Raw genomic sequence first — 230686 nt, 5'->3', positions numbered from 1 at the left:
AGAAAATTTGGCGGAAGGTTTTATGGTATTAAAGAATGAGCCTGCAATGTTTAAGGTTGCACTGAAACCTTTGTAGGTAAAGTTTATAGCGAAAATTGGGTGTATGTGTTATGATGTAAAAACAAGCTTAGAGGCGCAGTTAAAAAGGGCAAAACGGAATCAAGATTTAAAGGCAATCGAAGAGATTGTTGAAAAACTGGGACCGTTGACCAATTTGCCGCTTCATCATGCATCGGGCTTTTCGCATCCTGAGGTTTTAATCTATACTAATGAAGACCCGTTTTACCCTATGGTAGCTACTTGGGGTCTTATTCCGCATTGGGTAAATAGTGTTGAACAACAAAAGAAAATTTGGAACAGTACCTTGAACGCTCGGGTAGAAACCATTTTTGAGAAACCTGCTTTTAGGGATGCAGCCAGTGAGAAGCGTTGCATACTCTATGTCGACGGATTTTACGAGCATCAACATTGTAATAAGAAAACATACCCGTATTTCATCCACCGAAAAAATAATGAACCATTAGCTTTGGCTGCCTTATGGTCTGAATGGATTCACCCTGAACATGGTGGCATCGTCAATTCTTTTTCTATCGTAACGACTCTAGGTAATGGATTGATGGCAAAAATTCACAATAACCCAAAATTGAAAGAACCTCGTATGCCCTTAATGCTTTCTGAAGATGTGGAAGAGCAGTGGTTATCTCAAAATACGGACTTTGAACAAGAATTGACTGCGCTTCTGAATAGGGAGAATGATGTGGAATTACAAGCGCATACAGTGGGTAAACTTCGTGGTAAGACCTATGCGGGAAATGTAGCTTCAATTGCTGATGAGGTCAAATACCCTGAACTAGAGGATAACGAATTCAAATTCTAAGCGATGGCATATAGCGAGTATTTGGCAGATAGAGTACGACCACGTCTAAAAGGAAAAGGCGAATTGGACGAAAAGAAAATGATGGGTGGACTCATTTTTATGGTCAATGGTAAAATGTGTATTGGTATCATGTTCGACAAAAAAAGCGAAGAAGATAAGCTAATGGTGCGTGTTGGTAAGCTCAAATATGAAGAACTCCTAAATAAACCCGGTAGCAAACCAATGGACTTTACGGGCAAACCCTTGCGCGGTTTTCTATTCGTTGGTCCAGATGGATTCGACATTGAAGATGATCTAGATTTTTGGGTAGAAAAGGCGTTAGAATTTAATAGACTTTTAAGTATATAAAGTAGTGTTACAAAACTTTCAGGGGCTTTGAAATGATTAAATTTGCTGTGTGAAAAACATTTTCCCTTTTTTGGAATGGGTTTCAACCTATAGGAAAGCCAATTTTATAAAAGATTTGTTGGCAGGTCTTACCGTGGGTATCGTATTGGTGCCCCAAGGTATGGCATATGCTATGATAGCAGGGCTTCCGCCTGTTCACGGTCTATATGCCTCATTATTTCCTGTACTTACGTATGCAATTTTAGGAACTTCAAGAAAAATAGCGGTTGGTCCCGTTGCAATGGATTCTTTACTTGTAGCTGTTGGTTTAGGAACATTGGCAATTACGGGAGTAGAGAATTACATAAAAATGGTGGTGGTACTTGCCCTTATGGTAGGTGTTATCCAGTTTTTGCTTGGTGTTCTACGCATGGGTTTTTTGGTCAATTTTCTATCTAAACCCGTAATTAGCGGTTTTACATCTGCAGCAGCGATTATCATAGTTTTCAGTCAGTTGAAGCATTTATTAGGTATTTCCGTTCCCGGTAGTAATGTGGTCTATGAAACTATGTATAATGTATTTAGTGCACTAGGAACAATTAATTGGGTAGATTTTGGTATCGGTCTTGTGGGTATAGCGCTGTTGTTAGGTTTTAAAAAATGGAATAGAAACATTCCCGGTATATTAATTATAGTAGTGGTGGGGATTATTGTCGTTTATGTATTTCAATTGCAGAATTATGGTATTAAGTTGGTAGGCAATGTACCTAGCGGATTGCCATCTTTTGTAATACCAACTTTAGATGTTGAAGATATAAAGCAATTGGCGCCTATTGCCATTGCATTGGCATTGGTAGGGTATCTAGAGGCGATATCAATTGGTAAAGCTTTACAAGATAAAACGGGTGAAGATACAATTAAGGCGAATCAAGAATTAATAGCCTTGGGCTCTTCAAATATTGTGGGTTCTTTTTTTCAAGGTTATCCGGTAACGGCAAGTTTTTCTAGGTCTGCGATAAGTTATGACGCTGGTACAAAAACCAATTTATCTGCAATTTTTAGTGTCATATTGGTGGTATTGACCTTACTGTTCTTAACTCCCTTATTTAAATATTTGCCAAATGCTATTTTAGCGAGCATCATCATGGTTTCTGTAGTAAAGTTAATAGATATTGCCTACTTTAAACATTTATGGCTCAACCGTAAAGATGAGTTTTTTGTTATGTTGATTACATTTCTGATTACGCTGTTTGTGGGGATTACGCAAGGAATTTTAATCGGCGTTTTGTGTTCTTTATTGTTGATGGTGTATAGAACATCTAAACCGCATTTTGTAGAGATTGGTAATATCGGTAATTCCGACTATTACAAAAATGTGATTCGTTTTGCAGATGAGGTGGTGGTACGTAATGATCTTTTAATAGTTCGATTCGATTCGCAATTGTACTTTGGTAATTCAGCATATTTTAAAAAGCAGTTATTAAAGCATATCAAAGCAAAGGGACCTCAGTTAAAAGGTATTATTTTGAATGCTGAATCCATTAATTATATAGATGCTACCGCGGCAGATATGCTATCGAAGTTAATACATGATATTCGTGAAAGAGGACTTCAATTTTTTATTGCAGGAGCAATAGGACCAACACGAGATATCATTTTTAATACGGGAATCATTAAAGAATTACAGCGAGAGTTTTTATTCGTTAAAACGAAAGAAGCCGTTGATTTTTTCGAGAATCCAAATGAAATTTCATTATTGGCTGCAAAAGTAGCTTATGAAAATAGCAGAATGGCTAGAGCAAAAAGAAGCCTAAATTAAATAAATCTCGTACCTTAAAGGTGAAGAGATATTTTAAAAATAAAAAAGTGTAGAATGAATATAGAACAGATATATACTGGTTGTTTGGCTCAAGGAGCATATTATATTGAGAGTGATGGTGAAGTAGCGATTATTGATCCATTGCGTGAGGTGAGTCCGTATGTGAAAAGAGCCGAAAATGACAATGCAAAAATCAAGTATATTTTTGAAACACATTTCCATGCAGATTTTGTTAGCGGTCATGTAACCTTATCAAAGGAAACTGGTGCGCCTATAATTTACGGTCCTACCGCAAACCCATCTTTTGATGCTATTATTGCCGAAGACGGACAAGAATTTAAATTGGGTAAGATTACGTTCAAGGTGTTGCATACACCAGGACATACTATGGAGAGTACTACCTATTTGTTGCGAGATGAAGACGGTAAAGACCATGCGATTTTTTCTGGAGACACTTTATTTTTGGGTGATGTAGGAAGACCAGATCTAGCACAGAAATCTGCAGACATGACGCAAGAGCAATTAGCAGGTACGCTGTTTGATAGTTTACGAACTAAAATTATGCCGTTGGCAGATGATGTTATTGTATATCCTGCGCACGGAGCAGGTTCTGCATGTGGTAAGAATATGATGAAGGAAACAGTGGACACCTTGGGCAATCAGAAAAACATGAATTATGCCTTAAGGGCAGATATGACCAAAGAAGAATTTGTAAAAGAAGTAACCGACGGGTTGTTGCCACCGCCTAAATATTTTCCTTTGAACGTAAAGATGAATAAGGAAGGTTATGAGGATATTGGTGATGTGCTTGATCGTGGTAATGTTGAGTTGTCACCCAATGAGTTTGAAAAAGCAGCGAACGATACGGAAGCTTTGGTGTTGGATGTAAGACATCAAGATGAATTTGTAAAAGGTCATATACCAAGATCCATATTTATCGGACTTAATGGTGATTTTGCTCCGTGGGTGGGCGATTTAATTGCCGATACCAAACAACCTTTGTTATTGGTGATTCCTGAAGGAAAGGAAGAAGAAGCAATCACCAGATTATCGCGTGTAGGTTTTGATTCTGCTATTGGATATTTAAAAGGAGGTATTGAAGCTTGGAAAGCGGCAGGTAAAGAAATAGACCAAATAACCTCGATTACTTCATCAGAAGCCAAAGACCTAATCGATAAAGGCAATGTCGGTATTTTTGATGTTCGTAAAGATGGGGAATACCTAAGTGAGCATTTGGTAGGGGCTGTTCATACACCGTTGAGCGAACTGAATAAGCATTTATCTGAATTTCCTGATAAGGGAGAATTCTTGGTACATTGTGCCGGCGGATACCGTTCTGTAATAGCATCGTCTATTTTAAAAAGTAGGGGAATTCACAACCTAATTGATGTGAAAGGTGGATATGGTGCACTTAAAAATGAAGATTTAGAAAAGACGGATTACGTTTGTCCTACAACCTTATAATCACTTCAGGTTATAATGCAAATACAGTTGTAGGATGATTTCGTACATAGCTTTCAACAATACGCTGGGTCTCCAGCGTATTTTTTTGTGGTGTAATGAACATTTCAAGGTCTTCAATTTGTTCAATAGCTACATCGATAGGGGCAAACCCGTAACCGGCATAATTATTCTCTCTTATGACCACAAATCCGTTTTCATCCAATGTTCTTCCATTGGTTTTTATGACCAGCGTGGAAGCAACGTCTTTTATACTTTGTAAAGCCTCTTGAACGCGTTGGTTGTATTCTTCTGCCATTTCTAGGTCAGAACAAATACCTATGCACTGCTTTATTTTATAGTGCGAGCAAACTGCCACATTTTCTTGTAAATGGCAATACTTAGGGCAAAGCTCAAAAGTGCTGCATAGCGTTTCTAAATACTGTCTGGCCTCGGTCGGACTATAACAAATAGCAACCGGATTAGGAGTCATCTTTATTTTATTGAACGCAAGATGTATAATGCCATTACGGTCTTCATATGTGAAAATGCCGTATTGTTGAATAGATCTTTTTTGAGCACTGTTATATTTAGGGTAGTAGTGTTTAATTTCAGCTGATTCTTTCAATAAAGCAATAAGCTCATTACCAGTTTCCTCAAAATCTAACGAAGCAGTTTCTGCACAAAGGGTGATTTCTTTTGTCTTTTTATCGTAGAAATGTCCAAGAACTCGTTTTTTTATGTTCTTGGCTTTACCCACATAAATAATTTTTCCCTTTTGATCCTTAAAGTAATATATACCTGCGGTTGTTGGTAGCTTAAGATACTCTTCTTTTGGTAAACCAGGAGGTAAAGTAGCCTCTTGAGATTTTGAATTCAAGAATTGTTTAAAAACCGTGTCTGCATTTTCCGCTCTCAATAATTTATGAAACAATAAGACTGTGGCGTGTGCATCACCTCTGGCGCGGTGCCTATCAGTTAGGGGTATTCCTAATGCTGCTGTTAATTTTCCTAAACTGTAAGAGTTATAGCCAGGTAATAATTTTCTGGATAAACGAACCGTACATAATTTCTTTCTAGAGAAGTCATATCCCAAAAGTTTAAATTCATTTTTGATGACATTATAGTCAAAATTGACACTGTGCGCTACAAAAATGGTGTCTTTGGTAATATCTAGAATCTGTGGAATAATTTCTTCTAACAATGGAGCATTGCGTACCATGTCATTGCCAATACCTGTTAGTCCAGTAATAAAAGCAGGTATTTCACATTCAGGATTTACTAGGGAGGTAAACTCATCTATAACTTCATGTCCGTCATATTTAAATACGGAGATTTCGGTAATGCGATTGCCTTTAATACCGTTTCCGGTAGTTTCTATGTCAATTATCGTGTACAAAAAGAGAAGAATGTATTTAGTACTGCAAAGTTAGTAGAAAATGCAATAATATAGTTGTATCCTCTTAGGGTTTAAGATTTAAATGATAATTGATTATTTAATTAATTATGTAACCTGAAGGGTTATAGAAAAAGATAGGTGTACCCTTACTGTGAAATAGTAATAAAAGCAAGAGAATTGCTTTTTGAATATGAGTGTAGTTAGATTTTATCTAACTGTCTATGTGGTAAAATAAAGATTTATCGGTTAGCCAAAACCAACTAAAATCTATAATTAGTCTAGTGTAATTAATTACTAACGGCAACTATCTTATCACTGCTCGTTACTTCAAAGTTATTATTATCTGAAGTATTTTTTGTAATTACTTTTTCAGCGTTTTCTCTAACTACATATTCTGAAACAAGATCATAGTCCTTCCCGCAAGAAGATAAACTTAATAGAAAAATAACAGCTGCTATAGGGACGAAAAAGGTTTTGGTAGGGTGTAATTTCATGTAATTGGTGATAAAAATTATCTCGCTATTTTATTAGCGCATTCCGAAAATATTTAAACTTTATTCATTAACGACGAAAAGTTGATTTTATTCGATGAAATGCACGTTAATGTTATTAACACCCCTTGTTGATAATAACTATCGATATATTTATTAGCGTATTAACTTATGTGTTATGTAAGAATAACTGGTTTTTTAAGAAAAAAATAAAAACCAAGCCCTTCATTTTCGTTGCTTCTCTAGTTCCCCCGATTTTGATAGGCAATTTCCATGAAGGGCTTGGTCTAAAATATATTCAATGTCTTTAAAAGTTCGGTAGTTTTTTGTTTTCCTCTTTTATGATGAAGTTTAATAATGTGTAATAATTCAGATTCGGTTAGCTCATAGTTTGTCTTCAACGTTTTAATTTTTCGCTCTCCTATTCGTGCTAAAATTTGAAGTTCTTCTTTTTGTCTCTGCATTTTATTCAGTTAAGATCCGCCCTCTTGTGGGGAGGACGGATTATTACAACTAACAACTAACTCAATTAACTGTTCTAAATATTGGTATAAAACTATAGGAAGTCAACTTTCTGAACAATACCCACTAAAGGGTATATTCAAAATAATTATGGTAAGTATTTGGATTTATATAAAAGTTGAATTCTAATTAACTATTATTCTAACAAGTTTTAAAAAGTGCAAAGAATTTAAACTTACCTTGATGTTAAGGTAAAGTTGAACTTAATAAATGAATGCATCTTTGCATCGAGTTTAGAATAAGTTTGAGTTAGTTGAATAACCGGTGCATCCTCATAGTGTATCGGTTTTTTTGTGCCATAGTTTTATTTCTGAGAAAGATTATTCTGCAGTCTATAATTATTGGTATTTGAAAATCAACCTATTATTTTTATCGATTTCATAGTTCTATGTAAATTCTAGTTTAATAAATATGTAGGGTATACATCTTGTCATAATTAATCTTAGCTTTAAGGTGAGCGTTAGTATTCATCACCTTACTCATATTTAAATGAAGATTACCGAAAAGCCTGCCATTTCTAACAAAATTGGAGTTTTTGCCATTTGGGCAATTGGTGTTGGGATGGTAATTTCAGGTGAATCTTTCGGCTGGAATTTAGGTTGGGCCATTACCGGACCATTATGGTTTTTTGTTCCTGTGGCAGTTGCGGCTTTAATGTACTTTGGTCTAGTGCAAAATTTAATTGAATTGGCATGTGTATACCCTAATGCTAATGGTCCGCATTCGTATGTGGAAAAAGCTTTTGGTCAGAAATGGGGCTATTTTGTAGGGTTAGCTATTCTCTTTGAATTTTTATTTGCTACTCCTGCAATTGCCAGTTCTCTCGGTGAATATTTAGGGTTTTTATTAGATGATTTAACGATGTCTCCCTGGATAGCTACACTTTTTATATTGTTTTTCTCTATCATAAACCTTTTTGAAATGCACGTTGGGGTGCGCTTGTTAGTGATTTTGACCTTATTGGCCATTGCAGAATTATTTTTGTATCAAGGCTCGGTCGTTGGCTCTTTTCAGATAGAAAATCTGATGAATTCAGGAGTAGGGTCATTAGATGTTGAGCGTTTTGTTCAAGCTATTCCATATGCTATTTGGTTGTTTTTAGCCATTGAAGGAATATCGCTTATGACCAAATCAATCGATAGAAAGGGGTTTAGAAAAACGATTACCAAGGGGTATAATCTCGCTTTTTTTACCTTATTGACTTTGGCGCTTTTGGTGTTATTCCTTGCCGCTGGAGGTATAGATTGGACATTGCCAGAGAGTTTGGATATACTGAATGAAAATCACCCAATGCCGGCATCTATGGCATTGATTCTGGGCAAAGAGAATTTTTTAGTGCAACTATTTACATTTATTGGTTTATTTGGGCTCATAGCTTCTTTACAAGGAATTGCTTTTGCTGCTACTACGCAGCTAGAACCCTTGCTGCCAGATTTAAAAATCAAAGGGGTTTCTAAAAGAGCCGTTGCTTCTGCGTTGGTTTTTATTATTAGCCTTGTTGCTATTTGGAGTAGCCAAACAGGGTTTTTAATTGAACTGTCGGTATTTGGGGCGGTATGTATGTATTTGGCGGTTAGCGCATCATTATTAGTGTTAAGAAAAAAGAAAGCCTCGGTATTATCATCGTTACCTGAGTTCGATTGGTATCGACATTCAGATTTTAACCCTATTTTCTCAACCGTTAGTGCTATGACTGCTGTAATTATTTCGCTAATTTGTGTATTGGCTTTTGCATACCTTCAATTCACGGCGTTTGTTATTTTTATTGCTTGTAGCTTGGTGTATGTATTTTTAATCCGGAAAAACTAACATGGCTTATCAATTTACATTGGGAAAACAGAATTATCTTTTCGATGATTTGAAATCTGTTTTGGCAAAAGCGAGTCCGTTACGATCGGGCGATGCTTTGGCGGGTTTAGCAGCAGCTAGTAATACGGAAAGAATTGCGGCTCAGTATGTGTTGAGTGAATTGCCCCTAAAAATTTTTTTAAATAAAGCTGTAGTTCCTTATGAATTAGATGAGGTTACTCGTTTAATAATCGATACCCATGATGTCAAAGCTTTTGATAATATTTCTCATTTTACGGTAGGTGACCTTAGAAATTGGTTGCTAGAAAATACTACATCTGGGCAAAATGTTTTAGAAGTTAGCAAGGCATTGACTCCAGAAATGGTTGCTGCCGTATGTAAGCTAATGCGTAATCAAGATTTAATTGCCGTTGCTTCCAAAATTCAGGTAATTACCCGTTTTAGAAATACGGTCGGTTTAAAAGGTCATGTTTCCGTTCGGTTACAGCCCAATCATCCAACGGATGATATGAAAGGGATTTTAGCAAGTACGATAGACGGATTGTTATATGGTTGTGGAGATGCGGTTATTGGTATTAATCCCGCAACCGATAGTCCTAGTGTAACTATTAATCTATTGAAAATGCTTGATGATGTTCGTTTAAAATATGAAATACCTACTCAGAGTTGTGTGTTGTGCCATGTAACTACGGCTTTAAAGATTATGGATAAAGCTCCGGTAGATTTAGTGTTTCAATCCATTACCGGTTCGCAAAAGGCCAACAGTTCTTTTGGTATCGATCTACAAATTTTAAAGGAAGCTCATGATGCTACTTTAGCTTTGGCGAGAGGTACGGTTGGTAATCAATGTATGTATTTTGAAACCGGTCAAGGGTCTGCTTTATCTGCAAATGCTCATCATGGTGTTGACCAGCAAACAATGGAGGCAAGGGCTTATGCGGTCGCTAGACACTTTGATCCTTTTTTGGTGAACTCGGTGGTTGGTTTTATTGGTCCGGAATATTTATTTGATGGAAAACAGATTACCCGTGCAGGATTGGAGGATCACTTTTGTGCCAAAGTTATGGGGCTACCTATGGGTATGGATGTATGCTATACCAACCATGCAGATGCCGATCAAGATGATATGGATAATTTATTGACCTTATTAGGCGTAGCCGGATGTAATTTTTTTATGGGTGTACCCGGTACAGATGATATAATGCTAAACTACCAATCTACCTCTTTTCATGATGCATTGTATTTACGTAAAGTTCTTGGTAAAAAGCCAGCACCGGAGTTTGAAGCTTGGTTGTTGAATATGGGTATTGTTGATGAATTGGGAAATAAGCGTAGTGTGGGTGATACGAATAAATTGTTGTTGAATTTATGAGTAAGAATATATCCATAGCCAATAAATGGCAACAATTAAAAAAACACACTAAGGCGAGAGTAGCTCTGGGCAATGTGGGTACTGGATTGCCGTTGGGCGAAGTACTTGCTTTAAAACATGCACATGCAATGGCAAAGGATGCTATTGTAACCAAGTTAGATGTTGACGGTTTATCACAAAACTGTAAAGAACAAGCAATACCATATCAAATATTCAATAGTGAAGCAAGCGACAGGCTTGTGTATTTAAAAAGACCCGATCTTGGTAGGCAGTTACTTTTCAGTACTAATTTAAAAAAGACTGAAAAGGTCGATATTGTTTTTGTCATTACTGACGGACTTTCGGCAAAAGCGGTAAATACCAACGCTTTTAAAGTTTTAAACCATCTTTTGCCAAATATAAATGAAGATTATTCTTTCGCAATTGCACTTGTTCAACAAGGGAGAGTTGCTATAGGTGATGCCGTAGCGGAATTGTACCGTGCAGATTTTGTAGCTGTATGTATTGGTGAAAGACCAGGTTTGTCCTCACCTGAAAGTATGGGTATTTACACCACGTATAAACCAAAAATAGGATTTACGGATGAGCGTAGAAATTGTATTTCAAATATTCATATCGACGGACTTAGTGGCAAACAAGGTGCTCAACTCCTGCAATATTTAATCGAAAAATCTTTTGCTTTAAAAACTAGCGGAGTAGCATTAAAGCTTGAAGTTGGTGAAATATTAAAGAGCTGAATTTTAAAGCTTGACCTTTATTTCCTTTATTTTAAATGCTTGTGTTCTAAGTAGATTTTGAAAAATACGAACTATTTTTTCTTGGTTTTCTTCTGGAATACGCCCTCCTATAATCCAATTTTTCTTTGCGTACTTAGTACTTTCCAAGTTGAATTCGCCCATTAAGCACTCTAATGCTTCTTCGCGAGTTTCGTCGTTCATTTTACTGAACATTTGTTTTATATTTTCGGTCATTGGTGGTATGGTAGTTTTCAAAAATAAATAAAAAAGTCTTTCAGCTTGCCAAAATAATAAAATAGATATGAGCATTTTCATAACAACTTAATGTTTACTTGACTTTAACTTAAGATAATTATGAAATTTAGATCTCACTTTTGCAATCTGTTAAATATTCTTAAGGTATAACTAAACCTTATACTTGTTGACCAAACTTCCATACTTATACAATTGAAATATGAGATTTTTAAAATTACCAATAGCCTGCTTACTGTTTATAAATATGTTTGTAGGTGTTGCCCAAGATTATAAAGTTCATTCCCATAACGATTATAAACAAAATATTCCCTTTTGGAAAGCTTTTGGTGCAGAGGTGCAGTCAATTGAAGTAGATGTTTTTTATAAGAATGGAAAGTTAATGGTTGCCCATGAACAAGGTGAAATACAAGAAAATAAAACATTAGAGAGGCTCTATTTAAATCCGTTGCAAGAAGCTTTAGATTTAAATTTGTCTGCCAATAGATCTTTGCAATTATTAATCGATGTAAAGACCGATGCCTATAAAACTTTAGATGCTATTGTAGCTAGTCTAAAAAAGTATCCGTCGATAATCAGCAATAAGGATGTAAAAATTGTCATCTCTGGCAACCGTCCGGCATTAGAAGAATATGTAGATTATCCAAATTATATTTATTTCGACTATCAAAGTCTACAACCTGTAACTGATACAGAAGTACTTGATAAAATTGCCTTGGTGAGTGTAAGTTTTAAGAACTATTCTGAATGGAACGGTAAAGGCAGGCTTACCTCACAAGACTATAATAAGGTAACAGAAGTTATAGCACAAGCACATCAATTAAAGAAGCCTTTTCGATTTTGGGCTACACCCGATTCTAAATCCGCCTGGAAAGCTTTTGTAAACATGGGTGTCGATTTTATTAATACCGATAAGCCCAATGAATGTGTAGCTTATGTTTCTTCTTTAAAGGATAGGGTGGTGCAAAATTCCTTTTTCTCTGAAGTTTACCATCCAAGTTTTAAATCGGATAAAGCACAGCGCTCACCAAAGAATATCATTTTATTGATTGGTGATGGTAATGGACTAACACAAATATCATCTACGGTTTTAGCAAATAACGGGTCACTTTCTTTAACACAGATAAAGAGTATTGGGTTGATTAAGACACAATCTGCCGATGATTTTACTACAGATTCTGCCGGTGCTGGTACGGCTATAGCTACTGGTGAGAAAACAAATAACAGGGCAATAGGAACCAATGTAGATGGTGAACCTATCCCTAATCTAACCGAAATTTTATCTAAAAAAGGCTTCAATACAGGCATTATTACTACTGATGAGATTACCGGTGCAACACCTTCTTCTTTTTATGCGCATAGATCAGATAGGGGAATGGCGGCAGAAATTGCATCGGATTTGCAAACTTCTCAATTGAAACTGTTTATTTCTCAACCAACTACAGCTGTAAAGAACATTGAAGAAGCCGGTTTTGTATTGAAAACAGATATCAATACCATTGCAGCAAGTACAGAACTAAAAATTGGAGCATGGTTCAATACCGATAAAAAGGACTTATCGGGGTATATTCAAAATTTAGCTTTGGCTACTAAAAATGGAATTTCGTATCTAAACAAAGAGAAACCTTTTTTCTTAATGGTAGAAGGTGCAAAAATCGATAGCTATGGTCATGCCAATGATATTAAAGGAGTAGTAACTGAAAGTATTTCTTTTGATAGAGCGGTTGCAGAAGCTATAAAATTTGCAGATGCCAGTCAAAATACTTTAGTAGTGATTACAGCAGATCATGAAACTGGCGGATTGACCATACCCCAAGGTAATGTAGAATTACATGAGATTGAGGCAGATTTCACTACCGATGACCATACGGGCGTTATGGTTCCTGTTTTTGCATACGGACCAATGTCACAAGAATTTCAAGGGGTGTACGAGAATAATGAAATTTTCGCAAAGCTATTAAGTGTATTGGATATATCTACAACGAAGTAGTTTTTAGCAACTATCTAAAGCCTGAGCTATAAAGATCATTTTACCTAATGTTTACAATGTTATAATATCACTTCAATTAATTTAAGGGAGATTTGTGAACTATGAAAAAGGAGGGCATGGATACTATTGAAATTGAAGATTTGGTTTTGCGTGTTAAGAAATCAGATCAAAAAGCATTCAATACATTGTTCAACGAATTATGGGAGCCTATGTATTCCTATGCCTGCTCAATTCTTATGAACGACAGTCAGGCTCAAGATATAGTACAAGATATTTGGATCGATTTTTGGCAAAGAAGACAAGATGTGGAAGTCAATTTTTTGAAATCATATTTGTATAAATCCATTCGTTATAAGTGCTACAATCATTTAAGGGGTCAAAAGTTTAATAAGATCCAATTGGAAGTTGCCAAATCTGTTTCAGTTACATCAGAAGTTGATCAAAATGATGATGTCATTGAATTATCTACTAGAATAAATAGTGTTATTTCCAACCTTCCTAAAAGATGTCAGGTAATTTTTAGACTAAGTCGAGTTAACAATATTGACAATAAGGAGATTGCCAGTCAATTAGATATTTCCCAACGTTCTGTAGAGAATCAAATTTCTTATGCTTTACGTCAATTACGTAAAGAACTTGCAGTGGCAAAAACGTTGTTTTCCTTTCTTTAGTTTCCTTTTCATTACCTAAAAGTTAAGTGAAAGGTTGCTTTGTTAAGTAACCATTAAGACTGTTTTTTTGAGTGTGCGTACCCCTTCGGTTTCGGTACTTGTCATTGTAACGATAGTATAATGACCGAAAAAGAAGTAAAAATACTCATGACCAAGTTCCTTAATGGTACCATTACAGCCAATGAGGAAAAGCTTTTAGAAAAGTTCGATGCTTCATTAGTTATTGAAAATGGAGATCGTGTATTTAAAACCGATGGCCATAAAAAACAACTGGGTCAAAATCTGTTGCATAGAATACACAGTAAGCAAAATAAGAAGTCGAAAAAATTGTGGCTAAAAGTAGCGGCAGCAATTGCAGTTATTATCAACCTTGGGGTTGTCGCCTACTTTGGTCTGAATACGGATAATAAAGTGCCTGAAACCGTTTCACAAATAGTTGAAACTACAGATTGGGGTAAACGAAAAGATTTTGTGCTATCTGACGGAACTGAGATAAAATTGAATTCGGGAAGTACCATTTCATTTCCAGAAAAATTTATTGGCAACACTAGAGAAGTAACTTTAATAGGAGAAGCCTTTTTTAATGTAGCCAAGAATTCTGATAAGCCTTTTATTATTAAATCAGGCGATCTATGTACTACGGTTTTGGGTACATCATTCAATATTAATGCCTACCCAAAAAGTGATGATATTTCAGTGACCGTGGCTACGGGTAAAGTGCAAATAGGTGCTAAAAACAGTTTAGTATACCTCTTGCCAAATGAGCAGGGAGTGTTCCATAAAAAATCCGATAGTATATCAAAGAATGATGTAGATACAAACAGTTTGAATAATTGGCAAAAAGGACTATTAAAATTCAACGATATAACGGTTAAAGAAGCTCTAGGTATGTTAGAGAGGTGGTACGGAGTAACCTTTGTAATACATGATGATCAACCATTGGATTGTCATATTACAGCTTCATTTGATAATGAAACCTTATCTAATGTTTTAGAAAGTATCGCATATGTGAAAAAAGACTTGTCTTTTAAGCCGTTAAAAAACAATACCATTTTGATCAAAGGAAAATGTAGAGTTAACAACCAATAAATCAAAAAACCAATCTATGATGTAAACTTAAAAAAGAAGACAGCCTGTAACACTTTGGCGAGCTAAAACAGACTGTCGATTATTCAACGATTATTTAAAGAAAAACAACCATTAAACATTATGTGAAATTATGAATTTGCTAACTAATAAACAATTTATCAAGTTGACATTCAATACGTTTTGTCTCCTTATAATCATGGCGATGCTGAATCCCATACTTGCAGCTGACCTTAGGGGCCAAAAATTAGAAAATTATAAAGTGGATATTGCCGTAAAAGGCGCATCGGTTTTAGATATTTTAGATGATATCGAAAATCAGACGAATTTTAATTTTGTCTATGATCGCAAAGTAGGTAGGCTTAAGAATACCTACAATATAGCTTATGAAAGCGTGTCTTTAAGATCGGTTTTAGAGCTAATGGCCAAAGATGCCAATTTAACCTTTAGAAGGATTAACAAAACCATTTCTATTACGGTTAAGCCAAAAGTATATAAGAGAGTAGTAGAAGTTGAGTTCCTCACTGTAAATGGTACGGTAACAGATCAAGGCGGTGTTCCTTTGGTGGGTGCAACTGTACTTGAAAAGGGAACTTTGAACGGAGTTACGACAGATTTTGATGGTAACTTCACCATAGACGTCAAGAGCGATGCTGTATTAGAAGTATCGTATTTGGGCTTTACAACTCAAGAAATAGCACTACAAGGTGAAACTACGTTGACTGTTCAGTTAGCGGAAGATGCTACCCAGCTAGATGATGTTGTGGTCGTTGGTTACGGTACTCAAAAACGATCGGATGTTACCGGTTCTATTGCATCGGTAAAGAGCGAAAACTTTAATAAGGGTGTAGTTGCCAATCCTGGTCAGCTATTACAAGGTAAGGTTGCCGGTGTTAACATTACTTCGGTAAGTGGTGAACCTGGTGCTTCTCAAAATATCGTTATTCGTGGTATCGGCAGTTTCAGATCCGGTACTTCACCTTTATTTGTTATAGATGGTTTTGTTATTGATAATACTTCTACAGGCGTAGCCTCCAATCCTTTAAATTTCATCAATCCGCAAGATATTGAGTCTATGGATGTATTGAAAGATGCTTCTGCTGCTGCCATATATGGAGCAAGAGCTGCAAATGGGGTTATTGTGATTACTACTAAAAAAGGAAAATCCGGTAAAACGGAAATGAATGTTTCTGTATCAACTGCTTTCGCAACATTGGCAAATAAAATAGATGTGTTTACTGCAGATGAGTTTAGAACACAAGTGCCGGCTGTTGGTGGTACCTTGGTTGATGGCGGTGCAAATACCGATTGGCAAGATGAACTTACACAAACAGGGATATCTAAAAATGTAAACTTTTCTATGAGCGGTGGTGCTTCAGATAAATTCAACTATTATGCTTCGGTTGGGGTTGATGATCAAGAAGGCACGTTTGCAAATAGTTCTTTGAAAAGATACTCTGGTCGTTTAAACTTAAATCAAAAAGCATTAGATGGTAAGTTAAACGTTGATTTTAATCTTTCCGCTACCAGGACATTGAACAATAGACCAGATGCTAGCGCAACGGTTACAGATATGTTAGAGTTAAATCCTACCATTCCTTTATACACGAATGGAGAACCAACGATATTGGATGATAATAGATTAAACCCGTTGATACGTAATGAAATTTATGCAGACGAGTCTAACAGCAATCGTATTCTAGCCAATATTTCCCCATCTGTAGAGATTGTAAAGGGGCTAACGTATAAATTGAATTTAGGTGTAGATTATTCTTCTACGAATAGAGATCAGCAACGTGCACCTTATGCTTTGTTAGAAGATTTAAATCAAGGGTATTTAAATACATGGATCACAACCAACCAAAATACACAGGTAGATAATACGTTGACCTATACTTTTGAAAAAGGGAATCATGGGGCAACGATTTTGGTAGGCCATTCGTACCAGGAAGTGTTCTTTCAGCAAAAGTATTTTGAGTTGGAAAGTTTCGCTGATAATGATATCGACCCAAGATACCAAGATCAGATCAGTAGTCAAGAATATCCAACGAGCATGTTCTCAACGGCAGAGAAAAATGAGCTACAGTCTTTCTTTGGTAGGGTAAATTATGATTATCAAGACAAGTATTTACTAACGGCAACCATGCGTGCAGACGGGTCTTCTAAATTTGGAGAGAACAATAAATACGGGTATTTTCCTTCTGTTGCCTTAGGTTGGAATATTAGTAAAGAGAATTTCTTGGCAGAAAGTACAGTTGTAAACAACTTAAAGTTACGTGCTAGCTGGGGGCAAACGGGTAGTCAAGAGGGTATAGATAATAAAGTGTCGTTGGCGAGTTATATTGATAGTAAGAGCGATAATGATACCTATCCTTTAGATGATAGTGCCACTACTTTAGATGGTTACCCTTTTGGTACGGTACCTGCGCGTACAGCAAACCCTAATTTGAAATGGGAGGTAGCTACACAGACCAATATTGGTTTGGACTATGGTTTTTTGAACAATAAGATTACAGGCACAATAGATTACTTTAATAAGGTGACTACAGATGTAGTTTTGTTCGCCAATAGAGTAGATCCAATTCAGCCAACCGAGAAAATATGGACCAATCTCGAAGATTTGGAAATACATAACTCTGGTCTTGAATTTGCATTGGATTTTAGAACAATGATCGGTGAAGATTTCTCATTAAATATTGGTGGTAACGCTACTTTTATAAAAAACGAAGTGACAGATTCTCCCTTTGCTATTATAACCACGGGTGCCGCACAAGGTGGCGGTCAAACCGGTGCTACGATCAATGGTTACTTAAATAATGAATCTATTGGTACTTTCTATATGAAAGAGTTTATCGGTATTGGTGATGATGGTTTAAATCAATACAGAGATGTTAACGGTGATGGTGAAATTTTAGATGATGATCGTATTGCCGCAGGTAGTGCTTTGCCAGATTTCACCTATGCCTTTTATTTGAATTTTGATTATAAAAATTTTGATTTAGGTTTTAACTTCAATGGGGTTTCTGGTAATAAAATTTATAACCATACCGCAATGTCTTCTTTTTCAAAAGGGCAATTGAGCAGAAACTTGAATACTACAGATTTCGCTATTCAATTTCCAAACGAAGATGTTAGTAATTCCAACGAGGTTTCAACGAGATATTTGGAAGATGGAGCTTACCTAAAATTGAATAATGCAACATTGGGGTATAACCTACTAGCCAGTAAAATTGGCTTGGGCGATTATGTGAACGATATACGTTTTACACTTACAGGTCAGAACTTGTTCATCATTACAGATTATACGGGCTATAGCCCAGAAGTGAACACAGGTAGTGAAATAGATGGTGTACAAACTTTTGGTATTGACCGGTATACTTACCCTAATTCAAGAACCATCTTGTTTGGTTTAAATGTATCCTTTTAACATAAAAAAACTATCAAAATGAAAAATAAATTAATTATAGCGTCATTGTTTCTTGTCACTTTATTGACATGGAGCTGTACGGATCTAGAGGAAGAATTATTAGATGAATCATTGACCGGTGCCCAGGCGGAAGTTGTCAGCGGAGCTATTGCACCTGCTTACGGTTATATTTCATGGACATGGAGGCATACCAATTATTATGGTCTGCAGCTTATACCCTCAGATGAGGCAATACTGCCATATAGAGGTGGAACAGATTGGTTTGATGGTGGTAAATTTTTGGCGGCACATAGCCATAATTTTACCCCTACGAATGATTTGGTTGCCAGTGGGTGGAATGAGCTTACTACGAATATTTCTAGAACCTTGGCAGCAATTGAAGTATTGACTCCGTTAGCGGATGAAGGAGATGCAGAAGCTGCAGGCGCATTGTATGAAATGAAAGCTTTAAGGGCTTATTTGAACATGTTGTTGTTAGATAGTTGGGGTATCGTACTTAAAAAGGAATCATCTGAAGAACTTTCTGAGGTATTGAGAACGCAAGACGCCATTGATTATATTGAGAGTGAGTTGTTGTCTGTTGTTGATGTGATTAATGATGATAAAGGACCTGGTAGAATGACACGTTCTGCCGTGTACGGATTTTTGGCAAGATTGTACTTGAACGCAGCGGTATACCGTGATCCTTATGGTACGCCTGGTTTTACTCAATCCGATATGGATGCGGTGATAACATATACTAGCAATATCATAGACTCTGGAAGTTTTTCTTTATCGCCGGAGTATTTTGAACTATTTAATGATGAAAACCATTCAAATGCTGAATTGATATTTGCTTTGGATCAACGTGGGGTGTTAACAGGGGAGCATAGCCGATGGGCGTATTGGTCGATTGCGGGGTCAATGTTTCCAAGACCGGAATGGCCAAGTGCAGATGGTACTGACGGACCTGCTATAACTTCAGATTTTTACCAGACTTGGGTAGATGCCTATGGTGATGTAGATCCAGCAGAAGCAGATGCTCGTTTTTATCAACTAAATACTTTGGTGCCAGCTGTACAATTGGCAGATTTGGAAGGTCGTGAAAAATTATTGGAGACAGAGACTGAAGATAGTTTTTACTGTATACAAGATGTTGCTTTTGAAATGGATAGAGGTATTCTTCGCGGTATACAGTGGGGACCAAGAAAAGGTGATGATGGTCAGTTTCTTACTTGTGAAGATGGTACGGTTAAAATATTACCTGTAAGACAGATAAAAGGAAACGGTCCTTCACGAGATATAGGGTATGTAGATCACACTTTAGAAATAGATTTTTCGAACGAAGGATCATTACATCATACAGGGTATAGAGTTTCTAAATATCAATTTAGCCGTACCTCACCAAACGGTAACGATAATAGTAGTGTTGATTTGGTATTGATGAGATTGGCTGAGGTTTATTTAATGAGAGCCGAAGCTAAATTAAGAAATGGCGATTCCGCTGGTGCTTTGGCAGATGTGAATACGGTAAGAACATCTAGAACGGCACGCCCAGAACAAACTCCCTTTTCTTTATCTATTATAGATACGGATGCCTTATTTCGTGAGCGTGGTTTTGAACTTTATTGGGAAGGGTTTAGACGAGGAGATCAAATACGTTTTGGAAAATATGAAGATAGCTGGACAGAAAAAACCGATACTGATGTCAATCATAGATTATTCCCTATACCACAAAGTGCCGTTGATGGTGCCTCTGGTATAGATGGTTTCTTGGATCAGAATCCAGGATATTAATCGAAAACTAATTTTAATTGGAAACGGTAAGAATGTAAATTCTTGCCGTTTTCTTTTCCTATTATAATTGTTCTCGTAATTTAATCTCAAAGTATGAAGCGTTTTATATCCTTTTTATTTGTTCTAATGATGCATTTGGGGTGCAGTTCGCAAACTATAAAGAATGAAGTTCAAATTGCCTTTATGGCCGATGTTCATTTTGCAGATGTATATCCTGAATTGAAAGATTTAAGTGCAGGTGTATATACCGATACCGTAAATGGTAAGAATGTACTCATACGTTCCATGGAATCGCAATTGCATTCTACCCGATTGTTCAATGAAAATTATTTCGCTTTTCAAGCTGCATTAGATGATGCTGTTGAAAGAGGAATTAAAATCATTGCCATGCCTGGTGATTTTAGTGATGATGGCCAGCCAATGCATATTAAGGGGTTAAAGAAAATAATGGACCGTTATGCTGAGAAGTATGACGTGTCTTTCTTTATGGTAAACGGTAATCATGACCCTACTAGACCCTATGGTAAACAAGGCGGTGAGCGCGATTTTCTTGCTAACGATGGTCGATTACAACCTATTATGAGTGATGATGAATTATATACGTCAAACTCAAACGGGGAGAAACCTACAGTAATTTCAAAAGAAATTGCAGAATGGGGTTATAAAGAGATTTTAGAGGAATTGAAAGACTATGGCTTTTTTCCACAAAAACAATTCACTTACTGGGAAACTCCTTTTTCTGTATATACCTATGAACAATTTACTTATGATAAAGCCGTATGGGCATCTAAATTGGATCAGAGAACGAGTACTGCTAAAGGTCAATCTTTAAAAACAATGCCAGACGTAAGCTATTTGGTAGAGCCTGTTAAAGGTATTTGGCTTTTGGCTATTGATGCAAATGTGTATACGCCAAAATCAAATGGTGACGGATTTAACGGTTCTGGAATAGGATATAATGAAGTATTGAAACATAAAAGATATTTGCTAGAATGGACGGAAAAGGTTGTTAAAAATGCCAATCGTTTAGGTAAGACCTTAATTGCATTTAGTCATTACCCTATGGTCGATTTCAATGACGGGGCTACCGATGAAATGAAACAGTTATTCGGTGCCAAAAGTTTTCAAGCACATCGTGTACCCGATCAGGTGGTAGGTGAAATGTTTGCGGATATGGGATTAAAAGTACATGTCGGTGGGCATATGCATTTAAATGATACAGGTGTCATAACTACCCAAAAAGGTAATACATTAACGAATATTCAGACCCCATCATTGGCTGCTTATGCGCCTGCCTATAAAATAATTATTATAGGGAATTCAAATAGCTTGGAAGTGGAAACTATTGTGTTGGATTCGGTGGCTTCTTTTAATTCTTTTTTTAAGAACTATAAGGTGGAGTATAATTTTTTAAAGGATAATTTTCCTGATAGATTATGGGATGATACCATTTTATCATCTAACAGTTACAGAGAATTCACCAATACACATTTGCAAGAATTAGTACGTTGGCGATTATTACCTACAGATTGGCCAGAACATATTAGAGAGTTATTAGTTGGTAAAACCGGATGGCAAATAGTAACGCAAATATATAATGAGAAGCTATCTGAAAGGGAAATAGTAATAAAACTGAAAAATAAGGACCTTGCCATAAATGATTTTGATAATTGGACAGGGGAAAATTTGATTTTAGATTTTTATCGTTTTAGAAATGCCGATAAAATAGCTTTGAAAGATATTGACGCTACAAGATTGAAAGCATATCATTTTTTGTTTGATGCCTTGCTTTCTGGATCCAAGCATAAAACATTGGTTCCTCTGCAGCAATTTGCAAAAATTTTTCAAAAACAGATGAATGGGGAGGAGTCTGAGAAATTCAAAATCGATTTAAACTAGTTAAATACATTTCAACAATCCCCTCCAAAAACTAGAGGTTTAACTTAATCTATCACTTTTTATAACCATCTGATAACATTAAAAAAGTTACAAATAGTAAATAATTACAGAATATTGCCTGTATAATTGACTATTAGTAAACAAATGAAATTATTTAAGATTTCTAAATTAAATATGAGAGTTCTTTTAAATGGAGCTTTTGCTTCGTTCGGTCTCTACTTTTGTATGTACGCTTTTAGAAAACCTTTTTCTGTGGCCACTTTTGATGGGGAAATGGTTTTCGGTATCGATTATAAGATACTCCTCATTTTAGCACAGGTTGTGGGGTATATGCTTTCTAAGTTTATAGGTATTCGGGTCGTTTCAGGTTTGAAAGCACAGAACCGTGTAACCTATTTAACCGGTATGATTTTATTTGCAGAGCTAACACTCGTTTTATTCGGTTTTATACCAAAGCCTTATAACTTCATACTCTTTTTTTTAAACGGACTTTCCCTTGGTATGATCTGGGGTATCACTTTCTCATATCTTGAAGGTCGAAAAATGACTGAGATTTTAAGTGTTATTCTTTGCTCAAGCTTTATAGTTTCTAGTGGTGCGGTAAAGTCCGTTGGGCTATGGCTGATGACAACCTACGATATATCAGAATTTTGGATGCCAGCTGCTACGGGTGGGCTTTTTTTGATTCCTTTTTTTATCTGTTTGTATTTTCTAAAAAAGCTTCCGGCACCTACTGAAGAAGATATACTGCTTAGAAAAAAAAGAAAACCTATGAGTGCTGCGGATCGAAATCAAGTGTTGAAGCGATTTTCATTTCCAATTATAGTTTTAATAATCTTTTACACGGCATTGACCGCATTGCGAGACTTTAGGGATAATTTCTCTAGAGAATTATGGGACGGTGTAGGCTATGCCGGCGATGCATCAATCTATACATTATCTGAACTTCCTATTGCATTTTTAGTACTTGTTATTTTAGGATTGTTCTCAGTTGTAAAAAGTAATTTCAAGGCATTCATGGGGTTTCATTATCTATTGATTTTGGCAAGTATACTTGTAGGTGCGTCTACATTTTTGTTTCAGCAAGGAGCTATGTCCCCTGCTTATTGGATGGTGTTTGTAGGGTTTGGATTATACGCGTGTTATGTGCCTTTCAACTGTATATTTTTTGATAGAATGATAGCCACCTTTAAAATAGAAGGTAATGCAGGTTATTTAATTTATATAGCAGATTCTTTTGGTTATTTAGGGAGTATGGGTGTTTTGCTTTATAAGAATTTTGGTCAATCTAATAGTTCATGGCTACAATTTTTTATGGGGTCAACCTACCTAATTTCGATTTTGGGGGTTGTTATATCTATCGTTTCCATAGTATATTTTCAGAAGAAATATAAAAAAACTCACTCTAAAATTGAAATTAAAATACCAATTATAAATGGCTGATATAGATTATGATTTAGTGGTAGTAGGTGGTGGGGTATTAGGTACTTTTCATGCTTATCAAGCCATGAAGAAAGGACTTAAAGTGGTATTGTTAGAAAAGGATAATATGCCTAAAAGTGCTACGGTTCGTAATTTTGGTCAAGTAGTACCTTCTGGTATGAATACCAAATGGCAAGAATATGGTCGTCAAAGTTTGAAAATATATAAGAAGATTCACGCCAAATTTGATATTACCGTAAGGCAAGAAGGTTCAATTTATTTGGCTAGTGATGACGAGGAAGTACAACTGATCGAAGAGCTACGTGAAATTAACCGAGCTAATGATTATACCTCTATTTTGTTTACAAAGGCAGAATGCCTCAACAAATACCCAGGGCTTAACGAGAAATATGTAAAAGCAGGACTGTTCTTTCCAGAAGAAATTACTGTTGAACCACGTACCATGATCGGGCGTATTCATAAATACCTCCAAAAAAAAGGAGTAAGTATTATTTTCAATTCTAAAGTCATTGAGTGTAATGCTTTAGGTAATGAGGTAAGTACGCAAATGGCGAATGGTAAAAACCTATTATCATCTAAGGTGATTATTTGTAACGGTAGTGATTTTAAAACCTTATATCCGGAATTGTTTGCTACTAGTGATCTTGAGATTTCTAAGTTACAAATGATGCAAACAAGAACTCAAGGCAATTTTAAACTTAGCGGATCTATTTTAACGGGTCTATCGATAAGACGTTACGAAGCTTTTGCCGAGTGCCCTTCCTATTTGAAAATAAAGTCAAAAGAAGCACTTGATAGTCTTGAAAAGAAATGGGGTGTACATATTCTCTTTAAACAGGCAATGGATGGTAGCGTAATATTAGGTGATTCACACGAATATGCAGATGCCGAGAACATAGATGATTTAGGTTTTGATCTTAATATGGAGATTGATAATCTTATGGTCAACAAGGCTAAAGAGATTTTTCAATTACCTACTTATGAAATAGATCAGCGTTGGTTCGGTATGTATTCTCAATGTAAAAATTCAGATATTTTTGAAAGAACCATAGATAGAAATATTCATATAGTTACCGGTATTGGAGGAAAAGGTATGACAGGGAGCGCAGGTTTTGCAAAATATAACATTAATCAAATTTTTAATTTTTAGTATGCATACAATAAAATTGGCCGTATTTGATATGGCGGGTACCGTTGTCAATGAAGATAACGTCGTTTACAAAACTTTACAAAAAGCTATTAATGAAAGAGGCTTTCAATTAACTCTAGATTTTGTTTTGGAACATGGCGCGGGTAAAGAAAAACATCAAGCGATAAAAGACATTATTGCCGCTGATATCGGTAGTGTTGATAACGTTATGTCTGCCTCTATTTTTGAAGATTTTAAAAAGTTGTTGACTACAGCGTATAACGAACTGAGTGTTACTAGTTACGATGGGGTGCAAAAAATGCTTCATACTCTAAGGGGTAATGGAATAAAAGTAGCTTTAAATACAGGCTATGATACCAGTATCGCTCAATTTTTATTAGATAAAATGGAATGGTCTATAGGTAAAGAATATGACATTTTAGTAACTGCCGATGATGTTGTATTGGGTAGGCCAAATCCTGATATGATATTAGAAGCAATGATGAAAAGTAATGTTCAAGAAGAAAAATATGTGTTAAAAGCCGGAGATTCTATTATAGATATAGAAGAAGGTAGAAATGCAAATTGTGGGGTGACAATAGGTGTAACTACGGGTGCTCATACGCGTGAACAATTGTTGAGCGCAAAACCTACCTATGTGCTAGATAGTTTAGTAGATTTAAAAAATCTAATTGCTTTTGATTAATTTTTAAATAGTTATTGGCGAAAATTTATTAAAAATAAAATGTATCGAGAATCATGGGTATTCCTAAGGTTCTCGATACTTTTATTTAGGGATTAAATAAAAAAGTACAATACGAGCATGGTTGCGGTGCTACTACTTCTGTTTTCAGGCACGTGTGCAATTCTACCGTCAAAGAAAATAGAATCACCTTCTTTTAAAAGCACTTCTTCTGTATCGATTATATAATAGCATTCACCAGAAAGCATATATTTAAACTCATAAGCATCTGTATTTACCTTTTCTCTTTTAGAATTTGGGTGAACATGAAGTAAAACTGCTTCAAACCCAATACTATTAAGTTGTTTTCCGAAAATATAAGAATATGAAAATCCTTCGGCATCATCCTCTTTTTCTATAGTAGAATTATCTTCTTTTCTAGAAACTATAAAGTTAGCACCATTAGATTGCGGTAGTCCACCAAAAAAATCGGTTACCTCAACATCTAAAGAGCTTATAATTTTTAAAAGAACAGGTAGAGAAGGTATTGTTCTGCCATTTTCTATTCTAGATATGAGTCCGGCAGTTACACCGGCTCTTATGGCAATTTCACTAATAGTCAAATTTCCATTTTTACGAATTTCTTTGATTCGTTTTCCTATTCCAATAAGGTAATCATCCATTTATATGTGTTCTCTTACAAACATAACGAAAATTAAATTTTATCATTTACTGTATGAAGAGACAACTGTAAGCTACCGTTTCACAAGGGCTTTACATAAAACTTACATTTTGCATATTTGTAAATAATGTTTATCTAACTTTTAGCTAACCTTAGACTCGTAATGGTAGCGATTGCTTAATATACATAACGTTATACATTGAATTTTCATTTAGATATTTGCTGAACTAACAAACCAAAGTTTACAAATACGAACAAAATGAAAAGAACACTACTAATTACAATGCTTACTTTTTTAGCAAGTTTTGTAGCACATTCCCAAACTATATTTTCGGGAACCGTGTTAGATGAAAACCAAGTTCCGTTACCCGGTGCAACCGTGGTCGTAAAAGGAACAACGAACGGAGTTGCAACAGATTTTGATGGTAACTTCAGTATTGAACTAAGCAGTTTAGGTGATATTCTGGTGATATCTTATATAGGGTACATTAAACAAGAATTTGAAACTGCCAAGAAACTTACGGGTACTATTACTTTACAACCCGATTCACAACAATTAGATGAGGTTGTGGTAACGGCTTTAGGTATTGAAAGGGAAAAAAAGTCTTTAGGGTATGCTTCTCAAGAATTGGATAACGATGAGGTTGTTCAAGCAAGAGAACCGAACTTATTGAATAGTATGTCGGGTAAAGTTGCCGGTCTGCAAATTACCAACAGTCCTACAGGTTTAGGTGGGTCTGCAAGAGTTTCGATACGTGGTGATGCTTCTTTGAACATTAATGGAAACTCGCCATTGTTTATTGTAGACGGTACACCTATTAGTAACGAAATTGTAGGTTCTAATGGGTCTGGAACGCAAGATGTGGATTATGGTAATGGTGCAGCGGAAATCAATCCTCAAGATATTGAGTCTATTAATGTGTTAAAGGGTCCGGCAGCGGCCGCACTCTATGGTTCAAGGGCCGCAAATGGCGCTATTATTATTACAACGAAAAAAGGTAAATCTCAAAGTAGTAAACTTGGTATATCGTTTAATACGGGTATTACTATCGAAAATGTAATGATGTTGCCAGACTGGCAAAATGAATATGGTCAAGGTAATAACCAACAGTTTTCTTTTGTAGATGGTAGTGGATCAGGTATTGCCGATGGTGTTGATGAAAGCTGGGGACCAAGATTAGATACCGGACTTATGATTGCCCAATTTGACTCTCCTAGAACAGACGGTACTCGTGGTGGTGATACTTTTATAAGTGATGCCGATATTATTCCTACTCCTTGGGTATCTCAACCTAATAATACCAAAGATTTTTTTGAAACGGGCATCACTAAAACAAATAGTATTTCTATTTCTAAAAGTGGAGATATGGGTAATATGAGGTTGTCTTTTCAAAATTTAGATCAAGAGGGTACGCTTCCGAATACAGATTTGAGAAGAAATACATTAAGTTTTTCGGGTACTATGAATGTGTCTGATAAAGTAAAGGTGAACGCCAATATAAATTATGTAAAGACCGATAGTGATAATAGACCAGCTGTTGGTTATGGTACTGAAAGTATCATGTATCTTTTTATATGGTATGGGCGTCAACTAAATACAAATAATCTTAGAGATTATTGGCAACCAGGTTTAGAGGGTGTTCAGCAGTTTAATTATAACTACAACTACCACGATAACCCATATTTTACAATGTACGAGAATACGAATGCTCAAGACAAAGACCGTATGTTCGGCAATGTGAGCTTGACGTATGACATTAACGAGAATTGGAAGCTGTTATTACGTAGTGGACGTGATTTTTATAGAGATTTTAGAGTTCGTAAAAGAGCTTTTAGTACGCAACGATTCCCTTTTGGAACCTATCAAGAAGATAATATATTCTTTGAGGAAAGTAACTCAGATTTCTTGTTGAGTTATGATAAAGATTTTGGAGAAAAATTCAATATTAATATATCTGGAGGTGGAAACCAATTACGCCAAAGTCAAGATTTCACTAAAAGTGTAGCTCCACAATTAATAAACCCTGGCGTGTATTCGTTTAATAATAGTAGACAGTCAGTTCTGGTGAGTTCTAACAATAGCGAAAAACGGATCAATAGTTTGTATGGCTATGCAAGATTTTCATATGATAATATACTGTTTATGGATGTTACTGGTAGAAATGACTGGTCGAGTACTTTACCAGAGGGTAACAATTCTTATTTCTACCCATCGGTAACATTAAGTGCAATTGCTAGTGATATGTTTACAATGCCAGAATGGGTTTCTTTTGCTAAAGTAAGAGCTGCTTATGCAGAGGTGGGTAACGATACAGATGCCTATAGGTTACGTAGTTTTTATGAAAATGAAACTGCTTTTGATAGTTCTATACCCATTTTAACTGAATCATCTTTGATACCTAATGCAGATTTAAAACCAGAAATTACAGGTTCTTATGAATTTGGCTTAGACCTTCGTTTTTTTCAAAGTAGAGTAAATCTAGATCTTACGTATTATGATAGTGCTACTAAAAACCAAATTATTAATATTAGTACAGACATTGCTAGTGGGTATAGTAGTCAGTTAATTAATGCAGGAGAGGTTCGTAATTATGGTTTTGAGGCTATAGCCAATTTTGTGCCAGTATTAACAGATAATTTTAAATGGAGCTCAACTTTCAACTTTGCAAGTAATAAGAGCGTGGTGACCGATTTAGGTGATGATATTCAATTTACTTTAACAGAAGCGAATGGGGCATATATTCAGGCTCGAGAAGGGGGATCTATCAGTGCAATTTACGGCAGAGGTTTTCAAAGAGTAGAAGATGAGGATAGCGAATATTTTGGTCAAATGATTATAAATAGTCAAGGTATTCCAGAAGAGACCGATGATTTGGTGTATCAAGGAGATTATGCTCCAGATTTTACATTAGGTATGCAAAATACCTTTAAATATAAAAATGTTGATTTAGGTTTTTTAATTGATACGAGACAAGGTGGTATTGTAGTTTCTAGAACCAAGACTATAGGTAGTACTTCTGGTCAGTTGCAAGAGACATTAGTAGGTAGAGAAACAGGAATTGTTGCAGAAGGTGTTGTAAATACAGGTACAACCGATAGTCCGGTGTATACTCCTAATACAGTAAATGTTGATGCTAGAACATTTAATTATGGATATTATCAAAGAGATAATGTAGAAGCAGCAAAATATGATGCGTCTTACACCAAATTACGTGAGGTTTCATTAGGGTATTCTTTTCCAGAGAAAATGATTCAACATTTACCTATTACCAGTGCACGTGTTTCTATTACCGGTAGAAACTTGATTTTATGGACAGATAATCCTCATTTTGATCCGGAAACGGTAGGGGTATCGGGAGGAACATTACAACCGGGTATAGAGAACATGTCATACCCAAGTTCACGTTCATTTACCTTCAATTTACAGGTTAATTTCTAAAAGGAGAAGAAACTATAAAATACAGAAATCATGAAGAAAACACTATTAATCATATGCTCCTTAGTTCTAGCATTAAGCTGTACTGAGGATTTTGAAACAGTCAATACAAATCCTAACTATGCTACTACTGCTGAGCCAGAATTACTACTGCCAGGCGTACAAAGAGAAATGGCTTACAATTGGGGTGACCAAGGTTGGGAAGAAGGTTTTACCGTAGTACAATACGCGGCAAGACTACAATTTACTAGTGGAGATACTTATAATTGGTCTCCAACAAATGACCCTTATGATAATGCCTATGCTTCTTTACGTGATGTAGAGAATATTATAAATGCAACAATAGATAATGAAGAAGCTCAAAATTACTACGGTGTTGCCTTGGTTATGAAATCTTGGATCTATTCTTATGTTACCGATGCTTATGGAGATGTTCCTTATTCTGAAGCTACAAATGGTATTGAAGATGGAAATGTGACTCCTGTTTTTGATGCTCAAAGCGATATTTATTCAGGTATTTTAGCAGATTTGGAAACTGCGAATACGTTGTTGACCGATGCTGATAATATTTCGGGTGATATTTTCTATGATGGTGATATTTTAAAATGGAGAAAATTTGCAAATTCACTTAGACTGCGATTGTTAATGCGAATAAGTGATGTTGATAATGCAACAGCGGTTGCTGGTATGACCCAAATTACTAGTAACCCTTCTATGTATCCTATTTTTGAAAGTAATGACGATATGGCTTTAGTACAATGGAATTCTGATAACCCACAACCTAAATATGATACACGTAGTGGTAGTTTTGATGAGGTTCGTTTAAGCTTAACCTTAGAAACAAGACTAAAAGAATTGGAAGATAATAGGATATATGTTTTTGCACAGCCGACCACCAATTCCGGAATGGGTATTTTTTCTGAAGATTTTGATGATTATGTAGGAATGCCAAACGGCTTGGATGATGAAGCAGCCTTAGGATATAGTCCAACAGGGAATACTGATGAATCTGGTTCTAATTTTATTTCAAGATTAGGTATATTATTAGCATGTTATGCCTGTAATACTACTGAGGCATCAGATACAGCTTCACAGACCATTATTATGAGTTATTCTGAATTGCAGTTTATTTTAGCTGAAGCAGCAGAGAGAGGGTTTATCTCTTCTGGTGATGCAGCTACTTACTATGAAAATGGAATTAGAGCTTCCTTTGTATATTATACGGAAAGAGTTGCTGCTGGCGGATGGTCTGATATTGCTAATGCAATGCAAGCGACTGATTTGGATGCTTATGTTACTCAAGAAAAAGTAGCATATGCCGGTACTGACGATGAAAGGCTGGCTAAAATTGCGCTTCAAAAATGGATTTCACTTTTTTACACAGGTTTTGAAGGTTGGTCAGATTGGAGAAGAACTAATATGCCTGAGGTAATTCCTGGTCTAGATGCTGCTAATGACGGTTTAGTTCCGGTTCGTTTTCAATACCCTAACGATGTAAAGTCTACAAATAGCGAAAACTATTATGACGCTGTAGAAAATATGGGTGCCGATGACATTAACACCAAACTTTGGTGGGATGTTGATTAAGTCTACGAATTTTAAAGTAATAGTGAAATTTATACCAATTTTGTTATTGACCATAGGGATGACCTCCCTATGGTCTTGTAATTATGATAGGTTAGATAATCTAGAAGATGAACCGACCCATGTGGTAGTAATTGGCTTTGATGGATTGAGTCCCGACGGTTTGTTACATGCCAGTACACCGACCTTTGATAAATTAATGAGCGAAGGTGCATCGACTATGCATGCTAGAGCGGTTTTGCCAACAAGTTCGAGTACCAATTGGGCTTCGATGATTATGGGCGCCGGACCAGAACAACATGGCATAACCTCAAATTCTTGGGAAAAAGATAATTTTATGTTACCAGCGGTTACACAAAGCGAACCATTTTTGTTTCCATCTATTTTTCATTTAATACGAGAACAAAATCATTTTGCAGAAATTGGTGCAATTTATCATTGGGGCGGTTTCGGGCGACTGTTTGAAAAAAGTGACGTAAATTTTGATGAGAACCCTGCTACAGAAGAAGAAACTGCCGTAAACGCCAGCAGCTATATAAAAGTAAAAAATCCGTTATTTACATTTGTTCATTTTGATCATGTTGACCATGCGGGTCATGAATTTGGTCATGGTACAGATGAATATTATGCTTCTGTTAAAAAGGCAGATTCATTATTGGTAGAGGTAATGAAAGCAATAGCAGAGTCGCAAATGGCAGAGAATACCATTGTTATAATTAGTTCTGATCATGGTGGTACGGGTAAAGGTCATGGCGGCGAATCTTTAGATGAAATAGAAATACCGTTTATTCTATGGGGTAAAGGCGTTAAAAAGGGTTATGAAATTAAATATCCTGTTTATCAGTACGATAATGCTGCAACGGTAGCCTATGCATTACAAATTAAAACACCAAGAGCATGGATCGGCAAACCGGTTATTGAAGCTTTTGTTGGTCAAGATGTTGCAGATGAATATCCCGTTTTAGTACAATTGAAAAAACCAGAATTGTTGAATGCTGCTATTGGTTATGCAACAGCAGGTGGTTTGTATAATGGCTCTGCAGAGCTTAATTTAAAGAATCCGAATACAACAGGCGAAATTAAATACACCCTAAATGGTAGTATGCCTAAAAGTAATTCGAATACGTTTACCTCGTCTGTAACACTTACTGAAAATACGGTTGTTAAGAGTGCTGTTTTTGTAAGCGGAAAATTAAATAGTGGTATTAGTGAAGCTTATTTTCGGGTAAAACCGGTAGGTTATAAAGAACCTATCGATTTTGAGGTTTATCATTTAGACAACCTGTCTTTTATACCATCAGTTGCCAACAGAAAACCCGATACGTATGGTAAAACCTTTGAATTCTCATCAGAAGAAGTCCGCTCACATATAAAACCAAACACCTTATTTAAATTCACGAGTATGCTTAAAATCGAGGAGAAAGGAAATTACGAATTTGCTATTCGCTCAGATGATGGCAGTAAACTCTTTATTGATGGCGAACTGGTAGTGGATAATGATGGTGACCACGGAGTAAGAACAAAAAACGGAAGCATTGATTTGGAAAAAGGGATTCATGCCATAGAGGTACTTTGGTTCAATGGAGGTGGCGATGGCTGGTTAGATGTGTACGTAAAAAGTGATACCATACCCAACCAAATTTTATCTACGAACTTTCTACTAAAAAAATAAATTTGAAACTAGATTTCTACAATTCGGTACTTATGAAGCACGATAAATTACAGAATAAGCGTACCGAAGGTGATATTAATGGCACTGAGGCAAGAAAAGAATGGCAAGCAGCTATTGCCGATGCTAATACCTTGCAGCTTTTAGAAAAAGATGCGCGTTACTTTTTTCACCAAGCCTTGTCTACGCCATGTTTAGATGTGTTAAAAAAATGTGATGGACCATATATAGAAAATATAACAGGGAAAAAATACTTAGATTTTCATGGAAATAATGTGCATCAATTAGGGTTCTCACATCCAAAATTGGTAGAACGTTTAACGGAACAATTGCAAGGGCTCACTTTTTCGACAAGAAGATATACCAATGAACCTGCTATAAAATTCGCTAAGAAACTGACCTCTTTGCTTCCATCAGATTTGAATAGGGTGTTAATGACACCAAACGGAAGTTCCGCAATTGGGATTGCGTTGAAACTGGCACGTGCAATAACGGGTAAATTTAAAGTAGTTTCATTTTGGGATTCTTTTCATGGGGCTTCATTAGATGCTATTAGTATTGGTGGTGAAGCGGTATTTAGGGAATACATGGGGCCTATGATGCCCGGTGTAGAAAGAATTCCACCACCGGTAACCTATCGCGGAATATTTGAAGGTAATGAAAGTAAGTGTTTAGAGTATTTAGAATATGTATTTGCCAAAGAAGGTGATATAGGGGCTTTTGTAGCCGAAACCGTTCGTAATACAGATATACAGTTACCTTCGGTCGAATTTTGGCAAGAAGCACGTGTCTTGTGCGATAAATACGGAGTAGTTCTTATTCTAGACGAGATACCTATTGCCCTTGGTAGAACAGGTAAAATGTTTGCATTTGAACATTATGGAATAGAACCCGATATTTTGTGTTTAGGAAAAGGATTGGGTGGAGGTATTTTTCCTCAAGCCGCAATAGTAACTCGAGATCGGTATAATAAGTTTCCAGATATATCATTGGGTCATTATACCCATGAGAAGAGTCCGCTTGGTGCAATTGCGGCACTAACAACTATAGAAATTATTGAGGAAGAGAAAATTTTACATAAGGTTGCGGGCGACTCATTGACCATGTGTACTGCAATGAACATTCTAAAAGATAAATATGAAATAATAGGCGATGTTCGTGGTCGAGGATTATTATGGGGTGTAGAATTGGTAACTAATAGAGATACCAAACAGAAAGCTGTACATCAAGCCGAACAGGTAATGTATGAGTGCCTTAGTAACGGATTAAGCTTTAAGGTTTCTGCCGGTAATGTGCTTCAGTTAGCACCGGCATTGACCATTTCTCGCAAAGAGTTGAAAAATGCAATTGAAATATTAAATAATGCGCTATCTAGCGTCAGTAATTAGAGACTTATGAAAATTTCAAAAATTATTTTGGCAATAACCTTTTTGATAGGTTCAGCTACGCATGCACAAGAAAAAGCATATTTTGTGGTACAACCGTATTTACAAAATGCAAGTCCTACTGAAATGACCATCATGTGGGAGACCTCTGTGGGAGACGAAAGTATAGTGGAATACGGAGTATCACCTAAATTAGGAAAGAAAGTTACTGGAGTAGCTACTGATGTTAATTTTACAGCATCTCGTATACACGAAGTTACTATCAAGGGACTAAACCGGTTTACGGATTATTATTATAGGGTTAAAACTGGTAAACTACGTTCAGATATTTATCAGTTTAAAACCCCGCCGTTCACTAATGATAATGAATCGTTTAATATTTTGGCAATGAGCGATATGCAAATTGACCATCAGAATCCTGATAAGTTCAATGAAATTATAAATCGGGGTGTGTTACCATTTTTAAAATCTGAATATGGAAATGAAGTGCCTGATGATTTAGCTATGGTTTTGATACCTGGTGATTTAGTGGAGAATGGAGCAAAATATAAACAATGGCAAAATGATTTCTTTAAGCCTGCTAAAAATCTATTCTCAGAAGTGCCTGTGTATCCTGTTTTGGGTAATCACGAGCGTAATTCCAACTTTTATTTTAAATATTTTAGTCTACCTAAAAACGGCACTCCGGCATTTGCAGAACATTGGTGGTATAAAGATTATGGCAATACCAGAATAATAGGGTTGAATTCAAATGAAGGATATCGAGATAATCGTGAACAGTTTGAATGGTTGAAAACTTTGTTGGAAGAAACTGCGAAGAACGCAGACATCGATTTTGTTTTCGCGCAATTACATCATCCGCACAAATCAGAATTATGGATCCCCGGTGAAGAAGAATCTTCTGGTAAAGTGGTGAAAATGCTAGAGGAATTTACAACTGAAACGGGAAAGCCAAGTCTGCACTTTTTTGGTCATACACATGGGTATTCTCGCGGTCAATCTAAAGATCATAAACACTTATGGATAAATGTAGCTACAGCTGGTGGGGCAATAGATAACTGGGGTGAATTCGAAGGTAGAGATTATGATGAATTTAGTGTAACGCAAGATGAATATGGCTTTGTAATGGTCGAAGTAGAGGGCCATGAAATAAATCCGAAATTCACTATAAAAAGAATCAGTCGTGGTAATGAAAACATTTTTCGAGAAAACGAACAGACCGATGAGATTACTATTTATGCTAATGAGCATAAACCCAATACACCAAAACTAATATCACCAAAAGAAACCATCGAGTTCACAGGCGATATGTTAAAAGCAGAACCTTTTGAAAGTGCTTTTGAGAACGCCTATCATGCAGCTTCGAACTGGCAGATTTCTACCACTGAAGATTTCAGTAATTTGGTGTTGGATAGTTGGAAACAATCTGAGAATTGGTATTATTTAGAAGACCGCCAAAAAAGTGATGATTTAACCGATGAGCCAACTAGAAGATTACAACCAGATACCTCATATTTTTGGCGTGTGCGTTACAGGGATCAACATTTGAATTGGAGCGACTGGTCTTCAATACAAACTTTTAAAACTAAAAACTAAATTTCTTATGAATTCACTACTCAAAATAGGTGTCATATTTATTTTATTATGTTCAATATCATTAGAAGCTCAACACGACAAAAAACCTAATGTATTTTTAATCACCCTAGATGGTGTTCGATGGCAAGAGGTATTTATGGGTATGGATACTAATTTGTTAAATAGTGCCTACACACAAGATAAAGATTGGTTAGCTAGAAATTTTATGGGTAATTCACAAGTAGAAAATAGAAAAATGTTGATGCCCTTTTTCTGGAATACGATAGTTAAAGTAGGGCGGTTACATGGAAATCGAAATAAAGAAAGTAAAGTTGATCTTACCAATAAGATGTTGTTTTCGTACCCAGGTTATAACGAAATCTTAACGGGTATGCCCGACGATGAGAATATAGATAGTAATGAAAAAAAATATAATAAAAATAAGACCATTTTAGAAATCGCAAATAATTCAGATATATATAAAGGTAAAGTAGCTGCTTTTGCTAGCTGGGATGTTTTTCCGTACATAATCAATGACAAAAGAAGTAATGTGCCGGTCAATGCCGGTTATATGAACGCTGAGGGTGATTTAAATGAAAAGGAAATGTTCTTGAATGAAATACAACGTCAAGCACCAGTTATTTGGGAGAGTGTTCGTTTAGATGCTTTTACACATCACTTCGCTAAAGAATACGTTCAAAAGAACCATCCAAAATTGGTATACATCTCTTATGGTGAAACAGATGATTTTGCACATGAAGGTCTGTTCGATCTTTACATGAAATCATTACATAATACAGATGAATTAATAGCCGATTTGTGGAGCTATGTTCAAAGTGACCCGTTTTATAAAGACAATACTTATTTCATTATAACTACAGATCATGGTAGGGGAGAAGGCTCTCGAGAAGATTCTGAATGGACGAGTCATGGTGCAGATGTAAAAGGAGCAGAACATACTTGGTTGGCTATCTTAGGGCCAAATGTAAACTCTGTAGGTGAAGCCACAAATGAACAATTATATACCAATCAAATAGCCCCAACGGTTACAAAAATTTTGAATTTGAAAACTGATAAGGAGAAGATGCCGGCAAAAGTATTGGAGCTAAATTAATATATAGATTTAAGCTAAAATTATTTACTGCTTTTATAGTGAAATGACTTTGAAAATTTATTGGTTTTTAAAGTCATTATACTGTTCAATTAAAATGTTTTTTAGTTTATACGGCTCAATAGGTTTAACAATATAGTCTGTGACTTCATTCAATTTTTTGGCACGTTCAATATCGCTATCGTTCATTGACGATGAGTTCATGTAAATAATAATCTTTTTTTGCAATTTCGGTTTTAATAAAATATACTCTTCCATAAATTCAAAACCATCCATATACGGCATATTTATGTCTAGAAAAATTATGTCAGGAAGTTCTTTATCTACTGTCATTTTTTCTTTAAAAAACTCAATAGCTTCTTCACCGTCTGAAAATTCTACAATGTTACATTTTATAGTATCTAATTCCGAAATCATTCTTTTGAATGAAAACTTATAGATTTCATCATCATCGATTATGCTTAAAAGCAATTTTGACATAATTATTTTTTTAAAATTCGATAATAAAAGTCATTCCTTTGTCTGGCTCGCTTTCTGCATTTATAGAGCCACCCATTGCTTCTATTTGCATTCGTGTCATAAAAAGCCCTACGCCTTTAGAGTCAGTGTTTTTATGAAATACTTTATTCATTCCAAAAAGTTTGTCGCCATGCCTATTCATATCTAGACCTCTACCATTATCTGAGTGGGTTAGAATGGTTTTTTTTCCTTTTTTTGAAGTGCTAATTTTCACCTCTAATGCGCGCTTAGAATCTCTAAATTTAATAGAATTTGTCATAAGATTAAGCATGATACTTTCTAGGTAGATAGGCACATAGTTGATTTCTGGAGCATTTTTGAATTCTTCAATAAGAGTAACACCAGATTCTTCTATTTGAGACGAAAGATCTTCTTTAATATTTTTTGAAACTGTTTCGAAATAAATAACTTTCTTTTCAAGTTGACTTGTAGATTTTTGAACAGAAACAGCATCAAGAAGAACGTTCATAGTTTCATCCATACGGTTAGAAACTACGTTTAATTTATCTAAAAGTAATTCTTTGTCTTCTTCGTCTTTAGAACTTTGCAAAAAAGTAAGTAAAGTTTTGAAATTACCTAATGGTGCTCTAAGATTGTGAGAAGTTATATTCGCAAAATCAGTAAGTTTTCTGTTTGCCGTTGTAAGTTCATCGTTCTTTCTTACTAGATTATTGTAGAAAGGAATAATTAAAAAGATAAACTCTCCCAATAATATTAGTAATGAAATAACAGAAAGAATTATAGAGATTCGTTTGGTTTTTTCAAGTTGTATTTCTGCATTTCTTTGAAAACCTAAAACGATTTCTTCCATCAAACTAAGAAATTTGTGTTCGTCAACTATCAGGGTTTTTAAATGTTGGTTATCTGCGGTATTTGGCGTTTTCTGTATATAATGGTTGCCAATATTAACAATAGATTGAAACGGAACTTCTATAAGAGAGAATAAAGAATCCATTTTGATAGCTTTTTTTGATGTGGCATGGGTGTTTTTTAAAAATTCATGCTCGTTAACAAATTGGCTGGTGTATTTTGATAAGCTATCAATAGCATTTAAATTTGATTTCGAAAATGATTCATTCTCAATATAAAAAATGTATTTGGTGATTTTTTGACTTAACATTCGCTGTCTACCTGCGATATTTATTTCGACGGCATCGGCGTCTTGAAGATTCATATTGTAGTCTAAAATAAATCCGTTACCAATAATAGCTAAGGATACAGTTAATATGAATATATAATAACGGTTGCGAAAAATTTTGCTCAATTACGGGGGGTTTGAGTTATAGTTATGTTTTTAAATATAACTAAATTTAATAATTACATTCTTTAATTTAATCTTGAATTAAGATGGGATTGAATTTTGTAAGGATGAAACGGTAATACATTTTATAGTATTATACTCTATTTTATTTTCTTTCACTTTCCTAACGTATCATATTTTACTATTAAAATTGTAAGTATAATACGTTATTGTTTAGGTATGAATTTTTTCATTTTAGATTATATTTTCGTAGTACGATTATAACTTACTTAAATTTCAAAAATAAAGGTCTATTCGGTTTAACTACCTATTTTATTGAAGGGATTAGTTGTTTAATGTAATATGTTTAATTTTTTTTCTTAGAATTTATCATTTGTAATACGATTATAGTTGTAATCTTAAATGATAAATGCATTTTAACAAAAGGGCTGTAGGTTTTCCATTAATTTTATAGGAGTTTGAGATGTAACCAATCTTATAGAGTACAGGTAATAATCTAAGTTTATTTTAGATTTCACTAAAATAACTTTGTGAAAATTAAATTCTCTTTATTTAACATTTGTAAGTTTTATCTTGTTAAAATTTATATGTATATTGTTTGTGTAGGACAATGAACAAAAATAATTTGTTATGAAAGTTGACACAGTTTGTATTATTGATGATGATCCTATTTGCGTGTATGGAACCAAGATTCTGTTGAATCATAATAATTTTGTGAGTGCAAATATCTTGGTATATGAAGATGGGGCAGAAGCGCTCATAAATCTTACATCGCAATTGAAAAAAGGTTTACAAATGCCCAGTATTATTTTGTTAGATTTAAACATGCCGGTTATGAACGGATGGGAGTTTTTGGACAAGTTTCAGAAGTTAACTTTTGTAAACAAGCCTCAAGTTTTTATTGTAAGTTCACATTTTAACGAGGAGGAAATAAAAAAAGGTAAAAGTTATGGTTTAGTGCGTGATTTTATTTCAAAACCATTGATTGCAGAAAACTTAAATGATATTATAGCTTCATATAAAGTTGCTGTCTGAAATTTATAATATTAAAAACCACGTTTTAAAACGTGGTTTTTAATTAGTGGAGCCGGAGGGATTCGAACCCTCGTCCAAACAAGCAATTAAAATGCTTTCTACATGCTTAGAATCTGATTAATTTTCGATGTGTACCTGACCAGAAACCGCCCAATACACACTTATCTTCTTAAGATTTTGGTGGTGTCGCCAAAGCGAGCGGACACCCTTATGTTGACTTTTCTGGTGCTCCTATAAGAATCGCCATCAACAAGGGCTATTCAGGAACATCTCGCTTCCCTACCTGGTAGGGACGAGGCTAATCTTACTATAATTCAGATTAAGCGGCAAGAGCGTAATTATTTTCGCCAATTAAAAGTGTGAAAAATGAGATTAACGAGCTGTTTCCCAGCGCTCGACATGCTTACATTCCAACTAGTCTCGCTGTCAAAACCGGTCGGCCCCAATATGTAAAAGAACTTCCTAATCTAAATAATAGCTGCATCAATTCAATCGACTTCAACTATTAAATAGCGGGCAGCAAAGCTAACAAAACTTTACGATCCCATATAATTTTTATTTTGACCTAAGCCAAGTGTTTCTAATTGCATAATTTAGTGCAATATTTATACCAAACCCATATGAAGTTCGGAATCATCAGAGAACGTAAGAATCCGCCAGATAAGCGTGTTGTTCTATCTCCAAAAGCATGTCAAAAAGTCTTAAATACATTTCCTAAGGCTGAAATTATTGTAGAATCTTCGCCTATTAGAGCGTATGCCGATGATGCCTATAAAGCTTTGGGCGTATCCGTAGCCGATGAAATGAATGATTGCGAAGTGCTATTAGGTGTTAAAGAGGTGCCGATTGATGCGCTAATTCCGAATAAAAAGTACTTTTTCTTTTCACATACCATTAAAAAGCAACCTTATAATAGAGATTTACTTCAAGCTATATTAGAGAAGAATATTGAAATGTACGACCATGAGGTTATTACCAACAAGCAAGAACAGCGCGTTGTTGCCTTTGGTAGATATGCTGGTATTGTGGGTGCCTATAACGGATTTCGTGCATACGGACTCAAATTTAACTTGTTTCAATTACCAAAAGCCAACGATTTAGAAGATCAAGAGGCTTTAATAAATGAACTAAAGAAATTAAGATTACCTGTAATCAAAGTACTGCTTACCGGTAGAGGTAGGGTAGGGAATGGCGCTAGAGAAATGCTAGACGGTATGGGAATGAGAAGGGTGAATGTTACCGAATACTTAGAAGAGACATTTAATGAACCTGTATATTGCCAAATTGATGCAGGTGAGTATAATAAGCGTAAGGACGGAGTTCGTGGTAATAAAGCCGACTTTTTTGCGAACCCAGAAGAATATAAATCTAACTTTTTCAGATTTGCCAAGGTTAGTGATTTCTATATTGCAGGTCATTATTTTGGTCAAGGTTCTCCATATCTTTTTACCCGTGATGATGCTAAGCATGAAGATTTTAAAATTCAAGTTGTTGCCGATATAAGTTGTGATATTGACGGTCCGGTAGCTTCTACTATTAAACCATCAACTATTGCAGACCCAATTTACGGGTATCACCCTGGTTCTAAGTCTGAAATAGATTTTAAGAATTCTGACGCAATTGCGGTCATGGCGGTAGATAATTTACCGTGTGAATTACCTAGAGACGCAAGTGAAGGTTTTGGAGAAGCTTTTATAAAAAATGTTATTCCGGCTTTTTTCAACAAAGATAAAGATGGCGTTCTGGAAAGAGCAAGAATGACCAAAAATGGGAAGCTTACAGAACGTTATGCATATCTACAGGATTATGTTGATGGTAAAGAATAAATAGAAGTCTCATTTTAATTTATAGGTTGTTTCAGCAAGAATCGTTTTATGATTTCTAAACTTGTTACGGTTAGTATACCTAGGGTGTATGCCAATAAATCTTGAATGCTGAAATAGTTTCCGAAGATTAAATTTGCCCATTTAGAATGCTCCAACCCAAAGTAGCTTAACATATTGGTGAGTTGTAAAAATTCGATGACAAAAGCAATTAATAAGGTGACAATGCCAATGGCAATATCACTTGCCTTTATGAAGGCTTTGAAAAAGAAAAATAGGAGAATGACTACTAGGTAATCTCCGAAAGTATGTCGAATAAATCCTGATTTTAAAAATATGGCAATTAAGATTTCGATTCCTAATAGTGCAAGAAAATATATGAAATAGATACGGTTGAATTTGAATTTCATCTGTTTAAATATTATGCGTTTGTTAAAGAGATATAAAGTATACTTACTGGGTAATTCATAATCAGTAAGATAAGCGTCATGGTATGCTCTTGTATAGCCTTAGAATACCTAAGTACATTTACCAAAATTATAATCAAAGCTATACAGGTAACGATGATATAGCTCAGATATAGCATAATGCCTACAATGACAGTGAACTCTGTTTTTGGTATTAAGGCAATACACAGTAGTAAAGATGAGAGTAGAAAATACAATGAAACTACTCTCACAATTCTACGGTTCCATTTATGTTTAAATAAGGCTATCATTTTAAGTCATTTTGAACAAGCTGAACTAATGTATATTCTTGCCACGTTTTTTCTGATTGTTGTGTAATATAATCTTCGTATTTATCTTTAATACTGATTTTTAAATTATAGTCTACACTCTTCTCTTTAGCATATTTGTATAGCTGAATACTATTAGTATCTCCCAAATCCAAGAGATAATGAATATCAGGATTTTCAAGTGAACTTAAATTGAAATACGTAATTGTTCTATCCCATGGCACCGCAGCACTGAGCACTAAGAAAGCAAATACAGTTGCAATGTTTGTACGCACTAAATAAATAAAGCTTTTTACTTCCGCTACTTTAACATAAGCTGTAATTAAGCCGGTAAGGGTAAGTAGTAGATATACGAATACACCAATACGCTTGTAGGTAAGACCCAGGGCTTCAACATAGGTGAAGTTCTTGTATGTTGTAAAAACAATTAATATAATGTTTAGCGAGATCCAAGCGTATGTAAGTGTTTTTATTTGCGTATTCTCTTTATAGAAGTTGAGGTTTCCTCTAAAGAAATAAAGAATTAGTATAATGGCTAGTACTATAGAGAACATTAACGCATACACCCCTTGGTGTACAGATGCCGAATATTCTGCATTAGAAATTTCGGTTTTTTGGAATAGGTAAATTCCATCAGTTACTAAAAAGAATACCAGTAATAAATTAAGGGCGAAAAATATAAAAGAGCCTAAGGTATGCTCACTTTCCAATTGCCTTTTTTGCCCAATGATTTCTATTTCGGACGGAGTCTTTAATTCGTTTTTTTGAGATGCATCCACCGCAATTATTTCTTGTGCATCTAATGGGCGCAAAATGTTAAGAAATATAATGTACCCAAGAAATGTAAAGAATACCCAAGGGATACTTATAAAATCAAAATTGATTTGATTTACAAGGTTCTCAAAAACAGGATTAGCATTTTTGTACAGCGCAGCGAACAAAATGAGTAATGCCCCTGCGAAAAAACTACCTTTTAAACGATTAAGTAATTTTGGTGACGTCTCCTTTTTTATATCTTTTTCGTTGACTGAATTTTGTCTTTGAATGAAATTCGCAATACTTGCTATTAGTATGTTCATGAAGCCTAATAGCCATGAGAGGTATAAAGATGTTTGGTTAGAAATAGATTTACCTACATAGACCATTAATGCCATAAAATGAACAAATATGGTAAACACTGTAGGATTGATCAATACAAAAACTGATGTAAGAATATAGGTGAGGGCATAAACCCATGAAACGTTACGTGTGCCTTTAAGTGTAGAAACAAGTACCACTACCAATATGGAAATTAAAAATAAATTTAGTCCAAAGCTTTTACTGTAGAATAGTAAACTAAAGGCTAATGCAGATAAGAGTGATTTTATATGAACGTTCATAATATGATGTATTTAAAAGGTTATTAATGATTTAAATTTTTCGATTATTAATAAGAGATAGTAACAAAGAATCAGGTGTACTGTCTTACGTGTTTTTGAAATTTTAGATAGTTCTAGTATCATGATTTTAAGGAATTAAAAATGTGGACTTTATCCGTTTGATGGGTTGGTTCAGCAGCTTTTGAAACTCTAATTGATGAAAGGGTAGTGCAGATTTACCGCACGCGTATTTCAATTTAAAGAACCTCCAATACTCCGGATAGAGCATAGAGCCAATAGATATGACGGTAAATAAGTAAAGACTTCTTTTCCCATTTCCCATTAAATAAAACTGCATGCTTATTTCTTCAGGAACCGTAATTCCGGTTCCGGTGAGTACATGAAATACATCATGACTCTCTAGTTTTTCTTGTAACTGAAAGCTGTTGGCAACAAGAAATTTGCTCATATGATAGCCTAATGAGTCGCTTGGATATTCTTTTAATTCTTCAGCATTAAATTGCCAAGCTTCATTCTTTTTGAAGTATTGATAGGGTACTACACTCCAATTATATAATTTTTCTAATATGGCTGCTCTCATTTTCGTTATTTTAAAAGTACTTTGAATTTCAAAGTAAAATGATAAAAAAATATACTACTTACCTATTAGTTTTTCTAAAGCATTAATATGCTTTTTAAACTGCGCTTTACCAAGTGGGGTTGCAGAGTAGCGAGTATTAGGTTTTCTGCCTATAAACTGCTTTTCCACTTTTATGTATTCCTCTTTTTCAAGCGCTTTGGTATGACTGGCTAAATTACCATCTGTAGCACCTAAAAGCTCTTTTAGCATTTTAAAATCAGCATAGTCGTTTACCATTAGAATAGACATAATCCCTAGTCTTATTCGGTGATCAAAAGCTTTGTTTATGTTGTCAATTAAACTCATATATCAATAGCTAGGCTAATCTTAATTTCTGTCGTACTTATAATACATTAATGCCCCATACAAAATGTGGCAAACGCCAAACCCTAAAGCCCAAAAATACAATCCAAATCCTATAAACTGCGTACTAACTAGTCCTATTCCTATAAAAACCAAACCCATATATCTAACATCACCCATAGTGTACTTGCTTGCGTTAACACAAGCCAGACCATAAAATATAAGCGTTGCCGGAGCAACAAGACCAGCAATACCTTGTTGCATAAGTACCAAGCAGAAAAGTCCTCCTACTACTAACGGAATAGCAAAATTGAATACTAGTCGTTTACTGGTGCTGTCCCAAATTTTCTCTCCGCTTTTTTTAGATTTTTTCAAGGTCATAATAAAACCGGTAATAACTGCTGCCACCAAAACTGCAATAGCAATTAGTGTTAGGTCGCTAACAGTATCTGAACCCCAAAGTGATGAAGACCTACCGGAAAAGTTTTCATAATTGGCAGCTGAGGTATCTTTCAGCTTAACATAAGCAAATCCTGCCCCAATTAAGGCATATATACCTGCGAGTACTCCTGAGAGTCCGCTTAATGAAATAAATCGTGAAGAACGATTCATTATATTCTTGATTTCGGTAATATCGTTTAGATACTTATTTGTCTCCATTTTAAAGTACTTTGAAATACAAAGTTAAATTAAATATCTGAAAATATAACAAAACCGAGGTAAAAAAGTTAAAGAAGGTACTTTAACGGTAGCTTAAAAAAGGGGCTTAGATTTAATTATTTATTTGGTGAAATCTGTTTGAATGTAGTGTTTTAGAGTGATTTCCTTTTTTGGATAGCCTTATTTAAATCAACCTTTTATGGAAAGTAATTATGTGTGCAAACAACTACGAAAGGACTTGTAAAACCGGAAATACGCGTTGATTCCCTATCAGAAATTTAAATCTGAATGCATGAAATCAAGTCTAAATTATATTATACTAAGGTAGATTACAATATAAAAAATGATTAGTTAATTAAAGAAACTCCAATCCCTAAAGTGGTCTGTCTGTGGTTATAGTCTATTAGAGTTTCGCCGTAACCATCAAAGAACTGTACATGGCCATTGAAGTTTTCAAAGATTGGAAAAGACCAGTTTAATTGTAAACTACCACGGCTTTTGTCTCCTAGGTTTAAAGAGTGTCTGGCAATAGCTCTAAAGCGCTGTCTGCCCCAGTCATAGGTGATATCGGCTTCGCCACGGCCTATGTAATCAGATATCTTTTCGTTGTCATCAATCTTACTTCCTATACGTATCCATGGTTTTAGCATTACCTGCCAATTGCCTTTTTCAAATCCTGCATGAAAAGCAATACGATTCCAACTTCTAGAAATAGGGTCTGACTGTCCGTTAGATTCATGTATGACTGCGGCTCCAATCATTTTAGCGTCGAAACCTAGTATTTTAAATTGAATGGGGAAGTTGGCAATAATTTCAGGCTGATAATTTAATTCGCGAAAAGGTCTTGAGCGCTCTGTATTATAAATTTGCCAATAGGCAGTCTGTGAATAGCCCATCCATAAATCCATTTTACCATCAAACATACCATGAAAGATTTTTGTTTTTAGGCTAATCTGAAATTTTGACTCTACAGCATTTAAGCTGTTAGGCTCATCTAAAACTTTATCTGAATTTTCTGCTTGTGGAAATTCATTTGGGTTGGTAGAATATTTTGCTGCAGTAATGTAAATAGGTTTATAAGAAGTAAGGATAAATGTACCGCGTTGGTGCTCATCATCTAGCTCCCATAATTCACTTAAGCTTTTACTATTGTTGAAATACCAATTGTGATCATGATCTTCTTGTGAAAAACATTGAGAACCGATACTTATTATAAAAGCAAATATTAAGATTGTTGTTTTATGTAACATCAATAAATTTTAGAGATGGTAAAATTATATATTTGGATGCGTATTAGTATATGTATTCGTATTTTAAGTTAATACAATCGATTTAATTATGAAACCAGCTGAGAATTATATTTTCAATCAACCAGAACCTTATAAAAGTATTTTAATGCATTTGCAAATGATGATTGAAACAACTTTGCCAGAGGTTGAACTGAAATTTAAATGGAATATACCTTGTTTTTACGTTGGGAAATCGCCCATTTGTTATTTAAATGCATCGCACAAAAAGCAGTTTGTTGACATTGCTTTTTGGAACTCGGCACACTTAACAAAACATTTGAACGTACTAATTTCTGAAAATAGAAAAGTAGTACGTTCATTGCGTTATACTACCCTTGAAGATATTGATAACGATATTCTAATAGATGTTTTACAGGATGCTTATGCTGTCCGTAAAAACGGATTTTATAAGAAGGATGATTGACTTTAATTGTAAAAATTAATGAGGATAAAGTCTACTTAATTACGCGCTATTTACTCTCTTTCACGAACTATTACAAAGTAGATAACATAAAGCCATCCCAAGATTCCGTGTAGTAATGCATAAAGAATTGATTTATTCCTGTCCCACGAAACAACAATGGCAATTGCACTGCCAATTCCAATCCCGTTATTAACCGCAGTTTGCGTTATCCCTGTACTTCCTGTTTGTTGACTAAAACATTCTATAGAAAACAATAATAGAATAATTGATGTCAGTTTTATTTTATTCATTTTGTTTTTTTAATTCAATTCAATTCAACCTTCAAATTTGATTCAACTTTACCATCAATTAATAATTGTATTTTGAATTCATTTTCAATTTTTAGATGAGCAAAATTAATCCTTCCATATTCACAAATGCCTTTTACAATCTTTCCGATTAATATTAGTAATGCTTTTTGGATTGTCTTGTTGTATTTATAAAAGTTGGGGAATATTGCTTTAACATTCCAAACAGTTGATTCAATACCACCAACTTCTGTTTTGTATTTAGTATTCTCAGGTTTTCTTAAATCTGATTGAAATATCACAGAAGCCTTAAATTCATTTGATTCACTTCGCCATTCAATAGCTATTTTACTTATTGGTTCTGGAACTTTTAAAAACAAAATTCCCCCACTAAAAGAATTAAGAATTAGAAATTTGCCTTTTTTAGTAAATTGGTTAAAATCTTCTTTTAAAAGCTTTTTATTATCTAGTTCAAGGCTAGAAGAAATGAGTTTGTATTCTTCATTTAGTTCAAAACTAAAGTTGGGTCCAATTATTAATTCAAGATTTTTTAATTCTTCACATAGTCGGCTCATTTTCTAAAATCAAGCTTGTTTGAAAAACAATATCTAAAACTCATTAACAACAGCTCTCAACGCTACTAAATCTGTCAATAGTTTTTTCATCAATCCTAAATCCAGCATGTTGGCTCCATCACTTTTTGCATTGGCACAATCAAAATGGGTTTCTATAAAAAGTCCGTCAACACCTGCTGCAACACCTGCGCGTGCCATAGTACCGATCATAGCTGGTCTACCACCTGTTACACCAGAAGTTTGATTAGGCTGTTGTAACGAATGCGTTACATCTAAAACCACAGGTGCATATTGTTTCATAGTGGGTACACCTCTAAAATCTACAATCATATCTTGGTAACCGAACATGGTACCACGATCAGTAATAATAGCTTGCTCATTACCAGTTTCGGTAACTTTATTTACGGCATGCTTCATACTCTCAGGACTCATAAATTGTCCTTTTTTGATGTTGACTGTTTTTCCTGTTTGTGCGGCAGCAACAACCAAATCTGTTTGGCGTGCTAAGAATGCAGGTATCTGTAATACGTCTACATACTCTGCAGCCATTACAGCATCTTGCTCTGTATGTATATCGGTTACTGTGGGTACTTTAAAAGTTTCAGAAACTTTTCTTAGAATTTTTAATGCCTTTTCATCTCCAATACCGGTAAATGAATCTAATCTACTACGATTTGCCTTCTTGAAACTTCCTTTAAATACATAAGGTATTTTAAGCTCATCAGTAATTGTAATAATATGTTCTGCAATGCGCATCGCCATATCTTCACCTTCAATGGCACATGGTCCTGAAAGTAGAAAGAAGTTATTACTGTCCGTATGTTTTATTTGGGGTATTAGGGATAGGTTCATTCGTCGAATATTTTTAAACAAATATACTATTTTAAGAAGCTTACTGTTCTATTAAGATAAGATTGTCGAAACCCTAAATCGAAATGAAAATCAAACAGTTTCTTATTTTAATATTGCTGATATGTTTTGCTGGTAATGTTCATGCTCAGTTTGGTAAAAACTGTGAACTTAGGCAGGTGAAGATCAATCTACTTAATCCCGGTCTTGAATATGAAATGGCTTTGGGTACCAATACCACCCTTGATATAAAGGCGGGAATTCAAGTTGCTTTAGACCCATTATTGCCAGATGTTTATAGTGAATTTGGAGTTTTTCCTGCAATAGCTGGTCAATATCGGTACTACTATAATTTTGAAAAACGTCAGCGTAAAAGAAAACAGATTTATGGCAATTCTGCTAATTATGTGGCACCTGCTGTAGCGGTATTCTTTCCGGGTTCACGAACCATTGCCAATGAAAATGTAGAAGGAGCTTTCGGATATGCCGGATTGGTGACTGGTATACAACGTAGTTTTGATTCTGGATTTAACTTTTCTGTAGATGTAGGTGCAGCTTATTATGACGGACAATTTGAAGGCGGAATTTATCCAGTAGCTAATTTGAGCATCGGGTTTATCATAAGTGAAAAGCGCTGGTGTGTGGGTCGTTAATTACGTAAGTATTTTCTTAATATTTCATTAAATCTAGTGATTACGTTTTTAGAAACATGTAGTTTTAGTTGCAACATCAATCAAACTACATGAAAAAAATTACGGTAATTCTTCTGTTTTTAACCGTCACGGCAACGCAAGCTCAGATTAGGGATTTTTCTGAAAAAGGAAACGGACTCGTAAATCTTGAGCGACATCAATTTACAATTAATCTTCTGGGACCCGGTATTCGATATGAATTAGGTCTTTTTAAAAATGTAAGTGCATCAACTAGCTTTACTCCAGCATTTTCTAGATATCAGGAAGGCTATGCTTTAGGTTATGCGTGGCATACCAGAATCAGGTATTACCATAATTTTCAAGAGCGCTTAGATGTAAATAAAAATGTAATTGGTAATTCTGCAAATTATATTGGCCCTGCGCGTAGTATATTTTGGGAACCTGTGCAGTTTGTTGATAATATCTCTGATGGAAATATTGATTATGCCTTTGCTTTCTATGGCGGAGTATATGGTATACAACGTACTAATAGAAAGGGCTTTAATATAAATGCAGAAGTAGGTTATGGTTATTTTGACTCAAAAACTTTGGATAGTGGACATGGTTTTTTGCTGAATGTTAATTTTGGTTGGGTAGCGACAAAACGAAAATCTAGAAAACCTACGTTTGATTAATGTGGTCTGATATTTGATACATACTCCGAATAAATTCTAACCATATGCTATCATGAAAAAAATCATCTTTTTATCCGTTACTCTTTTGTCCGCTTTCTATACGAATGCACAATCCGGGAAATTAGTGGAAGACGGACTCTTCAAAATTAACTTGTTGGCGCCAGGTGTATCTTATGAAGTAGGTGTCGCAGATAAAACTACCTTGAACTTAGAGGCGTTTTTAGGTTTTGCACTTAATGGAGGTTCAGATAGGGAGACCAGTTTTGGACTTTACCCTGGTCTAGAGGCAGACGTTAGGCAATACGTTAATTTTAATAGAAGATTGCAGAAAGGAAAGAATATATCTGGCAATACGGGTAACTACGTTGCATTTTTAAATCAGCTTCAATTTGGAACGCCAATTATAGGTGATTTGGAATATGCTTCTGACTACTTTTATAACGCGGCGATTGTTTATGGTATGCAGCGTACGTACGAAAAGGGATTTTATTGGGGATTGGCTTTTGGACCAAGTATTTTTGCCGATGAGTTTTATGTAGATGCGGGCATTTTAATAGATATAAGACTAGGTTGGGTGATCGGTGGTAGAAAAAAGTAGTCTAGACTTATAGAACTCTCTCAAAATCAATAAGATAAAAATAACATAAGTTTAAGTGTGGCTATTATTATTTAAAGTATCTTTGCACGCTTAAATAAGACCTTTTATGTCCACTACTACAAAAAATATTGCGATCATTGCGCACGTTGACCACGGTAAAACGACCTTGGTAGACAAAATAATGTACCACTGTAGCTTGTTTCGTGAAAACGAGAATACAGGTGATTTAATTTTGGATAATAACGACTTGGAAAGAGAACGTGGTATAACCATTACTTCTAAGAACGTTTCCGTTATATATAAGGACACGAAAATAAATATTATCGATACTCCTGGTCACGCCGATTTTGGTGGTGAAGTTGAGCGTGTATTGAATATGGCAGATGGTGTTTTGTTGTTGGTAGATGCTTTCGAGGGTCCTATGCCACAAACACGTTTTGTACTTCAAAAAGCAATCGATCTTGGTTTAAAGCCTTGTTTGGTAATCAATAAAGTAGATAAGGAAAACTGTACTCCAGAAGAAGTACATGAAAAAGTTTTCGATTTGATGTTCGAGCTAGGTGCTGAAGAGTGGCAGTTAGACTTCCCTACAGTTTATGGTTCTGCAAAGAACAACTGGATGAGTACAGATTGGCAAAATGAAACTGAGAACATTGAGCCATTATTGGATATGGTAATTGAGCATATTCCAACTTTTGAACCAAAAGAAGGAAATACTCAAATGTTGATTACCTCTTTAGATTTCTCTTCATTTACTGGTAGAATAGCTATTGGTAGATTACAAAGAGGAACTTTGAAAGAAAATCAGCAAATTTCTTTGGTAAAACGCGATGGTTCTATCGTGAAATCAAAAATCAAGGAATTATATGTTTTTGAAGGTCTTGGTCGTAAGAAAGTTGAAGAAGTTGAAACGGGTGATATTTGTGCCTTAGTTGGTGTGGAAGGATTTGAGATCGGTGATACCGTTGCTGATATTGAAAACCCAGAAGCATTGAAAACTATTGCAATTGACGAACCTACAATGAGTATGTTGTTTACCATTAACGATAGTCCGTTCTTTGGTAAGGATGGTAAATTCGTTACTTCTCGTCATATCAACGATAGACTTCAAAAAGAATTGGAAAAGAACTTGGCGTTACGTGTAAACGAAACGGATAGTGCAGATAAATTTTTAGTATTCGGTCGTGGTGTATTACACCTTTCAGTTTTAATTGAAACAATGCGTCGTGAAGGATACGAATTACAAATTGGTCAGCCACAGGTTATCATCAAAGAAATAGATGGTGTTAAATGTGAGCCAGTTGAAGCATTGACAATAGATTTACCAGAAGCTGTTTCAGGTAAAGCTGTTGAAATGGTTTCTATGCGTAAAGGTGAAATGACCAGTATGGAAGCTAAAGGTGAGCGTATGATTTGTGAGTTTATAATCCCTTCTAGAGGTATTATAGGTCTTCGTAATCAATTGTTGACCGCTACTGCTGGTGAGGCTATTATGGCACACCGTTTCTTAGAGTATCAACCAATGAAAGGAGATATTCCACAAAGACAAAATGGTTCTTTGGTTTCTATGGAAACGGGTAAAGCAATTCCTTATTCTATAGATAAATTACAAGATAGAGGTAAGTTCTTTGTTGATCCAGGTGAAGATATTTATGAAGGTCAAGTTATTGGTGAAAACTCTCGTGGAGATGATATGACCGTTAACATTACAAAGACTAAAAAATTATCTAACGTTCGTTCTTCTGGTGCTGATGATAAAGCTAAGATTGTTCCTGCAATTAAGTTTTCTTTAGAAGAAGCATTGGAATATATTCAGAAAGATGAGTACGTTGAGGTTACTCCTAAGTTTTTACGTTTACGTAAAATCTATTTGACGGAGAATGACCGTAAGCGTAATAAAATAGCATAAGTACTAAAGCTCCTTTTTTAAGGAGCTTTTTTTTGCTTTTAGATATAGAAACCACCTATTTAGGTGGTTTTTTTGTTTGTAGTGCTCTCAAGTTCATTTAAAAGTAAAATCTATAAAGTCTTTACTGGGTTGATATAATGTTAATTAGTGTCATCGTACTAAGAAATATGCAAAAAATTATGATAGATTTTCCTACTTTCTTAATAATGCGTTCATCCTGCATTTTTCTTCGTTTCTACATAGAATTTTATCTAATTTAAAGTAGAATTTAAACACAACTCAAACTAACATTATTATGCAACTAAAAGGGAAAAATGTGCTCATTACCGGAGGTACTCGGGGTATTGGAAAATGCATGGTCCAACAGCTCATCAAAGATGGAGTCACTAATATTGCGATCATTGCACGCGACAAAAAAAATCTAAAAGATTTATCACTTTCATATCCAGAGGTAAATTTTATTCGCATTGCTGGTGATATAGCTAATATTCAGGTTTTACGCGATGCTGCCGCACGTATAGAAGATAAATGGGGTCATTTAGATATATTGATAAATAATGCGGGTATTGTGGCTGCTGGTCCTTTAGAAGATATACAAGATGAAGATCTTTATGATCAGGTTGCTGTAAACCTTACCGCTGTAATGTTATTGACCAAGTACTGTATTCCGCTTTTAAAATTTTCTGAAGATGCATATATTTTAAATATTTCATCTGGACTAGGATTAATAGGTATGCCTTTCTATGCGGTCTACGGAAGCACCAAAGCAGCTATACGTCAGTTTTCAGACTCTATGAGAAGGGAATTGGCACCTTTTAAAGTATCGGTTACCTGTGCTTTTCCTACAGCTACGGATACTGAGATGATGCAGAAATTTAAAGGTAGAAAGATGGATGCTCCTGACTATGTTGCAGAGCGGTCACTTGAAGGATTATTTAATAAGGAGATTCAAGTTATTTTTGGAGGTGAAGAACGACTGAAGGAAAATACCTTGAATTTTGAAGCACCTGCTGAATTGGATAAGAAGGTTGCCGAGAATTATGAGGAACGTAAAATGGCCAGTTTAGATCATAAAGCCGTATAATCTATGCTGGGAAATTAATAAACGGCGAACAACTATGAAACTACTTTACAAACTATCACTATTATTAGTACTTACAGTTATTGTTTCCTGTAAAGAAACTCCTAAAAAAACAAATGAAACCGCTAAAGAAGTGGTCGCTGAAACCAATGTAATTGCTTACCCTGATTCTTGGGTGTCTTCTAGAGTTTCAAAAGCAAAAGAAAGACTAAATAGCACTGAAGCAGGAAAAGTTATTTGGAATGCTATGGAAGCACATGGCGGATTGGATACTTGGTATGCTAACGGACCAATATCTTTTCACTTTAATTATCAGCCTTTAGATGGTAAAACAGCTAGAGATAGTTACCAAACTGTAGATACTTGGAGTAATCGTGCTGTTCATACAAGCGCCACAGATTCTACTGCACATTTTGGCTGGACGGGAGAAAAGTCTTGGGTACAGGCAAAAGACAGTACTGCATTTGCTTATGATACTAAATTCTGGGCATTGACACCATTATGGTTTGTTGGGCATCCTTTTGTGTTAAGTGGGGAAGGGGTTAACTTGGAATTGTTAAAGCCTACAACCTTTAAAGGTCAAGATTACAATGCTGTTAAGGTTACGTTTGCTGCCGGTACCGGTGATGCGCCAGATGACTATTACATTTTGTATGTTAATAAAGAGACGAATAAAATAGCGGTCATGAGATATATTGTTTCTTACCCAGAGTATTTTAAAGATGGCGGTCATGCCCCAGAAAAATTCACTGAATTTGTTGGTGAGCAAATTGTAGATGGTATTACCTTGCCAGGCGGATTTAAAACGTATTGGACGGTTAAGGACGATCAGCCAGGTGACTACATTACTAAAATTGATTTTACAGAGGTATCTTTTGAATCAGATTTGCCAAAAGATTTTTTCGATGCGCCGGCAGATGCCAAAATTTTGAATTAAAAAAGATTTAGCCCGTAAAGCAAAAAAAATCCCAAAGTTATCTTTGGGATTTTTTTTGCTTTATAGAAGCAGCTTATTGCTCTAAGCTTTCTTCGTTTTGTATTGCGAAGCTACTGCTGCACCAATTATACCTGCATGATTTTGAAGTGCTGCTGGTATTACTTTAGTGTCAATTTTAATTTTCGATTTAAACTCATCAAAATCTTTTGAAGCACCTCCGCCAAGAATTATTAAATCTGGAGAAACGATCAATTCAATATATTCTAAAAATGTGTTGAATCTTTTTCCCCATTTTTTATAAGATAGCCCTTCACGATCTTTTGCCGATCCGGCAGCCCATTTTTCAATTTTAGAATATTTTTTATAAGGAATTTGTCCTAATTCAAAATTAGGAATCAATTTGCCATCTAAAAAAGCACCACTACCTAATCCTGTGCCAATCGTAATCATGACCACAAAACCTTTTTCACCCTTACCAGTACCAAAATTCATGGTAGCATAACCGGCAGCATCAGCGTCATTTATTACAGTAAAGTCAAGTCCGGTTTTCTCTTCCAATAACTCCTCTACATTTACACCTAACCAACTTTTATGAAGATTGCCCGTTGCCTTACATACTCCGTTTTTAATTATGGTAGGAAAACCACAACCAACTTTGCCCTTGTAATCAAAATGTTTTACAATTTGTGCAATTACATCGGTCATTGCTTCTGGTGTTCTAGGTATGGGAGTGGGAATTCTATGGCGTTCAGAAATCATTTCTCCGGTTTCAGAATTAACTAATGCTCCTTTAATACCTGAGCCTCCTACATCAATACCTAGTAAAGTCATTTTTTGTTTTGTTATGAATTACAAAGAAACGAAAAAGAATCGGCTCTTTGAAGTGAGATTGTTTTTGTGAATTTACACATATTTTTCAACCCGATTAAGGGCATAAAAAAAGGACCTTTTAGGTCCTTTGTACTCTTTTTATTCAGGCATTAATATACCTGTGATAGTGGTTGTCTGAATTTCTTCGTCATCTTCATCTAATTCAGAATCTACGGTAAAAGTGATTGCAAATTGTCTTCCAACAAATTTCTGACTTGTTAAATCATACCTTTTACTTGCTTCGTAACTTACATTGTTAAACTCCACACTTTCCCCATCATCATCAGAGAAAATATAAACGCCGTTACTGTACCCTTCATAAGTTCCATTCATGGTACCTGTTTCTTGTCCATATGCGGTCCAAGAAGAAATGGTTACGAACAATACTATTAAAAGTGATTTCATTTTTTAAATTGTTAAGTTAATTATAGATTTTTTTGTCCGTTTTTTGAGTCTTTTTTTAGACTTAAAAAGTTGATACAAATGAAATCTAATTAGTTGAATAACGAATAATTTTATCATTTTATTATGAATCTTTTTTTTAATCTTAATCTTCTGTAATTCAGTAAGGTATTTTTGTTTTATTATCTTAAAATAATTACATGATAGCGAATTAAATAGTCATATTTGATAGTACCTTTGATGAATAAAATAATATAATTCAATTGAAAAAAAGTAATTTAAATACCTTCTTTATTGCGTTGATCTGTGTTCTTTTTACACCAGGTCTTAGTGTTCAGGCGCAATCATCTTTAGCGGTCGAAAATGTTCAGACATTGGTTGAGAAATATAAAAGTGATATTCGAGGTCCATATAAAGATATTCGATGGTTTTGTGCCGATGGTAGTGTTCGTCAGCCAAAAAATCCTTGCCCAGATAATATTGGTTCGGGTGTGCAGCATGCTCGCTATAAAGATGAAGTGGTTGCTTTGGGTAAAAGCAATCATGTTTATTTAGGTCAAATTTTGGCTTATACAACTATAGATGAATTATGGGATAACAACCACAATCATTCTCGGTTAAAACAATACCAATTAGATAAATATTTGCGATTGGTCGATAACGGATGGATCAATCAAAAAGGACAGTTTTATAGAGGTTCTGTTCAGGTAGAAGACGAAGAGGCTTGGGGTATCGATTTTTATAAAACCATATTATCCAAAGATGCTGTGGTTACAGATAATTTCTATCTCATTCGCCAATCTTTAAAAGATATTCCTCATAATGGTGATGATAATGTAGCGCAGTTGATGAGAAGCGAATCTAAGGTGATTTCAGATTTGTATGTTCCTTTTATGGATCTAAGAACAAAAATTCACAGTCAGCCTGAGAAATCAGATATTCAGAAAGTAATCGACTTTAAAGCTAAAAATCAAAAATCTTTAACTGCTGATTTAAATAAAAAACTTGACGGTTTGGTAGCTACCATGAATACGTTCTTTAAGCCTGTAGATGTTCAGGCTTTGCTGAACAAATCAAAATTAATAAAAGGCACAACTTTAGGCGATAAGGTTCAGTCATTTGTTAATGGTAGGTCGAATGATGAAACCGCTTCTTATTCGGTAAATGAAACGGCACAATTGCTTTTAGAGATAAGAGAAGAATTGTTAACAGAAAAGCGTTCTTTGGCACGTTTGCAGTTATTGGACATTTCTTTTAAATTAGAAGAGCTATTGTTTCAAAATGCACCGAATTGGCAACCAACAACGGTAAGCGGACAATTAGAAAAAATTTGTGCGTTGACAACGGCATCGGTTGGTGCAGGGTATTTAGAACTGTGGGAATGGGAACAAATTTCTGGTGCACTTAGTAAATTCAACCAAGATCAATTGAGCTTGGCAGAACTAACACAGGTATTAGAAACGGCAAGAGCTGCAGTAGAGTGGAGCGCAGCTATGGTAAAAGCGAATTATCAAGAAGTGGTTAATACATATACCACATTTGAGCCCAAAGCATATGCATTTATAGATGATAGAATTAGAGGTTCTGTTGCCTTACATTTAGGACAAAGTGTAGGTGAACTTGGTGATTTTATTTCACAAGAATCTGCCTTGACGAATAAAGTGATGGACATTGCCAACCAAAGTACATTTAGAGGGTTGAACCCTGGGTATGCATTTGGGGAGTTGGTCGTTGTTGATGGCTCATCTGAAGATATTGAAGTATCGGCAGATAAGATTTATATTTTTCAAAGATCACCATCAGATTTAAAACCTGTAGCTGGTATTGCAACTGTGGCAGAGGGTAATATGGTTTCACACGTGCAGTTATTGGCACGTAATTTAGGTATACCGAATGCTGCCTTATCTGATCAAAACCTTCAAAGTTTAAAGAAATATGATGGTGACCGCGTGTTTTATGCGGTTTCTAATAAGGGAAATGTGATCTTGAAACCAGAATCGCAGATGACGGATCAAGAACGCGGACTATTCGTAAAGAAAGAACGTAATACCGATAAGATCGAAGTGCCTGTTGAAAAGATTCAATTAGGCAATACAGATGTTTTAAACATGCGCGATGTTGATGCTAGCGATTCAGGAGCTTTATGCGGACCAAAAGCGGCTAACCTAGGGCAGTTGAAAAAGATGTTTCCTGAGCAGGTGGTTGAGGGATTGGTGATTCCGTTCGGAATTTTTAGGGATCATATGGATCAACAAATGCCTGGTGAAAATAGCTCGTATTGGGAATATTTGAATGCCATGTTCAAAGAAGCCGATCGCATGCGAAATGCAGATGTGCTAGAACCCGAAGTTGAGAATTATCAGTTACGACAATTAGAAACCTTAAGAGGTGCTATCAAAAAAATGCCGTTGAAAGAAGATTTTATGAATCAGCTTGAAAGCAAATTCAAATCTGTTCTTGGGTCGGACTTCGGAAAAATACCCGTGTTCTTGCGTAGCGATACCAATATGGAGGATCTTAAAGAATTTACTGGCGCAGGATTAAACTTAACATTATTCAATGTGCTGGATAAAGAGAAAGTTTTAGAAGGCATAAAAGATGTTTGGGCTTCACCATATACTGAACGTAGTTTTAAATGGAGACAAGTGTATTTGTTGAATCCTGAGAATGTATTTCCTTCTATTTTGGTGATACCAAGTGTAGATGTAGATTATTCGGGAGTTCTAATTACAAAAGGAATCAATTCGGGTAACGATAAAGATTTAACGGTAGCTTTCAGTAGAGGAGCAGGCGGTGCAGTAGATGGTCAGTCCGCAGAAACATATACTATTTACGATAGTAATGGTTATCGTTTATTGGCGCCGGCTCGTGAACCAATGTACAATACCTTACCATCTAACGGTGGTACGGGCAAGAAAGTGGCAACGTTCCAGAATAGAGTAGTGAATGAAAAGAACATGAGAGATATTAAAATATTAGCGAATACCATTCGTGAAACTTTACCTAAAGAAACAAATTCAAATTATGAAGGTGCTTATGATGTAGAGCTTGGTTTTAAAAAAGATAAATTATGGTTGTTTCAAATAAGACCATTTGTTGAAAATAAAAAAGCATTGAGTTCTGGGTATCTAGAATCTATTACACCGAGAATTAATACAGAGAAAGAAATCTCGTTAAATACAAAATTGTAATGCAGAGAATACTAATATTATTGATTGTAGTTATAAGTGCATCTGCATTTACAACATCTACCTATTATCCAATAGATGGTTACGAGCGAACAGGTATTAAACGTTTAAAGCGTTTAGAAATGATTAAAAGTGGGGAGATAAAAGATGCGACCGCTTTACCTGCAGGAGCAATGAAATCTTACAATGACATTCAATTAAATCTACTATCGAGAAAGAATGATAGTGCCACGGGGTTAATGCAGGTGAACGAAGATTTTCAGAAAGAAATCAGTGCACTCTTCCGTGGTTTAGATAAAAGTTATTCATTGACTGTTTTAGATATTTCTGACCCTGAAAATGTTCGCTATGCAGAACGAAATGAAGCAGCAGGTTATCAGCCCGGTAGTGTTGGTAAATTGGCGGTATTATTAGGATTGTTTACACAGTTGGAGAAAATTTATCCAGATTCATTCGAGAAAAGAACTGAATTGTTGAAGAATAAAACTGTAAAAGCGGGAGTTTGGGGCTTAACAGATGAACACACGATACCTATTTATAATATTGAAAAGAATACCTTGGTAAAGCGACAGGTAATTGCTAGTGATGTATTCTCATTATATGAGTGGGCAGATCATATGCTGTCTGTAAGTAATAATGGTGCGGCAAGTATTGTTTGGAGAGAAGCACTTTTGATGGCGGCTTTCGGTGAAAAATACCCAGAGATGACCCAAGAAGATGCGGATACTTACTTTAAAGAAACACCTAAAAAGGAGCTAACGGACTTAAGTAATGATGTTGTCAACTTGCCGTTGCGCGATTTAGGTATCACATCTGATGAATGGCGACTAGGTAGTTTCTTCACTAGAGGTGCAAATACCTATGTAGGTGATAAGGGCGGTAGTATAGGTTCTCCACAGGGGTTAATGAAATTCTTGGTGCAATTAGAACAAGGTAAGGTGGTTGATGAAGCTTCTAGTTTAGAAATGAAGCGATTGATGTATATGACCGATCGTAGAATTAGATACGCACAATCGCCTGCATTAAAAGAAGCGGCAGTTTATTTTAAATCAGGTTCGTTGTATAAATGCGATAGAAGCAAAGGTGAATCTTGTGGTAAATACATGGGTAACGTAACCAACTTTATGAATTCAGTTATTATAGTTGAGCACCCAGATAATTGTAGGTATATGGTTGTGCTAATGACGAATGTGCTACGTAAGAATTCTGCCAGTGATCATATGTATTTAGCGGGTAATATTGATAAAATTATTAGAAAGGGTAGAATTTAAACTTCTGATTCATCTGATTTGAATAACCTATTGTGCTATATGTTAATAGGTTATTTTTGTTATAGGAGGTTTTAAATGCCCAATAATACTTAATCTAAAGTTAAAAGTTTTTTTATATCAAAGCACTTGCTTAGTTTTGTAGTGGAATTAGAAATCATGGCACGCAAAAAACAATATAACGAAGCTGAAGTCATAGAAAAGGCAATGCGCCTGTTCTGGCGTAATGGCTATGAGAGCACATCAGTTCGTATGTTGGAGAAAGAAATGGGTATTAACCAGTTTTCCATATATTCTAGTTTTAAAAATAAAGAGGGTGTTTTTTTAGAAAGCATCAAACTTTATAATAATCAAATTAAAACCATTACCAATACCTTGGAAAACTCTAATAATGGAGTAAAAGGTATTAAAGAATATTTTCTTGATTTTCTTGATTTTTCTAGAGAAGGCGCAATTTTTAAAGGATGCCTGGTTACCAATACTGTAAATGAAATAAAAGAAGATTCCAGCCCTGTAATTATGGCGGCGTTAAAACGCTTTTCTTTAAATATTAGAGAATTGTTTGTAAGGAATCTAAAACAAGACGACTTAAGGGATGTAAAAGAAATAGAAGCGCAAGCAGACTATTTAATGAATGCTCTTTTAGGTCTATCGATTTCATCGAAAGTGTTTAAAGAGGAACAGCTGAAAGACATTATTAAGATTACATTTTTACACTTATAACTTTTTTTTTGAGCAATAACTAAGCAGTCGCTTAGATTTAACATAAATATAATAATTAATAGAAATAATAAGATTATGACAACTTTAAAAGTACACGACATTGAATCTGCACCAGAAGGTAGCAAAGGATTATTAGAGAACTCTCAAAAATCATTTGGTATGATCCCTGGTTTGCACGGGGTGTTGGCGGCTTCTCCACAAATTTTAGAAGCATACCAGACATTACATAAACTATTTACTGAAACTTCTTTTAACAACGATGAGTTGACAGTAGTATGGCAGACAATCAATGTAGAGCATGCTTGTCATTACTGTGTACCAGCGCACACGGGTATTGCTAAAATGATGAAGGTTGATGATGCTATTACAGAAGCATTACGTAACGAAACTCCTTTGGCAGATGAAAAATTAGAAGCATTAAGAACTATGACATTGACTATAGTTCGTAACCGTGGTAATGTAACGCAAGAAGATCTAGATACTTTTTATGCAGCTGGTTATGGTGAGCAACAAGTATTGGAAATTATCTTAGGCTTATCTCAAAAAGTGATCAGTAACTACACAAACCATATTGCACATACGCCAGTAGACGCACCTTTTCAAGGTTTTGCATGGTCTAAATAATTGAGGTTTCAGTTTCCCCTCGAAACCATATGTTGATTGAGTGATTATTTGTAGCCTTCCGTCTTTAGGCGGAAGGCTATTATTTTCTCGAATAAATTTATCAAAAACTTAAACTTATATATGAGCACAACAATAGAAAATAAAGTAGCTTTAATAACTGGTGCCAATAGAGGTATCGGTAAAGCGATAGTAGAGTCATTTATAAATCACGGTGCTAAAAAAGTGTATTTGGCAGTACGTAATACCGATTCTACAAAAGAATTAGAAGACAAATACGGTGATAAGGTAGTGACTCTGAAAGCAGATGTTTCTGACACAAAATCTATACAAGATTTGGCTAAGCAGGCAAATGATGTAGATATCGTCGTTAATAACGCGGGTATAGGTACACCTTATGCCACTGTAGGTGAAGATGTAGAAAAAGATTTCATGCAACAATTACAGGTAAATGCCTTTGGTTTTTTACGTGTAGCGAATGCATTCGCTAAAACATTAGAGGATAAAAAAGGAGCGTTGGTTCAATTAAATTCTGTAGCATCTATTAAAATTTTTCCTCAATTATCTACCTATTCTGCCTCAAAGGCAGCATCCTATTCCTTGACGCAAGGTGTAAGAGCGGATTTGGGAGCAAAAGGAGTTAGCATTTTAAGTGTACACCCTGGTCCTATAGATACTGATATGGCTGCAAAAGCAGGATTTGAAGGTGCTGCGGCTACCTCAATTGTATCGGAAGGAATTGTAAAATCATTGGCTGAGGGAGATTTTCACTTGTTTCCAGACGATATGGCGAAACAATTTGAAGGAGCTTATCAAGGGTTTGCAGAGAATATAGTTTTATCGGATTAGAACAAACAAAAATTAAAGGGTTCTGCGTAAGTAGGATTGAATTTTATTAACCTAAATAGATCGAAATGAAAAAAATAGCAATAAACGGAATGGGGCGTATAGGTCGCGCTTCTTTAAAGGTGATTTTGGATACTCCAGAATTAGAGTTAGTGGCGGTAAACGACATCGTATCTGTAGAGAATATAGCTTATTTACTTAAGTATGATTCAGTTTATGGAATTTATGAAAAAGAGGTTTCTCATGATGATAACAACTTGATTATAGATGGTCAAAAAATTCAATACAACTCGCAACGTAATCCTGAAGATTTACCCTGGGCATCACATGAAATTGATGTCGTAATTGAAAGTACTGGTTTCTTTACCAAAAGCGAAGACGCTAAAAAACACATTAAAGCAGGTGCTAAATCTGTTATTATTTCTGCACCAACAAAAAGTGAGGACATACCAACGGTAGTTCATGGTGTAAATACGGAAGCTGGAGAAACTAACATATTTTCATGTGCTAGTTGTACAACAAATAACATAAGTCCTGTTGTTGAGATTTTAAGTCGTAGAATTGGTATTAAGAAAGCTATCATGACTACGGTACACGCCTATACGGCATCGCAAGGTATTGTAGATTCTCCATCACAGAAGAACTTAAGAATGGGGCGTGCCGGTGCGGCGAATATAGTACCAACATCTACTGGTGCAGCAATTGCAACCACTAAAGCTTTGCCAGGTTTAGCCGGTAAATTTGATGGTGTTGCTTTACGTGTTCCTATTCCGGTAGGTTCAATGTCCGATCTAACATTTGTAATGGAACATGATATTACACCAGAAGCTATTAATGCTATTTTTAGGGAAGAAGCGGCTACTAAAAGATATCAAAATGTTCTTGCTACAACAGATCAGCCTTTGGTATCTTCTGATATTGTGAAAAATCCGCATGCATCTACAGTAGATTTAGGTATGACTAGAGTCGTAGATGGCGATTTATTAAAAGTGATGACGTGGTATGATAACGAATGGGGATTCACCAATCAAATGATTCGTCAAATTTTATCAGAAAACTAGAATAAACGAGGTAGCGTTTCTTGATTGAATAGAACCGCTACTTTTTTCAACTTTAAAAACTCAGAAAATGATAAAGGTATCTGTAATGTATCCGAACAGCGAAGGCGTAAAGTTCGATACGGAATATTATAAAAATACACACTTGCCAATGGTTCAAAAACTAGTGGGTAGTGCATTGAAAGGATTGGAATTGGATCTTGGTGTTGGTGGCAGAGCGCCAGGCGAAGCTGCACCCTATGTAGCCATTGCTCATTTAAAGTTTGATGATGTAGCTTCTTTTCAAGCGGCATTTGGTCCTCATGCGGCAACATTTGCGGCAGATGTTAAAAATGATAGCAATGTACAAGGTGAGATTCAGATCAGTGAATTGGTAACATTTTAAGAGATGAAAGAGAAATTAAAAATAGATATCGTTTCTGATGTAGTTTGCCCATGGTGCATTATTGGGTATAAGCGTTTAGAAAAAGCGATTTCAGAACTAGGTATTGAAGATAAGGTAGAGATTGAATGGCAACCATTTGAGCTAAACCCGGGCATGCCACCAGAAGGGCAAGACCTTACGGAACATATTGCCGAAAAGTATGGTTCTACTATAGAACAACAACAAGCATCGCAACAGAACATGACCGATATTGGGGAAGAACTTGGTTTTAAGTTCGACTATTTTGAAGGTATGCGTATGGCGAACACATTTGATGCTCATTTGTTGTTAGAATATGCTAAGGATTTTGGAAAACAGACCGAATTGAAAATGCGATTGGTTACTTCTTTCTTTACCGAAAGAAAAGATGTTTCTGATAGAGCTGTTTTGAAAGAAGCTTTAATAGCGGTCGGTTTAAATGCAGATGAGGCACTGGCTAGATTAGACAGTGAAGAAGCGAGATTTGAGGTAAGAAACAAACAGGGTGAATGGAAGAATATGGGTGTAAACTCTGTGCCTACTATCGTCTTTAATATGAAAAGTGCAGTAACAGGTGCACAACCCGTTTCTACTTTTAAACAAATACTTGGTGAACTAATTGCCAATTAATAAAAATATAAATTCGTCTATCATGAGCACAACAATTAAAGGGGAGCTAGATGCATTATTAGCGGTAAAACGCCAAGAAGCAGCTGTGAAGTTTACTGATGAGAAAAAGCAAATCTATGCTGAGGGTATTAGTAGTGTTGCGGCATCTGGTGTATTGGAAAATGCACTCAATGTCAATAGTAAAGCACCTAACTTCACCTTGAAAAATGCATCGGGCAAATCGGTTTCTTTGTATGAGGAACTTAAAAACGGACCCGTAGTTTTAACATGGTATAGGGGAGGATGGTGTCCGTATTGTAACATCACACTACATTATTTACAAGAGAAACTACCTGAATTTAAAAAAGCGGGTGCAACCTTAATTGCACTTACGCCAGAGTTGCCAGATAACTCACTAAGTACAGCAGAAAAGAATTCTTTAAAGTTTTCTGTTTTGAGTGATGTGGGTAATGGTGTTGGAAAAGAATATGGTGTAGTATATTCCTTGACCGATGAGGTTGCTGCAATGTATGAAGCAGGTTTTGGTTTAAGTAAGGTAAATGGAGATCATAGTAATGAACTGCCATTGGCTGCAACTTATGTGATCGATACCGATGCCATTATACAATATGCATTTTTAGATGCAGATTATACCGAAAGAGCAGAAGTGTCAGAAATATTAACGGCTTTAGAAAAGTTGAAATAGCATAAGGAACTAGTTAACTACCAATAATTATGAATGCGAACAAAATAATCTATTATGTAGCTACAGGTATTTTTACCTTGGTCATATTGTTTTCAGCAGGTATGTATTTTTTTAATCATGAATATATTAAAGGAGCCTTTACTAGTTTGGGTTACCCTACATATTTAATTTATCCGTACGCTACTGCAAAGTTGATCGGGTTATTTGCCATATGGAATCCTAAGTTTCATATTATAAAAGAATGGGCGTATGCCGCATTTTTCTTTGCGGTTACATTAGCATTTTTTGCACACATTATGGTAAGTGATGGGGAACAAATGGCAGCTGTAATTGCTTGGGTGGCATTGGTTGTTTCTTATATCTTTAGCAAAAGGATTTAAACGCATTAAATGAAGATTGTAATATGGGTATTGCTATAGCGAATAAAAATATACGACCTAAAGTGTTGTTCTTTGATGTCAACGAAACACTTTTAGATCTTACAAAAGTTCAAAAAAAAGTAGGAGAAGCTTTAGGCGGAAGAGAAGATTTGCTCTCCCTTTGGTTTACGACTATGTTACAGTATTCATTAGTAACTTCGGCAAGTGGTCAGTACAAACCATTTGATCATATTGGTGCCGCCGCATTACAAATGGTGGCGGCAAATGTTGATATTTCCCTAACGGAAGAAGAGGCACGCAAAACTATTTCTGCGTCTATGGGTAATTTACCAGCGCACCCAGAAGTAAAAGAAGCACTTACACAATTGAAAACTGCCGGTTACAAATTAGTAGCCTTCACCAATTCATCTAAAGACGGATTAAAAAAGCAATTTGAATATGCGGGATTAACCGAGTATTTTGATGAAATGCTAAGCGTGGAACCAACGGGAAAATTCAAACCCTTTACAGATACGTACGCATGGGGAGCAAAACAAATGGGCTTGGAACTAGAAGAGTGTATGCTCATCGCAGCTCACGGTTGGGATGTTGCTGGAGCACTTTGGGCAGGCTGGAGAGCAGCGTTTATAGGTAGACCAGGGCAGCAAGAATATCCTTTAGCGCCAAAAACAGAAATAGTAGTGTCTGATTTAAAAAAAGCAGCAGACATTTTAGTTACTTACAAGTAAAAACTCTTGCCATTTCATTTTCAAATTAAAAGCATCTAAGAATATGTATCTTTGTTTTACCATTAACTAAAGAAAGTATTACATGTTTAAAAGAACACTATTTGTTGCCCTAATTGCACTTACCCTAACTTCATGTTGGAAAGATAAAAGTCCGGAAGACCTTATTCGTTTAAAAGATAAATTTAAGTCTCAAGTAGACGATTTTGAGAATAAGAAAGAGACCGCGAACAAAAATGTAAATAAAGGTCTAGAATCTCTAAACGCTTTAAAAAGCGCTTTGGAAGATACCAAGAATGAAGATAAGGAATTCGCCAAGGTATATGGAGATTGGGAAAAAGTAGATCGTAGAGTTAATAACTTGAATAAGGAGTACGAAGACTTAAAAGAGAAAGCTTCCAATCTGTTCACGGCAATGGAGACACAGACCAATAGCCTAAGTGATGAAAAGAGTAAAAAAACACTCTTGGGTGCTATAGAAAAGGCGCGTACCAAATATAACGCAACATTAGCGAATACTTCTACGGCTATAGAAAAATTAAGGTTGTTGCATGGCGATGCCGTTGAGGTCGTTAAAGCATTAGAAGTGGCTGCAGCCCTTAACTCTTTCGATAATATCAATGATCAAATGAAAAGCATTGAAGGTCGTGTAGACGGTATCATGCAAGAATTGAACGTTGCCGTTGTAGAGAGTAAGAAATTATACGAGAAGAAAATCACCGAATTAGGGGAAGAATAGTTTAGATTTTTAGTTTTTTCTAGAAGAAAGCCAGTATGTGTTCATACTGGCTTTTTTTTGTGATGTACATTCTTTAGAATAGACCATTTTTTACGCAACAAATTAGATTCCAGTGCGTTAAATATTTTAAGCCTTTCTAAAGAGAAAATTCCATGATACATAGATTATTTTATATAGGTATTCTATCTATACTTTTAAGCTGTCAATCAGATGATTCTATCTCAACTGATTCTAATGAGCCAACCCCTACAGAAGCCGCTACTTATTTTCCGCCTATTAATACAAATGACTGGGAAAGTGTATCACCTTCAGAATTGAATTGGAATGTAGATAAACTTGCAGAATTAGAAGATTTTCTTATTGCCGATGATACCAAATCTTTTATGGTGTTGGTCGATGGTAAAATTGTGGTAGAAGAATATTATAACGAACATACTGTTAACGATACTTGGCAGTGGAATAGTGCCGGGAAAACTTTGGTAACGGCTACCACTGGTATTGCGCAACAAAACGGATTAATAGATATAGATAATAAGGTGTCTTATTATATTGGTACCGAGTGGACAAGTGCCGCAATAGAACAAGAAAATTTAATTACCGTAAAGAGTTTGTTGACTATGACCTCTGGTTTAGACGACGAACCTCAATTGGTAATCAAAGCGAATTTGGTTTCCCTTGCCGATGCGGGTACACGCTGGGCTTATGGTAACGTATTTCAACGATTAATGAATGTAGTTGAAGATGCAAGTGGAACCGAATTTGAAACTTATTTTAATACCGAATTAGCGGCTAAAATAGGTATGGATGGATTCTGGAATAACGGATTTATCTATCGTATATACCATAGTAATACAAGAAGTATGGCAAGATTTGGGTTACTTGCTTCACATTATGGAAATTGGGACGGAGATCAAATTGTAGATGAAGATTTCTATTTAGAAAGCACAACAACTTCTCAAGATATAAACCCGGCTTATGGCTATTTATGGTGGTTAAATGGAAAAAGTGACTTCATGTTACCATCTACGCAAACAGAATTTCCGGGATCTCTTATTCCGAATGCACCAGCAGATATGATTGCAGCTTTAGGTAAAGATGAACAGCGCATCTACATTGTACCTAGTGAGAATTTGGTAATTATAAGAATGGGTGAGGCTACGGGATCTGAAGAAAATTTTGCATTATCATCTTTCGATAATGTTTTTTGGGAGAAGTTTAATGAGGTAATTAATTAGTAGAAAAATGAACTAAGAGATATCTCTTTGTCTTTTAAAAGACTTTTGATAACCAACATATCTTCATAAATAATTAAGGTTATTACATGGCGATGTCGTTGAGATTGTAAAAGCATTAGAGGTGGCTGTAGCCCTTAATTCTTTCGATAATATCAATGATTAAAAGAAAAGCATAGAAGGCCGTGTAGACGGAATCATGCAAGAATTGAACGTTGCCGTTTTAGAGAGCAAAAAGGTATATGAGAAAAAAATTACAGAATTAGGAGAGTAGTATCACTTCTATACTTTTTAAATAAAAAACAGCTATTATTATATAATACTGGCTGTTTTTTATTTTGACAAACTGGTTTTCTTTAGTTTTCGACTTCGTTGCTAAAGGTAGTTAGCACTATTATGCCTGTAGATTATAAAAATGTATAGTCTATAATTATAATTAACAAACGGTAGATTAAAATGACAGAATGTAATTTCGAAATTAAGATGAACTAGTTTTTTTATGTATTGATATGAGTCTAGAAGAAGGTTTAACTTAATATTTCAACTATTTTAGTCTGATAAATAAGGATTTAAATAACAATTGATCTCAATTTAAATTTATAAAATGATAAAGAACATGTTAGTAGCTCTGTTAATTTTATTTATAAGTTTTGTACATGGTCAGGAAAATTATATCGTAATTATTAATAATGATTCAATTAAGGCTAAGTTGAATAGTGAAATTCAATATAAAGTTTCTTCACGAAAAGACTTGACTATTAAAATTGTTCAGCCGGATATATTAACGTATTCAGATGATATGATTTCTTTTAGCTACGATAAATCCCTTAGTGTGTCCAACTCTAAAATTGATGAAAATATTGAGCAATGTATGATTATAAAATCGACTGGTAATGGGTTTATGGTACAAAAATATCATACAATTAATCCAACCAATTTAACACAGTTGATGTTACAAGAAATTATAAAAGAGAGTATTAGCTATGGCTATACAAAAGTTGAAGAAACATTTAAAAAGAAACTGAAAAGTGGTCAAACAATTGAAGGGATTCAAGCTACGTTGACTTATAATGGAGAAAAGGAAATATATACGGTAGCAACCTTTGGAGAAAAAGATAAAGGTATCATCGTAGTAACGATGTTTTTAAATGAAGCATATATTGATGATAAGGAAATAATTGATTTATTTCTAAAAACACTTGAAATCAAAAAATAATCGTTTTTCAGAGGTGAATAGTTTAGGGGGTAAACAATTTAAATAAAAATGATCGAAATTATACTTTCTGTTTTAGTGGATTTCGGACTTATTAGAGAAGATTACAAACATCGAAAGCTAATTAGTAAGAAAGAGAAAGAAGACGGAAGAAAAAGAACCGTTCAAAAATACCTATTTCAGCCAAGTTCAATAGTTACAATAATTCTTATAGTGCTATTTTCGTGTAGTGCGTTTCTTTTTGTTAGTTATCAAACCAATTCTATGTTTCCAAAAAAAACTTCAAAAGAGTTGGCAGAGATACATATTAGAATGGAAAAATGGAAGGAAAAATTTGGTTACTATCCGCTTAGTTTAGAAGAGCTAATTGGTAATGGTCCAATTAGACAAGAATGGAACAATGATGCATGGCATAGACCTTATAAGTATAGTGTTTCTGAAGACGGAAGTACTTATTTAATACTTTCTGCAGGTGCTGATGGACAATTTGAAACGGAAGATGATGTCAAATAGTTTCTAATCTAATCCTATTATTTGAAGGTAAAACCAAAAAGCAATCAAATTAAAATAAACCAACGTGAAAGATGGAATTATATTTTGGGATATAGACCCTGAAATTTTTACGCTATTTGATACTTTTCCGATAAGATACTACAGCCTTTCATGGGCTATTGGTTGTGCTTTGTGCTATCTTATTGTTAAGAAAGTTTATCAAGAAGAGAAAATACCGCTCGAAAATTTGGAGCAATTGTCAATGTACATTATTGCAGGTGGATTTTTAGGTGCGCGTTTGGGGCATTGTTTCTTTTATGAGCCTCAGTATTACATGCAAAACCCAATTGAAGTTCTATTGCCTATTAGAAAGGTTGGTGAATCGATTCAATTCATAGGTTTTCAGGGTCTTGCAAGTCATGGTGGATTAATCGGAATTGTAATTGCCATTGTCATTTATGTTAGAAAAACTAAAACAAATATTTTATGGATAATGGACAGGGTAGCTCTTGGTTCTGGTTTAATGGCGGCAAGTATAAGAATTGGAAATTTCATGAACTCTGAGGTATATGGTAAACCGACAAGTGGAAACTGGGGTGTAGTTTTTGAAAGAGACGACTTAATACCAAGACACCCGACACAACTCTACGAAGCGGCAGCCTATGTACTGATTTTTATAGTACTTGTTTTTGTTTATAAATCTAAAAAGATAAAAAAGAGGAATGGACTTATGGTTGGAATTTTCTTTGTTATGATGTTTACAGCGAGATTTATGATTGAATTTGTAAAGGAAAATCAAGTGGCATTTGAAGATTCAATGTCAATTAATATGGGGCAAATTTTAAGTATTCCGCTTATACTTTTAGGGTTTGTGCTTATGTATTATCATAAAATTTCATGGCTAACTAAAACTTCAGATTAAGGTTTAGAAAGTATTTAAAAGAATACAAATGAGAAAATTTGTTACATTAGCTTTGTTGTCCGGGTTGGTTGTTTTTGGTTGTAATATTGATAAATCAAGTTCTAAGGTTACGCAAGAAACTCTTACTGTACACAAAAGTAAAACGGATACCTTAATTGAATATCTTAGACCTTTCAAAGCCGAACTACCTACTATCGGACTTTTAATGTACAATGGTGTTTTGCAAAGCGAGGTTATCGCTACATCTGATGTTTTTTCGAAACCTTCAGAAGAGGGTAAACAACTTTTTAATGTTATAACTATAGCAGAAACAGAGACTTCAATAATAACCGAAGAAGGTATACGCTTTATACCTGATTATACATTTAAAAATTGTCCGAAATTAACTGCCTTGTTTGTGCCAAGTGCTTATGATATGTTCGCACAAGTTCATAATAAAGAGATTGTAGAATTTATTAAACAGAGAAATGAAGAGACAACCTTTACCGTTAGTAATTGTGCCGGTGCACAATTAATTGGAGAATCTGGCATCGCAGACGGTTATAAAATTGTCACATGGATCGGCGGTGGAGAGCAATTGCAGAATGACTATCCAAATTTAAAAGTACAAAATGATAGCTTAGTCTCTTTTGTGAAAGATGGCAAGTTTTTGTCTTCTAACGGTAATTTGGCAAGCTATATAACCGCCTTAGAGTTGCTTGAAGTAATGACAGATGAAGAACATAGAAAATTTGTAGAAAGTTACCTGTACCTTGAGCTACTCCAAAATTGGGAATAATAATATAGTGGTTAAAAAGTGGTTGTATTTTTTTCATAATTCTTTTCAGAACTTTATCCTGTAGTTAGAAAATAGGGTATATTCATTCATTGAAACGAAATGGATAATTACCTTTCATTTAATGTATGCTTATAGATGACAAGTGAACTAAAACAAAGGGTCTTTGTAAAGATGAAGTCCTTAATTGCTTCTACGAAAACATATATAGTTTTATTGATTTTGGCGGTTGGCTTACTTCTTTACACGGTAGCAGTTGGTTACAATCAAGTTCAAAGACTTCATAAAACCGGTGCTTTGGTTTCTCATACACTTGAAGTACAACGGTCTATTGTAGAACTTTCGGCGAAGTTTAATGAAATCGAAGCTATTCAGCTTAAAAAACTATTTGAAGAAGAAGAAAGTAATCTCTCTGGTATTATCGTTACAGAGTTAGGTCAGTCATTAAATCGCCTAAAAAAACTTACCTCAGATAACGATGCGCAACAAGAGCGTGTTGAAGCTTTGAAATTGCTGCGAGATAAAATTGAGCTAGAAATAGATACCACTACAACTATTCTTGATACCACTAACATAGAAGACAGTTTAAAGCTAAAAGATAGTATAGTAATTAACCTAGCTGGTATGCGATTTAAGCGTAAAGGGCGTATTGCAAAGATTGTGGCAGAATCTCAAGTCATTAAAGATAGAATGCTTTCAGAAGAGAACTATTTAATGGTGGCACGTAAAGAAGAATATACTTCGCAGTCATTTTTAACGCCATTATCATCATTACTGGTGGCTTTAACGGCTTTGGGTATATTTTTAATAGGTTCAATAAGTATTTATAGACAGCGTGGTGAAATTGATGAAGTAACCAGTGAGGTTTTTAATAAAAATAAAAAATTAGAAGAGACCGAAGATTTTTTAAAAGGAGTATATAAAAGCTCTAACAATGTTATAAGTCATTTTGAGCCTATTTTAGATTCACTAGGAAAGATTGTAGATTTTCAATTTCGATATACGTCTAATGCTATTGAAAGAGTAACGGGTTCTGAACAAGAAGATGTTATTGGTGGTTCACTTTTAAAGATGTATCCAATGGTTCAGGAAAATGGTCTTTATGAATTGATGAAAAAATGCTTTTTGACTGGTGATAATCAAGAACATGAAAGTGTTTATGTTTTTGAAGGTAAAGAAAAATATATTCAAAATACAATTGTAAAATCTGCTAATGGAATAACCAATACAGCTTGGGACACTACAAAGGTTAAAGAGGGAGAAAAAACACTTCAAAAACTAAATGAAGATCTAAGTCTTCAAAATACCATTTTTAAAGAAGCTGAGAACGTAGCGGGCGTAGGTAGTTTTATCTGGTACCTTGATGATGGCTCAGCGACGGTATCTGATAATTTTTATAGAATTTTAGATGTTGAACCAAATGAATTTGAGGTAACTTTTGATAGCTATAAAGAATTTATACACCCAGAGGATGTTTCTATTTTTGATGCTTTAAGTAGAAAACAAGAAGATAAAGGTATGTCTGCTTTATTTACATATAGAGTTTGTACTAAAAATAAAGGCGTAAAGCATCTTGATCTAAAAGGAAGATACGTAAAGATTGATAATAGACCGGTATCTGTAGGTATAGTTCAGGATATTACGAATAAGGTAGAAAAAGATAGGGCACTCTTAGATAGTTATGAGAAATTAAAATTAAGTAATGAAGAATTAGAATCTTTTAATAGAGTTGCAAGTCACGATTTACAAGAGCCATTACGAAAAATACAGATGTTTATTTCTCGTATTGAAGATGATGAAGAGCACAGTATGCCTAATGCAGTACAAGGATACTTCAGTAAAATAAAAGTAGCCACATTTAGAATGCGCGAATTAATTCAGAATCTTTTATCTTATTCTAGAATAGATAAAGTGAATTCAAAATTTGAGCGCGTTGCTTTAATTGATACAATAGCTAAAGTAGAAGAAGAACTTTCTCAACTAATAAAAGATACAGCTACTACCATTTCGTATAATAATTTGCCAGTAATTAACGGTATTCCATTTAAAATCGAACAGTTGGTTACCAACTTGATAAGTAATTCTATTAAATATCGTAAAGATAATATTTCACCAGAAGTAACTATTTCTTCAGTTAGATTGAGAGGTAGCGAAATCGAAGAAACATTTATTAAAAATTCAGAATACTATTATAAAATATCTTTTAGGGATAATGGAATTGGTTTTGACCCAGAATTTGCTAGTAATATTTTTGAGGTTTTTCAAAGATTACATTCTAAAACGGAATATTCAGGTACAGGCATAGGACTTTCAATTTGCAAAAAGATTGTAGAAAAACATAATGGTTATATATATGCTATAGGAGAAAAGGAAAAAGGATCGATTTTCATTATATACCTCCCTACCGTTTAATCGATTTTTCATACATCTAGTATAAGATGCAATTGTTGTATTTATTATAACCGTTGTTTTAGGTCGATCGTTCTTTCAAGAAAGTTTTTTTTTAAGTCAGCGTGCATTGGTCAGATACTTTTAATAAGTAATGTTTTGTAGTGTAACAAGTAACTTAGTTGAATAAAAAATTTAAAATGGAAAAGAAAATCGGACTTAAAGACGCAATCTCTATAGGTATTGGTGGTATGGTCGGTGGCGGAATTTTTGCTGTACTTGGGCTAGCGGTTTCTTTGGCCAAAGGAGGAACCCCGGTAGCATTTTTATGGGCAGGTATCATTGCAATGTTAACGGCTTATTCGTATGCTAAACTTTCAAAGAAATATCCAGAAAATGGTGGCACTGTAAAATTTGTTCATCAACAATTTGGTAGTGGTATTTTTGCTGGCGGTATCAATAACTTATTATGGATTAGTTATATAGTTATGTTGGCGCTATATGCATCGGCATTTGGATCTTATGCGACCGAATTGATTACCCTTTCAGATTCACAAGAAATTGACACACGTATATTTCAAACTTCAATATTGCTTATCGCATTATTCATTAATTATTTAAGTATAAAATTGGTTAGTGAAATAGAATCTATAGCAGTAATCATTAAACTCTTTATTTTAATTGCATTCATAGGTGTTGGTTTTTATGGCTTATCCATCCATCCAGAAAACCTAAAACAATTGTCTCCGAGTAATTGGGAGAGCCCTATTTTAATACTTTCAGGAGGTATGGTCATTTTTGTGGCTTACGAAGGGTTTGAGCTAATTGCAAATTCTATATCCGATTTAAAAGATAAAGAGAAGAATACCGAAAAAGCATATTTTGGCGCGGTAGGCTTCGTAATAGTTTTATATATCTTAATTGCAATTGTAACCGTTGGGGCTTTACCATTTGAGCAAATTGCGAATGCTGAAGATTATGTTCTGGCAAAAGCGGCAGAACCTACTTTAGGTCAAATAGGGTTTACTATAATTACTGTTACCGCATTGATTTCAACTTTTTCGGCTATTAATGCCACAGTTTTGGGTAGTGGAAGAGTAAATTATGATATAGCCGAAGATGATGAGTTGCCTAAGTATTTCTGTCATATGTTTTGGGGCAAGCCTATAGGGTATTTAATAACGGCAATACTTTCTATTGCATTGGTTAACTCCTTTAATCTTCAAAGTATATCTACGGCAGGTAGTGCAGGGTTCTTATTGATTTTTTGCATTGTAAATTATATAGGATTCAAAAAACATAAGGAACTGGATTCTAAAAGCTATGTGCATTTATTTGCCTGTATACTTTGTTTGTTGGCATTCGTTACTTTGATTGTTCAACAGTTTTCTGATAATAGAGTTGGGGTTTTAACCGCATTGGGTATTATTGTTTTCTGTTTTTTCCTTGAAACTGTATACAAAGCAACAAAGCCAAAAGTAGTGTAGTTGATGAGCTATTTCTAAGGCATTATATAATAATTAGTAAGGCGATATTTTGCAAGCACAGAAAGATGCACAAAAAAATGACAGAGCGTAAATTTGCAGGTATAGGTGTCTTTATTAGTGTATTCGTATTGTTGATTGTATATTATACAAGTTCTAATATCGGTTTTCCAGATGGTCACTTTACCAAATTTGATGAGTTTTGTAAAGAGGTGCTATTTCCAATTTTTATAGCAGTTAATTTAATATTTATAATAGTGTTTGCTACCTTGTTTTTTGTTAAGAAAAAAGCAAGATATGGCATTGTTTTTTATATGCTTACGTTAATTATATTTTCCGTTATCTTTTATTATTTTTCAATGAATTTAGAAAACGGACAAGGTGGATAGCGCAATTCTAAAATCGTATTAAAACTATATATTTCTAACAATGTGTTATAAAACTTATATATTCATTCATTGCATCAATTGTGATGTTAATAGTTTAATCAGGTTAAATTTAACAAGTTAGTAGTCTATTTGTATTTATTGTAATGATTAAATAATACTAATCACTTGATGTCCACGTTAGTCAATCTTATACTATAACAAATAGTACTTTTAACAGTATATCCTAATTTTGGATATTAAACTTGTCCAACTTTATAGTTTGCTATTCTGCAATTAAAGTTGAAAAAATAAGAGTATAAAAGAAAAAGACTTTATGGTCCATAAAAATGCAGAGGAAGAAAGATTAGCCGTTGAGGATAATTATAAAAATTGGAAAAGATGGGGTCCTTATTTAGCTGAACGTCAATGGGGTACAGTAAGGGAAGATTATAGTCCGCAAGGGCATGCTTGGAGTTTTGTCGGTCATGATAAAGCACGAAGTAATGCGTATAGATGGGGAGAAGAAGGTATTGGCGGCTTTTGCGATTCTAGAGAGATCTTATGTCTGGCACCTGCTTTCTGGAACGGAAAGGATTCTATCTTAAAAGAACGTTTGTTCGGTTTAACTAACGATGAGGGTAACCACGGTGAAGATGTAAAAGAACTTTACTTTCATCAAGTGTCAACACCTACGCACTCTTACGCTAAATATTTATACAAATACCCTCATAAAAAGTTTCCATATACCGAACTGGTTAGAAAAAATAGAAGTAGAAATCGTGAAGAAGCTGAATTTGAAATTTTAGATACCAAGGCTTTTGCCAATAATACGTATTTCGATTGTTTTATTGAATATGCCAAAGAAGATGTTGGTGATATTTTAATGAAGGTTACTGTTGTTAATAGAGGACCAAGAGCTGCCAGTATTCATGTGCTTCCACATTTGTGGTTTCGTAACTTTTGGAAACATAATAAAAGGTTCGAGCGACCTGAGATGAAATCTATTTCAGACGGCTCCGTACAGTCTCGTAGTACGAGAAATGGTCGTTATTATTTTTATCATGAAGATGGTGAGCAACTTTTCTGTGAGAACGAAACCAACAACCAGCGTATTTATGGTGTGCCCAATGAAGTGGATTACGTAAAAGATGGTATCAATGATCATGTTGTTGATGGGCAACCAACGGTAAACCCAGATAAAAAAGGTTCTAAATTTGCCGTGTGGCATAAACTCCGCTTGAAATCAGGAGAAGAAAAATCAATAAAAGTCCGTCTTAGTAAAAAGAAACTTGCCGATCCGTGGGGTGATTATGATGCTATTTTTGAAAAGAGAATTAAAGAGTGTGAAGAGTTTTATGGAGATATCTTAAAAAAGGAACTTCCCGTTCAGCAACAAGAGATTGCCAGGAAAGCTTTTTCAGGTTTACTTTGGACAAAGCAGTTCTACTACTATGATGTCTATAAATGGTTATTTGGCGGACCTGGTGAAGCCAAGCCATATAGAACAGATTCTAGGAATAAGCATTGGGAACATTTGACCAATAGGCATGTAATTTCAATGCCGGATAAATGGGAATACCCTTGGTATGCAGCATGGGATCTTGCTTTTCATATGGCGTCTTTCGTAGAGATTGATCCGTATTTTGCCAAGGAGCAACTGCTATTGGTATTGCGCGAAAGCTATATGCACCCTAACGGACAAATACCTGCTTACGAATGGAATTTTAGTGACGTAAACCCACCTGTACATTCATGGGCAGTGTGGACGGTTTATGAGAAAGATAAAAAGCGAAACGGTAAAGGAGATTTTAGTTTTCTAGAGAAGGCCTATCAAAAGCTATTGGTCAACTTTACATGGTGGGTCAACCAAAAGGATAAAAGCGGAACCAACCTCTTTGAAGGCGGTTTCCTAGGCTTGGATAATATTGGCGTATTCGATAGAAACCACATGCCTGAAGGTATTACACGTATGCAGCAGGCAGACGCTACAAGTTGGATGGCGATGTTTACCTTGAATATGCTTCGTATGTCTCTTGAGCTAGCAAAAGAGAATTCGAATTATGAGGATAGTGTGGCTAAATTTTTTAGACATTTCTTGAATATCGCATGGGCAATGCACCATATCGGTCAAAAAGACATTTCACTTTGGGATGATGAAGATAATTTCTATTACGATGTTGTAGAAATGTCTAATGGTAATACAGACCGATTAAAAGTAAGGTCATTGGTGGGTATTATACCCATGTTCGCTGTAGAGATTATTCACAAGGACTTATTCGATGAGCTAAAGCACTTTAAAGTTAGAGCTGCAGAAATTGTTAGAACTAGACCAGATTTGGCTTCTTTGATTTCTAATATCGAAGAATTTAATTCAGATGGTAATTATCTGTTCTCGATTATGCGCGGATTCCGATTAGAGAAATTGTTGTTTCGTCTACTTGATGAAAAAGAGTTCTTGTCCGATTACGGTATTCGCTCACTTTCAAAATATCATGAAGAACATCCGTATGTTTTTCAACATAACGGGCATCATCACATTTCGTATGAATCTGGGGAAAGTCAATCTAACATGTTTGGAGGTAACTCTAACTGGCGTGGACCAATTTGGCTGCCTTTAAATTATATGATCGTACAATCGCTTCGTAAATATTACTCATACTATGGTAAACAATATGTATATGAATTTCCAACAGGTTCAGGGGTAAAATTAAACTTGAACGAAATTGCAAATGAGATTTCTAAAAGATTGATTAAATTGTTTGAGCCTAATGAAGATGGTAAGTTTGTGTACCACTCAGAAGATACTAATCATGTATTTACTAAAAATGAGCACTTTAAAAAAGAGCATTTCTTTTATGAATTTTTTGATGGGGATTCAGGTAAAGGTTTGGGCGCTTCTCACCAAACTGGTTGGACAGCCTTGGTTGCAAACCTAGTTATGGAACTAGAGGAAAATAGTTAACGTAGACTTTTGTAAAATCTAAAAAAGCGAGGTATGAAAATATCTCGCTTTTTGTTTTTGATACTATACTACAGATGTGATAGCTTCATGTGCCTCTACTGCAAAACTCCTAATTTTAGGATCTTCATCATTTAAATAACTTTCGACTATACTTAAATACCGAGGCTCCTTTTGCTGAGCAATAAGGTAAAGCACTGCAAGTTTTATTTTAAGGTCATTGCCTTGTAGTAGCAATTTAAAGCATTCCAGTTCTGTCGGTATTTTATGCTTTATTTTTTGAAGTTCTTCTTCAGATGAAATATCTAAAGCAGATTCTTCAATAATTGGCAACAGTTTTCGCTTAAGTTCACCGGTCAAAAGGTTGTCCAAGAATTCAATGGCATTGTGCTGTGCTTCTTGTTTCTCGCTCAATAAGCCTTCATAAGCTATACTAACATCTTTTTGATGGTAACGTAAGCCTAAGAGTTTAAAAATACGTTCCAATCCAGAATCTAGTCGGCGTTCTAAAAGTTCTAAAAGACTGGTGCGAGCATCGCGTTCGGCATCGCTAATTTCTTTTTTAGATTTATTTCTATTTCGGTACGATATAATAATCTGCGTATGCATAGACGATAAGGTCTGATGATGTAGTTTACATTCATCAAAAATGACCGAGACCACTTTATATCGATTGAATTTTAATTGCGGATGCGTTGTTCTTATGGCACTTAAAGCACGAATTGCTTCTAAACGAACGGTAAGGTCATTATCTGTTAAAATGGCTAATAAATGATGCACAGCTTCTTTTGAATGAAAAGATTGCATTGCTGCAGGTATAAACCGAAGTACCGTTAAGGGTTGTAAACGTTCTTGCACATTGTTTCGTAACAAAGGTAAAATCTGTACCCCATATTGTTTAAAAGCTTGCATTACAGTTGGCCTATAATTCTTTTGTGCTAAAAACGGAATTATATGTTGAGCTAATGTCGGGTCAGTTGCTACCCCAATGGACTTTATTGTCGTGATTACGATTTCTTCGTTTTCATGATGTAGAAAGGCAATGAGCTTATTGTAGAAAATAGGCATATTTGCCACGCCTAAAATTTCAATGACAGCTACTATGTAAGAGTGATTTTTTTGGTTTGCTTTAATATTCTTGATAGCAACTGAAATACGGTCCAATAACGAATAACGTTGCTTTAAGGAGTAGTTGTTTTTTGCGGCTCTCGCCAAACAGTATAGTGCTGCCATTGCAATTCGCTCATTAGAATGTTCTAAATACGCATCAAAAACGAAAGATTTGTCTTTGTGGGCAAAACTTAAAACATAAGCCAAAGTAGCAATGGTTAATTCTCTATTTTCGATTTTCAATAACTCAGAGACCTCGGCAGTCATACTTTTTGAGTTTAAAAAGTATAAATTCTGAATCGCCGATAACTTCACTTTGTTGCTAGGGTGTTCTAATAATAACTCTACATCATCAGCAAAACGTTTGTCATTAATTTCCATCAATTTTTCGAGCATAAAAAGAATTTGCTCTTCGGTGCCATTTTTAAATACGGTGCGCATGCCAGACACTATAGATACTTTTGATTGGGAGATTTTTTTGGTCTTTTTGCCACTATCTGTGAATACCTCTAAATTCGTTCTAAAGGTTTTGTAATACTCTATTCTAACTTTATAAATGAAATACAACCATAAACATACCAGTACGATGATTAAAACGCCAATATAGAATGAAGGCAGATTTAGCCCACGCACTACAAATATTAATAGGCATCCGGCAATACCTGTGGCTAAACTATCTACTACGACATCGATGAATGATTTCGTCTTATTCTTAAGGTCGAAAGGCAGCGGTAAGGTCAGTAATTCCGAGGCACTTTTATGAATAGACTGTTTTAGTATTCCATCCATAGCCTTAATTACTACCACTGCTGAGAGCTCTGGTAATAATAGAAACAGAATACTTCCTCCGAATATACCAATGGGTAATAAAAGCAATGAAAAACCTACACCCCAAATACCTACAATTCTATGGGTGAAAAATAGCTGTATAATTAGAGATAATAAGTTGAAAGTCGAAAACCAAAAAGCGAAAAATGCAGTAAGGTCGTCGGCATCGGTAATTGCAGATGAGGCAAAATCACTAAACAGGTAATCTACTAATTTGGCAACCACAACACTAACGGCTACTATACTGGCAATGTAGGTAAGGTGTTTAGATTTTAAGATGAGTTTTAATGGCGGCTCTGAAATGTTAGATGCCGACTTGTGTTTCTTGACGCTTCCGTTTTTTCGTACTCTGATATTCCAGATTCTTCTTAATAGCGGAATACAAAAGAAAAGGAGCAGGGCAGCAACGAACATTAAGTTTTCATTGCCAATTAGTTGGGCAAGAATAGAGGTGAGGTATCCGCCGAAAATACCACCAATAATAGCTCCTGATCCAATAAAGCCGAACAGTCTTTTAGCCTCACGAATATTGAATACCAAGTTTGCCAATACCCAAAATTGCGATGCAGATAATACTGCATAAATTGCTACCCATATATAAAAGAAGTAGAGCAACACACCGCTGACCACATCTAGCGAGAGCAGTATACCCAAGCCTATTAAAATGACAATAGAACTAATAATGGTCACCTCAATTACTTTTTTAAGCGGAAATTTTGATACTGCTTTTGAATAGAAATAAGAGGTAGCTACGGCAGTTATTGCAACTAACAAGAAAGCAAAAGGCAATTGTTCAACACCTAGTTCAGAAAGAAAAAGAGCGTTTACCGTAGGTTTTATGATCAGTAATACGGCTATGACCAAAAAAATGTAGGCGAGCATCCAAAGAGATACTTTGAACTCGCCTTCACGTACATCGAATATTTTTTTAATCAGTCTTTCTACCATCAAGAAATGGGCATCTGTATTCCAAGATCTAAAGTACTGGCTTTTTTAACACCTTTTCAATTGGTTTTACTAAATCTCTTATTATTTGTTCTCCATTGGCATCATCTATGAGTGCAACCAAAATGTATCTTCTATTGCTGTCTTCGCCCCAAACCAATATGGAATCTGAATGATAGGTACGCCAAGAGCCCGATTTTCTGAACAACCTGGCATTGGGAGCGATCTTATCCAGCGTATTTACAAATTTATGGTGCAGTTCTGGATCTTCCATAATATCAAGCATTTGCTTGGATCGTTTTTCATTGACCAACTTACCGTTCGCCAACAGATAATAATATCTACAGACTTGGGTTACAGATGCGGCGTGACTCAGATTTTTTAAGGGCTCTCTGTTGGTTTCTCCACCACTGCCGTAACGTTTGCCTACCCAAAGACCGCCTCCTTTTTGTTCATTATAAAAGGCATATTTGGGATCGCACATCACTGATTCTAATTTTTCATACCCCACGCGATCGATCATTCTGGTAGATGCGGCATTGTCAGATTTACTGATCATTAAACGCATGTCTTTCTTTACTTCTGCAGTTTCCTTTAGTTCGCCTTTTTCAATAGCATCCATAGCGGCTAAAAGAATTGCTATTTTAGGCAAACTAGCGGCATACATCATATGATTACCGTTTACACGTGCAAAACGCACATTTTCTGGATTACTTAAATCAACTAGACCAACAGCCATTTTCTTTTGTACGATCAAATCGTTCCATTCTGGATGCGATGATAATTCATCTCTTAAGTTCGTTTGTAAAGAACTATCAAGCAGTTTTTGTAAGGGCTTGATCTTCGAATTATCTATTCGTAAGGGTAACTCATCTTGTGCGTTTATGACAGCACAAAATAGAAATGAAAAAAGAAAAAAGATTCGGGTAGTTTTCATTGATTTTTGCTTATTTAAAAATGTAGTCAAAATTAGGTTATGCAATCATTTACTATATGTTAATTTTCATGTTTATGTAAAATAATAAAAGTACCGTAAAATCACTGTATAGCCCGGTATACTGTCAAATGCTGTGTTAAAATTCTAATTATTTTCAGATTATATAGTACCTATGCATCCCTTTTATAAAGAGCAAATGGGTTAAAAATTTATATTGACATTCAATTAAATAACTGTATCTTAAATTATAGAATATATGCAAACTTATGAATCTTAAAGATGGTGTAAAAACTGCTGAGAATAAAGTGTCTGCAGAGGCACGTAGACTCAGCGATATGGTTAAGGATACAAGCAAATCTTTAGTAGACCGTTTAGAGTGCTTTGAAGATATTATAAGTTTAGAAGTTGGGGACACTGGTTTGCATCGGGCAAAGACTTTAGAGCGTGAATTTGATGTTCGTCAACTATACCTTAAGTACGAAGGCGACAACCCTACGGGAACACAAAAAGACCGCATCGCTTTTGCCCAATTGTATGATGCACTGCGTCGCGAGTTTAAAGTAGTTAGTTTGGCTACGTGTGGTAATTACGGTGTGGCAATGGCTTTGGCTTCAGATTTAGCGGGTATCGCTTGCAAAATTTACATTCCAGAAAGTTACCATACTGATCGTATTTTAGAAATGGAAACCTTGGGTGCAGAGATTATTCGTATTTCTGGTAGCTATGAAGATGTGGTTACCGAAAGTTCTCGGTTAGCAGCCGAACATGGTTGGTATGATGCCAACCCTGGTGGTGCAAATACTCCTCTTCAAATATCTGCCTATGCTCAAATTGCTCAAGAGATTTTTGAAGATTTAGGTGATGCGCCTAAATACTGTGCGGTACCTGTTTCTAATGGAACGTTGTTCGCAGGCATTTATAGGGGGTTTGTAAATCTGTACAAAAGAGGAAAGACGTCTCGTATTCCTAAAATGATAGCGGCATCATCATCGCATAAGAACCCGATTGTGGAGTCTTATTTATTAGGATTAGATCACTGTAAAGATTTGAACCCGGCGGCGATTAAAGAAACGAAATACAACGAACCACTGATTAACTGGCATAGTTTCGATGGGGAAGAGGCATTGTATGCATTGAAAGAATCTGAGGGGAAAGCTTTTAATATCAGCGATAAAAAACTGAAAGAGATGACTTCTCTTTTATATAAAAAAGAAGGATTTCGAATTTTACCGGCATCTACAGCGGGTTTGATCGGACTCTTAGAATTAGACGATAAAATGAATTTTGAGCCAGACCGTTTTGTGGCGGTGCTCACTGCAAAAAATTAATTATAAAAATGAAAAAAGTTACAGACGGTAAGGCATTGGTATATTGTGAGGGTGCATTTAATACTCCCAATGGTAAAACAGCACATGGTTTGGTTCGCTTTACCGAGCGTTATGAAGTTGTGGGTGTTTTAGATGAAAGATATGCAGGCAGAGATGCTGGCGATGTTTTAGATGGTAGACCTAACGGAATTCCTGTTTTTAAAGATTTAGAAGCTGCCATTGTTGCACTTACAGCAAGTAATAATTTGCCAAGTTATTTGGTTATCGGTCTTGCGCCAGATGGTGGTAGATTACCACAAGTTGCCAAAGCGACCATTAAAGCTGCTTTGCAACAAGGGTGGAACGTAGATAGTGGGTTACATGATTTCTTAACTAATGACTCTGAGCTGGTGGAATTAGCTAAAGAGAAGAATGTAAAAATTAGAGATATTAGAAAGACGCCTGATCGTGATCAATTACATTTTTTTACAGGTGATATTGAAAAAGTGGACTGCTTAAAATTAGCGGTTTTAGGAACGGATTCTGCTTTGGGGAAACGTACTACGGCTTGGATTTTGGTTCATGCATTTCGTAATGCAGGTAAAAAGGCAGAAATGATCGGAACCGGACAAACAGGATGGATGCAAGGTGCTAAATATAGTATGGTGATGGATAGCTGTATCAACGATTTTGTTTCGGGTGAAATTGAACATGCTGTGGTCAGTGCATATGATAATGAAGACCCAGATGTTATTGTTATTGAAGGGCAGGGGAGCTTAATGAACCCTGCATACCCTGGTGGATTTGAGATTCTAGCTGCCGGTAGACCAGATTATGTAATTCTGCAACATGCACCAAAAAGAGTAGAGTATGACGGCTTCCCAGGTTATAAAATGCACACTTTAGAACAACAGATAAATGCCATTCAGGTGATTTCTGGTAAGCAAGTTATAGCAATTACTGTCAATCATGAAGATATGGAAAAAAGTGAAATTCTTGATGTTTGTAAGGCTATTACCTTAGAAACTAAACTACCTGCTTTTGATGTATTGGAATATGGTGCAGAAGATTTAATCGCACTTTTAATGAAGAAATTGAAATGAAAATAACCCATATTTCTTTTGAGCGTTTAGACTTGAAATTGTCTGACCCTTATACTATTGCTTATGAAACAATTGACCGTACAAGTAATTTTATCTTAAAGGTTGAAACCGATGGTAAAATTGTGGGTTATGGTTGTGCTGCACCAGATCCTGTGGTTACAAATGAATCGCCAAGTGATGTTACCTATGCTATTAAAAATATCATTATTCCGTATTTATTGGGTAAGGATCTATTTACGTATGCAATGTTGTTATTAGAGCTGAAGGAGTTATTGGGTAAAAGGTCATCCGCTCTTGCAATGGTAGATTTGGCTTTGTTCGATATCATGTCAAAAAAGGCTGAGGTGCCTTTGTATAAATTTTTAGGCGGCTATCGTAATAGCATCGCTACCAGTATTACTATTGGTATTATGGGAGTAGATGAAACATTGCTGAAAGCGACCGAATTTGTAAACCAAGGCTTCACTATTTTAAAAATAAAAGGTGGTTCAAATCTTGAAGAGGATATTGCCAAGATGAGAATGATTCATGAAAAGTATCCTAATATTGAACTACGTTTCGATGGTAACCAGGGCTACTCCGTAAAAGAATCGGTCGCCTTTGTGAAGGCAACTGCAGCTATTGGGGTCGAGATTTTTGAACAACCAACAAAAGTTGAGGCTGAAGAACGTTTGGGCGAAGTTATGGATCAGGTAAATGTTCCCATAATGGCAGATGAAAGCTTAAAAACTTTGACAGATGCATTTCGTTTGGCACAAAACGAGCGTGTAGATATGGTAAATATCAAACTTCAGAAAGTTGGTGGTATTTGGGTAGGTATGCATATCAACTCAGTAGCAAAAGCTGCGAAATTAGATGCCATGGTAGGGTGTATCGATGAATGCGGATTAGGTATCGCAGCCGGTTTACATTTTGCCCTATCTAGACCAAACATTGTGTATGCTGATCTAGACGGGCATTTAGATATTATTGACGACCCGTATCACTCCATTTTCAAATTGGAAAAGGGAATCTTATATCCGACCGAAAAACACGGATTAGGCTTCTCTGAGTCGGATATTATGTAGATTTCTTTATTCTTCTAACTGCTCAATAAGGTTGGCTACTAAAGCGGTCCAGCCTGTTTGGTGCGATGCTCCTAGACCACGACCGTTTTCTCCATGGAAATACTCGTAGAATAATACCAAGTCGTTAAAATGAGGATCTTGGTAATATTTTTCGTAGTTCTTGTTGATGGCTCTATTGCCTTTTTCATCTTTCTCGAACATGTGGATCAAGCGTTTGCTCAATTCATCACTAACTTGTTTCAGGTTCAGCAATTTTGAGCTTCCCGTAGGGTATTCGAACAAAAAATCATTGCCGTCATACCACTGGTACTCACGTAATGCCTGAATGAATAAATAGTTCATTGGCATCCAAATAGGTCCACGCCAGTTAGAATTTCCGCCAAATAACGAAACGGTAGATTCTGCAGGTTCATAATCAATGGAGTAATCTATACCATCTATATGAATTTGATATGCTTTCTCATGTATTTTTGATAATGATCGAATGCCATATTCACTCAAAAATTCTTTCTCATCTAAAAGTGCGGCAACTAATTTTTGCATTCTGTCTTTTGGTACTAACGATAGAAGTAAATCTCCATTTTCTTCATACTGCTGTATCACTTCATATTTTAAATTCTCTGCACGGTACTTTTTAAACCAAAGAACACTTGCCTTAAATTTCGGGAATTTATCCAATACACTTTTCTTGATCGTAAGCACAGCTGCCAATGACAACATACCGGCAATTGATCGAACTTTTATAGTGGTCGATTGTCCGTCAGGTAGCGTTAAGCGGTCATAGAAGAAACCTTCAACATCGTCCCATGTATTGGCTTTATCAGTGTCCATTTTGTTCAATGCTTCGGCTATGAATATGAAATGGCCGAAATATTTGGTTGCCATATCTTCATACGAATCGTCATGTTCTGCAATACGTAGACTGATTTCTAGCATGTTTAGACTGTACATTGCCATCCAAGCAGTACCATCTACTTGGTCTAAAGAACCGCCACCGGGTACACCATGGCTACGGTCAAATACTCCGATATTATCCAAGCCCAAAAATCCGCCTTGAAAAACATTGTTGTCATTTCTATCTAAACGGTTTACCCACCAGTTGAAGTTCAAGTTGAGTTTATTGAACATCCGTTTTAAGAATTTAATATCCGGTACGCCTGTAATAGATTTATCGGTGCCGTAAATCTGTAAGGTTGCCCATGCCTGTACTGGCGGATTTACATCACTGAAATTCCATTCGTACGCAGGTATTTGTCCGTTAGGTGCCATGTACCATTCTTTGGTGAACAATAGTAGTTGGTCTTTCGCAAATTCTGGATCAATAGAGGCGAACGATGCACAGTGAAATGCAGAATCCCACGCAGCATACCAAGGGTATTCCCAAGCATCTGGCATAGAAAGGATATCATGATTTCGTAGTGTTTTCCATTGGCTATTTCTACCAAGCTTACGCTCTTTTGGTGGCGGAGTGGTTTTGTAATCACCTTCTAACCATTTCTCAACTTCGTAGTTATAGTATTGCTTCGTCCAAAGTAAACCGGCAAAGGCTTGTTTTAAAATCGCCTTTCTGTCTTCGCTTGCCTTTGGGGCTATTTCATCATAGAATTGAGCGCACTCTTTTTGTCTCTTTTTAAATATAGCATCGAAGTCGGCAAAAGGTGCTTCAAGTGTTTCTTCGGTTAAACGAAGTTGAAATGTTTGTGATTCTCCACCATCTAAAATAACTTGATATAGTGGAGCGAATTTTGTTCCTGAATTATTCTTTGTCGCTAACTCAAAATCATTGTTGCAGACAGCATTATTGAACACATCTTTTTTAAAGGGATGGTCGTTTTTCTCTTTATAAATGGTCTCTTTGTTGGTTTCATTCTCTGTAAAGAATAACTGCGCTGCCTTTTGAAAATAGAGATTATAATTGCCTACATACGGGTGGTCAATGTTTACGAAAGGATTCGATTTTGTTCCTTTTTGAGTGATAACAGGCTTTCTAGACATTTCTTTAAATGTCCAGTGATTACGCATTACCATTTGTGGTAATAAAGTGATAGGTGCCGGTTTTGAATGCCTATTGGTAATCGTAATTTTAATAAGAATATCGGTTTCATCACCTTTTGCATATTCCGTGCTTACATCAAAGTAGGTGTTATCATCGAAAATACCGGTATCCAGTAACTCGAATTCAAGCTCTCTACGATTGCGCTTTTGGTTCTCGTCAATCAATTGATTGTATGGGTATGCTTTCTGCGAATACTTGTACAAATACTTCATGTAAGAGTGAGAGGGTGTATTCTCTAAATAGTAATACAGCTCTTTTACATCTTCCCCATGATTTCCCTGCGGTCCTGTTAAACCAAAAAGACGCTCTTTTATAATTGGATCTTTACCGTTCCATAAACCAATACTAAAACACATATTGCAATAACGATCACTAATACCAGCTATACCATCTTCTCCCCAACGAAAAGCGCGACTTCTTGCATGGTCATGAGGTAGGTAGTTCCAGGCATCGCCACCTACACTATAATCTTCACGTACCGTACCCCATTGGCGTTCACTTAAATAAGGACCCCATTTTAACCAATCTTTTTCTTCGGTATGTTGTTGATCTAAACGTTTTTTTTCAGGGTTTTTCATTTGCTTTGGAGGATTTTATAACTTCCTTATAAATAGAAAATGGATTCTAAGATAACTGTTAATTTTTTGAATCTATTTTGTGGAATATATATTATTACTTTTTAATGTCAGTTAGTCTTTTAATATAGTCGAAATCTATTTCTTCTAATAAATTAATTTTTCCAGAGGTTGCACTTTTGATTACGATATCAGTCTTTTTTAAAGTTTCAATCATCGGAATAACTTTTGAACTATAATTATTGTAAAAACGAATTATATCACCACGACAACATGGAATTTTATATCCACTTTGAGAACTTGTTATCAATATTTTATTTTCTCTCAAATTGCCAATTACTTCTTTACTAAATATTCGTTTAGTAATATGAATATTACGAACCCTTATTCTATCTATTATTTCATCTGAATAGATATATTCATGAGGGTCTTTCTTAAATCTAAAGACTAAGTAGTTCAGGCATATTAATTGATTTTTAATTTCAATAGCTGGATTCTCTGCATTAATATGAATAAAGTTCTTGATTCTAAAGAATATGAAATCGACTAGTTCTTTATTGAATTTTTCGTCTTCTAATTCAATATTAGAATATTTATGTCGAGGGTTTTCCGGCCATTCTCTTAAATGTAGAATATGCTCGTCTAGAATCTTTAATATCTCAGGACTTCTTGGGTTAATTTTTTTGGGATCATAGCACCGAGATAAACTACCAGCAATAAAATCCGCTAATTGTATTAGTGGTTCATTTTTACTATCACAGAATTCGAACTTTGGTCCTCTAAATAATTCTGTTTGTTTATGGTTCTTCTCAACATAACTAACGAAGCCATCCATAAATTTTTCAGAGCCGTGATTGTCTGAAATCAATTTCAAATATGGATAATAATCATATAGTTCTCGGTCTAATAGACCATTGACATATTTATAAAATATGTTTCTAAATTGTAATCCACTATCTTCAAAAACTTCTCTTTTATCAACTATGATACTATAGATTTTGAAATTAAGTTTAGAAATATCTTTTATAAAATCAATTCTTTTGTCAAAATCTCTAAAGGCTTTAGCACTAGATTTAATTTCAGGTGCTCGAGTATGTTTTGCTGCAATTTCAACAAATTGTTCTCTAGTTTTATCTACTGAATATTCATCTAAAATAATTGCGGTTACGATAAAGAATGTTGACACACCATCCTTTGTAAAATGAATACTTTTATCACCTGATTCGTCAATAAACCCTATTTTGTCACCCAAATTTTTATTATTAAGAGATTAAGGGGGAGTATATCATTAAAATCTTTTTTAAACCGCTCTCTGCACTACCTCAAATACTTTATTGGCGTCGCACTTAATTGTTTTAGATGGGAATTTCAGTATTAATGCGTAATCATGGGTTGCCATTAAAATAGTTCTGCCAGATTTATTGATTTCCTGTAATACCTTCATAACCTCTACACTGGTTTGTGGATCAAGGTTTCCGGTAGGCTCATCGGCAATAATCAGTTCAGGATCGTTTAATAAGGCACGTGCAATGGCAATACGTTGTTGTTCCCCGCCAGAAAGTTCATGCGGAAACTTAAATCCCTTGGTTTTCATACCTACTTTTTCAAGTACGTTAGAAACCCTATCATCCATTTTTGCCTTATCTGTCCATCCGGTTGCCTTTAAAACAAAAAACATATTCTGGTTAATATTTCGGTCTGGAAGTAATTTAAAATCTTGAAAAACAATACCCAGTTTTCTACGTAAAAACGGAATATCTTTTTCTTTCAATGTTTTAAGGTCAAAGTCAACCACATGACCTTCACCTTTTTGCAAAGGTAAATCGCCATACAGGGTTTTCATGAAGCTACTTTTACCGCTACCGGTCTTACCAATAAGGTATACAAATTCCCCCTTGGCAATTTTTATAGTTACTTCACTCAACACCAAACTCTCTTTTTGAAAAATAGAGGCATCCTTAAGTTCTAAAACAATCTCTTCCATAACGCAAATGTTGTTATAAAAGTAATAAGTTCCATTTGATATTAGAGAACCCTTTTTTAAAATCTTTTTTTTTGAAGGGGTATTACACATACTTAGGTACAATTTTTGCCGTTATCACATGTGATACTGGTAATTCTAAATAGGTACAGAACACTATGCTTAAAAAAATCACCGCTTTTATTCCATTGGTATTCGGTTTGGTTGCTTTGACCAATGCCCAAGAAACTAAGATTTATACTCATGAGCAAAAGGCTTTTCAAGACGCGCTAGCGCTATACAACAACGAACAATACCAAGCTGCACAGACCATTTTTGAGAAGGTTAAAGTGTCTACAAAAGACGAAGAGACCGCTGCCAATAGTGCATACTACGCAGCCAATGCGGCAGTACGTTTAAACCAGATGGGTGCAGACCGATTGATGGAGGATTTTGTGGAAAAATATCCCACTTCTACCAAACGTAATTCTGCCTTTGCCGATGTGGCAGAGTATTATTTTCAAACAGGTAAATACCCATATGCTTTAAAGTGGTACAACAAAGTAGATCAAAGCTCCCTTTCTCGTGGCGAGATGGATAAGTTTAACTTTAATTATGGCTACTCTTTATTCTCATCACGTAAAACGAAAGAGGCGGAGAAGTATTTAGAAAAAGTTGCCAATTCTCAAGTATACGGATCTCAAGCAAAATATTACTTGGGTTATATCTCATATCAAGAAGATGATTATGAAACGGCAAATCAGCGTTTTGATCAAATTACAGATCAAGATGTCTTAGAGGAAAAGCTGAGCTATTATCAGGCGGATATGAATTTTAAGTTGGGTAAATTCGAAGAGGCGATCGCTTTGGCGAAAAAACAACTGCCAAAAGCTGATAGACGAGAAGTATCTGAATTGAACAAGATTATCGGGGAGAGTTATTTCAACTTGAAGCAATATGAAAATGCGATTCCGTATCTAACGGAATACAACGGTAAAGGTGGTAAGTGGAATAATACGGATTATTACTACTTAGGTTACGCCTATTATAAAGGTGGCGACTATGCCAGTGCCATCGCTCAATTCAATAAAATTATAGGAGGTACCAATAGTGTTGCACAAAATGCATATTACCACTTGGCAGAATGTTATTTGAAGTTGGATAAGAAGCAGGAAGCCCTAAATGCTTTCCGTAATGCTTCTCAAATGGATTATAGTGCCGAGATTCAAAAAGATGCATTTCTTAATTATGCACGTTTAAGTTATGAGGTGGGTAATGCCTACGAGCCGGTTCCGCAGGTAATTACAAATTATTTAAAAACATACCCTAAAGATGAGCATCAAGATGAGATGCAGACCTTGTTGGTAGATTCATACATTACTTCAAAGAACTTTGAAGGTGCAATGAGGTTGCTAGAAGAGAATAAGAACTATGCCAGTAAAGCTGTCTATCAAAAAGTAGCGTATTACAGAGGTATCGAACTTTTTATGGAAGGCGATTATAATGCTGCAGCTGAAAATTTCAATAAATCTTTAAATAGTGCGGAAGACATGCTCTTTAAAGCAAGAGCTAATTATTGGAAAGCAGAATCTGATTATCTATCTAATCGTTTCAATGAAGCAGTACAGGGCTATACGGCTTTCAAGAATAATCCATCCGCAAAAAACACAGAAATGTATGCCGATGTAGATTACAATTTGGCATATGGCTATTTTAAACAAAAAGACTATTCCGATGCCATTACCTATTTCAATTCGTTTACAGCCAACGGAAATTCAGAAGTGGAAAAATTACATGATGGTTATTTAAGATTGGGTGATAGCTACTACGCTACTAGTAAATACTGGCCAGCTATTGAAACCTATAATAAAGCATTGGCATTAACGGGACCAGAGAAAGATTATGCTTTTTATCAAAAAGCGATGAGCTATGGTTATGTTGATAAAGGTGATAGCAAAATTGAAAACTTAGAAGAATTTGTAAGTCAATACCCAAGATCTAGTTTTAAAGATGATGCCTTATTTGAATTAGGAAACACCTATGTTTCTCAAGGTCAAGAGAACAAAGGTCTTGCTGCTTACGATCGTTTGATCAGTGAATTTAGAGGTAGTTCATTGGTGCCACAGGCATTAATGAGGCAGGGATTGGTAAATTATAATGCCGCTAGAAACGAAGCTGCCTTGGCAAAGTTTAAAACGGTTGTACGCGATTTTCCAAAAACACAAGAAGCCATACAGGCTGTTGCAACGGCTAAATTGGTGTATGTGGATATGGGTCGCGTAAACGAATATGCTGAGTGGGTTCGCGGACTCGATTTTGTTGAGGTGACCGATGCGGAATTGGACAACGCCACTTTCGATGCTGCGCAAAAACAGAATTTAGAAGGCAATGTTGATGCAGCCATTAAAGGTTATAAAAATTACATTCAACAGTTCCCAACTGGTCTACATGCCGTAGATGCTAACTTTAGCTTAGCGCAATTATACTTCGGGAAAGGAGAAAAAGAATCGGCTTTACCGTATTACAAATATGTTGCCGATAGAAGCACTAGCGAATATGCAGAACAGGCGTTGACTCGTGTTTGTGAAGTTTATATTTCTAAGGATGATTATCAAATTGCATTGCCATATTTATTGAAATTAGAGAGTCAGGCAAACATTTCACAGAACAGAACATTTGCTCGCTCTAACTTAATGAAAGGGTATTACAAGCAAAAGAACTATCCGAAGACCTTGGAATATGCAGACAAAGTATTGGCAACTTCGAATATTGATAATAGAATTAAGAGTGATGCGCAAATTATGATCGCAAGATCTGCCATTGCAACAAATGACGAGGCAAAAGCAAAATCTGCCTACGCCGAGGTATTGAAAATTGCATCTGGGGCAACAGCGGCAGAAGCACTGTATTACAATGCCTATTTTGAAAATTTAGATGGGTCCTATGAGAACTCTAATATTGCAGTTCAGAAATTAGCGAAAGACTATGCAGTCTACAAAGAATGGGGCGGTAAAGGTTTAGTGCTCATGGCTAAAAACTACTACGCTTTAAATGATGCCTACCAAGCGACATATATTCTTGAAAGTGTCATAACAAACTTTACACAGTACCCAGAAATTGTTGCCGAGGCAAGAGCAGAGCTGGCTATCATAAAATCTAAAGAGGCTAAAAGTAACTCTTCTGTAGATCCTAATTAAAAAAATATGTACACTAATAAACAAACCCCGGGCAAGCCCGTGAAACATTGAATTGAAAATTTTATTTAGATTTCGACGCAAGCGTCGGAACATTTAAATCTCGATTATCGAGGAAAAGAACATCTATGTACAACAAACATATATTTACGCTTATATTTTTAACGCTTGGCTTTCAAGTTGTTTTTGCTCAAGAAGAAGAGGGAAAAGATTTGGGTACGGAGACCGTAACGGTGACTAAAGCATATACGCCAACCGTTTCAGATGCTTTTAAGATCAAGTCGGTTCCTAATATGAACGACTCTATCGTATTACAGAAAAAGCCTATTAATTATAGTATTTTTTCCGTTCCCGTAGCATCTACGTTTACACCTAATAAGGGTACGGCATCTAAAGTTGAAAGATTGCCACCACCGGTATTATATAATTCGTATGCCTCTTTAGGTGCGGGATTGTATGGTAATGTGTTGGGCGAATTTTATACCAGTAGAACCATTAATAGGGATGAGAATTTTGATATTGGTTTCAATCACTTATCGTCTCGTGGCGGTATTGATGGTGTAGAATTGAGCGATACGTTCTATGATACCAAATTAGATGCATCATACGCAAAGCGTGATCGCGATTTAGATTGGGGTGCAGCAATTGGTTTACAACATCAATTGTACAATTGGTACGGTATTGAGCCAGGAGTATTCAGTGAAACGGTTATTAATAGTATTGATGAACGTCAAAATTATTACATGGGCGAAGTAAGCGGACATATTAATGTGGAAGATGCTTATTTCAAAAGAGCGGATTTAAAATATCGCAGATTTTTTGATGCAGTAAGTTCTGGGGAAAACAGAGCAATTTTCAATACAGGGTTTGAATTTCCAGTAAATGAAGAGACCTTTAATGCTAAAGTAAACGTTGATTACGTTGGTGGTACTTTTGAGAATGCCGATTTAAATAGTAGTACCAACGATGCAGGAATTTCTTATGGGAATTTACAAGTAGGTATCAATCCGTCTTTAACCATGTTACGTGATGATCTTTCTTTGAATTTAGGAGTAAATGTGGTCTATGGAATGGATTTAGAGAATAGCGAAAGTAACTTCTATATTTACCCGGCTGTAACAGCTTCATACAGATTATTAGATGAAACGGTAATCGCATATGGTGGAGTAACGGGAGAATTAAAGCAGAACTCTTATTACGATTTAGTAGAGGGTAATCCGTTCGTTTCTCCAACATTAAATATTGCACCTACAGATAGTCAGTATAATGCTTATGTAGGTTTTAAAGGTCAGTTGTTACCTAATTTAAGTTATAATGTAAAAGGATCTTATTCTGCAGAGAACAATAGACCGTTGTATACATTGAACCCGAGAAATGATTTTAGGTCAGATGACAAAGGGTACTATTATGGTAATTCTTTTGATGTGTTTTATGATGACATCAAAACCTTGGGAATTTTTGGGGAGTTGAATGTAGATGTCAACCGTAACTTTATTGCGGGTGTAAATGTGGAGGTTTATGATTATAATACTGAAACAGGTAACCCAGCTTGGAACTTACCAAATTTACAGGCATCATTATTTATGGATTATCAGATTGGGGAGAAGTGGTATGCCGGTGCTAATTTATTCTATGTTGGCGAGCGCGATGATTTTTCATCATCTGCACTAGAAAATGTGCCATCAAGCGATTTTCCTGCAACGCTAATTACCTTAGATGGTTATTTTGATGCCAATGCTCACGTTGGGTATCGCTATACTGATCAATGGTCGTTTTTCATAAAAGGAGCAAACCTTTCTAATAATGCTTACCAACGCTGGGCTAATTTTCAAGTTCAAGGAATTCAGATTTTAGGAGGAGCAACATATAAGTTCGATTTTTAGAATACAATTTTAACGTATTTATAAACGCCTATGTTTATCAGAATTCTCTGATTCTTAGGTGTTTTTTTGTGTTATGATAATTTTAACATTTAAAAACAAACCTCATGTAGATCACTTCGTAGGTATGGGCGGTTCAACTTATAAAACCCAATATATTATGAAAAAATCTTTTTATTATTTAGTAATGCTAACAGGAGCTTTGTTTATTGCCTCTTGTAGTGATGATGATGACGCCATAGTTGATGGCACCCCAGTTGCAACTTGTGATGACGGTGTAATGAACGGCGATGAAACAGGTATTGATTGTGGAGGTTCGTTTTGTGAGCCCTGCGCTGAAGGAATGACGGTTTTAGGTCGTAGAACAGATCTATTTGTAACCAATAATGTTGATGGTAATATTTCTAGATATAGTGTAACAGGCGATTCTTTGGTAACTCTTACGACAACGAGTACTGCTGCCGAAGGTATTTATTATGATGCTACGGCAGATGTTGTTTATCAGGCCTCGAGATCTTCGTTACAATTAGAAGCTTTTACAGGTATATCTAGTTTAATTGATACTGATGCGATTACAGCTGCTTACTCGGGTTCTGCAGATTTGGAAAGTCCAAGAGAATTAGCAGTTAATGGTAGCTCTTTTGTTGTTGCCGATAATGGATCAAACAAGTTCTTTGTATATGAAAATACAGGAAGCGGATTTACATTAACAAGCACCGTTGAGGTTCCTTTCCCGGTTTGGGGTATTACTTTTAAAGGTGATGATTTGTATGCGGTTGTAGATACTACTGGCGATTTAGCTGTGTATTATGATTTTCTTTCAAATACTACTAATGGTATTTTAAGACCATCAAAAAGAGTGACTGTTGAAGGTATTGTTAGAACACACGGTATAACTTATGATGGTACTGACGATGTAATGGTTTTGACCGATATCGGTGATGCGGCAGATGCAAATACAGATGGTGGTTTTCATGTAATTTCTGATTTCTCTTCAAAATTCGATGCCTTATCTGATGGTGAATTATTACCACTAGGTATGCAAGTGCGTGTTGCAGGTTCTTCAACATTAATGGGTAACCCGATTGATGTTGCCTATGATTCTGAAACCGATGCAGTTTATGTTTCTGAAATTGGAAATGGAAAAGTATTAGGGTTTACATCTATAGGTTCTGGTGGTAATTTATCACCGTCATTCAACGAAGATTTAGCAATGGCATCATCGATACAGTTTAGTAGTGATGAAACTGATGGTAATACAGGCGATTCTAGTGAAGATAGTTCTTCAAGATTATATGCTACAAGTACAGCAGATGGTAATGTTAGTGTTTATGATGGTTCGGGTATTTTGATTAAAACGGTTGCTACAGGTTCTGGGGCAACAGAAGGTATTTATTATAACGCCATGAACGATGCTTTAATTCAAGCATCAAGATCAGATATGTCTTTAGAGTATTACGGTAGTTTTACCGCAGTAACTGATTTAGCAAGTATTGTTGCCAATTTTACAGGCGAAGCTGAATTAGCTAGCCCAAGGGAAATAGCTGTTTTCGGTAACAAGGTAGTTGTGTCTAGTAATACGGAGAATAAGTTTTATGTATATGAATATGATGGAAATAGCTTTAGTCTATTGAATACATTCGATGCAGGTTTTGATACTTGGGGTATCACTTTTATGGGCAATACATTATTAGCTGTTGTTGATGCTACAAGCGACTTGGCAGTGTATGATAATTTCTTGACAGATTTTTCTGCTGATGGTGCTATTACACCAACAAAAAGAATTACAGTTGACGGGATCATTAGAACTCACGGTATTGATTATAGTGAAGCGGATGATGTATTGGTAATGACCGATATAGGTGATGCTACTGATGTAAGTACGGATGGTGGATTTCAAGTGATACAAGATTTTGCAGCTAAATTGGCAGCTGTAGATAATGGAGGAACTTTAGCATTGTCTGATCAAACAAGAGTTGCGGGATCATTAACAGAAATGGGTAATCCAATTGATGTTGCATATGACCATAAAACAAAAACGGTATTTATCGCAGAAATTGGAAATGGTAAAGTACTTGCTTTTTCTGACGCATTGAATGCAAGTGGTAATGTTGCGCCAGCGGTCAGTAATGACTTAGAGGCTGCTGCTTCTATCTACTTATATAATAATTAAAATAAGGTTTAGATTAGGTTGATTGTTGTTTTAGATCCCCTCTCAGTTTTGAGAGGGGATTTTTGTATTTAAGTTGTTTCTTAGATTTTAATAGAAATCTGTACTTTAGAGATTCTTATCCAAAGTCATGTTTATTACAAAACTTTATTTTAAGCTTTTACCATTTTTGATGTTATGCATGTCATATTTTGGATTTGGACAAAATTTGATATCCAATCCAAGTTTTGAGAAGTTTTTGAACTGTCCAATGCGATTAGGTAATCTTGAAAATGATGTGGAGAATTGGAGTATGCCAACGATAGGGACTACAGATTATTTTAATATATGTAGTGAGGCAATGGGTACTCCCGAAAATTTCAATGGTAAACAACCGGCAGATTTTGGAGTCGGTTATGTTGGGTTTTACATGTATGCTCCGAATGATTATAGAGAGTATATTCAAGGTCGATTGAATTCTACCCTACAAAGAGGTGAGCGGTATACCATTACATTTTATGTAAGTTTGGCAGAACGGTCAGATTTTGCAGTGAAAGAATTTGGCATACGATTTACAGAATTTCCGGTCGAAATCGAGACCAGTAAAGTGTTATCAGGTCTTCACTTTTCTAAATTGAAAGGAGATACATCCAAAGAATTGGAAATATCCTATTCTAAATACTATTCCGATGAAATTAAATGGGTGAAATTGACTACGGATTTTGAAGCAAAAGGAACAGAAAACTATATGGTCATTGGGAACTTTAAAAACAACAAACGAACGCAGAAATATCAGACCAAACGAAAAATCACCAAAGGCTCTTATTACTATTTAGATATGGTTTCGGTATCGAAATCAAAAACTCAAGACTCAAAGGTTACAGAACTAATAGAATATGAATTGGATAGTGTTCACATATTTAAAGACGTCTATTTTAATTCTAACAAGTCTAAAATAAGAGGAAATCATCAGCAAGAAATGGAATCGCTGCTTTCTTATTTAAAAAGGAATTCAAATATCTATATTGAAATTTTCGGGCATACCGATGAAATTGGCTCCGATAATTTTAATAAACAATTGTCGGTCAGGCGAGCAAAGGAAATAGTTGTTTTTTTAATCGAGAACGGAATTCAAAAAAATAGAATAAGTGCGAAAGGATTTGGTAGTTTACGACCAATAGCTACAAATATAACTGTAGATGGTAGATTTCTTAATCGACGTGTGGAATTTGTTTTGAGTAGATCAGAATAGGTAGGTTTTTATTTGGCTGTAGTAGATTCTTACTTTGTATGACTAAAGTGTATTGAGTCAAGTGACTTACAATATGTAATAATCTTCAGAAAAAATCATTTTTAACTTAATCGGCTAACATTTTGTTGTTCACGTGGAAATCAATCTATCTTTACATAAAACACTAAGAATGGATTTGAATTTAGCAGTATTAATAGATGGCGATAATATTCCGTCAGCTTATGTAAAAGAAATGATGGAGGAGATTGCTAAATATGGTAACCCTACAATTAAACGAATTTATGGTGATTGGACCAATCCACGTTTAGGAAAATGGAAAAATGTATTGCTTGAAAATGCAATTACACCTATTCAGCAATACGGCTATACGCAAGGAAAAAATGCAACTGATTCTGCCATGATCATTGATGCTATGGATGTTCTGTATTCAGGTAAAGTAAATGGTTTCTGTATTGTTAGCAGCGATAGTGATTTTACACGTTTGGCTACACGACTTAGAGAAGCAGGTATGCAGGTATTTGGTATTGGTGAGCGTAAGACTCCTAATCCTTTTATAGTAGCTTGTGACAAGTTTATATATATTGAAATCCTTAAAAGTAGGTCTGAAGAAGAAACTACTGATGCTGCAGATAAAACCCCTATAGAGAAAGCAACCGTAGATAAAATCACCCCTAAAGCATTACGCTTTATTGCGACTACTATTGATGATGTTGCCGATGATGATGGTTGGGCATTTTTAGGTGATGTAGGTAGTTTGTTACAAAAGAAACAGCCTAATTTCGATTCTCGTAACTACGGTTTTCAAAAACTGACTCCGCTTATCAATTCGATTCCGCATTTTGAAATTGAAAGAAGAGAAGATTCTAAGGGACGTAAAAAGTTGATTTACGTGAAAATAAAAGAGAAAGCAAATTCAAAATCGAAGAAGTAATTGAATTTTTAGATTCTGTATAGCAGATTTCATTCAATCGTATTAGTTTTTGTAATTTTCAACACAAATTCTATTACTATGATTCGTACCCTCTGGCTTTTACTATTCGTTGCTGTTATTACTTCATGTAAAGAATCTCCAAAAGAAGAAAAGATCGCCACAGCGAAACCTATTGCTGAGGTTTTTACCGAGTTTTATGAGTTTAAGAAAAGCATAAACCCGATAGAGGCTACCAAAGCTGGCTTTTCAGAATATAATGATACGATAGCCGATTATATATCTGACGATTACATTCTACATTTAAAAGACCGCTATACCTATTTTTTGGAACAGTTGGGTACATACGATTCTACTCAAGTAAGTGCTGAAGATTATATGAGCATGCGTGTAATGGAGTGGGATTGTAATGTGAAATTGGAAGGTGTGATGAACCCTATAGTAACGGTTGCATCACCAATCTACGATTTGCCAAGTTTTGAGTTAATGCCCCTTTTTCAGATACAATCTTTGCATTTATATGTTGCCCAGTTAGCAGGTGGCACAAGTGTGCAGCCATTTAAGAGTATAGAGGATTATAATAATTGGTTAAGTAGGTTACAAGATTATCTATTGTTCTTAGATACTTCTATTGAGAAAATGAAAATAGGTATGGACCAAGGTGTAGTGCTACCCAAAGTATTAACTTTAAAAATGCTACCACAGATTCAATCGTTTATTGATATTCCTTTAGAAAAAAACCTGTTCTATCAACCGATAATGAATTTCCCAGACGGACTGTCTGATGTTGATATGGATATTCTTCAAAGTAATTATGAAGATTTCATTCAAGAAAAACTAACGCCTAAATATGTAGAATTAAATCAGTTTTTAACGAATGTATATTTACCTGCTTGCAGAGATACGGACGGATTATTAGACCTACCTAACGGAAAAGAAACGTATCAATATTTAATTAAATTGCACACAACTACTAACATGACTGCAGATGAAATCCATGAATTGGGATTGTCTGAAGTGGCTCGTATTTCTAAAGAAATGGAAGCTGTAATGAATGAAATAGGATTTAAAGGCGATTTAAAATCTTTCTTCAGTTCTCTTCGAAATAGAAAAGAATTAATGCCTTTTTCAGAACCTGATGAGGTAATTGAATGTTTTAATGCTATAAATGACCGCATAGCATTGCGTGTAGATTCTTTGTTTGCCTTGACCCCAAAAGCAAGTTTCAATGTACGTAGAACAGAAGCTTTTAGAGAAGCCTCGGCAAGTGCGGAGTATGTACCGGGTTCAAAAGATGGGTCAAGAGCCGGAATTTTTTATGTGCCAATTCCTGATGTGAAGAGTTATAATAGGGTACATGATGAAGCTTTGTTTTTGCATGAAGCCATACCAGGTCATCACTTTCAGTTAAGTTTGCAGCAAGAAAATAATAATCTTCCTGAGTTTTTACACCCTGAAAGTATGGGTGTTTTTGTAGAAGGTTGGGCGCTTTATTCAGAATCTTTGGGCAAAGAATTAGGTATTTATTCAGACCCATATCAATATTTTGGAATGTTGAGTATGGAGATGCATAGGGCAATTAGATTGGTTGTCGATACGGGTATTCATGTCAAAGGATGGAGTAGAGAAAAAGCAATTCAATATTCATTGGATAATGAGGCGGAGTCTGAAGAAAGTATAATTGCCGAAGTTGAAAGATATATGGCTACACCAGGGCAGGCACTTTCTTATAAGATTGGTCAGTTGAAAATTAGAGAGCTTCGAACCAAAGCAGAGAAGATCTTAGGTGAAAATTTTGATATAAGAGAATTTCATAGTCAAATATTAGATTCTGGTAGTTTGCCTTTGGTATTGCTAGAGGAAAAATTAGATACATGGATTTCTAAGAACAGTAAATGATATGATAATTGCTTGATAATCATGTGAAATATTAAAAATATATCTACGTTAAGAATACAAAGTATAACACAACCATTAATGAAAATCAACCTTAACTTGTTTCGAGGAATTCTGCTAATATTAGTTTTTTGCTCTTTCTCTTCGGTAAAATCTTTTGAGTCGGATATTTTTTTTCAACAAATAAAAGCGAAATCTTTTAGTAATGATTCTGTTTTAGGAGTTTGGAAATATACTATGACCAATGTTGATGTGCCATATGAGAAGGGTATATTCTTTATTACCAAGAAAGGAGATTTATATGATGTTGCCGTAAAATTAGGTACAGGCATACTAACCGGTCAAGACGTAATTGTTCAAAACAGTACGATTAACTTCAACGTTAATTTTGAAGGTTTAAAACGGGTGTCATTCGTGTTAACTGTTAAGGACGATAAAATCATGGGAGAAAGCTATTCTGCTATAGGTACTAGTGAAATTTTAGGCGTTCGCCAACTGCTCGGCCAATAAAGTTTTAAAACTTTCCAAAAAATTACTTAGTTTTCAATATTATTTAAGTGGAGTTTAATGTCTCGGCTTTGATGATTATACTAACTAACTATTTTTTGTTTTGAAAAAACTACTTCCTATTCTACTTGTTTTATTATCTGGTTGCGAACTCATGAAAGAGAAGGTCGACCTTGTTATTGTAAATGCTAAAGTCTACACTGTAGACGATTCTTTCTCAGAGGCACAGGCCTTTGCTGTTCAAGATGGTAAATTTATTGCCGTTGGCACTACAGATGAAATACGAGATGTATATACTTCAGATCAGTTAATCGATGCCGATGGTAGGGCTATTACCCCAGGTTTAATCGATGCACATTGCCATTTTTATAGATTAGGGCTTACACAGCAGCTAGTAGATTTAGTTGGGACTAAAAGTTTTGAAGAAGTCTTAGAACGAGTAAAATATTTTCATGCTGAAAATCCTAAATCATTTCTTAGAGGTAGAGGCTGGGACCAAAATGATTGGGAAATAAAAGAATTTCCGACAAAGGCAGAACTAGATACCATTTTCCCTGATATTCCGGTAGCATTAGAACGTGTAGATGGTCATGCGTATTTGGTGAACCAAAAAGCTTTAGATATGGCGGGTATCGATTGGAGCACCAAAATCGAAGGTGGCGAGATTGTAAAAAAGTGGGAGAACGGATATTCTGGTATTACAGGTGTTTTGGTAGATAACCCTATGGGGCTTATAGATAGTATTATGCCATTACCTACTCTTGACGATAAGATTAAAGCTTTAAAGGATGCTGAAAGAATTAGTTTGAACCACGGATTAACAACGGTCAACGATGCAGGTTTAGATCGTAGTACTATTGAATTGATAGATAGCTTGCAGCAGGCAGGTGAATTATCGATTAGAATCTATGCGATGGTAAGCAATAATGAAGAAGATGTAGACTATTTTATAAATAAAGGTCCTGTCAAGACAGACCGATTGAATGTAAGGTCGATTAAAGTATATGGAGATGGGGCTTTAGGTTCTAGAGGTGCAGCTTTAAAGAAAGAATATAGTGATTTACCTAGCCATTTAGGAGCAATGATAACTCCCGTCGCAGATATTGAAGCTTTAGCAAAAAAACTTGCCGATTCAGAATATCAAATGAATACACATGCCATCGGCGACTCTGCAAATATCGCTGTGTTGAGAGCTTACAAAAATGTACTTGAAGGCAAAGGGGATAGGCGATGGAAAATTGAGCATGCGCAAGTATTGACCGATAACGATTTTGATTATTTCGAAAATGGTATTATACCATCTGTGCAACCTACTCATGCAACGAGCGATATGTACTGGGCAGAAGATCGATTAGGGGAAAGAGTAAAAGGAGCCTATGCGTTTAAAACGTTATTGAATAAAGCTGGTACAATCGCTTTAGGAACCGATTTCCCAGTGGAAGATGTAAGTCCGTTTTTGACATTTTATGCTGCTGTAGCAAGACAAGATACTAGTGGATACCCTAAAGGAGGTTTTCAAATGGAAGAAGCGTTATCTAGAGAAGAAACTTTGAAGGGGATGACTATTTGGGCAGCGTATTCTAATTTTGAAGAAGATGAAAAAGGTAGTATAGAGCCAGGTAAGGTTGCAGATTTTGTCATTTATGATAAAGATATGATGACGGTTCCGGTATCAGAGATTCCTACCATTCGTGCCGAGCAGACTTTTGTAAACGGTATAGTTCGATAAAAGTAAAAAGCAAAAAAAAAGCCTCGGTCATTGACCGAGGCTTTTTTAATATATCGTGTTTCTAATTACATGGTTATAGGAACTGCAACTCTTGTTTTGTCCCAGCCCATTACTAGTTGAGCACCACCGTTAGCATCTTTGAATGCAATAGAAAACTCTTCAAGTGAGGCCGCATCAGAACCGTTAGGTACTTTAATGCGAGCAACGTCAGAAGCTTCATCATAAAAGTAAGAACCCCATTGGTTTAAATTTTTATTTAATATTACCGTCCACTCGTCTGCACCTGGTATAGTAAACAAAGAGTAAGTTCCTGCTTTAACTGCTTTACCACCGAACATTACATCTTTGTAGAATGTAATTTCCGGAGCTTCGTTTGCACCGGTTCTCCATACTTTACCTGTAGGGGCTAATTCTTCCATAGAACGACCTTTTAATTGTGGTCTTCCGTAAATAATACGTACTGCCTTTTCAGAAACTTTGTAATCGGTAGGGTAAGCGGCCATATCCATTGGACTTTTGTCTATTCCAGAGAATTCTTGAGCAGATACCGTAGTCGTTAAAACTAAGGCTAAAATTAATGTGGCTAGTGTAAATACTTTTTTCATAATTATTGTTTTGGTTTTCTAGGTCATAAAACTAATCAGTTCCTTACAGTACTATTAATAAAAAGAAGTTAAATTTTAATAGTTACATTCCATCACGTATGAAACAGCATTTAGATGAATTACATATCAGAATGAATAGAAAATTCATTTTATTATTACAATATGTAAGTATAATAGTCTTATATGTTTGTTATATGAAACAATAACTTCATATTTGTATTCAAATTGATATAATAATTAGATTATGTGTGGAATAGTATGTGCATTTGATGTTAAGGAAAGTACTGAGGTACTTAGACCTCAACTTTTAGAGATGTCAAAGAAAATTAGACATAGAGGTCCAGATTGGAGTGGTATCTATGCAGATGATAAAGCAATCTTGGCGCATGAGCGTTTGGCTATTGTAGATCCGGCTTCTGGAAAACAACCATTATTGAGTCCTAATGGTAAATTGATATTGGCTGCCAATGGTGAAATATATAATCACAGAGAATTACGTAAGCAGTTTGAAGGTAAATATGACTTTCAAACAGAATCTGACTGTGAGGTTATTTTGGCTTTGTATCAAGAAAAAGGAGTTGATTTTATAGATGAATTAAACGGAATTTTTGGTTTTACTATTTACGATGCCGAAAAAGATGAATATTTTGTAGCTCGTGATCATATGGGAATTATTCCTTTGTACATGGGTTGGGATAAAAATGGAACGTTCTATGTAGCTTCAGAACTAAAAGCATTAGAAGGTACCTGTACCAAGATAGAATTATTCCCTCCAGGGCATTACTTGCATAGTGCTGACGGAGAAATCAAAAGATGGTATTCTAGAGATTGGATGGAGTATGATGCCGTTAAGGATAATGCAACTAGTATTCAAGAAATTAAGGAAGCATTAGAGGCAGCAGTTCATAGACAGTTAATGTCTGATGTGCCTTACGGAGTTTTATTGTCAGGTGGGTTAGATTCTTCTGTAACTTCTGCGGTCGCTAAAAAATATGCTCAAAAAAGAATTGAGAGTGACGATACTACAGATGCATGGTATCCACAGTTACATTCTTTTTCTGTTGGTTTAGAGGGGTCACCAGATTTGGCTGCGGCAAAGAAGGTTGCAGATCACATTGGTACTGTGCACCACGAAATCAAATTTACGATTCAAGAAGGTTTAGATGCTATTAAAGATGTTATTTATAACATAGAAACGTATGACATTACTACAATTCGTTCATCTACGCCAATGTATTTAATGGCTAGGGTAATTAAGTCTATGGGTATAAAAATGGTATTGTCTGGCGAAGGTGCAGATGAGATTTTCGGAGGCTATTTGTATTTCCATAAAGCGCCAAACGCACAAGAGTTTCATGAAGAGACCGTACGTAAGTTAGATAAGCTGCACATGTACGATTGTTTAAGAGCTAACAAGAGTTTAGCTGCTTGGGGAATCGAAGGGCGTGTGCCGTTCTTGGATAAGGAATTTATGGACGTTGCTATGCGTATCAACCCGCAAGATAAAATGATCAACGGTGAGCGTATGGAGAAATGGGTAGTTCGTAAGGCTTTTGAAGATATGATACCTGAAAGCGTTGCTTGGAGGCAAAAAGAACAATTCAGTGATGGTGTTGGTTATAGTTGGATCGATACCTTAAAAGAATTGGTTGATAAAGAAATAACTGATGAGCAAATTAAAAATGCGGCATTCCGTTTTCCTATTAACACACCACTAAATAAAGAAGAGTATTATTATAGAACTATTTTTGAAGGGCATTTCCCTAGTGATGCTGCAGCATTAAGTGTGCCACAAGAAGCAAGTGTAGCTTGTAGTACAGCGACAGCCCTAGAATGGGACGAGGCATTTAAAAATATGAATGACCCTTCTGGTAGAGCAATAGCTAACGTGCATGACGAAGCATATGTTAAGCAATAGGGTTTGAATTAGTCAATAAATCTATTGTAAAAACCCCGTCTACTTTGGTAGACGGGGTTACTTTTTTTATGTGATTATGATTACAGCGTTTAAATACTATCAATCATTTCTTTTAATTTCTCTTTGGACTCTCCGGTCTTTTCTTGAATTCTTCCCAATAGCTCATCAGATTTTCCTTCTGCGTAAGTAAGGTCATCATCGGTAAGATCACCGTATTGTTGTTTAAGTTTTCCTTTAGCTATATTCCACTTTCCTTTAAATTGTTCTTCGTTCATAATAGATTATTTTAAGATTATACCTCTAAGTTAGTATCCATATCTAAAGGATATCTTAATATTTTGCGTTAGAAAGCGATAACGCAAATAATCAGTTTTATTCCGTTAATTTCAACGGTGAGATGTTAACATTATCCAAAAAAAAAGGCAGATTTAGCATGTAGCGGATAAGTTGTGTTTTATGGTTAATTAGGCTTCTGTACTTCAATTTAGGGATGATACCTGAAATATGGCGCAATTTGAGTATTGATGGCTAATTTTCCACAATTATTGTTGATAACTTGCTTTTGTCCAATCCTTAGAAAGGCTATATTTCATGGGGTATTGCGTATATTTGTAAGATTGCAAAATTTGAAGTAAAACAACCTTAATTTTATGAGCGAAGAAGCAAATAAGAAAAATTATTCGGCAGATAGTATTCAGGCCTTGGAGGGAATGGAGCACGTACGTATGCGTCCATCCATGTATATAGGTGATGTTGGGGTCCGTGGTTTGCACCATTTAGTATATGAAGTAGTAGATAACTCTATTGATGAGGCTATGGGTGGTCATTGTGACAACATTAGCGTAATCATAAACGAAGATAATTCCATAACCACTAAAGATAACGGTAGGGGTATACCTGTTGATCTTCACAAAAAAGAAGGCGTATCTGCATTACAGGTTGTAATGACCAAAATTGGTGCAGGTGGTAAGTTTGATAAAGATTCTTATAAAGTTTCTGGTGGTCTACACGGTGTTGGTGTTTCTTGTGTAAATGCATTGTCCGATCATTTATCGGCAACGGTTTATAGAGATGGTGTTGTTTGGCAACAAGAATACTCTAGGGGTAAGGCTTTGTATCCTGTTAAAAGAATAGGAGAAACTACGGAGAGAGGTACAGAGGTGACTTTTCACCCAGATGATACCATATTCACACAAACTATAGAATATAGCTACGAAACTTTGGCAAATAGAATGCGTGAGCTTTCTTTCTTGAACAAAGGGGTAACTATCAGTATTACCGATAAGCGTCAAAAAGATGAAAAAGGAGAGTACGTTGGAGAAACGTTCTTTTCTAATGAAGGTCTTAAAGAGTTTGTTAAGTTTTTAGATGGTAACCGTGAGTCTTTGATACAAGGGGTTATTGCTATGGAAGGGGAAAAAAATGATATTCCTGTAGAAGTAGCTATGATATATAACACTAGTTATACAGAGAATCTTCACTCTTACGTAAACAATATTAATACGCACGAAGGTGGTACGCATTTATCTGGATTTAGAAGAGGATTAACTTCTACTCTAAAAAAATATGCGGATGCTTCTGGAATGTTGGATAAGTTAAAGTTTGAAATTCAAGGAGATGATTTCCGTGAAGGTCTTACGGCAATTGTATCCGTAAAAGTTTCTGAGCCGCAATTCGAAGGTCAGACAAAAACAAAATTAGGTAACAGAGAGGTTTCGGCAGCAGTAAGTCAGGCGGTGTCTGAAATGTTGACAAATTATTTAGAAGAGCACCCTGACGATGCTAAAACAATTGTTCAGAAAGTAATTCTTGCAGCGCAGGCTAGACATGCAGCTTCTAAAGCTCGTGAAATGGTACAGCGTAAGAATGTAATGAGCGGTGGTGGTTTACCAGGTAAACTATCTGATTGCTCTGAACAAGATCCTGAAAAATGCGAGATATTCCTTGTCGAGGGAGATTCGGCGGGTGGTACTGCAAAAATGGGTCGTGATCGTAATTTTCAAGCAATTCTGCCATTAAGAGGTAAGATTTTGAACGTTGAAAAAGCCATGCAACATAAGGTTTTTGAAAACGAAGAAATCAAGAATATGTATACTGCTTTGGGGGTAACCATTGGTACCGAAGAAGATAGTAAGGCATTGAACCTTTCGAAATTAAGATATCATAAGGTAGTCATTATGTGTGATGCCGATGTCGATGGTAGCCATATTGAAACATTGATTTTAACTTTCTTCTTCCGTTATATGAGGGAATTGGTAGAGCAAGGTCATATTTATATCGCTACACCGCCTTTATATTTAGTGAAGAAAGGTCAGAAAAAGCAATATGCTTGGAGTGATAAAGAGCGTGATGATATTGCTAATAGCTATAGTGGTGGTGTTAGTATTCAACGTTACAAAGGTCTTGGTGAAATGAACGCTGAACAATTATGGGATACTACAATGAACCCTGAGTTTAGAACATTACGTCAAATACAAATAGATAATGCGACAGAAACAGATCGTGTTTTCTCAATGCTTATGGGTGACGAAGTGCCACCAAGAAGAGAATTTATTGAGAAAAATGCTGTTTATGCAAACATTGACACATAGAAAATACCATTTACACAACAAAAACCTGCGCCTACAGCGCAGGTTTTTTAGTTTTAGATAAAATTAGAAATATGAAAAATCTACTTACTTGCATTTTTGTTGGAACATGCTTAACGGCGACTGCTCAAGCAGATTTCAATAATGTGCTTTCAGCCGGCGTTGAAGATGCAGAAAGGTTTACTACGGATTACATGTCTCCACTATCAGAAAGTGTGGTGTACAGCATGTCAACAGGTTGGTATAATACTGCTGATGCAAAACCCTTAGGCGGATTTGAAATTTCAATTATAGGTAACATTACCGGTTTTAAGAATAAAGAGGATAAAAAGACATTTATCTTAGATCCAAATGATTATCAGAATTTGGATTTTGTGGATAACCCTGGCGTTGCAAGAGAGGTTTCAACTGCATTAGGTGATATTTCTGGAACAGAGGTATTCGTAGAAGGTGAAGTATTAGGGGTAACTGTTCGTGAGACTTTTGAACTACCATCAGGATTAGCAGGAGAAGATATCGATTTTATCCCTTCAGGATATTTACAAGGAAGTGTAGGGTTAATCAAAGGAACAGAAATAAAGGCAAGATTCCTTCCTAAAATAGAATATGAGGATGCATCTATAGGATTGTTCGGTGTAGGTCTTCAACATGACTTCACTAAATTATTACCAGCAGATAAGATTTTACCTGTAGCTATTTCCGCTGTTATAGGATACACTAATATTAGTGGAGATTATGACTTGGCCAATGCCAATTTAGTAGATGGTGAAAATCAGCGAATAGAAGCTGAAATCAGTAGCTGGGCTTTTGGTGCGGTTGTTTCAACAAAGTTACCGATCATTAACTTTTATGGCGGTGTAAATTATATTACCGGCAAATCTGTAACAGATGTTCTGGGAACGTATAGAGTTACAAGTGGCCCATTTGCATCAGATACATATGAAGATCCTTTTTCAATTACCAAGAAGGTAGATGGTGTGACCGGTACCTTAGGTACTAAACTAAAATTAGGTTTCTTTAGGTTGAATGCTGAATATAATTTAGGAGAGTTTAATACTGCAACGGTTGGTGTTAACTTCGGTTTTAGATAAAGACAAGTTTTAAATTTAAAAAGGTCCGATAGGTATTATCTCTAATTCCGTCGGACCTTTTTTTTGTGCTTTAAATAAGCGTAGGTAATACTTGTTAAAAGCTGTTTATAGAACAACAATGGGTATAAAAAAGACTGCCCAGATCCCTCCGGACAGCCTTTTTCCCATGGCCCTGTTAAAATCGTTTATTCCCTTATTGCCAATGTAGCGCCATCTTTCTTTTGAAGATAAAAACCATCTTCGGTAGATTTAATGGTGATCGTATTATTGGGCTTGCCTTCTAGACCTTTATACTCAACTGTATAAGTATCGTCTTGTTTGGACCAATTGAAATCTGTTTTTAGGGTAGTGGTAGAACCATCAATTTCATGATATCTTCCTAAGAAAACATCATTGAAAATCCATTCTTTACGAACAGTCTGCTTTGAGGAATTTTCGGTTACTATTAATTCCGATTGCGACCATATCCCTATGATAGGGTCGTTGTTTTGTTCAATGCGAGAACAGTTCGCAAGAAACACTATGGCACATATGGCCACCAAAGAGAGGAACTTCTTAGTCATAAGTAGGTTAATTTAATTTTGGATTTGGGATCCACAGTATTTAACGTGACTAATTTTGGCTTATTACTTTAATTCGACGTATGGCAGCTATTTGACGATTTCTTCGTTAAAGGGTAATTATTTTTAACAAAATATGCATTTTATCGAAGGTTTTTAGCTCTTTTTGAAGTAATTAAATAGACTTTTCAGTAGCATAATTCGTCAATAAATACCTATTTTTGAAGTGGAAATTCAATAAACATAAGGTGGGTGTTCCTCTTTATATATAATAATTCATAAAATAGAAATAAATGAAAGTTACAGTTGTAGGTGCTGGTGCAGTAGGTGCTAGTTGTGCAGAGTATATTGCCATTAAAGATTTTGCATCAGAAGTGGTTATTTTGGACATTAAGGAAGGTTATGCAGAAGGTAAAGCGATGGATTTAATGCAGACGGCTTCTTTAAACGGATTCGATACAAAGATAACAGGTAGTACAAATGACTACGCTAAAACAGCAGATAGCCATATAGCAGTAATTACTTCTGGTATCCCTAGAAAACCAGGTATGACCAGAGAAGAATTGATCGGTATTAACGCTGGTATCGTAAAAACCGTTTCTAGCAGTTTATTGGAGCATTCTCCAAACGTTATCATTATCGTAGTAAGTAACCCTATGGATACTATGACATATTTGGTTCACAAAACTACTGGCTTACCTAAAAATAGAATTATAGGTATGGGCGGTGCTTTGGATAGTGCTCGTTTTAAGTATCGTTTAGCAGAGGCTATGGAAGCTCCTATTTCTGATATCGACGGTATGGTAATAGGTGGTCATAGTGATAAGGGTATGGTGCCTTTAACTTCTCATGCAACTAGAAACAGTATTCGTGTATCTGAATTTTTAACTGATGAAAGATTAGAGCAAGTTGCTGCCGATACTAAAGTTGGTGGTGCTACTTTAACAGGTTTGTTAGGTACAAGTGCATGGTATGCTCCAGGTGCTGCGGTTTCTGCTTTGGTTCAAGCTATCGCGTGTGACCAAAAGAAAATGTTCCCTTGTTCTACAATGTTAGAAGGAGAATATGGTTTAAACGATATCTGTATAGGTGTACCTGTAATCTTAGGAAAAAACGGTATTGAAAAAATCGTTGACATTCCATTAAGCGATGCTGAAAAAGCGAAAATGCAAGAAAGTGCTGCTGGTGTTACTAAAACCAATGGTCTTTTAGAGTTGTAGTTTATATACTCTTAAACATAAAACAAAGCCTTTATAGTCTAACTATAAGGGCTTTATTTGTATTAATAGGTGAGCATTGGTATTATATATTGTAAAAAATATACTACCTAGAATAATCTTTCTTTTTATATTTGCCGCATGAATGCAAAATGGTGCGTAAGTACTTTATTTATTATTCTAGCCTTATTAGGGCTAAGTCAAGAGCAAACTAAAGCTTCTAATCAGCAAATTGTACTACAATTTGCTGATGTAGAATTAGCTTCGGAATCTGCCCATGATGAGATTTTAGCAGAAATCACCAAGAAACTAGAAGTTCTAGGTGTTGATGGTGTTGAAATTATAGAAAATGACGGTGCTCAATTAAGTATTCGTTATTATAGCGATGTTGATGCACTTAGTGTTAAAGAGTTTCTTTCTGAAGAAAATCAACCGCTAACAACCAATGAAGAAGAATTTCCTTCAGACTACCCAAAAGAACAACTACCTGAAACATATAATTTAGTAGTATCTGACCTGCATCAGCAAGCAGATAGCGGTGTTACTTTGAATGCAACTCTAGTTGCCGTTCAAAAGCAGGATTCTAAAAAATTGACTAACCCGGTATTATTGCCGTTTAGTAGTGCTGTAGAATTAGAGCAAGATGTTCTTGTAGCTACGGCTTATAAGATTAATAGAACTATTGCATTTGCAATAGATAATACTTCACAAATAATTCCAGAAGTAAGGGCAGGACCTTACTCATGTGGAAATAGCTAATTTCCGATAACATACACTAGTACTAAAGAGCGTAATAACTTCTACGTAAAAGTTGTTTGCCCTTTTTTTAAACATACATATAATCTTAATCAACATAAATTAAATAAACTATTAAAATGCAAAACAAAGGACTTATAAAGCTGTTTGCTTTATTATTTGGGTTAGTTAGTATTTACCAGCTATCCTATACTTTCGTAACCAGTAAAGTAGAAAAAGAAGCGACTACCTTCGCTGCAAGCCGAGTTTCTGAGGCAGAAGATGGCTATGTGGCCAAAAGAGAAGAAGTAGCTGCTAGCTATCTTGATTCTATTGGTAATAACCCTGTATTTGGGTATACCAATTACAATGAAGCTAAAAAGAAAGAACTTAATAAAGGTCTTGACCTTAAAGGTGGTATCAACGTTACATTACAGATTTCCATTAAGGATATCCTTAAAGGATTAGCAAATAATACAAAGAGCCCGGTATTTAATAAAGCATTAGCGGATGCGGATGCTGCTTCTAGTAATAGTGATGATACGTATATCGATTTGTTTTTTGAAGCTTTCGATAACATCAAAGGTGATACTAAATTAGCTTCGCCGGATATCTTCGCTAACAAAGGTCTTAGTGATGAAATCAACTTTCAAATGTCTGATGATGAGGTTAAGCCAATCATCCGTAGAAAAATCGATGAGTCTATCGTTTCTGCTTTTGAAGTATTAAGAGAACGTATAGATGGTTTTGGTGTAACACAGCCAAACATTCAAAGAGAAGGTAACTCTGGTCGTATTTTGGTTGAATTGCCAGGTGCTAGAGATATCGCTCGTGCACAAGATCTTTTATCTAGTACTGCTCAATTAGAGTTTTGGGAAACGTACAAGCAAAGTAATACAAGCTTTAGTACGTTTTTGATTCAGGCGAATGAGAAATTAAAAACGATTGTTGAGGTTAAGCAACCAGAACAAGTTAAAGAAGAGTCTGAATTAGATTCTTTATTATCTGATGTTTCTGCTGATTCTTTAGATTTAGCGACACAGGTTAATCCTTTATACGAATTATTGATTCCTGCTAACCCAGGATCAAATGCAATGTTCCGTGCTGCTATTAAGGATACGGCAACTATTGGTTCTTACTTAAGAATGCCGGAAATCAGAAGATTATTACCTGCTGATATTCAGTTTACAAAATTTGTATGGGAAAGACCATCTACAGAAGAAACTGAAGTTATCGATTTATACGCGTTGAAATCTAATCGCGAAGGAACGCCAAGAATTAGTGGTGATGTAGTAAGTGATGCTAGAGCGGATTTTGATCAGTTCAGTAAGCCTGCTGTTTCTATGACCATGAATACGAAAGGTGCTAAAGAATGGGAAAAATTAACTGGAGATGCTTACACCAACCAGACTGGTATAGCAATTGTTTTAGATAATAAAGTATATACTGCTCCTGGTGTTTCTTCTGGTCCTATTTCTGGTGGTCGTTCAGAAATCACGGGTGATTTTACAGTAAACGAAACTAAAGATATCTCTAACGTACTTAGAGCAGGTAAACTTCCAGCTTCTGCAGAAATCATTCAATCGGAAATTGTTGGTCCTTCATTAGGTCAAGAAGCTATTGATAGTGGTTTCATGTCTTTCTTAATCGCTTTTGTAATCGTTCTTTTATGGATGATCGGTTATTATGGTAAAGCAGGTGTATTTGCAGATATCGCTTTAATGTTGAACATCTTATTGATATTTGGTGTCTTAACTAGCTTAAATGCCGTGTTAACGTTACCTGGTATTGCCGGTATTGTTTTAACACTTGGTATGTCTGTCGATGCTAACGTACTGATCTTTGAGCGTATAAAAGAAGAATTGGCAAAAGGTAAGGGTAAGAGCCAAGCTGTAGCTGATGGTTTTGGTAATGCACTGTCTTCTATTTTAGATGCGAACATTACAACCGGTTTAACTGCGGTTATCTTATTTATTTTTGGTTCAGGTCCTATTAAAGGTTTCGCAACTACCTTACTTATTGGTATTATAACATCTTTATTTACTGCAATATTCATCACTCGTTTGTTGATCGACTGGTATATTAGTGGAAAAGGTAGAAGCTTGGATTTCTCTACTGGTATCACTAAAAACCTTTTCAAAGGAATCAATGTTGATTTCTTAGCGAAGAGAAAGATTGCTTATGTTATATCTGGGATTTTAATTCTAGCAGGACTAGCATCGTTGTTCTTTGGTCCAGGTTTACAGCAGGGTGTAGATTTCGTCGGTGGTCGTTCTTACACGGTTCGTTTTGAGCAACCTGTTAATCCTTCTGAAATATCTTCGGAATTAAATACAGTATTCGGTAGCGGAACTAATGTGAAGACTTATGGTGAATCTAATCAAATAAGGATTACAACGCCTTATAAGGTAGATGTTGAAGGTATCGAAGTAGATAATGAAATTCAAGATAAATTATACACGTCGCTTCAAAAGTATTTGCCAGATGGTATAACTAAAGATGCTTTTGTACTTGGAGGTATTGATGATGAGACTTTTGGTATTATGAAATCTTCAAAAGTAGGTCCTACTATTGCCGATGATATTAAAAACAATGCTTTCTTGGCAATTCTAGGGTCATTGGCAGTAGTGTTCTTATATATCTTATTAAGATTTAGAAGATGGCAATTCTCATTGGGTGCTGTTACTGCAGTATTCCATGATGTATTGATTGTACTTGGTGTATTCTCAATATTCGGTAAGCTGATGCCATTTAACATGGAAATCGATCAAGCGTTTATTGCGGCGATACTAACCGTAATTGGTTACTCGCTGAATGATACCGTGGTAGTATTTGACCGTATTCGTGAAACTTTGGCTGAACGTGGCTGGAAAGGTGGTTCTAACATTAACTATGCTATCAATAGTACGTTAAGTAGAACATTGAATACATCATTAACAACATTAGTGGTATTATTGGCAATCTTCATTTTCGGTGGTGAATCTTTAAGAGGATTCATGTTTGCAATGATCGTTGGTGTACTTATAGGTACATATTCATCTGTATTTATTGCAACTCCTGTAATGTTCGATGCATTGAGCAAGAAAATTACTTCTGGTGACGCTAAGCCTAGTGCTGAAGTAGAATAAATTTATAACTAACTCAGGTAAAAAGGCCGCTCAGAAATGAGCGGCTTTTTTTTGTTTGAATACTTTTTCGAATTGTGTTTCTCTAAGGGTCGATTCTTTTTTGTAACCCTTTTCTATTACTTTACTCTACTTGAAAACCAGTATTTTTAGCCATGTTTTTTTAAGTATAAAAGTTTATGCATTTCTTGCCTTTGAATCATAAACACTTAATCAAAATGAAAAAATTAATTATTGTAGGTTTTTTAGCATTGACATCTTTGTACAGTGGTAGTTTAAAAGCGCAATCTATTTACATTGGACCGAAGGTTGGATTGAACTTGGCGAATTTTACGGGTAATGTAAATTCAAGCTTAAGGGGTTTGGCTGCATTGCATGTAGGTGGCGTTGCTGAGATAGAGATTGTGGATATGTTCAGTATTCAGCCAGAGCTACTATATTCTGTAAAAGGTGCAATTTTAGACGACACCAAATTGGTGAATAGTTATCTTTCTTTACCAGTTATGGGAAAGTTTTATCCGATTGATATGTTATACATTGAAGCAGGTCCACAAATCGGTTTTCTTATTTCAGCAAATGAAAAATCTAATGCAAATAATATAAAGACTACTGATAGTTATAAAACGGTTGATTTAGGGCTTGGTTTCGGGGCCGGCGTAAATTTAAGAGATATTGGTCTTAGTCTTGGCTTGCGTTATAATGCTGGACTAAGTAATATATTTATTGATAATTCTAGAATTAAGAATGGTGTGTTTCAGATATCGGCTGCTTACACATTTGAACTTTAAAGAGGTATTTTATTTTATAATACGAGATGAACCATTTTTACTAGGTATAAGGTCTAAAGTCCGTTTCGGTTTTAGACCTTTTTCTTTTCTATGTGAAACGAAAATAATGGCGGTATCGGTTTCTTTGGCAAATTTGTTGACCAAGGCAACCAATAAACTGGCGGACTCATCATCCATATCTGCTGTTGGTTCGTCCAATATTAAAATTGGAGGTCTTTTGACCATGGCTCGCGCAGTCATTACCAAACGTTGTTGCCCAGTGGATAATGTATTAAAATATTGCTTTTTTTGATCTTGTAATTCTAAAAGGATCAACCATTGATCAATTATTCTTTTTTGTAGCTCTGTAGGTATGGTGTAGAGCCCTACGGAATCCGTTAAGCCAGAAATGAGCATATGTTCTATAGAATGTCTGCCATTAAATTTAAGTGTCATTGCGGGTGCGTAATACCCTATTTTCTTTTTAATGTCCCAAACACTTTCTCCACTACCTTTTTTATTTCCGAATAAATATATTTCTTGACCGTATGCTTTTGGATTATCACCAAATATCATGGAAAGCATGGTAGATTTTCCGCTACCGTTCGCACCTGAAAGTTGCCAGAAATCACCCTTCTTTACTGTCCAGTTGATATTGTTCAATATTTGCTTCTCACCATAAGAGATACTTACATTTTTAAAATCAATCAAAATATTATCTAGGTTGGTAATAGGTGTGATTGATGCAGGTATATTTATAGCATTGAATGTGTGGCTATTTGTATTCTCGTTCAATATCGATTTCTCTAATACTGTAAATTCATTTTTTTTAAGGCTGCCAAAATGATTGATAAAAGAAAGGGTGTCTTCTTTTCTGCTCGCCAATTGAATAAATGCAATTTCTGTTGAATGTTGTTTTAGTATTAATTTTAATTCTTCTTGAAAAGCAATGTCTAAATTGTCAAAAGGATTATCTAGAATTATATAATCTGGTTTTTCGTTTAATAGATACTTTAGTAGTGCTTTTTTTTGCTCCCCACTAGACATGGTCTCCAGGGCTTGATTTTCAGAGCTGATAATCTTTTCATCATGTTTATCTTCTTCGTCAATAAGTTTATCTAAAGTGAAAGCAGAAAATAACCGGCCGTTTTTAGGTTTGAATTCTTGAAGCGCTACAGGTATGTTACCATATTGAAAGTCTTTAATGAAGCCTTTCTTGTTAGAATTGTTATCTAAATATATTACCCAATGACTCATTTATGCGTTTATTCTAAAAATATGAACTTCGTTATTGTGATAGGAAGTAGTAAAATCTAAAAACATCCCATTTTTTATAACTGTTTTTTGCGAGGGAATATTATCAACTTGTATGATTGAAATTAGGCTTTTGGTCCATCCTTTTTGAAAAGCTATTTCTTTACACTTTTTGGCAGCTTCAAAAGCAAAACCTTGTCGCCAATATTTTGGGAGAATGGAATAGCCTATTTCAAATTCTTTTTTACCATCTACCTCTTGTATTAGTATTCCAGAAAGACCTACTAGCGTATTAGTGTCTTTTAAGAATAAAGAGTTCATGCCACCTAAGTTGTCATTATAGCGCTCAAATATTCTGTCAAATTGTTGTTGGCATGCCACAATAGGATCGGTTGGTAAACCTGACCAATATTGGGTACTTAAAGGTTCTTCATGAAAAGGGAGCCAATTTTGAAAATCTGATGGTTGTACTTCTTTAAAAAGTAAGCGTTCAGATTCTTCATTGAATAATACATATTCTGGCATTATTTCGTAATAAAATATTAGAAGCGGTAATTACTTTCTGCTAAAGCTAATGCTGTCACCAATAGATAGCCCTAATTCTTGCGCTAGACCACCGTTAATTTCAAGAACATATTTGATAGGTACCTGTGAAGATAAACCGGTCTCATTAAGTGGCTGGGCATTTTCTTGAAAACTAGCAATTTTTAAATCATCTTTTATATAAATAATATCTAGAGGAAACTCTGTATTCTTCATGTAAAAAGAATGCATTCTCTGGTCAGGGAAAATAAATAGCATACCCTGGTCATCTTCCATTCCCTTGCGGTACATAAGTCCCGTTTGGGTTTCGTAATCCGTTTCTGCAAACTCAATATTAAATTTGGTCTTCACGGTATCGCTTGCATTTAAAAAGATGGTTATATCTCCTTCATAAGTGAAATCTATACTTTGCGTGGCAATAGTCTTCTTAGGTTCTTCTTTACAAGAAAAAGCTAGTAGTGCAACAGCCATTAAAATAACCGAACTTTTATATATAGTTTTCAATACTATGCGGTTTTAGTTTTTTTAAACATGAAGTATAATCCAATTAGAATAAAAGGAATACTCAACCATTGCCCGGTAGAAAGTAAGCCTAAAGATTCTTCAAACCCACCTTGACTTTTCTTTACAAATTCTGCAAAGAAACGAACCGTCCAAAGTAATACAAAGAACAAGCCGAACAAATAGCCTGGTTTATTCTTCTTATCGGTTTTCCAGTATAGGAAATATAAAAGAATGAATATGAACAAGTAACCTATGCCTTCATACAATTGTGCCGGATGACGGTATGGTATCTCAGCTAAATACTGTGAAAACTGTGGGTTGTTTTCTATTGCTGCATAAGCCGCATTCAATGTTTTTTCTTGTGTAATGCCTAATGCTTTTGATGGATGTAAGTCGTCTGAATCTCGAATGAATTTGGTAGCGAATATGAAGTTTTCATCTACCACTTTCCCATTGATTTCAGAATTGAAAAAGTTACCTAGACGTACGCAGAAACAACCAATTGCCACTGGTATAGCCATTCTGTCAAATATCCAAAGCATTTTAAATTTCGGGTATTTTCTAGTGTACAGATACGTACCGATTATGATACCAATAGTAGCTCCGTGACTGGCTAAACCGGCAAAGCCTGTAAACTCATAACCATCTATTATGCCAAATAATAAACTGCCTGTATCACTTTCGCGAACAGGAATTAAAATCTCTATAAGATGATTGGAATAGTATGCCCAGTCATAAAAGAATACATGCCCCAATCTTGCACCAAGCATTGTACTTAGAACCGTGTAGATAAATAGCGAATCTAATTGTTCTACGGATTTTTTCTCATTTAGGAATATCTTTTTCATGATAAACCAACCTAATGCAAAGGCGGTAATCCAAAGAAGATTGTAATACTTAATTTGTATGAATCCGATGTTAAAAAGTGTCTCATTCGGATTCCAAGTAATTCCTAAGAAATGCATGTGTTGAATTTTGAAAGGCTAAGATAATAAAATAGAAATCTACCTAGGCTTTAGATTGTGGAAATCGGTTTTGTTCTAGGTTAAAAGAGCGTTAAGTTTATATAGGGTAGAAAAGAGAGAAGAGAAAATAGATGTTAGATAAAAGAAATACTTGGTTATTTGACTATGTCAGAGTTTTGACCAACTGAACTTTTAACTTTAGTTAGCTTTTTTTTGACTTGAACTTGGACTTTGCGTTTGAAGCTTAATCAAGGAACTGGGTCATATCCTTTTCCGCCCCAAGGGTTGCAGCTAAAAATTCGTTTGGTTGCCATCCATCCGCCTTTGAATAAACCGTGTTTTTTTAATGCTTCAAGTGTGTACTGAGAGCAAGTAGGGGAGTATCTACATGTTGCTGGAGTATACGGAGAGATAGCTACTTGGTAAAACCGGACTAGAAATACCAAGGGAGCAATAAGAATTTTTTTTAATGAGATTTTCACGATGACAAATTGATAATACAAATTTACTACAAAACAACTAACCGTGTAAAATAAGAAGTCCGGATGAGTTGCATCCGGACTTTTGAAAATGAAATAGTTTCGGTTTAGGCGCCTATTCTTATGGGGTCTAGATGTTCTGCTTCTTCTGCAGAGTATAATCTAGATTTGATTAAAAATCGAAGTCCTAACGGAATTTCCAATGAAAAACTAGAACCAATGCCAGGGACAACATCAACCGTTAGTTGCGTGTGTTTCCAATATTCAAACTGATCTTTAGACATATGAAAATCGCAACCTTCTATGGTGCCCAACCAAACATCGTTATCATCGAGCATTAAATCTCCTTTTTCAAAACACATGGGAGATGAACCATCACAACAGCCACCACTTTGGTGAAACATAAGTTCGCCATGCTTTTCTTTTAGCTGAGCAATTATTTCAGCCGCTTTTTCGGTTACTAATACTCTTTTTGTTTTCATCATAAATTGTTTTTTAAAAGAAGCCCATTTTCTTCTTATCGTAAGAGATAAGCATGTTTTTGGTTTGACGGTAATGTGCCAACATCATTTTATGGTTCTCTCTACCAATACCTGACTTTTTATACCCACCGAAAGGAGCATGAGCAGGGTACAGGTGATAGCAGTTGACCCAAACTCTACCGGCTTTTATCGCTCTTGATATTTGATAGGCTTGGTGGGTGTCACGTGTCCAAACGCCTGCACCTAGACCATAAAGGGTGTCATTTGCAATTTCTATAGCTTCGGCTTCATCTTTAAAAGTGGTTACACAAAGAACGGGACCAAAAATTTCTTCTTGGAAAACTCGCATTTTATTATTCCCTTTTAAGATAGTCGGTTCAACATAGTAACCACCTTCTAGACCTTCGTTATACGCTTGAGAACCGCCAGTAAGTACCTCGCAACCTTCTTCTTTACCTATTTCTATATAGCTAAGGATTTTCTCGAATTGATCGTTGGAAGCTTGAGCGCCCATCATTGTGTTTGGATCTAAAGGATGCCCCATTTTAATAGCCTTGGTACGTTCTATTACTCGTTCTATAAACTTGTCATAAATACTTTCTTGTACCAACATTCGAGATGGGCATGTGCAAACTTCACCTTGGTTTAAGGCAAACATATTGGCGCCTTCTAAACACTTGTCAAAGAATTCATCATCAGCATCCATAATACTTTCAAAAAATACATTTGGAGATTTACCACCTAACTCTAAGGTAACCGGAGTAATATTTTTAGATGCGTATTGCATGATCAATTGCCCTGTCGTAGTTTCACCGGTAAAGGCAATTTTATCAATTCTTGGACTAGAGGCTAATGGTTTACCTGCTTCTGCACCAAATCCGTTTACAATGTTTAATACACCGTCAGGTAAAATACCTTCAATGATTTCCATTAAAATTAAAATTGCAACAGGGGTTTGTTCGGCAGGTTTTAAAACTACACAGTTACCGGCAGCCAATGCTGGAGCCAATTTCCAAGTAGCCATTAATAATGGGAAATTCCATGGTATAATTTGACCGACGACACCTAGTGGTTCCGTGACATTTAGTGCCACCGTATTAGAATCCAATTCACTGACAGACCCTTCTTCTGCTCTAATGACGCCCGCAAAATATCTAAAATGATCGACTGCCAAAGGTAAATCTGCGGCTCTAGTTTCACGAATGGCTTTACCGTTATCCCAAGTTTCTGCTCTTGCAAGCACTTCTAAGTTTTGTTCTATTTTGTCTGCAATTTTTAAAAGCATATTGCTTCTTTCTGTTGCTGAAGATGCGTTCCATGACGTTGCAGCTTTCCATGCAGCATCAATTGCCATGTCTATATCTTCTGCTGTTGACCTAGGTATTTTTGTGAAAGACTTACCATCTACAGGTGAAATGTTGTCAAAATATTCTCCCTTACTTGGTGCTACCCACTTACCTCCAATAAAATTTTCATATTGGTTTTTAAACTTCGGTTTTTGAAGTACATCTTTTTCTACAGTTGCTGTTGTGCTCATAATATATGATTTAAGTATTAATAGATTTAAAACTCCTGAGTGGGAGTACGTTTTGTTTTATATTCTAAATGTACTTACCACTTTCTTAGGTTGTCTGACCGATTCTATGAATAATGTGAACTATTCTATCATTTATTGATATTATGATTTTTTTAAGTATAAAATTTTGTAAATTTCTTAATTTTATAATAAAAAATAAGATGATTCAATTGTCAGATAATTTTTTAAAAGGAAGACGATTAGAGACTTTGGTAGAAAACCAGACCTCTTATACCATGAACAATGCCGCTATGCATGTTTTCGAAACGCATGAACAAGCCGCAAGTGTTTTGTTGAAATTTGAGCAACCTGTTTTAGCAAGTATGATTCAAGGAAAGAAAATAATGCATTTACGTGATTACGAATCTTTTGATTTTTTACCAGGTGAGTCATTGGTATTGCCTGCAAATGAAAATATGTGTATAGATTTTCCAGAAGCAATGGCAAAGAATCCTACCCGTTGTTTAGCTATGGCAATTTCTGAAGATAAAATAAATAATGTATTACAGTTTATGAACGAGAGTATGCCCAAAAGTAATAAAGAAGCTTGGGGGCTCATGGACTATAATTTTCATTTTGTAAACGATCGTGGAATATTTCAAATTATTCAGCGACTCTTGTTTTTGTTTTCAGAAGAACATCCATCTAAAGATGTATTTGTAGATAACATGTTACGCGAACTTATTATTAGAATTTTACAAACCAATGAACGTAAAATATATAGTAATGCTACATTGTCTATAAATAAAGAGAGTAGACTGACTGAAGTGATCCGTTATATTAGAGATAATGTGCATAAGTCATTAAATGTAGATGGCCTTAGTAAAATTGCTTGTATGAGTCCGTCTCATTTTTATAGAACATTTAAAGTAGAGTTGGGTATTTCTCCAGTAGAGTTTATAAATAATGAGCGCATAAAATTAGCTGTAGGATTGTTACGGGATCCAAAGCGTAGCATTAAAGATGTTTATCTAGATTGCGGGTTTGAGAGTAGATCTTACTTTAATCGGGTATTTAAAACAAGGCAGCACATAGCACCTGGTGCGTACCAGTCGAAAATACAGAAATCTAGATTTTTAGATTAAGATTATAAGCTATATGTAGTACCTTCTTTACCGTCTTTTAATTGAATACCCAATGCAGCCAATTGGTCGCGAATTTGATCAGATGTGGCAAAATCTTTGTTTTCTCTAGCTGATTTACGTAATTCAATCAATAGCTCTACAACACCACCTAATTTTTCTGTATCGGCATCAGAACTACTTTTGTTTTCTAAACCTAAAACATCAAAAACGAAACCATGTAAAGTGCTTTCTAATTCTAGTTTATCTTCTGCGGTAATAGATTCAGTGCCTTCCTTGATAAGGTTAATATGCTTAACGGCATCAAATAATTTCGCAATTAGTATAGGTGAATTAAAATCATCGTTCATGGCAGCATAACAAGATGCTTTCCAATCGGCAACATTAAAATCGGTAGTCTTGCCAGTATTTAAGGATTTAAGGGAATTGATAGCCTCCATCAATTTATTAAATCCTTTTTCAGATGCTAGTAAAGCATCATTACTCATATCTAAAATGCTGGTGTAGTGAGCTTGCATCATAAAGAAACGTACCATAGACGGTGAGAAGGGCTTACTTAGAATCTCATTCTCACCAGAAAAAATCTCTCCTGGTAAAATGCTATTTCCGGTAGATTTTGCCATTTTTCTACCGTTCAAGGTCAGCATATTGGCATGTAACCAATAGTTTACTGGACTTTGACCATTGCAAGCTTCTGCCTGTGCGATCTCACATTCGTGATGTGGGAATTTTAAATCCATTCCGCCACCGTGTATATCGAATGTCTCACCTAAATACTTTGTGCTCATCGCAGTACATTCTAAATGCCACCCAGGGAATCCATCTCCCCATGGTGAAGGCCACCTCATAATATGTTGCGGTTCAGCTTTTTTCCATAAAGCAAAATCTTGCGGATTATGCTTGTCATCTTGAGCGGCAAGATCACGGGTGTTAGCAATCATATCTTCAAGCTTACGACCACTTAGTTTACCGTACTCATGCTCTTCGTTGAACTTAGCGACGTCAAAATATACAGAACCATTTGTTTCGTATGCAAATCCTTTTTCAAGAATATCCTTAATGATTTCAATTTGTTCTATAATATGTCCTGTTGCCGTGGGTTCTATACTTGGAGGCAAAAAATTAAATTTCTCTAAAATATTATGGAAATCTACGGTATAACGCTGAACAACTTCCATTGGTTCTAACTTTTCTAAACGTGCTTTTTTTGCAATTTTATCTTCGCCATCTTCTGCATCATCAACTAAGTGACCGGCATCTGTAATATTGCGAACATAGCGTACTTTGTAGCCCAGGTGTTTAAAGTATCTAAAAATCATATCAAAAGACATGAAAGTTCTACAGTTTCCTAAATGTACATTGCTGTACACAGTGGGTCCACAAACGTACATACCTATATGACCTTCATTTATGGGTTTGAAAACTTCCTTTTTTCCGGTTAGGGAATTGTATACTTTGATTTCCTGATTTTCGTACAATTGCATGAAGCTATATGCTATTAAAAGTGGGTGTCTAGATTTAGATAATTTAAAAACTCGCGACGTACTAATTCTTCTTTAAATTTACCGCCGTATTCTGCTGTTACAGTACTGCTATCAATATCGCGAATGCCTCTAGAATTTACACAAAGGTGTTTTGCGTCGATAACGCAAGCAACATCTTCGGTGCCTAAGGCTTTTTGTAATTCTCTGACAATTTGAATATTCAAGCGCTCTTGCACTTGTGGGCGTTTTGCGTAATAATCAACTATTCGGTTCATTTTTGAAAGACCAACCACGGTACCTTTAGAGATATAGGCAACGTGTGCTCGACCAACAATTGGTAGTAAGTGGTGTTCGCAAGTAGAATAAAGGGTAATGTTTTTTTCAACTAACATTTCACCGTACTTGTACTTATTATCAAAGGTAGAAGCCTTGGGTTTGCTGCTAGGGTTTAAACCGCCGAATATTTCTTTCACGTACATTTTAGCAACTCTGTTAGGAGTTCCTTTTAGACTGTCATCTGTCAGATCCAAACCTAAAGTTTGCATGATTTCACGTACATTTTCACGAATGCGTTCAATCTTTTCATCATCATTCAAGTCAAAGGCATCTGAACGTAATGGAGTATCTTCTGATGCAGAAATATGGTCGTTTCCTAATTCATCAAATTGATTTTCCAATGTATCCTCAATTTTCATTTTATCTATCTTTTAGAAGCTGCAAAGATATACAATATGTGCCACTTTATAACGAATAACGGGTATTACACAACATTAATTAGCCATAACGTTAAGGTCTAGTTAATTTTATTTTCCAAATCGAAAAGCCCCCTATGACCAAGTATGGTTTATTCATTTTATTCATTTGTCAATTAGCCTTTTCGGCTAGTTTTGCACAAGTATCTGCAGATTGTGCCAATGCGGTGCCTATTTGTTATAATACACCTGTCAACGGTGGTACCAATGGGTACGGAGTAGATGATTTTAATGGTGCGACCATTTCAGGTTGTATCACTCAGGGTAGTGGTACTATAGAAACTAATTCTGCATGGTATACTTTTAAGATAGGAGAAGTTGGTCAACTAGGGTTCAATATAGGGTTTGATTCTAACGAAGATTGGGATTTTGCTTTATATAAAACGAATGATTGTAGTACACTAGGCGAACCGATTAGATGTAATTATTTTGATAATTCCGATGATAGTAGTTTTATAGGAGTAGGTGAGGACCCTACAGGAATAGAAAATATTCAATATGATGATTGGCTGGACGTTGAGCCTGGAGAAGAGTACCTGCTTATGATCAATAATTTCAGTAATAATAATTCTGGTTTTTCCATTCAATTTTCGGGGAATATATTTGTTGAGTTTCCAAACTCTGCTTTAGATTGTGATATCATAGATAATTTATTAGGACCCCCAATTATAGCTTGTGACAATGATACTGTTATTTTAGATGCAACTACTGACGATGCCATAGAATATGAGTGGTATTTAGATGCTGGTGCCGGTTATCAACGTATACCAGGTGAAAGTGATTCAGAACTTGCTATTGCTATTTCTGGTATGTATCGTGTTTTGGTGATAAGACCTTTGGGTAATAATTTGATTAGTGAAACGCAGGTCGCTTATGCCCCTTCGCCAGAAACGTTCTCTTTGGAAGACAAAACTGCTTGTTTGGATGGTACGGTTATCGACTTAAATTTGAAAGATACTGAAGCTTTAGGTGAACAAAGTGAATTTGAGTTCAGGGTGTCTTATCATGAAAGTTTTGAAGATGCAGTTGATGGTGCCAATGCGCTATCTAAAGAATATATTCCAATTCAAGTTGCACAAACTATTTATGTAAGAACCACATCGATTGAAAATTCAATGTGTTTTGATGCTTCTGAATCTTTTACGATTAACGGAATTGAATTACCTGTTTTAGATTTCGATACAGAAGTGTTTATATGCGGAGACGAGCCTATTGTAACAATAGGTCAACGTATACCCGATGCCGATTTTAGTTATGAATGGAGTTCGGGACAAACCTCTTCATTGATTACCGTTGCAGAGCCAGGCGTTTATACTTTGTCAGTAACCAATACCCAAGGTTTGATACAGTGCGTAACAGTACGCTCGGTTAGCGTTGTTTTTTCTAGTCCGCCAGTTATCTCAGATGTAACTGTTGAATATGAAGATGATGCGTCTAATGTGGTAAATGTTTTCTTAACAGAGAATGGTGATTTTGAATTTCAAGTAGATGATGAAACACCTCAAAGTAATGGGGTTTTTAATGATTTATTTCCTGGAGAGCATACCATTACAGTCCGTGATATTAATGGTTGTGGATTCGATACTAGGGATATTGTTGTAGTTGGTTTTCCAAAGTTCTTTACGCCTAATGGTGATAATGTAAACGATATTTGGAGAGTAGATGGTTTGTCTGCTTTAGATAATCCTGTAATTACAATTTATGACCGCTATGGTAAATTATTATATCAAATATTTGAAAATTCTAGCGGATGGAATGGTTCTTTTAATGGAACCTTGTTACCAGAATCAGACTATTGGTTTAAACTTTCTTATACCAATTCTTTAGGGGAGAACACAAATGCATCGTACATTAATAATCATTTTAGTTTAAAACGTTAAGCATCGTTTTTAGACTGAAAAAGTGTATTTTATCGATTAAATACCAGAATCTTCGTTGAAAGATACTAAAGATTGCTATGTGTAGTTATAATATACATTACGTATACTAATTAGTTACACTTTTATGAGAACACTTCTTTGTTCTATATGTTGTTTATTTCTTTTTTATTGGAATGCAACTGCACAAAATTCAGCCGATTGTAGAACGGCTATTCCTGTTTGTGCCGATCAACCTATTATGGGTATTGCTGGTGGAACAGGTGATGTCGATGATTTTGATCCCGATGAAATTCTTCAAACAGGTTGTCTTGAAAAAGGTAGTCTTTCTTCCGCAAATATAGAGTTCAATACTTCATGGTTCGTCTTTAGGGCGGGTACTGGGGGTCAAGTGGGTTTTGATATTGAGGCTCTTCCTAGCTCAGGGTCTACGCCTACGGCAGAATGGGATTTTGCTGTTTATGGACCAGATGTCGATTGTGCAGATATTAGTAATGGTACAGCGCAACCAATTCGATGTAATTATGAGGTAAATGATACCAATTTTACCGGACTGGGGGTAAATCCTGAAAGTGGTGAAGAGGGTAGGGCATCTTTAACAGGTAGTCAAAATACGTATGATGAGTATTTAGATGTGGTGCCAGGTGAAATTTATTATATATTAATAAATAATTTTGCAGACAACTTTACAGGTGATCCTGAACCTTTTATGCTAACTTTTACCGGTAGTTCAGTAAATGCGAATCAAGATACGGCCTTAGACTGTACATTAAGAGATGAGTTTTTAGGTTTGGATATTGTTGCTTGTGAGGGTGATGATCCTATTACAATAAGCGCATTGAATTCACCAGCGGGTGCTGATATTGACAGTGTAGAATGGACGGTAGATTACGAAGATGATGGTGTTATTGATGATACGCTTGTCGGTTCTGGTGATTTTGGCGCCGAACTTATTGTTTCGAGCCCTAATTCAGGTCGTTATTTTGCTTCGATTACTACAGTCACTGGTTCACCACCAACTGTGGCTGATGAAAGCGGAGTTTTAATTACATTTTTTGGAACACCTATTTTAGACAGGGTCGAGACCTTGGACACTAACCTTTCGATTGATCCGGATCAAAATAACATTGAGTTTTTTATTGATGGAGATGGTGATTACGAATATGCTATCAACGATGGTGTGTTTCAGGATAATCCAATTTTCATGAATGTGCCGCCAGGGATTAATACGGTCGTTATAAATGATAAAAATGGATGCGGAATTACTGATCCTATAGAGTTTTTAGTGGTTGGTTACCCGAAGTTTTTTACACCAAATGGGGATGGAATTAATGACAATTGGAATATTGAAGGTATTGAGACTTTAAGTAATACAGTTGTTTTTATATTCGATCGTTATGGTAAGTTGTTAAAACAGTTAGGAGCAACCGATAGCTGGGACGGAAATTATAACGGTCAACAAATGCCATCAACCGATTACTGGTTTCGTTTTGAATACGAGGAACAAGAAGAAAGCCTTTTGGTCGCTAAAACTAGGAAGACACATTTTTCTCTTAAAAGATAAAAAAAAGGGAAGCTAATTAGCTTCCCTTTTTTATATACAAGTATTTTTTGCTTTAGAAATTAATCGTGTAACTTAAAGTCGCGTTGGTTATACTTCTGTTAATCGTTGCGGGTGTTGTAATGCCAGCATTGAATAATCTTTCATTAATATCTTGTTGAGAACGGCTAAGCGCGAAATCTAATTTGCTGCCTCCGAAATTATAACCTATACCACCAGAAACGGCATTTAGGTCTCCAATAGTATTTCCGTTTGCATACGGACTCTGCTCAAAACGATAACCAGCTCTTAAACTAACTTGTTCAATTCTATATTCACCACCAAGTCTAAATGTAGAAACAGCACCCAAATCGTTAGCAATTTGTATGTTGACAGTTTGGAAACTTGGGTCGTTAGTAGGGCGTAACTCTGATTGAGAAAAATCTTGATAACCGTAGTCGAAACTTAATAAACCATCTTTTGCGAAAATAACAGCTAAACTACCCGTCAATTTACTTGGTGTTTTTACAGTATATTTTTCAAAAACATTTACGATATTGAAACTTATGAAATTAATGTCAGCATCTGCTAAATCAGAATTAATACGTTGAGAAGTATTGTCTTCTAATCGGTACCAAGTAGGAGATTGGTAGCTTCCGCCTAAACGTACATTATTATTCAATTTTGCAATTGCCCCAAGACTAAAAGAAAAGCCATTTCCTTCAGTTTGTAAAAAATTATCGAAGGTGGTTCTTTGTATCGCTGAATTTGGCTCATATCCACTTTCTGTAAATTCGTCATATTGAGAATACAGTACACTATGAAAATTTAAAGAAGCTCCCATGTGTATATTCTCTTTATATTGAGATGCCATGTTTAAAGTGAACTTGCTATTGTAGCCGTTTGTTCTTCTTAGAAAATCTTGCTCTACCCTATCATAAAGACTGTTACTTATATAGTTGGTGTTACCATCATCTTCAGTTTCTGGGTCTAGAATACCACCATAATATCCTAAAAAAGCTTGTTGATCACTAAAACCTTGTGCTGAGCCTATGTTCAAATAAGCTTCTTCAAGAAACTCATTATCTTGTACGAGAATTGATCCAAATGGAGTGCCACCTGCAAATTCTAAAAAGTAGGTATCGATTCCTTCTGTACTGCTTCCAGAAATATAATATTCATTATCAAAATTGTCTACAATGTCATAATTAAAGGCAAGAGTGAATTTGTTCCAATCAGAATTAGTATTAGTATTTTTGAATACAAATGCACCGCCGAATTGATTTATTTCTATATTATTGTCTTTTGTAATTAACGCGTCACCAAAATAACGAGCATCGTTATTGGTATTGTAGTTAGAGCCAGTTATTGTAAAAAGACTATTATTAAAAACAGCAGATCCAGCAGGATTAATGTTTAGTGAAGATAAATCACCGCCTAACGCTCCAAATGCTCCGCCCATGGCTTGAAACCGGGCAGTACCTTGTAAATTTTCTGTGCCATATCTTAAAGCATCATTTATATTTTGTGCACTGCAGATGGCACAAGACATTAGTATTACGAAAGTTAAATATCTTTTCATAGCAATATTTCAATTTAAAAAAAATTCGATTTTAGTTTCTTCTGCTGCTACTGCTTCTAGATGAACCAGAAGATCTAGATGATGATCCACTGCTAGAACTTCTTGAGCTACTGCCTGAACTTCTGTAAGAGCTACCGCTTGAACTGCTTCTTCCAGAACTGTAACTACTGCTTCTAGAGCTACGCGAGTTGCCACTACTCGAACTTCTTCCGGAAGAATAACTTCTAGAGGTGCTGCCAGAGTTTCTATAAGTTGATGTTCTTGGTACGGCAACTCTGCTACTAGACCTTGCTGTACTACTTCTAGATGAATTTGGTCTGCTACTATAAGTTCTTGAAGAACTACTATATCTTGGTGTAGCTCTCGTGCTTCTACTTGTTCTATAAGCTCTGTTCTGGTCAACACCAACCGTTCTTCTTGTTGTTGAACTACCAGAGTATGTTCTTGAGCTACGTGTTGAAGCAGAGCTTCTTGCTGTTGCAGAACGAGAGGTGGTGCTTCGATATCTAGAAGAATTTCCACTTGTATTTACATTAGACCTTCCTCTTAATGCAGTTGAAGACAAACCACTATTATTAACATAACCTCTGTTATATACACCTCTTCTTGAGTTGTTCAATGCGTAATTTCTATTTGAGAATCGATTGTTACGGTTATAGTATCTATTTCCGTAACCATATCCGTATCCATAATTATATCCACGACCGTATCCCCAATTGTTCCAGCCAAACCCCCAGCTGTTCCATCCAAATCCGAAGCCGCCGTAACCCCAGTTGTTCCATCTGTTCCATCCCCATGGTTGACCCCAACCGCTACCATAATAACCGGTATAACCAATATTGTTCCATCCCCATCCATAAGGATTTCCATAACCCCAGTTATTCCATCCGTTGTCATGAATATATATGCTTACATCTGCGTTATTGCTACCCCAGCTACCATAACCCTCATAATCATTGGTATTAGCGTAGTAATCGGTTAATTGCTCATCTGATATTTCTTCATCTAAATTGTTACTGGAATAAGAATCAACATCGGTAAATATTTCATTATCTAAAATTTCATCGTATTGATTGGCCTTTTCACCAAAAAAATCAGAATACGTGTTTGTTTCTGAATTATCATAATATTCTTGATTAGGTCTTCTTTCAACGTTTGAGGGTGCTTCATCGGAATAGATACCATCATTATTGTAATAAGAAGATTGTTGGTATGAGCCGCAAGAGACTGTTAAAACAGCTAGGGTTACCAACATTGTTATATTGCGAAGTTTGTTGTGGGGTAGAGAATATATCATCGGATCAAAATTATATTGTTGAACATATTAAAAATAACTAGTTTTACCCAATTATAATATATTAATATTCACAAAGTTTGTGCCAAAGTCCAGATAATGAGTAAAAATTTGACAAAAAGAAGCGAGGATTATTCCAAATGGTATAATGAATTAGTGGTAAAGGCTGATTTAGCCGAAAACTCTGGGGTAAGAGGTTGTATGGTTATAAAACCATATGGCTATGGTATTTGGGAGAAAATGCAAGCAGGTTTAGATAAAATGTTTAAAGAGACGGGGCATGAGAATGCTTATTTCCCCTTATTCATTCCTAAATCATATTTAAGTAAAGAAGCCAGCCATGTAGAAGGATTTGCAAAGGAATGCGCTGTAGTTACTCATTATAGATTGAAAAATGCTGAAGATGGGAGTGGGATTATTGTTGATCCAGATGCTAAGCTAGAAGAGGAACTTATTGTAAGACCTACTTCTGAAACTATTATTTGGGATACATATAAAAAATGGATACAGTCTTACAGAGATTTACCATTACTTATTAATCAATGGGCCAATGTTGTTCGTTGGGAAATGCGTACAAGATTGTTCTTGAGAACGGCAGAGTTTTTATGGCAAGAAGGTCATACGGCACATGCTACCGAAAAAGAAGCAATTGAAGAGGCAGAGCAAATGATGAACGTTTATGCTGATTTTGCTGAGAATCATATGGCGGTGCCTGTTATCAAAGGTACTAAGACAGAAAGCGAGCGTTTTGCAGGTGCTATTGAAACATACTGTATAGAAGCATTGATGCAAGACGGAAAGGCACTCCAAGCGGGTACTTCTCATTTTTTGGGTCAGAATTTTGCAAAGGCGTTTGATGTTAAATTTGCAACCAAAGAAGGGGGTAAAGAATATGTTTGGGCTACATCTTGGGGGGTTTCGACTAGATTAATGGGTGCGTTAATTATGACGCACAGTGATGATAATGGATTGGTGATTCCTCCAAAATTAGCGCCTATACAAGTTGTAATAGTACCTATTTATAAAGGATTAGATCAATTGGATCAAATTTCAGAGACCGTTAATCCATTAGTAAAAGAATTAAGGGCAAAAGGTATTTCTGTGAAATTCGACAATAGAGACACACATAAGCCAGGTTTTAAATTTAATGAGTACGAATTACGAGGAGTACCGGTTAGGTTGGCAATTGGACCGAGAGATCTCGAAAATGGCACGTATGAACTTGCAAGAAGAGATACTCTACAAAAAGAGACGGTTGCAGCGACAGATGTGGTTGCTAAAATTGAGTTTTTAATGGACGATATTCAGAAGAATATGTATCAAAAGGCACTTGATTATAGAACTAATCACATTACTGAAGTAGAATCTTATGAGGAATTTAAAAAAGTTTTAAAAGAAAAAGGCGGATTTATTTCTGCGCATTGGGACGGTAGTAAAGAAACAGAAGAACGTGTTAAAAATGAGACAAAGGCAACTATACGTTGCATTCCCATAGATGCAAAAGAAGAAGAAGGTGCTTGTATGGTGACCGGTAAACCGTCTAATAAAAGAGTGTTATTTGCGAAAGCTTATTAATTTTTTTAAAAAATAATAAAGAGGTGTTGCGATAGTAAAAAATATTTGTATTTTTGCATCCGCAATTGCGCAAAGTATGGTCCGTTCGTCTAGGGGTTAGGACGCCAGGTTTTCATCCTGGTAACAGGGGTTCGATTCCCCTACGGACTACTAATAACAATTGGATGTATTTCCAAAGTATTGACATAATGGTCCGTTCGTCTAGGGGTTAGGACGCCAGGTTTTCATCCTGGTAACAGGGGTTCGATTCCCCTACGGACTACAAAAATTGAATGGATGAGAATCCGAAGAAATTATAACAAATAATAAAATGGCAAATCACAAGTCGGCATTAAAGAGAATTAGAAGAAACGAAGCAGTTCGTTTACGTAACAGATATCAGCATAAAACTACACGTAATGCTATTAAAAGATTGCGTTCGGAAGAATCTAAGAAAGATGCAGAGGCTCTTTTTCCAAGTGTTGTTAGTATGATCGATCGTTTAGCTAAACGAAATATTATACACGATAATAAAGCTGCCAACTTAAAGAGTAAATTAGCAAAGCACGTAGCTGCACTATAATTTAGCTTTAAAGTTCAAACTTAGAGCCTTCCTTTAATTAGGAAGGCTTTTTTTGTTGGACTTTTTTGGAATAGTACATTTTATTTAATTGCTTCATTTGCTATTCTAAGTCTTTTCATTAAGGTTAGACCTACGATTATGCAAGTGTAAAATACGGCTATAGAAATGTAGTGGTATTTAGAAAAATTGTGGTTGGTAAAAAAATCGTAGTGAAAAGATAAGATATACATGGCTGTTGGGTACCATATGTAAAAAAATAAAATACCAACACTTATCCAAAATAATAGATTTCTATATACTGGTAGCTTGTATTTGGTAATAATCATTTTATATAAATAAATTGATGCCGTATAGACTATAATTGCCGACCCAATAATAATTGCAAAATTTTGCGGTTCGGTGTAAAAGTCTTGAAGAAATAGATTTACAATACACGTTAGTAAGAAACATGCTCCGCCATATTTAATAATATTTTTGGTTGTTATATTATCACTCAATTGATAATAGATATAAAAAAAATATAGGAAGAAAATAATATCGTAAATATTGAAAATTATAGTGTTATAATTGTAAAACTCTTGCTTGTATACTAACTGAATGTCATCTACATCTCTTACTATGAGGCCTAAAACCTCAGACATTAAGGTGTAGGCAAGCAGTATTGGGAAGTACCTTAATACCGTGTCATAATAAAGTTGATATTTAATTATGCATAATACCAATGCTATTAAATAGAGTGGCATGAAATAATTATCCAAAATGTATGCTAACATATTTTTTAGCCTTGTTTATGCAAAGTTATTGGTTCTTTGGTGGAGGAACACCAGAACCTCTATTTAAGGTTAAACTTTGTGCCTCTTGTAGTATAGGTGGTGCTGCAGTGGTTAAACTTGAATTGGGTACTATAGATGCATAAGCTTTGTTTTTTTCTTCTTTATTTACGCTAAAACCCTTCATGTCTTCAAATTCATTATTTAATGGTACAGCTTGCTTGCCTTTTATGCCTTGCGTTACGTAAAAAAGATGATCTCGCTTTCCGTCATTATAGGTTGGGGATAGCATTATAGAATTCTGTCGAGGGTGTTTAATCGTTTCTTTTGTGTTTTTAAAAACAACTTCATCAGGATAATTGGAAAAATAAAATCTCAAAGTTGAAATTTCTACATCGGCATCTGCAGCCTCTTGTTCAATGAAAGCTAAGTATTGTTTAATTGTTTTATAATCGTAGTATACAAATCTGCCAACGTCAAATTCTTTATCCTCTATATGTGTTCTATTAATAGAATCTTCGTAGTGTTGAATTAGAGGAACTCGTCTTTTACTGTACGATTCGTACATATCTTGTGCTTCGGGTATAGTGATGATTTGCGCAGGTGCTTCAACATTAGGATTTTTATTTTTAGGGATATTCACTTTTTGTTCTTCATTACAACCAATAATAGCTGCTAGAGTGATGAATAGGACTATTTTAATGCTTATGGTGGTCGGTCTTTTCATTTTCTTAGAATTAAGATTATTAATACGAAAATTGGTAAAAGACTGGGGGAGAGTTCTTTTCTAATAGGCTAAAGATATTAAAAAGAATAATAGGGGTCTAGTGTTGTGTTATAGCCGAGTTTATAGAATAAAAAAATCCCGATTTTTAATAAGATCGGGATTTTAAAATATATGTTAGAATTGTTCTATTGATTCATAGTCATTAAGAACTCTTCATTATTTTTTGTTTGTTTAAAACGTTGTTCTATAAACTCCATAGCCTCTACAGGGTTCATATCTGCAAGATACTTACGCATGATCCACATACGTTGTAACGTGCTTTCGTCTAATAACATGTCATCTCTACGTGTACTTGACGAAGTAAGGTCAATAGCAGGGAAAATTCTTCTATTGGCAATCTTACGATCCAACTGAAGTTCCATGTTACCTGTACCTTTAAACTCTTCAAAGATAACTTCGTCCATTTTAGAACCTGTTTCTGTTAATGCAGTTGCTATAATAGAAAGTGATCCGCCACCTTCAATATTACGGGCAGCACCAAAGAACCTTTTAGGTTTGTGTAAAGCGTTGGCATCAACACCGCCACTTAATACTTTACCAGAGGCTGGTTGTACTGTGTTGTATGCTCTAGCTAAACGCGTAATCGAATCTAAAAGAATTACAACATCATGACCGCATTCTACCAATCTTTTTGCTTTTTCTAAAACGATATTGGCTACACGTACGTGTTCTGTTGGTTCTTTATCGAATGTTGAAGCTACTACCTCGCCTCGCACATTACGTTGCATGTCGGTTACCTCTTCTGGTCGTTCATCAATCAATAATATAATTTGATAAACTTCAGGATGGTTTGCAGCTATACCATTTGCGATATCTTTTAAAAGCATGGTTTTACCAGACTTTGGTTGTGATACGATCATACCTCTCTGTCCTTTTCCAATAGGGGAGAACAAATCGATAATACGCGTAGATATCGTACTTTGGCGTTCTGCTAAATTAAATTTCTCTTGTGGAAATAACGGAGTCAAATGCTCAAATGATACACGGTCGCGAACAATTTGAGGGTCTATACCATTAATTTTATTCACCTTAATAAGAGGAAAATATTTTTCACCTTCTTTTGGTGGCCTTACATTGCCTAATACGGTGTCTCCGGTTTTTAATCCGAAAAGACGAATTTGAGATTGTGAAACGTAAATATCATCAGGAGAAGATAAATAGTTGTAATCAGAGGAACGTAAAAACCCGTAACCATCTTGCATAATGTCTAAAACACCTTCACTAGCTATAATAGAATCAAACTCGTATTCAGGCTCTTTATACCTGTTTTTGAGATCCTTGTCAAAATTGCTTTTGTCGTGAGTACTTCTTGGGTTCGGCTTCTTTTTTTGATTGTTGTTTTGTTGAGGATTCCTGTTATTGGGCTGGTTCGAGTTTTTTGGTCTCGGTCTTGGTCTTTTCTGCTCAACAGGTTCTTTAGACTCAGTTTCTTTTGCAACTTCTTTCTTAACCGGTACAACTTTTTCAGGTGTAGGTTTTGTTGGTGCACTAGTATCTTTATTTGTGTTTTTAGCAACACGAGGTCTCGGTCTTGGTTTAGGCTTTGGTTTTTCCTCTACCGGCTTACTTATCTCTTCTGTAGTTACCGGGGCAATTGCTGCAGCAACTTTAGGATTGGCAGCCTGTAAGTCCAAAATTTGATAGACTAAATCTAATTTTTTTAAGGTTTTGAATTTTGGAACCTTTAGTCCTTTTGCTATTTCCTGAAGTTCAGGTAGCTTTTTTGATTTTAAATCTGAAATCTCAAACATTAAGTAGTAGAATAAATTATAAAGTAGTTTGTATTGAAAGAAGTAAATAATTTTATTTGGATAATCTCAAGGAATGTTTTCCTTATTGGTAGGTGTTATGACTTGATAACGTAGCAATATTACAAATTATTTTGATTAATATGGTTATAATTTTTGAAAAGACGTGTATTTTTGCACTGTAAACTGGTAATTGATTTATGATTCAAAGAATACAGAGCCTTTATTTAATAATTGTAGCAATACTTACAGGTGTTCTACCGTTCTTCTTTAATCTATGGATTAATGTAGATGGTACTGAGGTATTTGCCAACAATGAAATGCTCATTTCCATTGCCTTTTATTTAAGTGCCGTTTTGGCAATTTGGGCAACGGTTCAGTTTAAAAACAGAAAAACTCAGTTTGTAATTAATAGACTGAACATGATATTAAATGTTTTTTTATTAGGATTTTTCGTTTACCGATCACTAAACTTATCCGGAGAAACCTTGGTTTCTGAGAAGGGTATTGGGATGCTGATTCCAGTATTTTCTATCATTTTTTTGGTTCTTGCCAATAGAGCTATAAAGAAGGATGAAGATCTTGTAAAATCTGTTGATCGCTTGCGTTAAGCCTATAATCTTAGTAGTATTAGTGCGTTAAAACCCGGGGTAGTTTCCGGGTTTTTTTATGCCCTGATTTTTCTTGGCAACTATTGTATCTTCTTTAAATATCACAAAACTATTGCAGCTTTTCTTCCTAATGTGATAAACTGTTTACTTTTTCTTGAATTCTTCGTGATACCCCATTTCTATGTTTGTTCCAAGAAACAGCAAGGCTAACGATAGTCGTTAGTTACCTGTTTTGAACTAAACATTTTAAAAATTAAAATTATGAAGAACAGAAAATTTACTCTTGTATTGTTAGCTAGTGTTATGACTACTTTTTTTATCAGTTGTTCGGATGATGATGGTGAAGTAGTAACAGTTACTGAAACAGTAGTTGAAACCGAAACAGTAGAAGTGGATTCGTCATTGCCGGTTGGTGATTTAATGGTGACCCTAAGTGGTAATCTAGTTGCTGAAAGTGGTACGCCTACGCAAGGACTAGTAGAGGTAGGTGTAGATTCAGAAAGTACAAACTTTGTTCGTTTTGCAGATGATTTTACTACTGAATTGGGTACAGGTACTGTAGGTATCTTTTTGTCTACTTCAGAAGTTTTCTCCCCAGATCCTGCAAACGGAAATCCAGATTTAATGTTAATTGGTAACGTGGCTGACAATGGTGAAATGTTCATTAAGCTAGATGCTACCCCAGATGCTAAATATACGCACATTATACTTTGGTGTGCTACTGCTAACATACCATTTGGTAATGTTGCTTTAAACTAATATAATGTATTACCGCCTTTGGGAATAGAGACACATGATTCTGTTTTTCTATGTCTCCCAAAGGCTTTTTTTTTATGGGTTTTCAATGTTGCAGACCTATAATTTGAAATAACAGAATTATGAAAAAAATAAAAATCTTCTTAGGTATTTGCTTTTGCTTGCTTACTGTTGGTCTAAAGGCACAAAGTGGATGGACGAGGGAGGCAAAAGGATTTTATCTTCAAGCGTCGGCATCGTATTTTTCTTCTAATAATTATTATACTACCGAGGGCAGATTGGCTGATCAAGGTAGTGATTTTAGAACAAGCGGACTTTTGCTTTATGGTGAATACGGTATATCAGATAGGTTTACAGCAATCGTAGATTTACCTATTGTTCGTTTAAATAGTTTTAGCACTACAGAAACTGTAGGCGGAGTAGGCAATATTCAATTGGGAGTTAAGTATAAACTTCTTAAAAGTTTTCCTTTGTCTTTACAAGTGGCATTGGATATACCTACTAATGATGGTACCAACTTTGCGAGATCTAATGAGCCTAATGCCTTTGGTCAATTTGATGAAATAAATTTACCTGTTTCTGATGGTGAATTTAATATCTGGACAACCTTGGCCGCATCTCATGGTTTTAAAAATGGTAAAACATATGCATCAGCATTTTCAAGTGTAAATTTTAGAACTGAAGGATTCAGTAACCAATTTCAAGCCGGGGTTGAGTTAGGACATTTGTTCTTTAATAAGCTGTATCTTATTGGAAAATTGAAAATTCAAGAACGTTTATCTTCTGAAAATAATGTACAAAGTGGTTCTTTCTTGTTTGGAGAGGGTACTACTTTTACAAATTACGGTATTACTTCAATGTATAAGATTACCGACCATTTTAATTTGGTTGCACAGTACTCTGACTATTCGGGTTTGCTTGTAGATAGAAAAAATGTCTACGATGGTGGTACAATTTCTTTGGGAGTTTCGTTTGAATATTAATTAGCTAGATACAGGATTTGGTTAAATAACAAAATCCTGTATTTTATCTTTTGCCCAATTCTATAACCTCTAAGTCTTTAATGTTGTCACCTTCTATTACAAAACGTAACATGGTGCGTACTTGATGAAAACCATGTTTTCCACATGCTCCAGGATTCATATGTAAAACGCCTAATTTTTTGTCCATCATTACTTTTAAAATATGTGAGTGACCGCAAATAAACAATTTTGGCGGATTTTCCTTTATAATATCTCTTGTTCTAATATTGTATTTAGGTGGATATCCACCAATATGGGTGATTAAAACATCTACTCCTTCACAGAAAAATCTGTTATTTTCCGGGAATTCTTTTTGAATGATATGATCATCAATATTACCATGCACACCTTTTAACGGCTTTAATTTTGCAATGGCATCGGTAACTTCTAAAGAGCCAATATCGCCAGCATGCCATACTTCATCTGCCCATTTAACATGCTTTAAAATAGCATCGTCTATATGTGAATGAGTGTCGGAAAGTAAGAGTATTTTGGTCATTTTTATTTTTAGTTATTGGGATATGAAGATTGAATTTTACAGGTAATAAATTTCTTAGAATTGATATTTTAAAGTTTAGAATTACAGCTTAATCAATTCAATGTTAAAACGTATCCTTTTTAATACCTTTGTGCTATACAAAACTAGCACATCCTTTTGAGATTCTTCATTCAATTTTCATACTTCGGTAAAGCATATCATGGTTGGCAGAATCAGCCAAATGCCATAACCGTACAAGAAGTACTAGAGAATGGTATGTCCAAGCTTATAAATTCTAAGGTTTCGCTCATGGGTGCCGGTCGTACGGATACGGGTGTTCATGCCAAAGAAATGTATGCTCACTTTGATGTTGATACCTTAGAAAATATTAAAGAATACGTTTTTAGATTAAATTCTTTCTTACCTAATGATATTGCTGTTGATCGCATATTTGAGGTAAAAGAAGATGCACATGCCCGTTTTCATGCTACGGCTAGAACCTATGAATATCATATTGATAAAAAGAAGAATCCGTTTGCTACTGATCTGGCTCATTTTGTAAAGAAAGATTTAGATATTGAACAGATGAATACCGCAGCAGCATTGTTGTTAGGTAAAAAAGATTTTGAATGTTTTTCAAAATCCAATACAGATGTTTTTACCAATATTTGTGATTTACGGGAAGCGCATTGGAAGTTGGTAGACGACAAACTTGTTTTTACAATTACTGCAGATAGATTTCTTAGAAACATGGTGCGGGCCATTGTGGGAACCTTAATTAATGTGGGATTAGGTAAATACCCGGCAGACTATGTTAATACCATATTAAAAAGCAAGGATAGAACAAAAGCAGGTGTTTCTGTTCCTGCAAAAGGACTATATTTGACCTCTATTGTTTACCCCAATACTATTTTAAAGAATGGATAAGGATTCTGGTAAAGCATTTGATACTCGTCTTTTTAAACGCTTACTCGCCTACACAAAACCGTACAAAATCACTTTTTATGGCGTTGCTTTGGCTGCTATATTATTATCCGGTTTTGCCATTCTTACACCTTTGATCGTAAAAGAAATCATAGATAAGGCTATTAAGGGCAGTAATGATGAGATGCTTCTTTATTTAACCATTGCCATGTTGGTAGTGTTACTTGGCCAAGTAATATGTCAGCTGGCTTTTAACTACTACGCCAATTGGTTGGGAGAATCCGTTATACGAGATGTACGCATCAACTTGTTCAAAAAGATGCTTTCCTTTAAAATGACCTATTTTGATAATTCGTCTTTAGGGGTTTTGGTGACCAGGGCTGTTGCCGATATGCAACGAATTGGTGAAATCTTTAGTCAAGGATTTTTTGTTATTGTAGCAGACTTACTGAAAATGGTGGTTGCTGCAATGGTAATGCTTTTTATCAACTGGAAGCTTTCCCTTATCGTTTTTGCATTATTACCTATAATCGTATATGCTACAAGGTGGTTTCAAAAAGCCATGAAAGTCGCTTTTACAGAGGTTAGGGCAGAGGTTTCTAATCTAAATTCCTTTGTTCAGGAACGTATAACGGGTATGAAAATAGTTCAACTATTTACCAGGGAAAAAATTGAGAGCGACAAGTTTAGGGAAATAAATGAAAAGCATAAAAAGGCTTGGCTGAAAACGGTATGGTATAACTCTATTTTCTTTCCTATCGCAGAAATTGTTTCTTCTATTACGGTGGGGTTAATTGTATGGTATGGAGGTTTGCAAAATGTCGCCAATATTTCGACGGATATAGCAGGTACCATTTTCGCATTTATAATGTTAATAGATTTGCTTTTTAGACCGCTTCGTCAAATTGCAGATAAATTCAATACCCTACAAATGGGTATGGTTGCAGCAAATAGAGTGTTTAAGATTTTAGATACTGATAGCCATATACAAGATGTAGGTTCTTATGAAAAGGAAACCGTAAATGGTGATATCAGTTTTAATAATGTACATTTTGGATATTTAGAGGATGAAGAAGTTTTACACGGAATTTCTTTTGATGTAAAGGCAGGGGAGACGGTTGCTATTGTTGGTGCAACAGGTGCAGGAAAAAGTACGATCATTAATTTGTTGAATAGATTTTATGAAATTAATTCCGGTGCTATCTCCGTGGATGGTGTGGATATAAAAGATTATGATTTAGCTTCTTTACGTTCACATATTGCCGTAGTGTTGCAAGATGTATTTTTGTTTGCCGATACCATCGCCAATAATATTTCTCTTAAAGACCCTAATATCACTGTTGAAGATATTGAGAATGCAGCAAAAGCTATTGGTGTAGATGAGTTTATTTCTAGCCTACCTGGTGGTTATCATTATAATGTAAAAGAAAGAGGTACTATGCTTTCAAGCGGTCAACGACAATTGATTGCTTTTCTTAGAGCATATGTTAGTAACCCTAGTATTTTAATTTTAGACGAGGCGACATCTTCTGTCGATACTTATTCTGAACAGTTAATACAATTAGCTACAGATAAAATTACCCAAGGCAGAACCTCTATTGTAATTGCCCACCGTTTGGCTACGATTAAAAAAGCAGATAAGATTATTGTAATGGATGCCGGTAATATCGTAGAAACCGGTACACATAAACAGTTGCTTAAAAAAGGTGGTTACTATAGTAATCTTTACGAAGCTCAGTTCTTAGCTGAGGAGGTTGCTTAATCAAGGAGTCATTTCTGAAATGTGTCCGTGAAAAGGGCTATGTACACAATTCCAATTATGATCATCATCACAGAACATATCGCAGCGAATAAAACAAGAAAGAGTAAAAGTTTTAATATGGTCTGCTTAATGGTCAAATTAAAAAGTTTGTAAAATACCCATGTGAAGAAGCCAATTTGAAATATCAAATTGACCATGGAAACGTAGTAAAGTAATTTAGAATTCCATAAAACCAACATATAAACGGTGTTGATGATTATGGACAAATGAGAGTAAGCATAGATGTTAATAACAAAATGTTCACTAAGGTTAAATTGTTTTTTATTGATAAAAACTATCCTCGATATTAAAGCAAGAAAAGGTAGCATCGCAATATAGAAGAGACTTTGGTATTTGAATAGGTACGTATTCCATTTTTTCTGAAAATCTTGTCCAAATTTTTCAGCTTCGGTTAAAGACGAAGAATTTTCATATCTAAAATCAAAATCTAAAGCATTAGGGAAGAACTCTGTACAGACATAAACAAAAAGTCCTCCAAAAGTAATTGCTATGGTGAGGTAGCTTACTGGGTTTAAGTATTTCCTTCTAACACCATTAATGTAGCCACCAATAACTTCATCTGGTTTTGTGAAAAGGTGTTTGAAAGTTATGAGAAAGGTATTGTCAACATTGAAAAAACGTTCAGTGGCATCATTAATAAGATTCTTGACCGTAAGTCTGTTCCGTATTACCTTAGCACCACAATCAGGACAATAATTATTATCAATACTTAGGATGCTTTGGCAGTTCTTACATTTCATTACACCAAATCTTGTTTAAGCATATTACCTAATTGTGTAATGGAGTCATACAGCACAAATTCTCCATTTTTAATGTAAGAGATAAGTCCGGTTTCCTCACTAACCACAATGCTTATTGCATCGGTTTTTTCACTGATACCCACAGCTGCTCTATGTCGTAAGCCAAAACGAAGCGGAATATTGCGCTCATTGGAGACAGGTAAAATTACCCTGGTAGCAACTATGTAATTCCCAACGATAACAGCGGCACCATCATGTAATGTGCTGTTTTTATAAAAGATACTTTCTAAAATTGGTTGATTGATTTCAATATTCATACGGTCTCCCGTACTCTTAATGAAATCTAGGGAGTTGTTTCTTTCAATAACCAAAATAGCTCCCGTTTTACTGCTCGCCATCTTTTCGCAGGCTTTTAGTATAGCATCTACATCGGTATCGGTAGATAAACCTTCTTGTTTTAAAAATTTGAAATGCTTTACAAAATTTCTTTTATTGGCAAAATTGGTAGAGCCTATCATTAAAAGAAATTTTCTGATTTCTTGCTGAAAAACTATGATGAGTGCAATAAGTCCGACTTGCATAAATGCACCGACCATACTGCTGATCATTTGCATATCTAATAATTCGGTCAATTTCCAAAAAGCCCAAACTATAACGATCCCAATAAATATATTGATGGCAACAGACCCTCTTACTAGTTTGTAGATGTAGTAAAGAAGTACGGCGACAAAAATGATGTCAAGAACATCCGTAATCTTAAAGTCAAGAAAATTTAAAAAATCCAATCAGTACCGTTTTAGTAAAATTAAGAAATTAGTTGACAAGAAATTCATATAAACTTAGGCATTTAATTGTTCATGAAGTTTTGCACACTCCATAGCCTCTTTAACATCATGAACGCGTAGTATTTTAGCACCTTTTTGTAAGCAAATCATATGTAGAGCCGTTGATCCGTTTAATGCCTGGTCTGCAGTAGTATCTAAAGTCTTGTAAATCATCGATTTTCTACTTATGCCGGCTAATATTGGGTGTTCAATGATATTCATGACTTCCATTTGTTTTAAAAGCTCATAGTTTTGCGCTAAGTTCTTTGCAAAACCAAAACCTGGATCTATAATAATATCCTTTATTCCTAATGCTTTTGCTGCAAATAATCTTTTTGAAAAGAAGTATAGGATTTCTTTTAAAATATCTTCATAGTTTGTTTGCTTTTGCATGTTTTGTGGTGTACCACGCATATGCATCATTATAAAAGGTACGTTCAATTTTGCAACTGTAGATAGCATATTCTCATCCTGTAACCCCGCAGAAATATCATTGACAATGGCAGCACCTTTTTCTATGCATGCTTTAGCAACGCTACTTCTAAAAGTGTCAATGGAAAGAATAGTATCAGGGAATTTTTCTAGAATTAAACTGACAATGGGTGTAATTCGCTGTAATTCGGTTGCTTCATCTACCTCTAAAGCTCCGGGTCTAGAACTATAGGCGCCAATATCAATAAAGGTGGCACCTTCATTAAGCATTTTTTCAACCTGATGTAGAATACTAGATTCGTCTTTGTATTTTCCGCCATCAAAAAAAGAATCTGGAGTAACGTTTAAAATGCCCATTACCTTAGGCTGGTCTAGTGATATAAGTTTACCGTTGCAATTTATGGTCATTATTAATTATTATCAGGAAATTGTGGCATTTTCCAAGTTTAAACCATCTATCTTGATGGTTACAATTTTTTAAGCGAAATTTACACAAATTAGATAGAATTACATGCTAGATACGGCAAAGGAATACGATGAGGTCATTCAGGTTTGTTTAAATCTGTACCAAAAAAAAATGTCAGATTATGGTAGTGCTTGGCGCATTTTACGATTGCCATCATTAACGGATCAAATTTTTATAAAAGCACAGCGCATACGTAGTCTTCAAGAAAATGACGTACGTAAGGTTGATGAAGGTGAACGATCAGAGTTTATTGGTATCATAAATTATTCTGTAATGGCTTTAATTCAGCTTGAATTAGGTGTTGCCGATCAACCTGATTTAACTACTGAAAAAGCTGTTGAGCTATATGCTAAGCATATTAAAATTACCAAAGAATTGATGCTGAACAAGAACCACGATTATGGTGAAGCTTGGCGAGATATGAGAGTTAGTTCACTTACAGATTTGATTTTACAGAAACTACTTCGTGTAAAACAAATAGAAGATAATAAAGGTAAAACCTTGGTAAGTGAAGGTATAGATGCCAATTATCAAGACATGATCAATTATGCGGTTTTTGCATTGATACACCTAGGTTCAGAATCAGAAAAATAATAATAAGAATGAAGTATTTAGTAGGGGTCGTTAGAATTTTTGTTGGTATACTTTTTATTATAAGCGGATTTATTAAATTGAATGACCCTGTAGGTTTTTCTTTTAAGTTAGAGGAATACTTTAGTCAAGGTGTTTTGGATCTTCCTTTTTTAACTCCGTTCGCATTAGCTATTTCTATACTTGTGGTCATCGTAGAAGTTATGGTAGGTGTAATGCTGATACTTGGGTATAAGCGTAAAATTACCGTATGGACATTGATTGCAATGATCGTGTTCTTCACTTTCTTGACTTTTTATTCCGCGTATTTCAATAAAGTGACCGATTGCGGCTGCTTTGGTGATGCCATAAAGTTGACACCTTGGGAGTCTTTTACAAAAGATGTAGTACTGTTAGTTTTGATATTGATTATTTATGTCGGAAGAAAATACATTACTCCGTTAGTAAATTCAAAAGTGTTGATGACCATATTAACGGTGTCGTTTTTTGCTTGTGTAGGTTATGTATACTATGTATTAAATCATTTGCCAGTAATAGATTTTAGACCTTATGAAATAGGAAAAAATATTGAAGAGGGTATGAGTACGCCAGATGATGCGCCTAAAGCTATTTTTGAATACAGATGGAAGTTCAATGTAAATGGTACTGAAGAAATTCATATTAGTAAAGGAGATTATCCAACAGTAGATGGGGAATTTATCGATGTTGAAACAGAAGAGATACAAGCGGGGTATGAACCACCTGTTCATGATTTTACCATAGAGCAAGCGGGCGAAGATTTTGCGGCGTCTTTATTACAAGAACCTAAATTGGTTATGGTCATAGCCTACGATTTAAGAAAATCGAACTTAGAAGAGTTCAAGAATATAAAAACAGTAGCCGATAAGGCTATAAAAGCTGGATATAAAGTAATAGGTATGTCGGCCTCTGGTCCTGACCAAACAAATGCTTTGATTAAAGAGTATAGTTTGGATTTTGATTTTTACTTTACAGATGAAACAACATTGAAAACCATTGTTCGATCTAATCCGGGAGTATTGGTTTTAGAAAAAGGTACCATAAAACAAAAAGTACATTATAACGATCTAGGAGATTTAATCTTCAATTAAGATATTAAATTGAAATAATATAATTAGAAACAAAAACAACATGAGAGCAAAGATAGTAGCAGGTAACTGGAAGATGAATAAGAATTTGGCTGAGACGGAAACACTTTTAGCAGAGTTATCTGCAAAATTGCCAGATACCAATGCAGAAGTTATGGTAGCGCCAACATATGTGAATTTAACAAGTGCAGTTCATGCTTTAGAAAGTTCTAAAATAGAAGTTATAGCCCAGAATATGCATTATGCTGAAAGCGGAGCATTTACAGGAGAAATTTCTGCAGATATGTTATTGAATATTGGTATTGATACTGCTATTATTGGACACTCTGAAAGAAGAGCTTATTTTGGAGAAGATGATGAAATTCTTTCAAAGAAAGTGGTGACTGCCTTGAATAAAGGTATGCGTGTTATGTTTTGCTTTGGAGAGGAATTGGAAGATCGTAAATCTGGAAATCACTTTAATCTAGTTGAGAGTCAGTTAAAGAACGTTCTTTTTGATTTAGAACCATCTGCTTGGTCTAAAATTGTTTTGGCTTACGAGCCGGTATGGGCAATTGGAACAGGTGAAACGGCTTCTCCTGAACAAGCTCAGGAAATGCATGCATTTATTCGTAAAACTATTTCAGAGGCTTTTGATGCTACAATAGCAAACAACGTAACTATTCTATACGGTGGTAGTGTAAAACCAGGTAATGCCGAAGAAATTTTCTCTAAACCAGATGTTGATGGTGGTTTAATTGGTGGTGCATCTTTAGTTGCAGACGATTTTATTGCTATCATAAAAGCTATTTAAGCTAGTATTTTTAAATGAGCGATACAGTATATATTGAATACCGATTTACGGTAGAACCAAAAGATCCAGCTTCTGACCTTCTAATTGCGGAATTGGGTGAAGTTGGTTTTGAAAGTTTTATTGAAGAAGATGATGATGTTCTGGCATACATTCAAAAAACTGATTGGTCTGAGGGAATGTTAAAAGATTTGCCAATTTTACATAATCATAGATATAAGTTTACTTATGACTATAAAGAAATTGAGCAGGAAAATTGGAACGCCACTTGGGAGCAAAATTTTCAACCCATCATTGTTGATGATATTTGTATGATAAGGGCTCCTTTTCATGAGGCTGTTAGCGTAGAGTATGACATTGTTATAGAACCAAAAATGAGTTTTGGTACGGGTCATCATGAAACAACCCATATGATGTTGCAGCATATTCTGCAGTTAGATGTAAAAGGAAAAACTGTTTTGGATATGGGTAGCGGTACTGGTGTTTTGGCAATACTTGCCGGTATGCGTGGTGCTACTACAATAGATGCCATTGATATTGATAATTGGTGTTATTTGAATGCAAAAGAGAATGTTGAGCGTAACGGCATGGGCTTTATTTCTGTATATGAAGGCGATGTTGCCTTACTTGATGGTAAGAAGTACGACTTGATTATTGCAAACATCAATAGAAACATCTTGTTGGCAGATTTACCTAGCTATGCAAAATCTTTAAATACAGGGGGTGTTTTATTGTTAAGTGGTTTTTATAAAGAGGATTTAGAAATGATTTCGCAAAAATGTACTGATTTGGCGTTAAAATTCGAAAAAAATCTTGAACGCAATAATTGGGTTGCCGCAAAATATGTAAATTAGAAGGTATTAATTGGAATATGATGAGCACAAGAGAAGAAATTTCCGAAGAGTTACTTTTAGAAGAAGAAACGGTTCAACAGAATGAAATCGTACTTTTTAATGATGAGGTCAATACGTTTGATCATGTTATAAATACATTAATGTCTGTATGTGAACATTCGCCTGAACAGGCTGAACAATGCTCATTAATTGTACATTATAAAGGCAAGTGTACTGTTAAGACTGGCGAGTATGAAGAGCTGAAACCAAAATGTTCTAAATTACTGCAAGCTGGCCTCAGTGCAGAAATTGTATAAAGTGTAGGTGTATAGATTTTACAAATAGTATTGAAATAAAAAAATCCCTTGAACAAATTCAAGGGATTTTTTTATTTCAATTAAACTCTTAAAAGAAATTATAACAAGTCTGTATTGTAATCAAAATTATACTAAAGGTACTCCGTTCAATCGTTTTTCAATCTTCTTCTTTTTGACTGTAACTTCTTTCATTACATCCATTAAGTTAGAATCTTTCGTTTCCTTGTATATTTCATTAATACTTAAAATAAGTGCTTTTGCCTCTCTCGACGCTTCTACTCGGTCACTAGTAGACATATTACTCATTTTTCGACCTATAAATTCTTGAGCTTTTTCAAGTAACTCCATTTGCTTCTTTTTTTTCAAAGTTAACATAATATTCAAATTACGCAATTCTTTGTCAATTGTATATAGTTATGAGGGTATTAGATAATAGTATTTATGAACAATTTAACGATAATAGGGTGTTTTGAACCCTTTTTTTAGTTGTTGACAGAGAATTTAGGGGATTTTATTTTTCAAAATCAAAAAATAAACATTTTGAATAAAAGAATTGTGTATAATTTAAGATTACGAAAAATACCATTAAGAATTAGATAAATATTCTTCTGAAAATTATTTTTTATCACATTTTTAATTGAAATACTTGCTAAATCTGTAATTTGGAATATATTTGTGTAATCGATTGCATAAATATTCAATGTATTTTGTAATGAGTGGTTATTAGCTGAATATAGCTTTAGAATATTTAAATATATATAGCGTCAGTTAATTTCAATTAATCAATTATATCCTACATTTTTCATAAGGATCGATACGTAAATAATCTTGGTATTAAAGAATAGCTAAGAGTTTTAAACCTTACAAATTAAAATTAATGAGTAGTTCCATTATAAAAAATAACACATTTATCACAGAAGATTTTCTTTTAGAGAATGAATTCTCGCAGAAATTATTTCATGAATATGCATCACAAATGCCTATTATAGATTACCACTGTCATCTACCGCCAGATGAGATTGCGAATAATAGATATTTTGAGAATTTGACAAAAGTTTGGAATGACGGCGACCATTATAAATGGCGTGCCATGAGGACTTTTGGCATTGATGAGAAATATATTACTGGCAACGCTCCAGATAAAGAGAAGTTTCTTGAATGGGGTAAGGCAGTGCCGTATACATTAAGAAATCCGTTATATCATTGGACACATCTAGAACTACAGCGTTATTTTGATATTGACCTGTTGTTGAATGAAGATACCGCAAATGATATTTATGATGAAGCTACTGCAAAACTTCAAACATCAGAGTATAGCTGTCAGGGTCTAATTAACAAAATGAACGTAGAGGTTATTTGCACTACAGAAGATCCTATTGATAGTCTAGATAACCATGTCAAATTAAAGAAAAGTGATTTTAATGTAAAAGTGAGTACTGCTTTTAGACCAGACAAGGCTATTGTTATTTCTAACGATACATATTTAGAATATTTAGAGAAGTTATCTTCAGTTAGTAAAGTAAACATCAACTCATACAAATCTTTGTGCGACGCCCTTTTACTCCGTTTAGATTACTTTGAAGAAAATGGATGTACGCTGTCTGATCATGGTTTAAGCTATGTGCCTTTCAGGATGTTTACAGATGCCGAGATTGAAAACATTTTTCAAAAAAGGTTGGAAAATAAGCAATTGTCTTTGGAAGAAGACGAAAAATTTCAAACCGCTATATTGTTATTCCTGTGTGAGCAATATCATTCTCGCGGATGGATACAGCAATTTCACCTTGGCGCATTACGTAATAATAATGCAAGGATGAACCGTATTCTTGGTCCGGATACTGGCTGGGATTCTATAGGGGATTATTCGCAAGCAAGAACCCTTTCAAGCTTTTTAAATGCTTTGGATTCTAAAGACAAGCTTACCAAAACTATATTATATAATCTAAATCCGGCAGATAATGAAGTCTTAGCCACCATGATCGGTAACTATAATGATGGTAAAATAAAAGGTAAAATGCAATTTGGCTCTGGTTGGTGGTTTATGGATCAGAAAGATGGGATGACCAGACAATTGAATGCATTGTCCAATATGAGTCTAATTAGCTGTTTTATAGGCATGTTGACAGATTCTAGATCCTTTCTTTCATTCCCAAGGCATGAGTATTTTAGAAGAATAGTTTGTAACCTATTTGGACAAGAAATGCAAAAGGGAGAACTACCCCAAGATTTTGAATTGGTGGGTAAAATAATACAGGATATTAGTTATAACAATGCCAAGGAGTATTTCAAATTTTAATCAAAAAGTATCGGTCTATTCTTATCCGTTTAAAACATTTCTATGAAAAGTATAAAATTACTACTGCTCTTTTTTCTGGTAATACCCTTTTTTGGCTGTGAAATTCAAACTGATGTAAAAACATTGCGTTTGGGTCATGGGCTAGATGTTAGCCATTCTGTGCATAAGGCAATGGTTAAAATGAGTGAAGATTTGTTTGAAAGATCTGGTGGTAAATTAAAACTTGAAATTTACCCAAGTCAGCAATTGGGTACAGAAAGAGAATGCCTAGAGTTATTACAAATAGGAAGTTTGGATATGACCAAGGTTTCTGTTGGTGTGTTAGAAAATTTTGCTCCCAAAATGAAGGTGCTGGGACTGCCATTTCTTTTTAGAGATCGTCAACATTCGTTTAATGTTCTTGACGGTCCGGTAGGTGAAATGTTATTGAACGATGGTGAGAAATACTGGTTAAAAGGTTTAGGGTATTATGATGCAGGTAGTCGAAGTTTTTACACTATGAACAAACCAATTGAAAAACCTGAAGATTTAGTAGGTGAAAAAATACGCGTAATGGAAAGTGCTACGGCCGTAAATATGGTTAAGACATTAGGAGGTTCCCCAACACCTATTTCATGGGGCGAGTTATATACATCTTTACAACAAGGAGTAGTAGATGGTGCCGAGAATAATCCACCCAGTTTTTACCTTTCTAGACATTATGAAGTTTGTAAATACTATTCCTTAGATGAACATACCGTTCTGCCAGATGTTTTATTGATAGGTACATATGCTTATGATAAGTTGAATGAACAAGAGAAGAAATGGTTGAATGAATCAGTAAAAGAATCTGTAAAATATCAACGTATTCTTTGGGCTGAGGCCGAGGCGGAAGCTCTGCGCGAAGTGCAAAAAGCAGGTGTTGAAATTACGAGACCAGATAAATCTCTTTTTGCAGAAAAAGTAGCAGGTATTTTTGAAAGCTATAAAGATGATAAAGAAATATACCCGCTTATCAAACAAATTCAAGAAACCAAATAGTTTACTATGCGAAATAAAATAGATTCCGTTTTAGGCAAGGCACTAGTACTTATTATGGTCGTCATGGTCATCAATGTACTTTGGCAAGTTTTTACACGATACGTAACCGGCAACCCTAGTTCATTTACAGATGAGCTAGCACGTTTTTTAATGATTTGGATCGGAGTACTGGGAGCTGCATATGTTTCTGGTAAAAATTTACATGTTGCCATAGATATTCTACCGCTTAGGCAAAGTGAAAAGACACAGAAAAAATTAAAGATAATAGTCACCATATTAATTATACTATTTGTTTTGTTCGCCTTTGTAATAGGTGGTTCCAGATTAGTATATATCTCTTATGTTCTAGGGCAACAATCACCGGCTCTGCAATTACCTCTTGCAGTGGTCTACCTTATAATTCCAATCAGCGGTTTGTTGATTATGTATTACAAAATATCTGACCTCAAAAATATCAACTCATGATGGAGCATTTACCGATTATCGTTTTAGTACTAAGCTTCATATGCTTATTGTCTATTGGTACTCCTGTAGCTTGGAGTATAGCAATTTCATCTTTACTGACCATGTTGGTTAGTATACCTGCAATGCCTGCGTTTACAACGGTACCTCAAAGAATGGCTACAGGTCTGGATAGTTTTGCCTTGTTGGCAATTCCATTTTTTGTATTATCAGGCGAGCTGATGAATAAGGGAGGTATAGCCCATAGACTCATTGCATTTGCAAAGACATTGGTAGGTTCTTTTCCTGGCGGATTGGCATTAATAAACGTCATAGCGGCTATGTTAATGGGAGCAATTGCAGGATCAGCAATGGCATCTGCTTCTGCTATGGGTAGTATCTTAGGTCCTGAGATGGAAAAAGAAGGCTATTCTAAAGAATTTGGGGCAGCGGTCAATATAACTTCCGCAACAACCGGTTTAATTATTCCACCAAGTAATGTATTAATAGTTTATTCTTTAGCCAGTGGTGGTGCATCTATTGCAGCACTATTTTTAGCGGGATATATCCCCGGAATAATGACGGGATTATTTCTAATGATCGTAGCAGCTTTCTGGGCAAAAAAGAAGAAATACAAAGTAGGAAAACGAAGTAGTTTAAAAGAGGTAGGGAAAACATTTATAGATGCATTACCTAGTCTTTTTATGTTGGTTGTGGTTATTGGAGGTATTGTTACAGGAATCTTTACGGCTACAGAAGCATCTGCCATTGCGGTATTGTATAGTCTAATTCTTGGTTTTATTTACAAGGAGATCACCCTGCCAAAATTGCCTCAAATTTTATTGGATTCTTCTGCAACAACGGCAATTGTAATGCTATTGATCGGGTCGTCTATGTGTATGTCTTGGGCATTATCTTATGAAAATATTCCCCAAGATATCAGCTCCGGACTTTTAAGCCTAAGTGATAATAAGATTGTTATTCTTTTGATCATTAACTTATTGTTGTTGTTCGTGGGTATTTTTATGGATATGACCCCTGCTGTGTTAATCTTTACTCCCATATTCTTGCCAGTGGTCACCAAATTAGGTTTGGACCCTGTCCACTTCGGGATTATAATGGTATTGAATCTCTGTATAGGCTTATGTACACCACCGGTTGGCTCAGTTTTATTTGTTGGGGTAGGTGTGGCCAAAACAACTATTGAAAAGGTATTCAAACCCTTGTTGCCCTTGTTTATAGCAATGATTATTGCACTTTTCTTGGTTACTTATATTCCGCAATTAAGCTTATGGTTACCTAGCTTGTTTGATTTGTAAAATATTGCTAAGCTATTAATAAGGTTACTTAAAGTACACGGAGGATAAATAAAATCTGAAATTGTAGTTTATCAGCTATTTGGTTTTATTGGATGATTTTCTAATAACTAATTTAGCAGGGAGTACTACCTTTTTTTGGGTGTTTGAAGATTGCTTATTTTCAATCTGCTCCAAGAATACTTTAGCGGTCATTTTTCCCATTTCCACTGGTGATTGGTCAACGGAGCTGATAGATGGTTCTAAAAACTGAGTAAATGGTTCATTACTAAATCCTACAACACTAACATCTTCTGGTATTCTTATAGATTTGCTCTGTAAATATTTAACCGCACCCAGCAATCCATTATCCGTAGAAGAGAAAATTGCATCTGGTGGTACGGGTAGTTGCATTAGTTTTTTTGCAGCTTCTTTACCTGCCTGCATATCATTTTTTAACGTTATTACATAATCGCTGTTATACGCAATGCCGTGTTTTGAAAGTGCATCCTTGTAACCATTAAATCGGTTATTATATAGTTCAATATTTTGATCTACGTTAAAATGGGCAATTCTTCGGCAGCCTTGGTTTATTAGATGCTCAGTAGCATCAAACCCACCTTGGTAATCATCAATGGTTACTGTGCTTATGCCTTCAAAATTTAACACACGATCAAAAAATATAAAAGGGGAATTTTTTTTGAAAACTTGATTTAATTGATCTTTGTTCTTATTTGTAAATGAGGTGGAAACTAGAATGCCGTCTACTTGTGCATTAATTAAATTTTGAATAATTTTCTTTTCGCGATCACTTTCTTCATGTGTTTGACAGATGATGACATGAAACCCTTTAGGGTAGAGCTCTTCTTCAATGCCTCTAATTACCGATGCAAAAAAGTTTTTATTTATAAATGGCACAACCACACCTACATTATTGCTCCTACCACTTTTGAGAGCAACCGCAAGTCTATTTTGTTTGTAATTTAATTTTTCAGCTGTGGCAAGAACCAAATCGCGAGTTTTTTCGCTTATTTTAGGATTGTTGTTTAAAGCCCTAGAGACAGTAGCTGCGGTTATTTTTAGCTCTTTTGCAATATCGTAAATGGTGGCTTTCTTGCTCATAAAAAAGTGTAGAACGAATTTACGATTATTCATTTATAAATTATGATGGTATAGTGCTTAAAAATTAGAGGGTTAATTATTTTTTTAAGAAATGTTATGACATTTTATTATTTAATTTTAAGTGTTAGTAAGCACTTTAACTCGTGAATTAGGGAATAAAAAATGAATTGTAGTTTTTGTACTCAAAGTTGTGTCAGTATTTTGAGTTATTGAGATAATCAATATTACAGTTGAATTATATATTTATTTATCTAAAAACAAAATCATGCAAAAACCAAATAAAAGATTAGAAGGACAGACGTGTATTGTAACAGGTTCTAGCGAGGGCATTGGTGAAGCGGTTGCGAAAGCAATGGGTATGGAAGGTGCCAATATTGTAGTTAATTATCATAGTAGTAAAGAAGAGGCTGAACAAGTTGCGCATTGGATTAGTGTGAATGCTGATTGTGGAGATGCGATTGTTGTTAAATGCGATGTCAGTAAAGAAGAGGAGGTAAAGAGTATGTTCAAAACAACTGTCGCTGAATATGGAACAGTTGATGTTTGTGTTGCCAATGCCGGTTTACAGTTAGATCACCCACTTCATGAGATGCCTTTAAAGGACTGGCAAAGAGTAATAGATGTTAATCTTACCGGACAGTTTCTTTGTGCTAAAGAGGCAATTTTAGAGTTTAAAAGAAGGGGGATGCGTCCAGAGGTTTCCAAATCTTTAGGAAAATTAATTCACATGAGCTCTGTTCATGAAGTAATTCCGTGGGCTGGTCATGCAAATTATGCTGCATCAAAAGGTGGTTTAGTAATGCTTATGCAAACTATATGTCAAGAATATGGATCAGATAGAATTAGATGTAACTCTATAGCGCCCGGTGCAATTAAAACGGATATAAATAAAGATGTTTGGAGCACTCAAGATGGTAGAGACGGTATGTTAAAACTTATACCTTACAAACAAATAGGTGTGCCAGACGATATCGGTAGCGTGGCAAGTTGGTTGGCATCAGATGAATCTGAATATATTAATGGTACTACTATTTTTGTAGATGGAGGTATGACATGTTACCCGGGGTTTACCGAAAATGGATAAGTTTAAACTAAAAAAGCCACCCTCTAGGGTGGCTTTTTTTTGATCTATTAGTCAAGATGAATTATTTCATCATTGGCGTGTATTCAAATTTTTGACCACCAACAGAAGCATCTGCCATTAACCCTGCTTTTGGTAATGCAAAAACAGCAACTCCATCTCTATATTTAGCATTGACTGCAACACCAGATTTTAAAGCTACAGCTGATGCTTCGGCAGAAAATTCAAAATCACCATCTTTAAATTCTTCTAAGTCTGCAGGGGTTTCAAAAAATATGACTTCTGTAATCGCCTGCCCGCCTGCTTGCAAACCAACACTTAATTTCTTTAAGTCAGCCATACCTATCTTAGCGCCTTTTTCGTATACAACACCATTACCTGATGCCCCACCGATTATAAAACCTCCTTTACCAACATTAGGAAAAACTACATATCCTGCAGAATTATTAAAGAATTGATCTAAACCTACTTCCATAGTTATCAATTTTTCTTTCGCTTTATCTGCATCTTTAATAATTTTTGTGTCTTTAGTGCTTTGTGCGTTTACGCCTACCGCTAAAAATAATAGTGTTGCACATGTTATAGATTTTAAAATTTTCATTTGTTCTAATATTTAAGATTTATAATTGTTTTAAACTTCGAACAAAGTTAAATTCTCTTAGCGCCTTTGATTGACTTGTTAACTTTAAATTTTGATTCAAACAAGTGTTAAATATTTGCTAATCAGTTAATTAAAAGTTAATATTTACATCTAGAATTAGTATATAGAGTCATAAGTAACTTATGCAAAAGATTTTATGTAATAAATAGACTTCTTAAATATTTGTTAATTATCACTATTAGTTCTATATTCAACACATCATAAAAACGCTTTGATATGGAGAACAAAGAAAATTTTTTAGATTCTAAAATGATTGCAAACTTTTTAATTGCATTAGCGTTATTATTTTCGGCTATATATTACTTTAATTATTCTGATGAGATAAACAATGAAGTAAATACTGTTATTGTCAATTCTTTACTGGATGTCAACAATAGTTTGGCTGAGCAGGATACTGCTCGCAAATAATTGAAATTTCTGACCAAAACTGAAAGCTATCGATTTCTTGAAATCGGTAGCTTTTTATATTTAGTAGCTAACGTAATTTTCTCTTCCCAATAATTACGTTAGCAATCAAAGCCGCAACAATCATTACTATGCCTAAAAGGCTCCAAATACTGTAGAAATCACCAAACCAAAATATCCCTACCATAATTGTAAAAATAACCTCAATGTACTTTAAAGGAGCCACTAAATTAGTTTTAGCAATTTGAAAGGCTTTGGTCATAAATACTTGACCGAAGAAGCCAAATATACCCAAGCTCGATAGTAATAGCCAATCAATACCTATAGGGGTGACCCAGTTTGAAATGCTTAAAATTCCTCCTATAACAGTGCCAGTGAACATAAAGTAATTAACGATTACTAAAGGGTGATCACTATTTCCGATTTTTCTAATTAATACATAAACCAATCCACTAAAAATAGATGCAGCCAAAACTAAAAGTAAACCAGTGGTATTGATATTATTATCGAATCCTTTTAAAACTAAAACGCCAGCGAAAGCAAATAAAAACAGAAACCATTGAATAGGTTTTAATCTTTCTTTTAAAAAGAAAACAGCAAAAATAGCAGCATAAACAGGGGCGAGATAACGTAAAGAAACGGCAGTGCCGACGGGTAGATACTTTAGAGACATAAAAAATAAGCTCATAGCGGTTAACCCTGCAAGTGCTCTAAAAATCATAAACTTACGACTGTTACCTAATATCGGAATACCTTTTATTATAATATATGATGTTCCTAATATCAGTGAGCCTATGGTTCTAAAAAATACAATTTCGAAAGTAGGAAAATGGTCTAGGTATTTTACAAACGAGTTCATTAAACTAAATGAAAACGTACTAATAATCATAAATAAAATTGCCTTCTTCATTATCCAAAAAATGTCTTTACAAAGTTACTAGAGAGAAATAGAATTCCCTTCGTCAATTTGTGATATTTGTATTTGGACCTAAAGTTTTGTCATTCTCTTAACTATAATTATCTATATGTTGATATTCAATTACATAATGTGAACATATCTATAAAAATGAAAATTAATGTGTCTAGTTATTATTATATTAATTTTAATCAGATATGACCGTTGATATTATATTTATATGAATTATGGTTCTTTGAAAAAAACATTTGAGTATTTGTTATAATACATAAAGAGTAGGGGTCATTTTTAATAAATCTCTTAACTTGCCTATCAAAATAGATTAAGGGATTTACATTTTTTAAGATTTTAAATCCTGAATAAATAGACTAAAAAAATAAAAATGAACGAATTATTGTCGTTAAAAGATAAAAATTTTGCCTTGTCTGGAGGCACAGGAACTTTAGGTGGTTCGATTGCAAAATATTTAGTTGAAAATGGAGCAAAGGTTCTTTTGTTAGGTAGGTCAATAGATAAATTGAAAGAAAAGCAAAGAGAATTAAACGAACTTGTTTCTGGTAGTACATTTATTTTTAAAGTAGATGTTATGGATGAAGAGGAGCTAACTAATTTGAAAAACCAAATTAAAGAAGAATTCAAGAACTTAGATGGTCTAGTTAATCTTGCAGGCGGTAATATACCCGGTGCAACATTAAAACCCGATCAAACTATTAGGGATATTGCTATGGCTGACACTAGAAAAGTTGTGGATATTAATCTATTCGGTACAGTTATTCCTTCGGTTGTTTTGAGCGAATTAATGGTAGAGCAAGGTTATGGTTCAATTGTTAATATTTCATCTATGGCGGCAAAGCAGACCATATCAAGAGTTTTAGGGTATTCAATGGCTAAAAGCGCGGTAGATATTTTCACCAAATGGTTGGCGAACGAACTTGCCTCTAAACATGGCGATAAAATTAGAGTAAATGCTGTTGCTCCAGGATTTTTTATCGGAAATCAAAATAGACGTTTATTGACTAATGAAGATGGTTCTTTTACGGAAAGAGGAAATAGTATAATTAAGAACACCCCAATGGGTCGTTTTGGTGATGCTTCTGAGCTTAATGGTATGGTACATTATCTTTTAAGTGATGCGTCTAGTTTTGTGACCGGAAGCATTTTTGATGTTGATGGCGGATTTACTTCTTTTTCTGGAGTTTAATTTTATATAAAATATTTGTTAGAGTTTTAGTTAAACGTCCTAGACCTCTCATTTTGTTTGTAATCGATTGCCTAATTTAAAATATCTTAAAATGTAATGTTCGTTTAATATGGTTGCCCCTTTTTTGGTTGTCAATAGTTTATAAATCTAAATGTTCAATAGCTCTTTAACATAGTTGATTTTCATGCGTATTAATTTAATGGGTCTTCTTATTGTATTATGCCTTTTTATTTCTTGTCAAACAAGGTTTAGTGATACTGATGTTTCTTTAGAACCATATGTTGTTGAGGAAGGTTTCAATTTAGAGGTTTTGGCGGCAGAACCATTAGTAAAGGCCCCTGTTGCTATAGATTTTGATGCTAAAGGTAGAATTTGGGTTGCGCAAATGCCTGGCTATATGGACGATTTACAGGGCTCAGGTGAAGAAGATGCTACTGGTAGTATCGTTATTTTAGAAGATTTAGATGAAGATGGTATAGCAGACCATTCAAAAATATTTTTAGATAGTTTGGTAATGCCACGTGCCATGGCTCACGTATACGGGGGATTGTTATTTGCAGAGCCACCATATTTATGGTATGTCGATATTGAAGACGATAAGCCTACTAATAAAGTATTGGTAGATTCTATTTATGCCGTAGAAGGTAATCCTGAACATCAACCAAACGGATTAGAATTGAATATTGATAATTGGATTTATAATGCTAAATCTAATTTTAGATATAGAAGAAAAGCCGGGATTTGGGAAAAAGAACCAACTACTTTTAGAGGTCAATGGGGTATTACTCATGATAATTTTGGCAGACTTTATTATAATGATAATTCTAGGATATTATTGGGAGATTATGTGCTGCCAAATATTTTTATTAATAATAAATATTTTACTCCGAAATCTAGCGTAGATAAATTACTCACCACTGATCAAAGGGTATATCCGGCTTTTGCAGGTTCTGTAAATAGAGGGTATGCAAAAGGAGTTTTAAATGCGGATAGTATTTTGGTAAATGCTACTGCAGCTTGTAGTCCATTAGTCTATAGGGGTGGTAATTTTACTGCTGCTTATGACGAAAATGTGTTTGTGTGTATACCAGAGGGAAATTTAATAAAACGTACATTGTTGACATTTACAGGAGACTCAGTGAAAGCTGAACAAGCTTGGCAAGACAAGGAGTTTATAACTTCTACAGATGAAGGATTTAGGCCTGTTAGCTTGAAAAATGGTCCTGACGGTAGTATGTATGTTGTGGATATGCACCGAGGTATGATTGGTCATCATGCCTATATGAGTCCTTATTTAAGAGATAATGTTAAGGTTAAAGAATTAGATACTATTGTGAATTTTGGAAGGATACTTAAAGTTTCTCATGAAAATACCACTAGTAATAAACTATCTGATTTTAATACTTTAAATGGAAGTGAATTGGTATCGTTATTAAAGAGTGATAATGGATGGATTCGTGACCGAGCTCAACATTTTTTAGTTTACAAAGAATTTAAAAATTCGATTGAGGAGGTTAAAGAGATAGCACTTAATAGAGATTATCAATGGAGCCAAATTCATGCTTTGTATGTGCTAGAGGGATGGAATGAATTGTCATTTGAATTTTTGACAGAGGTTATTATAAGAAGTGATGAAAATGTAGCCTCTCATGCTCTTGTACTTTTAAAAGGGTTTGCGTCTGCAGAAAATGTAGATGAAGCTGTACCAATATTTAAAAATATTTTGGAGCGTGATACTATTGGTTTAGATCTTTATTTAGGTAATTTGTTAGGTAACTGGATTAAGATTGATAAAGAGCGTTTTTTACCTTTTATGATGGAAATTTTAAATAGGAGAGAAAACAGTATAACCATTGTAGAGGCTGTAATTTCGGGGTTAAGCACTGTTGATTCTGATATTTATGCCAATGCTATTGTAATGGATAGCCTAAAACATACTCCTTTTGTAAACAAACTGGCAAGAACTATTTCAGATAAAAAAGCGGATAAGATGAATGCTATTTTTACAATTGAGAAAACTACTGAAGATACACGTACTAGTGGTGCTCGAATGTTTTTTCAGATTTGCGCATCTTGCCATGGTGCCGGTGGTAAGGGAATTGAAGGTTTAGCACCTCCTTTATTGAATTCTGAACATGTTAAAAATACAGAGAGACTAGCCCTTATAATTTTACATGGACTTGAAGGCCCTGTGCATGTAAATGGTGAAGTTTATAATATAAATTTGGCAATGCCTGGTCTTATTAGAAATGAAACTATAACAGATACGGATATAGCCAATATAATATCATACGTAACCAATGCTTTTTCTGATAAACCGAAAAGGTTAAGCACCAATCGTATACAAGAATTAAGAAGTGTGAAGCCTTCTTCTGGTATGGAATTTACAGAAAAAGAACTTCAAGCACTTGATAATTAATTTAAACTGATTACAAACTTTTTCTAATACCTAATTCTAAACCTCTTAGTTCGGCCAAACCTCTTAGTCTACCAATGCCAGAGTACCCCGGATTTGTTTTTTTTCTGAGATCATCTAGCATTTTGTGTCCATGATCGGGTCTTAAAGGCATTCTTGTGTCTTTTCTTCCTGCAGCTTTTCTTTTTTGCTGTTCTTTGATTAGTGCCTTCATAACAGAAAACATATCAACATTTCCTTCTAAGTGGTTTGCCTCATGAAAATTACCCTCGGCATCAGTTTGAGTACTTCGTAGGTGAATAAAGTGAATACGATCACCTAAGCGTTCTACCATGCCCGGTAAATCGTTATCCGGTCTAACACCGAATGATCCAGTACAGAATGTTAATCCGTTATTTGGACTATCAACGGCATTATATAGGTCAATTATATCTTGTTCTGTACTTACAACTCTAGGTAGCCCTAAAATTGGAAATGGTGGGTCATCTGGGTGTATACACATACGTATGCCAGATTTTTCTGCTACAGGAATAATTTCAGTTAGAAACTCGAATAAATGTTCTTTAAGTTCTTTTGATCCAATAGCATCATAAGTAGCCAAAATAGCGTTGAATTCTTCTAGCGAATACCCTTCTTCTGCGCCAGGTAAGCCAGCAATAATATTACTGATTAATTTCTTTTTGCCTTCTTCGGTAAGGTTGTTATAATACGCTTGGGCGGCAGCTTTTTGAGAATCTGAATAAGTGACTTCTGCACCTGGTCTCTTTAAGAGGTATAACTCGAAAGCTGCAAAAGCAGCAGCTTCAAATCGAAGTGCAGTTGAACCATCTTCTACTTCATAATCTAAATTGGTCCTTGTCCAATCTAATACAGGCATAAAATTATAACACACCGTATCTATACCACACTCGCCCAAGTTTGAAAGGGTTTCTTTATAGTTCTTGTAATAGGTTTTGTAATCGCCTTTCTGAGTTTTTATTTGTTCATGAATAGGCACGCTTTCTACGACAGACCATGTTAAGCCTGCTGCTTCAATTATTTTTTTTCTCACCATTATTTCCTCTACAGACCATATCACTCCGTTTGGTATATGGTGTAAAGCACTAACTACGCCTGTAGCGCCTGCTTGTCTAATATCTGATAATGATACGGGGTCATTTGGACCGTACCAACGCCATGTTTGTTCCATTAATTTATAATTTTCGTAGATATTTATTATGCTATATATCTTTTATTTCCCATCCAGGTTCATATGATCTTGACCATAATTTCATGGCTTCTTTATTAAATATACGCCCTGTAGTTTCATCAATTTCAAAAGAGTTCTCAATTCTAGATGCAATATTAGCATAATGAGTTAACATTTGACTTATAGCACCTTCATCAATTGGTGAAGTTAATTGAGCTTTACCTCGTATAGTGTCAAAAAAGTTTACGGTATGTAGCGTTGACATGTCGCCGCCGCCGCCCAGGGCGGTACCTTCTTCTTCGTTAGGAGTAAGGTTTTCTTTTATGAGACCGCCTTTAAGATTGAAAAGTTTATAGCCGCCACGGTCGATATACACTGTTCCTTCAGAACCGTCAATTATAGTACCTCTGCCATATTTATTACCATATTTATGATAACCTGTCCTACTGTTTCCATCCCATTTTATGGTTTTATTGCCTGCGAATTTAAAAGTAGCTTCCATGGTATCGTACATTTCCCAACCATCATCTTTAAAATGATGTTTTCCAGCATCAACAGATACGTATTCTGGATATGTAACTCCTAATGCCCAACGTGCAATATCAAGTTCATGAGTAGCATTATTACCCATCTCCGCCGTACCAAAATCCCATCCGTACCAGTGCCAATTATAATCCCAAGTGTTATCGGTATAAGCTTTTCTAGGAGCCGGACCTTGAAAAAGATTCCAATCTAAGCCTTCTGGTGGGGTCGCTTTTATTTGGTTCGGTACTCGATCTCTAGAATTTATATAAAAAGCAGTGGCTTTATAGGCATCACCGATAATACCGTTGTGAATTTCTTTTATAATTTCTTGTGATTCTGGCGATGAGCGCTGTTGGTTGCCCATTTGAACCACTTTGTTGAATTTCTTTTGATATGCAACCACTAACTCCCCTTCCCGAGGATTATGGCTGCAAGGTTTTTCTAAAAATACATGTTTATCTGCTTGCATGGCCATGCAAGCACCTGGTGCATGCCAATGATCGGGAGTTGACATGAAGATGGCGTCTACTTCCTTATCATCTAATATTTTACGAATATCATTTTCTAGTTTTGGCTTGTGGTTAATTTTAGATGCTAATTCTACGGAAGCTTTATCTCGTTGACTTTTCATGACATCGCACAAATAGGTAAGCTCTACATTATTATTTTTATTAGCTATTGCTGGTATATAAGCACTGTATCTTCTTCCTAAACCTTGTATTGCAACATTAATACGGTCATTAGCACCAATTATTTTAGAATAACTCTTAGCGGTCATAGCATTTGCACTTGAACCAACTAAAGTAGAACCAACCGCAACTATTGCAGTTTTTTTTATGAAATCTCTTCTGTTCGAACTCATGTTATTTATTCTTTTGAATTACTGATTGAAAGAACCTTTACATTTTTAAAAGAAACAAGATCACCGTGGTCTTGAAGTAAAATTTGACCTTTCTCTAGTTCTCCAAAGTTTGGCCACTTAGCATATTTGCTTTCAGAGACTAACTTTTTATATGCATCGCTCTTTCGTTCGTATTCTAAAACCTTGGTTCCATTTAACCAATGTTCAACATGGTTATCCTTTGATTTAATGTGAGCGGTATTCCATTCACCAATTGCGTTGATAGGTTTATTTACATCCGCTTGAATTAAATCATATAATGAACACACCGTCCGACTGCCATCATGATTTCCTAGTTTAGCATCTGGATGAAGGTTGTCATCTAAGATTTGATATTCTAATCCTATAGAAGAACCTTCTCCTTTGTTAATATTCGTATCTACATAATATTTTATACCGCTATTGGCGCCAGGTGTTAATTTGAAATCAACTTTTAATTCAAAATCACCATAAAGTTTTTCGGTAACGATATCTCCACCAGCTGAAGATTCTGCACCGCCTGATGAAAGAACACTTAAAACACCATCTTCAATTACCCAACCTTTTTCTGGAAACTCTTCTAACTTGGCACCTTTCCATCCATTAGTGGTCTTACCGTCCCACAGTAATTCCCATCCATCTTTTTTCTCGTCAATTGATAATTGATTTTTGGTAATAATAGGAGTAAGGGGAGTAGGTCTTGAGTATTTCGAAACACTATCTGTAACTATTTTGACATTTTTCCAAACGATATCAGTACCAGCTTTTTGATCATCATGAATGCTGTGAACTTGCAAACAAATAAAACCACTTGCGGTTTTATCATCTATAAGGTAGGCAGCCGGCACATCGTTTACCCAAGTTTTTATGGTATCGCCAATTGCTTCTATACGGTAGTGGTTCCATTCGTTTTGTTTAAATGCTTTTTGTGCATTAGGGTTGTCGGTCATCGGGTTCAACCAACCACGTCTAGATTCATCATATATACCACCGCTCCATGCTCTTTCAGATGGGTCAATTTCTATTTGATAGCCATGTACTCTTCCATCTCTGTAAGAAGGTATACTGTTGCTACGAATTTGAATACCTGAATTCATGGTAGAATCAACCTTGTAGTCTAATTCTAAAATGAAATCTCCGTACATATTATCTGTAGTCAAGAAAGTGTTAGGGGTGTCGTGTATAGTTGTGCCCACTATAGTACCGTCTTTTATGCTATAGTTCGCATCACCGCCAAGTTTATGCCAACCATTTAATGTTTTTCCGTCAAATAAGTCAATCCAAGGGGTGTGGTCTATTGCATTTTCTGCACAGCTCTCAAATATCAGAAAAATTAATATAAAAATCACTTTTGCTGTTGTTCGCATCTTGTTCATTTTGTTTTTAAAGTTTAAGGGTGGTTTAAATATGTAGTTGATTTAGATTAATTCACTTTATATGAGAAATATATAATATGTAATCGATATCCTATGTTAATATTACTAATTTTTGTTTAATAGATTAAAAATATGATAATTAAATAGTATGTAAATTTTGCAGTTGGGTTTAATTTTTATCATATTGTTTAGAATTGAGTTAGAGTGTATTAGGCTATAGCATTTTTATCGCTTGTCTTAATTTGGAGTGCTAAGAATTGACAATAAAGAGTATTGAAGAATTTATTTTATTACTAATAGGTTAGGAAAACTCTTGTAAATAAAATTTTAATATAAAAGAAAGTACGAAAGTGGTTTCTATAGTTTCATTTTATCAAATTGATATCAAAAACTATTAAATTTTCAATAGACTCCAGTACATTATCCAGAAGCTATACCAAATAAACCAAAGAAGTATTCAAAGTAACTTCTAATGATTGAATAAGCGGATTTTGCCCTTGTAATCTTTTGTGATTGTATAAGTTAATTGGCGATGGGACTTTTAATGCAAAAGCATTGGCATAAACCTTTAAGGAAAAATGGAACACCAACAACGAAATCCACTATTAAGATTTCAATGACTTGTAAATATGATTTTTCTTCCTGTAGACTATTTATAAATTACATCTACACCTATTCAACCATTTTTCTTCCATTTTTTAGTCAATATGTGCCTTCTATTCATTTAAATAATTGGAATGATTATAGCCTATTAGTGCTTTATTCTTCACTTTAGTTAAATTAAATGTAAATTTAACACAGTAGATAATAATTTTTAAACCACTGTAAATCAGATAGTTTTAATTTAATTATAAATTTTTGTTAAGTTTTGTGTATTGGATTTGGTTTCTTGATTTTTTTTAATTGAAATATTATTTTAATTTAGTGTTGAAATGACACTTAACTATACGAAGATAGAATAACTGTGTATTACATACTTTATATCAATGTATTACAAAAGTTCTTACCAATCTTATTATAGCTAAATCATTTAAGAACTGTTTAAACGGTATTAATCTTATTTAACCTAACCAAAATGAAAAAACTACCTAGTCAGGCTATAGTATTCTCTATATTCCTACTTCTCGTAATCGGTTTAGTGTCTTGTGAAGACGATGACACAGCCTCAACAGATGAAACTGTAATTGTAAAATCTATAAATGGTCTCGATAAAAATGCTGGATTTGGAATTCAAGGAGATTCTTTGGTGCTTTTGGGGCAAAACTTTGATAAGGTCACTAGTGCAAGTTTGATAGGAGAAGGTGATCCAGTAGAATTGACTATCAATAATGCAATCAACACTAATTTTCGTTTAATTTTTGTTTTACCAAATTTAGAGGAATCCGATGTTGTTTATGGTTCAAAACAATTGGTGTTATCTGGCTCTCCAATAGGTGACGAGACAATTGATTTTGATTTAAGGGCTCCGGGTAGACAGTTTGAACCTGGTGCAGTATTTATTTCAAATTTTGATGGATTAGGATTTGAAGAAGCTGGGTCTGATAATTGGGGCTGTTATGGAAGTCAAACCAGTTCTGGTCAAAGTTCAGACGATGAGTATGGTAATTTTATTCAATTTATTTGGGACGGTAATCCGAGCCCAGGATTTGGAGGCTGTTTTAGTGGAACTTTTCCGGCAACAGGTATAGAAGAAGTTAATCCATCAAACATGGCAATTGCTTTTGATGCAGATGTAAATGGTGCATTGGGCACATTATTTACCGTAATAGCACAAAATAGAGCGGGAGACCAATATGCAGCTGATATTACAGTCAATGAAGAAGGTTGGCAAGAATTTTCAATAACCTTTGCCAGTTTTAGATTAGCTAGTGATCCAGATGCAAGAATCATTCCTGCAGAAGTAGGTCAAATGTTGATAGCTATTAACCAATATACAGGTGTTGGACCAGCTACCGTAAATGTAGATAATATCAGGTTTGTACCACTTAATTAACCAATTAAACTAACTTTTCTTTTAAACCAATACGTCTATGAATATTTTAAAATTAAAAAACATAATTGCGTTTATGTTTATGATACTTAGCAGTAGTATCATGTTCGCGCAATCTATAACTGGAACGGTGTTTTCGCTAGATGGCCCGTTACCGGGGGCATCAGTTGTTGTCAAAGGTACCACGAACGGTACAGTTACAGATTTTGATGGAAATTTTAGTTTGAACAATGTAGAACCAAATAGTGTTTTAAATATCACCTATTTAGGATTTATCGCACAAGAAATTCAGACAAATGATAGGATAGAATTCAATATAACCCTAGAAGAAGATGTTGCTTCTTTAGATGAGGTAGTTGTCGTTGGCTATGGTTCAAAAAAACGATCAGAACTGACAACAGCCGTTTCTTCGGTTGGCAGCGATAAAATCAATTCTTTACCAGCTGCTAACATAAACCAAGCTTTAGAAGGTAGGGCTACTGGTGTTCAGGTTCGAAATGGTGGTTCTCCTGGTGAAGCAGCTACTGTTTTGATTAGGGGTTTCAATACATTTGGTGATGGATCGCCACTTTATGTTGTAGATGGTATATTCATAAGTGATATAAGCGCTATAAACCCAAATGATATAGAAAAGGTAGATGTATTAAAAGATGCGGCCGCCGCTGCAATTTATGGATCTAGAGGTTCTAACGGGGTTATCATTATAACTACCAAAAAAGGAAAAGAAGGTGCTCCTAAAATATCTTATAGCACTTATACAGGATATCAAACTTTTAATAAATCAAGATATTATGATGTTATAAGTACGGATCAATTAATTCAAGTTCTTATTGATGAAGATTTGAGAGTGGGTACTGATGCGGCAGTTGGTGTTAATGAAACTCCTCCTCGCTTTTCTGATCCTGATTTTGTTGCTGCAGATACTAATTGGCAGTCAGAAGTTTTTCAATCTGCGCCAATGTCAAATCATGACTTCTCTGTTTCTGGAGCAAGCGAATTTGTGAACTATAGAGTAGGTGCCGGTATTTTTAGTCAAGATGGTATTCAACTAGATACCGAGTTTAAAAGATGGAACTTCAGTGCTAATACAGATTATAAGGTAGGTAAGTCTATTAAAATCGGACAAACTTTAAACCTAAATTACAGTAGACAAAAAGCGCCGGAGCAAGTTGGTGGTGAATTTTTACCGGCTTGGGCATTAAAAATGCCTTCATATTTACCGGTAAGATTTGAAGATGGACGTTATGCTGGTACCGGTAGGGTTGAAGATCTAGTTACTATCGGTCAACGCAACCCGGTTCTTTTAGCTGATGTTAATGACAACGAGCGATTAAATTCTAATATTGTAGGTTCTATTTATGGTGAAATTCAATTGGCTCCAGGTTTAACAAACAGACTTCAGTTAGGTGTCAACCTTTTTGATCAAAATTCTAGTTCGCAACAAAATACTTATGGTGAAGATATTTTAGATGGCGATGGTACTAATATTAATAAAGTTCTTCAGAAAAGTACTTATAGAAACTTAACAACAAGTTTGACGAACGTTCTATCTTATAATAAAACTTTTGGAGATCATAGGGTTGATGCAAGTTTTATATTTGAACAATTGCAAATTAAAATTAACACAGGTAGTACTAGGTATACTAGTGACGAACCAAATATTATTACAGATTTCGGTGCCGGGGTGGTTGGTAATCTTGATACCAATCAAATTGTTAATATCGCATCTTCATACTTACCTAACAAATTACTTTCGTTAGCAGGTCGTGTGGGGTATTCATATAAGAATAAATATGTGTTATCTGGTTCAATCAGAAGAGATGCCGACGGAAAATTTGCAGCGGGTTATAGAGATGAAATTTTTCCAGCTGCTTCTGCTGCTTGGATTGTTACCAATGAATCTTTTTTAAATGAAAGCAACACTATTTCTAATCTTAAATTGAGAGCTAGTTATGGTAAGACGGGTAATAATTCTGCACAACAATTTGCAACTAACCCCGCATTAAATAATACATTTGGTCCTGTTGGTGATGTTACTGGTATTTCTGTACTTCAGGTAAGTTCACCAACTTTAACATGGGAGACAAGTACTAAAACTAATTACGGACTTGAGTTAGGTCTTTTTAAAAATAAGTTTACACTTGAATTAGATTATTTTACTAGTGAAAATGATCAGTTAATTGTATTTCCTATAGTTGATACTTCAGAAGGTCTTGAGCCGAACTTTACAAATGCTGGTAGAGTAGACTCTAAAGGTGTAGAACTAACGTTGGGTTATAACGATTATGAAGGTGATTTTCAATGGAATGCCACGGTAAATGTTTCTACTGTTGATCCAGTCGTTAAAGAAGTAGCGCCAGGCGGTCAAGGTATACCGGCTGCAGAGGTAACCTTTGGTGGATCTAGCAGTGTTGTAGTTTTTAACTTGCCAGGAGAAGCACCATATTCTTTTGTAGGGTATGAAACAGAAGGAATTTTTGAAAGTGAGCAGGCTGCCATAAGTGGTTCTTTACAGTCACAAGCATTTCGTGAAACAAGTACAGGTGCAGGGGTTTCAAGAACTACCGATGCAAATGGTAATCTAGTATACACGGTTGTAAGTGATGGTAGGGTAATTGACGCCAGTGAAATTTCTTTGGATGGTGATATAGGTACTTTTGCTGGAGATATTAGATATAAAGATCAAAATGGTGATGGAGTAATTTCTGAAGAGGATAGAGTTGTAATAGGTGATCCAAATCCTGATTTTACATATTCATTTAATTTAGGTGCGAGTTATAAAGGTTTTGATGCTAGTTTGTATTTTACAGGTGTTCAAGGGGTAGATGCCTATAATCATTTAAGGTATACCGTTGATAATTTTAATAGTAGCGGACCACGAAACTATTCGACAAGAATTTTGGATCGTTATACCGCAACCAATACAGATACTTCTGTAGAGAGATTTTCACCTAATGATCCTAATAATAATGAACGAGTTTCAGATAGATATATTGAAGATGGTTCATATACAAGATTAAAAAATATAACTTTAGGGTATTCACTATCTAAAAATTCGCTAGGGCAGTTATTGAATAACAGTGTTAGTAAATTACGTTTATACGTTAGTGCTCAGAATATTTTGACTATAACCGATTACTCAGGGTATGATCCTGAAATTAGACCAACTTACAATAGTGGTGGTGTAATTGATGGTATTGGTCTTGATAAAGGATTTTCACCGGCACCAGAAACTGTTATTGTAGGATTACAAATAGAATTTTAAAAAGGAATTAACATGAAAAATTTAATTAAATACACATTATGTAGCTTAGGTTTGGCTATATGTTTAGTGTCTTGCAATGAAGATGAATATCTTCAGTTTCAAGATACAAATGGTCTTAATGCAGCGGTTTTAGAAGCTACGCCCGAATTGCAAGAGTCTGCTGTCGTTGCTATTTATTCTGCATTTAGATCAGAAGGTATGTATGGTCGTTACGGTAATTTACTTTATGATTATGTGTCAGATGAACTATCTATTAATATCTCTGGACAGCCACAATTATCTCGTATTTCAGAATTTTTACTAGACGGTACTTTTGATGCGCCAAGCGGATTCTATAAATCGGCATATTCTGGTATTGCAAAAGCTAACTTCGTAATAGAGGGTTCGGCAAATTATACGACAGAACCAGAATTTTATGAACCGCTAGTAGCAGAAGCATATTTTATGAGAGGTTTATATTACTATATTTTAGCTACGAGATATGGCGATGTTCCAATTAAAATTGGTGAAAGTACTACAGGTTTTCAACCAAAAAGTACACAAGTAGAAGTTTTGGAACAAGCCGTTGCTGATTTGAAATTGGCGGCCGAAGGTATGAGAACTAAAGGCATACAATCTACAGGCAGGGCAACCAATGAAACCGCTTATGCTATGCTTGGAAAAACCTATTTATATTTAAAACAATATGATGAAGCTTATGAAGCTTTTGACCAGGTAACATCTTACTCTTTAATGTCAAATTATATTGACAATTTTAACGTTGCAGGTGAATTCAATGATGAGACATTGTTGGAGATTGACTTTAGAAAGGGTTCGCTAGACGGTCTTTGGGGTAATAATGTTGGAAACAATAACACATTGTCAACGCTACGTAGTGCAGATTATAGTGGATGGGGAAATAGTATACCTAGTCCGGTATTGGTAGAGGCTTATGAAGATAATGACCCTAGATTTGATGATACATGGTGGGTTACGGGTGATTCTTACGGTACGGGAAGAACATGGGGTGTTGATCCAGATGTTGGAGATTTTTCAGGACCTACACTTGGTGGTACTAGAATGAAAAAATATTCGAGTTATATCGAAGATGATGTTCATACTCAAGATAATGGTACCAACATTAGATTGTTGCGTTACTCAGATGTATTATTGATGAAAGCTGAGACAGAGTTGTTTAGAAGTGGTGGTAGTTTAAGCAATGCAATAGCTTTAATGAACCAAGTTAGATCTAGACCAAGTGTAAGCATGCCATTATACGGTACCGTAGCTATGAACGATGCGGGCTATCCTGTAAACTCGGTAGAAGAAGCTTTTGCAGCATTAATTCATGAAAGACAAATAGAACTGGCAGGTGAAGGTAAACGTTTTATTGATTTACAAAGATGGGATTTGGATATGGAATTTTTGTTTAATACAGGTATAAAACCAAATTATTCTCTAGACAAACGATATTTACCAATACCAACAGAACAGATAGATACCAATCCATTAATAAATGATTGATTTTTAGCTAATTTTCCTTTTAAAAAAGCAGAAATCTAATTTCTGCTTTTTTCTATTTAAAACGATTTCCAAATATGAGAATTCAACCACTTTTTATATACCTTACCTTAGTTGTGTTCATTAGTTCATGCTCAAAAACTAATGAAAAATCGAGTACAAAGAATACTAACTTAGATAGCGTTTCAGCTATTTTTAAAAAGCTGGATTATGAGCAAACCTCAATTAACTTCGCAAATAACCTTACAGAAACAGATTCGTTAAATTATTTTACATACTACTATATCTACATGGGTGGTGGTATTTCTGCCGGCGATGTAAATAATGATGGATTGACGGATCTTTTTTTTACGGGTAATCAGGTAAAGAATAAACTCTACTTAAATAAGGGAGATTTTAAATTCGAAGATATTTCTACAACTGCAGGTATTGAAGGCGATAATCGTTGGTACACAGGTACCTCGATGGCAGATGTTAATTTTGATGGGTTTATGGATATTTACGTTAGTGTATCTGGTCAAGATGGAAATAAGGAAAATCAATTATACATAAATAATGGTGATAATACATTTACAGAGCGCGCGAAAGAATTAGGAGTTGACGATGCCGGTAATTCAATTAATGCCACATTTTTAGACTTTGATAATGATGGTGACCTAGATATTTATGTAGCCAATTATCCTATCACAGATTTTAAAACAGATTCAAAAACCTTAAGGGCGATGATGTATCATGTTACTGATCTACAGTCTAATCATTTGTATCGAAATGATGGAGATGTATTTACAAAAGTGACAAAAGAAGCTGGTCTTTTTGAATATAGCCTATCTATTAGTGCAACAGCAGCAGATTTAAACAATGATGGTTGGCAAGATATTTATGTATCAAATGACTTTAATAGTCCAGATATATTATATATAAATAATAAAGACGGAACTTTTACGAATACAATTAAAGAGAGTACAAAACATACCTCTTTTTATGGAATGGGTGCCGACATTGCAGATTTTGATAACGATGGTAATCTTGATATTTTTCAAGTAGATATGGATGCCGAGATCAATAGAAGATCGAAAGCCAATATGGCAAGTATGGATCCTTTATTAATGCAACAGGTAAAAGAAGCAGGTTTTCAGACGCAGTATATGCAAAATTCTTTACAGCATTATATTGGTGAAACTAAAGAGAATTACCCTATCTATTCAGAAATATCTAGACTTTCAGGAGTATCTTCTACAGATTGGAGTTGGAGTCCTCTTTTTGTGGATTTAGATAATGATGGTTTAAAAGATTTATATGTTTCAAATGGTTCGAGAAGAGAAATAAATAATAAAGATTTTTTCGCTAAGCTAAAAGGAGAAGCTAGACATAAAGATAGTTTATTGTCAAAAACAATGGCAATGCCTTCTGAAACCTTACCGAATTATGCGTATAAAAATATGGGTGATCTAACTTTTAAAAAAGTGACCAAACCTTGGGGAATTGAGCACAGCGGATTTTCGAATGGAGCTATTTATGTTGATTTGGACAATGACGGAGATTTAGAGATCATTACAAATAATATTGATGAAAAAGTATCTGTTTTTGAAAACTCAAGTGCAGCGTCTAATAATTATTTGACCTTAACTTTTAAAGGGGAGAATAAAAATATTCAAGGTATTGGTGTAAAAGCAACTATAATCAATAATGGTTTAAAACAATATCAAGAATTGACATTGGCTAGAGGTTTTCAATCTTCAGTAGCACCAAAATTACACTTTGGTTTAGGAGAGTTTAATGAGATTGATTCTTTACATATTCAATGGCCTAATGGTAAATCACAAATTTTTACAAACGTATCAACAAACCAAACGTTGAATGTCAATATCGATGACGCCGTCAACAATTCTGTAAATGAAGAGATAGGTAAAACCACTTTTTTGTTTGAAAGTGATGTAGATTCAATTTTGTCATTTACCCATCGCGAGAATTTATATAATGATTTCACTTACGAAATATTATTACCGCACAGAACTTCTAGTTTCGGGCCAGGTATAGCAGTCGGTGATTTAAATGGAGATAAATTAGAAGACTTTTATGTAGGTGGAGCACATAATTACCCAGGTGGCTTATTTTTTCAAACTGAAAACGGCTCGTTCAAGCAACAAAAAACTGAATTAATGGCTAATGAACGCGATTTTGAAGATTTAGATGCCTTAATATTCGATGCTGATAATGATGGGGATAATGACCTATATGTAGTTAGTGGTGGTAATGAATTTTCGTATCGTTCAGAGATGCTACAGGATCGACTGTATATTAATGACGGTAATGGTAATTTTAGTAAAAATGATGATGTTCTGCCAAAAATGATTACTAGTGGTAGTAGGGTATTTGCAAATGATTTTGATAAAGATGGAGATTTAGACTTGTTTGTTGGCGGGCGTTTGTTTCCTGCAAATTATCCCTATCCGCCTATGAGTTATATATTAGAGAATGTTAGTACACCTGGTAAACCTAAGTTTGTAGATGCAACTGAAAGCGTAGCGCCATTTCTTAAAGAAAAATTCGGAATGGTAACTTCTGCAGTTTTTATGGATTATGACAATGATGGTTGGGAAGATTTAATAATAGCAGGAGAGTGGATGCCTATTAAAGTACTTAGAAATGAAGAAGGAGAGTTTAAAGAAGTTACTGAAGATTTAGGTTTGTCAGGTACTACCGGTTGGTGGTTTTCATTGGCTAAAGGTGATTTTGACGGTGATGGTGATCAAGACTTAGTGGCTGGTAATCTTGGTTTAAATTATAAATACAAAGCTAGTGAAGATGGTACCTTTGATGTCAATTTAAATGATTTTGATGAAAATCAAACGAATGATATTGTGCTTAGTTATTATAATGATGGTGAAAAGTATCCTCTACGTGGTCGCCAATGTTCCTCTCAGCAAATGCCGGATATTAAAAATAAGTTTAAAACCTATAATGAATATTCTACAGCTACATTAACCGATATCTATGATGAGGATAAATTAGAAAAAGGTATACATTATCAAGTATCTTCATTTGCAAGTGCGTTCATAGAGAATACCGGTGGATCTTGGAAAGTACATGATTTACCCAAAGAGTCGCAAATTTCACCTATTAATAAAATATTGGTAGATGATTTTAATAAAGACGGAAGTTTAGATGTTTTGGTTGCAGGCAACCTATATCAATCTGAAGCAGAAACGCCTCGTGCAGATGCAGGGCATGGCTTGTTATTAAGTGGTAATGATAAAGGAGGGTTTTCGACTATAAAAAGCATGGAAAGTGGCTTTTACACACCAGGTGATGTAAAGGATATGGAAAGGATTTCAATAGCTGGTGAAGAATATATCATTGTGGCTAAGAATGATGATTATTTACAGTTTGTTCGTATCAAAACTCAATAACAAAAAGAGGTAATTATGAATATGTTATTAGGGATATGGAGATATAAAGGGGTATATGTAGTAGCTATCATTCTTACATTTTTGATGTTCAATGGATGTTCAGAGAATTCTTCAACAGATGCTGATACTGAACAAACTGATAGTATAGAAATTGAAGATCCAGTTGAGGCAATACCGGAAACACCAGAAGAAGAACCTGAGGTTAAAGATGATAGATTACCGACAGATGTTGATTCTAACTATATTATCACGTTTGAAGACGATTTTAATCAACAGCCAGGTACGTTACCAGATCCTAGCAAATGGCAAAGCCAATTGCCATGGGGACCAAACGTTACTATTAATAGTGAATTACAATATTATACGGATGTTTTAAATGGAGACGTAAAGGCTCCGAATCCTTTTGATTTTGATGGTAATGGCAATCTTATTATAACTGCTGGCTTAAATAATGATCAGCAAGTGGAAGCCACTGGTGCCGAATATTATTCAGGCGTATTAACAGGTTCAGAATCTACACCTTACAGAGATGGTTACATTGAAGCAAACATCTGGTTCGAACCAGATGTTGCCGGTTTTTGGGGTGCCTTTTGGTTATTACATAGATATTACGAAAGTCCTCAAGATACTGGGGAAAACGGTAAACGTAGAACAGAGATAGATTGGGAATTTGTACGTGGACCAGGTGGGGAGTTTTTAGGTGGTCCTTATAGTACAGACCGTTTGCAAGTAGCTTATCATTATGATGATGGGCAATGGTCAGTTTCTGGTTCTGGTTTTAATAGCGCAAATGGCGAGCCCGGTTTAAGTATGCAGTGTAATGGTACAGAAATTAATAATGTTGTTGGAGTAGGTCCTATAAAACTGGAGAATGAAGAAGACTTTGCTGGTAATTGGCATAGATATGGAATTTGGAAAACAGATGAATTTGTAAAATGGTATCTTGATGGTGAGCTTGTTGCTAGTATCTGTGATTCGGCAATAGTATCTCAAATAGATATGTATCCAATTATAAATCTTGCTATTGGTGGTAACTTTCCTGGACCACCAAACTCAGACGATTACCCCACAAGTATGCTTATAGATTATATAACCTTATGGGAGCCACAATAAAGGAATGTTATGTGTTATATAGATAAGTGGCTTTAGTACTTAAGAGCGAATTATGTGCGGTAATAAGTTCAAACCTAATATTATGTTAAGTGGTTCAAACACAATAGTTATAGTCGAAATAGTGATACTTTGATTTTTGAAAACTTTAAATTTTAAAGTTAAAACCTTCTTCCGATTTACTATTATATTTTTCTTCGTTAAATCGATATAAAAATGAGCCTTTTCTAGAACTGGTCATATCTTTTTCGTCCAGTTTATCTAAAATATCTAGCAAATTTACTTTATTGATAAAATTTCGTTTATCTAACTTCTTATCCAAAATAGATTCATATAAACTCTGCAATTGTCTCATTGTAAATTTTTCAGGTAATAACTCAAATCCAATCGGTTTAATTAAAGCTCTACGTCTTAATCTTTGTATTGCTTTGTCGATCATTTCATTATGATCGAATATTAGTTGAGGGACTTTATTGATTTTATACCACTTAGCAGAGTCAATTTTAATTCTATCAAAGTTTTTAGAGCTTAAATCGATTAAAGCAAAGTACGCAACAGATATAGTTCTTTGACCTGGATCTCTATCAATTTCACTATAGCTGTGTAATTGTTCCATATAGATATCTTTTAACCCGGTTAATATATTTAACACGCGAATAGCTGCTTGGTCTAAGTTTTCGCTTTTCTTTAAAAACCCACCAATTAACGACCACTTATCTTTCTCAGGTTCAAAATCACGTTTTACTAGAAGTACTTTAAGTTCTTTTTCGTCAAATCCAAAAATGATACAATCTACGGCAAGTAAAACTTGGTCTTCCTTATTGTAGTATTGCAATTTGGAATTTACATCTTCGTGTTGATCGGTGTTACCTATTTTCATTACTTGAAAGCGATATTTCTTTTGGTTTGATAGTCAATTCATTGCTAAAATAGCATTAATTAGCAATTTTTAAAGGATGTTCTTCATCTTAATACATATATACTTAAAACTTTAGAATCTTAATAATATACTACATTTCATTCTTTTTGATTTAGATGAATTATATAATGTTTTAAAAAAACATGTTTTTTTAAATTTAATGTAGGTTTATTCCATATGCATGGCAAGTGCTAAAAATGTTTTGATATTCAGATTTTTAGTAATAAGATTTTATTGATTGAAATACGGTTTGGTGTATCTAATTAAATTCAATCTTATGTTTAAATGAGATTATTAGATAAGGCTTTTTCAATTTTAAAATCCTGATAATTATAATTCTTTTTATATATTCGTAAGTGTTCAAACAACACTTAAAATTTCATTTACTTTAAGTTAATGGAATTTTTACGAGTATAATTTCTTTTTCAATGAAATTTAATGGTGAAATCGACTATTTTAAAATTATAAAGATTAGTAAATTTATTTTTACTTTATAAGCAACACTTTGTTGTTGAGCAGTAATTTATCTAAATCAATAATACTAGTAAATGAATTATTTCTATAATAAAACCAGTTATATTTTTAGCATATGCGTACTATTCAGTTTGGTAGTTGCTCAGGCACAAAATGATTGGGAAAACCCGAAGGTTTTTCAAAAGAACCAGGTAATGCCACATACTAATTTAATGCCTTTTAATTCTATTGAAGAGGCTTTAAGTATTGTTAAGAAAGCATCACCTAATTTTACTAGTCTTAATGGTGTTTGGAAATTTAAATTTTCTGAAAATTTAGAAACTGCCCCAAAAGACTTTTATGCTAAAGGATACAAGCATAATTCTTGGAACAATATAAATGTACCCTCTAATTGGGAAATGGAGGGGTTCGGTTATGCCATGTTTAGAAATATAGGTCAACCTTATAATTCAAAGCCACCATTTGTGCCTAAAGATTTCAACCCTGTAGGTTCTTATTTTAGATCCTTTACATTGCCTAAAAATTGGAAAGATAAAAAGCACTATTTACATTTTGAAGGTGTACAATCTGCCTCTTATGTTTGGATTAACGGAAAGGAGGTTGGTTACAACCAAGGTGCAATGGAACCAGCTGAATATGATATTACTCCTTATTTAAAAGATGGTGAAAATAGTATCGCAGTAAAAGTATTGCATTATAGTGATGGTTCATATATGGAGGATCAAGATACGTGGCGTTTAGCAGGTATTTTTAGAGATGTTTATGTAATGTCAACTCCTCAAAATCATATTCATGATTTTTATGTTATAACAGATTTAGATGATAAATATGAAGATGCAACTTTAAATGTAGATGCTTTTCTAAAAGCTGCCAACAAAGAAGTTTTAAATAAATATAAAATTAAAGTTGGTTTATTAGATGATGACAAGAATCAAGTACTATCAAGAGAATTAAACTTTGCCGTAGATAAGTATATAGGTTCTTTTTTGGTCAAAAAACCAAAAAAATGGTCTGCTGAATATCCTAACCTATATACTCTTATTTTAGAATTAGTAGATGAGAATAATAATACTATTGAAGTAATTAGTCATAAAACAGGTTTTAGAGAGGTAGAGGTTAAGAATAAGGCAATTTATGTGAATGGTATGCCTGTAAAGTTAAACGCAGTTAATAGTCATATGATGCACCCTAAAACCGGTCATACTATGGATTTGGAAACGATGCGGAAAGATTTAACGATAATGAAGCAATTTAATATTAATTGCGTTCGAACTAGTCACTACCCACCCAATGTAGAATACTTAGATCTTGCAGATGAACTTGGCATGTATATTATTGATGAGACAGGTGACGAAGCCCATAGTAATATTCAGCTTTCAAGTGATCCTGAATGGAAAGACCAATATTTGGATCGCATGCGGAAAATGGTTTATAGAGATAGAAATCATGCTTCTATTATTGTTTGGAGCGCGGGGAATGAAAGTGGACCCGGTGATAATATTTGTGAGTTGATTGCTGAAGGAAAACAAATAGATCCAAGTCGACCTGCTTGGATGTATGGCGGTAATAGTGACGAAGATCCAAAAACCAACCCTATCAAATGTGAAGATATTGTAGGGCCAAGGTATGTTACACCTTTTATGTTAGAGAAACGTTTTGCTTTAGAAGATGATATTAGACCTTCGTTTATGGACGAATACTTATCGGTTGCCGGTAATGCACTTGGTGGTTTAGATGAGTATTGGAATTTAATTTACAAATACCCACGCCTAACAGGTGGTGCTATTTGGGATTGGGTTAGCCCTGGTATAGACGCTAGTTGGAGAACAACACCAGATAGTTCACCAAATAATATATCCGCAGCTTTAATGAATAAGGCGTTAATTAAAAAGGGTAAGCACGGTAATGCGTTGTATTTAAGTGGCCATGATGATTGGCTTGAAGTATACCGTGATAGGGCACTAGATATTTCTAATGATGAACTTACACTTTCTTTTTCTATAAAACCAGAAAAGTATAATGGCGATGCCTATTTCATTACCAAGGGTGATTATCAATATGGTATATTACAGTCAGATGAAAAAACATTGCAATTTTATGTACATACAGGAGAGAAGGTAATCGTAGAGGCAATACTTCCAAATAATTGGGTGGGTAATTGGCATGATATTACCGGGGTTTATGATGGTAATAATTTAATACTATATCTCAACGGAGATAAGGTAGCTACAAAAAGTTGCAGTGGTAATATTATCAATGGTCCTTATCAAGTAGAAATAGGTAAATCTGCGCATATCATAGATAGCCATTTAGGGAATTTAACACATGCTACATTGGATAATGTTAGAATTTTCAATAAAGTTGTTTCGGTCAAAACTCAAAATAATCAAGAATTAAAGACCGATGCCGCGCTTTGGTTAGATTTTGAAACTGTAAAAGATGAATCTCATTATTATAGTATTGGATTACCTGGAAGAACCTATGGGTTAGTATGGCCAGATAGAAGTATTCAACCCGAATTATGGCAGTTGAAAAAATCACCACAACCAATTGAGGTGAAACTCTCAAATATAGAGGAAGGTACTGTAGAGATTTTTAATCGTTTTCCATTTTCTAATTTAAATGAATTTGATGCGAATTGGTCTTTATTGGCAAATGGTAAAAAGGTAAATTCAGGACTTATAAATATTAACTTAGATCCCTTAAAAAAACAAAAGATTAATATACCTTATAGCAATAAAGATCTAGAACAAGAGAATGTTCATTATGTTTTAGAACTAAGTTTTGTACTTAAAGAAGATACAAATTGGGCTAAAAAAGGACACGAAATAGCATGGGAACAATTTGAATTTCCCTTTCGTAAGAAAAGTGCCGAGACTACCAGAATTACCGGACTATCTGTTGATGATGTGGATGAGAATATCATATTCAAAGGTGAGAATTTTTTATATACATTCGATAAAAAGAATGGGTTGCTTACTTCTTTAATTTATCAAGATAAAGAGTATTTAAAAGAAGGGCCTATGTTCAATGTTTGGAGGGCACCATTAGCAAACGAATTAGATGCGTGGCCGACATTTACAACAGAAATGGGTCATAAAAAAGATGGTATGGGGCTTAATATGTCTAATGGTTGGTATGCATTAGGTTTAAATGAATTGGAGCATAAAATTTCATCCATCGAAATTGTAAAAAACGATACTAATGTAGGCTTAAATGTTATTACGTTAGCTTCTAGTAATAATGGGGCTACAGGCTTTTTAAATGAGATTAATTATAGTATTGATAAAGAAGGTGCTATAACGGTAAAGACAAAATCTTCTCCTGCAGGAGAATTTACAAATTGGATTCCTAAGATTGGTCTACAACTTAAATTACCAGAAACTTTTCAAAATATAGAATGGTATGGTAGGGGACCTTATGAAACGTATCCGGATAGGAAAACGGGAGCAAAGTTCGGAACGTATAAGACCACTGTAAAAGATGATGAAGTTCCATATATAATTCCACAAGATTACGGTAATAAAACAGATGTTTATTGGACTTCAATTAGTGACGATAGCGGTTATGGTTTACAAATTAATGGAGACCAAACTTTTAATACGAGTGCCCAAAGGTATGATACTGATAATATGACGAGGTCTTATTATAGAAATCAACTAAAAAAAGTAGATTATATAACATTGAACCTAGATCATGCTGTTTCGGGTGTAGGTGGTACTGCTATTTCTATTTTAAACAAATACAGAGTACTACCAAGAGAATATGAGTTTACTTTTTATATTAAACCATTTAAAAAATAATGATGGTGTTTTAAATTATTAGAAAAGCATGTTAGGCGGCACTAACCGTAAAAAAGACCTTAACTTATTTGAGTTAAGGTCTTTTTTTTAAATATCGAGTAGTTGGTATTCTTTAAGTATTATCAATATATTTTCTTAATACCTTAATTTATTAATGTAATATATACACTTATTATAAATATATTCTTATATTTATAAATATTAGATAGTTGCGCACTGTTTTGTCTGATTTCTAATAGCAATTATTTTGCTGAACATAATAACTTTTACATATGATGTAAAAGGTTAAATACTTATGCGATTTTTATTAAGTGTATTTTAAACACTAATTAAGCTGATTGACTCATTTTACATTTTACTTACGATAAATAGGTGTAAAATATGATGAGATATAAATAACCCGAAAACCAATAATTATGAAAACAAAACTACTTTTCTTACTTTTTGCAATAAGCTTTGCATTTGTAGTGCAAGGCCAAAATACCGTAACTATTGTTAATCCGCCTTCAACGGTTACCGCTGATCAAATGGTAGATATCAATGTTGATTACAGCAAGGTTATAGACACGGCTTATGTTCTAATACGATTTAAAAGTCCGACAGGGGATAATTTAGGGCAGGCATTAACTACTGTAACTTCAGAAAGTGGTTCTGTTTTATTGAGTGTTCAAGCGCCCGAAATAGCTGACGTTAATTATAGTTTACATGCACAAATGTTGGCTTTAGAAACTTGGGCAGGTTTAGCAAATGATGAGTTTACGGGAGTAACTGTTGAAGCTGACGCTCCGGTCTTGGAAAACAGTATTGCAATAGTTGATCCAGAAACAACTGTAACGGCAGGTCAATCAGTTGATTTTGATATAAACTATACAAAAGACGTAGAATCCGCTATTATAGTTGTGCGCTTTAAAAGCCCTGAAGGTGCTAATCTTGGGCAGGCATCAACAACGGTAACTCAGAACTCCGGTAACGTTTTATTAAGTGTAATCGCACCTGAAATCGCAGGAAACAACTATAGCTTACAGGCTCAATTACTTTCATCAACGTATGCAGGTCTTGCAAATGATGAAGTAGCTGATGTAACTATCGAAGCAGACGCTCCGGTTTTGGAAAATAGTATTACAATAGTTGATCCAGAAACAACTGTAACGGCAGGTCAATCAGTCGATTTTAATGTAAATTATACAAAACAGGTAGATTCTGCTATTGTAGTGGTGCGCTTTAAAAGTCCCGATGGTACTAATCTAGGGCAGGCATCAACAACGGTAACTCAAAATTCAGGTAACGTATTATTAAGTGTAATAGCTCCAGAAAGTGCAGGTAACAACTATAGCTTACAGGCTCAATTACTTTCATTAACGTATGCAGGTCTTGCAAATAATGAAATAGCCGGCGTAACTGTCGAAGAGGGCATTACTGTTTTGGAAAATAGTATAGCAATAGTTGATCCAGAAACAACTGTAACGGCAGGTCAATCAGTCGATTTTAATGTAAACTATACAAAACAGGTAGATTCTGCTATTGTAGTAGTGCGCTTTAAAAGTCCTGATGGTACTAATTTAGGTCAGGCGTCAACAACGGTAACTCAGAACTCAGGTAACGTATTATTAAGTGTAGTCGCACCAGATAGTGCGGGAAGTAATTATAGCCTGCAAGCTCAATTACTTTCATTAACATATGCAGGTTTGGCAAATGATGAAGTAGCCGATGTAACCGTAGAATCTAATACCCCGGTTTTGGAAAATAGTATTTCAATAGTGAATACGCCTACAACCGCAACACAAGGGCGTAGTGTAAATATTGATTTGTCATATACAAAAGCGGTAGACACTGCCTATGTTTTAGTCAGGTTTAAAAGCCCGACCGGAGATGATCTTGATCAAGCATTAGAAACTATTACAGAAGATTCAGGTATTGTTACCTTAAATGTATTGGCTCCAGATTCTGTTGGTGATGATTATGGTTTGCAAGCACAATTGTTATCTACTACTTGGGCAGGTCTTGCAGAAGATAATGTAGCGGGCATAACTATTGAAGAATATATTGCACCTACAGGAGATAATACCTTAGAAATTGTAAATACGTCTAATGATGCGATTAATAATGGATCTATAAAAAGAGTAAATATTAAATATAACCTATTGCAAGCTAGTAGAATATTAGTTGAGGTTCGAGATAATGAAATAGCGGCAGGTAGTAATAAAATAGGACAAGTTTGGGTCGATGTAGAAGCAGGTAATGATACTGTTGGTGTTGATTTGGTTGTTGATAGTGGTTTTCCGGGGACAACAAATCGCATTCAAGCAGTATTGTTTGAAGGTAACTCTTGGACACCAATAAGTATAACTGAAACACCTTTTTTATTAGTAAGTAAAGGTGATGGAACAATAACTTACAGAGGGCAGCCATATAACTACGACAATTCTCAAAATCTTTTATTTGAAGAATCTTTAGGTAATGGCTATTACACTAATTGGTTTGTTAATAATGGTTGGATAGGAGATATTCAAGCAAAATTTGGTCAAGCAGAACAAGAGGCTTGGGTAGATTGGGATAATAATGGCTTTGAAGCTGGGCAAACACATGCTGAATTTGATATTAAAATTCAAAAGTATTCTTGGCATAATTATAAAGAACAGGGAATAGAACGTGGGTATCCAAGTAAAATTGCGGATATAGACAATCCTGTTACTTGTACGTATACCGGTCAATGGGCACCTAACAGTCAAGGGCGAACATTTTTTAATATGACAGCTTGGTTATATAATGGTGGAGGAGATTTAAATGATAATACGTATGCTAAAAGTGATATTATAGTTCATACTTGGGATAACTCTGGTAATCTAGCCCAAAGATATGCAGAGGACCCAAATGATAGTTTAGAACCATTAGATACCATTAGTAGTGGAGGTGTAGCATACCATGTCTTAAAAAGAAATACAGGTGGTTATGGTGAAGCGGCTACTTATAATATTGTTCCTTATGATAATCCAAGAGCTGGTAATTGGGATAGTGCTTTCGATACGGCCCCTTTCGATGTTTCATTGGATATGAAAGATATTTTAGAAAAGTTGATTGAGGTAGATTCTAATAGTACTACACCAACGTTAAATGACCAGTGGTATATTCATGGTTTAGAGTGGACTTTTATCGGTTCTTCTGGCGACACTATTGGTGGTGATTATGTTGGTGATAGTGACGCCAAATTTACGTTGCTTAACTATACGATTCCAGATTTAATTTTAGGTGATCAAACTGTTGGAGAGAACAGTTTAGAAATTATCGATACTTCTGCTGATCCTATTAATAATGGAACTTTAAGAGAGGTACAAATTAAATATAATGTTAGCCAGGCTAGTAGAATATTAGTAGAGGTAAGAGATAGTGAAGATGCTGCAAATAGTAATAAAATAGGTCAAGTTTGGGTAGATGTTGAAGCAGGTGAAGATACTGTTAGTGTAGATTTAGTAGTCGATGCAGGTAACCCAGGGGCAACAAATCGAATTCAAGCTTTACTATTTCAAGGTAATACATGGACTCCTATTACAATTGATGAAATACCATTTTTATTGGTTGGTCAAGGAGATGGTACAATTACCTATAGGGGGCAACCCACAGCTGGCAATATTCAAAATGAACTTTTTGAGCAGGATTTAGGTGAAGGATATTGGACAAACTATTATATAGCTGATGGTTGGGAAGGACCTCTTCAAATGAAGTTTGAGCCTTTTGGGTCAACTTCTTGGATAGAATGGGAAAACGAAAACGATGCCAATGGAGGTCATAAAGAGTTTGATATAAAAATTCAAAAATTCTCATGGCACGAATGGAAAGATGAAGAAGAAAGAGGATACCCTTCAGCTTTAAAGGATATTAATTTTCCATTAGAAACTACATTAGAGGGCAGCTGGTCACCAGGAAGCAGTGGTAAAGGTCAAATAAATATGACGGCTTGGGTTACTGAAAATGGAGATATGAGTGGTAATAGAGTTGATATAATTGTACATGCGTTTGATAACTCAGGAAATTTTAGAGAGAAATACGATAATGCAACTATTGATGGCGTTCATAAATTCAACAACATCGGTGAGTTTACCGCAAATAATGGTTTAACCTATCAGATTCTAAGAACATTACCAGGTTATATTGGTGAGGTAGCCTCCTATAATTTAATTCCCGATGAAATTGTTCAAGAAGACCCAAGGGCAGATTATAGTACAGACCCTATTCAAGCAACAATAGATATGAAGGATATTATTGATAACTTGATTTTGAAAGAGTCTACTTATGCAGGCGAACAAGTGCCAATTGATGAAAATTGGCAAATAAACGGTTTAGAATGGACGGTAGTAGGACAATCTGCAAGTACAGATACCGATGGTCAACCAATACCTAGTGGCAAAGGTAAATTTACATTTTCAAGTTATAGTATTCCAGATTTAGTTGGTGGTACGGTACCTAGTGTTAATGCTTTAGAAATTATTGATACATCAGAAGAACCGATAGATAATGGAACTTTAAGAGAAGTGAACATTAAATATAATTTGCTGCAAGCAAGTAGAATTTTAGTTGAGGTTCGCGATAGCGTAGATGTAACAAATAGTAGTAAAATAGGAGAGGTATGGGTAGACGTAGAAGCAGGCACAGACACTATAAGTCTTGATTTGGTTGTTGATGCGGGTTGGCCAAGAGAAACAAATATTATTCAAGCAGTCTTGTTTGAAGAAGAATCTTGGGAACCAATTTCGTTAAATGAAATACCATTCATTGTAGTTAATAAAGGTAATGGTTCAATAACATATAGAAATCAACCTGTAGCTGATAATAATCAGAATATACTCTTTGAACAAGATTTAGGAGATGGATACTGGACAAATTATTATATAGCTGATGGTTGGGAAGGACCCTTACAAATGAAGTTTGATGCCGTGGGTTCATCTTCATGGATAGAATGGGAGAATGAAAACCTTGATAGCGATGATTCAAAAGAATTTGAAATAAAAATTCAAAAATCTTCAAATAATCATGATAATTTGGGTTATCCAACAAAAATTGAATTGATAAGCTTACCACTTACTGCAACATTAGATGGAAATTGGAATACCGGTAGTAGCGGCAGGTCTAGTGTTAGCCTAAAGGCAAGACTAACGAAAGAAGGGGATTTTAACGATCAAAAAGCTAATATTATAGTTTATGCTTTTGACAATTCTGGAAACTTCGAGAACGCAAACGCAAACGCAAACGGAAACGGAAACGGAAATGGAAATGGAAACGCCAACGGAAACGGAAATGGAAATGGAAACGCCAACGGAAACGGAAATGGGAAGGATAAAAAATATGGAAAGAGCAATTCAAAAGATAAAAGTAATGGACAAGGAAACGGGCACGGAAATGGAAGCAATCACGGAAACGGTAATGGAGAAGATAGTGGTTTTAGTAACATAGGTCAGTTTACATCTAATAATGGGTTAACATATCAAGTGTTAAGAACCATTTCAGAATCTTCAGATGTTGTGGTTTCGTATGATATAGTCCCCAATAATGTCATACAAGAAGATTCAAGTAGTGATTTTTCAACTGAGGTTATTGATTCGACTATTGATATGAAAAATATTATTGATAATGTGCTTGAGATTGAATCGAAAAACGGAAAGCATAATCAAAGTTCGTTAATAGATGAAACTTGGTTTATTAATGAGTTAGGTTGGACTATTGTAGGTATGTCTGAGAGCACCGTTTCTAGAAATAAAACTATTGCTAGTAGTAAAGGAAAATTCACTTTTAACGATTACATGTTACCGAATTTAAGTGATAGTGTGGCTAGTGATAATACTGATAATGATGAGGATATTTCAATATATTTTTATCCAAATCCTTTTAAAAATAAGTTATTTTACGAATATAGTTCTTCAACCGATGAGCCCATATTTATTGATTTTTATTCAAATGAAGGAAGGTTTGTAAAACGAATTGAAAATGAAAGAGGGTCTTTTAGCTCTACCCAAGAAATTAGAACAAATCAATTTAAAAAAGGCATTTATCTAGTTAGAATTTCATTTCAAAATAGAGTAGAAACAACAAAGTTGATTAAGAACTAAGTAGAATTAAGAGTGAGTTTAGTTAATTGCAAAGAGCTATCTATTTATTTAGATGGCTTTTTGTTTTATTAGTAATTGCATTAGATAAATAATTAGAGACATTTAATTATTAAAGTGTATACCAATTTTACATTCAATTCTTTTTGGAACCATGATTTATTTCTAACTAATCAACTACTGATTAACCGTATAACGGTAATTTAGGCTATATAATACTATAAATGTATTAGTAACACTTAATAATATATTATATTTGATTATATAAAAAAGTTTAGAATTGAAAAATTATGTAATTGGCTTGGACTATGGCTCAGATTCTGTTCGCGCAGTATTAATTGATACAGATAATGGTCAAGAAATAGCTTCAGAAGTTCATTATTATAAAAGATGGAAAGATAATAAATACTGTAAGCCTTCTATAAATCAGTTTAGACAACATCCTTTAGACCATATTGAAGGATTAGAGGTTGTTGTAAAATCTGTAGTTATACAAAGTAATTTAGATCCTAAATTAATAAAGGGTATTTGTATAGATACCACAGGATCTTCCCCAATGCCAGTTGATAAAAATGGAGTTCCCCTTGCTTTAACGAAAGGTTTTGAAGAAAACCCAAATGCAATGATGGTATTATGGAAAGATCATACTGCTATTGAAGAAGCCAACGAAATCAATGAATTGGCACAGAATTGGGGCGGTGAGAATTATACTAAATACGAAGGAGGCATCTATTCATCTGAATGGTTTTGGGCTAAGATTCTGCACATTGTGCGTCAAGATACAGCAGTGAAAAATGCTGCATACTCTTGGATGGAACATTGTGATGCATTGACATATTTACTTGTGGATAATAAAGATTTAGATTCATTTAAACGTAGTCGGTGTGCAGCGGGGCATAAGGCAATGTGGCATAAAACATGGGGAGGTTTACCATCTAAAAATTTCTTAGAGAAATTAGATCCTTATTTGGCTAATTTGAGAGGAAGGTTATTCGATGAAACGTCTACTTCAAATGAAGCAGCAGGAAACTTAAATGCAAAATGGGCAGAAAAGTTGGGTCTAACGACAGACACGGTCATTGCCGTTGGTACTTTTGATGCGCATGCTGGGGCACTCGGCGCTAAAATTGAAGAACATGTATTGGTAAGGGTTATGGGTACTTCTACCTGTGATATTATGGTGACTTCAAAAGAACATTTAGGATCAAAGACCGTAAAAGGCATTTGTGGTCAAGTAGATGGTTCTGTAATTCCGGGTTTTGAAGGTCTAGAAGCTGGGCAGTCTGCTTTTGGAGATGTATTGGCTTGGTTTAAAGATATATTATCATGGCCAATTGATAACCTAGTTCTAACTTCAAGTATTTTAAACGAAGAACAAAAAGAGAAGCTTAAGAAAGAAATAGACCTAAATTTAATAAAGATATTAAGTAAACAAGCAGAAGATATTCCGTTATCGGTTAGTATACCGATAGCTTTAGATTGGATTAATGGTAGAAGAACACCCGATGCAAATCAAGAATTAACTGCTGCGATATCTAATTTATCATTAGGTACCAAAGCTCCACATTTATTCAAAGCATTAATAAACGCTATTTGCTTTGGATCTAAAAAAATTGTGGAACGTTTTGAAGAAGAGGGGATTATAATAAATAGTGTTATTGGTATTGGTGGTGTGGCAAGAAAATCTCCTTTCATTATGCAAACTTTAGCCAATGTTCTAAATAAACCTATCAAAATTGCAGCTTCAGATCAAGCACCTGCTTTAGGCGCGGCAATATATGCAGCAGTTGCGGCAGGTATTTATACAAATGTTTTAGAAGCTAGTCAGAAAATGGGAAGTGATTTTGAGGCAGTTTATTATCCTGAAGAAGAAAAGATAGCCAATTATAATGATCAAATGCAATCTTATAATGAATTGTGTTTGTTCGTAGAAAATAGGATTAAAAATAAATAAATGAAAGTGGATTATAAGGCATTAAAACAAGAATGTTATCAGGCCAATATGGAACTGAACGCACTTGGTTTGGTTATTTATACTTTTGGAAATGTAAGTGCGGTCGATCGTAAAAATCAAGTTTTTGCTATTAAACCAAGTGGTGTTCCTTACGAGATATTAAAACCGGAGGATATGGTCATTGTTGATTTTGATAATAACATCGTTGAGGGACAACTTAAACCTTCATCAGACACTAAAACACATGCTTTTCTATACAAAACTTGGAGTGATATCGGTGGTATAGCGCATACACACGCTTTGTACTCTGTAGCTTGGGCGCAAGCTCAACTTGACATTCCTATTTTAGGAACTACGCATGCTGATCACTTAACCAAAGATATTCCTTGTGCTCCGCCGATGAACGATAACCTTATTAAAGGTAATTACGAACATAATACAGGTATTCAAATAGTAGATTGTTTTAAAGAAAGAGGGATTTCGAATACTGAGGTCGAAATGATTTTAATAAGTAACCACGGTCCTTTTACTTGGGGTGAAAATGCAGCAAAAGCAGTTTATAATAGTAAGGTTCTAGAAACTGTAGCTCAAATGGCAACTTTAACATTACAAATAAATCCTAAAGCAGAAAAGTTAAAAGATTCATTAATAAAAAAGCATTACGAACGTAAACATGGTGACGATGCCTATTACGGTCAATAAGATTATATAATTTAGTATGATAGATAGTATACAAAAAGAAATATGGTTTGTTACAGGTAGTCAGCATTTATATGGTGACGAGACTTTAAAACAAGTAGCCAAAAATTCGGAAGATATTGTAATAGGCTTAAATGCGTCATCTTTTTTACCGGTAAAAATAGTTTACAAGCCTACGGTAAAAACACCTGATGAAATTACCCATGTATGTGAAGAGGCAAATATCTCAAAAAAGTGTATAGGTGTTATCACTTGGATGCATACGTTCTCTCCTGCAAAAATGTGGATAAGAGGGTTGACTATTTTGAATAAACCTATTTGTCATTTACATACACAGTTCAATTCAGAAATACCATGGAATTCTATTGATATGGATTTTATGAACCTAAACCAATCTGCACATGGTGATAGGGAATTTGGATTTATGATGACTAGAATGCGTAAAAAACGAAAGGTTGTTGTAGGGCATTGGCAATCTGAACGTGTACAGAAAAAAATAGGTGTTTGGTCAAGAGTTGTTCTAGGTTGGAATGAATTACAACATTTAAAAGTAGCTAGAATAGGTGATAACATGCGTGGAGTTGCCGTTACAGAAGGGGATAAGGTAGAGGCAGAAATGAGATTCGGCTTTTCTGTGAATGGATACGATTCAACAGATGTACTTAAGCATATAAATAAAGTTACCGATAAAGAGTTGAACGATTTATTAGCTGTTTATGAGAATGACTATAAATTAACTTCAGCCCTTAAAGAAGGTGGTAACCAAAGAGACTCACTAAAAAATGCTGCTAAAATAGAACTTGGGCTAAGAAGCTTTTTAGATGAAGGCGGCTTTAAAGCATTTACAGATACATTTGAAAATTTAGGTGAATTAAAACAATTGCCTGGTATTGCCGTACAAAGATTAATGGCTGATGGTTATGGTTTTGGAGGAGAAGGCGATTGGAAAACTGCTGCAATGGTTAGAGCATTAAAGGTTATGAATACGGGCTTAAAAGGTGGGGTATCTTTTATGGAAGATTACACCTATCATTTTACGTCGCAAAAGTCATATGTTTTAGGTTCTCATATGTTAGAAATCTGTCCGTCTATTGCCGACAACGAAAAACCCACATGCGAAATTCATCCGCTTTCTATAGGTGGAAAAGAAGATCCTGCAAGGTTGGTTTTTAATACGACTTCTGGTAATGCGATCAACATTTCTTTAGTAGATATGGGTAATAGATTTAGATTAGTTGTAAATGAAGTTGAGGCTATAAAACCCATAGAAGATTTACCTAATTTACCAGTAGCAAGAGTCTTATGGGATGCTAAACCAAATTTAGAGGTTGCCGCAACAGCTTGGATTTTGGCAGGTGGTGCTCATCATACGGTATATTGCCAAGATATAGATGCAGAGTATATGGAAGATTTTGCAGATATCGCAGGTATAGAATTACTTGTAATTGATGAAAGAACTAACATTAGGGATTTTAAGGATAAGTTGAATGCAAATGAAGCATATTATCATATGTTTCAAAATAGAATGTAATTTTTTAACGTGACTAAGAAACAATAATTATGGGGATTATATCTTTTATCGGTTTTACATTATTAGTAGCTATTATAGCTTATATATCAACACGTAAAACGAATGAAAAGTCTTCTGATGGTTATTTTTTAGGTGGTAGAAGTTTAACAGGACCAATTATTGCAGGTTCTTTATTATTGACCAATTTATCTACTGAACAAATTGTAGGTATGAACGGTGTTTCTTTTCGCGATGGTCTACCGATCATAGCTTATGAAGTAATAGCTGCCGTAGCAATGGTTTTTACCGCGTTTGTGTTACTGCCAAAATATTTAAAAAGTGGTATTGCTACTATACCACAATTTTTAGAGAAAAGATATGATACTTCTACAAAGACTATTGTTTCTATTCTGTTTCTGTTAGGCTATGCAATATCAATGTTGCCTACTGTTTTGTATTCAGGTGCGTTGGCGATCAATACCATGTTCGATGTTCCTGAAGCATTAGGTATGGAGCCAGAGCAAACACTTTGGGTAACTGTATGGTCAATAGGTATAATAGGTAGTATATATGCAATTTTTGGAGGTTTAAGGGCGGTTGCTGTATCAGATTCTATTAATGCGGTTGGTTTAATAATAGGTGGCGCGTTAATACCCATATTTGGTCTAATGTTTATAGGTGACGGTAATGTATTTACAGGCTTAGATATACTGACAACGGCACTCCCTGAAAAATTCGATATAATTGGAGGCCCGGAATCTGATGTGCCATTTTGGACTATTTTTACAGGAATGATAATCGTCAATTTTTATTATTGGGGTACTAATCAGGCCATTATTCAAAGAGCTCTTGGAGCTAAAAATTTAAAAGAAGGTCAAAAGGGTCTTTTATTAGCTGCTTTTTTAAAAATATTAGGTCCTATTATAGTTGTGTTGCCAGGGATTATAGCCTTCTATATTTTTAAAGGTGATATTGCTAACGCAGATGAGGCATACCCTATGTTAGTTAAGAAGATATTGCCTACTGCCTTCGTTGGTTTTTTTGCGGCAGTTCTTTTTGGGGCTATTTTAAGTTCATTTAATAGTGCTCTTAACAGCTCTGTAACTCTTTATGGTTTGGATTTTTATAAGCAATACATCAATAAAAATGCATCTGATGTTAAAGTCGTAAAAGCAGGAAAGAGATTTGGTGCTTTTTTAGCCATTTTCTCAATGGCCATTGCGCCTCTGCTGTATGGAGTTCAAGGTGGTATTTTTACATATTTACAAGAGTTAAATGGTACACACAGTGTACCTATTTTAGCTATTATAATTGTAGGAATATTTTCTAAACGTGTTACTGCAAAAGCAGCCAATATGGCTATCCTCTTTAGTGTTATTACATATTTAGTAGCCTTATACGTAGTTAGGCCTATAAGCTTGGAAAACGGCACTTACTTTCCGCATTTTTTGCATTTAATGGGAATTATTTTCATGCTAGCATTAATTATCATGTTTACGGTCAGTTATTTTAAACCAAGAGAAACAGATTATGTTCAAGTGTATACTGAACAAGTTGATATTAAAAATTGGAAGTATTTAAAACCTGTTGGCATTACTATTTGTACTGTTGTAATTTTCCTTTATATATATTTTGCTAACTAAATTTGGATTAAAAAGATTATAAAGTAGGAGTTGAAAATATAGAGTTTTGTCTAATGCTAAACGTTATTTACACAACATGTAAAAACAAGATAATGTAAAGTGACACTGAATTTATCACTTTAACTAATTGAGATAGGGCTTTTAGTTTGTCGGTTTAGGTTTATTGGAGAAAGGTAATAGTGTCAATTAAACTATTTTGAATTGCAAGAGCAATTTGTTTGGTTCTTTTAATGATGCTAAGGTATTAGGTTACATTTTTACCTTTAGGTAAATGAATTATAAATTCGGTACCCTGCCCAAGTTCACTTTCTATTTTTATTGATCCTCTAAGCTTTTCCACTAATGTTTTAATAATAGCCAATCCTAATCCGTGAGAACTTTCTCCGTCAGTTGGACGTGCAGAAAGTTTTTGAAACATTTTAAAAGCTTTTTTTATATCGTCTTCAGATATGCCTGGACCATAATCCTTAAAAGAAATGGTGATATGGTCGTTGCCAGAATTTACGGTTAAATCAATTTTATTTCCTTTATTAGAAAATTTAATCGCGTTGGTCATTAAGTTATCAAAAATACGGGCTACCAATTTTTGGTCTGTATGTATGATCAGTGGCTTTTCGTCAATAAACTTTCTTAATTCTTGTTTTTTTTTATCCAACCTGGTTATATAGCTTTTTTCCCACTCTTCTATAAATTCAGAAAGCTCAATGTCTTTTAGCTCAACAGTTTTCTCTGGGTGATTTACATTACTCATAAAGAGCAAATCTGTGATTAAACTATTACCACTGATAACAGATTTATTAATATATTCAATATATGATTTATGCTTTTTGTCAAGATTTTTATTTTTGTCTAATAATAGACTTAGACCGTGAATATTGTTTAGAGGACCTCTAAGGTCATGCGCCATAATACTGATGATTCCGTCTTTTTCCCTATCTAATTCCTTTAGTCTTTCATTATTTTCTACCAGTTCTTTTGTTTGTTTAGATACTTCTTTTTGAAGCATCACTTCAGACCTTTTTAAACTTCTGATACGTAAATAATAGATTGCAAAAAGTGACCCTATAATAAATAAAAAGCTAAGTATTCTAAACCATATTGTTTTCCACCAAGGCGGATTTATGTTGATTTTTAATTCCGTTTCTCTTTCATTCCAGACACCTTCATTATTAGATCCTTTTATTTTTAATACGTATGTTTTTGGATATAAATTTGTAAAGGTTAAATCGTGCTTATTACCATATTCAATCCAATTATCATTAAACCCTTCTAATTTGTATTTGTACTTATTGATTTGGGAGTTAGTAAATTCTAAGGCAGAAAATTCAAAGGTTAAATTATTTTGGTCATAGGGAAGGTCTATTGATTTCAATTCAGAAATATTCTTGTCCAACTCTATAGATTTATTGTTAACCTTAATTTCTGTAAAAACAACATTAGGAATATTTGGATTGCTTTTGATATCCTTTGGATTAAAAATTGTAAACCCAGATGTACCTCCTACCAATAAATTCCCATCTAATCCCATTGCATGACCTCCCATGTCTAAAATATTATTTCCGGGTATGGCAATATTTCTAATTTGCATGGTAAGCGAGTTTATTTGGGACAATCCATTGGGTGTTGTCAACCAAATATTGCCATCATCACCTGGTAGAATTCCAAAAATGATATTACTTGGTAAACCATCATCTACGGTGTATTGTTCAAATTTGTCAGATTCTGGGTCATATATTGATAAACCGCTTCTGGTACCGATCCATATTTTACTATTATTATCACGATATAAAGAACGAACCTTATTTCCAATAATACAGTTGTCGCAAGCTTCTTGATGGTCCCATAATTTAAACTCAAAAGTATTGGTGTTAAGCAAAATAAGTCCTCTGTCGGTACCAATCCATATTTCGGAGTCAGAAGATTTAAGTACGCAATATGCTGTTAAACTAAATAAGATTTTATTAGGATTGTCTTTAGAATATATACCCTTAATTTCCTGTGTAACTGTATTGTAAGTAACCATGCCAGCGCCTATAGTTCCAATCAACAATAGGTTGTCTTCTGCTTCATATATACTTTGTATATGGCCTATGTTACTTGCTAATGGATTATTTATAAAACCTGATTCTATAATAAATTTATCTTCATTTCTATGATACTTATAGAGCCCACCACTTTGTGTGCCTACCCAAATGATATTGTTTTTAGAACGTTGAATTGCACGAATTCTCGGAATATTTTCATCACCTCGGTAACTAAAATCTTCAACATAATTTCTAAATAACTTAGATTTCGGATCAAATCGGCTTAGTCCATTATTAGTTCCTACCCATATAGTACCATCTAAGTCTTGCAACATTGCACGAACACCATTATGAACCAACGAATTATTACTGTAGTTGTCTTTTTCCCAATGATTAAAGTTTAGATTTTTTAAATCAAATTTGTTTAAACCGTTTCCAGTGGTTGCCATCCAAATATTTTTGGATTTATCAACTATTACATCTTCTATAGAATTACTTCCTATTTTGTATGCAGAGATTCCATCAGACTTATAAATTTTAATCTCTTGTGATTCTAAGTTATAATTTAACAATCCACTACCATTTGTAGATAACCAAATACTGCCATCATTATCATTATAAATCTTCCATATGCACATTTCGCTAATACCATATGGGTCATTCTCTTCAATTGATATTTTTTCAAGCGGTTCAGTACGAGTATTTAAAACTGCTAACCCATTGTCCGTACCAATCCATAACATACCGTTTGAATAGTATAAATCGTTTATGAATTCTGAAGGAAGTGCGTTTTTATTGATACTGTTTAAAGAAGTTTTGGTGAATTTACCACTTGTCGGTATGAAGTAATATAGTCCTTGAAACTCGTCTCCAACCCAAAGGTTACCCTTATCATCTTCAGCTAATGCTTTTACCGAATAGTCACAATTTTGGCATTCTTTTGGTTGTTTCCAATGCTGAAAGGTCTGTTGGGAACGGTTTAGTAAGTTCAATCCATTTCTTGTGCCTACCCAAAGTCTAGACTTACTATCTTCAAATATTCTGTGGACTACGTCACTACTAATAGAAGTAGAATCATTTTTTTTATGGATATACCTGGTAATAGCGCCAGTTGTTGTATTGTAAAGATTTAGACCACCACCCTCAGTTCCAATCCATATATTGCCATTAGAATCTTCTAGTAGACTCGTAATCCAATTTTCGGAAATTGTGTTGTTATTCTCTGGGTCATACTTGAATACTTTTGGTTTATATCCATCGTATCGGTTTAATCCGTTATTAGTACCAATCCAAATAAATCCATTAGAATCTTCAATTAGACTAGTAGGGTAATTAGAGGAAAGCCCTTTTTCAATGCCAATTTTCTCTAAAAATCTATTGTCTGACTGAGCGCTTAGACCCAATACCGTAAGGAGGTATAATACAGAGCTTGAAAATATCCTAATGAGAAAACGTTGCATTCATTAATTCTTATTGCTGAAAAATTATATTTAAAAGAATCTAATATAAATATTAAAACTCTTTTTTAACTTTAAAAGTGTATGAATTTTCTGTATTTTTTTAAATAAATGAAATACATTGATTGCTAATAATCTTGTTGTAATTTATTAATCAGATTATAATCTTTGAAGATGTTTTTTATGAGAAGAATAGTATTATAGTAGAAACAGGGAATTTTTTATAGTTATTGATTTAATTTTTCGTTTCCATCTGCGCACGAAGCTAAACCTAATTTTTTACTACTATTTTTAAACAATGCTAAATTCATAAGATTTAACGGCTTCATAAATATACATAGATATTTAAATCTAAAGTTCACATTACGTTAGGGTTTTGTTGTATCCATTTTTTATTTTGAATTCAACTGCCATACAATTCGTATTAATATTTCACATTGCAAAATAAATCGAACCTTTAAATGTATTAATATTGTTTATTTTACCAAGTATTTCAGTCAAAGTCAATTCATTCCATTTTTTGTAGGGGCCGTTAACCTCTTTATTTATTGATACCCCAAAAATTAAGATATTTTTCTTTTAATTCTGCTTCGGTTTCCTAAATTTCAGAGTAGAGTTCTTTTTCGGTTATAGTTTTCTACATATTCAATTGAGTTTAGGTTTTTCTCAAATTGTCCACAACAGTTTTATATAAGGGTGGTTACTTAGTTTAGCAGGTGATTTAACAAATAAAACAGATTAGAAAATCTGTGAAGATTTTCGAATATGGGCTAAAAATAGCAATTAATTTTAAACGTTATTGGCAGTAGTTACTTTCTGTCTCGGTAAATATTTTATCTTCCATTTTGCCATTTTATATTACAAATTTTTTAACTTTTTTAAATTAAAAAATAGAATTTTAGCGTACATGTTATTTGCGTTCAATTCATAATCAAATTCTAATGGATGATTTATCTCCATTTAGAACGACATATTTTATAATATTCTTCTTACCCACAACGTGATAATGTTTTTTCAAGAATATGCTTGTAATCTTTAGTAATATCAATCAATGAGCAAAACTCATAAACAGCACAGGGATCTAGCTCTGTTGTTTCCATACAAGTATATCCAAATTATGAAATTAAGTTTTTGTTGAAATATGAATTAATTTGTTGCAAGTAGTCCCTAGTTTTTGTAAACCTTTAATAATCTTAACTTTTTGTAGTTTAGATATTTTCTCTTATCGATTGTTATTTTTCCACAAAATGGTACTGCTTCACCAACTTCGGAACAAGGTTCATTGCTTTCTCTATTCCAGTATATTTTAATTGTGTCATTTTCAATTTTTGTGCTCAGTTCGTCAAGATAAGGCATAAAGCATCCTCCTCCTATTTCGAAAAAAACATCTGCATTTTCATAATAGTATTTTTTTAATTCTATATTTTTTATTTTGGTTGAATCAATTGCTCCAATTTTCAATGCTCCATTAATATTATCAACGATTTCGTAAGGATATTTGATATTATAACAATCATTTGCCTCAATTATGAGTTTTGATTTGTCTACTTGTGCATTTAGTTTATTAACAATTGCGGTAACTAATAAAAGAAAAATGTAAAATATCTGTTTCATTGCAAATTGTTTTAATTACTGCCAAATATTATATATTATGTTCCAAGGTAAGGATTGGTCCATGACTTTATATCATCAATTAAAAAAACCATATGTGTCTAAAAAAATATAATCCTACAGTAAACTTTATACTCCAAATAGAATTCGGATTAACAGCTAAGATTTTTATTAATTTTTTTAAATAATAATTCTAATATCTACTTAAAATAAAACATTATAAAAAATAAATTACTAATTTTCAGTAACAGTTATCTTTTTTGTAGACAATGTTTTTCTGCAAATAAAAAACCAGCAATTCCAAAAAGCTTTGGAAAGTGCTGGTTTTATTAGTGACCTCGACAGGATTCAAACCTGTAACCTCTTGAGCCGTAATCAAGTGCGCTATTCAGTTGCGCCACGAGGCCATTTTGATTTTCCCTTAACGGGGTGCAAATATATTTCTTTTTACTTTTACCACAAAATTAAGAACACAATATTAAATGGATTTTAAAAGCTTTATTAGAGATGTGCCTGATTTTCCTAAAGAAGGAGTAGTTTTTAAGGACATAACATTATTACTTCAAAACCCTAAAGCACTTAATACAACAGCTAATGCATTGTTTGATTTGTTAAATGGTCAAAAGATAGACAAGGTAGTTGGTATGGAAAGCAGGGGATTTATTTTTGGTCCTATGTTAGCTCATAAGTTAAATGCCGGATTTGTACCCGTACGTAAACCTGGTAAGCTGCCGTCTAGCACGTTGAGTGAGACTTACGATTTAGAGTATGGTACAGATACCTTGGAAATTCATATTGATGGTATTGAGAAAGGGGATAAGGTCTTAATACATGATGATGTATTAGCAACTGGAGGTACTGCTAAAGCTACGTGTAATTTAATAGAAAGATTGGGAGGAGAAATAGTTCAATGTAATTTTCTAATTGAACTCACTTTTTTAAAAGGTGGTTCTAGAATAAATGACTATGCCGTAAAATCTTTAGTAAAATACTAGTCTAGCGTTTTTTTGGTAATAAAATAACGCCAGCCAATTAGGGCCATTTGTAGCTTGTTAGCTTTAGATAAATCTAATTGTTGTTTACTGTAAGAAGGTAAGACAGCTTTGTTTAGCTTGGCTATTAATTTGTAGAGCTTCTTTTTCAAATTAAAATTTTTATAAAAATACATAAATTACTCAACGCTTGATCAAGTTGCTAAGCGGCTATGAATATATTTTTATAAAGTATTTAGTGATACACTAAGGTTACGATTATACTTAAGATTAAGACAACAAGAAGTTTTATTAAAGTAATCATATTAAAGTTTTAGTGGTAGATTATTTTTAGATGGTTTTCGAAAGATATGATTGTAGTAGTGTTCCCACAAATGAAAATTGTTAAAATAATGATTTTGAATACTAATATGTAAGAGTAAAAATTAAATATATTATAATTAATAACTCACTTGCTACGATTGAGTTTTAATATGTAATTTTATTATTCATTTGTCTATTAAATTGTAATAATTGTAGGGCGTTTTTTAATGATATTTAGAAAACGTAGAGCTAAAGTTTATAGATATTACATAAAAAGTATCTTTCCGTTCTTCTTCTAGCAAAAAAAAAATCTATGCATTATAAGCATAGAGATTTATTGTTTAGTCGGTGAAAATTTAGTTTTCATATGATATCAAATGTCATATGCGTTCACATATCTTCTAATTATATTTGTCAAAATTTTTTTCATGCAAGATTTCTTATTTATTGTTGGCGGGTTGGTATTGCTTATTGCAGGTGGAAACTGGCTCTTGAAAGCTGCGGTAGATTTATCGTTAAAACTAAAAATTCCTAAAATCGTAATTGGAATGACGGTGGTATCTTTTGCGACATCGGCACCTGAGCTTATTGTAAGTATAAACGCCGCTTTAGACGGATTTCCAGATTTGGCTTTCGGTAATGTAGTAGGGTCTAATATTGCTAATCTAGGTTTGGTGCTTGCCATAACTATTCTGCTTAGTCCTATTGATGTTAGTAAAAGTTTCTATACTACGGACTGGCCTGTAATGATGTTGGCTTCTTTACTCTTTTTCTTCTTTATATATTTTGACGGAGTGCTTGTGCGATATGAAGGTATAATAATGGTAGTTTTTCTTTTTCTATTTTTGATATATCTGTTGCGTTTTCAAAAACCTGCGGTTATAGATGGGGAAGATGAGCCGGATGTTATGATGCCTACCTATAAAACAGCCTTGTTTTTAGGGCTAGGTGGAGGTGCTCTTTGGGGAGGTTCCGAACTTTTGATTAGTGGAGCTGTTGGTATGGCGACTATATTTGGTGTTAGTGAGCGTGTAATCGCCATAACTATTGTCTCTGTAGGGACAAGTATTCCAGAATTAGCAGCGTCTATTATAGCGGTAATTAAGAAAGAAAAAGCAATTTCTTTAGGTAACTTAATAGGATCTAATATTTTTAATCTTCTTGCGGTATTGGGAATTACATCTATAATTACACCAATATCGGTTATGGATGAAGGTCTTTTGAAAAATGATATCTTCTGGATGTTGGGTATTTCTTTCCTTATTCTTCCATTGGTTTTTATACCCAAAGGATTACGTTTGGGGTGGAGAGATGGTTTGATATTAATAAGTGTTTATTTAGCCTTTATATATGTGACTATTGGATAAGCTCTTATGGTTTAAAATGGTATTAATAAAAAACGCCCTGAACAAGTTCAAGGCGTTTCTAATGTAATCAACAATTAATTTGGTATTAAATCTTTGCAGTTTTAACCGTTTTAATGATTCTAGCTGCAATTTTGTATGGATCACCATTTGAAGCAGGTCTTCTGTCTTCTAGCCATCCTTTATAACCTTTTTCAACAGCAATTAATGGAATACGTATTGAAGCACCTCTATCTGAAACTCCCCAAGAGAAATCTGTAATAGCAGCAGTTTCGTGTAAACCAGTTAAACGTTGATCGTTGAATTCACCATATACAGCAATATGTTCTTTAACAAATGGGCGGAAAGATTCGCAAATAGCTGCGTAAGTTTCTTTAGAACCACAAGTTCTTAGTGTCGTGTTAGAGAAATTTGCATGCATACCAGATCCGTTCCAGTCCATGTCTTTTCCTAATGGTTTTGGGTGATACTCAATATAGTAACCGTACTTTTCAGTTAACCTGTCTAAAAGGTATCTTGAAATCCAAATTTCATCACCTGCTTTTTTAGCACCTTTTGCAAATAATTGATATTCCCACTGTCCTGACGCAACTTCTTGGTTAATACCTTCAAAGTTTAAACCTGCATCAATACAAAGATCTGCATGTTCTTCAACTAAACCTCTACCATGAGTATTTTTACCACCTACAGAGCAGTAGTACATACCTTGTGGAGCAGGGTAACCACCAATAGGGAAACCTAAAGGTAATTGTGTTTTAGTATCCATAATGAAATATTCTTGCTCGAAACCGAACCAGAAATCATCATCTTCATCATCAATCGTAGCTCTACCATTAGATACGTGCGGAGTGCCGTCAGCATTCATTACTTCTGTCATAACTAAATAACCATTGATTCTATCAGGATCAGGGTATATAGCTACAGGTACTAATAAACAGTCAGATGATCCACCTTCAGCTTGTTTTGTTGAAGACCCGTCAAAAGACCAGTTACCTATTTCCTCTAATGTACCTTTAAAATCTTCGTGTTCTTCTACTTTAGTTTTACTTCTTAAGTTTTGAGTAGGAAAGTACCCGTCTAACCACAAGTACTCTAATTTAATTTTAGCCATAATATAGTGTTATAAATTTATGTTAATATAATAAGACAGGTAAAAATAAGTTTTTTGAGGAATTATAGGCATTTTTAAGGGGGTAAATCTGTGATTATTAGATTTTTTGGAACATACCCCTATATATTATCGGGTATATTATCAAATATCTATTTTTTGAACGTAATTTTGTCAAATTAATAATTTATTTAAATATGAGGTCATCAAGATTCACTGCAATAACCGAAAGTCAGAATAGAAAAAGTATCGCCATAGAAGAGAAAGGTAGAAGATCTGATCTGTTCAGTATCAATGTATTCAATGAGCGTAAGATGCTACAGTATCTTACTAAAGATGCTCTAGAAAGCTTAAAAAGTGCAATGGTGTCGGGATCTAAAATCGATCGTAAAATTGCGGACCAGGTAGCGGAGGCTATTAAGGCATGGGCAATTACTATGGGTGCTACACACTACACACATTGGTTTCAGCCTTTAACAGGTTCTACGGCAGAAAAACACGATGCTTTTTTTGATTTGTTATCTGACGGTAGGGCTTTAGAGAAATTTGGCGGTGGGCAGTTGGTTCAGCAAGAACCAGATGCATCTAGTTTTCCAAGTGGTGGAATTCGAAATACTTTTGAAGCAAGAGGTTATACTGCTTGGGATCCTTCTTCACCTGCTTTCATTTATGGTACAACCTTATGTATACCAACGATATTTGTTTCTTATACTGGCGAGGCGTTAGATAATAAAGCACCATTATTAAGAGCTTTGAGTGCTGTAGATGAGGCAGCAACGGCTGTAGCAAAATATTTTGACAAAACAGTTTCTAAAGTAAATGCAACATTAGGCTGGGAGCAAGAATATTTTTTAATAGATAAGGCTCTTGCTCATTCTAGACCAGATATTATGATGACGGGTAGAACGCTAGTAGGTGAGACACCTGCAAAAGGGCAACAGCTAGATGATCATTATTTTGGGGTAATACCTAGTCGTGTACTTAGTTTTATGAGTGATTTGGAACAGGAATGTACCAAATTGGGCATACCTGTAAAAACGAGACATAATGAGGTAGCGCCAAATCAGTTTGAGTTGGCTCCAGTATTTGAAGAAGCGAATCTTGCAATTGATCATAACTTATTGTTGATGGATGTGATGGATAAAATTGCAGACAAACATCATTTTAAAGTGTTGTTTCATGAAAAGCCCTTTGCGGGTATTAATGGCTCTGGTAAGCATAATAATTGGTCATTGGCAACAGATACCGGTGTTAATTTATTGAGTCCGGGTTCTACGCCAATGAAAAACCTACAATTCTTGACATTTTTTATAAATACAATAAAAGCGGTCGATACTTATGAAGAGCTTTTGCGTTCTTCCATTGCATCTGCCAGTAATGATCATCGATTGGGAGCTAACGAAGCTCCGCCAGCAATCTTTTCCATATTTGTGGGTACGCAATTAAGTAATGTTTTAGATGAACTTGAAGGGGTGTCGAAGGGTAAATTATCTCCAGAGGAAAAAACAGAACTAAAATTGAATGTTGTAGGTAAGATTCCAGAAATTTTAATGGATAATACCGATCGTAATAGAACATCACCTTTCGCATTTACAGGTAATAAATTCGAAATGCGAGGAGTGGGTGCAAAAACGAATTGCGCCAAACCAATGACTATTCTTAATACTATAGTAGCTAAGCAATTAAAGGACTTTAAAAAGGAAGTAGATGTTTTGGTAGATAAGAAAAGTTTGAAAAAAGATGAAGCTGTTTTTAATGTACTTCGAGAATATATTAAAACTTCTAAGCGTATTCGTTTTGATGGTGACGGGTATAGTATAGACTGGGAAAATGAGGCTAAAAGACGAAAATTAAGTAATAATAAAAATACACCCGAAGCTTTAGAGGTTTTGACGTCAAAAGAAAGTATAGCACTTTTTGAGTCGATGAATGTAATGAGCCAAGTAGAGATCAGTGCACGTAGAGAGGTAGATTTGGAGAATTATATTCTGCATGTGCAAATAGAAGGTAGGGTGTATAATGAATTGGTTTACGGCTTTATTATGCCTGCTGCATTAGAGTATCAAAATAAGCTGATAAAGAACGTAGCGGGATTAAAAGAAATATATGGTGCCGCACATAAAAAATTCTCTGAAGGGCAACTTACTATGATAGAGGAGATTGCCGAGCATGTTGTGGGTATTAAAAAAATGGTAGATGCTATGGCAGATGCTCGTAAAAAGGCAAACGCTATGAAGGATACTAAGAAAAAAGCAGAATCATATTGTTATAATGTAAAACCTTATTTTTCGGAGATTAGAGCTCATAGCGATAAGTTAGAAAAACTTATGGACAATAATTTATGGCCATTGACAAAATATAGAGAATTGTTATTTATTGAGTAAATCTAACTGATAATTTAAAAAATGAGGGAATATTAAGCTGTTCAAAGGTTAGAGTTTTAATGATTCCCTTATTTTTGCTACAAATTTAAATTATGTCCACATCAAGTAGTGAAAGATATCAACAACGTGGCGTGTCTGCTTCTAAAGAAGATGTACACAATGCGATAAAAAATATTGATAAAGGTCTATTTCCAAAGGCATTTTGTAAAATCGTTCCTGACTACTTGACGGGAGATGAAGATTACTGCTTGGTTATGCATGCAGATGGTGCAGGTACTAAATCTTCTTTGGCATATATGTATTGGAAAGAAACCGGTGATATTTCGGTATGGAAGGGTATTGCTCAAGATGCGCTTATCATGAATATAGATGATTTGATTTGTGTTGGTGCAACGGATAACATTATGCTTTCTTCTACTATTGGTAGAAATAAAAATAAAATTTCAGGGGAGGTGCTTTCTGCTATTATCAATGGTACAGAAGAACTCATCAATGATTTAGGTGAATTCGGTATCACCATTCATTCTACTGGTGGTGAAACTGCAGATGTAGGTGACTTGGTAAGAACCATTATTGTAGATTCTACAGTTACTGCTAGATTAAAAAGAAGTGATGTAATAGATAATGCCAATATTAAAGCTGGTGATGTCATTGTTGGTCTAGAATCATTTGGACAAGCAAACTATGAAAAGGAATATAATGGCGGTATGGGTAGTAACGGGCTAACTTCTGCTAGACATGATGTATTCTCAAATTATTTAGCTGATAAATTCCCAGAAAGTTTTGATGCTGAAGTACCCAAAGAGCTTGTTTATTCGGGTAATGTAAAATTGACAGATGCCGTTGAGAATTCTCCTGTCGATGCAGGTAAATTGGTATTGTCGCCAACTAGAACTTATGCACCGATAGTTAAAAAAATACTTTCAGAATATACATCAGAGTCAATACATGGTATGATCCACTGTAGTGGAGGGGCACAAACTAAAATACTTCATTTTATTGATGAGCTACATATCATAAAAGACAATTTATTTGATGTGCCACCACTTTTTAAACTTATTCAAGAGCAGTCTGGCACTGATTGGAAAGAGATGTATAAAGTCTTTAATTGCGGGCATAGATTAGAATTTTATGTGTCAGAAGAGATTGCAGATAATATTATTGAAATATCGAAAAGTTTTGGTGTAAATGCCCAAATTATTGGTAGGGTAGAGGCATCCGATTCGAAAAAACTAACAATTTCAAGTAACAATGGAACCTTTGTGTATTAACTTATACGAATAGCGTAAAAAAATCGTTCTTTTTGTATAAACCTATTCTTGCTATGGAAAGAAAAGAATTTTTACGAACGCTAGGCGCAGGTGCTGCCTTTGCGATAACTTTTCCTTGTCTAGGAAGTTGTTCTAAAGATAGTGCAGTAGAAGGGGATATCGTAACACAACCAACAGATATTGATTTTACCATAGATCTTAATTCTGAAGAGGCAGAAAATTTAGCGAACAATGGCGGATTCATATTAAAGAATTTAGTCGTAGTTGTCAAGAATTTGGAAGGGGAGTTTGTGGCGGCAACACAGATTTGTAGTCATGAACAGTACGATCAAGTTCGTTTTGTAGATCAAGAAGGTGGTATTTTTTATTGCGATGTACACGGTTCTAAATTTTCCCAAACAGGTACACCTTTAAATGAAATCCCTAATAGTACATCCAAAGCATTAAAAATATACAATACCACTCTAGATGGTGATATTTTAAGAGTTTTTGAATAAATAATTACCTTTTTACTTAGCCTAAATAAAACCAACCTAGCTTTTTATTTTTATTTGTTAATCTTTATATTCAATTAGAGAAAGTTAGTGAAAAAAATTTGTGCCTTAATATTCTGTCTAATGACCTATTTTACATATGGTCAAGAAGAAAAGTATGTGACTGTAAAAAAGTCTTATGAGGTTATGGGAGGCGATTTTGATATAACGGTAATTTCTGTTGATGAAGAATTAGGTTTTATCTATATACAAGAGGCACTTGCAGAAGTGCAAAGAATAGAAAAATTAATTTCTTCATGGGATAAGGATTCAGAAACAAGTTTGATCAATAAAAATGCAGGAATTAAACCTGTGCCAGTAAGTTGGGAACTCTATAGGTTAATTGAACGTTCTATTCAGATTTCAGAAATTACTAACGGTGCTTTTGACATAACTTTTAGTACTTTGAGCGATATTTGGAAACTTGACGGCACTATGGAAGTTGTACCTTCTGTAGCTCAAATAAATGAGTCGAAAAGTAAAATTGGATTTAAAAATATTATTCTAAACAGTAAGAATCAAACCGTATTTCTTAATAAAAAAGGAATGCGAATCTCTTTTGGTGGTATTGGTAAAGGTTTTGCTGCAGATAAGGTAAAAGCATTGCTGGTGTCTAAGGATGTAAAAGCTGGTATTATCAATATTGGCGGAGATATAACAACTTGGGGAACGAAAGTAACAGGAGATAAGTGGTTGATAGGGGTGGTAAACCCAGAGTTAAGCAGCAACGTATCATCATGGATTCCAATTTTAGAATCTTCTGTCGCAACCACTGGTGGTGATGTTGATTTTATAATGTCGGATAATCAAAAGTATACTCATATTTTAAACCCTAAGACAGGGTATCCTGCAACAGGTATTAACAGTGTGTCGGTATTTGCAAAGAGTGCAGAAATTTCAGATGCCTTGGCAACGGCTATTTTTGTATTAGGCTTAGATCATGGCTTGGCTCTAATTAATCAATTAGGAGATACAGAGGTGATAATAGTTGATAGTTCTAATAAATTACATAAAAGTAATGGCATTATTCTCAATTGATTTTTCTTTTTAAGGTTCTTCATATTTTAATAATTTTAATTCTTACCCTAACAATCGCTCTGGGCTGTCAGTAAATTTATTGTAAATTTGCTATTCAAGTGAAGTAAGCATATGATAGACAAGTTAAACATCGTAAAACAACGATTTGATGAGGTTTCAGACCTTATAATTCAGCCAGATATTATTTCTGATCAAGTGAAATATGTAAAACTTACAAAAGAATACAAAGACCTTAAAGATTTAATGGATAAGCGAGAGGAATACTTGGAACTTACCAATAATATAGAGGAAGCTGAAGAAATTATTGCTGATGGTAGTGATGCAGAAATGCTTGAAATGGCAAAAATGCAAATGGAAGAGGCTAAAGGCGGATTACCAAAACTTGAAGAGGACATTAAATTGATGTTGATACCGAAGGATCCGGAAGATGCAAAAGATGTAGTTGTTGAAATTAGAGCCGGAACCGGTGGCGATGAAGCAAGTATTTTTGCGGGCGATCTTTTTAGAATGTATACGAAGTATTGTGAAGGTAAAGGGTGGAAAACTAACGTGATCGACCTCAGTGAAGGTACTAGTGGTGGTTATAAAGAAATACAATTTGAAGTTTCTGGAGCTAACGTTTATGGAACGTTAAAGTTTGAAGCGGGTGTTCACCGTGTGCAGCGTGTTCCACAAACAGAAACCCAAGGTAGAGTACATACTAGTGCAGCTACAGTGATGGTTCTGCCAGAAGCGGAAGATTTTGATGTGCAAATAGATCCAAAAGATGTGAGAATAGATTTCTTCTGTTCTTCAGGACCTGGAGGTCAGTCTGTAAACACAACATATTCTGCTGTTCGTTTAACGCACATACCAACCGGATTGATAGCGCAGTGTCAAGATCAAAAATCACAGCATAAGAATAAGGATAAGGCATTTAGGGTACTTCGTTCTAGATTGTATGATTTAGAATTGGCTAAGAAACAAGAAGAAGATGCCGCTAAACGAAACTCTCAAGTTAGTAGTGGTGACCGTTCTGCAAAGATTAGAACGTATAACTACCCTCAGGGTAGGGTTACCGATCACCGTATTGGTCTTACGTTATATGATTTGTCTAATATTATAGATGGAGATATTCAAAGAATAATAGACGAATTAAGTTTTGTAGAGAATACAGAGAAATTGAGGGAAGCCTCTGAGATATTTTAAGTTATGACCACTCAAGAGTTAGTTGCCCAAATACATAAAAAACAATCTTTTTTATGTATTGGTTTAGATACGGATCTAGAAAAGATTCCTTCATACTTGTTGGAAGATGACGATCCTATTTTTGCGTTCAACAAAGCCATAATTGATGCAACCCATGATTTGTGCGTAGCTTATAAGCCTAATATTGCTTTTTATGAAGCATACGGAGTGCAAGGCTGGTCGGCATTACGTAAGACTATCAAATACTTAAACGAAAACTATCCTGATATATTTACCATTGCAGATGCAAAAAGAGGAGATATAGGGAACACTTCTACCAGATATGCCAAGGCATTTTTTGAAGATTTAAATTTTGATTCTATTACTATAGCTCCCTATATGGGGAGAGACTCCGTTGAACCTTTTTTAGCGTTTAAGGATAAGCACACTATTTTACTTGCGTTAACTTCTAATCAAGGTGCTTTTGATTTGCAAACTAAAAAGATAGAGGGTAAAGAACTGTATAAAGAAGTATTATCGGTATCTACAACATATGAGGGAGCTGAGAACCTGATGTATGTGGTTGGTGCTACTAAAGCTGAATATCTTACCGAAATACGTGAAATTGTACCAAATAGCTTCTTACTAGTACCTGGAGTAGGGGCACAAGGTGGAAGTCTTGAAGAAGTTTGTAAGTACGGAATGTCTAAAAATGTGGGGCTACTTATAAATTCTTCCCGTGGAATAATTTATGCATCTGATCAAGAGAACTTTGCAGATGCTGCTAAAGCCAAGGCAAAAGAGTTACAGCAGGCAATGAAAACGCAACTAGAAAAATTAAACTAAATCTTCTAAAGTTTTTTTAATTCTTTGTGCTTTTAATTCGAAGAATTCTCCCAGTTGAGTATTTGACTGAATGTGTGAAGCTTTTTCTATAAACGTCTGATATTGATACTCTAATAAGCTAATAATATCATTATTTGCTTCCATTGGTGTTACCGATCCTACCTTGCAATACTGCTTGTTCATTATACAATATTTATGTTTTTACAAATATACGTTCAGAATCAAGTTTTGGATGTGGGTATCTTAAGCTGTACATCTATTTATTAGGTAATATATCTTTTTTTTAACAATTAAAAAGATAAAAACTTAAAAGCTCATCGTTTTTTGAGTGAATTTAGGTTATCATAAATGTTATCTCAAAAAGAATTGATACATTGTAAGTTAACTGAGTTTTAAATAAAAAATAATTTGCTTCATTATATAACCTATCCACATAAAACTTCTTCTACATGGGTCACTTTTGTTCATGGGGCAGGAGGTAGTTCTTCGATTTGGTACAAGCAAATTCGTGAGTTTAAAAAACATTTTAATGTCTTGTTATTAGATTTAAGAGGTCACGGAAATTCAAAGCCTAGTCTTAAAAATGTTTTTGACGAAAGGTATACTTTTGATGTTATTACTAATGATATTGTTGAGGTCATTGATCAAGAAAATATTGAGAAATCTCACTTTGTAGGTATTTCTTTAGGTACGATACTTATAAGGAATTTAGCAGAAATTCACCCTAAACGAGTTGAGAGTATGGTTATGGGTGGTGCTATTATGAAGCTTAATTTACGCTCTCAGATACTCATTAAACTTGGGGTTGTTTTTAAAACTGTGATACCTTATTTGTGGTTGTATAAATTTTTCGCATTTATTATTATGCCAAATAAGAACCATAGAGAGTCTAGGTCGCTCTTTGTTCGTGAAGCAAAGAAATTATATCAAAAAGAATTTATACGTTGGTTTAAGCTTACCTCAGAGATTAATCCACTCTTACGTTTTTTTAGGTCGGCAGATATTAAAATACCCACACTATATGTAATGGGGGAAGAAGATTATTTGTTTTTGCCAAGCATTCGCAAAATTGTGAAATTACATCAGAATTCTCAGTTGATAGTTATTAAAGATTGTGGTCATGTGGTAAATGTTGAGAAACCGAACTTTTTTAACGAGAAGGTGGTAGATTATTTGTTATTTCAAAATTAAACAAATTATTAACCGAATAGTAGGGTAGTGTTTTTTAACTCTAAATTTTAATTTTGGTGCCAAACAAAAAAAACCGATGCTCCCACCGGTTTTTAACTAACTAACTAACTCAAAAAATAACTAACTCAAAAAATTGAAAATGAATGCTTTAATACTGTTCTGTTTAGTTTTAACGCATATCTTTTTAAGTTATTGTAAATGTTTCGAAAAACTATTTGCTATCTTGAAGAGCAAATACTTTTTTAAGCACATCTGTTGTTCTTGATGAGAACTGTGTTCTAATTTCTTCTTCTTCAACAGCAATCATTTTGTATACACCTGTAAGAGCTTCTTCGGTTACATAATCAGTTAAATCAGGATTGATGTTATTGGTTAAAGGGATAGCATTATATTTTGAAATAATTGAGCTCCATATTTTATCTGCACCAACCTTTTTAAAAGATTCGTTAATTACCGGGTTGAACTTAGCATATAATTCGGTATTTGTTTTCGTTTCCAAATAAGTTGTCGCGGCGTTATTCTCACCTAAAAGTATGTTTTTGGCATCTGCAAAAGACATTTCCTTAACTGCGTTAACAAAAATGGGAGTTGCCTCTGATACTGCATCTTCAGCTGCACGATTTAAAACTTTTAAACCTTCATCAGCTAAGCTTCCTAATCCTATGTCTCTTAAAGTTTTATCTACTTTTTGTAAATCTTCTGGCATTAAAATTTTCACCAAATCGTTTTTGTAGAAACCATCTGTTGCAGTTAATTTGCTTACTTGCTTTTCTATGCCTTGATCAAGTGCTTCTTTTAATCCATTAGCAATGGTTTCATTAGATAGTACAGTGTCTGTAGATGTTGGCAATTGGTTTACTACTTGTTGTAGTTCGTTACATGATACCGCTAGTAACATGCATAAGGCTAGGCTTGCTTTTTTAATCATTAGAATATAATTTATATTGGGTTTACTTATGTTACGAGAATATTACTGTTTTATTGTTGTAGACCATAGTTTTACGAGCAATATGAAGTTTTACCCCTCTAGAAAGTACTATTTTTTCCAGATCTCTTCCTTTTGCAATAAAATCTTCTATGGAGTGAGAATGTGTTACTGTAGTTACATCTTGCTCAATTATCGGGCCCGCATCTAATTCTTCAGTTACGTAATGACTCGTTGCACCAATAATTTTTACACCTCTTTTAAAAGCTGCATGATATGGTTTGGCTCCTGCAAATGCTGGTAAGAATGAATGGTGAATATTTATAATCTTATCAGGGAACTTATTGATAAGTGTTCCGCTAACTATTTGCATATATCTAGCTAATACGATGAAATCAATGTCAAACTTTTCTAACAGAGTCAATTGTTCTTTTTCTGCTTCAACTCTGTTCTCTTTATTAAAAGGTATGTGAAAGAAAGGAATGTCAAATTGGTCGGCTATATGTTTTAGATCATTATGATTGCTTAAAATAAAAGGTATATCTACCGACAATTCACCTGAGCGATACCTACTTAATAAATCATAAAGACAATGTTTGTACTTAGAAACGAAAATGGACATTTTAGGTAAATTATCGTCGGTATGTATGCTCCATTGCATGTTGTACATGGAAGCCACTTCTTTTTGAAAAAGAGTTTTGAAATGTTCTAGGTCAGTGAAGTCTTTTTCAAATTCAACGACGGTGCGCATAAAAAATACGTTAGCTGGTTTGTCTACATGTTGATCAAGGTAAACGATGTTGCCCTTATTTTTACTAATAAATCCGGTAACGGTACATATAATACCAGGTTGGTCTGGGCAATGAACTAAAATTGTTGTTTTCAATGTAATACTAATTATTACATCAAAAATAGTTCATAATTCTTTAAATGTCCTCTTTACCCTCTAATTTGGGAAGAATTTAAAGTTCTTAAGAGTGTTCAGATTTCCAAGCTTTATAAGATTTTCTAAAACTTTTAATCTCTTTTCTCAATAAATTAATATACTCCGTTTCTTTTACACCATGCTTTTCCAAACCCATGCAATAAGAGTTGATATTTCTAATAATAATATTTATGTAAGAAATGGTCTCTAATCGCTCATTACTACAAGTTGAATATTCTACCTGTGCGATTTTTTGAGGTATTAAAATCGAATCTGTCAAAATTGAATTAGCCATAATATCCCTAAGGCTATTAGATTCGCAAAGGCGCATTAAATCTTTATTGAAAGAAACATACGAGGCAATTTCTCTGCTCATAGTGCAGAGTTCCAATGCTTTTTTATAAATAGGCAAATGTTTAAGACTTCGGTATGCCATAGCGTGGGGTAATATTAGTATAATATAAAATTACGTTAGTTATTTGATAATTTTCTATTGAAAGCAAATGTAATTTGTATTTTTACCTTTGATAATTAATTTTTAAACAAAATAACTATTGAATCTAAAGATAGATGAGTTGAACTGGAAAATCTTGCAACAATTGCAAGATAATGCTAGAGAATCTTTTGCGAATATTGGTCGTAATGTTGGCTTAACGGCACCAGCAGTAGCCGAACGAGTCAAGAAAATGGAAGACCTAGGTGTTATAATAGATTATAAGGCTACAGTGTCTCATGCATTAACCGGTCATCAATTAAAAGCAATTATAACTTTACGCGCATTTATGGGCAAGCTAAAACCATTTTTGTCCGTAGTGCCAACTTTGAAAGAAGTGATAAATTGCTATCGAATTACAGGAAATGAAAATATTGTAATGGAAGTGGTTTTAAAGGATCAATTTCATTTAGAAAAATTTATAGACCAACTTATTCAGTACGGTGAAACTAGAACACATATAGTACTTTCACAAGTAATTTCGAATGCTCCAATGCACAAAATTAAATAACAAGTTGTATAATGGTTTTTACCTAACTTTATAAATAGTTACTGTAACTAAAATAGTATAATTTTTGTTATACATTATAATTAGTATTTAAGTGATAATTATTTTGGCTAGGTTTTTGATGCAAAATAAATGATGAAAAAAATAGTACTTCTTGCATTCGTTTTATTTTCTATAACAATATCCTCACAAGAACTTAGAATTTTGAGAGGGGCTATTTCAGAAAATTTAAGTATAAATGATACGATAAATGAAACTTTTTCGCTGTACTTGCCTACTGATTTTGAAGTTGAAAAATCGTGGCCTGTAGCTTTTGTGATGGATTTGGAAGGTAAGGGTAAAGCTGCCATTTCAATGTTGATAAATGCAGCAGAACAAGAAGGTTATATATTAGCCAGTTCAAATAACATGAGTGATACATTATCTATTTCTCAAAATGTTCTAATAGCAAATAGAATGTTTAATGCTGTTTTTAATATAATACCTATTGCAAAGAACCGTACTTATACCGCTGGTTTTGGTAGTGGTGCGATGTTTGCTTCCATTTTACCCACTTTTGTTAAAGAGATTAAGGGTGTTATTTCTATTGGTGCATCTGTTGGTAATGTGGAAATTTTAAATTCTAAGCGACCGTTTCAATTTGTTGGTATAATCAATAGAGAAGATTATAATTTTAGTTCTATGTATAATGCCAAGCAGGTACTTAATAAGTTAAAGTTTCCGAATCAATTATTGGTTTTTGACGGAAGTCGTAATCTGCCAGAGACAGCCACAATTGCAAAAGCATTTAGAATGTTGTCATTAACAAGTATGGCAAAAGGTTATGAAGATCGAAATGATAGCTTAATATCAAGGTCCTATAACGAATTTTTAAATCAAGCAAATGCGTTGGTGTCAAATCAAAAACCGCTATTAGGTATTTACCAAATGGCAGATATGGAAAAGATTTTTAATCCTCTAATGAAATTAGATTCATTGAAAGAATCTCAGAAAATATTAAAGAGAAGTACCAATTTTAAAAAAGCTAATAGAAGTCAAAACAGTTATTTTTTAAAGGAATCGTTTATGAAAGAAGATTATAGTTACTATTTAGAGGAAGATATTATCTCATATAACTATGCTAACTTAGGTTGGTGGAATTTTCAAATGGAAGAATTGAATAAATTGGATAAAAGTTCTAATTTATTTGAAAGACAAATGTCGAGTAGATTACGTGGTTATATAAATGCATTAATTTCTGATAATGTTGATTATTTAATCTCTGAAGAACAAATAGATTGGGAAGCTTTAAATTTATTGTACATGATTAAAACAATAACCGCACCCAATGAGTATGATGGCTATTTGAAGGTTATTTCAGCTAGTTCTAAAATGGAAGATTATGGTACGGCGCTTTTTTATTTAGAAGAGCTATTAAAAACAGGATACTCTGATAAGGAGAAGCTATATTCAATAGAACATGCATCACTATTTAAAATTATGCCTGAGTTTAATGAGATGATTGAAAAATATCTAAAAGATGCTAGATACGATGTTATTGAACAGTAAGGTGTGGCACCTTTTCTAAATCCCAATCTATGACTAAACCCTTTGCAAGAGATTTGGTAATTTCTTTTCCATAAAGTACTTCGCAAAGATATAAGGCTGCTTCAAAACTTTTTGCTCCGCCTGCAGAAGTAATGTATTTTCCGTCGTGAACGAATAGGACATTGTCTTTTATATTCAAATCAGGAAACATCTTTCTGTAATGTTCCACATCACTAGGGAAGGTGGTTGAAGCAACTGAATCTAAAATTCCTGCTTTTGCCAGAGGGAAGGCTCCATCGCAATGGCTTGTCATGTAAAGTGCGGTTTCATCAATTTTTTTAATAAAATCTAACATTACCGTGTCTTTCAAATCACTGTCCATTGAATGTTCTGCGCTAGGAACTATCAATATATCTATTTTGGGCAGCTTGTCTTTTGTATAATCATAATCAGGCAGTATACGAACACCCTCAAAAGTGGTGATCGGTTCTAACGTATTGGCAACTATAAAAGTGTTCATTGCCTTTATATTCTCTCTGTATTTTGTGTGTTGAAAAATATCGAATGGTGCAGTAAATTCAGTGTTAAAAGTACCGTCCATAATTAAAAAAGCAACATTGTAGTTTTCAGGATTTAGCTCTGGTATTACTCTTGTCTTTTCTATTTCAACCTCTTTTTCATGTGCTATCTTATTTTCTTGACAGCTAAATAAAGTTAAAAGTAAAAACGGCAAAACATGTTTAAATTTCATATAAAAAAAGTATAAGGTTCTAAAGTACGATTATATGTAAAAAAAGGTACAATGAATAAATTGTATTTTTGAAGTGTAAAGGAAGAGATATGAGATTATGTATTGCAGTTTTGTTTTTAGGAATGTTTGTTTCATGCGGACAAGAAAAGAAATATCACGATGTAAAAGATGGAGCAGTTGCTACTGCAACATCAGATAAATTGGCAGATATTTTAATTTTTCAGAAAGAATTAAATGCTGAATTTAAAGACCCTGAAACTTCTCCATTAGCGGATCGCTTTCGTATTGATTTTGAAAGCTTGGATTTCTTTGAGCCAGATACCAGTTATGTAATTGAGGCAGAATTTATAAGAACTCCTGAAGCGTTGCCATTTTCAATGCCTACTACTACAGATAGGGAGTCTACGGAGGTTGTATATGCTATCGCTAAGTTCTCTATTAATGGAAAAGCCCATGAATTGGAAATTTACCAATCTCCAGATTTAATTACTCAAGAAAAATATGAGGATTACCTGTTTTTGCCTTTTACAGATAATACGAATGGTGAGGAAACTTATGGTGGAGGTAGATATTTGGATTTAAGAATACCTGATGGTAATACAATTATTCTTGATTTTAATAAGGCATACAATCCGTACTGTGCTTATAACAAGAAATTTAGTTGTCCTCTTGTACCTGCAGTAAATAATTTAGATACTGAAATTAAAGTAGGGGTTAAGGCATTTGACCACTAAGTTGTAAAAAATAAAAACCTCGGCAGGTATTGCCGAGGTTTTAAAACTTAAACTATAAAATCAACCATTAATTTTATCAACTACTTAGAAAGAGTAAACAGCTGCAACTAAGAAAGAAGATAAGCTTTTAGACGCTGCTCCGTCTGCATCAAAGTAAGGCTCAACATCACTACCCCAAGAATCTAATCTGATCTCAGGCTTAATTGTTAAGTTATCTACTGAGTAACTTCCTGTTAACGTTAATCCCAATACACTTGGGTTGTCAATTGCAGGGTCATCTAAATCGATAGCGAAATATTCACCTCTTAAACCGATTGAAAAGTCATCTGAAGTTGCGTATTGAGGGTAAAGAGCTGCACCTGAAAATCCTGCTCCGTCGTTATCGGCATATGCTGCATTTATTCCTAGGAAAAAATCTTCAGAAAGATCAAAGCCACCTGTGTAGTCAATTTCGAAACCTAAAGCTTCACCACCATCGTAGTAGAAGTTAAGGTACTGACCTGAATACCCTAATTGAGCACCTGCAGAGTAAGCTCCAGTTAAGTTATTGTTCGTATCAGTTACGTTCATTATAGCTAGCATTAAGCTAAAATCATCAGAAAGTGCAAAATCAGCTTTTAAGCCAACGTGAGAAAAAGGTCCGTTAGAAAATAAGTAAGACGTGCTGTAGTTAAAGTTACCTACAGGCGAAATTACTTCATATCCTAAATAAGTATTAAATCTACCCATTGTTAATGTAGTACCTTCAGATACATTCCAGTATGCATAAAGTTGGTTTAGGTTATAACCGCCAACAGCTTCATCTCCTCTTGGTCCAAAAACCACATCTGCAACTACACCAGTTTTTTCTCCTTCGTAAGCGGCAACTATATTTGCCATACCTAAAGCAAAACCTAATTCATTTGCGAATGAGCTGCCAAAAGATTGTGGAGTCGCGTCTGAAGCACTCAAGTTTGTTTGATAGTAAGCATCTACCGAACCGCTAATGCTTATTTTTTTCTCTTCTTCCTCTTCTTGAGCTACTACGCCAGCAGCTGCAAAAAGCATAAGACCTGTTGCAAAAATATTTTTTACGTATTTTGTATTGATAATCGTTTTCATAAATTTTGATTTTTATCCCTTTTGGGATGAATTAATTTTGAGTGATTTATTGATAAGGTTATGTAACGGAGCGTTCTGCAAAACGCTCCGTATTTTTTTATTTATCGTTTGAGATGTGTTCAGGGTAAGCTTCTAATCCATGCTCTGTAAGATCCAATCCTTCGATTTCGTCTTGTTTAGAAACACGTAGCCCTATTGTTTTCTTTAAGATGAATAAGACAACGAATGTTCCAAATGCCGCCCAAAGAATATAGGCAAGAGATCCATAAGTTTGAACCCAAAGAAGACTAGCTCCGCCACCATATAAAAGACCGCCGTCTAAAGCGAATACGCCTACTAGAACAGTACCAATGAAACCACATGTACCATGTACAGAAATTGCTCCTACTGGATCATCTATTTTGAATTTTTTATCTATCATTTCAATAGATAATACTACTGCCAAACCACAAACTAGACCAATGGCAATTGCTCCCCATGCGTTTACAGCTCCACAACCAGCGGTTATACCAACTAAGCCAGCAAGCGCGCCGTTTAAAGTCATTGAAAGATCTGGTTTTCCATATCTTAACCAAGTCAAGAAAAGTGCTGCAATAGCACCAATTGCGGCAGATAAATTTGTGTTAATAATTACGCTACCTGCAGCTATAGTATCATCGCCACCCCAAGCTAATTGAGATCCACCGTTGAAACCAAACCAACCTAACCATAAAATAAATACACCTAATGATCCTAACATCATATTGTGACCAGGAATAGCTTTTACTTCTCCGTCAACATATTTACCAATTCTAGGCCCTACCATGATAGCGGCTACTAAGGCAGCACCACCACCTACTGCGTGTACTACTGAAGATCCTGCAAAATCAACAAAACCTGCTGTATTTAACCATGCGTCATCATCAAAAGGCCAGTACCAACTTCCTGAAATTGGGTAGATTAGAGTTGTTAAAATAGCTGAAAGTATTAAATAAGTAGAGAATTTAGTTCTTTCTGCCACGGCTCCAGATACAATAGTTGCTGCGGTAGCACAGAATACAGTTTGAAAGAATAAATTGTACCAATCTGTTGCGCTAAAGAAGAAATATCCTTGCTCTGTTGGGCTTGATCTAAAAAATCCTCCAAGTACCAAATCACTTCCGTACATTATACCATATCCTACTGCCCAAAACAAAAGGGAACCAATTGCAAGGTCCATTATGTTTTTCATGATAATGTTACCGGTGTTTTTACTTCTGGTAAAACCAACTTCTACCAAAGTAAAACCTGCTTGCATAAAGAAGACTAAAATACCGGCGAGTACAATCCATAGTGCACCCATGTCGCCATTTATGGCTTCCAAAGCCTTATCCATCGATTCTTGTGTTACTTCATTCATATTTGTAATTTTTTGAGTGGTTTATTATTAAGTTTAGTTAATTCCTGCCAAGCCTTTTTCCTTAGTTCTAATTCTATAAGCTTCCTGAACTTCAGAAACAAATATTTTACCATCGCCGACATTACCAGAATAAGCAGCCTCAAGAATTGAATTCACTGTTTTGTCAAGAAAGTCATCAGATACTACAATAGATAAATATCTACGTTGAATATCTGTAGTACTATATGAAATACCACGATATACGTGACCTTGTTTTTCATTTCCTACTCCAGTTACGTCCCAGTAACTAAAGAAGTTAACCTCAATTTGATGTAATGCCTCTTTGACATCGTCAAACTTGGATTTTCTAATAATTGCCTCGATTTTTTTCATTTGAATAAGTTTTTGATATTGCCAAATATATGTTAAAAAGGTTCTCACCCTAAAAATATTAGGGTGTCAATGCGAATTTTTATCAGTATGATAATATATACCCCTAAAATTTTAGGGTATTGCTAATTTTGAGATATAATATTGAAGATACTTAGAATTGAAAAAAGTGATTTGCTGCCAATCATAGAATGATTGTTAGAAAAACAGCTTATTTTCTAACGATTGTTTAATAAAATAGCAAATACTTAAAAAAATGCATAAAAATAAAATAGTGGTAAGCTAATGTTATTTCTATAACATTTTGCAAATCCACAGTCCAAATGATATAGCTAGTATACCAACTGCTACACTTAAGCCCATATAAAGCGCTGTTTGAAGTAATGAAGATTCTCTGAATAAAATGTTGCTTTCTAAAGCAAATGTAGAAAAAGTAGTAAAGCCCCCGCAAAAACCGGTAGCCAATAATAAAGTTTGATTTTCTGAAATGTAGTTGTTCTTAAGAGAAAGACCTATAAGAATACCTATTAGTAGACAACCGATAATGTTGACCAAAAAGGTGCCTAAGTAAAAATTTGAATAGTAGGCGTTTAGATTTTTAGATATATAGTATCTTAATATACTACCAAAACCTCCACCTAAAAAAACCAGTAAAAATTGTTTCATACCTTATAAAGGTAAAAAACTAAACTGCTTTCTTGTAGCTTGTAGTAAGTAAATCTAAAGGATAGATTACAGATGTTGGTTGTTTAGTTGGTTTTTGAGCTGTTGTTTTCGCTTTTTGAGAAACACTGATCAGACTAACTGCTACCAACGCAATGTTAATACCTACTAATACTAAAAAAATTGTAAGAAATGTCATCATAATTTATTACATCTTATAGATGAATAACGCAAAATTACGGTATTTGGTATATATAACGTCGATATTCGGTGTTTTGTTGTGAAAACGTTAATTTTTGTGGTGTAGGAAAAAAATTAACTATTCTTTTAGGAAAAACTTTATGAATAGCAGTAGAATTATGAATAATGTAAAGAAAATACCTATCCATTTTACGCCTTTGAAGTTTTTTTTGTGTAACTCAAGGTCTTTTCTATAAGAAATCACAATTATGATGGCGAAAACCACTGCAAAAGCGATTGCAAAAATGATTTGTCCAGTGCTAAACATATTTTATATTTTTACGCAAAGCTAACGGAAAACAGTATAATAAAGATGAAAAATAAAATCAAAGCAGTAGAAGAATTTCATAATTCTTTTGGTCTGGGTGTTTCAGAAGATATGATTGCAGACTTAGGAGAAGCAAAGAACACTTTGCGTTTTAATTTAATGGACGAAGAAAATAATGAATATTTAGAAGCGGCTCAGAATAACGACCTTGTTGAAGTTGCTGATGCATTGGGTGATATGTTATACATATTGTGTGGTACTATTTTGGAACACGGTATGCAGTATAAGATTGAAGAAGTATTCAATGAAATACAAAGAAGTAATATGAGTAAGCTAGGTGAAGATGGCAAACCTATTTACCGTGAAGATGGAAAAGTGCTTAAGGGACCTAATTATTCTAAGCCTAATATTGAAGTGATTTTGAATAAATAAAAAGGGGGCGATTCGCCCCTTTTTTTATTGTTATGATTTGACTTTATAGCGCCATCCGAATTTATCTTCAGATTTGTTGTATTGTATATCTGTTATGATTTTCTTTAATTGTTGACCAAAACTATTCTCCAATTCTGGTAAATCATAATCGGTATCTCGGTAACCAAAACCTGCAATGGGTGAAATAACCGCTGCAGTACCGGCACCGAACATTTCTTTTAATGACCCGTCTTTTGCGGCTTCAACAACTTCTTTTACCGTTATCTTTCTAACCTCCGTCTTAATGCCTTGATCTTTAGCAATGTTTAAAATACTTTTTCTGGTAATACCATCAAGTATACGATCACTGGTAGGTCCTGTTAATAAGGTATCGTTTATTCTAATGAATATATTCATTGCACCAGCTTCTTCAATAAATTCATGGTTGGTGTCATCTGTCCAGATTACTTGGTTATATCCTTTTTCAACAGCAAGTTGCGTTGGGTAGAACTGACCTGCATAGTTACCACCAGCTTTAGCATAACCTACGCCGCCGTTTGCTGATCTAGAATATTTTTCCTCTATAAGTACTTTTACCTTGCCAGAAAAATAAGCTCCAGAAGGTGCGCAAGCAATGATGAACTTATATTCGTTGGCTGGCGATGCATGAAAACCGTTACCAGAGGCAAACATAAAAGGTCGTATATATAAAGAACTACCGTCTTTAGTAGGTATAAAATCTTTATCTAGATTTAGAAGTGTGGTCAACCCTTTCATAAAGTAATCTTCAGGAATTTGAGGTATACACATTCTTTCTGCAGATATATTAAAACGTTTATGATTATCTAATGGTCTAAATAAGTAGATATCATCATTTTTGTCCTTATATGCTTTCATACCTTCAAAAATAGATTGTCCGTAATGAAAAATCTTTGAAGAAGGGTCTAGTGTAATTGGTTGGTATGGTGTTATTTTAGGAGTTTCCCACGCACCATTTTTATAAGTACAGACTAACATATGGTCTGTGAATACTGAGCCAAAAGCAAGATTGTCAAAATCTACTTGGTCAATTTTTGAAGTTTTTACCTTTTCTACTATGATATCTTTCGTTGCAATACTCATGAAATACGTAACTTTAGTTGATTAAAATTAAACAAATATCCCTACTAGCACTTCTTTTTTACTTTTAAATTGATGAGTTTTGCAGGTATATCAACATTTTTAGGATTTATGAAAGGATTTAACATATTACTTGTCTTTTTGTTTGGGTTTTTTACATGCCATGCCCAGCAAGATGCTGAAAAAAATGCATCAGAGTTTTACGGCGAAGAGTTTAAAATCACTTCATTGAGTGACAAAAATGAAGTAATGGCACAATTTGCTTCACTACCAGTAGCAGATTCTTTGAATATTCAATTCAAGACTAAAGTAAAAGAAGTTTGTAAGGTAAAAGGTTGTTGGATGATTGTTGAATTGCCAGAAGGTGAGCAAGCAATGGTAAGATTTAAAGATTATGGATTTTTTATGCCGGCAGATATTCTTGAAAAAGAAGTTGTTTTGAACGGCTTGGCATTTGTAGAGGAAATGAGTGTTGATGATCAAAGGCATTACGCCAAAGATGGTGGTAAAACTTCAGAAGAAATTGCAAAAATAACAGCTCCTAAAAGAACCTATAGTTTTGAGGCAACGGGAGTAATAGTTCCTAATTAATTGAAAAGAGAAATTATTACTACAGGAGATGGTTCTAAAACCATCCAAATTATGGACTGGCAAGAGCAGTACCATTCTAAGCATGGCGCCATACAAGAAGCTTACCACGTGTTCATAAAATCTGGATTGGATTTGTTCAAAGATCAAGAATTGAACATTCTTGAAATAGGTTTTGGTACCGGTTTAAATGCTTTCATAACCTTAATCGAATATCAAAAGCGAAATCTTCAAATTAAATATACTGGTGTGGAGGCTTACCCTGTATCGTCAAAAGAACTTGATCAGCTAAATTACTTAGAGGAATTAAATGCTATTTCAAGAAAAGATGATTTTGATTTAATGCACGCTTCTTCATGGGGGCAAGAGTTAAAAATTACTTCGAACTTCAAACTAACTAAGCAACAGAAGCTTTTTAAGGAAATAAAAGATATTAATACTTATGATCTCGTTTATTTCGATGCTTTTGGTGCCCGTGTGCAACCGGAATTATGGACGGTAGAAATTTTTCAAATTATGTTCAATGCTATGAAAAGTGGTGGTACATTAGTTACTTATGCTGCAAAAGGTAGTGTTAGGCGTGCTATGTTAGAGGTCGGTTTTCTTGTTGAAAGATTGCCAGGTCCTCCAGGTAAAAGAGAAATGTTACGAGCAAAAAAACAATAATTTTTGGGGTATTAATAAATCTTTAACACGTTGTACATCAATAGCTATGGCAACAATGTTAAATCGAAATTAAATAGTGTATCTAGATGTATCAAAAATAATACCTTTAGTCCATGAAAGTATTGATAACAGGTGCGACAGGTTTAGTAGGTAGCGAGTTAGTATCTCAATGCCATGATATAGGTTATACCGTTAACTACCTTACTACGCGAAAAAATAAAATTGTTTCAAAAGATAACTATCAAGGTTATTTTTGGAACCCTACTAATGGGGAAATAGATGCAAAATGCCTAGATGGTGTTTCGGTCATTATAAATTTAGCTGGTTCGAGCATATCTAAAAGATGGACAAGCAGCTATAAAAAAGAGATAATCAATAGTAGAGTTAATACTTTAGAGCTTCTAAAGAAAACGCTGCAAGAAAATGAAAATCATACGGTAACTTCTCTGGTTTCTGCCTCGGCTATAGGTATTTATCCAGATTCCTTAAGTAATTACTATACCGAGAATGAAGAAAAGGTTGATGATAGCTTTTTGGGAGAGGTAGTTAGTGTTTGGGAAAAGAAAATCAATGAGTTTAAAACAATAGGATTATCGGTTGCTAAAGTGCGTATCGGGTTAGTTATGTCAAGAGATGGTGGTGCGTTACCAGAAATGGCAAAACCGGTTAAATATTATGTAGGCGCTGCTTTTGGTTCTGGTGAGCAGTGGCAATCATGGATTCATATATCTGATTTAGCTGGTATATTTTTACATATAACCAAGTATAGATTAAAAGGTACTTATAATGGTGTTGCGCCAAACCCCGTAACTAATCTCAAGCTGGTAAAAGAGATTGCCAAGGCTTTAGATCAACCGTTGATTTTGCCAAATATTCCAAAATTTGTAATGTACACGGTACTTGGCAAAATGGCGTATATCTTATTTGCCAGTCAACGTGTTAGTAGTAAGAAGATAGAAGAAGAAGGTTTTATATTTCAATATGCTAATATTTGTCAAGCTCTTGGTGCAATTTATAATTCAAATACAGTATGTGTTGAACCTAACAATAATGTTACAAAACAGTTTGTTTCATAGAGACCTATACATTTGTCAGTAAAATTTAAATCCGCTTTATGGCGGATTTTTTTTTAATCTTTTGTGACATTTTGACATTTTTAAAGATTTGGCAGTACTTTTGCCTGCTTTTAATCAGCGAATTAAATTACAATAAGTTATGAGTGATAAAGAAAACACTTTGGATGAAGAATTCTTGGATGATGCGCTATTAGATGGCGAAGAGCAAGAACAAAAGCTGGAGAATGAAGAGGATGAGGAAGTAAAGTCTGTAGAAGAGACACTTAATGAGGAACTGGCGAAAGAGAAAGATAAGTTTTTGAGATTATTTGCAGAATTTGAGAATTATAAAAGACGTACTTCTAAAGAACGTATGGATTTGTTCAAAACTGCAGGACAAGAAGTAATAGTTTCATTATTGCCTGTATTGGATGATTTTGACAGAGCAATGAAAGAATTGGCGAAGTCAGATGATAAAGAAGCTTTTAAAGGTGTAGAGCTAATTAACGTTAAGCTTAGAGAGACACTTAAAGGCAAAGGTTTAGAAATGGTTGAGGCAAATGCAGGTGATGTATTCGATGCAGAAATACATGAAGCAATTACTCAAATACCGGCTCCTGACAAAAAGATGAAAGGTAAAATTATCGATGTCATCGAAAAAGGATTTAAGTTGGGCGACCGTATTATTAGGCATCCAAAAGTAGTAGTAGGAAATTAAAAGATTGGAATGAAGGAAGATTATTATGAAGTATTAGGCATCAGTAAGAATGCAACTGCTGCAGAAATAAAGAAAGCATACCGTAAAAAGGCATTGCAATATCACCCAGATAAAAATCCGGGAGATAGTTCTGCCGAAGAGAAATTCAAGAAATCTGCTGAAGCTTATGAAATATTAAGTGACGCCGATAAGAAAGCTCGTTACGATCAGTTTGGTCATTCTGCCTTTGAGGGCGGCGGTGGCGGCGGTTTTGGCGGCGGCGGTATGAATATGGATGATATCTTCAGCCAATTTGGTGATATTTTCGGCGGTGGCGGCTTTGGCGGTGGCTTTGGTGGCTTCGGCGGTGGCGGTGGTCAACGAAGAGTAAAAGGAAGTAATCTGCGAATTAGGGTTTCATTGACCTTAGAAGAGATTGCAAATGGTGTAGAGAAAAAAGTTAAGGTAAAACGAAAAGTTCAAGCAGAAGGGGTTACCTATAAAACTTGTTCTACTTGTAACGGTAGAGGTCAAGTGACAAAAATTCAGAACACGATACTTGGTAGAATGCAAACAGCTGCTGTATGTAGTACTTGTGGTGGTAGTGGTCAAATTTTAGATGGTAAGCCTGGCGATGCAGATGCCCAAGGACTTAAAGTTGCTGATGAAACCGTGTCTATTAATATACCTGCAGGTGTAGAAGAAGGCATGCAATTGAAAGTGCCGAATAAAGGTAATGATGCTCCAGGAAATGGGGTGCCAGGAGATTTATTGGTTGCCATAGAAACCCAAGAACACAGTACTTTAAAAAGAGAAGGTGATAACCTTCATTATGATCTTTATATAAGTATTTCTGAAGCCGTTTTAGGTACATCAAAAGAAATTGATGCCGTTGGCGGTAAAGTTCGTATTAAGTTAGAGGCGGGTATTCAATCTGGAAAAATACTTAGACTTAGAGGAAAAGGTATTACAAGTTTAAATGGATATGGTGCTGGTGATATATTGGTACATGTTAATGTTTGGACACCAAAAGAGCTAAATAAAGAACAGAGAGAGTTCTTCGAGAAAATGCAAGGCAATGACAATTTTGAGCCTAAACCAGAGAAATCTGATAAGTCATTTTTTGAAAAAGTTAAAGATATGTTCTCATAAGTTCTAAATAATTAGTTTTTAAATAAAAAACGTATATTTGAGATAATATTGGGTAACCAATATTAATTTTCTTTTTCATAGCAATTTTTTTCCCATCCTTGAGTCATCAAGGGTGGGTTTTGCTTTTTAGGGTAATATGTATTTTCTTATTTATGTCTAATTTTTGGTGTTTTATAAAGGAATCATAAACAATGTAGCTAGTCAAAACAATTCAATATCTTTGTAGAAATTGAGTACATGAGTCACATTTTGGTTGCCAATGATGTCACCAAACAGTATGGGAGCCATACGGCATTAAAGAACGTTTCCCTTGAAATTCCTAAAAATAGTATTTACGGTTTGCTTGGTCCGAATGGGGCGGGTAAAACAACGTTGATACGTATTATAAATCAAATCACTTTTCCTGATCAAGGTTCAGTCTATTTTGACGGTGACTTACTAAAGCCAGAGCATATTGCTCAGATTGGTTATTTGCCCGAAGAACGAGGACTTTATAAAAGTATGAAGGTCGGTGAGCAAGCCCTATATTTGGCACAGCTCAAAGGTTTATCAAAGAACGATGCAAAAAAAAGATTAAAGTATTGGTTCGAAAGATTGGAAATTGGGGATTGGTGGAATAAAAAAATACAAGAACTTTCTAAGGGTATGGCACAAAAAATACAATTTGTGGTAACCGTACTTCACGAGCCAAAGTTGTTGATTTTTGATGAACCATTTAGTGGTTTTGATCCAATTAATGCCAATATCATTAAAGAGCAGATTTTGAGTTTAAAAGAAAAAGGTACTTCTATCATTTTCTCAACGCATAGAATGGAATCGGTTGAAGAATTATGCGAGTATATTGCATTGATTCATAAGTCTGAGAAAATTTTGGATGGTAAATTATCTGATATCAAAAAAGCTTATAAGAATAATATATTTGAGATTGGTGTAGAAACTAATAATCAAGAGGCATTACTACTTGAAATGAAAGATAAATTTCAGATTGTTACGCAAGATTACGATAGTTTGGATAATCAGTTAAATCTTAGAATACAACTCCCCTCAAACCAATCAGGTGAAATTTTATCTTTTCTAGGTTCAAGGGCAAACGTAAACGGATTTATTGAGACCATACCGTCTGCAAATGATATTTTTATTAAGACCATTCAAAATAAGAATATTGACCATGAATAAATTACCACTAATAATTAAAAGAGAATATATAGCCAAGGTGCGTAATAAGTCATTTGTGGTTATGACCTTTTTGAGTCCTATTTTGATGGTAGGTATGATATTGTTGATAGCATATCTTACGCAATTAAACGATACCGAGAAAAAGGTTATCGGTGTCTTGAATGAAAGTAGTTTTTTCGCAAATGAATTTGTTACTTCAGAAGCTACTTCATATATCAATTTTAAAGATATAACATTGGCAAAGGCAAAAGATTCAACAATGGGCTTGGGTTTTTACGGTCTTATTTACCTGCCGAACGAATCTAATGTAGAGCAAGTTGCTCAACGTGCCTTTTTTTATAGTAAAGATGCGCCAAGTGCTACGGTTCTTGATAAGATGGAGAATTCTATAACCAGTAGGCTACGTCAAGAACGGTTACGGGAATTAGGGCTGTCGCCCAAGGAATACGCAGAAATGGACCGTAGTTATAATATTAACATCGAAACTTTTGATGGACTGCAGAATGTAAAAGGAATCAATGAAATCAAAGCAATAATTGGTGGTGCATTCGGCTACTTAATTATGATGTTCATTATTATTTATGGAGGTTTTGTAATGCGTAGCGTTATCGAAGAGAAAACAAGTCGAATTATTGAGGTCATTATCTCATCTGTAAAACCTTTTCATTTAATGATGGGCAAGATTATTGGAACATCTCTTGCGGGGATTACACAATTTGGAATTTGGATTATTTCTGGTGCCATTCTATTATTCATTGGGTTGGCTATTTTTGATATTGATCCCGCAAGTCTTACAAAAGGTGGTGGTATGACGCCAGGTATTACGAATACTACCAATGTTGATGTAGATGCCCTTACCCAAAACGTTCAATTGTACACCCAAGAGATTTTTGAGTTACCCATTTTTGCAATGCTTTTCTTTTTTATTGTGTATTTTATGTTGGGGTATTTAATTTATAGTTCGATTTACGCAGCTATCGGGGCTGCGGTAGATAATGAAACAGACACGCAGCAATTTATATTTCCGGTAATATTACCGTTAATGTTGGCTATTTATGTAGGGTTCTTTTCGGTGTTTAGTAACCCAAATGGTCCTATAGCGGTTGCATTTTCACTTTTTCCTTTAACATCGCCAATAGTAATGTTAATGCGATTGCCATGGGGTATCGGTGAAGGCGGGGTGCCAGTTTGGCAATTAGTTGCATCAATTTTAATTTTAATAGGTACTTTTATTGGTATTGTTTGGGTAGCCGCAAAAATTTATCGAGTGGGTATCTTAATGTATGGTAAGAAACCAAGCTATAAAGAATTGTATAAGTGGCTTAAATACTCGTCATGATTCAAGAAAGTACAGAAAAAATAAAAGATATAATAGAAGATGATATTTGGGGTACTATAAAGAAATTTTTAGACCTAGGCTATCATTTTGGAGAGGGTGATAAATCTATTAACATAACCATAGGTCTTCTATTATTACTTACTGTAGCATTTTTACTTACTAGCACTATTTTACAGGCTGTACGTAGATTTTTTACCAGGAAAATGGAGGCTGATGACAAACTTAAATTTATTAGCATATTTAAGTTTATCAAGTATTTGGTATATGTTATAGTTATTCTTTTTACCATGAGCGCGGCAGGTATTAATATTACCATATTGATTACCGCATCTGCTGCGTTATTTGTCGGACTTGGATTGGCGTTACAAGAGATATTTCAAGATATAATCGGCGGTATATTTATAATAGTAGATAAGTCGCTAAGAGTTGGCGATATTATTGAAATAGATAATAAGGTTGGTAAAGTTTTTGAAATTAAATTAAGAACTACTAGAGCGATAACACGAGATGACAAGGTAATCATTATCCCGAATCATAAATTTATAAGTGATATCGTTTATAACTATACACAAAATCATAAAACTACAAGAGAATTGGTTCGAGTAGGGGTAGCATATGGTAGCGATATAGAGCTTGTAACCCAAATATTATTAGATGTAGTTAAATCGCAAAGAACTATTTTAAAGAGCCCAAAGCCGTTTGTGATTTTTGAAGATTTTGGTGATTCGGCACTCGTATTTGCGGTTAATTTTTACATTACAGATAGTTTTACCGATCCACGAGTAAAAAGCGAGGTTAGATATAAAATAGATTCAGAATTTAGAAAGCATAAAATTTCCATTCCCTTCCCACAACGAGATATTCATTTGTACCAACAAAGTCCTTTTCAGCATAACAATATTTCTAATTCAGAAGAAAATGGTAAAGATTAAAAGGCAAATTCCATT

At 34.8% G+C, this 230686-nt stretch carries 192 protein-coding genes, 3 tRNA genes and 1 other RNA gene (2 of these 196 running past the window's edge); 129 read left to right on the top strand and 67 right to left on the bottom strand.

Annotation, left to right across the window (positions count from 1 at the left end; translation table 11 throughout):
• The 5 genes in view from ACJJVP_RS01955 to ACJJVP_RS01935 are tightly spaced (at most 54 nt apart) and all read left to right on the top strand, a layout consistent with a single transcriptional unit that may run on beyond the window.
• Nucleotides 1–76, top strand: partial view of an aldose 1-epimerase gene (locus tag ACJJVP_RS01955; protein WP_405410361.1) — the end only. 710 nt of this gene lie to the left of the window's left edge; only the last 76 of its 786 coding nucleotides appear in the window; its start codon lies off the left edge, out of view; the stop codon is at nucleotides 74–76.
• Nucleotides 77–103: 27 nt separating this feature from the next.
• Nucleotides 104–877 (top strand): SOS response-associated peptidase, encoded by a 774-nt coding sequence (locus ACJJVP_RS01950; RefSeq protein ID WP_405410359.1) that lies wholly within the window; start codon nucleotides 104–106, stop codon nucleotides 875–877.
• Between the two features lie 3 nt (nucleotides 878–880).
• Nucleotides 881–1225 carry a TfoX/Sxy family protein gene (locus tag ACJJVP_RS01945; protein ID WP_405410357.1) on the top strand — a complete coding sequence of 115 codons (345 nt, stop codon included), beginning with the start codon at nucleotides 881–883 and terminating at the stop codon, nucleotides 1223–1225.
• A 49-nt stretch (nucleotides 1226–1274) separates the two neighbouring features.
• On the top strand, nucleotides 1275–3023 hold the full coding sequence (locus ACJJVP_RS01940) for a SulP family inorganic anion transporter (RefSeq protein WP_036152258.1): 1749 nt from the start codon (nucleotides 1275–1277) through the stop codon (nucleotides 3021–3023).
• 54 nt (nucleotides 3024–3077) lie between these two features.
• Nucleotides 3078–4487 (top strand): rhodanese-like domain-containing protein, encoded by a 1410-nt coding sequence (locus tag ACJJVP_RS01935; RefSeq protein WP_405410355.1) that lies wholly within the window; start codon nucleotides 3078–3080, stop codon nucleotides 4485–4487.
• Between the two features lie 10 nt (nucleotides 4488–4497).
• Here the strand turns inward: ACJJVP_RS01935 and ACJJVP_RS01930 are convergent, their stop codons facing one another.
• The 3 genes from ACJJVP_RS01930 to ACJJVP_RS01920 all read right to left on the bottom strand — a co-directional run bounded on the left by ACJJVP_RS01930 (nucleotide 4498) and on the right by ACJJVP_RS01920 (nucleotide 6817).
• The gene (locus tag ACJJVP_RS01930; protein WP_405410353.1) at nucleotides 4498–5862 is read right to left on the bottom strand and encodes an exonuclease domain-containing protein; all 1365 of its coding nucleotides are present in this window, start codon (nucleotides 5860–5862) and stop codon (nucleotides 4498–4500) included.
• A gap of 287 nt (nucleotides 5863–6149) precedes the next feature.
• Nucleotides 6150–6356 carry a hypothetical protein gene (locus ACJJVP_RS01925; RefSeq protein ID WP_405410351.1) on the bottom strand — a complete coding sequence of 69 codons (207 nt, stop codon included), beginning with the start codon at nucleotides 6354–6356 and terminating at the stop codon, nucleotides 6150–6152.
• Between the two features lie 284 nt (nucleotides 6357–6640).
• The gene (locus tag ACJJVP_RS01920) at nucleotides 6641–6817 is read right to left on the bottom strand and encodes a hypothetical protein (RefSeq protein WP_405410349.1); all 177 of its coding nucleotides are present in this window, start codon (nucleotides 6815–6817) and stop codon (nucleotides 6641–6643) included.
• 547 nt (nucleotides 6818–7364) lie between these two features.
• Here ACJJVP_RS01920 and ACJJVP_RS01915 point away from each other — a divergent pair.
• The 3 genes from ACJJVP_RS01915 to eutC are packed head-to-tail and all read left to right on the top strand — an operon-like array spanning nucleotide 7365 to nucleotide 10793.
• Complete coding sequence (locus ACJJVP_RS01915; protein ID WP_405410347.1) at nucleotides 7365–8684, top strand: amino acid permease; 1320 nt, start codon at nucleotides 7365–7367, stop codon at nucleotides 8682–8684.
• Nucleotide 8685: 1 nt separating this feature from the next.
• On the top strand, nucleotides 8686–10056 hold the full coding sequence (locus ACJJVP_RS01910) for an ethanolamine ammonia-lyase subunit EutB (RefSeq protein WP_405410346.1): 1371 nt from the start codon (nucleotides 8686–8688) through the stop codon (nucleotides 10054–10056).
• A complete protein-coding gene (gene eutC, locus ACJJVP_RS01905; protein ID WP_405410344.1) occupies nucleotides 10053–10793 on the top strand; it encodes an ethanolamine ammonia-lyase subunit EutC in 741 nt (246 codons plus the stop codon). Before ACJJVP_RS01910 ends, eutC begins: the two co-directional genes overlap by 4 nt.
• A gap of 3 nt (nucleotides 10794–10796) precedes the next feature.
• On the opposite strand, the gene ACJJVP_RS01900 is transcribed toward eutC, so the two are convergent.
• Nucleotides 10797–11108, bottom strand: coding sequence for a hypothetical protein (locus ACJJVP_RS01900; RefSeq protein ID WP_405410342.1), 312 nt, complete (start codon nucleotides 11106–11108; stop codon nucleotides 10797–10799).
• Nucleotides 11109–11247: 139 nt separating this feature from the next.
• Between ACJJVP_RS01900 and ACJJVP_RS01895 the strand changes: the two genes are divergently transcribed.
• The 9 genes from ACJJVP_RS01895 to ACJJVP_RS01855 all read left to right on the top strand — a co-directional run bounded on the left by ACJJVP_RS01895 (nucleotide 11248) and on the right by ACJJVP_RS01855 (nucleotide 25172).
• Nucleotides 11248–13035, top strand: coding sequence for an alkaline phosphatase (locus ACJJVP_RS01895; protein WP_405410340.1), 1788 nt, complete (start codon nucleotides 11248–11250; stop codon nucleotides 13033–13035).
• A 101-nt stretch (nucleotides 13036–13136) separates the two neighbouring features.
• Nucleotides 13137–13706 carry an RNA polymerase sigma factor gene (locus tag ACJJVP_RS01890; RefSeq protein WP_405410339.1) on the top strand — a complete coding sequence of 190 codons (570 nt, stop codon included), beginning with the start codon at nucleotides 13137–13139 and terminating at the stop codon, nucleotides 13704–13706.
• 120 nt (nucleotides 13707–13826) lie between these two features.
• Nucleotides 13827–14795, top strand: coding sequence for a FecR family protein (locus tag ACJJVP_RS01885; protein ID WP_405410337.1), 969 nt, complete (start codon nucleotides 13827–13829; stop codon nucleotides 14793–14795).
• A 202-nt stretch (nucleotides 14796–14997) separates the two neighbouring features.
• A complete protein-coding gene (locus tag ACJJVP_RS01880; protein ID WP_405410336.1) occupies nucleotides 14998–18219 on the top strand; it encodes a SusC/RagA family TonB-linked outer membrane protein in 3222 nt (1073 codons plus the stop codon).
• Between the two features lie 18 nt (nucleotides 18220–18237).
• Nucleotides 18238–19995 carry a RagB/SusD family nutrient uptake outer membrane protein gene (locus ACJJVP_RS01875; RefSeq protein WP_405410334.1) on the top strand — a complete coding sequence of 586 codons (1758 nt, stop codon included), beginning with the start codon at nucleotides 18238–18240 and terminating at the stop codon, nucleotides 19993–19995.
• Between the two features lie 93 nt (nucleotides 19996–20088).
• Nucleotides 20089–21894: a metallophosphoesterase gene (locus tag ACJJVP_RS01870; protein ID WP_405410332.1), complete on the top strand. Its 1806-nt coding sequence runs from the start codon at nucleotides 20089–20091 to the stop codon at nucleotides 21892–21894.
• Between the two features lie 144 nt (nucleotides 21895–22038).
• Nucleotides 22039–23337, top strand: a complete 1299-nt coding sequence (locus ACJJVP_RS01865) for a DUF5690 family protein (protein ID WP_405410331.1) — start codon at nucleotides 22039–22041, stop codon at nucleotides 23335–23337.
• The gene (locus ACJJVP_RS01860) at nucleotides 23330–24487 is read left to right on the top strand and encodes a TIGR03364 family FAD-dependent oxidoreductase (RefSeq protein WP_405410329.1); all 1158 of its coding nucleotides are present in this window, start codon (nucleotides 23330–23332) and stop codon (nucleotides 24485–24487) included. The genes ACJJVP_RS01865 and ACJJVP_RS01860 overlap by 8 nt, the downstream gene beginning before the upstream one ends.
• Nucleotide 24488: 1 nt before the next feature.
• Nucleotides 24489–25172 (top strand): phosphonatase-like hydrolase, encoded by a 684-nt coding sequence (locus ACJJVP_RS01855; protein WP_405410327.1) that lies wholly within the window; start codon nucleotides 24489–24491, stop codon nucleotides 25170–25172.
• 92 nt (nucleotides 25173–25264) lie between these two features.
• On the opposite strand, the gene ACJJVP_RS01850 is transcribed toward ACJJVP_RS01855, so the two are convergent.
• A complete protein-coding gene (locus ACJJVP_RS01850; protein WP_405410326.1) occupies nucleotides 25265–25831 on the bottom strand; it encodes a helix-turn-helix domain-containing protein in 567 nt (188 codons plus the stop codon).
• Nucleotides 25832–26089: 258 nt separating this feature from the next.
• On the opposite strand from ACJJVP_RS01850, the gene ACJJVP_RS01845 reads away from it, so the two are divergent.
• From ACJJVP_RS01845 to ACJJVP_RS01820, 6 genes are read left to right on the top strand one after another with little or no spacing between them, the layout of a single operon-like run.
• Nucleotides 26090–29269, top strand: a complete 3180-nt coding sequence (locus ACJJVP_RS01845; protein ID WP_405410324.1) for a SusC/RagA family TonB-linked outer membrane protein — start codon at nucleotides 26090–26092, stop codon at nucleotides 29267–29269.
• Between the two features lie 30 nt (nucleotides 29270–29299).
• Nucleotides 29300–30853: a SusD/RagB family nutrient-binding outer membrane lipoprotein gene (locus ACJJVP_RS01840; protein ID WP_405410322.1), complete on the top strand. Its 1554-nt coding sequence runs from the start codon at nucleotides 29300–29302 to the stop codon at nucleotides 30851–30853.
• On the top strand, nucleotides 30816–32522 hold the full coding sequence (locus ACJJVP_RS01835; RefSeq protein ID WP_405410320.1) for an alkaline phosphatase family protein: 1707 nt from the start codon (nucleotides 30816–30818) through the stop codon (nucleotides 32520–32522). Before ACJJVP_RS01840 ends, ACJJVP_RS01835 begins: the two co-directional genes overlap by 38 nt.
• Nucleotides 32523–32554: 32 nt before the next feature.
• Nucleotides 32555–33907, top strand: a complete 1353-nt coding sequence (locus tag ACJJVP_RS01830; protein WP_405410318.1) for an aspartate aminotransferase family protein — start codon at nucleotides 32555–32557, stop codon at nucleotides 33905–33907.
• Nucleotides 33908–33913: 6 nt separating this feature from the next.
• Nucleotides 33914–35500 (top strand): fibronectin type III domain-containing protein, encoded by a 1587-nt coding sequence (locus ACJJVP_RS01825; RefSeq protein ID WP_405410317.1) that lies wholly within the window; start codon nucleotides 33914–33916, stop codon nucleotides 35498–35500.
• Nucleotides 35501–35507: 7 nt separating this feature from the next.
• On the top strand, nucleotides 35508–36593 hold the full coding sequence (locus tag ACJJVP_RS01820) for a phosphoglyceromutase (RefSeq protein ID WP_405410315.1): 1086 nt from the start codon (nucleotides 35508–35510) through the stop codon (nucleotides 36591–36593).
• Between the two features lie 57 nt (nucleotides 36594–36650).
• Here ACJJVP_RS01820 and ACJJVP_RS01815 read toward each other — a convergent pair whose 3' ends face one another.
• Complete coding sequence (locus tag ACJJVP_RS01815) at nucleotides 36651–37070, bottom strand: response regulator (protein ID WP_405410313.1); 420 nt, start codon at nucleotides 37068–37070, stop codon at nucleotides 36651–36653.
• A 10-nt stretch (nucleotides 37071–37080) separates the two neighbouring features.
• Nucleotides 37081–38373, bottom strand: coding sequence for an ATP-binding protein (locus ACJJVP_RS01810; RefSeq protein WP_405410311.1), 1293 nt, complete (start codon nucleotides 38371–38373; stop codon nucleotides 37081–37083).
• 627 nt (nucleotides 38374–39000) lie between these two features.
• On the opposite strand from ACJJVP_RS01810, the gene ACJJVP_RS01805 reads away from it, so the two are divergent.
• Nucleotides 39001–39405, top strand: coding sequence for a two-component system response regulator (locus tag ACJJVP_RS01805; protein WP_405410310.1), 405 nt, complete (start codon nucleotides 39001–39003; stop codon nucleotides 39403–39405).
• A gap of 44 nt (nucleotides 39406–39449) precedes the next feature.
• On the opposite strand, the gene ssrA is transcribed toward ACJJVP_RS01805, so the two are convergent.
• Nucleotides 39450–39849: a transfer-messenger RNA gene (gene ssrA / locus ACJJVP_RS01800) on the bottom strand.
• A gap of 176 nt (nucleotides 39850–40025) precedes the next feature.
• Here ssrA and ACJJVP_RS01795 point away from each other — a divergent pair.
• Nucleotides 40026–41231, top strand: coding sequence for an NAD(P)-dependent oxidoreductase (locus ACJJVP_RS01795; RefSeq protein ID WP_405410308.1), 1206 nt, complete (start codon nucleotides 40026–40028; stop codon nucleotides 41229–41231).
• A gap of 14 nt (nucleotides 41232–41245) precedes the next feature.
• Here the strand turns inward: ACJJVP_RS01795 and ACJJVP_RS01790 are convergent, their stop codons facing one another.
• From ACJJVP_RS01790 to ACJJVP_RS01765, 6 genes are all read right to left on the bottom strand, one after another.
• Nucleotides 41246–41638 (bottom strand): DUF2809 domain-containing protein, encoded by a 393-nt coding sequence (locus ACJJVP_RS01790; RefSeq protein ID WP_405410306.1) that lies wholly within the window; start codon nucleotides 41636–41638, stop codon nucleotides 41246–41248.
• 304 nt (nucleotides 41639–41942) lie between these two features.
• On the bottom strand, nucleotides 41943–43343 hold the full coding sequence (locus ACJJVP_RS01785; protein WP_405410304.1) for a DUF4173 domain-containing protein: 1401 nt from the start codon (nucleotides 43341–43343) through the stop codon (nucleotides 41943–41945).
• A 127-nt stretch (nucleotides 43344–43470) separates the two neighbouring features.
• On the bottom strand, nucleotides 43471–43923 hold the full coding sequence (locus ACJJVP_RS01780; RefSeq protein WP_405410303.1) for a hypothetical protein: 453 nt from the start codon (nucleotides 43921–43923) through the stop codon (nucleotides 43471–43473).
• 54 nt (nucleotides 43924–43977) lie between these two features.
• Nucleotides 43978–44268: a transcriptional regulator gene (locus tag ACJJVP_RS01775; RefSeq protein ID WP_027064736.1), complete on the bottom strand. Its 291-nt coding sequence runs from the start codon at nucleotides 44266–44268 to the stop codon at nucleotides 43978–43980.
• A gap of 21 nt (nucleotides 44269–44289) precedes the next feature.
• Nucleotides 44290–44925 (bottom strand): hypothetical protein, encoded by a 636-nt coding sequence (locus ACJJVP_RS01770; RefSeq protein WP_405410302.1) that lies wholly within the window; start codon nucleotides 44923–44925, stop codon nucleotides 44290–44292.
• A 347-nt stretch (nucleotides 44926–45272) separates the two neighbouring features.
• Nucleotides 45273–46175: a phospholipase A gene (locus ACJJVP_RS01765; protein ID WP_405410301.1), complete on the bottom strand. Its 903-nt coding sequence runs from the start codon at nucleotides 46173–46175 to the stop codon at nucleotides 45273–45275.
• 88 nt (nucleotides 46176–46263) lie between these two features.
• Here ACJJVP_RS01765 and ACJJVP_RS01760 point away from each other — a divergent pair, with 88 nt between their 5' ends.
• The gene (locus tag ACJJVP_RS01760) at nucleotides 46264–46638 is read left to right on the top strand and encodes a DUF1801 domain-containing protein (protein WP_405410299.1); all 375 of its coding nucleotides are present in this window, start codon (nucleotides 46264–46266) and stop codon (nucleotides 46636–46638) included.
• 50 nt (nucleotides 46639–46688) lie between these two features.
• Here ACJJVP_RS01760 and ACJJVP_RS01755 read toward each other — a convergent pair whose 3' ends face one another.
• From ACJJVP_RS01755 to kdsA, 3 genes are read right to left on the bottom strand one after another with little or no spacing between them, the layout of a single operon-like run.
• A complete protein-coding gene (locus ACJJVP_RS01755; RefSeq protein ID WP_405410298.1) occupies nucleotides 46689–46928 on the bottom strand; it encodes a hypothetical protein in 240 nt (79 codons plus the stop codon).
• Between the two features lie 14 nt (nucleotides 46929–46942).
• Nucleotides 46943–47500, bottom strand: a complete 558-nt coding sequence (locus ACJJVP_RS01750) for a hypothetical protein (RefSeq protein ID WP_405410296.1) — start codon at nucleotides 47498–47500, stop codon at nucleotides 46943–46945.
• A gap of 33 nt (nucleotides 47501–47533) precedes the next feature.
• The gene (gene kdsA / locus ACJJVP_RS01745) at nucleotides 47534–48352 is read right to left on the bottom strand and encodes a 3-deoxy-8-phosphooctulonate synthase (RefSeq protein WP_405410295.1); all 819 of its coding nucleotides are present in this window, start codon (nucleotides 48350–48352) and stop codon (nucleotides 47534–47536) included.
• Between the two features lie 83 nt (nucleotides 48353–48435).
• Between kdsA and ACJJVP_RS01740 the strand changes: the two genes are divergently transcribed.
• The 6 genes from ACJJVP_RS01740 (at nucleotide 48436) to ACJJVP_RS01715 (ending at nucleotide 54201) form a co-directional block, all read left to right on the top strand.
• Complete coding sequence (locus ACJJVP_RS01740) at nucleotides 48436–49002, top strand: hypothetical protein (RefSeq protein WP_405410293.1); 567 nt, start codon at nucleotides 48436–48438, stop codon at nucleotides 49000–49002.
• 89 nt (nucleotides 49003–49091) lie between these two features.
• Entirely contained in the window at nucleotides 49092–49676 is a 585-nt protein-coding gene (locus tag ACJJVP_RS01735; RefSeq protein ID WP_405410291.1) for a hypothetical protein, read from the top strand.
• A 52-nt stretch (nucleotides 49677–49728) separates the two neighbouring features.
• Nucleotides 49729–50274: a hypothetical protein gene (locus ACJJVP_RS01730; protein ID WP_405410289.1), complete on the top strand. Its 546-nt coding sequence runs from the start codon at nucleotides 49729–49731 to the stop codon at nucleotides 50272–50274.
• Nucleotides 50275–50380: 106 nt separating this feature from the next.
• Nucleotides 50381–52183 (top strand): translational GTPase TypA, encoded by a 1803-nt coding sequence (typA, locus tag ACJJVP_RS01725; RefSeq protein ID WP_036152395.1) that lies wholly within the window; start codon nucleotides 50381–50383, stop codon nucleotides 52181–52183.
• Between the two features lie 295 nt (nucleotides 52184–52478).
• A complete protein-coding gene (locus tag ACJJVP_RS01720; protein WP_405410287.1) occupies nucleotides 52479–53267 on the top strand; it encodes an SDR family NAD(P)-dependent oxidoreductase in 789 nt (262 codons plus the stop codon).
• A 34-nt stretch (nucleotides 53268–53301) separates the two neighbouring features.
• A complete protein-coding gene (locus ACJJVP_RS01715; protein WP_405410285.1) occupies nucleotides 53302–54201 on the top strand; it encodes a hypothetical protein in 900 nt (299 codons plus the stop codon).
• Nucleotides 54202–54282: 81 nt separating this feature from the next.
• On the opposite strand, the gene ppgK is transcribed toward ACJJVP_RS01715, so the two are convergent.
• Entirely contained in the window at nucleotides 54283–55032 is a 750-nt protein-coding gene (gene ppgK / locus ACJJVP_RS01710; RefSeq protein WP_405410284.1) for a polyphosphate--glucose phosphotransferase, read from the bottom strand.
• 138 nt (nucleotides 55033–55170) lie between these two features.
• On the bottom strand, nucleotides 55171–55476 hold the full coding sequence (locus tag ACJJVP_RS01705; RefSeq protein ID WP_405410282.1) for a hypothetical protein: 306 nt from the start codon (nucleotides 55474–55476) through the stop codon (nucleotides 55171–55173).
• Nucleotides 55477–55736: 260 nt separating this feature from the next.
• Between ACJJVP_RS01705 and ACJJVP_RS01700 the strand changes: the two genes are divergently transcribed.
• From ACJJVP_RS01700 to ACJJVP_RS01600, 21 genes are all read left to right on the top strand, one after another.
• Nucleotides 55737–58664 carry a PEP/pyruvate-binding domain-containing protein gene (locus ACJJVP_RS01700; protein WP_405410281.1) on the top strand — a complete coding sequence of 976 codons (2928 nt, stop codon included), beginning with the start codon at nucleotides 55737–55739 and terminating at the stop codon, nucleotides 58662–58664.
• Complete coding sequence (locus ACJJVP_RS01695; RefSeq protein ID WP_405410280.1) at nucleotides 58664–59932, top strand: serine hydrolase; 1269 nt, start codon at nucleotides 58664–58666, stop codon at nucleotides 59930–59932. The genes ACJJVP_RS01700 and ACJJVP_RS01695 overlap by 1 nt, the downstream gene beginning before the upstream one ends.
• A 141-nt stretch (nucleotides 59933–60073) precedes the next feature.
• Nucleotides 60074–60652, top strand: coding sequence for a TetR/AcrR family transcriptional regulator (locus ACJJVP_RS01690; protein WP_405410278.1), 579 nt, complete (start codon nucleotides 60074–60076; stop codon nucleotides 60650–60652).
• Nucleotides 60653–60727: 75 nt separating this feature from the next.
• Nucleotides 60728–61276, top strand: a complete 549-nt coding sequence (locus tag ACJJVP_RS01685) for a carboxymuconolactone decarboxylase family protein (protein WP_405410277.1) — start codon at nucleotides 60728–60730, stop codon at nucleotides 61274–61276.
• A 120-nt stretch (nucleotides 61277–61396) separates the two neighbouring features.
• The gene (locus tag ACJJVP_RS01680; protein WP_405410276.1) at nucleotides 61397–62122 is read left to right on the top strand and encodes an SDR family oxidoreductase; all 726 of its coding nucleotides are present in this window, start codon (nucleotides 61397–61399) and stop codon (nucleotides 62120–62122) included.
• A 65-nt stretch (nucleotides 62123–62187) separates the two neighbouring features.
• Nucleotides 62188–63180: a type I glyceraldehyde-3-phosphate dehydrogenase gene (gap, locus tag ACJJVP_RS01675; RefSeq protein WP_405410274.1), complete on the top strand. Its 993-nt coding sequence runs from the start codon at nucleotides 62188–62190 to the stop codon at nucleotides 63178–63180.
• A gap of 67 nt (nucleotides 63181–63247) precedes the next feature.
• A complete protein-coding gene (locus ACJJVP_RS01670; RefSeq protein ID WP_405410273.1) occupies nucleotides 63248–63562 on the top strand; it encodes an EthD family reductase in 315 nt (104 codons plus the stop codon).
• Nucleotides 63563–63565: 3 nt separating this feature from the next.
• Complete coding sequence (locus tag ACJJVP_RS01665) at nucleotides 63566–64210, top strand: DsbA family oxidoreductase (RefSeq protein ID WP_405410271.1); 645 nt, start codon at nucleotides 63566–63568, stop codon at nucleotides 64208–64210.
• Between the two features lie 22 nt (nucleotides 64211–64232).
• The gene (locus tag ACJJVP_RS01660) at nucleotides 64233–64895 is read left to right on the top strand and encodes a peroxiredoxin-like family protein (protein WP_405410269.1); all 663 of its coding nucleotides are present in this window, start codon (nucleotides 64233–64235) and stop codon (nucleotides 64893–64895) included.
• A gap of 29 nt (nucleotides 64896–64924) precedes the next feature.
• Nucleotides 64925–65275 carry a DoxX family protein gene (locus tag ACJJVP_RS01655; protein ID WP_405410268.1) on the top strand — a complete coding sequence of 117 codons (351 nt, stop codon included), beginning with the start codon at nucleotides 64925–64927 and terminating at the stop codon, nucleotides 65273–65275.
• 23 nt (nucleotides 65276–65298) lie between these two features.
• On the top strand, nucleotides 65299–66003 hold the full coding sequence (locus ACJJVP_RS01650; RefSeq protein ID WP_405410267.1) for a haloacid dehalogenase type II: 705 nt from the start codon (nucleotides 65299–65301) through the stop codon (nucleotides 66001–66003).
• Nucleotides 66004–66085: 82 nt separating this feature from the next.
• Nucleotides 66086–66739, top strand: a complete 654-nt coding sequence (locus ACJJVP_RS01645; RefSeq protein ID WP_303597870.1) for a hypothetical protein — start codon at nucleotides 66086–66088, stop codon at nucleotides 66737–66739.
• Nucleotides 66740–66891: 152 nt separating this feature from the next.
• Nucleotides 66892–67974, top strand: a complete 1083-nt coding sequence (locus ACJJVP_RS01640) for a serine hydrolase domain-containing protein (protein ID WP_405410266.1) — start codon at nucleotides 66892–66894, stop codon at nucleotides 67972–67974.
• A gap of 601 nt (nucleotides 67975–68575) precedes the next feature.
• The gene (locus ACJJVP_RS01635; protein ID WP_405410264.1) at nucleotides 68576–69187 is read left to right on the top strand and encodes a hypothetical protein; all 612 of its coding nucleotides are present in this window, start codon (nucleotides 68576–68578) and stop codon (nucleotides 69185–69187) included.
• Nucleotides 69188–69235: 48 nt separating this feature from the next.
• Nucleotides 69236–69697, top strand: coding sequence for a type II secretion system protein GspG (locus ACJJVP_RS01630; RefSeq protein WP_405410262.1), 462 nt, complete (start codon nucleotides 69236–69238; stop codon nucleotides 69695–69697).
• Nucleotides 69698–69761: 64 nt separating this feature from the next.
• Nucleotides 69762–70598, top strand: coding sequence for a prolipoprotein diacylglyceryl transferase (lgt, locus tag ACJJVP_RS01625; RefSeq protein WP_405410260.1), 837 nt, complete (start codon nucleotides 69762–69764; stop codon nucleotides 70596–70598).
• Nucleotides 70599–70626: 28 nt separating this feature from the next.
• Entirely contained in the window at nucleotides 70627–71376 is a 750-nt protein-coding gene (locus ACJJVP_RS01620) for a DJ-1/PfpI family protein (protein ID WP_405410259.1), read from the top strand.
• 171 nt (nucleotides 71377–71547) lie between these two features.
• Nucleotides 71548–73785 (top strand): ATP-binding protein, encoded by a 2238-nt coding sequence (locus ACJJVP_RS01615; protein ID WP_405410257.1) that lies wholly within the window; start codon nucleotides 71548–71550, stop codon nucleotides 73783–73785.
• Between the two features lie 176 nt (nucleotides 73786–73961).
• Complete coding sequence (locus ACJJVP_RS01610) at nucleotides 73962–75248, top strand: APC family permease (RefSeq protein WP_405410255.1); 1287 nt, start codon at nucleotides 73962–73964, stop codon at nucleotides 75246–75248.
• A 77-nt stretch (nucleotides 75249–75325) separates the two neighbouring features.
• Complete coding sequence (locus ACJJVP_RS01605) at nucleotides 75326–75634, top strand: hypothetical protein (protein ID WP_405410253.1); 309 nt, start codon at nucleotides 75326–75328, stop codon at nucleotides 75632–75634.
• 313 nt (nucleotides 75635–75947) lie between these two features.
• The gene (locus tag ACJJVP_RS01600; RefSeq protein ID WP_405410251.1) at nucleotides 75948–78575 is read left to right on the top strand and encodes an MGH1-like glycoside hydrolase domain-containing protein; all 2628 of its coding nucleotides are present in this window, start codon (nucleotides 75948–75950) and stop codon (nucleotides 78573–78575) included.
• A 63-nt stretch (nucleotides 78576–78638) separates the two neighbouring features.
• Here the strand turns inward: ACJJVP_RS01600 and ACJJVP_RS01595 are convergent, their stop codons facing one another.
• Both ACJJVP_RS01595 and ACJJVP_RS01590 read right to left on the bottom strand, forming a co-directional pair.
• Nucleotides 78639–81458 (bottom strand): Npt1/Npt2 family nucleotide transporter, encoded by a 2820-nt coding sequence (locus ACJJVP_RS01595; protein ID WP_405410249.1) that lies wholly within the window; start codon nucleotides 81456–81458, stop codon nucleotides 78639–78641.
• A gap of 28 nt (nucleotides 81459–81486) precedes the next feature.
• Nucleotides 81487–82392, bottom strand: coding sequence for a serine hydrolase (locus tag ACJJVP_RS01590; RefSeq protein WP_405410247.1), 906 nt, complete (start codon nucleotides 82390–82392; stop codon nucleotides 81487–81489).
• A gap of 266 nt (nucleotides 82393–82658) precedes the next feature.
• On the opposite strand from ACJJVP_RS01590, the gene ACJJVP_RS01585 reads away from it, so the two are divergent.
• The 3 genes from ACJJVP_RS01585 to ACJJVP_RS01575 are packed head-to-tail and all read left to right on the top strand — an operon-like array spanning nucleotide 82659 to nucleotide 85869.
• Nucleotides 82659–83720 (top strand): pyridoxal-phosphate dependent enzyme, encoded by a 1062-nt coding sequence (locus ACJJVP_RS01585; RefSeq protein WP_405410245.1) that lies wholly within the window; start codon nucleotides 82659–82661, stop codon nucleotides 83718–83720.
• 8 nt (nucleotides 83721–83728) lie between these two features.
• Nucleotides 83729–84802 carry a DUF1611 domain-containing protein gene (locus tag ACJJVP_RS01580; protein WP_405410244.1) on the top strand — a complete coding sequence of 358 codons (1074 nt, stop codon included), beginning with the start codon at nucleotides 83729–83731 and terminating at the stop codon, nucleotides 84800–84802.
• On the top strand, nucleotides 84799–85869 hold the full coding sequence (locus ACJJVP_RS01575) for a mandelate racemase/muconate lactonizing enzyme family protein (protein ID WP_405410243.1): 1071 nt from the start codon (nucleotides 84799–84801) through the stop codon (nucleotides 85867–85869). Before ACJJVP_RS01580 ends, ACJJVP_RS01575 begins: the two co-directional genes overlap by 4 nt.
• Nucleotides 85870–85875: 6 nt before the next feature.
• Here the strand turns inward: ACJJVP_RS01575 and ACJJVP_RS01570 are convergent, their stop codons facing one another.
• From ACJJVP_RS01570 to ACJJVP_RS01560, 3 genes are all read right to left on the bottom strand, one after another.
• A complete protein-coding gene (locus tag ACJJVP_RS01570; RefSeq protein WP_405410241.1) occupies nucleotides 85876–88503 on the bottom strand; it encodes an MGH1-like glycoside hydrolase domain-containing protein in 2628 nt (875 codons plus the stop codon).
• Between the two features lie 94 nt (nucleotides 88504–88597).
• The gene (locus ACJJVP_RS01565) at nucleotides 88598–89752 is read right to left on the bottom strand and encodes a DUF3800 domain-containing protein (RefSeq protein WP_405410239.1); all 1155 of its coding nucleotides are present in this window, start codon (nucleotides 89750–89752) and stop codon (nucleotides 88598–88600) included.
• A gap of 48 nt (nucleotides 89753–89800) precedes the next feature.
• Nucleotides 89801–90484 (bottom strand): cell division ATP-binding protein FtsE, encoded by a 684-nt coding sequence (locus ACJJVP_RS01560; RefSeq protein WP_405410237.1) that lies wholly within the window; start codon nucleotides 90482–90484, stop codon nucleotides 89801–89803.
• A gap of 155 nt (nucleotides 90485–90639) precedes the next feature.
• On the opposite strand from ACJJVP_RS01560, the gene ACJJVP_RS01555 reads away from it, so the two are divergent.
• The 8 genes from ACJJVP_RS01555 (at nucleotide 90640) to ACJJVP_RS01520 (ending at nucleotide 103995) form a co-directional block, all read left to right on the top strand.
• Nucleotides 90640–93657: a tetratricopeptide repeat protein gene (locus ACJJVP_RS01555; RefSeq protein WP_405410235.1), complete on the top strand. Its 3018-nt coding sequence runs from the start codon at nucleotides 90640–90642 to the stop codon at nucleotides 93655–93657.
• A 125-nt stretch (nucleotides 93658–93782) separates the two neighbouring features.
• Entirely contained in the window at nucleotides 93783–95537 is a 1755-nt protein-coding gene (locus ACJJVP_RS01550; RefSeq protein ID WP_405410233.1) for a TonB-dependent receptor, read from the top strand.
• Between the two features lie 157 nt (nucleotides 95538–95694).
• Nucleotides 95695–97707 (top strand): hypothetical protein, encoded by a 2013-nt coding sequence (locus tag ACJJVP_RS01545; protein WP_405410231.1) that lies wholly within the window; start codon nucleotides 95695–95697, stop codon nucleotides 97705–97707.
• Between the two features lie 178 nt (nucleotides 97708–97885).
• Nucleotides 97886–98935: an OmpA family protein gene (locus tag ACJJVP_RS01540; protein ID WP_405410229.1), complete on the top strand. Its 1050-nt coding sequence runs from the start codon at nucleotides 97886–97888 to the stop codon at nucleotides 98933–98935.
• A 169-nt stretch (nucleotides 98936–99104) separates the two neighbouring features.
• On the top strand, nucleotides 99105–99866 hold the full coding sequence (locus ACJJVP_RS01535) for an NYN domain-containing protein (protein WP_405410227.1): 762 nt from the start codon (nucleotides 99105–99107) through the stop codon (nucleotides 99864–99866).
• A gap of 78 nt (nucleotides 99867–99944) precedes the next feature.
• Nucleotides 99945–101762, top strand: coding sequence for a DUF885 domain-containing protein (locus tag ACJJVP_RS01530; RefSeq protein WP_405410225.1), 1818 nt, complete (start codon nucleotides 99945–99947; stop codon nucleotides 101760–101762).
• Between the two features lie 78 nt (nucleotides 101763–101840).
• Nucleotides 101841–102269 (top strand): hypothetical protein, encoded by a 429-nt coding sequence (locus tag ACJJVP_RS01525; RefSeq protein ID WP_405410223.1) that lies wholly within the window; start codon nucleotides 101841–101843, stop codon nucleotides 102267–102269.
• Between the two features lie 100 nt (nucleotides 102270–102369).
• Nucleotides 102370–103995: an amidohydrolase gene (locus ACJJVP_RS01520; protein ID WP_405410222.1), complete on the top strand. Its 1626-nt coding sequence runs from the start codon at nucleotides 102370–102372 to the stop codon at nucleotides 103993–103995.
• 65 nt (nucleotides 103996–104060) lie between these two features.
• Here ACJJVP_RS01520 and ACJJVP_RS01515 read toward each other — a convergent pair whose 3' ends face one another.
• Entirely contained in the window at nucleotides 104061–104600 is a 540-nt protein-coding gene (locus ACJJVP_RS01515; protein ID WP_405410221.1) for a DUF2911 domain-containing protein, read from the bottom strand.
• Between the two features lie 244 nt (nucleotides 104601–104844).
• Here ACJJVP_RS01515 and asnB point away from each other — a divergent pair, with 244 nt between their 5' ends.
• Nucleotides 104845–106518, top strand: a complete 1674-nt coding sequence (asnB, locus tag ACJJVP_RS01510; RefSeq protein WP_405410220.1) for an asparagine synthase B — start codon at nucleotides 104845–104847, stop codon at nucleotides 106516–106518.
• An 89-nt stretch (nucleotides 106519–106607) separates the two neighbouring features.
• Here asnB and ACJJVP_RS01505 read toward each other — a convergent pair whose 3' ends face one another.
• Nucleotides 106608–106793 (bottom strand): CsbD family protein, encoded by a 186-nt coding sequence (locus ACJJVP_RS01505; RefSeq protein WP_405410219.1) that lies wholly within the window; start codon nucleotides 106791–106793, stop codon nucleotides 106608–106610.
• Nucleotides 106794–107168: 375 nt separating this feature from the next.
• Here ACJJVP_RS01505 and gyrB point away from each other — a divergent pair, with 375 nt between their 5' ends.
• Both gyrB and ACJJVP_RS01495 read left to right on the top strand, forming a co-directional pair.
• Nucleotides 107169–109109: a DNA topoisomerase (ATP-hydrolyzing) subunit B gene (gyrB, locus tag ACJJVP_RS01500; protein WP_405410217.1), complete on the top strand. Its 1941-nt coding sequence runs from the start codon at nucleotides 107169–107171 to the stop codon at nucleotides 109107–109109.
• A gap of 71 nt (nucleotides 109110–109180) precedes the next feature.
• On the top strand, nucleotides 109181–110197 hold the full coding sequence (locus ACJJVP_RS01495; protein ID WP_405410215.1) for a DUF6588 family protein: 1017 nt from the start codon (nucleotides 109181–109183) through the stop codon (nucleotides 110195–110197).
• A 185-nt stretch (nucleotides 110198–110382) separates the two neighbouring features.
• On the opposite strand, the gene ACJJVP_RS01490 is transcribed toward ACJJVP_RS01495, so the two are convergent.
• The gene (locus ACJJVP_RS01490) at nucleotides 110383–110760 is read right to left on the bottom strand and encodes a hypothetical protein (RefSeq protein ID WP_405410213.1); all 378 of its coding nucleotides are present in this window, start codon (nucleotides 110758–110760) and stop codon (nucleotides 110383–110385) included.
• Nucleotides 110761–111050: 290 nt separating this feature from the next.
• On the opposite strand from ACJJVP_RS01490, the gene ACJJVP_RS01485 reads away from it, so the two are divergent.
• The 4 genes from ACJJVP_RS01485 to ACJJVP_RS01470 all read left to right on the top strand — a co-directional run bounded on the left by ACJJVP_RS01485 (nucleotide 111051) and on the right by ACJJVP_RS01470 (nucleotide 116622).
• Nucleotides 111051–111977, top strand: a complete 927-nt coding sequence (locus tag ACJJVP_RS01485) for a malate dehydrogenase (RefSeq protein ID WP_405410211.1) — start codon at nucleotides 111051–111053, stop codon at nucleotides 111975–111977.
• Between the two features lie 138 nt (nucleotides 111978–112115).
• Complete coding sequence (locus tag ACJJVP_RS01480; RefSeq protein ID WP_036152530.1) at nucleotides 112116–112733, top strand: hypothetical protein; 618 nt, start codon at nucleotides 112116–112118, stop codon at nucleotides 112731–112733.
• Between the two features lie 116 nt (nucleotides 112734–112849).
• Nucleotides 112850–115837, top strand: a complete 2988-nt coding sequence (gene secDF, locus ACJJVP_RS01475) for a protein translocase subunit SecDF (protein ID WP_405410209.1) — start codon at nucleotides 112850–112852, stop codon at nucleotides 115835–115837.
• 215 nt (nucleotides 115838–116052) lie between these two features.
• Nucleotides 116053–116622, top strand: a complete 570-nt coding sequence (locus tag ACJJVP_RS01470; RefSeq protein WP_405410207.1) for a porin family protein — start codon at nucleotides 116053–116055, stop codon at nucleotides 116620–116622.
• A 9-nt stretch (nucleotides 116623–116631) separates the two neighbouring features.
• Here ACJJVP_RS01470 and ACJJVP_RS01465 read toward each other — a convergent pair whose 3' ends face one another.
• The 7 genes from ACJJVP_RS01465 to ACJJVP_RS01435 all read right to left on the bottom strand — a co-directional run bounded on the left by ACJJVP_RS01465 (nucleotide 116632) and on the right by ACJJVP_RS01435 (nucleotide 122365).
• Nucleotides 116632–117858, bottom strand: coding sequence for an ATP-binding cassette domain-containing protein (locus ACJJVP_RS01465; protein ID WP_405410205.1), 1227 nt, complete (start codon nucleotides 117856–117858; stop codon nucleotides 116632–116634).
• Entirely contained in the window at nucleotides 117859–118380 is a 522-nt protein-coding gene (locus ACJJVP_RS01460; RefSeq protein WP_405410203.1) for a GNAT family N-acetyltransferase, read from the bottom strand.
• Between the two features lie 30 nt (nucleotides 118381–118410).
• Nucleotides 118411–118902, bottom strand: coding sequence for a DUF192 domain-containing protein (locus tag ACJJVP_RS01455; RefSeq protein ID WP_405410202.1), 492 nt, complete (start codon nucleotides 118900–118902; stop codon nucleotides 118411–118413).
• Between the two features lie 2 nt (nucleotides 118903–118904).
• Entirely contained in the window at nucleotides 118905–119867 is a 963-nt protein-coding gene (lgt, locus tag ACJJVP_RS01450; RefSeq protein WP_405410200.1) for a prolipoprotein diacylglyceryl transferase, read from the bottom strand.
• Between the two features lie 248 nt (nucleotides 119868–120115).
• Nucleotides 120116–120349: a membrane protein insertion efficiency factor YidD gene (gene yidD, locus ACJJVP_RS01445; protein ID WP_245233005.1), complete on the bottom strand. Its 234-nt coding sequence runs from the start codon at nucleotides 120347–120349 to the stop codon at nucleotides 120116–120118.
• Nucleotides 120350–120453: 104 nt separating this feature from the next.
• On the bottom strand, nucleotides 120454–120828 hold the full coding sequence (locus tag ACJJVP_RS01440) for a DUF779 domain-containing protein (protein ID WP_405416114.1): 375 nt from the start codon (nucleotides 120826–120828) through the stop codon (nucleotides 120454–120456).
• A gap of 13 nt (nucleotides 120829–120841) precedes the next feature.
• Nucleotides 120842–122365, bottom strand: coding sequence for an aldehyde dehydrogenase family protein (locus tag ACJJVP_RS01435; protein WP_405410198.1), 1524 nt, complete (start codon nucleotides 122363–122365; stop codon nucleotides 120842–120844).
• 200 nt (nucleotides 122366–122565) lie between these two features.
• On the opposite strand from ACJJVP_RS01435, the gene ACJJVP_RS01430 reads away from it, so the two are divergent.
• Nucleotides 122566–123489: an AraC family transcriptional regulator gene (locus tag ACJJVP_RS01430; protein ID WP_405410197.1), complete on the top strand. Its 924-nt coding sequence runs from the start codon at nucleotides 122566–122568 to the stop codon at nucleotides 123487–123489.
• A gap of 2 nt (nucleotides 123490–123491) precedes the next feature.
• Here the strand turns inward: ACJJVP_RS01430 and cysS are convergent, their stop codons facing one another.
• Together cysS and folE are read right to left on the bottom strand one after the other, a co-directional pair.
• Nucleotides 123492–124970: a cysteine--tRNA ligase gene (gene cysS, locus ACJJVP_RS01425; protein WP_405410195.1), complete on the bottom strand. Its 1479-nt coding sequence runs from the start codon at nucleotides 124968–124970 to the stop codon at nucleotides 123492–123494.
• A 14-nt stretch (nucleotides 124971–124984) separates the two neighbouring features.
• On the bottom strand, nucleotides 124985–125665 hold the full coding sequence (gene folE, locus ACJJVP_RS01420; RefSeq protein ID WP_405410194.1) for a GTP cyclohydrolase I FolE: 681 nt from the start codon (nucleotides 125663–125665) through the stop codon (nucleotides 124985–124987).
• A gap of 134 nt (nucleotides 125666–125799) precedes the next feature.
• On the opposite strand from folE, the gene ACJJVP_RS01415 reads away from it, so the two are divergent.
• Nucleotides 125800–127602 (top strand): T9SS type B sorting domain-containing protein, encoded by a 1803-nt coding sequence (locus ACJJVP_RS01415; protein ID WP_405410192.1) that lies wholly within the window; start codon nucleotides 125800–125802, stop codon nucleotides 127600–127602.
• A gap of 124 nt (nucleotides 127603–127726) precedes the next feature.
• Nucleotides 127727–129163 (top strand): T9SS type B sorting domain-containing protein, encoded by a 1437-nt coding sequence (locus ACJJVP_RS01410; RefSeq protein ID WP_405410190.1) that lies wholly within the window; start codon nucleotides 127727–127729, stop codon nucleotides 129161–129163.
• Nucleotides 129164–129215: 52 nt separating this feature from the next.
• On the opposite strand, the gene ACJJVP_RS01405 is transcribed toward ACJJVP_RS01410, so the two are convergent.
• Nucleotides 129216–130721 carry an OmpP1/FadL family transporter gene (locus ACJJVP_RS01405; RefSeq protein WP_405410188.1) on the bottom strand — a complete coding sequence of 502 codons (1506 nt, stop codon included), beginning with the start codon at nucleotides 130719–130721 and terminating at the stop codon, nucleotides 129216–129218.
• Between the two features lie 31 nt (nucleotides 130722–130752).
• A complete protein-coding gene (locus ACJJVP_RS01400) occupies nucleotides 130753–131976 on the bottom strand; it encodes a hypothetical protein (protein ID WP_405410187.1) in 1224 nt (407 codons plus the stop codon).
• A 138-nt stretch (nucleotides 131977–132114) separates the two neighbouring features.
• Here ACJJVP_RS01400 and proS point away from each other — a divergent pair, with 138 nt between their 5' ends.
• The 4 genes from proS to rpsT all read left to right on the top strand — a co-directional run bounded on the left by proS (nucleotide 132115) and on the right by rpsT (nucleotide 134152).
• On the top strand, nucleotides 132115–133590 hold the full coding sequence (gene proS / locus ACJJVP_RS01395) for a proline--tRNA ligase (RefSeq protein WP_405410185.1): 1476 nt from the start codon (nucleotides 132115–132117) through the stop codon (nucleotides 133588–133590).
• Between the two features lie 78 nt (nucleotides 133591–133668).
• Nucleotides 133669–133740: transfer RNA gene (locus ACJJVP_RS01390), tRNA-Glu, on the top strand.
• Nucleotides 133741–133780: 40 nt separating this feature from the next.
• A tRNA-Glu gene (locus ACJJVP_RS01385) sits at nucleotides 133781–133852 on the top strand.
• A gap of 48 nt (nucleotides 133853–133900) precedes the next feature.
• Entirely contained in the window at nucleotides 133901–134152 is a 252-nt protein-coding gene (gene rpsT, locus ACJJVP_RS01380) for a 30S ribosomal protein S20 (protein WP_133672272.1), read from the top strand.
• A 798-nt stretch (nucleotides 134153–134950) separates the two neighbouring features.
• Here rpsT and ACJJVP_RS01375 read toward each other — a convergent pair.
• Nucleotides 134951–135649 (bottom strand): hypothetical protein, encoded by a 699-nt coding sequence (locus ACJJVP_RS01375; RefSeq protein ID WP_405410183.1) that lies wholly within the window; start codon nucleotides 135647–135649, stop codon nucleotides 134951–134953.
• 185 nt (nucleotides 135650–135834) lie between these two features.
• The gene (gene rho / locus ACJJVP_RS01370; RefSeq protein ID WP_405410181.1) at nucleotides 135835–137460 is read right to left on the bottom strand and encodes a transcription termination factor Rho; all 1626 of its coding nucleotides are present in this window, start codon (nucleotides 137458–137460) and stop codon (nucleotides 135835–135837) included.
• A gap of 197 nt (nucleotides 137461–137657) precedes the next feature.
• Between rho and ACJJVP_RS01365 the strand changes: the two genes are divergently transcribed.
• The 3 genes from ACJJVP_RS01365 to ACJJVP_RS01355 all read left to right on the top strand — a co-directional run bounded on the left by ACJJVP_RS01365 (nucleotide 137658) and on the right by ACJJVP_RS01355 (nucleotide 139807).
• Nucleotides 137658–138068: a DUF4293 domain-containing protein gene (locus ACJJVP_RS01365; protein WP_405410179.1), complete on the top strand. Its 411-nt coding sequence runs from the start codon at nucleotides 137658–137660 to the stop codon at nucleotides 138066–138068.
• A gap of 261 nt (nucleotides 138069–138329) precedes the next feature.
• Nucleotides 138330–138827 carry a DM13 domain-containing protein gene (locus tag ACJJVP_RS01360; RefSeq protein WP_036152570.1) on the top strand — a complete coding sequence of 166 codons (498 nt, stop codon included), beginning with the start codon at nucleotides 138330–138332 and terminating at the stop codon, nucleotides 138825–138827.
• Nucleotides 138828–138946: 119 nt separating this feature from the next.
• A complete protein-coding gene (locus ACJJVP_RS01355) occupies nucleotides 138947–139807 on the top strand; it encodes a hypothetical protein (RefSeq protein WP_405410178.1) in 861 nt (286 codons plus the stop codon).
• Between the two features lie 43 nt (nucleotides 139808–139850).
• On the opposite strand, the gene ACJJVP_RS01350 is transcribed toward ACJJVP_RS01355, so the two are convergent.
• A complete protein-coding gene (locus ACJJVP_RS01350) occupies nucleotides 139851–140345 on the bottom strand; it encodes a metallophosphoesterase family protein (RefSeq protein ID WP_396631975.1) in 495 nt (164 codons plus the stop codon).
• A gap of 156 nt (nucleotides 140346–140501) precedes the next feature.
• Between ACJJVP_RS01350 and truA the strand changes: the two genes are divergently transcribed.
• On the top strand, nucleotides 140502–141251 hold the full coding sequence (truA, locus tag ACJJVP_RS01345; RefSeq protein WP_405410175.1) for a tRNA pseudouridine(38-40) synthase TruA: 750 nt from the start codon (nucleotides 140502–140504) through the stop codon (nucleotides 141249–141251).
• Complete coding sequence (locus ACJJVP_RS01340; protein WP_405410174.1) at nucleotides 141244–143010, top strand: ABC transporter ATP-binding protein; 1767 nt, start codon at nucleotides 141244–141246, stop codon at nucleotides 143008–143010. The genes truA and ACJJVP_RS01340 overlap by 8 nt, the downstream gene beginning before the upstream one ends.
• Nucleotides 143011–143018: 8 nt before the next feature.
• On the opposite strand, the gene ACJJVP_RS01335 is transcribed toward ACJJVP_RS01340, so the two are convergent.
• The 3 genes from ACJJVP_RS01335 to folP are packed head-to-tail and all read right to left on the bottom strand — an operon-like array spanning nucleotide 143019 to nucleotide 145474.
• Entirely contained in the window at nucleotides 143019–143810 is a 792-nt protein-coding gene (locus tag ACJJVP_RS01335; RefSeq protein ID WP_405410172.1) for a DUF3667 domain-containing protein, read from the bottom strand.
• Nucleotides 143810–144595, bottom strand: a complete 786-nt coding sequence (locus tag ACJJVP_RS01330) for a diadenylate cyclase (protein WP_396631971.1) — start codon at nucleotides 144593–144595, stop codon at nucleotides 143810–143812. The genes ACJJVP_RS01335 and ACJJVP_RS01330 overlap by 1 nt, the downstream gene beginning before the upstream one ends.
• Nucleotides 144596–144649: 54 nt before the next feature.
• Nucleotides 144650–145474 (bottom strand): dihydropteroate synthase, encoded by an 825-nt coding sequence (gene folP, locus ACJJVP_RS01325; protein ID WP_405410170.1) that lies wholly within the window; start codon nucleotides 145472–145474, stop codon nucleotides 144650–144652.
• Nucleotides 145475–145577: 103 nt separating this feature from the next.
• Here folP and ACJJVP_RS01320 point away from each other — a divergent pair, with 103 nt between their 5' ends.
• From ACJJVP_RS01320 to ACJJVP_RS01300, 5 genes are read left to right on the top strand one after another with little or no spacing between them, the layout of a single operon-like run.
• On the top strand, nucleotides 145578–146126 hold the full coding sequence (locus ACJJVP_RS01320; RefSeq protein ID WP_405410168.1) for a DUF1599 domain-containing protein: 549 nt from the start codon (nucleotides 145578–145580) through the stop codon (nucleotides 146124–146126).
• An 8-nt stretch (nucleotides 146127–146134) separates the two neighbouring features.
• The gene (locus ACJJVP_RS01315) at nucleotides 146135–147232 is read left to right on the top strand and encodes a BT_3928 family protein (RefSeq protein WP_405410167.1); all 1098 of its coding nucleotides are present in this window, start codon (nucleotides 146135–146137) and stop codon (nucleotides 147230–147232) included.
• 40 nt (nucleotides 147233–147272) lie between these two features.
• Entirely contained in the window at nucleotides 147273–148022 is a 750-nt protein-coding gene (gene tpiA / locus ACJJVP_RS01310; RefSeq protein ID WP_405410165.1) for a triose-phosphate isomerase, read from the top strand.
• A 14-nt stretch (nucleotides 148023–148036) separates the two neighbouring features.
• Entirely contained in the window at nucleotides 148037–148873 is an 837-nt protein-coding gene (gene prmA, locus ACJJVP_RS01305; RefSeq protein ID WP_405410163.1) for a 50S ribosomal protein L11 methyltransferase, read from the top strand.
• 20 nt (nucleotides 148874–148893) lie between these two features.
• The gene (locus ACJJVP_RS01300) at nucleotides 148894–149169 is read left to right on the top strand and encodes an ATP-dependent Clp protease adaptor ClpS (protein ID WP_036157852.1); all 276 of its coding nucleotides are present in this window, start codon (nucleotides 148894–148896) and stop codon (nucleotides 149167–149169) included.
• 126 nt (nucleotides 149170–149295) lie between these two features.
• Here the strand turns inward: ACJJVP_RS01300 and ACJJVP_RS01295 are convergent, their stop codons facing one another.
• The gene (locus ACJJVP_RS01295) at nucleotides 149296–149517 is read right to left on the bottom strand and encodes a hypothetical protein (RefSeq protein WP_036157855.1); all 222 of its coding nucleotides are present in this window, start codon (nucleotides 149515–149517) and stop codon (nucleotides 149296–149298) included.
• Nucleotides 149518–150046: 529 nt separating this feature from the next.
• Between ACJJVP_RS01295 and uxaC the strand changes: the two genes are divergently transcribed.
• The 4 genes from uxaC to ACJJVP_RS01275 are packed head-to-tail and all read left to right on the top strand — an operon-like array spanning nucleotide 150047 to nucleotide 154245.
• Nucleotides 150047–151465 (top strand): glucuronate isomerase, encoded by a 1419-nt coding sequence (uxaC, locus tag ACJJVP_RS01290; RefSeq protein ID WP_405410161.1) that lies wholly within the window; start codon nucleotides 150047–150049, stop codon nucleotides 151463–151465.
• A gap of 42 nt (nucleotides 151466–151507) precedes the next feature.
• Nucleotides 151508–152485, top strand: coding sequence for a TRAP transporter substrate-binding protein (locus ACJJVP_RS01285; RefSeq protein WP_405410159.1), 978 nt, complete (start codon nucleotides 151508–151510; stop codon nucleotides 152483–152485).
• Between the two features lie 6 nt (nucleotides 152486–152491).
• Complete coding sequence (locus ACJJVP_RS01280) at nucleotides 152492–152950, top strand: TRAP transporter small permease (RefSeq protein WP_405410157.1); 459 nt, start codon at nucleotides 152492–152494, stop codon at nucleotides 152948–152950.
• Nucleotides 152950–154245: a TRAP transporter large permease gene (locus ACJJVP_RS01275; RefSeq protein ID WP_405416111.1), complete on the top strand. Its 1296-nt coding sequence runs from the start codon at nucleotides 152950–152952 to the stop codon at nucleotides 154243–154245. Before ACJJVP_RS01280 ends, ACJJVP_RS01275 begins: the two co-directional genes overlap by 1 nt.
• A 75-nt stretch (nucleotides 154246–154320) precedes the next feature.
• Here the strand turns inward: ACJJVP_RS01275 and ACJJVP_RS01270 are convergent, their stop codons facing one another.
• Nucleotides 154321–155343 (bottom strand): LacI family DNA-binding transcriptional regulator, encoded by a 1023-nt coding sequence (locus ACJJVP_RS01270; protein ID WP_405410155.1) that lies wholly within the window; start codon nucleotides 155341–155343, stop codon nucleotides 154321–154323.
• Between the two features lie 265 nt (nucleotides 155344–155608).
• Between ACJJVP_RS01270 and ACJJVP_RS01265 the strand changes: the two genes are divergently transcribed.
• On the top strand, nucleotides 155609–156427 hold the full coding sequence (locus ACJJVP_RS01265; protein WP_405410154.1) for an SDR family oxidoreductase: 819 nt from the start codon (nucleotides 155609–155611) through the stop codon (nucleotides 156425–156427).
• A 61-nt stretch (nucleotides 156428–156488) separates the two neighbouring features.
• Here the strand turns inward: ACJJVP_RS01265 and ACJJVP_RS01260 are convergent, their stop codons facing one another.
• Nucleotides 156489–157025: a YSC84-related protein gene (locus ACJJVP_RS01260; protein WP_405410153.1), complete on the bottom strand. Its 537-nt coding sequence runs from the start codon at nucleotides 157023–157025 to the stop codon at nucleotides 156489–156491.
• Between the two features lie 276 nt (nucleotides 157026–157301).
• Here ACJJVP_RS01260 and ACJJVP_RS01255 point away from each other — a divergent pair, with 276 nt between their 5' ends.
• Nucleotides 157302–157493: a hypothetical protein gene (locus tag ACJJVP_RS01255; RefSeq protein ID WP_405410151.1), complete on the top strand. Its 192-nt coding sequence runs from the start codon at nucleotides 157302–157304 to the stop codon at nucleotides 157491–157493.
• Between the two features lie 67 nt (nucleotides 157494–157560).
• On the opposite strand, the gene ACJJVP_RS01250 is transcribed toward ACJJVP_RS01255, so the two are convergent.
• Complete coding sequence (locus ACJJVP_RS01250; protein WP_405410150.1) at nucleotides 157561–158400, bottom strand: DMT family transporter; 840 nt, start codon at nucleotides 158398–158400, stop codon at nucleotides 157561–157563.
• A 388-nt stretch (nucleotides 158401–158788) separates the two neighbouring features.
• Between ACJJVP_RS01250 and ACJJVP_RS01245 the strand changes: the two genes are divergently transcribed.
• Entirely contained in the window at nucleotides 158789–159607 is an 819-nt protein-coding gene (locus ACJJVP_RS01245; protein WP_405410148.1) for an SDR family oxidoreductase, read from the top strand.
• 184 nt (nucleotides 159608–159791) lie between these two features.
• The gene (locus ACJJVP_RS01240) at nucleotides 159792–162026 is read left to right on the top strand and encodes a c-type cytochrome (RefSeq protein ID WP_405410146.1); all 2235 of its coding nucleotides are present in this window, start codon (nucleotides 159792–159794) and stop codon (nucleotides 162024–162026) included.
• 10 nt (nucleotides 162027–162036) lie between these two features.
• Here ACJJVP_RS01240 and uxuA read toward each other — a convergent pair whose 3' ends face one another.
• Genes uxuA through ACJJVP_RS01225 form a run of 3 tightly spaced genes read right to left on the bottom strand, consistent with a single transcriptional unit; the run spans nucleotide 162037 to nucleotide 165993 of the window.
• Nucleotides 162037–163212 carry a mannonate dehydratase gene (gene uxuA / locus ACJJVP_RS01235; RefSeq protein WP_405410144.1) on the bottom strand — a complete coding sequence of 392 codons (1176 nt, stop codon included), beginning with the start codon at nucleotides 163210–163212 and terminating at the stop codon, nucleotides 162037–162039.
• A 31-nt stretch (nucleotides 163213–163243) separates the two neighbouring features.
• Nucleotides 163244–164599: a Gfo/Idh/MocA family protein gene (locus ACJJVP_RS01230; RefSeq protein WP_405410142.1), complete on the bottom strand. Its 1356-nt coding sequence runs from the start codon at nucleotides 164597–164599 to the stop codon at nucleotides 163244–163246.
• Nucleotides 164600–164604: 5 nt separating this feature from the next.
• The gene (locus tag ACJJVP_RS01225) at nucleotides 164605–165993 is read right to left on the bottom strand and encodes a DUF1080 domain-containing protein (RefSeq protein ID WP_405410140.1); all 1389 of its coding nucleotides are present in this window, start codon (nucleotides 165991–165993) and stop codon (nucleotides 164605–164607) included.
• 1075 nt (nucleotides 165994–167068) lie between these two features.
• On the opposite strand from ACJJVP_RS01225, the gene ACJJVP_RS01220 reads away from it, so the two are divergent.
• From ACJJVP_RS01220 to ACJJVP_RS01200, 5 genes are all read left to right on the top strand, one after another.
• Nucleotides 167069–167986, top strand: a complete 918-nt coding sequence (locus ACJJVP_RS01220) for a hypothetical protein (protein ID WP_405410139.1) — start codon at nucleotides 167069–167071, stop codon at nucleotides 167984–167986.
• 37 nt (nucleotides 167987–168023) lie between these two features.
• The gene (locus ACJJVP_RS01215) at nucleotides 168024–171248 is read left to right on the top strand and encodes a SusC/RagA family TonB-linked outer membrane protein (protein WP_405410137.1); all 3225 of its coding nucleotides are present in this window, start codon (nucleotides 168024–168026) and stop codon (nucleotides 171246–171248) included.
• 12 nt (nucleotides 171249–171260) lie between these two features.
• Nucleotides 171261–172751, top strand: a complete 1491-nt coding sequence (locus tag ACJJVP_RS01210; protein WP_405410135.1) for a RagB/SusD family nutrient uptake outer membrane protein — start codon at nucleotides 171261–171263, stop codon at nucleotides 172749–172751.
• Nucleotides 172752–172825: 74 nt separating this feature from the next.
• Nucleotides 172826–176158, top strand: a complete 3333-nt coding sequence (locus ACJJVP_RS01205) for a VCBS repeat-containing protein (protein ID WP_405410133.1) — start codon at nucleotides 172826–172828, stop codon at nucleotides 176156–176158.
• A 15-nt stretch (nucleotides 176159–176173) separates the two neighbouring features.
• Entirely contained in the window at nucleotides 176174–177271 is a 1098-nt protein-coding gene (locus ACJJVP_RS01200; protein WP_405410131.1) for a hypothetical protein, read from the top strand.
• 145 nt (nucleotides 177272–177416) lie between these two features.
• Here the strand turns inward: ACJJVP_RS01200 and ACJJVP_RS01195 are convergent, their stop codons facing one another.
• A complete protein-coding gene (locus tag ACJJVP_RS01195) occupies nucleotides 177417–178148 on the bottom strand; it encodes an NUDIX hydrolase (protein WP_405410130.1) in 732 nt (243 codons plus the stop codon).
• Between the two features lie 587 nt (nucleotides 178149–178735).
• Here ACJJVP_RS01195 and ACJJVP_RS01190 point away from each other — a divergent pair.
• The 6 genes from ACJJVP_RS01190 to ACJJVP_RS01165 all read left to right on the top strand — a co-directional run bounded on the left by ACJJVP_RS01190 (nucleotide 178736) and on the right by ACJJVP_RS01165 (nucleotide 194365).
• A complete protein-coding gene (locus tag ACJJVP_RS01190; protein ID WP_405410128.1) occupies nucleotides 178736–182464 on the top strand; it encodes a glycoside hydrolase family 2 TIM barrel-domain containing protein in 3729 nt (1242 codons plus the stop codon).
• Nucleotides 182465–182880: 416 nt separating this feature from the next.
• Nucleotides 182881–188562 (top strand): T9SS type A sorting domain-containing protein, encoded by a 5682-nt coding sequence (locus tag ACJJVP_RS01185; protein ID WP_405410126.1) that lies wholly within the window; start codon nucleotides 182881–182883, stop codon nucleotides 188560–188562.
• Nucleotides 188563–188839: 277 nt separating this feature from the next.
• Nucleotides 188840–190513 carry a ribulokinase gene (locus tag ACJJVP_RS01180; RefSeq protein ID WP_405410125.1) on the top strand — a complete coding sequence of 558 codons (1674 nt, stop codon included), beginning with the start codon at nucleotides 188840–188842 and terminating at the stop codon, nucleotides 190511–190513.
• Nucleotides 190514–191215 carry an L-ribulose-5-phosphate 4-epimerase gene (locus ACJJVP_RS01175; protein WP_405410123.1) on the top strand — a complete coding sequence of 234 codons (702 nt, stop codon included), beginning with the start codon at nucleotides 190514–190516 and terminating at the stop codon, nucleotides 191213–191215. It begins immediately after the preceding gene.
• Between the two features lie 16 nt (nucleotides 191216–191231).
• Nucleotides 191232–192743 (top strand): L-arabinose isomerase, encoded by a 1512-nt coding sequence (gene araA, locus ACJJVP_RS01170; RefSeq protein WP_405410121.1) that lies wholly within the window; start codon nucleotides 191232–191234, stop codon nucleotides 192741–192743.
• Nucleotides 192744–192772: 29 nt separating this feature from the next.
• Nucleotides 192773–194365 (top strand): solute:sodium symporter family transporter, encoded by a 1593-nt coding sequence (locus ACJJVP_RS01165; protein ID WP_405410120.1) that lies wholly within the window; start codon nucleotides 192773–192775, stop codon nucleotides 194363–194365.
• A 244-nt stretch (nucleotides 194366–194609) separates the two neighbouring features.
• Here the strand turns inward: ACJJVP_RS01165 and ACJJVP_RS01160 are convergent, their stop codons facing one another.
• From ACJJVP_RS01160 to ACJJVP_RS01150, 3 genes are all read right to left on the bottom strand, one after another.
• Entirely contained in the window at nucleotides 194610–197849 is a 3240-nt protein-coding gene (locus ACJJVP_RS01160) for a two-component regulator propeller domain-containing protein (protein WP_405410118.1), read from the bottom strand.
• Between the two features lie 1164 nt (nucleotides 197850–199013).
• Nucleotides 199014–199460 (bottom strand): hypothetical protein, encoded by a 447-nt coding sequence (locus ACJJVP_RS01155; RefSeq protein WP_405410116.1) that lies wholly within the window; start codon nucleotides 199458–199460, stop codon nucleotides 199014–199016.
• A gap of 330 nt (nucleotides 199461–199790) precedes the next feature.
• Nucleotides 199791–199864 (bottom strand) — tRNA-Arg (locus ACJJVP_RS01150).
• Between the two features lie 75 nt (nucleotides 199865–199939).
• Here ACJJVP_RS01150 and ACJJVP_RS01145 point away from each other — a divergent pair.
• Together ACJJVP_RS01145 and ACJJVP_RS01140 are read left to right on the top strand one after the other, a co-directional pair.
• Nucleotides 199940–200452, top strand: coding sequence for an adenine phosphoribosyltransferase (locus tag ACJJVP_RS01145; RefSeq protein ID WP_405410114.1), 513 nt, complete (start codon nucleotides 199940–199942; stop codon nucleotides 200450–200452).
• Between the two features lie 728 nt (nucleotides 200453–201180).
• Nucleotides 201181–202119: a calcium/sodium antiporter gene (locus tag ACJJVP_RS01140; protein ID WP_405410112.1), complete on the top strand. Its 939-nt coding sequence runs from the start codon at nucleotides 201181–201183 to the stop codon at nucleotides 202117–202119.
• Nucleotides 202120–202204: 85 nt separating this feature from the next.
• Here the strand turns inward: ACJJVP_RS01140 and ACJJVP_RS01135 are convergent, their stop codons facing one another.
• Nucleotides 202205–203227: a glutamine synthetase beta-grasp domain-containing protein gene (locus ACJJVP_RS01135; protein WP_405410110.1), complete on the bottom strand. Its 1023-nt coding sequence runs from the start codon at nucleotides 203225–203227 to the stop codon at nucleotides 202205–202207.
• A gap of 194 nt (nucleotides 203228–203421) precedes the next feature.
• On the opposite strand from ACJJVP_RS01135, the gene ACJJVP_RS01130 reads away from it, so the two are divergent.
• The 6 genes from ACJJVP_RS01130 to pyrF all read left to right on the top strand — a co-directional run bounded on the left by ACJJVP_RS01130 (nucleotide 203422) and on the right by pyrF (nucleotide 210463).
• Nucleotides 203422–205608 carry a glutamine synthetase III gene (locus ACJJVP_RS01130; protein WP_405410108.1) on the top strand — a complete coding sequence of 729 codons (2187 nt, stop codon included), beginning with the start codon at nucleotides 203422–203424 and terminating at the stop codon, nucleotides 205606–205608.
• A 92-nt stretch (nucleotides 205609–205700) separates the two neighbouring features.
• The gene (locus ACJJVP_RS01125) at nucleotides 205701–206879 is read left to right on the top strand and encodes an AIR synthase related protein (RefSeq protein WP_405410106.1); all 1179 of its coding nucleotides are present in this window, start codon (nucleotides 205701–205703) and stop codon (nucleotides 206877–206879) included.
• Between the two features lie 53 nt (nucleotides 206880–206932).
• Complete coding sequence (locus tag ACJJVP_RS01120) at nucleotides 206933–207376, top strand: ubiquinol-cytochrome c reductase iron-sulfur subunit (RefSeq protein WP_405410104.1); 444 nt, start codon at nucleotides 206933–206935, stop codon at nucleotides 207374–207376.
• Nucleotides 207377–207496: 120 nt separating this feature from the next.
• Nucleotides 207497–208450, top strand: a complete 954-nt coding sequence (locus ACJJVP_RS01115; RefSeq protein WP_405410103.1) for an FAD:protein FMN transferase — start codon at nucleotides 207497–207499, stop codon at nucleotides 208448–208450.
• 111 nt (nucleotides 208451–208561) lie between these two features.
• Complete coding sequence (prfA, locus tag ACJJVP_RS01110; protein ID WP_405410101.1) at nucleotides 208562–209638, top strand: peptide chain release factor 1; 1077 nt, start codon at nucleotides 208562–208564, stop codon at nucleotides 209636–209638.
• A 3-nt stretch (nucleotides 209639–209641) separates the two neighbouring features.
• On the top strand, nucleotides 209642–210463 hold the full coding sequence (pyrF, locus tag ACJJVP_RS01105; protein ID WP_036152748.1) for an orotidine-5'-phosphate decarboxylase: 822 nt from the start codon (nucleotides 209642–209644) through the stop codon (nucleotides 210461–210463).
• On the opposite strand, the gene ACJJVP_RS01100 is transcribed toward pyrF, so the two are convergent.
• Entirely contained in the window at nucleotides 210455–210646 is a 192-nt protein-coding gene (locus ACJJVP_RS01100) for a hypothetical protein (RefSeq protein WP_036152749.1), read from the bottom strand. The genes pyrF and ACJJVP_RS01100 overlap by 9 nt on opposite strands.
• 225 nt (nucleotides 210647–210871) lie before the next feature.
• Here ACJJVP_RS01100 and ACJJVP_RS01095 point away from each other — a divergent pair, with 225 nt between their 5' ends.
• Nucleotides 210872–211654, top strand: a complete 783-nt coding sequence (locus ACJJVP_RS01095) for an alpha/beta fold hydrolase (RefSeq protein WP_405410099.1) — start codon at nucleotides 210872–210874, stop codon at nucleotides 211652–211654.
• Nucleotides 211655–211865: 211 nt separating this feature from the next.
• On the opposite strand, the gene ACJJVP_RS01090 is transcribed toward ACJJVP_RS01095, so the two are convergent.
• The 3 genes from ACJJVP_RS01090 to ACJJVP_RS01080 form a co-directional block, all read right to left on the bottom strand.
• A complete protein-coding gene (locus tag ACJJVP_RS01090; protein WP_405410097.1) occupies nucleotides 211866–212582 on the bottom strand; it encodes a DUF4197 domain-containing protein in 717 nt (238 codons plus the stop codon).
• 31 nt (nucleotides 212583–212613) lie between these two features.
• Entirely contained in the window at nucleotides 212614–213465 is an 852-nt protein-coding gene (purU, locus tag ACJJVP_RS01085) for a formyltetrahydrofolate deformylase (protein WP_405410095.1), read from the bottom strand.
• An 85-nt stretch (nucleotides 213466–213550) separates the two neighbouring features.
• On the bottom strand, nucleotides 213551–213880 hold the full coding sequence (locus ACJJVP_RS01080) for a hypothetical protein (RefSeq protein ID WP_405410093.1): 330 nt from the start codon (nucleotides 213878–213880) through the stop codon (nucleotides 213551–213553).
• A 178-nt stretch (nucleotides 213881–214058) separates the two neighbouring features.
• Between ACJJVP_RS01080 and ACJJVP_RS01075 the strand changes: the two genes are divergently transcribed.
• Both ACJJVP_RS01075 and ACJJVP_RS01070 read left to right on the top strand, forming a co-directional pair.
• On the top strand, nucleotides 214059–214508 hold the full coding sequence (locus tag ACJJVP_RS01075; protein ID WP_405410092.1) for an Lrp/AsnC family transcriptional regulator: 450 nt from the start codon (nucleotides 214059–214061) through the stop codon (nucleotides 214506–214508).
• 129 nt (nucleotides 214509–214637) lie between these two features.
• A complete protein-coding gene (locus ACJJVP_RS01070; protein WP_405410090.1) occupies nucleotides 214638–216053 on the top strand; it encodes an alpha/beta hydrolase in 1416 nt (471 codons plus the stop codon).
• On the opposite strand, the gene ACJJVP_RS01065 is transcribed toward ACJJVP_RS01070, so the two are convergent.
• Nucleotides 216040–216783 carry a DJ-1/PfpI family protein gene (locus ACJJVP_RS01065; RefSeq protein WP_405410089.1) on the bottom strand — a complete coding sequence of 248 codons (744 nt, stop codon included), beginning with the start codon at nucleotides 216781–216783 and terminating at the stop codon, nucleotides 216040–216042. The genes ACJJVP_RS01070 and ACJJVP_RS01065 overlap by 14 nt on opposite strands.
• Nucleotides 216784–216872: 89 nt before the next feature.
• Between ACJJVP_RS01065 and ACJJVP_RS01060 the strand changes: the two genes are divergently transcribed.
• Nucleotides 216873–217517, top strand: a complete 645-nt coding sequence (locus ACJJVP_RS01060; protein ID WP_405410087.1) for a DUF1684 domain-containing protein — start codon at nucleotides 216873–216875, stop codon at nucleotides 217515–217517.
• 84 nt (nucleotides 217518–217601) lie between these two features.
• On the opposite strand, the gene ACJJVP_RS01055 is transcribed toward ACJJVP_RS01060, so the two are convergent.
• The 5 genes from ACJJVP_RS01055 to ACJJVP_RS01035 form a co-directional block, all read right to left on the bottom strand.
• A complete protein-coding gene (locus tag ACJJVP_RS01055; RefSeq protein WP_405410085.1) occupies nucleotides 217602–218618 on the bottom strand; it encodes an outer membrane beta-barrel protein in 1017 nt (338 codons plus the stop codon).
• 97 nt (nucleotides 218619–218715) lie between these two features.
• Nucleotides 218716–219996 (bottom strand): ammonium transporter, encoded by a 1281-nt coding sequence (locus ACJJVP_RS01050; RefSeq protein WP_405410084.1) that lies wholly within the window; start codon nucleotides 219994–219996, stop codon nucleotides 218716–218718.
• Between the two features lie 33 nt (nucleotides 219997–220029).
• The gene (locus tag ACJJVP_RS01045) at nucleotides 220030–220368 is read right to left on the bottom strand and encodes a P-II family nitrogen regulator (RefSeq protein ID WP_405410082.1); all 339 of its coding nucleotides are present in this window, start codon (nucleotides 220366–220368) and stop codon (nucleotides 220030–220032) included.
• A 291-nt stretch (nucleotides 220369–220659) separates the two neighbouring features.
• Nucleotides 220660–221031 (bottom strand): fluoride efflux transporter CrcB, encoded by a 372-nt coding sequence (gene crcB, locus ACJJVP_RS01040; RefSeq protein WP_405410080.1) that lies wholly within the window; start codon nucleotides 221029–221031, stop codon nucleotides 220660–220662.
• A gap of 19 nt (nucleotides 221032–221050) precedes the next feature.
• Nucleotides 221051–221230, bottom strand: a complete 180-nt coding sequence (locus ACJJVP_RS01035; protein WP_405410079.1) for a hypothetical protein — start codon at nucleotides 221228–221230, stop codon at nucleotides 221051–221053.
• 351 nt (nucleotides 221231–221581) lie between these two features.
• Here ACJJVP_RS01035 and ACJJVP_RS01030 point away from each other — a divergent pair, with 351 nt between their 5' ends.
• Entirely contained in the window at nucleotides 221582–221968 is a 387-nt protein-coding gene (locus tag ACJJVP_RS01030; protein WP_405410078.1) for a hypothetical protein, read from the top strand.
• 30 nt (nucleotides 221969–221998) lie between these two features.
• On the opposite strand, the gene ACJJVP_RS01025 is transcribed toward ACJJVP_RS01030, so the two are convergent.
• Entirely contained in the window at nucleotides 221999–223069 is a 1071-nt protein-coding gene (locus ACJJVP_RS01025) for a branched-chain amino acid aminotransferase (RefSeq protein ID WP_405410076.1), read from the bottom strand.
• Nucleotides 223070–223141: 72 nt separating this feature from the next.
• Between ACJJVP_RS01025 and ACJJVP_RS01020 the strand changes: the two genes are divergently transcribed.
• The 9 genes from ACJJVP_RS01020 to ACJJVP_RS00980 all read left to right on the top strand — a co-directional run.
• Nucleotides 223142–223657: a DUF4920 domain-containing protein gene (locus tag ACJJVP_RS01020; protein WP_405410074.1), complete on the top strand. Its 516-nt coding sequence runs from the start codon at nucleotides 223142–223144 to the stop codon at nucleotides 223655–223657.
• Complete coding sequence (gene mnmD / locus ACJJVP_RS01015; protein WP_405410072.1) at nucleotides 223658–224320, top strand: tRNA (5-methylaminomethyl-2-thiouridine)(34)-methyltransferase MnmD; 663 nt, start codon at nucleotides 223658–223660, stop codon at nucleotides 224318–224320.
• A 113-nt stretch (nucleotides 224321–224433) separates the two neighbouring features.
• Nucleotides 224434–225396, top strand: coding sequence for a TIGR01777 family oxidoreductase (locus ACJJVP_RS01010; protein ID WP_405410070.1), 963 nt, complete (start codon nucleotides 224434–224436; stop codon nucleotides 225394–225396).
• Nucleotides 225397–225535: 139 nt separating this feature from the next.
• Nucleotides 225536–226093, top strand: coding sequence for a nucleotide exchange factor GrpE (locus tag ACJJVP_RS01005; RefSeq protein WP_405410069.1), 558 nt, complete (start codon nucleotides 225536–225538; stop codon nucleotides 226091–226093).
• A 9-nt stretch (nucleotides 226094–226102) separates the two neighbouring features.
• On the top strand, nucleotides 226103–227224 hold the full coding sequence (gene dnaJ / locus ACJJVP_RS01000; protein WP_405410067.1) for a molecular chaperone DnaJ: 1122 nt from the start codon (nucleotides 226103–226105) through the stop codon (nucleotides 227222–227224).
• A gap of 237 nt (nucleotides 227225–227461) precedes the next feature.
• Nucleotides 227462–228400, top strand: a complete 939-nt coding sequence (locus ACJJVP_RS00995; RefSeq protein WP_405410065.1) for an ABC transporter ATP-binding protein — start codon at nucleotides 227462–227464, stop codon at nucleotides 228398–228400.
• Complete coding sequence (locus ACJJVP_RS00990; RefSeq protein WP_405410063.1) at nucleotides 228393–229739, top strand: ABC transporter permease; 1347 nt, start codon at nucleotides 228393–228395, stop codon at nucleotides 229737–229739. Before ACJJVP_RS00995 ends, ACJJVP_RS00990 begins: the two co-directional genes overlap by 8 nt.
• Entirely contained in the window at nucleotides 229736–230671 is a 936-nt protein-coding gene (locus tag ACJJVP_RS00985) for a mechanosensitive ion channel family protein (protein WP_405410061.1), read from the top strand. The genes ACJJVP_RS00990 and ACJJVP_RS00985 overlap by 4 nt, the downstream gene beginning before the upstream one ends.
• A protein-coding gene (locus ACJJVP_RS00980; RefSeq protein ID WP_405410059.1) for a DUF6268 family outer membrane beta-barrel protein crosses the window boundary here: on the top strand, nucleotides 230658–230686 show its beginning. Its footprint extends 853 nt past the window's final position; only the first 29 of its 882 coding nucleotides appear in the window; it begins with the start codon at nucleotides 230658–230660; its stop codon lies beyond the right edge, outside the window. The genes ACJJVP_RS00985 and ACJJVP_RS00980 overlap by 14 nt, the downstream gene beginning before the upstream one ends.

The sequence above is a fragment of the Maribacter sp. Asnod1-A12 genome (genome assembly GCF_045063735.1).
Taxonomy (GTDB): Bacteria; Bacteroidota; Bacteroidia; order Flavobacteriales; family Flavobacteriaceae; genus Maribacter.
This window is presented reverse-complemented; position numbering and strand designations above follow the sequence as displayed.

Coding starts and splice junctions, on each gene's coding strand:
- ACJJVP_RS01140 (WP_405410112.1), top strand. CDS start 201,181: ATGCAAGATTTCTTATTTATTGTTGGCGGGTTGGTATTGCTTATTGCA.
- ACJJVP_RS01250 (WP_405410150.1), bottom strand. CDS start 158,400: ATGAAGAAGGCAATTTTATTTATGATTATTAGTACGTTTTCATTTAGT.
- ACJJVP_RS01050 (WP_405410084.1), bottom strand. CDS start 219,996: ATGAATGAAGTAACACAAGAATCGATGGATAAGGCTTTGGAAGCCATA.
- ACJJVP_RS01185 (WP_405410126.1), top strand. CDS start 182,881: ATGAAAACAAAACTACTTTTCTTACTTTTTGCAATAAGCTTTGCATTT.
- uxuA (WP_405410144.1), bottom strand. CDS start 163,212: ATGGAACAAACATGGCGTTGGTACGGTCCAAATGACCCCGTATCATTA.
- ACJJVP_RS01355 (WP_405410178.1), top strand. CDS start 138,947: ATGAAAAAAATAAAAATCTTCTTAGGTATTTGCTTTTGCTTGCTTACT.
- ACJJVP_RS01740 (WP_405410293.1), top strand. CDS start 48,436: ATGAAAATCAAACAGTTTCTTATTTTAATATTGCTGATATGTTTTGCT.
- ACJJVP_RS01870 (WP_405410332.1), top strand. CDS start 20,089: ATGAAGCGTTTTATATCCTTTTTATTTGTTCTAATGATGCATTTGGGG.
- ACJJVP_RS01340 (WP_405410174.1), top strand. CDS start 141,244: ATGGATAAGGATTCTGGTAAAGCATTTGATACTCGTCTTTTTAAACGC.
- ACJJVP_RS01025 (WP_405410076.1), bottom strand. CDS start 223,069: ATGAGTATTGCAACGAAAGATATCATAGTAGAAAAGGTAAAAACTTCA.
- folE (WP_405410194.1), bottom strand. CDS start 125,665: ATGAAAATTGAGGATACATTGGAAAATCAATTTGATGAATTAGGAAAC.
- ACJJVP_RS01130 (WP_405410108.1), top strand. CDS start 203,422: ATGAGGTCATCAAGATTCACTGCAATAACCGAAAGTCAGAATAGAAAA.
- ACJJVP_RS01925 (WP_405410351.1), bottom strand. CDS start 6,356: ATGAAATTACACCCTACCAAAACCTTTTTCGTCCCTATAGCAGCTGTT.
- ACJJVP_RS01855 (WP_405410327.1), top strand. CDS start 24,489: ATGCATACAATAAAATTGGCCGTATTTGATATGGCGGGTACCGTTGTC.
- ACJJVP_RS01865 (WP_405410331.1), top strand. CDS start 22,039: ATGAAATTATTTAAGATTTCTAAATTAAATATGAGAGTTCTTTTAAAT.
- ACJJVP_RS01415 (WP_405410192.1), top strand. CDS start 125,800: ATGACCAAGTATGGTTTATTCATTTTATTCATTTGTCAATTAGCCTTT.
- ACJJVP_RS01225 (WP_405410140.1), bottom strand. CDS start 165,993: ATGAACAAGATGCGAACAACAGCAAAAGTGATTTTTATATTAATTTTT.
- ACJJVP_RS01765 (WP_405410301.1), bottom strand. CDS start 46,175: ATGTTACATAAAACAACAATCTTAATATTTGCTTTTATAATAAGTATC.
- tpiA (WP_405410165.1), top strand. CDS start 147,273: ATGAGAGCAAAGATAGTAGCAGGTAACTGGAAGATGAATAAGAATTTG.
- ACJJVP_RS01090 (WP_405410097.1), bottom strand. CDS start 212,582: ATGATTAAAAAAGCAAGCCTAGCCTTATGCATGTTACTAGCGGTATCA.
- ACJJVP_RS01205 (WP_405410133.1), top strand. CDS start 172,826: ATGAGAATTCAACCACTTTTTATATACCTTACCTTAGTTGTGTTCATT.
- ACJJVP_RS01460 (WP_405410203.1), bottom strand. CDS start 118,380: ATGCCAGAATATGTATTATTCAATGAAGAATCTGAACGCTTACTTTTT.
- ACJJVP_RS01785 (WP_405410304.1), bottom strand. CDS start 43,343: ATGAACGTTCATATAAAATCACTCTTATCTGCATTAGCCTTTAGTTTA.
- ACJJVP_RS01750 (WP_405410296.1), bottom strand. CDS start 47,500: ATGAGCCGACTATGTGAAGAATTAAAAAATCTTGAATTAATAATTGGA.
- ACJJVP_RS01650 (WP_405410267.1), top strand. CDS start 65,299: ATGGGTATTGCTATAGCGAATAAAAATATACGACCTAAAGTGTTGTTC.
- ACJJVP_RS01065 (WP_405410089.1), bottom strand. CDS start 216,783: ATGAAATTTAAACATGTTTTGCCGTTTTTACTTTTAACTTTATTTAGC.
- ACJJVP_RS01620 (WP_405410259.1), top strand. CDS start 70,627: ATGAGAAAATTTGTTACATTAGCTTTGTTGTCCGGGTTGGTTGTTTTT.
- gap (WP_405410274.1), top strand. CDS start 62,188: ATGAAAAAAATAGCAATAAACGGAATGGGGCGTATAGGTCGCGCTTCT.
- ppgK (WP_405410284.1), bottom strand. CDS start 55,032: ATGACTTTACTAGGTATTGATGTAGGAGGCTCAGGTATTAAAGGAGCA.
- ACJJVP_RS01730 (WP_405410289.1), top strand. CDS start 49,729: ATGAAAAAAATCATCTTTTTATCCGTTACTCTTTTGTCCGCTTTCTAT.
- ACJJVP_RS01070 (WP_405410090.1), top strand. CDS start 214,638: ATGATGAAAAAAATAGTACTTCTTGCATTCGTTTTATTTTCTATAACA.
- ACJJVP_RS01320 (WP_405410168.1), top strand. CDS start 145,578: ATGCTAGATACGGCAAAGGAATACGATGAGGTCATTCAGGTTTGTTTA.
- ACJJVP_RS01280 (WP_405410157.1), top strand. CDS start 152,492: ATGCGAAATAAAATAGATTCCGTTTTAGGCAAGGCACTAGTACTTATT.
- ACJJVP_RS01685 (WP_405410277.1), top strand. CDS start 60,728: ATGACAACTTTAAAAGTACACGACATTGAATCTGCACCAGAAGGTAGC.
- ACJJVP_RS01350 (WP_396631975.1), bottom strand. CDS start 140,345: ATGACCAAAATACTCTTACTTTCCGACACTCATTCACATATAGACGAT.
- ACJJVP_RS01895 (WP_405410340.1), top strand. CDS start 11,248: ATGAGATTTTTAAAATTACCAATAGCCTGCTTACTGTTTATAAATATG.
- ACJJVP_RS01795 (WP_405410308.1), top strand. CDS start 40,026: ATGAAGTTCGGAATCATCAGAGAACGTAAGAATCCGCCAGATAAGCGT.
- ACJJVP_RS01430 (WP_405410197.1), top strand. CDS start 122,566: ATGATTCAATTGTCAGATAATTTTTTAAAAGGAAGACGATTAGAGACT.
- ACJJVP_RS01590 (WP_405410247.1), bottom strand. CDS start 82,392: ATGAAAACTACCCGAATCTTTTTTCTTTTTTCATTTCTATTTTGTGCT.
- ACJJVP_RS01060 (WP_405410087.1), top strand. CDS start 216,873: ATGAGATTATGTATTGCAGTTTTGTTTTTAGGAATGTTTGTTTCATGC.
- lgt (WP_405410200.1), bottom strand. CDS start 119,867: ATGCATTTCTTAGGAATTACTTGGAATCCGAATGAGACACTTTTTAAC.
- prmA (WP_405410163.1), top strand. CDS start 148,037: ATGAGCGATACAGTATATATTGAATACCGATTTACGGTAGAACCAAAA.
- ACJJVP_RS01550 (WP_405410233.1), top strand. CDS start 93,783: ATGTACAACAAACATATATTTACGCTTATATTTTTAACGCTTGGCTTT.
- ACJJVP_RS01760 (WP_405410299.1), top strand. CDS start 46,264: ATGAAACCAGCTGAGAATTATATTTTCAATCAACCAGAACCTTATAAA.
- gyrB (WP_405410217.1), top strand. CDS start 107,169: ATGAGCGAAGAAGCAAATAAGAAAAATTATTCGGCAGATAGTATTCAG.
- ACJJVP_RS01410 (WP_405410190.1), top strand. CDS start 127,727: ATGAGAACACTTCTTTGTTCTATATGTTGTTTATTTCTTTTTTATTGG.
- ACJJVP_RS01285 (WP_405410159.1), top strand. CDS start 151,508: ATGAAAAGTATAAAATTACTACTGCTCTTTTTTCTGGTAATACCCTTT.
- ACJJVP_RS01825 (WP_405410317.1), top strand. CDS start 33,914: ATGAAAATTTCAAAAATTATTTTGGCAATAACCTTTTTGATAGGTTCA.
- ACJJVP_RS01770 (WP_405410302.1), bottom strand. CDS start 44,925: ATGGAGACAAATAAGTATCTAAACGATATTACCGAAATCAAGAATATA.
- ACJJVP_RS01640 (WP_405410266.1), top strand. CDS start 66,892: ATGATACATAGATTATTTTATATAGGTATTCTATCTATACTTTTAAGC.
- ACJJVP_RS01735 (WP_405410291.1), top strand. CDS start 49,092: ATGAAAAAAATTACGGTAATTCTTCTGTTTTTAACCGTCACGGCAACG.
- ACJJVP_RS01465 (WP_405410205.1), bottom strand. CDS start 117,858: ATGAGTCATTGGGTAATATATTTAGATAACAATTCTAACAAGAAAGGC.
- kdsA (WP_405410295.1), bottom strand. CDS start 48,352: ATGAACCTATCCCTAATACCCCAAATAAAACATACGGACAGTAATAAC.
- ACJJVP_RS01755 (WP_405410298.1), bottom strand. CDS start 46,928: ATGAATAAAATAAAACTGACATCAATTATTCTATTATTGTTTTCTATA.
- ACJJVP_RS01400 (WP_405410187.1), bottom strand. CDS start 131,976: ATGTTGGTAACCCTAGCTGTTTTAACAGTCTCTTGCGGCTCATACCAA.
- ACJJVP_RS01790 (WP_405410306.1), bottom strand. CDS start 41,638: ATGAAATTCAAATTCAACCGTATCTATTTCATATATTTTCTTGCACTA.
- ACJJVP_RS01010 (WP_405410070.1), top strand. CDS start 224,434: ATGAAAGTATTGATAACAGGTGCGACAGGTTTAGTAGGTAGCGAGTTA.
- ACJJVP_RS01210 (WP_405410135.1), top strand. CDS start 171,261: ATGAAAAATTTAATTAAATACACATTATGTAGCTTAGGTTTGGCTATA.
- ACJJVP_RS01020 (WP_405410074.1), top strand. CDS start 223,142: ATGAGTTTTGCAGGTATATCAACATTTTTAGGATTTATGAAAGGATTT.
- ACJJVP_RS01160 (WP_405410118.1), bottom strand. CDS start 197,849: ATGCAACGTTTTCTCATTAGGATATTTTCAAGCTCTGTATTATACCTC.
- prfA (WP_405410101.1), top strand. CDS start 208,562: ATGATAGACAAGTTAAACATCGTAAAACAACGATTTGATGAGGTTTCA.
- ACJJVP_RS01705 (WP_405410282.1), bottom strand. CDS start 55,476: ATGAAATCACTTTTAATAGTATTGTTCGTAACCATTTCTTCTTGGACC.
- ACJJVP_RS01495 (WP_405410215.1), top strand. CDS start 109,181: ATGAAAAATCTACTTACTTGCATTTTTGTTGGAACATGCTTAACGGCG.
- ACJJVP_RS01175 (WP_405410123.1), top strand. CDS start 190,514: ATGAAAGTGGATTATAAGGCATTAAAACAAGAATGTTATCAGGCCAAT.
- ACJJVP_RS01580 (WP_405410244.1), top strand. CDS start 83,729: ATGAAAAAAGTTACAGACGGTAAGGCATTGGTATATTGTGAGGGTGCA.
- ACJJVP_RS01655 (WP_405410268.1), top strand. CDS start 64,925: ATGAATGCGAACAAAATAATCTATTATGTAGCTACAGGTATTTTTACC.
- ACJJVP_RS01485 (WP_405410211.1), top strand. CDS start 111,051: ATGAAAGTTACAGTTGTAGGTGCTGGTGCAGTAGGTGCTAGTTGTGCA.
- ACJJVP_RS01135 (WP_405410110.1), bottom strand. CDS start 203,227: ATGGCTAAAATTAAATTAGAGTACTTGTGGTTAGACGGGTACTTTCCT.
- ACJJVP_RS01240 (WP_405410146.1), top strand. CDS start 159,792: ATGCGTATTAATTTAATGGGTCTTCTTATTGTATTATGCCTTTTTATT.
- proS (WP_405410185.1), top strand. CDS start 132,115: ATGAGTAAAAATTTGACAAAAAGAAGCGAGGATTATTCCAAATGGTAT.
- ACJJVP_RS01360 (WP_036152570.1), top strand. CDS start 138,330: ATGAAGAACAGAAAATTTACTCTTGTATTGTTAGCTAGTGTTATGACT.
- ACJJVP_RS01125 (WP_405410106.1), top strand. CDS start 205,701: ATGTCCACATCAAGTAGTGAAAGATATCAACAACGTGGCGTGTCTGCT.
- ACJJVP_RS01030 (WP_405410078.1), top strand. CDS start 221,582: ATGAAAAATAAAATCAAAGCAGTAGAAGAATTTCATAATTCTTTTGGT.
- ACJJVP_RS01535 (WP_405410227.1), top strand. CDS start 99,105: ATGGATTTGAATTTAGCAGTATTAATAGATGGCGATAATATTCCGTCA.
- ACJJVP_RS01935 (WP_405410355.1), top strand. CDS start 3,078: ATGAATATAGAACAGATATATACTGGTTGTTTGGCTCAAGGAGCATAT.
- ACJJVP_RS01840 (WP_405410322.1), top strand. CDS start 29,300: ATGAAGAAAACACTATTAATCATATGCTCCTTAGTTCTAGCATTAAGC.
- ACJJVP_RS01080 (WP_405410093.1), bottom strand. CDS start 213,880: ATGAGCAGAGAAATTGCCTCGTATGTTTCTTTCAATAAAGATTTAATG.
- ACJJVP_RS01215 (WP_405410137.1), top strand. CDS start 168,024: ATGAATATTTTAAAATTAAAAAACATAATTGCGTTTATGTTTATGATA.
- ACJJVP_RS01880 (WP_405410336.1), top strand. CDS start 14,998: ATGCTGAATCCCATACTTGCAGCTGACCTTAGGGGCCAAAAATTAGAA.
- ACJJVP_RS01815 (WP_405410313.1), bottom strand. CDS start 37,070: ATGTCAAAATTGCTTTTAAGCATAATCGATGATGATGAAATCTATAAG.
- ACJJVP_RS01100 (WP_036152749.1), bottom strand. CDS start 210,646: ATGAACAAGCAGTATTGCAAGGTAGGATCGGTAACACCAATGGAAGCA.
- rpsT (WP_133672272.1), top strand. CDS start 133,901: ATGGCAAATCACAAGTCGGCATTAAAGAGAATTAGAAGAAACGAAGCA.
- ACJJVP_RS01830 (WP_405410318.1), top strand. CDS start 32,555: ATGAAGCACGATAAATTACAGAATAAGCGTACCGAAGGTGATATTAAT.
- ACJJVP_RS01265 (WP_405410154.1), top strand. CDS start 155,609: ATGCAAAAACCAAATAAAAGATTAGAAGGACAGACGTGTATTGTAACA.
- ACJJVP_RS01255 (WP_405410151.1), top strand. CDS start 157,302: ATGGAGAACAAAGAAAATTTTTTAGATTCTAAAATGATTGCAAACTTT.
- ACJJVP_RS01720 (WP_405410287.1), top strand. CDS start 52,479: ATGCAACTAAAAGGGAAAAATGTGCTCATTACCGGAGGTACTCGGGGT.
- ACJJVP_RS01145 (WP_405410114.1), top strand. CDS start 199,940: ATGGATTTTAAAAGCTTTATTAGAGATGTGCCTGATTTTCCTAAAGAA.
- ACJJVP_RS01680 (WP_405410276.1), top strand. CDS start 61,397: ATGAGCACAACAATAGAAAATAAAGTAGCTTTAATAACTGGTGCCAAT.
- ACJJVP_RS01875 (WP_405410334.1), top strand. CDS start 18,238: ATGAAAAATAAATTAATTATAGCGTCATTGTTTCTTGTCACTTTATTG.
- ACJJVP_RS01530 (WP_405410225.1), top strand. CDS start 99,945: ATGATTCGTACCCTCTGGCTTTTACTATTCGTTGCTGTTATTACTTCA.
- ACJJVP_RS01480 (WP_036152530.1), top strand. CDS start 112,116: ATGAATGCAAAATGGTGCGTAAGTACTTTATTTATTATTCTAGCCTTA.
- typA (WP_036152395.1), top strand. CDS start 50,381: ATGTCCACTACTACAAAAAATATTGCGATCATTGCGCACGTTGACCAC.
- ACJJVP_RS01490 (WP_405410213.1), bottom strand. CDS start 110,760: ATGACTAAGAAGTTCCTCTCTTTGGTGGCCATATGTGCCATAGTGTTT.
- ACJJVP_RS01560 (WP_405410237.1), bottom strand. CDS start 90,484: ATGGAAGAGATTGTTTTAGAACTTAAGGATGCCTCTATTTTTCAAAAA.
- ACJJVP_RS01165 (WP_405410120.1), top strand. CDS start 192,773: ATGGGGATTATATCTTTTATCGGTTTTACATTATTAGTAGCTATTATA.
- ACJJVP_RS00990 (WP_405410063.1), top strand. CDS start 228,393: ATGAATAAATTACCACTAATAATTAAAAGAGAATATATAGCCAAGGTG.
- ACJJVP_RS01645 (WP_303597870.1), top strand. CDS start 66,086: ATGTTTAAAAGAACACTATTTGTTGCCCTAATTGCACTTACCCTAACT.
- ACJJVP_RS01435 (WP_405410198.1), bottom strand. CDS start 122,365: ATGAGCACAACAGCAACTGTAGAAAAAGATGTACTTCAAAAACCGAAG.
- ACJJVP_RS01890 (WP_405410339.1), top strand. CDS start 13,137: ATGAAAAAGGAGGGCATGGATACTATTGAAATTGAAGATTTGGTTTTG.
- ACJJVP_RS01155 (WP_405410116.1), bottom strand. CDS start 199,460: ATGAAACAGATATTTTACATTTTTCTTTTATTAGTTACCGCAATTGTT.
- ACJJVP_RS01820 (WP_405410315.1), top strand. CDS start 35,508: ATGAATTCACTACTCAAAATAGGTGTCATATTTATTTTATTATGTTCA.
- ACJJVP_RS01270 (WP_405410155.1), bottom strand. CDS start 155,343: ATGAGCAAGAAAGCCACCATTTACGATATTGCAAAAGAGCTAAAAATA.
- eutC (WP_405410344.1), top strand. CDS start 10,053: ATGAGTAAGAATATATCCATAGCCAATAAATGGCAACAATTAAAAAAA.
- ACJJVP_RS01545 (WP_405410231.1), top strand. CDS start 95,695: ATGAAAAAATCTTTTTATTATTTAGTAATGCTAACAGGAGCTTTGTTT.
- ACJJVP_RS01470 (WP_405410207.1), top strand. CDS start 116,053: ATGAAAAAATTAATTATTGTAGGTTTTTTAGCATTGACATCTTTGTAC.
- ACJJVP_RS01405 (WP_405410188.1), bottom strand. CDS start 130,721: ATGAAAAGATATTTAACTTTCGTAATACTAATGTCTTGTGCCATCTGC.
- secDF (WP_405410209.1), top strand. CDS start 112,850: ATGCAAAACAAAGGACTTATAAAGCTGTTTGCTTTATTATTTGGGTTA.
- ACJJVP_RS01035 (WP_405410079.1), bottom strand. CDS start 221,230: ATGATGACATTTCTTACAATTTTTTTAGTATTAGTAGGTATTAACATT.
- ACJJVP_RS01780 (WP_405410303.1), bottom strand. CDS start 43,923: ATGAGAGCAGCCATATTAGAAAAATTATATAATTGGAGTGTAGTACCC.
- ACJJVP_RS01295 (WP_036157855.1), bottom strand. CDS start 149,517: ATGGAGTTACTTGAAAAAGCTCAAGAATTTATAGGTCGAAAAATGAGT.
- ACJJVP_RS01775 (WP_027064736.1), bottom strand. CDS start 44,268: ATGAGTTTAATTGACAACATAAACAAAGCTTTTGATCACCGAATAAGA.
- ACJJVP_RS01945 (WP_405410357.1), top strand. CDS start 881: ATGGCATATAGCGAGTATTTGGCAGATAGAGTACGACCACGTCTAAAA.
- ACJJVP_RS01055 (WP_405410085.1), bottom strand. CDS start 218,618: ATGAAAACGATTATCAATACAAAATACGTAAAAAATATTTTTGCAACA.
- ACJJVP_RS01845 (WP_405410324.1), top strand. CDS start 26,090: ATGAAAAGAACACTACTAATTACAATGCTTACTTTTTTAGCAAGTTTT.
- ACJJVP_RS01595 (WP_405410249.1), bottom strand. CDS start 81,458: ATGGTAGAAAGACTGATTAAAAAAATATTCGATGTACGTGAAGGCGAG.
- ACJJVP_RS01230 (WP_405410142.1), bottom strand. CDS start 164,599: ATGAGTTCGAACAGAAGAGATTTCATAAAAAAAACTGCAATAGTTGCG.
- ACJJVP_RS01375 (WP_405410183.1), bottom strand. CDS start 135,649: ATGAAAAGACCGACCACCATAAGCATTAAAATAGTCCTATTCATCACT.
- ACJJVP_RS01365 (WP_405410179.1), top strand. CDS start 137,658: ATGATTCAAAGAATACAGAGCCTTTATTTAATAATTGTAGCAATACTT.
- pyrF (WP_036152748.1), top strand. CDS start 209,642: ATGACCACTCAAGAGTTAGTTGCCCAAATACATAAAAAACAATCTTTT.
- ACJJVP_RS01695 (WP_405410280.1), top strand. CDS start 58,664: ATGCAGAGAATACTAATATTATTGATTGTAGTTATAAGTGCATCTGCA.
- ACJJVP_RS01835 (WP_405410320.1), top strand. CDS start 30,816: ATGACATTAACACCAAACTTTGGTGGGATGTTGATTAAGTCTACGAAT.
- dnaJ (WP_405410067.1), top strand. CDS start 226,103: ATGAAGGAAGATTATTATGAAGTATTAGGCATCAGTAAGAATGCAACT.
- ACJJVP_RS01950 (WP_405410359.1), top strand. CDS start 104: ATGTGTTATGATGTAAAAACAAGCTTAGAGGCGCAGTTAAAAAGGGCA.
- ACJJVP_RS01115 (WP_405410103.1), top strand. CDS start 207,497: ATGACCTATTTTACATATGGTCAAGAAGAAAAGTATGTGACTGTAAAA.
- ACJJVP_RS01005 (WP_405410069.1), top strand. CDS start 225,536: ATGAGTGATAAAGAAAACACTTTGGATGAAGAATTCTTGGATGATGCG.
- ACJJVP_RS01900 (WP_405410342.1), bottom strand. CDS start 11,108: ATGAAAATGCTCATATCTATTTTATTATTTTGGCAAGCTGAAAGACTT.
- ACJJVP_RS01920 (WP_405410349.1), bottom strand. CDS start 6,817: ATGCAGAGACAAAAAGAAGAACTTCAAATTTTAGCACGAATAGGAGAG.
- araA (WP_405410121.1), top strand. CDS start 191,232: ATGATAGATAGTATACAAAAAGAAATATGGTTTGTTACAGGTAGTCAG.
- ACJJVP_RS01610 (WP_405410255.1), top strand. CDS start 73,962: ATGGAAAAGAAAATCGGACTTAAAGACGCAATCTCTATAGGTATTGGT.
- ACJJVP_RS00985 (WP_405410061.1), top strand. CDS start 229,736: ATGATTCAAGAAAGTACAGAAAAAATAAAAGATATAATAGAAGATGAT.
- ACJJVP_RS01525 (WP_405410223.1), top strand. CDS start 101,841: ATGAAAATCAACCTTAACTTGTTTCGAGGAATTCTGCTAATATTAGTT.
- ACJJVP_RS01440 (WP_405416114.1), bottom strand. CDS start 120,828: ATGAAAACAAAAAGAGTATTAGTAACCGAAAAAGCGGCTGAAATAATT.
- ACJJVP_RS01245 (WP_405410148.1), top strand. CDS start 158,789: ATGAACGAATTATTGTCGTTAAAAGATAAAAATTTTGCCTTGTCTGGA.
- folP (WP_405410170.1), bottom strand. CDS start 145,474: ATGACCATAAATTGCAACGGTAAACTTATATCACTAGACCAGCCTAAG.
- ACJJVP_RS01660 (WP_405410269.1), top strand. CDS start 64,233: ATGAGCACAACAATTAAAGGGGAGCTAGATGCATTATTAGCGGTAAAA.
- ACJJVP_RS01220 (WP_405410139.1), top strand. CDS start 167,069: ATGAAAAAACTACCTAGTCAGGCTATAGTATTCTCTATATTCCTACTT.
- ACJJVP_RS01555 (WP_405410235.1), top strand. CDS start 90,640: ATGCTTAAAAAAATCACCGCTTTTATTCCATTGGTATTCGGTTTGGTT.
- ACJJVP_RS01570 (WP_405410241.1), bottom strand. CDS start 88,503: ATGAAAAACCCTGAAAAAAAACGTTTAGATCAACAACATACCGAAGAA.
- ACJJVP_RS01715 (WP_405410285.1), top strand. CDS start 53,302: ATGAAACTACTTTACAAACTATCACTATTATTAGTACTTACAGTTATT.
- ACJJVP_RS01670 (WP_405410273.1), top strand. CDS start 63,248: ATGATAAAGGTATCTGTAATGTATCCGAACAGCGAAGGCGTAAAGTTC.
- ACJJVP_RS01315 (WP_405410167.1), top strand. CDS start 146,135: ATGAAGTATTTAGTAGGGGTCGTTAGAATTTTTGTTGGTATACTTTTT.
- ACJJVP_RS01200 (WP_405410131.1), top strand. CDS start 176,174: ATGAATATGTTATTAGGGATATGGAGATATAAAGGGGTATATGTAGTA.
- cysS (WP_405410195.1), bottom strand. CDS start 124,970: ATGCAATTGTACGAAAATCAGGAAATCAAAGTATACAATTCCCTAACC.
- ACJJVP_RS01335 (WP_405410172.1), bottom strand. CDS start 143,810: ATGAAATGTAAGAACTGCCAAAGCATCCTAAGTATTGATAATAATTAT.
- ACJJVP_RS01630 (WP_405410262.1), top strand. CDS start 69,236: ATGATCGAAATTATACTTTCTGTTTTAGTGGATTTCGGACTTATTAGA.
- ACJJVP_RS01850 (WP_405410326.1), bottom strand. CDS start 25,831: ATGGATGATTACCTTATTGGAATAGGAAAACGAATCAAAGAAATTCGT.
- ACJJVP_RS01805 (WP_405410310.1), top strand. CDS start 39,001: ATGAAAGTTGACACAGTTTGTATTATTGATGATGATCCTATTTGCGTG.
- ACJJVP_RS01635 (WP_405410264.1), top strand. CDS start 68,576: ATGATAAAGAACATGTTAGTAGCTCTGTTAATTTTATTTATAAGTTTT.
- ACJJVP_RS01260 (WP_405410153.1), bottom strand. CDS start 157,025: ATGAAAATTTTAAAATCTATAACATGTGCAACACTATTATTTTTAGCG.
- ACJJVP_RS01195 (WP_405410130.1), bottom strand. CDS start 178,148: ATGAAAATAGGTAACACCGATCAACACGAAGATGTAAATTCCAAATTG.
- ACJJVP_RS01540 (WP_405410229.1), top strand. CDS start 97,886: ATGTCATATTTTGGATTTGGACAAAATTTGATATCCAATCCAAGTTTT.
- ACJJVP_RS01575 (WP_405410243.1), top strand. CDS start 84,799: ATGAAAATAACCCATATTTCTTTTGAGCGTTTAGACTTGAAATTGTCT.
- uxaC (WP_405410161.1), top strand. CDS start 150,047: ATGAGTAGTTCCATTATAAAAAATAACACATTTATCACAGAAGATTTT.
- ACJJVP_RS01275 (WP_405416111.1), top strand. CDS start 152,950: ATGGAGCATTTACCGATTATCGTTTTAGTACTAAGCTTCATATGCTTA.
- ACJJVP_RS01190 (WP_405410128.1), top strand. CDS start 178,736: ATGAATTATTTCTATAATAAAACCAGTTATATTTTTAGCATATGCGTA.
- ACJJVP_RS01860 (WP_405410329.1), top strand. CDS start 23,330: ATGGCTGATATAGATTATGATTTAGTGGTAGTAGGTGGTGGGGTATTA.
- ACJJVP_RS01615 (WP_405410257.1), top strand. CDS start 71,548: ATGAAGTCCTTAATTGCTTCTACGAAAACATATATAGTTTTATTGATT.
- ACJJVP_RS01605 (WP_405410253.1), top strand. CDS start 75,326: ATGACAGAGCGTAAATTTGCAGGTATAGGTGTCTTTATTAGTGTATTC.
- crcB (WP_405410080.1), bottom strand. CDS start 221,031: ATGAAACAATTTTTACTGGTTTTTTTAGGTGGAGGTTTTGGTAGTATA.
- ACJJVP_RS01505 (WP_405410219.1), bottom strand. CDS start 106,793: ATGAACGAAGAACAATTTAAAGGAAAGTGGAATATAGCTAAAGGAAAA.
- ACJJVP_RS01120 (WP_405410104.1), top strand. CDS start 206,933: ATGGAAAGAAAAGAATTTTTACGAACGCTAGGCGCAGGTGCTGCCTTT.
- ACJJVP_RS01585 (WP_405410245.1), top strand. CDS start 82,659: ATGAATCTTAAAGATGGTGTAAAAACTGCTGAGAATAAAGTGTCTGCA.
- ACJJVP_RS01910 (WP_405410346.1), top strand. CDS start 8,686: ATGGCTTATCAATTTACATTGGGAAAACAGAATTATCTTTTCGATGAT.
- ACJJVP_RS01600 (WP_405410251.1), top strand. CDS start 75,948: ATGGTCCATAAAAATGCAGAGGAAGAAAGATTAGCCGTTGAGGATAAT.
- ACJJVP_RS01665 (WP_405410271.1), top strand. CDS start 63,566: ATGAAAGAGAAATTAAAAATAGATATCGTTTCTGATGTAGTTTGCCCA.
- rho (WP_405410181.1), bottom strand. CDS start 137,460: ATGTTTGAGATTTCAGATTTAAAATCAAAAAAGCTACCTGAACTTCAG.
- ACJJVP_RS01045 (WP_405410082.1), bottom strand. CDS start 220,368: ATGAAAAAAATCGAGGCAATTATTAGAAAATCCAAGTTTGACGATGTC.
- ACJJVP_RS01885 (WP_405410337.1), top strand. CDS start 13,827: ATGACCGAAAAAGAAGTAAAAATACTCATGACCAAGTTCCTTAATGGT.
- asnB (WP_405410220.1), top strand. CDS start 104,845: ATGTGTGGAATAGTATGTGCATTTGATGTTAAGGAAAGTACTGAGGTA.
- ACJJVP_RS01915 (WP_405410347.1), top strand. CDS start 7,365: ATGAAGATTACCGAAAAGCCTGCCATTTCTAACAAAATTGGAGTTTTT.
- ACJJVP_RS01515 (WP_405410221.1), bottom strand. CDS start 104,600: ATGAAAAAAGTATTTACACTAGCCACATTAATTTTAGCCTTAGTTTTA.
- ACJJVP_RS01300 (WP_036157852.1), top strand. CDS start 148,894: ATGAGCACAAGAGAAGAAATTTCCGAAGAGTTACTTTTAGAAGAAGAA.
- ACJJVP_RS00995 (WP_405410065.1), top strand. CDS start 227,462: ATGAGTCACATTTTGGTTGCCAATGATGTCACCAAACAGTATGGGAGC.